The sequence below is a fragment of the Streptomyces zhihengii genome, from assembly GCF_016919245.1.
Classification (GTDB): Bacteria; Actinomycetota; Actinomycetes; order Streptomycetales; family Streptomycetaceae; genus Streptomyces; species Streptomyces zhihengii.
Map to the genome: position 1 here is coordinate 1 of NZ_JAFEJA010000001.1, position 228,009 is coordinate 228,009.

Genomic DNA, 228,009 nt, shown 5'->3' on the forward strand with positions numbered 1-228,009 from the left:
GCCGAAGTGGTCCGCGTCGAACCCGGTGACGTCGTCGAGGAATCCGCCCCGGCGGTTCGCCGCCCCGCCGGACGCCTCCGCTTCGGCCCACGCGGTGGCGTTCCACCGGCCGGCCGGCACCTGGCGCACCGCGTCGACGCCCTGGAGCAGCGCCTGCCACAGTGCGGCCGGGTCCTCGATCCGTGCCGGGAGCCGGCAGCCGATGCCGACGATGGCCACCGGCTCGTGGCGGTCGTGCGTCCGGACGGCACTCTGGTCAGCCACGGAAGTCCCCGATCTCGTCGGGCGCGTAGAGCGCCACGCATGTCTCCTCGATCGCGGCGAGCGGGCCCGCGTCGTTCAGGATCGTCATGTGGTTCGCGGCGTCGATGTCCACCAGGCGAAGGCCCGGCATCTCGCGCTCCCAGTCCTGCCGGTAGTCCACGTGGTCGAGGGAGAAGGTCTCACCGGCGACCTGGAAGTAGGGCTCGACCTCGCCCAGGAAGAGCCCGCGCAGGTTGCGGAAGTAGGTGCACGCCACGGCTCGCGGCCGCGGCAGCGGCCCGACGGTGTGCTCGCCCAGCCGGTAGGCGAGCTGGATCGCCATGTTGCGCCTGGTGAACCGCGCGATCTGGGCAGGACGCATGGCGAGCCCGCGTTCGGCCGCCAGCTCCGCGAGCCGCCCCACGAACGCGTCCTCGTCCAGTTCCTCGGCGACCTCGTCCCGGTGGACGAGACGGGCACGCAGGACCGCCGGGTCCCTCTCCCCCGCCGGCCAGAGCAGGGAGTTGACGACCTGAAGCGCCGCGCTGCGCGCCGACTGGAACCCGTTCGCGTTCGACTTCGCCAGGCCGTTCCCGTCCGGCGAGTCCACCATCGTCAGCGAGGCCACGTCCTGGCCCTGCGCCTGGAGCCGCCGGGTCACCTCGTAGGCGACGATGCCGCCGAGGCAGAATCCGCCGATGTCGTACGGCCCCTCGGGCTGCACCGAGCGGATGACGGCGGTGTAGTGGTCGGCCATGGCCGCGACGCCCTCGATCGGCGCGTCCTCGGTCAGCAGGCCGCGGGCCTGGATGCCGTAGAACGGGCGGCCGATCCGCTCGGCGATCGTGCGGTAGGACTCGACACCGGCGAGGGCGCCGTGGATCCAGAAGACGGGCCTGCCCTCGGTCGCGCCGTTCAGGCGCACCAGCTCCGGGGCCGGCACGTGCCCCTGCACAGGCGCTTGCCCGGAGCGGACCGCCGCCCCGGACAGCCTCGCGACCACGTCGTCCAAGGTGTCGTGCGGCTGCCACCACTCCGGCCGGAAGCCCGGGAACACCTGGCTGATCCGGCCCAGCATCGCGACCAGGAGCAGGGAGTTGAGACCGTAGTCGGCGAGCGACCTCGTGCCGTCGATCTCGTGGCGCGCCAGGCCCAGCACCGAGGCGACGAGCTCGGCGACGAATGCCTCGCCGTCCACGCTGTCCGGGGGGCCGGCGCCTTCGTGCCGGGCCCGGTCCGGCCGCGGCGCCTGCTCGGCGAAACACGTCAGCCGGGCGAAGGGGTACCCGGGCAGTGTGATCCGCCTGCGCCGGGCGCCGCGGCGCAGCGGGGCCCAGTCGACGGACGTGCCCGCGACCCAGAGCTGTGCCGCGTGGTCGAGCCGGGCAGGATCCCCGGCGTGCCCCGCGCCGTCGGCCGTGTCGACGCCGTCGGCGAACCTCACGCGGGCGAGCGTGTCCGGGTCGCCGTCGAGCCAGCCGCCCAGCACGCGCGCGGCCTCGTCGGTGCTCGGCGCCACGAACGCCAGTCGGCAGCGCATCGCTTCCCGGCCGACCTGCAGCGTGTACGCGATGTCCGCCCAGGAGCGCGGATCCGCCCCGGCGAGCCGGTGCATCAGCATGCGCGCCCGCTCGCGCAGAGCGTCGACGCTTTGCGCGGAGAGCACGAGGACCTGCGCGCCCGGCTCGTCGTCCGGGGCCGCGGGGGCGATGTGCTGCTCCAGCACGACATGCGCGTTCACACCGCCGATCCCGAAGCTGTGCATGCCCGCAAGGCGCGGCAGCGGCCGGCCGGCGTGGTCGGTGCGCTCGGGCCACGGCAGGTTCCGCGTGGCGACGCGCATCCGCGTCCCCTTGAGGGAGAGGTCGGGGTGCAGCCGCCCGAAGCCCGGGAGCGCCGGGATCACACCGTGCCGCATCGCCTGCGCGGTCTTCACCAGGGCGGCCAGGCCGGAGACCACCTCCGTGTGCCCGATGCAGGGCTTCACGCTGCCCAGATACGTCACGTGCGCGCCGCCGTCCGGGCCGTCGTCCGCGCCGTCGTCCGCGCCGTCGTCCTGGCTGCGGAGTCCGGCGCCGAGCGCCGCCAGCTCCGCGCCGTCCGCCAGAGCCGAGCTCATGCCGTGGGTCTCGATGTAGTCCACGGCGCCCGGATCGATCGCGGCGTCGGCGCAGGCGCGCGCGACGGCCGTCTTCATGCCCTTGATGTTCGGTGCCGTGAAGGACACCCCCCTGCCGCCGTGGGCCACGCCGGTGCCGCGCACGACGCAGTGGACGTGGTCCCCGTCCTCCAGGGCCCGGCGCAGTGGTTTGACGAGTACGGCGGCGACGCCCTCGCTGCGCGCCGTGCCGTCGGCGCCCTCCTGGAAGGGCCGGACGTCGCCGTGCGGGCTGAGCATCCCCGCGGCCCGCATCCCGCCGAATCCCGCGGGCGACATCACCAGGTTGACCCCGCCGACGAGCGCCTGTTCGCACTCGCCGTCGCGGATGGACCGGATCGCCCGGTGCAGGGCCACGAAAGAGGACGAGCACGTGGTGTCGCACTGCTCGCTGGGGCCGTTGAGATCGAGCAGGTACGAGATCCGGTTGGGCACCATCGCGGGCGACGGCAGGCTCATCAGGTCCGTGGCCGCGGGCCGGTACTCGCTCTGCGTCGTGGCGACGAACACGCCCGTGGGCCGCTTCCGCAGCTCGGACGGCCGATAGCCCGCGTCCTCGACGGCGTTCCACGACGTCATCAGCAGCAGGCGCAGCTCCGGGGTCACCTGGCGCGCCTCGGTCATCGACATGCGGAAGAAGAGCGGATCGAACTCGTACACCCCGTCGAGGAACCCGCCCCGCAGCGCGGCTGCCTCGTCGCCGTGGCCCGCCCAGTCCGCCCGCTTCTCCGGCGGTGCGGTGATGCACCGTCCGCCCTGCTCGACGATCCGCCAGAACGCGTCGATGTCGTCGGCCCCGGGGAAGCGTGCGGCCATGCCGACGATCGCCATGCCGTCGAGCGCGGGCTCGTCCACCTCGGCCTGAGGCTGAGGTCGAGAGTGCACGGGGCCGGGCGCCCGGTCCGGTTCAGCCCGAGGCCGAGGGTGCACGGGGTCAGGGGTCCGGTCCGGCGGCGCGGGCTCCGGAGGAAGCACATCCCGCAGGTCCTCGGCGTACTCGGAGACGATGAATCCGCCCAGCTCGGCGAGCGTGTTGTGCTCGAACAGCACCGTGATGTCGAGATCGATACCGAGCGTGGCGCCGAGGGTCCGGGCCACGTTCACCGCGAAGATCGAATCGAGTCCGAAGTCCGAGAAGGGGTCGCCCCGCCCGATCCTCGTCCGCGGGATGTCCAAGGCCTTCGCCAGCACATCGAGCGCGACCGCCTCGATGTGGACGCGCAGCCGGTCTGCCGGCTCGCTGTCGGTGCTGTGGCCGGCCACGGTCCGCGCCGCGCTCTCGCGCACCGGTGAGGCACTCTCGCGCACCGGCGCCTCGTGCGGCGCGGCGGGGCGCGGTCGGGCCGTCGCCTGCCGTATGACGCCGTCGCTCTCGGCGACGATGATCTGCTGTCCCAGGTCCTCGGCGTCCTGCGCGGGCAGAGCGATCGCCCGGAACCCCTCCTGCGTCAGCACGTGGCGCCAGAGCGCCGTGGAGAGCAGCGGGCTGCCCGGGATGCGCAGGTGGGGGTCCTCATAGCGCCACCATCCGTCGAGGAGGCCGAACGAGAACTGGCTGAGCAGGTTGTTCGCGGTCAGCTCGTTCAGGACCAGCAGTCCCCCGGGCACAAGGAGCGCCTTGGCGTTGCGCAGGGTGCGGCGGATGTCCCGGGTGGCGTGCAGGACGTTGGCGGCGACCACGGCGTCGTATCCGCCGAGGGTGAGGCCCTGCTCCGCCACGGGGCGCTCGATGTCCAGGATCGTGCGGGTGAGTGAGGGATTGGCCGCACCGAACGAGCTGTCCGCGTGGTTCAGGAAGACCCGTGAGATGTCGGTGTAGCAGTACTCGCCCACGTCCAGCCGCGCCGACCGCAGTGCCTCCAGGACGACGGCGGTCGTGGCACCCGTGCCGGCGCCGATCTCCAGGATCCGCGCGGGATCAGGCGTGACCCCTGCCCGGCGTCGCAGCCGCGCCACCAGATCGGTGGCCAGCACCTGGTTGAAGAACGCCGACGCCGGGTTGGTCGTGTAGGCGTTCTGCACCAGTTCCAGTGATCCCCCGGGGAAGAGCACCTCGGTGGCCGGTCGCCGTCCGCCGAGAATGTCGGGGAGGACACGCAGGGTGGTCTCCACCAGCAGGTGGGTGGCCGCGAGGTCGGGATTCCCCTGCCACGTGGGCTTGACCGTCTCCCACTCGCGCCAGAGCTCCTCGATCGGCCGGCCCGGCACGGCGCCGTCGAGCAGGATCCTGCCGTCCCGCCGCTCGATCCGGCCCGCTGCCTCGAAGAGGCGCAGGCACTCGTCGAACCAGGCGCCGTACGCGGGCGCGAGACCTGCCGACTCCCGTGCGGCCTCCGGGGTCTGCCCGGGTGCACGGAACGCGCCGAGCCCGCGCAGATGGGACCAGAGGAAGTCGAGCAGCAGCTGTTTCATGATCAGTCCCTTCGGAGGCCGCGATCAGATCGCGAGCGCGGTCAGCTCGGCGAGGCGGGCGCGCAGCCGCTCCAGTTCGCCGCCCGTCGCCGCCGCCGGTTCGCGGACGTCGGCGGGCACGGCGTCCGGCGGCGGTACGGCCGTGGGGAGGACGACTTCGTCGTCGCCCAGCACGATGCCCCGGTTGTTGAGCACGGGACTGAACTTCATCAGCGTCAGCCTGCTGACCGGCGCCGCGCACAGCCGCTCGATCGCCGCCGTCAGCTCGTCCGGCCGGATGAGCGGCGCCTGCGCTCCGACGACCGCGCCCTGTTCCGACCCGGTGGGGGCGTTGTTGAAGCAGTAGCCCAGGTTCAGCACCTTGCCGGCCGTGCCGTAGCGGCCTTGCACGGTCAGTGCGAAGGAATCGAGGAACGTGCAGGCGGCCGCGTAGTTCGCCTGCTTGATGGCCTTGAGGTAGGAGTTGATCGAGGACAGGAACAGGGCGAAGTCGAGCGACTCGCCGCCGAACACCTGCATGCACCGCACGCTCGCGTCGACCTTGCCGCGCAGCACGTCCTCGAACTGGGCCTCGCTCATCCGGGCCAGGCTCGCCCCCGAGAACACGAGGCCCGAGTGGATGACGCCGTGCACCGCGCCGAACCGTCGGACGATCTCGTCCTTCGCCGCGCGCAGGGACGCGAGGTCGGTGGCGTCGCACCGCAGGTACAGGGGCGCGGGCCCGTCCGTGCCGGTCGCCTGGGCGATGGCGGCCTCGACCCGCGCGTCCCGCGGCCTGCGTCCGAGCCACACCATCCGGGCGCCGTACCGGCGGATCAGGTACTCGCTGATGACCGTGCCGAGGGCGCCCGCCCCGCCGACGACGACGTACGTGCCGCCCTGCCGCAGCCGGGACGACGCCGGCGCGGCAGGCCGCACCGTCAGCAGCCGCTGCCCGTGCCATCGCCCGTCACGGTGGATGCGCAGATTGCCGTCCGGGTCGGCGGGCAGGTCCAGCACGGCAGCGAGCGACGGCGCGTCGCAGACGTCGACGTCCGCCATCCGCACCCGCCAGGCCGGGTACTCCTTCGCGGTCGACCCGGCCAGGCCGGCGACACCGGCGTGCGCGGGGTCGACTGTCTCGGCCTCGTGGACGGCGTGCGCCCGCTCGGTGATCAGGGTCAGGCCCAGGGGGCGGTCGCCGTACCCTGCGGCCAGAAGGGCCTTCACCGTGCGGAAGGCGTGCAGCGAGCCGCTGGACTGGCCATCGACGACGCCCGCACCGGACCGGTCGTCCTCGGCGCCGGGCGCGACCCAGATCAGGTGGTCGAGTTCGGGGACGGACCGGAAGGACGTCTCCAGGTCCGCGTACACACTGCCCGCCGGGTCCGCGACCACGTGCGCGCCCGGCAGGCGCGCGAGGAGGACGTCCCGCGCCCGCCCCGGGGACGCGATGACGCCCACTGACTCGGTGTCAAGCGGCCACGTCGCGGATTCCGTCCGCTGAAGGGGATCCCACACCGGCACCAGCGTGGCGACGCCGTCCGCCGGGTCGGGCGTCCGCTCGGTCCGACGGCCCACGATGCCCCGCAGCCGCAGGCACACCGTGCCGTCGCCGGTCGCGAGGTCGATGTCGATCCGCTCCGCGCCGCGCGCGTCCTCGCCGCGGCGTATCAGGGCCCACATCGCCCTCGCGCCGGGGGCGAGGACTTCGGCCGACTTGATGCCGAACACCAACCCGACCCGGTCGTCGCCGTCGTCGTCGAGCAGGCGCATGCACTGCATCGCCGAGTCCATCAGCGCAGGGTGCGGGAGGGGGCCCTCCGTGGTTCCCGATGCCGTGCCGGGCAGCCGCAGTTCGGCGAGCACCGCGTCGTCGCCGCGGTGCACCGCCACGACCCCCTGGAACGTGGGACCGTAGGCGATGCCGCGCTCCCGCCACTCGGCGTAGAACCGCGCGGGGTCGAATGCCGTGGACCGGAATTCCCGGAGCAGCGCGGGCAGATCGAGCGCCCGCGCGGCCGTCGGCTCCGCGGCGGACACCTCGCCCTGGCAATGGAGAACGGGCTCGTCCCCGGCGGACTCCGTGGCGGACGCGGTGAACTCCGTGGAGGACACCGTGAACCGGGTGACGTCGCCGTCCGCGCGGAGATCCACCCGCAGGGCGCGTGGCGCCCCGGGCACCGCGAGGGGTCGCAGGAAGACGATGTCGCGCAGGCGGACCGTCTCGCCCGCGGTCCGTCCCGCCGCCGCCGCGACCCAGTGCAGGTACATGGCCCCCGGGGCGATCCCGGCTCCCCGCACCTGATGTTCACGCAGGTAGAACTCGTCGCCGGTGAGCACTGCCCCGTCGCGCCGCGGCCCGTCCGGGTAGAACTCGTCGCCGATGAGGACTCCCCCGCCGCGCCGCGGCCCGGCGTCCGCCGCAGCGCGGACGGGCAGCGCATAGCGTTCCCCCTCGAAGGGGTAGCCGGGCAGCGGGACGCGCCGGTAGCGGCCGTCGCGGAACAGTTCGGCGAAATCCGGTGCCGCACCGTCGAGGAACTGCTGGGCGAGTGCCCGCAAGCGGGGGTCCGCGCTCTGCGCCGGGACGTCCTGCCCGGAGAGCCAGGCGGTGCACCGGCTCTCCAGTTCCGCGATGTCCCGGACCACACTCGCCCATCGGTGCCGCAGGTGCCTGCGGCCGAGCAGGAGCGTGTGACTCACATCGCCGGCGTCGAGGCCCGGGTGCGCACGGCAGTGACGCGCGAGCCGGGCCACCTGCTCGCGCAGGGCGTGCTCCGTCGCCGCCGACAGCACGATCAACCGGGCCCCGTCCTGCCTGTTCGGCGGCGGCGGGGACGGCTCCGGCGCCTGCTCGACGACAGCGTGGGCGTTGGTTCCGCTCGCACCGAGCGAGGTGATCGCGGCGCGCCGCCTGCCGCCTTCGGGCACGGCCCACCGCCTCGGCTCCGTGTGCACGAAGAACGGACTGCCGGCCAAGGTGACACTGGGGTTCGTCGCGGTGTGGTGGGGCAGACCGGGGATCACCTCGTGCCTCATCGCCAGCAGTGCCTTGATGACGCCGATCACGCCGGCCGCGGCCTGCGCATGGCCGATGGAGGCCTTCGTCGAGCCGAGCGAACAGAACCGCTCGGCGTCCGTGAAGCCGCGGAACGCCCGGTCGAGCGCCCGGAATTCCACCGGATCGCCGAGCTTGGTTCCGGTGCCGTGTGCCTCGACCAGCCCGATCCCCGCGGGGTCGATGCCGAAGTCCTGGTAGATCTGCCGGATCAGCCGTTCCTGCGAGGTCCCGTTCGGCGCGGCGATCCCGTTCGTCGTGCCGTTGTGGTTGATCCCGATTCCACGGATCACACCGTGGATGTGGTCGCCGTCCGCCTCCGCGTCCGAGAGCCGTTTGAGGATCAGCGCACCGACTCCCTCGGCGGGCACGAATCCGTCGGCCGCCCGGTCGAACGAACGGCACCGGCCCGTCGGGGAGAGCATCCCGGCGCGCGACGCCGCCAGATACAGCCGCGGCGAGTTCTGGACGTAGACCCCGCCCGCGATCGCCGTGGTGACCTCGCCCGCCCACAGCGCCTGACACGCCAGGTAGAGGGAGACCAGCGAGCTGGAGCATGCGGTGTCGACCGCGATCGCCGGCCCGTGCAGGTCAAGGTAGTAGGCGATGCGGGACGGCACGAGCGAGTTCATGTTGCCCCACAGGGCCTGGCCCGGGTAGTCGGACGGCCCCGTCAGATCCAGGTAGTCGCCCGCGGCGCAGCCCACGTAGATGCCGCACCGGTCGCGGTCGAGCGACTCGCCCGCGTGGCCCGCGTCCTCGAGCGCCCGCCACGCCTCCTGGAGGAACAGCCGCTGCTGCGGCTCCATGTAGAGCGCCTCCGCACCCGAGATCCCGAAGAAGAGCGGGTCGAACTCGTCGACGCCGTCGAGGAGGCCGCCGTCCAGGCACACACTGCCCAGCGACGCGAGGTCCCAGCGGGACACCTTCGAGACGGCGTCCCGGCCGGAGGCCAGCAGCTCCCAGAACTCGTCGGTGTCCCCGGCGCCCGGGAACCGGCCGCTCATGCCGACGATCGCGACGGGCTCCCGGCCGCCGCCCGTCGGCCCGGACGCCGCGGACGCCCCGGATGCGGTGGACGGGCCGGATGCGGTGGACGCCACGGGTAAGGCGGACGTCACCGGTACCGCGGACGCCACGGCTACGGCGGGTACCGCGGGTAAGGCCGCCGGCCCGGGTGACACGAACGGTTCGGGCACCGCGAACCGCTCGGGTAACACCGCCGGCTCGGATCCCTGGTCGCCCCCGGATACGGCGAACGGCTCGGGTAACGCTGACGGCTCGGACCACACCGCCGGCTCGGACAACACCGCCGCGACGGCGGCGCCTTCCTCCTCGACGATGAACCGCGTCAGCCGCCCGATCGACGGGTTCTCGAACAGCACACTCGGGTCGAGGTCGGTGCTCAGCGACTCGTTGAGCCGTTGCACCAGGGAGACGCCGGTGAGCGAGTCCAGTCCGTAGTCGGCGAAGGGTCTGTCGGCCGCGAGGTCGTCCGCTGTCAGCCTCAGCGTCTCGGCGAGGATCCGCTCGACGGCCGCGCGGACGTGCTCCTGGGGCGATCCGGAGGCGGCCGGCCGCGGTTCCCGGCGCGGGACGGGCGAGGCGGCGCGCGCGAGCAGCACCTGCTGGCCCAGGGCGCGAGCGGGCTCCGCCAGGAGTTCGACCGTGTCGAACCCGCACTCCCGCAGCACCTCGCGCCACGAGTCCGCGGACAGCGCCGGTCCGCCCTGGATACGCCTGCCGTCCGTGAACCGCCACCACCCGTCGAGGAGTCCGAAGGTCAGGTGCGACCACCAGTCGTTCCGGGCGAGCTCGTTGAGCACGAGGACCCCGCCGGGCCTCAGCAGTGCTCCGGCATGGCGCACCGCCCGCACGATGTCCTCGGTGGCGTGCAGGACGTTGTTGGCGACGACGATGTCGTAGCCACCCACGGCAAGTCCCTGTGCACCGGGCTCCCGTTCCACGTCGAAGGCCGAGAAGGACACGTACGGCACGTGGCCGGCGAACCGCCGCTCCGCGTCGGTCAGGAACGCCTTCGAGACGTCCGTGTAGCGGTACTCGGCGAGGTCGCGGCCCGTCAGCCGGGCGAAGACGCGCTCGCTGGTGCTGCCGGTGCCCGCTCCGATCTCCAGCAGCCGGATCCCGTCGCGGCGGGCGGCGTCCACCTCCGCGCGGACCGCGCCGGCCGTCACCTCGTTGAAGTAGTCGGCCGTGGGGTTTCCCCGGTACGCCGGTTCGACCAGCTCGAACGAGCCGCCCGGGAACATGACGGCCGTGGCCTTCGTACGCCCGGACAGGATCGCGGGCAACGACTCGATCATGCGCTCGGTCAGGCCGGTCTTGGCCGCCAGCTCCGCGTCGTCGGCACGGGCGTCCTTCCACGCGCGCCAGGCGCGCCACGCCTGTTCGGGGCCCGGCGCATCCTTCCTGGGCGCCACGAACGCGCCCTCGCGCACGAGTTCTCCGTGGCCCAGCAGCACGGTTACCGTGTGGTCGAGCCACTGGGCCAGCGACGGAGTGATCCCCTGCCCGATCAGATCGCGCCGAACGGGCCTGTCGAAGAGTCCCGCCGCCACGAGCTGGGCGAGCACGAGCGGGCGCGCGAGGCCGTCCATCTCCTCCGTGGCGGACGCGCGACCGGACAGGAACGTCTCGACGCTCTCGGACCCGGCCGCGGCCACCAGCAGCGATGCCGCGTCGAGCGGGCCGGCGGCCCGGGGAACCGCCACCGCGTCGAGCGGGCCGGCGGCCCGGGGAACCGGCACCGCCTCGGCGGCCGGCCAGTACCGTTTCGTGGCGAACGGATACGTCGGCAGGCTCACCCGCGCCGGCGGATTCGCGCCGTGGTGGAGGTGCCACTCGACGTCGACGCCGTTGACCCACAGGGGCGCGATCTTGTCCCACTCACCGCGTTCGAGCCACCCGGCGACCAGGTCCCGCAGCTCCCCCGGGCGATCGAAGAGGCCGAGCAGCTGGTCCTCGGGCCGTCGGGCCGTGCCTTCGTACACTGTTGCGAGCGCGCCGCGCTCGACGTAGTCGGCAAGGTTCGCGATCAGCCCGTCGACGTCGTTCGCGACGAGGACCACGCGTGCGGCCATCGCCCGCCGCCCGACCTGCAGCGTGTACGCGAGCGACGCCAGATCGCCGTGCGCGTCCCGGTATCCCGGCAGGAACTCCAGAAGCTGCCGCGCGAGTACGGCGAGCCGCTCCCCGTCACGGGCCGAGAGGACCACCGTGTGGGGGCCGGGCCGGGCGGCGGCCGGCGCACCGGTCGGCGCCTGTTCCAGTACGGCGTGCACGTTGGTGCCGCCGATCCCGAAGGAGCTGAGTCCGGCCCGCGCGGGCCCGTCGCCGTCCAGCGGCAGATTCCGGTCGGCCACGAAGAACGGCGACTCGTCCCAGTCGATCTCCGGGCTCGGCACGTCGCAGTGCAGGGTCCGCGGAACCTCACCGTGCCGCAGGGCCAGGGCCACCTTGACAAGGCCGGCGATCCCCGCGGCGGCGTCCAGGTGGCCGATGTTGCTCTTGACCGAGCCGATGCCGCAGTACTGGCTGCGTGCCGTGTAGTGGCGGTAGGCCTCGGTCAGCGCCGCGACCTCGATGGGATCGCCGAGCCTCGTGCCCGTGCCGTGCGCCTCGACGTAGCGGATCGTCGACGGGTCGGTGCCCGCCTTGTCGAGGGCCTTGCGGATCACCTCGGCCTGGCCGCGCACACCGGGCGCGTAGAACCCCGCCTTGTCGCCGCCGTCGTTGTTCACCGCGATGCCGCGGATCAGGCAGTAGATGTGATCGCCGGCGGCGATCGCCTCACGGGCGCGCTTGAGGACGACCACGCCGACGCCTTCACCGCCGGACATCCCGTCGGCGCCGTCGGCGAACGCGCGGCTGCGCCCGTCGCTCGAGAAGTTCAGGCCCGGCTGGTGCACGTATCCCAGGTCACCCGCGGAGAACAGGCTGGCCGCGCCGACGATCGCCTGGTCGGCATCGCCTGCCAGGAGTCCCTGGCAGGCGATGTGCACCGCGCTCAGCGCCGAGGAGCAGTTGGTGCTCACCGCCATGCTGGGGCCGCGCAGGCCCAGTTTCGTGGAGATCATCGTGGGCACCGTGCCGCCCTGGGCGAACAGCCACGCGGCGTAGGTCTCCGAGTCGGCCAGGACCCGCGGGCCGGAGGCGTTCGCCATCAGAGCGGGGAGCAGGGCCTGGTAGAAGTTCGTGCTCGTGGACGTGGTGACGCTGGTCCCGGGAACGTCCTCGGGGCGGTATCCGGCGTCCTCCAGCGCCTGCCACGCGTGCTGCAGCAGCAGGCGCGCCTGAGGGTCCATGAACTCGGCGTCGCGGGGGGAGATGTCGAAGAACGCCGCGTCGAACTCCGCCCTGCCGTCCACGACCGCCCGCTGCGGCACGTACCCGGTCCGGGTGATCAACTCCTCCGGCACCCCGAGCGTGCGCAGCTCCTCGGCCGACCACGACGTGCCGCCGCTGCGTCCTTCCAGCAGCGAGGACCAGAACGCACGGTGGTCCGCGGCTCCCGGGAACCGGCAGGAGATGCCGATCACCGCGATCGAGTCACCGAGCGAGGCGTCGTCGGCCACCGGATCGGCGGGGCGCGGATCACGGTGCCGCTCGGGCTCGGCAGGTTGCGCCGCCGTCGGGGCCTGCGCGGCGGGCAGGTGCCCCGTCAGGTGCCGGGCCATCGCCGCGACGGACGGGTGCGCGAAGAGGCTGGTGGGCCGCAGGGAGCAGCCGAACTCGCGGTTGATCCGCTCCACCGCTTCGATGGCCGCGAACGAGTCTCCGCCGATGTCGAAGAAGCCCGCCGCGCGATCGATGTCACGCGAGCCGAGCACCTCTTCGAAGATCGTGCGCACGCTCCGCTCGATGTCGAGCTCGGCCACCGGGCTGCCGGGGACCGGGCTGCCGACGGCCGGGTTGTCGAGGGCCTGGCTGCCGGCGGCCGGGCTTTCGGCAGTCGGGCTGTCAGGGGCCGGGCTGTCAGGGGCCGGGAGCGGCACCGGCCGGGCGCCCTCGGTCAGTTTCGCCCGGTCGACCTTGCCGTGCGCCGTGAGCGGAAGGACGTCCAGCGCCACGTAGGCGGCGGGCAGCATGTAGGCGGGGAGGGTCCTGGCGAGTTCCGCGCGCAGCAGCGCGACGTCGACCGGCGTGTCCCCGCTCCGGGTGAGATAGGCGGTGAGCCGGTCCGTCGGGCCGACGCGCTCCAGCAGGACGACGCTGCGGCCGATCTCCGGGCGGGCGTCGAGCACCGCCTCGATCTCACCGGGTTCGATGCGGTGACCGCGCAGTTTGACCTGGTTGTCCATCCGGCCCAGGACGACGATCTCGCCGTTCGGCAGACGGCGCGCGCGGTCGCCGGTCCGGTACAGCCGTCCGGGCGCGAAGGGGTTGTCCAGGAAGCGGTCGGCCGTCAGCTCCGGCTTCCGGTGGTAGCCGAGGGCGACTCCGTCGCCCGCGATGCACAGCTCGCCGGTCACGCCGACGGGCAGGGGGTTCATGTACGGGTCGAGGACGTACAGCTGGGTGTTGGCGATGGGGCCGCCGATGGTCACCGGTTCCCCGGCGCGCAGCCGCTTGGCCGCCGACCAGATGGTCGTCTCGGTGGGCCCGTAGAGGTTCCATGCCTCGCCGCGCGCCACGAGTCGGTCCTTGAGGCCGTCGGGTAACGCCTCGCCGCCGCACAACACCGTGACGCCCTCGGTGTTCCGCCATCCGACGCGCACCAGCATGGCCCAGGTCGCCGGGGTGGCCTGCATGACGGTGGGCCGCCAGGCGGCGATCTTCTCGGCCAGCAAGGTGGCATCGGCGGCGGTGGCCGCGTCGGACACGCAGACCTGCCCGCCGGTGACCAGCGGGAGGTAGAGCTCCAGGGCGGCGATGTCGAAGCTGTGCGTGGTGACGGCCAGCAGCCGGTCGTCGGCGGTCACTTCCAGCGTGTGTGCCATGGCCAGCAGGAAGTTGGTCAGTGCCGTGTGCGGGACCACGACGCCCTTCGGCTTCCCCGTGCTGCCGGAGGTGTAGATGATGTAGGCGGCCGGCGGTGTGGAGGCTCGCGGGTGCGGCGTACCGGCGGTCGTCTCCCCCGCGGCTGCGGGTGCCGGGGCGTCCTGGCCGTTCTGACGGTCCGTCGGGTACAGCCTCGCCGTCGTCGTCCCCACGGCGGTCAGCCTGTCCATCACCGCCTCGTGGCAGATGACGAGGTGCGCGCCGCTGTCCTCGACCATGTAGGAGAGGCGCTCGGCCGGGAGGCCGCTGTCCAGGGGCAGGTACGCCGCGCCGAGTCTCATGACGGTGAGGAGGGCCACGACCAGGTCGAGTGAGCGCTCGTAGCAGACCCCTACGACGTCCCCGGGGCCGACGCCCCGGCGCGTCAGCGCCTGTGCCAGCACCGTGCTCCGGTGGGCGAGTTCGCGATAGGTGAGAGTGCGCTCCCCGCAGGTGACCGCGGGGGCTTCGGGGTTCGCCTCCGCCTGCTCCGCGAAGAGGTCCCAGCACGTGCGATGCGCGGGGAAGTCCGCCTCCGTGCGGTTCCACGCCTCGACGACCAGGCGCCGTTCCTCGTCGTCGAGCAGGTTCAGCCTGCCGGTCGGCGACTGCCCGTCCGAGCCGAGGATGCCGTCCACCAGGGTGGCGAAGTGTTGTGCCATGCCCGCGACGGCGTGGGCCGAGAAGGCGTCGGGGTGGTACTTCCAGTTCACCAGGAAGCCGTCACCGGGAACGACGTCCACCGTGAGGTCGTACTCACCCAGTTGGTACAGCCCCTCGACGAGCGCGAAGTCCGTCTCACCGGTGGCGCGGGCCCGCTCCCCCAGGTATCCGGCGAGAGCGGAATCCTGGTAGTTGTACACGACCTGGTAGAGAGGGGACCGCGGGTTCACGCCCCGGGCACCGAGATCGCCCACGATCCGGTGGAACGGGTACGTCCCGTGCTCGAGCACGTCGAGCACCGTGGACTGCACGCGCCGGGCGTACGACGTGAACTCCTCGGCGGCGTCCGGCCGGCTCCGCAGGGGCAGTGTGTTGACGAAGCAGCCGACGACCGGGTCGAAGTGCTCCGTCGGGCGCCCGGCCACCGGCATTCCGATGACGAGGTCGTCGCTTCCGGTGTACCGGTGCAGCAGGGTCAGGAAGGCCGCCAGGAAGAAGATCCCCGGGCTGATCTCGTGTGCGGCGGTGAAGGCCGCGACGGCGGCGGCCTGTTGCTTCGTCAGCCGGCTGGTGAACACCTCGCCGATGTGCGGCGCGTCCGGCGGCAGGGCCGCCTGGGACGGCAACCCCGTGAGGACGTCCGCGCCGGCGAGCTCCCGCACCCAGAACGCGCGGTCCTCCTCGGCGCGCTCACCCGCGAGCGCGTCCCGCTCCCACGCGACGAACTCACCGAACGAGGCGGAGTCCACCTCGGTGGGCACGTCCCGCCCCTCGGCCCGCGCCCGGTACGCACTCAGCAGCGTGTCGACGACGAGACGCCCCGACACACCGTCGATCACGAGATGGTGCACGACCAGCAGAACGTAGACCTCGGACGGGGAGCGGCGCAGGACGGCCAGCCTGGTCAAAGGACCGCCGGCCACGTCGAACGGCCGCCTCGCGCTGTCCTGCAAGAGGTTCAGCACGCGACCGGACGGCACACCGGAGATGTCCACGTGCTCGACGAGGAAGCCGTCCGCGTCCGTGTGGGACAGACACGGCCCGTCGTCCGTGTCGCGCACCGTGGCCGAGAGGAGCGGGTGCCGGGACAGCGTGTCGCGGAACGCGGCCTGGAGCGCCGCGGTGTCCACGTCCGCGCACGAGAAGCACACGGGCACGTTGTACGCGTACGTCTCGGGCTCCATCCTGGCGAGCGCCCACAGGCCGCGCTGCCCCTCGGACAGGGGAACGTCCACGCGCCTGCCGAGCTCGGCCAGTACCCCCGTCGTCGACATCTCGCCGTCGGCGTACATGCGGGCGAGTTCGCGAAGGTTCATGACGGGATCCTTTGAACGTCGCGGTGGACGGCCGCGTCCCGGTGCCGGCCGTGGAGGACACCCGTGCCCGCGCGGACCGAGCCGTCACCGGAGCGGCATCCCGGGGTGACGCGGTGCGGGCACGAACCGGGGCGGGAGCCGATGGGGCCGGTCAGGGGACTCCGCTCGCGGTGGAGTTCCCGGTCGGCGGACACGGCACGGCCGACCGGTCCGCCCTCGGCGCCGACGGGCCCGGGGAGGTCGACCGAACGCGACATCCAGGCCGGGCGGTCGACGCCGGTGCGCGGCGGCGAACAGCAGGCGCCCACGGATGTGGCCGTCGGTGTCATGACAGTCAGTATGGCTGGCGGACCGCTGCGTGTTCGTACGTCTGTTCCGCTGTGAGGTAGATCTCTTTCACGTTTCAACCGGCGCGGAGTATGCCTGCGCACGCTGGCCTTCTCCGCCCCCGCCCGGTCACACGGGCGCCGCGCCATGGGTGCGCCCCGCCGGACGGCGGGGCGCACCCATGGTGCCGGGATCAGGTCAGACGACGGCCGTGTGGTTGAGGACCATGTCGGGCAGGGCGGTCGCCTCCTTGGTGCCGAACGGCTTCGTGGCGCTTCCGGTGCCCTTGTAGAGGTAGGTGCCGTTGGGGCCGTAGGCGAACAGGTCGGGGCGGCCGTCGCGGTCGGCGTCGCCGATGCCGACGAGGTGGCTGTAGGTGTTCCAGCCGCTGCCGATCCTGACGCGGGTGGCGAAGGTGCCGTCGCCCCTGCCCTGGTAGAGCCACAGCACACCGGCCGTGTCGCGGGCGACGAGGTCTCCTGCGGCGGTTCCGGCGATGTTGCCGGTGGCTTCGATGCTGTTGAACTGCTGCCAGCCGCTGAGGCCGATCTTCTTGCGGGCGGCGAACGGGGCGCCGGCGTTGCCGGTGGCCCGGTAGAGCCACAGCGCTCCGGCGGTGTCGGTGGCCACCAGGTCGGGCCTGCCGTCGCCGGTGAGGTCGCTGCCGCCGGCCAGGTGGCGGTAGGTCTGCCAGCCGCCGCCGACCTTGACGCGGGCGGCGAAGGTGCCGTCGCCCCTGCCCTGGTAGAGCCACAGCACACCGGCCGTGTCGCGGGCGACGAGGTCCCCGTTGGCGTCGCCGGCCAGGTTCCCGGCCGCCTCGATCCGGTTGTGCATGTTCCAGCCGCTGCCGACGGTCTTCTGCTCGCCCGCGGACAGCTGGCCGTTCTGGTTGATCCACGGGTTGTAGTAGCTGTCGGCGCGCACCAGGGTGCCGGCGCTGTCGCGCAGCAGCAGGTCCGGGGCGCCGTTGTCGTTGTAGTCGTGCCCGGCGGCCTTGCGGGTGACGGTGAAGGTGCCGGACCGCGTCATCCGCGGTCCGATGCCGTTGAGCGGGGTGGCGGTGACGGTCCAGGTGTAGTCGCCGTTGTAGGCGCTCTCGGCCGGACCGCCGATGTCGTTGTTGAGGTCGCCCCGCCAGTCGTAGCGCACGACCGCGTTCTCCGGCTGCATGAAGCCGGCGACCGAGGTCCTGCCGGTGCGGACGTGCCGGAGGGTGACGGTGACGCTCGCGTTGTAGCGGGACAGCGTCCACTCCAGCGGCACCCTGCCACCTGCGGCGTCGAGGTCGACGGTGGCCGGCACCTTGTCGCCCACCAGTGCCATCCCGGTCGACTCGCCGCTGCTCGCGATGAGTTCGGCCGTCGGGACGGCGCCGTCCGTCCCGGGGGAGATCCGGTAGAGGCCCTCCCCGCCCGCGACCGTGCCGCCGCGCACGATCTGGGCGCCGTCGGGGGCGACGGCGGACGTCAGCGTGTGGTCCAGGAGCCTGCGGGTGGTGGTGCCGTCCGTGAGACTGCGCGCGGTCAGCGCGTGCAGGGCGTCCGGCTCGATGTCGGTGAGCCCGCTGCGCGTTCCGTAGGTCACCCAGCCGTCGGTCAGTCCGACCTGGACGTCGCGGCGCCACGCGTTGCCGACCGCGAACGACCGGGACACCCCGGTGGCGCGGTCGAGGGCCACGACCGTCACGTCGTCGGCGGCGTCGTACTGGGCCCAGGCGAGATGGGTCGCCGAGACGGCGATGTCCCCTCGGGCGGCTGCCGGCAGCTCGTAGGTCCCGGTCACCGTGTTGGCGGCGAGGTCCAGCAGCGCGATGTGCCTCTTCGCCGATTCGCCCGCCCCGGTGGAGTAGGTGAGCAGTGCGTGCTCGGCGGTGCCGGGCCTGACGACGACGTCGGTCGCGTCGGCGGCGTCGGCAGGGAGGCCCGTGGTCATCCTCGCCGAGCCGCTGGTCGTGCTGTGCATGTGGAGGATCCTGTCCCCCTCCGCGTTCAGCGTGGTGGTGAACAGTGCCGTGCCCGCGGCACCCGCGTAGGCGGTGGCCCCGCCGACGGTGACCGAGCGCAGGTCCTTGCCGGTGGCCAGGTCCCTGAGCCATGCGCGGGAACTCGCCGCGAAGGCCGCGATGTCACCCGAGCCGGTGCTCGCGATCTTGGCGGCGTAGTTGAGATCCGTGGCCGGGCCTCCGTCCGCACGCACCCACTGCCGGATGTGCGTGGTGCCGGCTTCGTCCATGGACGGGACCTCGGTCGAGGTCAGAAAGCCCGAGGCGGTGACGCCGAAGACGGTGCTCCTGGCCGGATACGCGGCGACGGCCGCGGTGTGCGCCGCCTCCACACCGGTCGCGCTGCCGCTCGCCGGTACGGCGAACGCGGCGGCCGACACGGCACTGGCGCCGGCGGTGACGGCCAGCACGGTGACGACGGCGGTGGCCGCCCGCCGGCGGGCGGGACGTGCGTGGATCAAGGCGGCTTCCTCTCACGGGACCTGCGCAACACGCGTTGCGGCAGGTGGGACCGCTGATCGTCGCAAAAGGTTGTACGACATCGGGGGCGGGCGGTACGAGGCGGGCGGCCCCGTCCACGACACCGCGTACGCGTCGATCCGGGATGTCCCGCTGGGTGGGGGGCAGGGCGGCGGCCCGGTGCGGTTGGGGGGCGGTGCGGGCACGGGGCACTGGGCACGGGGCACGGACATCGGCACGGTCTCTGACACCGGCACCGGCACCGGCGCGCCCCGGACGTCCGCGGCGTCCAACGGCCGTCGAGCGGTGCTGGCCACCGCTGCCCGGAGTTGGACGCTCTCACCGGGCACGCCCGCCCCTTCCCCGGATTCTCACGAAGCGCGAGGGCGAACCGCCGGCTTCGCGCTGCACCGGAGCCGGCGAGATGTGCGGAGGCGGTGGCTGGGATCCCGGAGAGGCCACCGACGACACGCAGATGGCCGTCCTGGTCGCGGAGTCGCTGCTGGAGCGGGGCGGGCTGGACCTGCCGGACATCTTCTCCCGCTTTCAGCGGTGCTGTATCCGACAAACCTTCTCCGCCTCGCACAGCGCCTCGTGGATGGGAGCCACCGGTGAGACGGATCCGGCCCCGGTCCGGGGCGGGGTTCACCCGGTGTCTAGGGTGCGGGCATGGCTGTTCCCGAGATCATCCCCATCGCCTATGAGCCGGGCTACCGAACGAGCACCATCGGCCGGTTCGGCGGCGGCCAGTTCCTGGCGTCGGTCACCTACGCCCTCCCGGACGGGTTCGTGGCGGGGGACGGCTGGGAGGAGCAGAAGCGGCTCTTCGTCGTCCTGCACACGTTCGACCACGACGGGCGCCACCAGGAGTCCGACATCTGGTGCGCCGGTACCTGGGCGGAGCAGATGCAGCGTCCGCATGACGAGCGTTCCGTGGTCGCCCGCGCGGAAGCCCGCCTGGCCGACGCCCTCGCCGGCCTCGCGGATCGTGAGTACTGCGACATCGCGATCCAGCCGTTCCAGCTCACCGTCGACGGCGTGGTCTTCGGCCTCATCACGGAGTGCCACGCCGAGAACGAGAACAAGGACGAGGACACCGAGCACGACTGGGCTGAGCTCTATCCGGATCGGTTGGGCTTCTCGGCCCCGTGGAACGGCGAGTACGACTCCTGACGGACCGAGCGGTCAGCAGAGTCGGGAGGTCACGGTCACCTCAGCCATGCCGATCCGCCTCTGCTGTTGTGCTCGGTGCCCTGACACAAAGGTGTCAGGAGTACTGCGTCGTCAGCTTGGCTGTCGCCACCGTTGGCACAGCGCCGCGACCCGTCGGCCGGGCCCCGGAAGCCGCCTTCGCCGCCCCTGACATGTTCAGCTCTCGCAAAGCCTCTCCACCTCCCACCCGACCCGCAAGACCAGCGCCTCGACGAGTTCGTACAGCGCCGCGTCAGGGCCGTCCGCCGGATCGTGGCTCACAGCGAGCCGCGCCGCCTCACGCGCGTCGGTCTCGGCCAGCAGGACCAGTCCGTCCTGGCCGTGGATGTTGTACGTGTCCCCGTCATGGTGTCCGCGCTCGGTGCGAACGATGTCGGCGGCGACGCGGGCCGCTGCCTCGGGGGCAAATTCCACCAGCGCCTCCGCGATCTGCTGGGCGCCCTCACGGTCTGTCCGGACGGCGTCGACCGCGAGGGCCGTCGCCCACTGCCGGGCGTGCGGGGCGGCAGTCGTGATGATGTGCACCATCGTGTAGGCGGGCAGTGCCGCCTGGCTGATGTCCCGGGCGATGTGCGCGGCCTGTTCGAACAGTGCCATGGCTCGCTCGGGCTGGTCAGGTGCGATCTCCGCAGCCATGTCAGCGAGCAGGACCGCACGCATCTTCGGGTCTCCGATCGTGCGAGCCAGATCTGCGGCTCTGCCGGGATCGCGGTGGACCAGGGTGCGGGCGTGGTGCATGGCTATGTAGTCGTAGTCGTCGTCACCGCGCAGTCCGTCGACGATTGCCATGGCTTCGCTGAACAATCCGTCCGCACTGGTGGTGTCGTACGGGGCCAGGCTCGACGCCATGCACGTCAGGACGTAGGCGCGGGTCTCCGGCTGGTCGGCGGGGATGGCGCGAGCCACACGCTGCGCCCGAGGGAAGTCGCTGTGGAAGAGGCCGGAGAAGACGGTCGCCAACGCCTCCGCGCGTTCCACGTCGTCGCTGATGCCGCGGGCGATTCGTTCGGCACGGTCAGCATCCGCTGTGGCCATTTCTCCGAGCAACTGGTTCCGGGCGGAGCTGCGCGCGGGTTCCGGGAATGTCCGCAGAAGATGTTCAGCCCGTGCGAGATCGGTTGACGCGGCTTGCTCGACCGCTCTCCGGGCGATCTCCCGTTCGTCGTAGCCGGGCGGAGCCATGCGCACGGCCCGCTCGGGGTCGGTGCGCGCCAGCGCCAGCGCGGCGCGGCGCGTCAGCCTTTCCACTTCGGACGTGCCGATGCTGCCTTCGAGTCGGTGTGCGATGCGGGCGGCGCGTTCGGGATCCTTGGCGGTCTGGGCGTGGACGACGGCCAGGAGCACGCGGTCGGCCTGGTCCGGGTCGAGTTCACGGGTGATCCGTTCGGCACGCCGGGGGTCGGTGCCGGCCATCGCCTCGGCAACATCGGCCAGCGCACGGCCGGCAGCCGTCGGCTCGCCGATGGCACGTGCGATGCGTTCGGCGCGTGCGGGGGCCGTCGCCGCCATGGCTTCGGCGACCTCGGCCAGCGTCCGGGGCCCGCCCACCAGGGTGGCGATCTTCTCCGCACGCTCGGGAGCCACTGCCGCCAGGCCCACGGCCGCCACCGCGAGGGCGTCCCGCCGGGCGCCTTTGCTGAAGAGGCCCCGGATGCCCTCCGCCAGGGCGACGCCCTGCTCGGCGGCGGTGCGGGCCCACTCGTCATCGGCTCCCGCCAGCGCCTGCGCCACATGTGACAGGGCGGTCACCCGGTCGAGGCCCTGCGGCGCCTCGCCCGCGAGTCGCACGGCCTTCCCGGCCAGGTGCCTCCCGCGCTCCGCCTCCACGGGCGTGGCTGCCGCGGCGACCAACGCGAGAGCACGGGAGCGCAGTTGCGTGGCGTCGATGCTGCCGCTCACCGTCGTCGCACCGGAGATCAGACGACGGCAGTGCGTGATCCGCCTCCGGCGCAGCTCCCGCGCTCTCGCCTCTTCCGCTTCCTGTTCCCCGTCAGCGCGCCCCGCGTCCGCCCACCCCTCCGGGGTCGGGATCTCCACGTCCGATGTGAAGAACGAGAGGCCCCCGCCCGGCGAGGCCGTGGCCGGGAAGCCCGTGGCAGTGTCCGTGGCCGTGGCCGTGGCCCTGGCCCTGTCCGTGGCTGTCTCCGGGAAGTCCGTCGCACGGGCTTCGTCGATCATCGTCGTGAGGCGCGGCGGCAGCCAGGTCGCACCGGACGTTCCCCAGGTGGGCACCCGGTCGACGATCTGCTCGGCCGACGGCCGCTTCGCGGCCTCCTTGGCGAGGCAGTCCTCGATCAGCGCGATGCAGGTGCTGGGGACCCCTGACAGTCGCGCCGGCTCGTGCACCGCCCGGTAGTTGACGGCGTGCGCCGCGCCACTGCCGAAGGGCGGACGGCCTGTCGCGGCGTAGGCCAGCACCGCGCCCAGGGCGAACACGTCCGATGCCGGCTCCGCCAGGTCACCCACGATGTACTCCGGCGCCATGAATCCGGGCGTGCCGATCACCACACCGGAAACCGTCAGTCGGGTGTCCTCCGCCGCCCGGGCGATGCCGAAGTCGATCAGCCGGGGACCGTCGGCGGCAAGGATCACGTTTCCCGGCTTCAGGTCACGGTGCACCACCCCGCAGGCGTGCACAGCCGCGAGTCCCTCGGCCAGGCCCGCGGCCAGCAGCCCCAGCGAAGGCTCCGGGAGTGCGCCGTGGCGGACAACGGCCTCCTCGAGGGAGAGCCCCGGGATGTAGGCCGTGGCCAGCCAGGGCGGATCCCCGTCAGGGTCCGCGTCCAGAACGTGCGCCGTGTAGAAGCCGCCCACCTGCCGGGCCGCGTCCACCTCGCGCCTGAATCGCCCCCGGAAGCCCGGCGCATCGGCCAGTTCGGCCCGGACCAGCTTCACCGCCAGCAGGCGGCCACCACGGGAGCGGCCGAGGAACACCTGCCCCATTCCGCCGCCGCCCAGCCGCTTCACCAACTGGTACGCACCGATCCGCCGGGGGTCCTCCGCCCGCAGGTCCTCCACGCCGCTTCCTCCACCGCTCGTCGCACCGGTATGCCCCGCCCCGGCGTCCGGCATCCGGGGGTGGCAACCGAGACCTACCCAACGGGACATCGGCAGCAGCGGTGCCGGTTCCGAGACCGCGGCTCCCGGCCCGCTGTGCAGGTTCCGAGGCTGCGGATCCCAACCCGGCGTCGTACTGCGGCGATTCACCGCCCCTGGCGTCCGTGCGGCAACCGGATCTGACGTACCCGCCGCGGCACCGGGGCCGGGTACCGGGACCACACGGCCGCCCCGGCCCCGAACCCGTTCGCCGCGACGGTGCCGCGGTGCGCGAGGCGCCGCGCCGCCCCCCCTCCCCCACCGGAGCCCAGTTGACGGCGCCCGCGGGCGGGCTGCTGAGACGATAGGGCTGACCGTTGCCGGATCGCGCGGCAGGGCCGGGCGGATGCGTGTGGTGGGTTCTCGGGGGTGTGGCGGTGAACGGGGTCGGACAGCGGGGAGCATTCAGCGTGGACGGTGCCGGCCCGGGGGCGGGCCGTTCCCCTTGAGTTTCAGCGTCCGGGAGGGCGAGGGGCTGTGGCAGGTGAGGGCGGCCGCGGCACAGGCGGGCGAGTTGGCGGACCTGCTCGTGGCGGCCGGGGCGAACGACGCGGTGGCGGTGGTGTCCTTGGAGACCAACTCCTGTCTGGACGAGGAGTGGCGTCCGCTGCGGCCGTCGCTGGTCGCGGCCGCACTCGGCGTGCCGTGCACGGTCCACCCCATCGGGTCCTGGGCGTCCGGAACCATCGGGCTCTCGGACGAGATCCTGGTGATGGAGCGCGGCCTGCTGCCGCGTCTGTTCGACGGCAGCTGGTCGCCGTACGAACTCGCGCTCGTCGACGTGGCCCCGGACGTGACCCCGGATCAGCTCGACGAGCTCGCGCTGGCGATCGGCACGGCCGGTGCCGGCGAGCCGCTTCTGGGCCGGCTGGGCGACTGCCGGATCTGGTTCTCGGGCCACGACGACTGCTACGTGTCGCTGGAGACCCGCGACCCCGCTCTGCCGGCCGCGCTCCTCGCGCGTCTGCCGGCCCTGCTGGCCGGACGCGCCCTCGCCGAAATCACCGGCCGCATCGGACTCGCCGAGGCGGAGGCGCCGCCCGTCCCCGAGCCCGGGGCCTGGCTGGCCGAACGGCTGATGGCCATGGCACCGCACTGGATCGGAGCGCCGGCGGACGTCACCGAGGAGCTGGTCGTCATCGGGCTCGCCGCCCTGCCGGAGCCGTGGCGGCTCGGCGTTCCGTTCCCTGCGCGGGCCGACCTCGTCGCGGCGCTCGACGTACCCCGCGGCAACTGGCGGCTCACGGCCGCAAAGTGACCTGAAGGGGCCGAGGACGGTCACCGAGTTCGAGCCGATCAGGCGCCGCCTCGTCCGTCACCCGGACGGCGTGATGGGATGGCCCACATGAAGGAACTTCTCGCGGAGATGACCGAACCGTACGGAGGCGGAAAGGGGTTCCGCTTCAAGATTCGCGACGTACGGATCGACGGCGGCGGCCCCGTGCTGCGCGTCGCCGCCGGCGGCACCTACACCCTCGCCTTCGCGCTGCTCCACGACTGCGCCGAGTGCGGCAACGCCGTCAACCAGGTCATCGTCGGGCTGGCGGGTGAGAACCGCGCGCAGGCGTCCGTGTGGAACGGCAAGCAGCGCAGTGGCGGAAGCCTGCGGGTCGTCAACCCCGGCACCGGTGTCGAGGCACTGGCGGAGGACAACCCGGGCCCGGCCGAGTGGGTCGAGGTCTCCTGCGACCTCGTCGTCCCGGACGAGCCCGGCACCTACTCCGTCCGTGCGCGCTACGCCCAGGCGTACCAGGGACGATTGATGACCCCCGCGGGCCGCGCGGTGCCCCAGCGCGAGTTCCCGGACGCTCTCGGCTGGTGGACGGTCGACCGGCCCGACGGCCCCGGACCGGAGTCGGCCATCGGCACGATCATCGTGGAGCCCTGAGGCGAACTCGCCGGGGCGCCGCGCGGCGCGGACCGGGGCTCGCAGTTCCGGTCACGGAGGTTGCCGCCGTACTCCCTCGGCACGGCGGCCTGGATGGTCGATCAGTTCGTCGCCGCGGTGTGAACGGCCTTCGGCGTGCTCAGCGGGCGGTGAACACGCCCGGGAGGACGACCGAGCCGGCGAAGGCCGTGCTCATGCCGGCTGTCCGGTGGTGAAGAAGCCGGTCAGGACGGGGGCGAGGAGCTCGGGTGCGATGGTGTGCTCCTGGCCGGGGAAGACGTGCAGGGTGAAGTTGTCGGCGAGTGCGGCGAGTTCCCGCGCGCCGGTGAGCATGTGCGGCGCGCCCGCGTCCCCGGTGCCGACGAGGACGGGTACGTTCACGGCCTGCCAGCGGCCGGCGGGCAGCGGCCGGCCGGACATGGTGTCGCCCATGATCCGGCCGTCGTAGGGCAGGGTGCGGGCGGTTGCTTCCATGCCGGTCCAGAAGGGGGCCTGCCGCATCCCGGCCACGGCCTCGGCGGGCATGCCCACCGCCGCGGTCATGAAGTAGGCCGCGGCATCGCCGTACGCCCCCTGCTTCACGAGGTCCGTCAGGTGAGCGACGTAGTCGTCGGGCAGCGGGGGGCGGCTGGAGTCGGTGATGAAGGGCGGCTCGTAGAGGGCCAGTCGGGAGACGGCGCTGCCTCGAGCCGCGGCTTCCAGGGACAGGACGGCGCCGGAGGACATGCCGAAGACCATCGCCTCGCCGCCCGCGCGCTCGATCAGGGCGTCCAGGTCCTCGACTTCGCGCTGTACGTCGTAGTCGGGGCTGTCGCCGCTGTCTCCGCGGCCCCTGCGGTCGTAGGTGATCACGGTGAGGTGCTCGGCCAGCAGGCCGGCGAGCGCGGCGGAATCGCCGCGTGCCATGAAGGCGCCGCCGACGAGCACCACTGCGGGGCCCGAGCCCTGCTGCTCGTAGGCGATGGCCGTACCGTCGGCAGAGATCACCTGGTTCATGGGAAATCACTCCATATGTCTGCGGGTTCGGAGGTCCGCACCCGGCGGACCTCGGAACTGGACGGTACAGGCGCCTGGCGTGCGCGTGCCCGGTCGCACCGTGAGCCGCCGTCCGCACCAGCGCAAGGAGCAGCCCGGGCGGGGGCGCGTCCTGCACGGTGCGGGTGTGCCGCGGCTGCTGCCGCGGCACACCCGGGATTCCCTGCGGCGGCCCCTCCGCTCAGCCGGCGGCCCTGCGCCGTACCGTGCCGGACGGGGCCCAGGTCCGGGTCACGGGCTGCCCGGGCTGCTGCGAGGGGCAGCCGGGCCCTTGCGAAGCCGCTCGGCCCGGCCCGGACAGGGGGAAGCCGGGCCCTTGCGGAGCCGCTCGGCCCGGCCCGGATACAGGGCCGGGACCGGTCCGCGGCCGTCAGCGGCCTGCGTACGGGAGGAGTGACATCTCGCGGGCGTTCTTGATCGCGGCGGCGAGGGCGCGCTGCTGCCGGGCCGTCACACGGGTGACGCGTCGGCTGCGGATCTTGCCGCGGTCGGAGATGAACTTCCGCAGCAGGTCGGTGTCCTTGTAGTCGATGTACGTGATGCCGGCCGCGTCGAGCGGGTTGGGACGGGACTGGACGGGCTTGCGGGGGTCGGGACGTCGGGCCATGTCGGTGTCTCCTTGCGGGGAGCTTTCGCTCAGGGTCGTGCCGGGCGGTGAACGGGCCGTACGGGTGGGGCTGCGCCGGCGGACGTCAGGCCGCGTCGAGGAGGGCGTCGAAGGCGGCGGGCAGGTGCTTCCACGACTCGCGCCCCGACGCGTACTCCGCGTCCGTCAGGAGGCAGGAGTCGAGGAGGCGTTCCAGTCCGTCGCGGTCGAGCCCGGGCGAGGTGAACACGAGGTGCTGGCAGCAGTCACCGTGGTCGGGGTGCCAGTCGAGCGCCGCCGCAGCCCGGCGCACGGGCGGCACCATCTCCCAGGCCGCGTCCGGCAGCGAAGCCAGCCAGGGGCCGGCACTCTCCACGCACAGTGCACCGCCGGCGGCGTCCCAGGCGAGCAGGGTGTCGGGCCGGTCGGCGAGCCAGAACCTGCCACGGCTGCGGGCCGCGGCGCAGCACAGGTCCTCGAGCGCCCGGTAGAGGCGTTCGGGGTGGAACGGGCGCCTGCGGTGCCAGACGAGGGTGGCGACGCCGGCCTCGTCGGCCTCCTGGGGCAGCAGCGCACACGCGGGGTGCTGCGCGGCTGCCGCGGCCTCGGCGTCGAACCCGGCGAACGCCGCCCGGGCGAGCTCGACGGAATGCGCCGGCACGCGCCGCGCGGTGGGGTGCAACTGGGCGAGGAGGGCGTGGTCCTCGTCGTCGGCCTCGTCACTGTCGACGACGGCGAGGACGGGGGCGTACTCCAGCTGGCGGGCCCAGGTGTCACCGACGGTCCGCCGGTCGGTGGCGGCCGCGGCAAGGCCGGCTTCGGCCAGGTCGTCGCCGTTGCCGAGGTAGGGCAGGACGAGGGCAGGGTCCACCGCGGTGATCACGTTCGTCAGGGCGAGCCGGTCCCCACCGTGGGCGGTGATCACCTCGGCCATGCCCTTCGGTTCGACCGAGTCCCAGAGTTCGACCACGGCGAGGCGGGTCAGGCCGCCGTCCGCGAGCCGTTCCAGTTCGGGCACGAGGTCCTCGCGCAGAGCACAGCACGCGCAGTCGTTCACCAGGGGCGCCTCCTCCCGGGAAACGGTCCCCTGCGCGTCGCGGATCACCCGCAGGACGCTGCCCTCGGGTGCCCCGCCCAGATCGTGGTGCAGGGCCACGCTTCCGGGGACGGATCCAAGGAGGCGGTCGACGACCTCGGTCCGGGCGTCGGAGTGCAGGCCGGCGACGACGACGACCGGGAGCTGGTGCTCGCGGGCCATCAGCCGGCTCCGTAGCGGCGCTGGAACTTCTCGACGCGGCCGGCGGTGTCGAGGACGCGGGCGGAGCCCGTGTAGAAGGGGTGGCTGGCGGACGAGGTCTCGACGTCGACGACCGGGTAGGTGTTGCCGTCCTCCCAGTCGACCGTCCTGTCGCTGGTCATGGTGGAGCGGGTGAGGAACGCGGTGCCGGAGGCGGAGTCGCGGAAGACGACGGGCTCGTAGGCGGGGTGGATACCGGGCTTCATGGCCGGCCCTTTCGACGATGGGGCAGGGAGTGTGGCGGAGGTGCGGGGTGGTCAGCGCTCTTCGCGGAAGTCGACATGGCGGCGCGCCACCGGGTCGTACTTGCGGAGCACCATCCGGTCGGGGTCGTTGCGCCGGTTCTTGCGGGTGACGTAGGTGAACCCGGTTCCCGCCGTCGAGCGGAGCTTGACGACCGGGCGGATCTCGTTGCGTGCCATGCCGCTACTATATGACAATGATTTCCATTACCAACACGCTGCGGTAGCGAGAAAGGCGGCTGCAACCATGTCGGCCCACTGCCAACTGACCGGCGCCCAGCCGGGATTCGGCAACACCATCTCCCACTCCCACCGGCGCACATCACGCCGCTTCGACCCCAACATCCAGCGCAAGCGCTACTGGCTGCCCAGCGAGGGCCGGCACGTCCGCCTCACCCTGAGCGCCAGGGCGATCAAGACGGTGGACACGATCGGAATCGAGGCCGCCGTGGCCCGGATCCGCGCACGGGGAGGCAAGGTCTGATGGCGAAGAAGAGCAAGATCGCGCAGAACGCGAGGCGCAAGGAGACCGTCGAGCGGTACGCCACCCGGCGGGCCGCACTGAAGGAGACCATCCGCCGGCCGTCCTCCACCGCGGCCGAACGCGAGGCCGCCCAGGCCGAACTGCGGCGGCAGCCGCGCGACGCCAGCGCCACCCGCGTACGCAACCGCGACGGCGTCGACGGGCGCCCCCGCGGCTACCTGCGCAAGTTCGGGCTCTCGCGGGTGCGCACCCGACAGCAGGCCCACGCCGGATTCCTGCCCGGAGTGACCAAGTCCTCCTGGTAGCGGCCGGCTTCGGACCGACGAAGCCCGGTCGGGTGACCCCGGAACGTCCGAGCCCGACCTGCCGGGCATCGCCGCCCATCACATAGAGGGTCACCACCTCCCGTCACATGGAGGGTCGCCGATGTCGCGTTCGGCCCCTGCGGACCCACGGACAGGGGACCGCAGGGGCCACACGCGAACCCCCGCGAGGCGCGGACCGCCGAAGCCCGGCCCCACGGGGCCGGCCGGGCACGTCCGGCCACACCTTGCCGCGCCCAGTGAGACATCGGCGGCATGAAGCCTGCCCTGGATCGCCGTACGCCGAGCGGCACGGCTCTGCCGACGGACACGCCGAGCGCCCCGCCAGGAGCCTGCCCCGCGGCGCCCGGCGACCTCACCCGGCGGGCTGTCCCGCCAGGAGCCAGGCACGGTCGCCCTCACGTGTTCACCCGGCACCGAGGAACCCTCACCCGCGCGGGAAGCCGCCCGGGCGGAGCGCCGGCCCGTCGCCTGCCCGCTCCGTGGCGCCTCGGCCGCGCGCGGCCTGGCGCGAGGGACCCGCGCCACCCTTCCACGCACCGGCCAAATTGATAATGGGATCCATTTTCATGTAGCTTCTGCGGTGTCAGACCCGGACCGAGGAGTCTCACGATGGCCGTTCCCAAGCGGAAGATGTCCCGCAGCAACACCCGCCACCGCCGCGCCCAGTGGAAGGCGAGCACGCCCCAGTTGGTCCCGGTCACCGTCGACGGCGTCGTGCACCAGGTCCCGCAGCGCCTGGTGAAAGCGTACGAGCGCGGCCTCGTCCACCCGGAGGGCTGAGCTTCCATGACAGCTGTCGACCGGCTGCCCGTGACCGTCCTCTCCGGGTTCCTGGGGGCAGGGAAGACCACGCTCCTCAACCATGTACTCGGCAACCGCGAAGGGCTGCGGGTCGCGGTCGTCGTCAACGACATGAGCGAGGTCAACATCGATGCCGCGCTCGTCCGCGGCGGCACGGCAGCGCTGTCCCGGACGGAGGAGCGGCTGGTCGAGATGACCAACGGATGCATCTGCTGCACCCTGCGCGACGACCTCCTGGAGGAGGTCGACCGGCTCGCCCGCGAGGGCCGCTTCGACTACCTGCTCATCGAGTCCAGCGGCATCTCCGAACCCATGCCGGTGGCCGCGACGTTCTCCTTCCCGCGGGACGACGGCGCCACCCTCGGCGACCTCGCGCGCCTGGACACGATGGTGACCGTCGTGGACGCCGCGAACTTCCTGGCGGAACTCGGCGGCGGCGACGAACTCGTCGCGCGCGGTCTCGATCAGTACGAGGACGACGAGCGCACCGTCAGCGACCTGCTCATGGACCAGGTCGAGTTCGCCGACGTCATCGTGCTCAACAAACTCGACCTGGCCGGGCCCGACGAAGCGCGCCGGCTCCGCGCCACGCTCTCCCGGCTCAACGCCGAAGCGCGGATCGTCCCCGCCGTACGCGGACGGGTGCCCGTCGAACACATCCTGGGCACCGGTCTGTTCGACGTGGAAAGGGCACAGCAGGCCCCCGGCTGGGTGAAGGAACTCAACGGGGAGCACGTGCCGGAGACCGAGGAGTACGGCATCTCCTCCCTCGTGTTCCGCTCCGGCGCGCCCTTCCACCCCGGGCGGCTGTGGACCTTCGTCACCCAGGGCCTCGACAGCCGGACCTACGGTCGCGTACTGCGTTCCAAGGGCTTCTTCCGGCTCGCCGGCCGCCCCGGGGTGACCGGGCTGTGGTCCCAGGCCGGCGCTGTCGCCCGGTTCGAACCGTCCGGCGCCCGCGGTCCGGAGACGGCACAGGGCCAGGAACTGGTCTTCATCGGCAGCGGCCTGCGCGCCGACGCCCTCCGTGCGGCCCTCGACGCCTGCCTGATGGTGCCGGGCGAGACCGTTCCCGCCGACGACGACTTTCCCGCCTGGGAGACGTACGGCATCGGGGACGTCTGCGAGCACGGCCAGGTGGCCTGACACAGGCCCCCGCGCACTCCGGGCCGGACGGTGGTCGCAGCCACGGCATCGTCCGGCCCGGCTTCTTCCGGAAGTCCCCGGGACAGCACGCCCCGGGGGGCGTCCGCTCCCCTCGCCCACCGTGGCGTCTGCCCCGCCCGTTCCGTCTGCTCCGCCCGTTCCGTCTGCTCCGTCTGCTGTCTGCTCCGTCTGCTCTGGAGGAGTCGCCGGGCCCTGCCACAAGACCGTGCTACCCCGAAGCGGCTCGGGGGCAGCACAGGAGGCGTCAGACGCCGAAGGCGGCGGGGTACTGGATGGTGCCGGTCGGGACGGGGCGGGTGTCGTCCAGGGCCATCGCCATCATGGCCTCGTCCGGGACGTCGAAGGGGGCCCGGACGCCGAAGCCGGAGGCGGGCGTGAAGCCGAACCGGGGGTAGTAGTCGGGGTGGCCCAGGACCAGGACGAGGTTCTCTCCCCGGGTTCGGGCGGCGTCGAGTACGGCACGGATGGCCGCAGAGCCTGCACCGGCCCGCTGAACCGAGGGCAGAACCGCGCACGGAGCCAGGGCCAGGGCCGGTTCGCCGTCGACGTGGCAGCGGGTGAGCAGCGCGAACGCCACCGGGGCGTTGTCGGGGCCCGCCGCGACCATGGAGAAGCCGTCGGTCCATGCCTCCGGGTCGGCGCGCAGGGCGTCGACGATGTCCGCTTCCTGAGGGGTCGGGAAGGCCGCGAGGGTGATGTCGCGGATAGCGGGGATGTCGCCGGGGGTCTCGGGGCGGGTGGTCCAGGTGGTCATGGTCGTTCCGTTCTCGGTGGCGAGCGGGGTGGTGCCCGCGGCACAGCTGCGGTCGCCGTTGCGGGTGCGGCACGGGATCGCCTCGGTGGGGGCGGTTGCGGGTCCGGACCGGCATCGTGGTCACGGCGGCTCGATGCCTCCGGGGCCCGGGCGGCGGCGGACGATCTCGCGAGCATCGGGTGTGCGAGGTCGGCAGCCGTGCCGCGGCGGAGTGTTCAGATCCGCCAGGTGCGAATGCGCTCGGCTGCTTGGTAGACGCTCGTCTTGCCGGCCTGGATGTCGCGGACGAGGTCGACCATGGCGCCGTACGGGGGGTCGATGCCGTCGCCCGAGGCGTTCATGTAGGCGGCCGCGACCTGGCAGGCGTAGAGGCTGTTGCGGTAGGGCAGCGGCTGCAGGCGGACCAGGGTGTGCAGGAGGGCGCCGGCGCGCCAGGCCGGGTCGGGGTCGGCGGTCGCGGGGCGGGGGATGCGGGTCCTGTGGCGGGCGACGGCGGCGACCAGGGCGGAGTAGTCGGCGACGGAGACGTCTTCGGGGACGGCCTGTTCCTGGACGTCCAGGAGCCAGGGGACGTCGACGTAGAGGATCATCAGGCCGCGTCCGCTCCCTGACTGCGGGCAGCGGGCGGGGCCTCGTCGGGGAAGGCGTCGTCGAACTCACCGCGGTGGGTCTCGCCCCAGGAGACGGCGTAGCGGACGAACTGCAGGCGCTGCTGCTCTCGCAGCGGCAGGTCGTGGACGTACTGCTTGAGCGACTTGCCCTCGGCGGCCGCGGCGGCGCGGACCGCTTCGAGTTCCTCGTCGGAGAAGGTGATGTTCAAGGACGGCATACTCTCATGGTACCTAGTAGGTACCTGCGTGGGCCAGGGTCGAGTTCGGATCCGCGTCACCGCAGGTCATCCGCTCGACCACGCCCCGTCGATCCGGCCGGGAAACGAGGGGGGACGGGGGTCCGGACGGCACGTTCGAGCCGCCGGTCACCGGCGCACTCCCGGCACATGGTGCATGACGGACGGTGGGGCGGGCACACGGGGTCCATGCACGGACGACACGTACGTTCCGCACGCACCCCCGGCCCCGGCATGTCACCCGCAGGCCCCTCGTACCCCCGCCATGCCCGCCGGGGACCGTCCACGAGCCGGCTCAGGCGCCGCATCACCGCCTACCGCGAGGTCGATCTCCTGACCGCCACGATGCCCGCGGGCTCCGTCCGCCCGGCCGAGGAATGCCTCCTCCTCGTGCACTCCCGCCACGTGGTCGGACACGTCTGCTACCGCATCTGCCGGCTCTGCGCACGGGGCACCATCAGCGCCCTCGCCATCGACGAGCCCTTCCTCGGTACCGGCCTCGACACCCGTGCCCTCGCGCACCTGAAGTCCCGCCACCCCGACCTCCACTGGTTCAGCACGCTCCACCAGCGCACCACACGCGACCTCCTGCGGCGCATGGGCGTGCCGGTACTCCCGGACAACCGCCCACCCTGCGCCCACTCCCCCGCCGATCCCGCCCCCACGCGGACCGCCGGCCCTCGGGCACCCAGGCCGGCCCGGGACGCGGCACGCCTCACCGGATGAGACGGTGACTGGGCTGGTCCCGGGGCTCGGATCCTGCCGCGGAGAGTGCCACCGACTCCCCACGACGGCTGTCGGAAGCGGGTCGTAGGCTGCGGCCCATGGAATCGCTGATCGCCGCCGTCCGTGAGCAGGAAGAAGCTGCCCGTTTCCTGGCTTGGCCGGGTGACTTCGACCTCGACCGAGGCGATCATGTCGAGGAGGTGCACCTCGCCTCGGGTGCCGTGCTCGAAGGGTTCGCCGGCGATGGTGCGGGCGGCACGTTCTTCTTCTGCGGTGAGGGCGGAGAGGAGCGTCCGATCCTGTACGCCGACTCCGAAGGCGGCGCGGCTCTGGTCGCCGTCGGCCTGCCCGAGCTGGTGCGGCTCCTGCTGGTCGTGCCGTGGTGGCGGGACTGCCAGGCGTTCACGGACGAGGAGAGCCGCGAGCTCGAGGCCGAGTACGTGGAGGACATGCCGGACCTCGCCGCCAGAAGGGCCCGTGCTGCCGCGGCACTCGGCCTCGAACTTCCGGACCGGTCCGCGGTGCTGGCCCGTCTGTCGGAGGTGGCCACTCGGCTGGGGAAGGACTACGTCTTGATCTTCACGCCGGAAGGAAACCCGTACGAACCGCTCTTCGCGGCCTGAGGGTTTCCTCGACCGGGTCCGCCTGTGTGCTGCCAGTGGCGGGAGTCTTCGTTGCCTGGTCGCCGCCGTCGGCAAAGGCTGTCTGCTCCTCCTGATCTCCAGGATCTCGCGATCGTCATCGGGGGTCGAAGCACGCTTGAGCCGGCTGACCCGCTCACGCCTCACGCGCCGCCTCGGCGCGTGAGGCTCGCGGGTCACACCTGGTCGGGGACGACGGGCGCGGCGGGGTGCGGGACGGTGGCGGCTGGGGCGTACTGGGCGGCCTGGGCGTCGAACATGGCGGCGTATCGGCCGCGGGCGGCGAGGAGTTCGTCGTGGGTGCCGTGCTCGGCGAGGCGGCCGTCGCTGAGGACGTAGATGTGGTCGGCGTGCCGGACGCCGGACATGCGGTGGGTGACCAGGACGACGGCCCGGTTGGGGGCGGCGAGGCGGCGGATGCGGTCGAAGGCCTCGATCTCCGCTTCCGGGTCGAGGGCGGAGGTCGGCTCGTCGACGATGAGGACGCCGTCCGCCTGTGACGTCGCACTGCGCCAGTGCGTGCGGGCCAGACCGATCTTCTGCCATTCGCCCCCGGACAGTTCGATGGCCCCGCGGAAGATGCGGGCCAGCAGGCTGCGCAGTCCGGCGGGGAGTTTGGCGACGACGGGGCCGGCGGCGGCGTAGTCGACGGAGGGCATGAGGTCCTCGTCCGTCGCTGGGTGGTCGGGGCGGCCGAGGCGGATGTTCATCGCGGCGGTCACCGGCCAGCGCTGGAAGTCCTGCGTGAGCAGCGAGACGCGCTCGAAGACCTGGGCGCGGTCGAGGCCGGTGAGATCGTCCTCGCCCCAGCGCAGCGTGCCGGTGTCGGGCAGCAGCATGCCGGAGAGGATCTTCATCAGGGTGCTCTTGCCGGAGCCGTTCTCGCCGACCACCGCGGTGACCGATCCCATGGGCAGGGTCAGGGACACGTCGTCCAGGGCCGCGGTGTCCCGGTCGGGGTAGCGGTAGGTGACCCGGTCCAGGACGATCTCGGCGACCCGTTCGGCGACGGGAGCGCCGCCGGAGGGCAGCGTCCGCAAGGCGGCCCGGGTGAGGAAGCGGCCGTGGTCACGGACGTAGAGGCTCTCCTCGTGCAGTTGGTTGATGTTCATGACGAGCGCGCCCAGGCTCGCCGAGCCGGTGCGCACGGCGATGACGGCGGTCCCGGCGACGGCGAGGCTCATGTGCCCCGCCATGATCAGCCAGAACATGGCCCCGTACGTCGCGGCCATCGCCAGTCCGGACAGCGCGGAGGCCACCCACTCGGTCAGCGCCTTGCTGGAGGCCAGGCGCTCCTGTTCGGCTTCGGCGCTCTCGGCCATGCGCTCGTAGCGGCTGAGGAGGAAGGTACCGACGCCGTGGAGGCGGACCTCCTGGGCGGCGGTGCGTTCGGTGAGCAGGTTGCCGATGAGCCGGCTGGCCCGTACGTGTTCGATCCAGCTCATCACCGACACGTACCGTTCCTGGGCCACGCGCATGGCGCCCCAGCCGCGGGGGGCGGCGATGAGGATCAGCATGGGCAGCAGCACGGGATGCAGCACGAGAAGCACACCTGCGGTGGTGATCAGGGAGATGAGGCCGTTCAGCGCGGCGACACAGGCGCTGATCATGCGGCGGGCGGAGGCGGGGCCGTGCTGGGCGATGTCCACGAGCCGCCGGAAGTCGGGGTCGTCGATGGCTTCCAGTTCGACGGCGGCCGCGGCAGCGAGGTACTGGGTGGTGGCGATCCTCTCGACCTTGGGCTCCAGTCGCCCCGCGCGGGACGTGGACCAGGCCGACAGGGCGGAGTTGACGACGCCGATGGCGGCGGCGGCCAGCAGGCCGGGCACCAGGGCGTGCAGCCGCTCGGCGGCGCTCCCGCTGCCGGCGAGCAGCGCGTGCATCACAGCGTTGACGGCGAGCAGGCCGGCGGCGGCGGCGATGCCCTGGCCGAGTTCGCTGATCCCGACGGAGACCAGGGCACGCCGGTCCGCCTGCCACGCGATGCGCAGCGTGGTGCCGACGAGGGCGGGCATGGAGCGCAGCGCGGACATCATGGTCAGGTCCAGCGACGCGTGTTCGTGCTGGGACCACCCCATGTCGTAGCGCAGGGGTCCGCCGAACAGTTCGTGTTCGGCGTCGGACACCTGCGGTTCGGCCATCCTGACCGGGCCGAAGAATCTCCTCACCGGGCGCCTCCCGTGGACCGGTTGACGGCCCCGTGGGGCCGGCCGGGGGTGATCCTGCCGAGAACCGGTGTGCGCGAGGCCGGCTGCCTCTCGGCGCGGGGCCGTGAGGCCCTTCGGAGGACGTCCGCCTTCGCTCGAACACCGGCCCGCCGCGGTTCGTCGTTCCGCGTGGTGCCGTTCGGTGGATGAAGTCGTGGGTCCTGTGTGATGTCCGCGGTCATCGTTCCCCCTGGGACTGTCGCTCGGGCGAGGTCGTGATGTCCAACGACTCGGCCTCGATATCGAACACACGTCATTCGGTCGTGCTGGACAGCCTGTTGCCGCCAGGCCAAGTGCACTCCGCAGGCCCGCGAGCCGTGGCTTGCCTCACTCCGGCCCCGGCCCGACGATGGCCGAAACCACGAAGGCGCGCCGTTCCCATGACCGAGACGAGGCGGTCGGCTCGATCGGGGGCGGAACGGGCGCGGGATGCGGAACACTTCGCGGGGTGATCGTGATGCAGCCCGTCCTGGAGATGTACGCGTCTGACGGCTTCGACCTCTGGCCTGTCGCCGAGGTCCGATCGTCCTTTCTCCCTCTCAGCGGCGAGCTCTCGCCCTCGGAGGTCGGGACGGCCGTGATGCGCATCGCCGGCTGCAACGACATCGACCCCGACGGCGACCGGCCGCCTCGTCCGGCCGCCGCACTCGACTCGTTCCTTCACGGACTGCTGACGTTCGACGCCCTCTTCGCGGCCGGTGGCCTGCGGGTCACCGACACCTCCACAGGCGTCACCTTCCTGCCCGGTTGCTGCGATGGGCTGGAGGACTGGCGCGACTGGCACCAGGTCGTCGACGGACGCGTCCTCGGATTCGGCCACGACCCCGTGTCGCCGACTGCGGAGCGCTTCGGCGACACGATCCGGCTCACCGTCGACGCCGAGCAGAGCGACAGTCCGGTGATCGAGCTGGGGGTGCCCGAGCTCCGTCACCTGCTCGCGGGCGTCGAGCGCGACCTGGCCGACTTCGCAGCGCTGGCTGCCGATTGGGCCTCCAGGTACCTGCCTGGCCACAGCGCTGCCGTCACGGCCGCCGTCGCCCGCGTTCTCGATCTTCCCGCGCCGGGCTCGTAGCACCGGGACCGCCCAGTTGAGGCCGTCATCAGCCTTGTGCCCGGGCCAATCGGAGTCGGGCGGATGAGGGCCTGTTTGACATGTGGTCACTGTGCCTGCAGCAGCAGGGCGAGTCGAGTGGTGTCGTGACCCCGCTGGACGAACCTGCCACGAACTCACCGGGGGCCGGGCACTCCGCCCGGCCCCTGGTCCGTCAGATGACCGTTCCGCCCGCGTTGCGGATGAACTGCTGAAGCACCTTCAACGTGGTGACGTAGTCCGCGTCTTCGATGCCCTCGTGGAGGACACCACGGATCGCCGGGGCATTGCGCGCGAGGTCGACGCGCGCCTGTTCCCCCTCCTTGGTGAGCCACAGACGGTCCTCGGTGTCCCAGGTCAGCCAGCCGCGCTCCACGAGTACCCTGGCCTCCGCCGCCAGGTCGTCCTCGGGCCGGATGTAGGAGGTCATGGCGGCCTGTAGTTCGAGGAGGGTCATTCCTTTGCCGTCGGGCGAGATGTCGTTCTCCGACAGGTTGCGGAGCAGCCAGAACTGGGGCTGGGTGTAGCCCCTTTCCGCCATCTGCGCCCGGGTGTGCGCAATGAGCGCCTCGTAGGCGAGACCGGTCCAGTACGCGGCGGGCTGCCCGGCGAGTTCGGCTTCGGAGATCTGCTGGGTCGTCATGAGGTGTCCCCTCCGGGCATTTCGATGCGGAGCCTGCACGCCGTGCAGGTCATGAGGGGACCGTAGGACCTCAAGCTCGGTTGAGGTCAAGATCGACTCCACGATCTGCCGGCTCACCAGCATGCGGCCGGAGCCCGGGAAGGTGGGGTGATCGTCTGGGACGGACGTATCCCGGATTGCCTCCTCGCCGACCGGGCGGATTCCTCCCGACAGATCCGCGAGTACCCGCGCCGCCGGCAGATCCCGCACACGATTCCGGAGAAGCGTGATCAGGCGGGGACCCCCGCGCCGCCGGGGCTCGGCGGGAGGACGCCCACCCGGCTTCGACCGCGAGAAACACAAGGCCAGACACAAGGTCGAGAAACCGGATCGGCCTACTGAAACAGGCCCGGGGCGTCGCGACGCGCTACGACAAGCTCGGCGTCTGCTACGGAGCAACCGTTCAACTCGTGCTGATACGGCAGTCCCTGTGACGTCATTTCAAACAGGCCTAGTCGCCCGAGAAGGCAATGCGCAGCTCTCTGTCCGAGCGGCACCGCAGGCCCCAGGCCAGCAGCGTCGAGACGGCCCGGTGTTCGGCACCTCGCAGCCGAGCGAGATCCGAATCTTCAAGCTCCCGCATCATGCGGTCCACCGCCTCACCGCGCAGCAGGGTGTCCCCGTAGGGATCGACGCGAGCCAAGGTGGGCAGGCGGTGTCGGCCCAGCGTGTCCAGAGCCGCCCAGAGCTCGCCGTCGACGACCATCCGCTCAAGTGCCCCTACTGGGGGACGTGGTCCTGCCTTCCGTCCGGTCCGAGCGGTTGGGACCCCGCGCCGCAGCTCAATGACGAGCGTCATCACACTCCCTCGTTGCCCTTGACACCATCAACCTTACCGAGCGACAGCTCACCTTCATGATCCAAATGCGACTCCCCAGGCCACGCGGGCTTCCATCCAGTTCAGGGCGACTCCAGGGCGGGACGGTCTCGGAGCCCGGCTTCTGCCTTGGCGGGTATCTGCTTCTGCCTTGGCGGGTATCTGCCCGACAAGCGCCCCAAGAGCCCCAGCGGCAGGCCCTGACCGTCCAGACCCGTCGCGCGCAGGAGCACCGACTGCTGCCACCGCCTGCGCACCCGCCTCGTTGTCCTGGTCGCGTGAGAGTCTGCCCCGAGAAACCACGACACAGATGGAGAGCCGGCCGAATGGGTCTCGATGGCGAAGTGTGGCGACTGATGCGGCAGGATGAACTGCTCGGCGAGATCGTCCTCGACGAGGCCGACTTTCCATGGCTGCACGGTCACTTCATTCCAACGCCGACGTTCGGTGAGGTGAAGCCATGGTTCGACGAGTCGCTGGCTCTCATGGAGGCGGAGGAGTACGGGCAGTTCGACAGTGCCTACGACCGGATCGCGGACACCTTGTCGCTCGTGGCGCCCTCAGGAGCAGTCGCAGAGTTTCTTCTGCACATCAGCGACGATCGGGCTTGGTTCAGGTGGAGTGACGAACCATTCGAGGATGGCTGAGCCGCAGCCGGATCGAGCAACTCAACGCCCGATGTGCGGCCACGGCCTTCGAACTGCCACGCAGGCGGGTGGTACTCGCCTGAGCCGGGCGGCTGAGCCCTGGCAGGTCGACGCTGACGACGCCACCGATCACGTCCATCAGGGCTGCGGTCAGCAGGGCCGTGACGACGTGGTCGAGGGGCGGTTGCAGAGAGCGACGGCATTGACGGCGTTAGGTCGACTCCATCGGTGTGCTCGGCCGGTAGAGACGGGGATGGGCCGCCTTCCGTCAGCGCCCCCGGTCTCCGAGATGCCGAGGAGCGGGCAAGAAGGGCTGCGCCAGAATCCGAAAAGTGGCGGCAGCACGATGTTCGGGCGTCCGGCATGATCGGGGAGGAGGATTGGCATCCGCCGGGGAAGGAGCAGCGCGATGGCGATCAGAGGGCTGAGCCCGGAGAGAAGGGCCCGGCTTGAAGCGCTCGTCAACGAGTGCCGACCGCCGGCAGAGAGCGACGGAATGGACGCCGTGCAGGAGCTCCTGAGTGAGCGCCAGATCGAAGTGCTTGACGCAGTAGTGATCACGCGTGAACTGCTGGTGGCGGGTCCGACCTCGCTCGCGGAGGCGAAGACCATCGTTCTGACAAGCCCGGGCAGAGGCCGTGAGCTGAGGGCGCACGAGCAGTTCATGGACGGATTGGAGCAGAACGGCGCCTTCGGCGAATGACGACTGGCTGGTCAGCGCACCACCGCGTGCGCAGCAGGTTCCCACGCCGGGGGACTTTTTCCGAGGCGCCAGTCTCAGGGTGTGCTGAGCGGGCGCGCTGAGTAACTCCCCCTCTCCCACAGGAGTTGAGACCACGAGCAGCAACCTGGCAAACACCCACGCATGGCTTCGCCCAGCTGTCTGCGTTTCACCCGTTGCAGGTCGTCGCGATCTGCCCGTCCCGGACCGAGAAGCTACGGAGCCGGAGATGTGACGTTGGCAGCGGCCCGGCGGACCACGGGCCGCCGGGGCGCGGCTGCTCGGTCCTGGGACGATGCGCGGATGACCGCGTTCGACACCTACGGCACGGCCTCCCGCTCCGCTCCGTGCGGGAGTTGACCGCGCTGCTCACCGACCGGCTCGGCGTGGACTGCACGAAGCGCGAGAGCGACTTCCGCGGCGATTACGTCGGCGCCACCCTGGCCGAGAAGGTGTGTCAGGCGCGCGAGGATGGCACGGGAGGTGTGCTCGACCTCGAGGTCGCAAGCGATGGTGCCCGACCATCGCTGGTCGCCGCGATGGGGTCGTTCGAGTGCCGCCTGGATCTGGGGCAGGTGCGGCCGGGCCCATGCGGTCGAGGCAGGCGAGGACGTCGCGTGACGTGAAGACGTTGTCCTTCCAGGCGGCCAGCAGCGCCGGGGGCGGACCGTCTCCAGGGCGGATGCGGCGTGGGTCCGAACGAGGCAAGCGCCTTGAGGGCAGGCTTTGCGGTGTGCGCTTCCTGCTGTCACCCTGCCGTTCGGCCCGGCCTCGGCGGGAGCGATGATGGGCGGTGTGGTGACGAACCTTGAACTCTTCGCGGACCACTACCAGATCCACGTCCTGGACGACGACTCCGAAGGCGACCTCTCGGTTGTGTGGACCGACCGGGCGTTTCTGGACGGGCTCGGTGTCGCGGAAGACGGCCTGGCCATCTGCACCGACACCAACATGATCGTGGACGTCGGTGTCGAAGTGCTTGCGCAGGAGCCGGATGACGACAGCGACGACTACGACCACGTCGTCGAAGCGAGCGTGAACCTGGTCTCAGGACGCATGGTCGTGCTGGGCTGCACCGACTACCTCCCTGACGCGGCGCGCATCGACGTGCCCGCGGGGTGGACCCGCGTGCGCGTCTCCCGGCGCAACCTCGCCGCCGCGGTCTTCCCCGACCGCGACTGCGAGGACGAGCCCGAGGCAGTCCTCGAGGACATCCGGCTCCAGGCCTGGCCCGCCCCCTGCTCCCCGCCGCGCGCCTACAAACGCTGGATCCGCCCCGACACGTAGCCGGCCCTCGCGCCTTCGCCGCGCCGAACGATGCCGGCCTTCGCGTTGCACATGCCGTAGCGGCATGTGGTGTCGTCGAAGCCACCACCGCACGAAAGGCCCGCGATGTACCCCTCCCCCACGCCTCCCCGCGACGTCAGGATCGGCGACGCCGCCGCCTTCGCCGGAACCACCCCTCGCGCCATTCGTCACTACCACCAGATCGGTCTGCTGCCGGAACCCGAGCGAGGCGGGGACGGACGACGCCGCTACGGCTACGACGACATGATCCGCCTGCTGTGGATCCGCAGGATGTCCGAGGCCGGCATCAGCCTGGACGACATGCGGGCCGCCTTCGACGAAGCGCGGGACGTCGAGGACGTCCTGGGCCGGCTGGAGGAGACGCTGGCCGCTCAGGAGGCAGCCATCAAGCGCCGGCGCGCCGCGGTCCAGCGCCTGCGGGCCGTGGGCAGCCCGCTGGGCCTGCTCTCCCCCATGGTCACGGACCGGCTCAGCCACCTGCCTCCCGGCACGCTGCGCCCCTCCGACCTGGACGCCCTGCTGGTCACCGAACGGATCTTCGGGCCGCTGGGAGCCGCGATCCAGGCCAGCGTGTTCATCACCCTGGCGACCCATCCCGATCTGCGTGCCGAGGCGGACCGCCTCGACGCGGCCGACGCCGCACTCGACGACACCGTCGACCCCCACGACCCGCAGGTCGAAGAGCTCGCCGCGCGGCACTGCGCCCACCACGAGGCGCTGCTCCGGGCCATCGAAGCGGACGGGCTGGAAGAGGCCGAGGAGAAGCTCTTCGACATCTGCGACGACGAGGCGGACGGCGACGAGGCGGACGGCGACGAGGACACCCGGATGAGCGCCTTCGAAGCGGTGACCAAGATGCCCTACGGCTTCTCCCCCGCCCGGACACGGTGCATGGAACTCACGGCACGCCTCCTGCACGGGGACTCCTCAGCGGACGCCTGACCGCTGGTTGCGGCCGTACGTGAACGTCCCGGACCGCCCACCGGCTCGGTGGTCACGTCCCTGGACGGAATGCCGCTCCCCTCGGGGCGCCGGGTCTTCGGAGGCAAAGCTGGTTGAGATGGCACCCTGGGTGAGGAAAGCTCTGTGACCATGGAGTACTTCTGCTACCACCGAGACCGGCCCGGTTCCCTCCCCCTGCGCGAGGAGTTGCTGGAGAGGCACTGGTCCTACATGGACCGGTACGAGAAGGAACTGATCGCCCGCGGCCCGGCCTTCACCCATGACGGTGAGACGCTCACCGGAAGCGTGCACATCATCGATCTGCCCGACCCCGCCGCTGCCCGGGCGTTCGCCTTCGAGGAACCCAACTACCAGGCCGGAGCGTACCGGGACGTGCTGCTGCGCCGATGGCGCAACGTGCTGGGGCGCACCATGTGGGAATTTCCCGGTGACCGGAGCAGTGGCAGCCACTATCTGGTCCTCGGCCTCGGCGAAGGCCCGGCCGCAGACCTCGACCTGCCGCCCGGCAGGGACGAACTGATCGCGTACGGGCCGCTGCTGGCCGACGACGGGAACACATGGCTGGGTACGGCGGTGCTGCTCCGGGCCCCGAGCCCGGATGCGGCACGCGCCGTCCTGACTCCGGACCGGTACGCGGACATCGAGGTCCACGCCTGGGAGTTCGGTGGACGCCGCTGAACCACGCAGTCACCGGCCCGATGCCACCCCCGGAACACATCAGCCCGGTTCAGGAGCGGTGACGATGCGGACGGGGTACGCCGGACCGCCGTGAGCGGCAGGCACCACCCCTGTCAGGAGTCGCCGCTGTCGCCCTCCACGGCGCGGCTCTTCCAGAAGGCGTAGTGGTGGTCGGCCGCGAAGTCGGTCGGGCCGATGCGGCCGGACGCGAGGCGCTGCACAGAGGGGTGGGTGGGTGTGAACCGCTTCCAGGCCGGCAGGCCGGGGCGGTTGGGGTTGCCGGTGGCCGCGAAGCGGCTCCAGTAGGCGGTCACGGTGCCGGAGAGGGATGCCTGCCTGGCGTCGAGGGGTTCGAAGAGGTCGTTGTCGAACAGGTAGGCCAGGTCGATCATGTGGCCGGTGCCGAGCGGGAAGCCGGCCGGTCGCGGTACGCCGGTGAAGTACGGGGCCTGGGCCTCGGCGAAGTCGTAGGCGTGGACCGGGGTGCGGCGGGCGAGGGCGCGCTGGGTGTCGAGGGCGGCGGTGGACCATGCCGAGTCGGTGAGCACCGCGGAGAGGGCTGCGCCGGGGGCCGGGTAGTTCGCGGCGGGGTATTCGGCGAGGACCTCGGGGGCGAAGGTGCCGAACTGCTGACGGATGGTCTCCTCGTAGTCCGCGGTCGTCAGCGGCCTGCCGGTGGTGATCTCCTGGAGACTGGCCAGACCGCTCATCTCGTCGTGGGTGGAGCCGTGGAGCACCGGCACCGGCGTGAACCGGCCGGCGGCGAGGGCGCGTGCGGGCGCCTCGGGCAGCACGATCCCGTCCACGACGGGGCGGTAGCCGTCGTGGCCTTGCGTGGATGCCGCGATGAGGTCGGTGGTGGACTTGCGCCGCAGACAGGAGTCGGTCGTCCTGATGTCGTGGCAGCCGACCGCCTCGGCGAGGGCGCGGCCCTGCTTCCGCGCCTGCGTGCGGGTGTACGAGCCGTCCGGTCCGACGCAGCCCGCGCTCTGCACGATGGCCTTGTGGAACAGGCCCCGTGCGGCGGGCGACACCATCTGGGCGCAGACGCTGTAGCCGCCGCCCGACTGTCCCATGATCGTGACGTTGCCCGGGTCGCCGCCGAAGGCCTGCGCGTTGCGCTGGATCCATCGCAGCGCGGCCTGCTGGTCGAGGAGGCCGAGGTTGGCCGGTGCGTGCAGGCCGGGGGCGGTGAGGAAGCCGAGGGCACCGAGCCGGTAGTTGAGGGTCACCACCATCGCGCCCTGCTCTGCGGCGGCCAGTCCGGTGGCGCGGTAGGAGGCTCCGTCGCCGTAGGTGAAGCTGCCGCCGTGGATCCAGACGATGACCGGCAGGCGCCGCGCTGTCCGCTCGGCGGGGGTGGTGACGTTCAGGTGGAGGCAGTCCTCGCTGCCGCCGTCCGCGATCGCGATGGGCTGGTCGGTCGGCTGGGCGCAGGCGCTCCCCCGGGTGCGGGCGTCGAGTGGCGAGGACCAGGGGCGGACCGGTCGCGGAGCCTTCCACCTGCCCTCCCCCGTGGGCGCGGCGGCGTAGGGGATGCCCTGGAAGGTGCGCACGGGGCCGGTGACCGTGCCGCGGACCGGGCCCTCGGCGGTCCGGACGACGGCGGGGCGGTCGTGCGCGCCGGGGTTGCCGGCGGCGGGGTGTGCCGTGATCGCCGTTGCGGCTAAGGCTGCGCAGACGGCGGCCGCGGCGACGGAGGACTTCGTGATGCTCATGCGGGCTCCCGGGAAGCGGTGCGGTCGGTCGACACGGCGACCGTAGACGCGAGTTGGGCAAATGCGCAAGACGTTCGCCCAAGACGGCCGTATGGGTCGGTCGTCCCAGGCGTGCGCCTGATGCGCTCGCCTGGCACAGATGCGCAGTGCGTTGCTAGGGTCCGCGCCATGGGAAACCGGGAGCAGTTGCTGGAGGCCGCGCGGCACTGCCTGTTCACCAAGGGCTACGAGCGCACGACGGTTCGGGACCTCGCCTCCGCGGCAGGCGTCAGCATGGCCGCGATCGGCTACCACTTCGGCTCGAAGGAAGCCCTGCTCAACCAGGCGCTCTTCGAAGCGCTCGACTCGGGGGATCAGGTTTTCGGACCGCCTGCGGACGACGCCGACCTCGGCGCGCTGTGGCGCCGTCTCATCGAGGCGTTCACGGGCAACCAGACCTTCTGGATCGCCAATCTCGAAACGGTTCTGCGAGCCCAGCGCGACCCTGAGCTGCGCAGCCAGGTGGCCGAGGGGCTCCGGCAAGGGCGCAGCGGCATGGCGCGGGAGGTCACCGGAACCCCGGAGGCCGAGCTCACGGAGGAGACGGTCCGCACCCTCGGGTCGGTGCAACTCGCCCTCGTCAGCGGTCTGATGATGCAGCACCTCACCGACCCCGAGTCCGCGCCCACCGCCGACGAGGTGCTGGCGGGCCTGCGCGCACTGGCCGCCCGGCTGCCCGAGAACACGTAGGGCCCTACCCGTCCGCCCGCCCCTCTGCCCGAGAACACGTAGGGCCCTCCCCGTCCGCCCGGCTTCCTGCCGGCCGTGCTTCTCCCCGAGGCCCACGGGGCCGCCGTCCCGATCCGTCGATCCGTCGAGCAGCCGAGTGGCCGAGTGGCCGCACCGGGCCGGACGGCCACATGTGGGTGATCTCCTCTCGGCCTGCTTCGCGGGGCCACGTCGCGCGGTGGGGCGTGAGGACGTGGAGAGGAAACCAATCTGCCCTGCGGCGCGGGCTGTCCGACATGCCGGTTCGTACACGCATTTCCGTTTCCCCGCCCGCCGGGCGGCGGCAGGATCCGGCGTGCGGCTCGCCTCCGGGCGGGCGAGGACGAGCGTCTCGGGGCAAGGAGTACGGCATGGCGGTGGACCAGGAGCGTCCGGACGAGGATGCGGAGCCTTTGATCAGGACGGTGGCGGGCACCGGGGCCGCGGGATTCAAGGGGGACGGCGAGCCTGCCGCGGCTGCCCAGCTCAACCGCCCGTACGGAATCGCCGTGGACGGTGCGGGCACGCTCTACTTCTCCGACTACAACAATCACCGTATCCGGAAGATCACCTCCGACGGGAGGATCAGCACGGTGGCGGGGACCGGCACCGCCGGTTACCGGGGGGACGGTGGTGCTGCCGTCTCGGCCCAGATGAACTGTCCGCGGGAGCTGGCGGTGGACGGCGCGGGCGTCCTGTACGTCGTGGACTCGGGCAATCACCGGATCCGGAAGATCATGCCGGACGGGACCATCAGCACGGCCGCCGGGACGGGCACCGCCGGCTTCGGCGGCGACGGCGGCCCGGCCACCGCCGCCCGGCTCAATCTCCCCCTGGGCGTGGCGGTGGACGGCGACGGCGGCCTTTTCGTCGCCGAGTACCACAACCACCGGGTCCGGAGGATCACGGCGGACGGGATCATCACCACCTTCACGGGGACCGGCACCGCCGGGTTCACGGGGGACGGCGGGCCGGCCGCGTCGGCCCGGTTGAACCGGCCGTACGCGGTGTGCGTGGACGGCGCGGGCGGCGTCTGCGTCGCCGATGCCGAGAACCACCGGGTGAGGAGGGTGGCGCCCGACGGAACGATCAGCACGGTCGCCGGGACGGGCACCGCGGGCTTCGGCGGCGACGGGGGCCCGGCCACCGCCGCCCGGCTCAACCTCCCCCTGGGCATGGCGGCGGACAGCGCCGGATGCCTCTACATCTCCGATCACCGCAACTTCCGTGTCAGGAGGGTGGCGGCCGACGGGACCATCAGCACGGTCGCGGGGACCGGCACCGCGGGCTTCGGCGGCGACGACGGCCCGGCCGTCTCGGCCCAGTTGGGCAATCTGTACGGCCTCGCCGTGGACTGTGTCGACGCGCTCTTCATCGCCGATCACGTCAACAACCGGATCCGGAAGATCGCGTCGCCCAGGATGGCCGGGCTGCCGGAGTCGGGCACCGTGGTCTCCTTCGCCAACGTCCGCAGCAGGCTGCGGATGTCGGTGCTGCGGGAGTCCACGAGGGACGGGGCCGAGATCCACCAGTTGCTCGCCGTCCCCCGGGACCACCAGCGCTGGCGGCTGGTCGCGGCCGGCCAGGAGGACGGCGAGGTCCTGTACCGGTTCGAGAACGTGCGCAGCGGCAAGGTACTGGAAGTCGTCGGCGCGGCGCGGGAGGCGACCGGATCGGCCGTCGCGCAGCGGGCCTACGAGGGCAAGGACGCGCGTCACCAGCAGTGGAGGCTGATCCCGGTGAGCGCGAACGGCACCCCGCGGGTCTACGAGATCGCGAACCGCAACAGCGGCCTGCTGCTGCGCGTCGACAGCAACGCCCGGACGGCGGTCAGGCAGGACGGAGCGCAGGGCGACCACCGGGACCGGCAGTGGCAACTGCTGCCCGTGTGACGCACGAAGGGCCGGGGGCGATGTCGCCCCCGGCCCTTCGCAACACGACCTAGGTGTATTGACCCGCAGTGTTGTTGACGCGGCTGATGGGCGGGTGTCCGTCGAGTGCGGTGTGGCAGCGGTGGTGGTTGTAGGTGTGGAGGAAGTCTGACAGAGCCGCTGTCCGCTCGTGGTTCGAGGTGTAGGGCCGCAGGTAGGCCCACTCGTCCAGGAGCGTCCGGTTGAAGCGTTCGACCTTGCCGTTGGTCTGCGGCCGGTAGGGCCGGATCTTCTTGTGGGTGATGCCGGCCGCGGTCAGGCTCTGGGTGAACAGCTTCGACTTGTAGCAGGAGCCGTTGTCCGTCAGGACTCGTTCGACACTGATGCCGTGGTCAGCGAAGAACGCGTTCGCGCGTTGCCAGAAGGCGATGGCGGTGTGCTGGCGTTCGTCGGGCAGGACCTCGCTGTAGGCCAGGCGGGAGTGGTCGTCGACGGCGGAGTGGATGTAGCTGTAGCCGATCACCGGGCTGCAGCTCTTGCGCTCGGTGGTGGTGGCCTGGCGGTTGCGGTCGCCGGTGGTCCTGCCGACGGTTCGCCATCCGCCGCCGTCGGGGATGTTGCCGAGTTTCTTGATGTCGACGTGGACCAGCTCGCCGGGCCTGGCCCGTTCGTAGCGTCGGATCGGCTCTCCGGTGGGCCGGTCGAGCCAGGCCAGCCGGTTCAGGCCGTGACGGACCAGGATCCGGTGCACGGTCGAGGCGGGAAGGCCCAGGATCGGGCCGATCCGGGCCGGGCCGAGCTTGCGGCTCTGCCGCAGGTCGCAGACGCGGTCTTCCACCGCGGACGCGGTCCGGTGGGGCGTCGTGTGAGGTCGGCTCGACCGGTCGTGAAGACCCGCCTCGCCCTCCGTCCGCCACCGGCGGGTCCATTTGTGGGCGGTAGCCCGGGAGATACCCATCTCGGCGGCCACATGAGCGACCGGACGGCCTGAGCAGACACGTTCGACCAGCAGTCTCCTACCGAAGACGGTCAGCCGGGCATTACGGTGGGACACGAAGACCTCCGTGCGGTGAGTTCCTAGTGCCGTAGCAGGCAACGTTTGCCCTGTTGTGATGTGACGCGCCGTCCTGGTGCTGTGCTGGGCGGCGCGTGGCCGTCACTCTGTCCGAGTGGCAGAGCGAGTACGGGTACGCGAGATCGACGATGACGAGGGCAGACGGCTGCTGAGGATCATCCGCAGGGGCACGGGGTCGGTGGTGACCTGGCGGAGGGCCCAGATGGTGCTGCTGTCCGCGCAGGGCATGCCGGTGGCGAAGATCGCCGAGGTGTCGTTCACCAGCGATGACCGGGTCCGGGACGTGATCCACAACTTCAACACTGACGGCTTCGACTCGCTGTATCCGAAGTACAAGGGCGGCCGGCCGAAGACCTTCACTCTGCCCGAGCGGCGCGAGATCAAGAAGATCGCCAAGTCCAAGCCGACCGAGCACGACCTGCCGTTCTCGACCTGGAGCCTGACCAAGCTGGCGGACTTCCTGGTCGCCGAGGGGGTGGTCGACGACATCAGCCACGAGGGACTGCGCATCCTGCTCCGCGAGGAAGGCGTCTCCTTTCAACGCCTGAAGACCTGGAAGACCTCCCGCGATCCGAACTACGCGGCCAAGAAGGCCCGGGTCGAGCACCTCTACGCGATCGCCGACGGCGAGGTCATACCCGAGGACCGCGAGCCCGAAGTCGTCTTCTGCATGGACGAGTTCGGCCCCCTCAACCTGATGCCACACCCTGGACGGCAGTGGGCCGAACGCGGTGGCAAGCACAAGGACCCGGACCGCGAACCCCGCCGACGGCGCCGGGCGACCTACAACCGCTACGGCGGAGTGCGACACCTGTTCGCCGCCCTGGACCTGGCCAAGGACAAGCTCTACGGCCACATCAAGCCCATCAAACGGCGCACCCAGTTCCTGGAGTTCTGCCGCTACCTGCGCACGCTTTACCCGCCTACGGTGCGGATCGCGATCGTCTGCGACAACTTCTCCCCGCACCTGACCACGAAAAGATGCCAACGGGTCGGCACCTGGGCGGCGGCGAACAACGTCGAGATGGCCTACACGCCGACGAACTCCTCCTGGCTGAACCGGATCGAAGCCCAGTTCACGGCCCTGCGCTACTTCACCCTCGACGGCACCGATCATGCCGACCACAAGGAGCAGGGCAGCATGATCCGCCGCTACATCATCTGGCGAAACCGCCACGCCGACGACCGGCGCCTACACGCCGTCGTCAACAAGGCAAACGTTGCCTGATCCGGCACTAGACAGCTCCCACCACACCGGAGGTCTTCGCCATGATCAAGGCCAGACCGGCGTCAACAACGCTCGTGATCAATACACCTAGGAGGCCGGCCTGCCCTCCGCCGGGGGCGCCGGCGCCGTGGGCGTCTCCGGGGGCTTGGGGGGTTTGCCGTAGTCGCTCTTCTTCGGCCTGGTCTCCAGGTCCTCGTCCTTCTGGAGGTCGGCGTGCTCCTTCACCGTCGCGCTCGCCTCCCGCATGCCCGCGGAGGCCGCCCCGGACACCGCTCCGGGGTCCTGGGCGTACCGGGCCTGTGCGCCGGCGCTCGCCTGCGTGGCCTGGATGAAGGAGCCGAGAAAGCCCAGGACCGCACGCGCTTCGGGCGACTGTTCCTGCACGATCTTGGCGTGGGAGGAAGCTCCGTGGATCGCGTTGTCGAACAGGCTCGTGGTCGTGTCGTCGTAGGTGCCGTCGTCGGAGTCCTCGAAGTCGACGCCCTCCCCCGGCTGCGGCTTCGTGCCGCCGGTGGTCACGGAGAACAGGCCGGCGCCCTTGCCGGCGGAGTCGAAGATGTTGTGGAACACCATGGTCGTCACCTCTGTCGTCGGTGCGGCGGCGCCGCGGGGTCAGGGCTGCTTGTACAGCGTCTGCTGCTGGACGGTCAGGTCCTCGCCACCGAGCAGCGTGTGGTGCACGTCGAGGGCGGAGACGACCTCCGCCAGGCCCTTCATGCGGAAGCCGCCGGGGGCCAGGTCGATGTCGCCGATGTCGCGGGCGACCAGGTGGTCGACGCCGGGGTAGGCCCCGGGCTGCGGCGGGGACAGCACCGCGACCGGCGCGGCATAGTTCACCGCGATGAGGCCGGAGAAGGCGACCGGGATCTCGTAGGTGTACTGCCGGCGGGTGCGCCGCTGCGTGACGATGGTCTGCACGCGCGAGTTGGCCGGGACCTTTCCGGAGATCTGCGACTTCGACGCCCAACTGGTCGTCAGGGAGCCGCCGACGGTCGCCGCGATACCCAGGGCGAGCTGGGCGTTGAGCGACGCGTTGCCGGTGGCGCTGCCCGTGGCCGTGAAACCCACCGAGTTCGTCACGGCGTTGGACGAGGTGTTGGACGCGGAGTTCCTCGTGGACGTCTCGGTGGCGTGGGCGTTGTCCGTCCCGACGCTGTCCTTGCTGTTCTTGTTGGTGACGGTGTCGGTGTTCCTGTTCGCCATCTCGTTCTGGCACTGGGACTGCAGCTGCGACTGGAGGTCCAGGCGGAGCTGGTTCTGCAACTGCAGTTGCAGCGATGCGCCGACGCTGCCACCGAAGGTGAGCTTGGCATCGCCGTGGAGCGACCAGGTCACCCCGTTGGACACGGTGAAATCGACCGAGTCGGTGAACGTCATCTCGGACCCACTGCGGTTGACATACGTACGTGAGGAGAATGTGTCCGGCGGAGGCTGGCCGATGTTTCCCCGCACCTCGATAAGTGGCTCCCCGAGATTCATGTAGGCGAGCCAGCCACGCTGGAGCGCTGTTCCGGGGAAATCACCGAAGCTCGATTTGTTCACCGAGAATCCGACGGGTTTGTGCCTCGTCCCGTAGGCGTCGACGTACACCAGGCCGGGATGGTCCAGGATGGACTGCCATGCCTGCTCGATGCCGAGTTCCCGCAGATTCCTCTTGGTCAGGGGCTGACGCTTGGCCTGCACCAGGCTGTACGCATTGGAAGGCATTTCCCGTCCTCGAATGAGCCGGCCGAATGACGGCCGATGAATACGAACAAGAATTGCTGGGGGGTTCCGGAAAGCGAAGCTAGCACGGACACCACATACCGGGAAGACGCGTCGGGACCATGCGCTCAATCGAGTGACGGCACCCGTCACCCATTCCCACCGGACAATCCGGCGGGTACGTTGAGGCCGTCGGGGTCTCGATTACCCGTATCGCATTCCGTGAATTCGATCGAGTGCACGGCACCACCGTTATCTTCATTCGACGGACAGGGGATTTCCTTCATGTACACCCAGGAACGCACGGCGATGGCGAATCTGGTGGTCGGCGGCCCGGTCGCGGTGAACAGCTACGACAACGCGATCGTGGCGGCGCTGGTCGAGAACCGTCCGGTCATGCTCGTCCATGCCTTCAACGGCGGCTACCTGCGGCCGGCCGAGCTGAAGGAGGAGAGCCACGACAAGGGCGTCAAGCTGGCCACCGCGCTCGACCCGGCCACCAAGGAGGCGCAGGGGCACCTCTGGTACATCACCCCCGCCGGCTTCTTCGGACAGCGGCCGCTGTACCTCCTCGAGAGCGCCGCGGGCCAGGTGTCGCCGCCGCCCGCGGGCACGGCCGCGGCCGACAACGGGCGTGGCGACGACGGCGCGCCGAAGCCGCGTCGACGGCGCATCACCGTCCACCAGGAGGCGCCGAAGAGCACGGCCGACACCGTCCAGGTCGGGCTCCCGGGCAAGGTCGGCGACAAGTGGCGCGGCAGGAACGGGGCTCCGGAGGACACGCAGCTCTGGGTGGTGACCGTGACACCGTGGGGTGGCATCACCTTCGTCCCGATCACCCATCCCGACACGATCCTCGGGTTCAAGGACCACGCGGTGACGGCCGACAGCGAGGTGCGCGTCACCTACAACTGGGGCGGCGACTTCACCGGGACGGTCATCAACACCTTCTACCCGCGGCTTCCCAGCGAGTGGAACGTCCCGTACCACCACGTGTTCACCTGACCCGCCGCCACCCCTTCGCCCCGCTCCTGTCGAGCCCACGTCCGCACCGTCTGGAAGAGGCCGCCCGATGCCCGTGCCCACGGAAGAACTGAAGCTGGAGATCGTCAACGCCGCCACGGGGAAGACCCTGGGCCCCAGGTCCGCGCCGGGCGCGGACGGGGCCCTCGTCGCCCGCGACGTCCCCGACGACGGCCCGCTGCCGGAGCGGTGGCAGCTCAGCCCGCTGCCGGCCGGCGGCGGGGCGTACGTGATCCGCAACGCCGTGAGCGGCAAGGTGCTGGACGTCCCGGTCTCCGCGGACCGGGGTCTTCGCCAGTGGGGCGCGGCCGCCGGCAGCAAGGCACAGCAGTGGCACGTCGTCCCCGTCCACGGCGAAGCGGGCCTCTACTTCATCGAGGGCGCCGACGCCACCGTCCTCGACCTCGCCGACCCCGGCGAGGAGGAATCCCGGGTCGTCCTGCGCGCCTACGACGAGAACGCGGAGAGCCAGCGGTGGCGCTTCGTCACCGCCGGACCCGAGCGGATCGGCGAGCCGGTGCTGGGCTGGGCGGCGCTGGACCACTGGAACGGCCGGAGGTCCTGGCCGCTGACCCGCTCGGCCGCGCTGCGGCCGGTGCCCGGCGCGGCACCCTCCTTCAGCGACCTGCTGCGGGTGCTCGACAGGTTCGGGAGCGACCAGGACGCCGGAGGATGGCAGGGCGAGGGGGCCGTCGCCCCGTCCGCCGGCCTGCCGGGCGGGTGGGCCGGGCCCGGCGCGCGGCTGCTCGCCGACGTCACGGGATCGGGGCGGACGGACATCGTCGCCCTCACCCCCGCGAAGGGCCTGGTGACGTCCTCCGGCCGGGGTGACGGGACGTTCGACGACGAGGAACGGACCCTGCACAGGCCCGTACCCTCCCCGGGTCCGGCGGACCTGTGGACCGTCGCGGACACGACGGGCGACGGCATGCCCGACCTGGTCGTGCTCGCGGCCGACGGTGTCCGGGTGTCGTCCCGCGACGAGTCCGGCGCGTTCGCTCCCGCGGGCGGCAAGCTGGTGCTCACGGCGTTCGGACACGGGCAGGGCGCCGGCGGGTGGCTCGCCGGCAAGCACCTCCGCTTCCTCGCCGACACCACCGGCGACGGCAGACTCGACATCGTCGGCTGCCACGACGACGGTGTCCGGATCTCGCTCCAGGACGAGGAGGGAGCGTTCGCACCGCCGGGTGACGAACCGGCCGTCAGGGCGTTCGGCCACGGCGAGAAGGCCGGCGGATGGCTCGTCGGCCGGCACCCCCGGTTCCTCGCCGACACCACCGGCGACGGCAGACTCGACATCGTCGGCTGCCACGACGACGGCGTCTGGGTGTCGCTCCAGGACGAGGACGGCACGTTCACCGATCCCTGGTACGTCCTCGACGACTTCGGTGTCGACCAGGGGTGGAGCTCGGCACGGGAACATCCCCGGTTCCTCGTCGCGACCACACCGGACGGCACGCCGGACCTCGTCGGCTTCGGACCGCAGGGCGTCGTGGTCGCACGGGGCCGCGGCGACGGCACGTTCGAGCCCGCGCGCCTGGTGCTGAACGACTTCGGGCTCGCCCAGGGGTGGACCGGAGGCAGGCACCTGCGCCTTCTCGCCGATGTCACCGGTGACGGCAGCCCCGACATCGTGGGCTTCGGCGACGAGGGAGTCTGGGTGTCCCGCCACCGCGACGACGGCGGATTCGAGCACGCCCAGCTGGTGTGCCGCGGCTTCGGCCACCACGACGCCGCGGGCGCCTGGCGCGTCGACCGCCATCCCCGCTTCCTCGCCGACACCACCGGCGACGGACGCGTCGACATCGTCGGCTTCGGCGGCCCGGGGGTGTACGCGGCCCGCAACCTCTTCCGCCGCTTCAGGACGACCTGACGGGCCGGGGAGGCTCAGGTCCCTTGCCGGCGCACCATCTCGGTGATCCAGACGGGCGCGTACGGGGAGGTGCAGCCCGGCGAGGTCGGGTAGTCCTCGAGCACTCCGAGGCGCTCGCCGATGGCGAGGGCACGGGCCCGGTGTGCGGGGTGTTCGATCCCGATGTGGGCCAGGCAGGTGTTCATGGCCCACTGCAGCCGGTCGGGGGCGTCCTTCATCTCCGCCTCGATCACATCGAGGAGCTGCGCCAGGTCGAGACCGTCGGGCCTGCTCACCACACGCGCGCCGGTGAGCGCCCAGCCGGCGCTCGCGACGACGGGATCCGGGTCGGCGAGCCACGTCTGCCGCAGCTCTTCGGCGTGCGGGCTCTTCTTGACGACGTAGTTCACGAGCCAGTCGTGCACCTTGGGTGTGCGCGCCCGGCGCATCATGGAATCCAGCTCGTCGCGGGTGAACGCCTTGGGCCGGCAGATCAGGAGCGCCAGAAGCCGCGCCGCGGTGTCACCCGACTCCCAGAGCCCGCGGGCGAGGTCCTGGTCCGTCCTGAGCCGCTTCGCGAGCGACCGGAGCGCGCCCAGGTTCACGCCGTGATCGTCGCCGTGCTTCTCGTTGACCGCACGGATCCTCGGATCCTCCAGCCCGGCAAGCTCGGCCAGCACGCCGGCCACCGTCGTCCCGCGCGTCTCGCGCTCTCCTGTCCCCATGCCCCCGCACCCTACGACGCGGGCACCCCGGTCGAGACCACTCGGTCCCCCTGACGGTCGCGTGCCCGGCCGGTCAGGTGAGGCGGTCGGCCTCGTCGCACAGGTAGCGTCGCTCGACCTGGTTGCCGGTCAGCTCGGCCGCCTCGCGGTACAGCCGCGCGGCACCGGCGGTGTCGCCGGTCATCCGCACCAGGTGCGCGCGCACGGCGCGTTCCCGCTGACGGGTGAGCGGGTCCCGGTCCAGTCCGTGGCGCCGGCCGAGGTCGTCGAGCAGCGCGAGTCCCCGTGCGGGTCCGAAGGCGCGGGCCACCGCGACCACACGGCTGAGCCGCACCGGCCCGGTCGGGGTGAGGCGTTCGAGCCAGAGATACAGCACGGCGATCTGCGGCCAGTCCGTGCTCGCCGGATCCGGGACGCTGTGCAGAGCGGCGATGGCGGCCTGGAGTCGGTAGGGGCCCGTCCCGCCCCGGTTCCACACGCTGCCGATCAGCGCGCTCCCCTCGCGGACGAGGTCGTCGTCCCACCGGCTGCGGTCCTGCTCGTCCAGGGGCAGCAGCTCGCCGTCGCCGCCCGTACGGGCGGCGCGCCGCGACTCGGTGAGCAGCATCAGCGCCAGCAGGCCGGTCACCTCGGGGTCGTCCGGCAGGGTGCGGGCCAGCATCCGGGTCAGGCGGATCGCCTCCCCGGTCAGGTCGACGCGGGCGAGTTCGGTGCCGGTGGACGCCGTATAGCCCTCGTTGAAGATCAGGTAGAGCACCCGCATCGCCGCACTCAGCCGGTCCCGCCGGTCGGCGTCGGTCAGCGGTGCGAAGCGGATGCCCGCGCGGACGAGGTGCTGTTTGGCGCGGCTGATCCGCGTCCCCACGGTGGCCTCGCGCGTCCCGTAGGCGTGCGCGATCTCGGCGGTGGTCAGGCCGCCGACCGCGCGCAGGGTGAGGGCGACCTGGGAGGCGTGGCTCAGGGCGGGGTGGCAGCACAGGAGCAGCAGGGTGAGGCCGTCGTCGGTCCCGGGCACGGGGTCCGCCCGGCGGTCCGCCTCCCGCATGGCCAGGTCGGCCAGCCCCACCTCCCGCTCGCGCCGGCGCCGCGCCTGCTCGGAACGGAGCAGGTCGACCATGCGCCGGTAGCCGATGCGGATGAGCCAGCCGCGCGGATCCTCCGGCACGCCCTCGGCCGGCCATGTCCGGCTCGCGGCGAGCAGCGCCTCCTGGACGGCGTCCTCGGCCGTGTCGAAGCGGCCGAAGCGCCGTACCAGCGCGCCGAGCACCTGGGGCGCCTCGGTGCGCAGCAGGTGCTCGACGTCGGACGGGATGTCCGGCATGCGGCTCACCGCCGCGCGGGGCGCGCCGCCCGAGCGCGCTGTCGCCGGTGGCCGCCGGTCATGCGGTGAAGTCCTCGCCCATGATCGGCCGGATCTCGATCGGCTCGCCCAGCACCTCGACGATCCGCGAGGCGATCTGCACGGCCCGTTCCCGCCCGGTCACGTCGATCACGGCGAAGCTCGCCAGGACTTCTTTCAGTTCCGCGAACGGTCCGTCGGTCGCGAGCATGCCGTCCGGTGCCGGGTGCACCGTGGTGCTGACGGCCGGGTGGCCCAGGCCCTCGGTGGTGACCAGTTCGCCCGTGTCGAGCAGTTCCTTCTCGAAGCGCTGGTAGACGGCGAAGGCGGCGAGCGCCTCCGGGGACGGCGCGTCGGCGGTCGCGGCGTCCCATGCGGCGGCCGAGGTGTAGCCGAGCAGCAGAAACTTCATGGCAGTGGTCTCTCCGTTCCGGTCCGGGCGATCGTAGGGCAGTTCAGCGAGCGGGCCGCGGGGATGCCGCGGCGACGGTCGTCCAGGGGACGCCGGTGGTATGGGTGCGGGTGGTGTGCGCGGGCATGGCTTCCTCCGGATCGGGTTGTCGGGGCCACCTCGTTGCCGGTGCCGGATTCCCGACACGTCCGCGCTATGACCCACGTCACACCGGAGGGGTGTCGAAGCCGGACGGGCGGCTCCGAGGTTGCGGCAACACCCCATCGAGGAGGACGAGATGACCGAGACCGACCTGCCCGCCGGACCGCCGGCCGACCTGCCCGCCGAGGGACTGCGCGCCCTGGACCGCCTGGTCGGCACCTGGGCGGTCACCGGCGGAGCCGAGGGAACCGTGCGGTACGAGTGGATGCCCGGCGGGTTCTTCCTGGTCCAGAACGTCGAGCTCACCCAGTTCGGCAGCCCGGTCACGGGCATGGAAGTGATCGGCAACCTGCGCCCGTTCGGCGAACCGGCGGGGGCGGACGTGGTGTCGCGGTACTACGACTCGAACGGCAACACCTTCGACTACGTCTACGAGTTGAACGGCGACACACTGACCATCTGGGCCGGCGCGAAGGGCAGCCCCGCCTACTACGAGGGCAGGTTCAGCGCCGACGGCACCACGGCGACCGGCGACTGGGTCTACCCGGGAGGAGGGGGCTACACCTCGACCATGACCCGGATCTGAACCCTGGCGCCGGCACCGGCGCCCGTCGTCCCCGGCGCACCACGGGCGCGCCGGGGCGACGAAGCCGCCGGGCGCGGGTTGCGCGCCCGGCGGGTGCCCGTCGGCAGGTGGGTGAACCAGGTGCATCACCGCGGTCAGGCACGCGGGTTCGCGGTCCTGGCGGTGTGCTGGGAGAGCAGGCCCGCCAGCAGCATGACGAGCACTCCCATGCCCGCGCCGCACAGCGTCCAGAGCACCCGGTACCCTTCGGCGGCGTAGTCGGTCGGCTGCGGCAGATCGGTCAGGATGAGCACGCCCGCGGCGATGGCCGCGCAGTACAGGGCGTAGTTCAGGAAGCGGATCCCGATCCCGTGCATCAGCAGGATGAGCGCGACGACTTCGAGTCCCCGCTCCATCGCGAACAGCCGGATTCCGGTCTCACCGGCCGGCAGCAGGAGCAGCAGCGCGGCCGCGAGGGCGCCGATCAGGGCGCCGGAGAGGCGCTGCAGGGAGACCAGGGTGGCCTGCTCCAGGCTCGGCTTCATCGCGACGATGGCCGCGATCGGAATCCAGTAGCCGTGCGACAGGTCCAGCCCGAACGCGAGGGCGAAGGCGCCGGCGATGACCAGGGCGCGGATCACCGCGAACACGGCCACCGGTCCGGTCAGTTTCTTGCGTGAGGTGTCGCCGGGGAGCTCCGTGAACGGCTGGGGCAGGTCCCGGCGCCCGCGGATCAGCCATTCGGCGAACGTCAGGACGATCCACAGGGCTGCCCCGCCGGACCAGGCCAAGACCTGGCCCCAGGTGTGGTCGGTGATGCGGGCGTCCTGGTGGAGACCGTACGACAGCCCGACGGTGACGATGAACCAGATGTTGAGCAGCAGGGCGTTGACGAACCGGCGCACCCCGAACGCGACGGCCAGCCCGGCCGCCAGCGTGACTCCGAAGGCCGCGAGGGTCAGCCAGCCCCAGGCCTCGCCCCCGATGGCGAACCCCAGCGCGGTCACTCCCGCGCCCATCAGCGCGAACAGGGCGATGTGCGACGCCCGGTGCCCGTAGCCGCCGCCCGGGTCGGCCAGCGCCGCGAACATCAGGCCGAACAGCGCGCTGAGGAGGTACTGCTCGTGGCCGATCGCCCAGAAGACGATCATCGGCACCAGTGCGACGTCCAGGAACAGCACCGCGCGCGGCCAGTTGACGCCCGCGCGGTTCAGCCGGAACACCTTCGACAGCCAGTTCTTGGTCTTCCCCTCGTGCGCGGGCTGTGTGCCGTATCCGGTTGCGCTGCTCATGGCCGCTCTTCACTCACCCTGTCGCCGGTGCCCTTTCCCATCGTATGGTCCGTTGTGCCCGATGTCTCAGCGACGGGTGCGGAGTGGTGGCGGCCGATCGGGAGCACGAGCGGCTTCCCCGAGACGGGGTCCTCGATGACGCGGCTGTCCATGCCGTACACGGCCCGTACGGTGTCCTCGGTCATGACCTCCTCGGTGGTGCCGGCCGCGTGCAGCCGGCCGCCGGCCAGGGCGATCAGGCGGTCCGCGTACCGTGCGGCCAGGTTGAGGTCGTGCAGGACCATCACGATCGTGGTGCCGCGGGTGCGGTTGAGGTCGGTGAGCAGGTCGAGGACTTCGACCTGGTGGCTGATGTCGAGGAAGGTGGTGGGCTCGTCGAGGAGGAGCACGTCCGTCCGCTGGGCGAGGGCCATGGCGATCCAGACGCGCTGCCGCTGGCCGCCGGAGAGTTCGTCGACGGCCCGGCCGACGAGGTCCGCCGTGTGCGTGGCCTCCAGCGCCTGGGTGACGGCGGCGTCGTCCTCGGCCGACCACCGGGAGAAGGCCCGCTGGTGCGGGTGGCGGCCCCGGCCGACGAGGTCGAGCACGGTGATGCCCTCGGGGGTGACGGGTGACTGCGGCAGCAGCCCCATCGTCCTGGCGAGTTCCTTGGCCGGGAGTCGGTGCACCTCCTTGCCGTCCAGGACGACGCGGCCGGCCCGGGGGTGGAGCAGACGCGTCATGGAGCGCAGCAGCGTCGACTTGCCGCAGGCGTTGGCACCGACGATCACCGTGATCCTCCCCGGCTCCAGGGCGAGGTCGAGACCGTGGATGATGTCGCGGTCGCCGTAGCCGAGGGTGAGGTCCTCGGTGGTGAGCGAGTGGGACGCGGTCACAGTGAGCCTCCGGCCCGGTTGGTGCGTACGAGGAGGTACACGAGGTAGGGGGCGCCGAGGACGCCGGTGATGATGCCGACGGGGTAGCGGGTGCCGAAGGCGTACTGGCCCGTGAAGTCGGCCACGAGCACGAGCAAGGCGCCGACGAGGCCGGCCGGGAGGAGGAGGGAGTGTCCGCCGCCCACCAGCCGGGCGGCGATCGGCCCGGACAGGAACGCCACGAAGGCGATGGGGCCCGCGGCGGCGGTCGCGAAGGCGATCAGGCCCACGGCGGCGACGATGCCGACGAGCCGGGTGCGTTCGACGCGGACGCCGAGCGCGGAGGCGGTGTCGTCGCCGAGCCGCAGGGCGTTCAGGTTGCGGCCCTGGTGGAGCAGGACGGGTCCGAGGACGAGCAGGGCGACGACCGTGGGCACCGTCTCGTCCCAGGTGGAGCCGTTCAGGCTGCCGGTGAGCCAGCGCATGGCCTCCTGCAGGTCCCAGCCGCCCGCTTGGGAGAGCGCGTAGGAGGTGACGCTGTCGAGCAGGGCGGCCATCCCGATGCCGATGAGGATGAGCCGGGTGCCGGCGACTCCGTCGCGGAAGGCCAGGACGTAGACGAGGAGGGCGACGCCGAGTGCGGCGGCGATCGCGACGACCGACACCTGGGTGCCGCCGAGGGAGAAGGCGACGATGGCGACGGCGGCCGCGGCGCCGGCACCGGCGCTGATCCCGATGATGTCGGGGCTGGCCAGGGGGTTGCGGAGCATGGTCTGGAAGGTGACGCCGGCGACCCCGAAGCTGCACCCCGCCGTCACGGCCAGCACCGCTCTGGGCAGGCGGAGCCGGCCGACGGTGAAGGACGCGCCGGGCACGTCCTCTCCCATGATCACGCGGAGCACGTCGCGGGCCGGGTAGAAGGTGTGCCCGGCCATCAGGGTGACGGCGAAGGCGGCCAGGATGAGCAGCAGGAGCAGGAGCAGGAGGAGCCGGCGTCGGCTGTTGCCGCGGATGCGGGCCCGGCGGACCGCCCGCAGCGTCGCGGAGGTGCCGGCGGCGGGGGCGCTCACAGGGACGTGACTTTCTGTCGGCGGACGATGTGGATGAAGAAGGGGGCGCCGACGATGGCGGTCACGATGCCCACGTCGATCTCGGCCGGTCTGGCCACGACCCGTCCGATGACATCCGCGACGGTCAGCAGGACGGCGCCGCTGAGCGCGGAGAACGGCAGCAGGCAGCGGTGGTCGACGCCGATCAGGAGCCGGCAGGCGTGCGGGACGAGCAGGCCGACGAAGCCGATCGGCCCGACGGCGGCGGTCGTGGCGCCGCAGAGGATCACGGCGCCGAGGGCGGCGCCGGCCCGCACCAGCGCGACCCTTTCTCCGAGTCCCGCTGCCAGATCGTCGCCCAGGGCCAGCGAGTTGAGCGAGCGGGCCGAGGCGAGGCAGATGACGAAGCCGGCGAGGAGGAAGGGCGCGACCGTGCGGAGCTGCTCGTACGACGCGCCGCCCACGGTGCCGACCTGCCAGAGCCGGAAGGTGTCGCCGATGTCGGTGCGCGGCAGGACGACGGCGCTCACGAGTGAGGCGAGCGCGGCGGAGATCGCCGCGCCGGCCAAGGCGAGTTTCAGTGGCGTGGCGCCGCCGCGCCCCAGCGAACCGACGGCGTACACGAAGACCGCGCTCACGGCTGCGCCGGCCATCGCCACCCAGATGTATCCGGATGCCGATGCCAGGCCGAAGTAGGCGATGGCGGTGACCACGGCGAGCGAGGCGCCCATGTTGACCCCGAGGATGCCGGGGTCGGCCAGCGGGTTGCGCGTGACCCCCTGCATGACCGCCCCGGCGATGCCCAGTGCGGCGCCGGCGACGGTGGCGAGCAGGGTGCGGGGGATGCGCTTGGCGACCGCGGCTTCCTCCAGGGTCCCCTCCGCCCCGCCCAGGGCCGACCAGAGGTCGGACCAGGCGACGGTGCGCGAGCCGAAGGCGAGCGAGGCGACGGCGGACACCGCCAGGACGCCGACGAGCACGAACAGCCAGATCACCCTCGTGCGCGCCGGACGCCGTGCGGGGGCGGCGTCCGGCGGGCTCAGGGTCTCGATGACGGTCATTCCGCCTTTTCCGCGGCCTTGGCGAGTTCCTTGAGGTAGTCGTCGAGGACGTACGAGATCGACAGCGGCGTCGGGTTGGCCGCGGTGGCCAGGGGTGTGCTGTCGGGCAGCAGGTACACGGAGCCCTGCTGGACGGCCTTGAGCTTGGAGGTCAGCGGGTCCTTCTTCAGGGCGTCGAGCAGCTCGTTCCTGCTGTCGCCGTAGCCGGTGACGATGTCGACGTCGTTGAAGTCGTCGATGTGCTCCGCGCTCTTGCTGAGGACGAACTTCTTGGTGTCCTTGGAGGCGTCGGTGATGCTGCCCGGGATCTTCATGCCGAGGTCGGTGAAGAACTGGGTCCGGGTGTCGTGCGTGGTGTAGAAGCCGACCTCGCTCACGTCCTTGGACGAGACGTGGGTCATGAACATCGCCGACTTGCCCTTGAGCTGGGGGTACTTGGCGGCGGTCTCGGTGATCTGTCCCTCGATGCGGCCGATGAGCCGGTCGCCCTCGGTTCCGAGGCCGATCGCCTTGCTGTTCTGGCGGATGATGTCGCGCCACGGGGTGGCCCACGGCGCGTCGGGATAGGCGACGACGGGAGCGATCTGGCTGAGGGTCTCGTAGTCCTGCTCGGTCAGTCCTGAGTACGCGGCGAGGATGACGTCCGGCTCGGTGTCCGCCACCGCCTCGAAGTCGATTCCGTCGGTCTCGTCGAACAGGACGGGGGTCTTGGCTCCGAGTTCCTTCAGGCGGCCCTCGGTCCAGGGCAGTACGCCGTCGTTGTCGTCGTCGCCGAAGGTGGCCTTGGCCATGCCGACCGGCACCACGCCGAGTGCGAGCGGGACCTCGTCGTTGGCCCAGTTCACGGTGGCGACGCGCTGAGGCTTGGCGGGTATCTCCGTGGTGCCGAGCGCGTGCTCGATCGTCATCGGGAACTGCCCCGAGGCGGCGCCGCCGGCCGCGCTGCCGTCCTTGCCGTTGTCACCGCTCTCGCCACCGCAGGCGGTCAGACCGATCAGGAGGGTGGCTGCGGCGGCGCAGACTCGTAGGCGCGGAGTGCTCATGGGAACGGGGCATCACTTTCGCTCGTCACACTTAGGTAAGGCTTACCTGAGCAGACTATGAAGTTGTCGCGCGCGGCGCAATCAAGCATCTGCGACAGCGTTTGTAGCGATCGGGACACACCGAGCGCCTCGACCGGCGCTCCCGGCGCTCCGGTGGGTCAGCCGGGGCGGAATCTGCCCGACGTGATGCCCGTGGTCCTGCGGAAGGCCGCACCGAACGCGCTCGCCGAGCTGTAGCCGACCTCCTCTGCCACCTCCTCGGCGTCGGCGCCCCGGGCCAGGAGTTGCACTGCGTGCTGCGCGCGCACCGTCGCGACCCACCGGGCGAAACCGGTACCCGTCTCCGCCCGGAAGGCCCGGGTCAGCGTCCGGGCGCTGCAGCCGAGTTCGGCCGCCCAGCTCGCGAGGGTGCCCTGATGGGCGGGCGTCCTGCGCACCGCGTCGACAACCGGCCGCAGCAGCGGCGACGTCGGAAGCTGCACCAGCAACGCCCGTGCGGAGGGCCGGAGCACGTCGAGGACCATGGCCTCGGTCACTCCGCGCGACGCCTGCGGCAGGTCCGCCTCGTCGAGCCGCTCCAGGAGGAGCCGCAGCAAGGGATCGATGTCGACGGGAACGGGCTCGTCGGGCAGCGCCGACCGGGTGCCGTGCCGGAAGAAGTGCGCGCGGTAGACGGTGCCGGCGACCGCCGAGGCCGTGTGCAGCCGCCCGGCCGGCATCCACAGCCCGAGGGTGGGGGTGATGCACCACACCCGGTTGCCGACCACCACCGTCGACGCCCCGCGCTCGTTCCAGAGCAGCTCGTGCCAGGGGTGCGAGTGCTCGTTCCACTCGGTGTCGTCGGCGACGACCTCCGCGTACCCCTTGATGACGAAGGGGACGTCCACCTCGCCGGCCGCGTGTGACGGAAGTTCCCTGGTGACGCGCATGACGGCAGCCTAGCCACCGGGCCGGGGGCGCCGGCGTCCGCCGGGTGCTGGGAGCGACTGACGTCGGCACCGGCATTGGCATTGGCACCGGCGGTGACGACGAGGGTGCCGTCGACGATGCCGGAAGGAGGACCGGGGCCCTCGCCTCCTGGTAGGGCCCGGCGAGCGCGCGGAGTCCGGCCGCCGGTCCGGCCCGGTCACGTCCCCGTACAGGGGAAGCGGGGCACGTGACCGGGCCGGGCGGTGGGCGGGACAGGGGCCCCGGCGGCGGGCGGTCAGATCTTGCCCGCCAGCGGTTCGGGCGCGGTGTCGGTGGCGGGGTCCGCGGGGAGGTCGTCGGCGGGCCGGCGGGAGAGCCAGCGCAGGGCGGCGGCGCCGAGTGCGGCGTGCAGGACGCTGGCGACCACGACGGCGGCGTGCAGGCCGGTGACGAAGGCGCCCTTCGCGTCGCTGAGGGCCGCGGGGAGGAGGCCGGGCAGTCGCAGTGTCTCGTCGAGGGTGGGGGCCAGGTCGGGGCCCTGGAGGCGGAAGAGCAGGGCGGCGAGGGATCCGAGGAGGGCGATGCCCAGGGCGTTGCCGATCTCGTTGCTGGTCTCGGCGATCGCTCCGGCGGAGCCGGCGCGTTCGGCGGGCACCGCGCCGACGGCGGTGTCGGCGACGACGCTGAAGGAGATGCCGTATCCCACGCCCGCGATCACGGTGGAGGCGACGTACCAGCCGACGCCACCGGTGACGGTGGTGGGCAGGAGCAGCAGAAGCCCGCCCGCGACGGTGAAGTGGCAGGCGACGAGGGCCTTCTTCTTGCCGATCCGTTCGACGAAGGCCGGTGTCACGATGCAGGTGAGGGTGAGGACCGCCGCGCCGGGAAGTGCCAGCAGCGCCGCGTGCAGGACGCTGAGACCGAGGACCGACTGGAGGTAGATGCCGGACAGGTAGGCCGCCGCCGACCACGCCGCCAGCGGCAGCAGTCCGGTGATGATGGCGATGGTGAAGGTGCGGTCGCGGAAGAGGGAGAAGTCGATCAGCGGGTGTTCCAGGCGGCGCTGGCGGAGTGCGAAGTACACGAGGAGCGCGACGCCGGCGGCGCCCGCGAGGACGGCGGGGACGGAGAAGCCCTCCGCGGCCAGGTGCTTCACGCCGTAGATCGTCAGCAGCAGGCCGGCCGCGGAGGCGACGACGCTGAGCGGATCGACGCGGCCGGTACGGGTGGCCCGCACCTCGCGGAGCAGGATGGGCGCGAAGACCAGGAACAGCGCGATCACGGGGAGGTTGACCAGGAACACCGAGCCCCACCAGAACGGCCCGAGCAGTGCGCCGCCGACGACGGGGCCGATGGCGAAGCCGGCCGCGAACGCGGCGGCGAAGATGCCGACGGCGCGCCCGCGCTGGCGGGCGTCCGGGAACAGCTCGCTGAGCACCGCGAGGGCCGAGGGCAGCAGGGTCGCGCCGGCGACGCCCATGAGCGCCCGGCAGGCGATGAGCGTCTCCGCGTTCGGGGCGAAGGCCGCACCCGCGGATCCGGCGCCGAAGACGGCCGCGCCGGTCATCAGCAGCCTCAGGCGGCCGTAGCGGTCGCCGATGCTGCCGAAGGCGACGAGGAGGGAGCCCACGGCGAAGCCGTAGATGTCCAGGATCCACAGGGCCTGGCCGGCGGTGGGCGAGAGGGCGTCGGTGATGCTCGGCATCGTCAGGAAGAGGATCGAGCCGTCCATCGAGACCAGCAGGACCGGGCCGAGGATGACCACGAGTCCGAGCCAGGCCCGCGGCCCCGGCGGCGTGTGCGCACTGTGTCGGTTCATGCCCTTCACGCTCCGGCACCCCCGGGCCGGCAGCCATCCCCACGCCGTGGGTACACCCGACAGGTACACCCACGCGCGGCGGGAGCGTTCTAGTCTCGGTGCATGGAGAGCCTCGGAACGTTCCTCAAGAACCGCCGGGACCGGGTCACTCCGGACCAGATCGGCCTGCGCACCTACGGCACCTCCCGCCGGGTCCCCGGCCTGAGGCGCGAAGAACTCGCCCAGCTCGCCGGTGTGAGCGCGGGCTACTACACCCGTCTCGAACAGGGGCTGGCCGAATCGGCGTCCGATCAGGTGCTCGACGCGCTGGCCCGGGTCCTCAGGCTGGACCAGGTGGAGACCCTCCACCTGCACAACCTGGCCCGGCAGTCGGCCAAGCCCGGCCTGAGCGAACCGCCCCCCGAGGAGCCCCATCCCCGCGTCCTGAGTCTCCTGGCGTCGCTGGACGAGGCCACTCCCGCCATCGTCCTCGGCAGGCGGGGGGACGTCCTGGCCTGGAACCGCACCGGGCACGCACTCGTCGCGGAGCATCTCCCCCACGAGGCGCCGCACACCGCGGACACGCGTCCCTCGATCCCCCGGATGTTCTTCCTCGACCCCCACACACGGGCGATGTACCGCAACTGGCACGACCTCGCACGGGTGCACGTCGCCTATCTGCGCCTGACCGCGGGCCGCTATCCAACCGACGCCCGGCTCGCCGCGCTGATCGGCGAACTCACCATGCACAGCGACGACTTCGCGACGATGTGGGCCACCGGCGACGTCTCCGACTGCACCACGGGGGCCGTGTATCTCCGCCACCCCACGACCGGTGCCCTGAGCATCGACTACCAGGTGTGGCTCCAGCCCGACAGCCCCGACCACCGGGTCGAGATCTACACCCCCAACGACACCGCCACCGCCGACGCCCTCCACCTCCTCGTCCCCGGCACCCACCGCCCGAAGTGAGCCGGCAGCAACGCCGAGCGGCGCCCGCACCGGGGCGGGCGCCGCACGAAAGGGGCCGGTGCCGGGGAGCGCCCCCGGCACCGCGTGTCTCAGGGCGCCACCTTCTCCTCCTCGCCGGTGAGCCCGTCGCGCGTGAGCCCCTCGCCGGTGGGCTCCTCGGCCGGCGCACCCCGCTCCTCACGCGGCAGCCACCGCACGGCGAGCAGGCCGAGGGCGAAGGTGAGGGCGGCGGCGACGCCGATCGCCGCGTGCAGACCCGTGACGAAGGCCTCCTTGGCCTGATCCGCGTCGGCGGCCGACAGGCCGGGAGCGCTGAGCGTGGTGTCCAGCGTGCCCGAGACGTCGGGGCCCTGGAGCCGGAAGACGAAGGCGGCGAGCGAGCCGAGCAGGGAGATGCCGAGCGCGTTGCCCAGCTCGTTGCTCATCTCCGCGATCGCGCCGGCCGAACCGGCACGCTCCGCGGGGACCGCCGCGACCGCGGTCTCCGCCACCAGGCTGAAGGAGAGCCCGTAGCCGACGCCCGCGACGACGGTGGAGGCGACGTAGAAGACCACACCGCCGTCGGTCCCGGTGAAGAGCAGCAGCGCGAGCCCCGCGGCCATGAAGAAGTGCGAGGCGATCAGCGCGGCGCGCTTGCCGATCCGCTCCACCACACCGGCCGTCCCCACGCAGGCGACGGTGAGCACGGCGGCGCCCGGCAGGGCGAGGAACGCCGCGACGAGCACGCCGTACCCGAGCGCCGACTGGAGGTACACGCCGCTGAGGTAGCCGGCCGCCGCCCAGGCGACCAGGGACAGGAGTCCGGTCAGCACGGCGACGGTGAAGACCCGGTCACGGAAGAGGCCCAGGTCGAGCAGCGGCTCCTCCAGGGTGAGCTGGCGGCGCACGAACCAGACCAGGACGGCGACACCGAGCGCGCCGATGGCGAGCTGCTCGACCGAGAAGCCCTCGGCGGCGGCGGACTTGACGGCGTAGACGGCGAGCAGGATGCCGATCGCCGACTGCGCGACGCTCAGCGCGTCCACCCGGCCGGGCCGGGCCTCGCGGACGTCCTTGAGGAACCTGGGGGCGAACGCCAGGAAGACCGCCACGATCGGGAGGTTGATCAGGAAGACCGAGCCCCACCAGAAGCGGCTGAGCAGCAGACCGCCGACGACCGGTCCGACGGCGAAGCCCGCCGCGAAGGTGGCCGCGAAGATGCCGATGGCGCGGGCGCGCTGGCGGGCGTCGGGGAAGAGGCTGCTGACGATGGCGAGCCCGGAGGGCAGCAGCGTCGCGCCGCCGAGGCCCATCAGCGCCCGGGAGGCGATGAGGATCTCCGGGGTGCCGGCGAAGGCGGCGCCGGCCGATCCGATGCCGAACAGGGTCGCCCCGCCCAGCAGGAACCTCAGCCGGCCGTGCCGGTCGCCGAGGTTGCCGAACGCGATGAGGAGTGAGGCCACCACGAAGCCGTAGATGTCGACGATCCACAGCGCCTGGCCGGCGCTCGGCGAGATGGCGTCGGTGATGCTCGGCATCGCGAGGTAGAGCACCGAGTTGTCCATGGCCACGAGCCCGACCAGGCTCAGGACGAGGGTGAAGCCGAGCCAGGCCCGGCGTGGTGTCGAGCTGCGCGCAGTCACTGTGGTTCCTCCATGACGAAAAACATAGGATTGATTATTCTCTTTTGGGTGAATGAACACCCGGGGACACGACGTGGCGACGACACGCCACGCGGGGAGCAGGAACAGGGAGCGGGAGATGGGCCGAGAGACCTTGCGGATCGCACTGACCGGCGCGACGGGGAAGGTGGGGGGCCGGGTGGCCGAGCTGCTGGCCCCGCACCACGACCTGCGCTGCCTGACCCGCTCCCCCGAGCGGGCGGTCCGCCGGGGGGTGCCGGGACTGGCCGTGGAGGCGGATCTGGACGATCCCGCCTCGCTGACGCGGGCCCTGGCCGGGGCGGACGCCCTGCTGGCGGTGACGTTCGACCCCTTACGGGACACTCATGACGCGCACCTCCTCGCCGCCGCCCGACGGGCCGGGGTCCGGCACGTCGTCAAGGTCTCGGCCCTCGCGGTGACCGACCCGCGGGCGCAGGACGCGATCACGCGCTGGCAGCGCGCGTGCGAGGAGCGCGTACGGGCCTCGGGGATGTCCTGGACGCTGCTGCGCCCCCGCGCGTACATGTCGAACTGCCTGGGATGGGCGGACGGCGTGCGCGACGCCGGCGTGGTGCGCACGCGGCACGGCGGCTCGCTGAACGCCTGCGTCGATCCCCGGGACGTCGCCGCGGCGGCCGCCCGGGCCCTGACCTCTCCCCGGTGTGCCGGGCGGAGTTACGCGCTGACCGGCCCCGAGGCCCTCTCCGCTCGCGAGCAGACCGCGCAGCTGTCGGAGGTGCTGGGCCTGCCGCTGCGGCACGAGGAGCTGACCGGGGCGCAGGCCCTGCGCGCTTGGCGTGCCCGTTTTCCCGACGAGCTCGCCCAGGCGCTCCTGGAGAGCACGGAGCTCCAGGCCCTCGGCGGCAAGAGCGCGGTGAGCGGCGGTGTGCGGGAGGCGACCGGCCGGGATCCCCGGACGTTCCGGTCCTGGGCGCGGCGTCATGTCGCCGCCTTCCGGCCGGAGGCCGTGACGGCCCCGGCGGCGTTGACCGCCCCGGCGGGGCCGCCGGTGGGTGCGGCGGCGACGCCCTCCGTGTAGGCGGCGCGGAGCAGGTCCGGGCCGGGGCCGGCGAGGACGGCGGGCTCGGCGAGCCCGTCGAGGACGATGAAACGCAGCAGGTCGCCGCGTGTCTTCTTGTCGATCCTCATGGTGTCCAGCAGCCGGGGCCACTGGTCGCCGCGGTAGGTGACCGGCAGGCCCACGGACTGGAGGACAGTCCGGTGGCGGTCGGCGGTGGCGTCGTCCAGCCGGCCGGTGCGACGGCCCAGTTCGGCGGCGAACACCATGCCGACGCTGACCGCCTCGCCGTGGCGCCACCGGTAGCGCTCGTTGCGTTCGACGGCGTGGCCGAGGGTGTGCCCGTAGTTGAGGAACTCCCGGCGGCCGGCTTCCCGGAGGTCCTCGGAGACGACCTCGGCCTTGACCCGCACCGCGCGTTCGATCAGCTGCGCGGTGTGCGGTCCGGCCGGGGTGCGGGCCGCCTGCGGGTCGGCCTCGACGAGGTCCAGGATCGCGGGGTCCGCGATGAAGCCCGCCTTGATCACCTCGGCGAGCCCGCCGGCGTAGTCGTCGGCCGGCAGCGAGTCGAGCGCCGCCAGGTCGCAGATCACCCCGGCCGGCGGGTGGAAGGCGCCGACGAGGTTCTTGCCCTCGGCGGTGTTGATCCCGGTCTTGCCGCCGACCGCGGCGTCCACCATGGCCAGCAGGGTGGTCGGGACGGCGATCCAGCGCACGCCGCGCAGCCAGGTCGCCGCCACGAACCCCGCGAGGTCGGTGGTCGCGCCGCCGCCGACGCCGACGATCGCGTCGCCGCGGGTGAACCCGGCCCGGCCCAGCGCCCGCCAGCAATGGGCGGCGGCTTCCGCGGTCTTGGCCCGCTCCGCGTCCGGTACCTGAAGGAGTGTCACCTCGTAGCCCTGCGCGGCCAGTTCGGAGCGGACCGCCCGCGCGGTGCCGGCCACCGCCCCGGGGTGGAGGACGGCGACGCGGCGCGCCGTTCCGAGCATCGGGCCCAGTGCGGCCGGCAGCCGGTGCCCGATCAGCACCTCGTACGGGTCCGTCCCGGCACCGGCGCCGACGGGGACGCGGACCGCGGCGGCGGCGGTCATGACGCAGTCCCGACCGGCGGGCCCGTGAGGGCGGCGAGGACCGCGTCGGCGACCTGGCCGGGGGTGCGGCCGTGGGTGGACACCACGCTCCGGGCCACGGACAGGTACAGCGGGCGCCTGACGGACATCAGTTCCAGCCACTGCTCGGAGAAGTTCTCCCGCAGCAGCGGCCGGGAGCCGTTGCCCCGCAGCCGGTCGCGCACGTCGCCGAGGGCGGCGTCCAGGAAGACCACCGGGAGTCCGCGCAGCGCCGCGCGGGTGCCGGGGTGCACGACGGCGCCGCCGCCGAGGGCGACGACACCGGAGTGCTCGCGCAGTGCCGCGGCCGCCACCTCGTGCTCCAGGGAGCGGAAGTGCGGCTCGCCCTGCTCGGCGAAGATCCGGACGACGGAGCGGCCGGTGATGCGGACGATGTCCTCGTCGGTGTCCCGTGCCGTCGTCCCGGTGCGGTCCGCGAGGATCCTCGCGACCGAGGTCTTGCCCACGCCGGGAGGCCCGACCAGCACGGCCAGGGGGGAGGTCATGCGATCTCCAGGTGGTCGAGGAAGCCGGTCACGTTGCGACGGGTCTCGGTGGTGCTGTCGCCGCCGAACTTCTCGGCCACCGCGTCGGCCAGCACGAGCGCCACCATCGCCTCGGCGACGATCCCGGCGGCCGGCACAGCGCACACGTCGGAGCGCTGGTGGTGGGCGGCGGCGGCCTCACCGGTGGTGACGTCCACGGTGGCCAGGGCGCGCGGCACGGTGGCGATCGGCTTCATCGCGGCCCGCACGCGCAGGAGTTCCCCGGTGCTCAGGCCGCCCTCGGTGCCGCCGGAGCGGCCGGAGGAGCGGCGGATGCCGTCGGCGGTGGGCACGATCTCGTCGTGCGCCCGCGAGCCCGGCACCCGTGCCAGGCCGAAGCCGTCGCCCACCTCCACGCCCTTGATGGCCTGGATGCTCATCAGGGCGCCGGCGAGGCGGGCGTCCAGCCTGCGGTCCCAGTGCACGTGCGAGCCGAGCCCGACGGGCAGCCCGTGGGCGACGACCTCGACGACGCCGCCCAGGGTGTCGCCGTCCTTGTGGGCCTGGTCGATCTCGGCGACCATCGCCTTCGAGGCGTCCGCGTCCAGGCAGCGCACCGGGTCCGCGTCGAGGCGCGCCACGTCGCCGGGCGCGGGCACCGTGCCGTGCGGGGCCCGCGCGGCGCCCAGCTCCACGACATGGCTGACGATCTCGGCGCCCACCGTCTCCCGCAGGTACGCACGGGCGACCGCGCCGAGTGCCACGCGGGCGGCCGTCTCCCGTGCGCTGGCCCGTTCGAGTACGGGACGCGCCTCGGCGAAGCCGTACTTCTGCATGCCCGCGAGGTCGGCGTGGCCCGGGCGCGGGCGGGTCAGGGGGGCGTTGCGGGCCGTGCGGAGCAGGGCCGCGGGGTCGACCGGGTCGGCCGCCATCACCTGCTCCCACTTCGGCCACTCGGTGTTGCCCACCATGACGACGACCGGGGAGCCCAGGGTGCGTCCGTGGCGCACCCCGCCGAGGAAGGTCACCTCGTCCCGCTCGAACGTCATGCGCGCGCCGCGTCCGTGGCCCAGGCGCCGCCGGGCCAGTTCGCCCGCCACCGCCTGCGTGGTGACGGGCACGCCGGCGGGCAGGCCCTCCAGTGTCGCGACGAGGGCGGGTCCGTGGGACTCCCCCGCCGTGAGCCAGCGCAGTCTGCTCATCGTGTGCCCGCTTTCCTCGAGTGCTGGTGGCCGTCGGTGCCCGCAGGGCCGTGGCCGGTGTGTGGTCGACCGCCGTGGGCGGTGGGTCGTGCGTCCGCCGGGGCCGCGAGGGCCCGTGCGGCGGCGGCCCGCATCGCGTCGAGCGGTGCCGTGGGGCAGCCCGTGAGGAGCTCGACCTGGCGTGCGGCCTGGCGGACCAGCAGGCCGAGGCCGCCCGCGGCCACGCCGCCGGCGCTCCGCCAGGCCCCTGCCAGGGCGGTCGGCCACGGGTCGTACAGCACGTCCAGGAGCACTCCCGGCGGCGAGGGGACGGCCGCGGCCAGTCGGTCGGTGGCGCCGCGGGGGGTGGTGGAGACGACCAGGGGCGCGCGCAGCCCTTGGTCCGCCCGGTCCCAGGGGGCGGTGCGCACCGCCAGACCCAGGCGCTCGCCGCAGGCGCGCAGCTCCGCCGTGCGGGCGGCGTCGCGGCCGTAGACGGTCACCTCGTCCGCGCCGTGTGCGTGCAGCGCCGCGAGCGCCGAGGCGGCGGTCGCGCCGGCGCCGAGCAGGGCCGCGGACACGCCCTTCGGCACGCCCAGTTCGGCCAGGACGGCGGTCATCCCGGGGACGTCGGTGTTGTCACCGGTGCGCCGCCCGTCCGGGTGGAGCAGGACGGTGTTCACCGCCCCGACCGCGGCGGCGAGGCCGCTCACCTCGTCGAGCAGCGGGAGCACGGCGCGCTTCAGCGGCATGGTGAGCGACAGGCCGGCCCAGTCGGGCCCCAGCCCGTCCAGGAACGCGCCGAGCCGGTCCCCGGTCACCTCGTAGCGGCCGTACGTCCAGCCGGTGAGGCCGAGCGCCGTGTGGGCCGCGCGGTGCAGGCGGGGCGAGAGGGAGTGCGCGATGGGCGAGCCGAGGACCGCCGCCCTGCGCCGCGCGGGCGCCGTGACCGGTTCCGTGGCCATCAGGGGCGCTCCGGGACGGTGTAGTCGGGGAAGAGCCGGGCCATTTCGCCGTGGAAGCCGGGGAAGGTCTTCGTCACGCAGTAGGGGTCGTCGAGGGTCAGCGGGACGCGCGCGGCGAGGCCCAGGACGGAGAAGGCCATGGCGATCCGGTGGTCGCGGTGGCAGGCGATCCGGGCGGGGCGCGGGGTGCCGGGGTGCACGACGACCGAGTCCTGCGTCTCGTCCACCCGGATGCCGCAGGCGCGCAGGTTCTGCGCCACCGCGGCGATGCGGTCCGATTCCTTGAACCGGGCGTGCCGCACGCCCCGGATGGTCACGGGGGCGTCGGCGAGCGGGGCGACGGCGGCGAGGGTCATGAAGGTGTCCGAGATGTCGCCCATGTCGAGGTCGAAGCCGCCGCGCACGGTGCCTGTGCCCGTCACGGAGACGGCGCTGTCCGTGATCTCCACCTCGGCGCCCAGGGCGCGGAGCGCCTCCGTGAACCGCAGATCGCCCTGGACGCTGCGCCCGCACAGCCCGGGCACCGTCACGCGGTGGCCCGTCACCGCGGCCGCGGCGAAGACGTACGAGGCGGTGGAGGCGTCGGGTTCGACGACGAGGGCGGTGGCCCGGTAGCCGCCGGGCCGTACCTCGATCACACCGCCGGCGGTCTCCTTGACGTCGGCGCCGAAGCGCCGCATCAGGGACAGCGTCATGTCGAGGTAGGGCCGGCTGACCGAGTCGCTCAGGTCGGCCCGGACCGGCTGTCGCATCAGCGGGGCGGCCATCAGCAGCCCGCTGAGGAACTGGCTGCTCATGGAGGAGTCGACCGTCAGTTCGCCGCCCTCCAGCCCGCCGGCGCGGACGGTGAGCGGGAGGCGTCCCGGGACGGGGGCGTCCAGGCCGGCGCCGAGCCCGGCCATGGCCCGCATCAGGGGGCCCAGCGGGCGGGCGCGCAGCTGTGCGGAGCCGTCGAAGGTGAAGGTGCCCACGCCCGTCGCGCTGTACGGGGGCAGGAACCGGGCCGCCGTGCCCGCGTCCGCGCACCACACCCGTGCCGTGCCGACGGGGCCGCGGCCGGTGCCGGTCACGTCCCAGTACTGGTCGCCGGGGCTGGGGGCGACCCGTGCTCCGAGGCCGGTGACGGCCTCCCGGAACGCGAGGGTGTCCTCGCTGATCAGCGGGGCCCAGAGCCTGCTGGTGCCGGGGGCGGCGGCGGCCAGCAGCAGGGCCCTGGTGGTGATGCTCTTGGAGCCCGGGACGCGCGCGGTCAGCGGACGCGGCCGGGACGGCTGCCGCGTCATCGGCGGGCCGCCCGTGCCACGGCGTTCTCCGCTTCGGCGGCGATCGCTTCCGGGGTGAAGCCGAACTCGCGGAAGAGCAGGGCGCCGTCCGCCGAGGCCCCGAACCGCTCCAGCGAGATCACGCCGCCCGCCTCGCCCGCGATGCGCTCCCAGCCGAGGCCGATGCCGGCCTCGACGGTCACCCGGGCGCGCACGCCGGGGGGCAGCACCTCGTCGCGGTAGGCGCGGTCCTGTTCCATGAACCACTCCAGGCAGGGCAGCGACACCACGCGGGTGGGGATGCCCCGCTCCTGGAGCAGCTCGCGCGCGGCGATGGCGAGCGCGACCTCGGAGCCGGTGGCCACGAGCAGGGCCCGCGGCGCGCCGCCCTCGGCCTCGCGCAGGACGTAGCCGCCGCGCGCGGCCCGCGCGTCGGGGGCGAGGACGGGCAGGCCCTGGCGGGAGAGCACGAGTCCGTGCGGGGCCGGGTCGGTGCGGCGGCGGCGCAGGATCTCCGCCCAGGCCGTCGCGGTCTCGTTGGCGTCGGCGGGGCGGACGACGTTCAGGCCGGGGATCGCGCGCAGGGAGGCGAGGTGTTCGACCGGCTGGTGGGTGGGGCCGTCCTCGCCGAGCCCGATCGAGTCGTGGGTCCACACGTAGGTGACCGGCAGCCGCATCAGCGCGGCGAGCCGCACGGCGGGGCGCATGTAGTCGGAGAAGACCAGGAAGGTGCCGCCGTAGACGTGGGTGGAGCCGTGCAGCACCACGCCGTTCATCACGGAGGCCATGGCGTGCTCCCGGATCCCGAAGTGCACCGTGCGGCCGTACGGGTCGGCCTGCGGCAGGGGGTTGCCGGCGGGCAGGAACGAGGAGGCGGGGTCGATCGTGGTGTTGTTGGATCCGGCGAGGTCGGCGGAGCCGCCCCACAGCTCCGGCAGCAGCGGCCCCAGGGCCGCGAGCACCGCGCCGGACGCCGCGCGGGTCGCCACGGTGGTGCCGGCTTCGAACGAGGGGAGCTTGTTCTCCCAGCCCGCCGGTAACTGCGCCCGGGTGATGCGCTCGTACTCCGCGGCGCGGGCGGGGTGGCTGTGCTGCCAGTGCGCGAACCGCGCGTTCCAGGCGGTGCGTTCGGCGCGGCCGCGGTCGAGGGCGGTGCGGGTGTGGGCGAGCACCTCGTCCGGGACGTGGAAGGTGAGGCCCGCGTCGAGGCCGAGCAGCGTCTTGGTGGCCGCCACCTCCCCGTCGCCGAGCGGGGCGCCGTGGGCGGCGGCGGTGCCGCGGGCGCGGGGTGCGGGCCAGGCGATGACGGAGCGCGCGGCGATCAGGGAGGGTCTGCCCCGCTCCCGCTGCGCCGCGAGGAAGGCGTCGTGCAGGGCGACGGGGTCCAGGTCCCCGTCGGGCCCGGGCTCGACCCGCTGCACGTGCCAGCCGTAGGAGGCGTACCGCTGCTCGACGTCCTCCGAGATCGCGGTGGCGGTGTCGCCCTCGATGGAGATGTGGTTGTCGTCCCAGAGCACGACGAGGTTGCCCAGCTTCTGGTGACCGGCGAGGGACGACGCCTCGGCGCAGACGCCCTCCTGGAGGTCGCCGTCGCCCGCGACGACCCAGACCGTGTGGTCGAAGACGGACGCGCCGTCCGGGGCGCCGGGGTCGAACAGGCCGCGCTCGTAGCGGGCGGCCATGGCCATGCCCACCGCGTTGGCGACGCCCTGTCCGAGCGGCCCGGTGGTGGTCTCCACCCCGGGGGTGTGGCCGTGCTCCGGGTGTCCGGGGGTGCGGCTGCCCCGGCGGCGGAACTCCTTCAGGTCGTCCAGGCTCAGCGGATAGCCCGCCAGCATCAGCTGGACGTACAGGAGCGCGCTGGCGTGGCCCGCCGAGAGGACGAAACGGTCCCGGCCGGCCCAGCCCGGGTCGGCGGGGTCGTGGCGCATGACCTTCTGGAACAGGACGTGGGCGACCGGTGCGAGGCTCATCGCGGTGCCGGGGTGGCCGTGCCCGGCGTGCTGCACCGCGTCCATCGCCAGGGCGCGGGCGACGTCGACGGCCCGCTGGTCGAGGGCGGTCCACTGTGCGGAGCGCCGGAAGGTGTCCTCGGCACGCCGCGTCGGCTGCTCCGGTGCGGTCTGCGGTGGTGACTGCATGGGTGTCGTCCCTACGGAGTTCGGCGGTCCGGGAGAACCGCGGGAGTGGTCGGGAGGCGGTGCGGAACAGCACGGTGCGGAGCTGCTGCGGGAAGCGGGTCCGGGGGGAGGTCCCTCTCCGGGGGCCGGCCTCGGGGCCGGGGCGGCGGCGGAGCGCCGGGCGGTCGGGGCCGGTTCGCGAGGAGGCCGGCGGCGGTGCCGGGCCGTTCCCCGGCCGCCCCTCAACGCTAGGGGCCCGGCGGGCGTGGCCCAAGGCGGACTTCGATAACGGGGGCCCGCACGGCGCGGCGGGCGGGGATCCGGTGACCGCGGCCGTCCGGACGACACGTGGCGGGGGCTCTCGCCTCCCGCGCGGTGCCCGCCCGGTCAGGGCGGTCGTCAGCCCGCGGCACGGGGGAGCTGCCGGGTCCGGCCGTCCAGGACGGCGACGGCGTGGGCGACGGAGGCGAGGGTGACGTGCCGGTGCCAGCCCTGGAAGGAGCGCCCCGTGAAGTCCCGGATGCCCACCCGCTCCGCGACGCCGGCGCAGTCCTCGCCCACCCGGTGGGTGAGCTGTCTCAGGCGGGTCAGGTGCTCCAGCGGGAGTGCGGTGAGGTTGGAGAGCCACAGCTCGCCCGGCCACGGGGCGCCGTACGTGCCCATGCCGAGGAGCACCAGGGGCCGTGGGGCCGGGTGCTTGCCCTGCCCCGGGAGCCGGGGCAGGGCCACGCGTACGTGGGCCGCGAGGGGGGTGTCCTCCCCCGCGCCCGGCGTCGGGGGCGCCCCCGGTACCGGCCGCCGCAGGGTGCGGGCCAGGCCCATGATCCGGTGCGCGGTGAGCGTGGTCTGCTCCCTTCCGGCCGGGGCGAGATCCGTCGCGACGAGCGGGGTGTCGGGTCCGACGCGCACCAGGAGCGGGAGGTGTCCGGCGGCGGTCAGTTCGAGCAGCGGTTCGGGAGCCTCGCCCAGGTCGAGGACGGTGGGCCGGGCCCGCAGGCCCCAGCCCGCCGCCGTCTGACGGGCGGCCTCGACCGCGCATTCGGCCAGGCCCTCCGCGCTCGCTCCCTCCGGGATGGCCGCCTGCGAGCGCCGCGGGGCGTCCCTGAGCCAGGAGGAGGACAGCTGCAGGCGCCAGTTGACGGGGACGCTCGCGGACTCCGAGGCCGCCCAGACCCCGATGGCGCGCTGCGCGTTCAGGGTCTGCCCGAGGGCCGGCGAGTAGTGCCGCTCCACACCGACGGAGTTGCGCCCGGCCTTGGGGATGGTCATGGGAGCCACCACCCACGCCCGGGTCGGCAGGGCGGTCTCCACGGCCTCGGCGAGTGCCCGGCGGATGGGCATCCAGTCCCAGGTGGAGTCGCAGATGAAGTGGTGCAGGTTCTGCTCGGACACGTCGTCCCCGAGCAGGTTGGCGATGTTGCGTATCGACTTGCGTCCCCGGATGGACAACAGGCCGTTCAGGTACTGGATGCCCTTGCGGCGCTGGTCGCTGCGCGGGAGCGAGGCGAACACCTCGGAGGTCAGCTCGGCGAGCACCGTGTCACGGGATGCCGAGACGGGCGGAGCCGGTCTCGGGCGGCCGGCGCGTACGTCGTACGGATGTAAATCGATCATGGCGTCCTCACTGTTGCCCGAGGGCGGACCGTTCGGTCTCCAGGCGGCGGTAGAGGTAGGCGGCGGAGGCCAGCGTCATGTGGTGATGCCAGCCGGGGAAGGAACGGCCCTCGAAGTCGAGGAGCCCGAGCTCGTTCTGGACGTCCCGGACGGCGGCCTCGGTCACCGAGGTGCGCCGCGCGAGGGCCCGGACACCGGCCGGTTCGTCACGGAGCGAGGTGACCCAGTACCAGGAGGGCCGTCCCGGTGAGGCGGAGACCTCCGCCACGAGCCGGTGGGTCTGGTGCACGGCGGGCGCGGTCCGGCCCGGCGGCAGCAGGCGCACCACGGCCGACACCGTCTCCGGGCGGCCGGGCAGCGCGGTGGGCGTCCTGCGGCGGCGGGCCGCCACCAGGCTCTCCGCGTCGCCGGCGGGGGCGAAGGACGAGGACGGGCGGGAGCCGTGGGGCGTCGTCCCGGCGAGCGGCTGCCCCGGCGGCACCTCGACGACGAAGTCCCTGCCCCTGCGGGTGAGATGGGCTGCCACCTGGTGCGCGTACGGGGCGAAGTCGCGGCCCAGCACCAGGGGGACGGACTCGGCCACGCCGGCGGCGGCGAGCTCCTCGGTCATCTCCAGGACGAGCGCCCAGGCGGGCCGGGGCCGCACTCCGTCCGGGATCCGCGCGCGCCGGCGGCGTTCGGGGTCGCCGCACCAGGTGTCGTCGAGGAGGAGCCGCCAGGCGACCGGGATGCTGCTCCCCGGGCCGGACAGGAACAGACCGATCCCGACCTGGCAGTTCACCCGCCGGCCGGTGCCGGGCAGGACGCCCGGCCGCAGCCCCACCGAGTGGCTGCCCCGCTTGCGCAGCAGCACGGGCTTCGCCGTCCACACCGCGTCGGGGATCAGCTCCGCGGCGATCCGGGCGAGCTCCACCCGCGCGGGCCCCCAGTCCCAGGGGCTGGAGGTGATGAACTGCTGCAGCGCCTGCGGAGCGGTGTCGGACAGGTCGAGGTTCTGGGCCATCCGGCGCACCGTCTTGCGGCCCGATGTGCTCAGCAGCCCCCGCAGATACGCGGCCGCCCAGCGGCGCTGGTCGCTGCGGGACAGATACCCGAAGACCCGCTCCCCGTAGGCGGCCAGGCCTTCCGGGCTGCCGTCCCGAGCGCATCGCGGTGCGCTCAGCACGGCAGTGGCCTGTGCGGACATGACTGTCTCCTTGGTCGATGCGGAGCGGCCGGAGCCGCCGACCTAAAACATAATGATGATTCTTCTTCTTTGGAAGTCCGAGAGTGCCCTGCGGGTACAACTTCGTCAACTCGCCGTTGTGGACGGCACAGGAGCCATGGAGCGTTGGGACCTGACCCATGAACGGCCGATGAACACGAACAGGAGGTCGCGGTGGCACCGGACACAGGAGGACCGAGGGCTGCACGGCAGCAGGAGAGGGCCGTGCTGACCCGAAGCGCCCTGCTGGACGCCGCCGCACGCGAGGTCGACGCGCACGGCTACGGCTCCGTGGCCATGCGCCACGTCGCGCGGGCGGCCGATGTCACGACCGGCGCGCTCACCTTCCACTTCCCCACGAAGAGCGACCTGTTCGCGGAGGTCGCCGAGCTCGGTCTCACCCGGATGAGGGAACGGGCCGACGAGGTCGCACGGCTTCCGGTGGCACCGCTGCGCAGGATCTCCCTGCTCGTCCTCGCCCTGCTGGAGCTGCTGCACGACGACGTCGTGGCCCGCGCGGCCGTACGGCTCTCACGGGAGCTCCCGGGCACCGGCGACTGGTCGGACTCCTGGCTCCCGGTGGGCCGGGAGATGCTGCGAAGGGCCGACGAGGCGGGGCAGTTGCGGGAGGGGGTGACGCCCGACGCGGTGGCGGAGATGACCTTGCACCTGGTGGCGGGGACGGAGATGTGCGCACACGGCGGCGCCCCGGCCTCCGACGTTGGTGACGGCGACGGGGGGGCCGGGGGCGGGGCCGGCGGGGCGCGCTTCGCCGCGCTCTGCGACCTGCTCCTCTACGGCGCCTCGGCCCTCCGGCCGCCCGGTCCGGCCCCGGACCCGCCCCGTACGGCATCGCCGCGGACTGCTTCTGGCGAAAACACATAAGAAGCATTATTCTTTTCTTCGTCAGCGGGGGGCGGTGCTCGACGCCATCCTCCCGGGGGGTGGGAAGAAGCAGTCCAGGGGAGCGATGACCGACATGACCAGGGGCACAGGCTTACTGCGGGACAAGGTCGTCATGATCACGGGAGCGTCCAGCGGGATCGGCGCGGCGGCCGGGCGGGTGTTCGCGGCCGAGGGCGCGACCGTGGTCCTCGTGGCGCGGCGCGCGGAGAAGCTGCACGAACTGGCCGCCGAGATAACGGCGGCAGGAGGCCGCGCGATGGTGACGGCCGGGGACGTGACCAGGGAGACCGACATGGCGCAGGCGGTCGCCGGGGCGGTCTCCCGGTTCGGGCGGCTGGACGGCGCCTTCAACAACGCCGGGCACACGGCGGCCGGGGGCCTGCTGCACGAGACGGACCCCATGGTCTTCGAGCAGGTCATGGACGTGAACGTCAGAGGCGTGTGGAACTGCATGCGCCACCAGATCCCCGCGATGCTCGGCTCCGGCCGCCCGGCGGCGATCGTGAACACCTCCAGTGTGGCAGGGGTGCTGGCCGCCGGGGCGTCATCCGCCTATGTCGCGGCCAAGCACGCGGTCCTGGGCCTCACCCGGGCGGCCGCCGCCGAGTACGGGGTACGCGGAGTGCGCGTGAACGCCCTGGTGGTGGGCAGCACCCGCACCGAGATGATGGACCAGGTCCTCAAGGACGTCCCCGCCCTGGAGGAGGCGTTCGTCGGGCGCTCGGTCCAGAAGCGGATGGCCGCGCCCGAGGAGATCGCGCACAGCGCCGCCTGGCTCTGCAGCGACCGGGCGTCCTTCGTCACGGGCACCGCGATGCCGGTCGACGGCGGCTGGACCGCCGCCTGACACCGCACGGCCGGCGGCCCGCACTCCCCCACCGGGGCGGGTGCGGGCCGCTTCGTGGTTCCGTCGTTTCGCCGCTTCGCGGCTTCGTGGCTTCGTCGCCTCGTGGCTTCGTCGCTTCGTGGCTTCGTGGCTTCGTCGCTTCGTGGCTTCCGGGAGAACGCGGGAGGTGAGGGGCCGCCACCGCCCGGCGCCTACACCGGGGACGCCACCAGCAGCGCGCCGTCCTCCCGGGCGCCCGGGAGGACGGCGGAGAGCCGCTCCGGCCGCCGGGCGAGCCGCACCGCCGCCGACAGGCACCGGACGCCGTTCTGCCACAGGGCGACGTCCGCGTCGCGGTGGCCGTCCGGGGCCGGGTCCGCCAGCACCGCCTCCACCCGGCACGGCGCGTCGAGTTCGACGTAGCGATGGAAGGCGGTCTCCATGCCGGCGACCGACAGGCGGTGGCCGGCCGGCAGCATGAGCGCGGCCTGCCGGGCGGCCTCCAGGAGGAGCAGACCCGGCGCGTGGTCGAGCGGGTGGTCGAAGAAGAGGGGATGCGCGGTGTCCACCCGCAGCAGCCAGTCGAGGCCGTCCGCGGGGCTGAGGACCACGTCGCGGCACCGGGTGCGCCCGAGGACGGACGGCGGGATCGGCGCGGCCGGGGCGGGCGGCAGGACGGCGACGGCGTCGGGGGTCGCGTATCCCGCCCGCAGCCGCTCGTAGACGGCCGGGGACTGCACGGTCAGGCGCGTGGTGCACGCGGCCAGCGGACTCCCGCCCTGCACCACGGAGATGGACAGCGTCAGCGCCGACACCCGCGGGCCCCGGCGCGCCGACTCCAGGCAGGTGACGCGGAGTTCGAGCCCTCCCGAACGGTCTCTGGCCGTCAGCGCCGCCGGCGTCAGCTCGTATCTGAAGGTGTCCCAGAGCAGGCGGTACCCCAGGGGGATGGCGTACCCGCTGTGGCACAGCAGAGGCAGGGACTGGCGCACCGTCTCGGTGAGCAGCAGCGGGTCGAGCGCGGTCGTCCCGGTGGCGTAGCATCCGTGCGCCTCGGGCCAGTGGGCCGAGACGACGAAGCCGTCGCTCCCCGCGGGCCGTAAGCCGGTCAGGAGCACTTCGGCGGGGCGGGCTTTGTGGACGAGCTCCCCGGACACGAACACGGGACGCGGAGCGAGGGTGGCGGCACTGGTGCTAGGCATAGGTACTCCCGGAAGGTACGGATACGAAGCGCATGTGCACACGCGCCGAGAGGTCAGTGCGGCGCGAGCGGAGACGAAAGGCCAGGTGGGCGCGGTCAGCCTGGACGGCGCTGGCCCTGGGAGATAACATAAGGATTATTCTTTTTTTTGTCTAGGTCGTACCGACCGGCTCACGCGAGAGGCATGGGGTGGAACGTCAGATGCAGGAACGAGCAGTCCACACGCGCGAATTGCTGCTTCGTGCGGCGGCGGAGGAGTTCGACGCCGCCGGGTACGCCAGCACGGGGCTCAGCAAGATCGCGAAGCGGGCCGGTCTGACGGTGGGAGCCCTGTACTTCCACTTCGAGTCGAAGGAGGGCCTCGCCAAGGCGGTGATGCGGGCGCAGCCGCAGAGCATCGAGCCGCATCTCGACAGCGAGGGGCTGCAGCGCCTCGTGGACATCACCCGGGTGTGGGCGCAGCAGCTCCTGCGCGATCCGCTGCTGCGCGCCGGCGTGCGGCTCTCGGTGGAGCAGGGCGGCTTCGGCGTCCAGGACATCACCTCCTTCCTGCAGTGGCGGGACACCATGGAGGAGTGTCTGCGTGACGCGCGCGAGAGCGGCGAGCTGCTCCCCCGGACCGACCCGGCGCGGGTGGCCGAGTTCATCGTCAGCGCGTGTACGGGCGTGCAGTTGTACGCGCAGCTGGTGAACGGGCGCAGGGACCTGCCGGAGCGCACCGTCGAGATGTGGCGGCTGCTGCTCCCGGGGATCGCCACGCCCGGCACGCTGCCCCGCATCGACCTCGCGCCGTGGCCCGGCGAGTCCTGACCCACGGCTCACCGGGCCCGGCACGCCGCCCCGTCCGGCGTCAGCGGCCGGCAGGCGACTCCGGCAGCTCCAGCACCTCGGGCGCCTCCCGGTTCCAGGGGAAGCCGCGGTGCAGCTGGAGCGCGGACGGCACGGCGGCTTCGGTGAGGAGCGCCACGGCCGCCAGGACCCCGGGCTCCGGCTCCAGTTCCAGGAACCGCCACCCGAGCGCCTCCCCGTCCTCGGGGGGACGGAAGTCCAGGACCCCCCGCTCGTCGTGCAGCGTGAAGGCGAAGCTGTCGAAGGGAAGCGCGAGCCCGAGGCCGCGCGCCTTCGAGTACGCCTCCTTCAGCGTCCACAGCCGCAGTGTCCGGCAGTCCCGGAGGCGGCCCGGCGCGGCCCGCGTCACCCAGTCCCGCTCCTCGCGGGCGAAGGTGTCGATGATGGCCTCCAGCCCCTGCTCGCCGCGGTCGACCCGCTCCACGTCGACGCCGATCCGGTGCCGGCGCACCACGCCCAGCAGGTTGTAGCCGCCGGCGTGCGACAGGTTGAAGTCCAGCTCCGGTCCGCCGCGGGGCAGCCCGTGGACCGGCGGGCGCAGGAAGGGCCGCCCCCGCGGGGAGCGCAGGATGACGGCCTCCGCCTCGGGCAGACCGCTCTCCAGGGCGAGGACCCGCCGTACGAGCGCGTGGGCGACCAGGTACTGGCGCCGGTCGTGCGGGAACAGGAAGCGGCCGGCGGTCTCCTGCTCCTGCCCGTCCAGCCAGCGCCGGGCCAGTGTGTCGGCGAGCCCCGGGTCGAGCTCGTCGTTGGAGCAGAACCAGAGGGTGACGGGGCCGGTCTCCTCCGGCGGTGCCGCTTCCCCGGCGGGGAGGCCGCCGGGTGCCGGCCCGCGGGCGCCCGCCTCGCGCCGCTCCAGGAGGAGCCACACGGCCTGCCCGCGTTCCAGGGCTCCGGCCTTGAACCGGGTGATGATCTCTCGTTCGTCCATGGTCCCCGCCCGTCACAGCCGGTGCGGCAGGCGGGTGAGCGCCTCGTCCACGGAGATCCGGTCCTCGCGCACCGCGTCGAGGAGTGCCCCCACTTCCTCGGCGGCCTCCGGGCCGGCGGCCGGGGGCGGGCCGGCGGTGGGGAAGTTCGCCACATGGGCGGCCATCGCGGCGAGGTTGGGGTGCTCGCAGGGGCTGACCACGCGCTCGTCCATGCCGTACGCGTCGTTGACGGCCGCGGCGAACTTCGCGGCGCGGATGGAGTCCACCCCCAGCAGCTCGAACGGGGTGGCCGGGTCGATGGCGTCCGGCTCGCAGCCCAGCATGCCGGCCAGCCGCTCGCGCAGGACGCCGAGGATCTCCCGCACGGCGGCCTCGTCGGCCACGGCGCCGGCTTCCGCGCCGCTGTCACCTGCCTCGCGGGCCACGAGAGCGGCGAAGGCCAGCGGGGTCGGGTGCCCGGCGAGCGCGGTGGCCGTGAGCGCGGTCCCGAAGCGCCGGTTGACGAGGGACACGAACCGCACGGCCGGCACCGATCCGACGCCCAGCGCGCGGAACGACTGCGCGGGGTCGATCCGCCCGGGATCCAGGTTCAGCACGCCGGCGAGTTCGCTCACGACGGCGGCCACCACGGCGGCCGGTGCGGTGCCGGGTTCCGTCACGGCGCGGGACTGGTCGAGGGGTGGCATGGGTGGTCTCCGCATCAGAGAGGTCGGTCGGGGAGGGGGCGGGGGGCCCGGCGGCACGGGTGCCGGGGCCCGCACGGCGGCGGTGCCCCGGGCCCGGTGGTGTGTCCGGGCCCGGGGAGTGGCCACCGCGGTTGGGCCGGTGATGAGTTCGGGCCCGAGGGGGGGCGGCGGTGTGTCCGCGCCCGGGGGCCGGCGGTGTGTCCGGGCCCGGGGGCCGGCGGTGTGTCCGGGCCCGGGGGCCGGTCAGCCGACGCGCGCTCCGGCCAGGTGGTCGAGGAGTGCGGCGATGACACCCGGTCCGTCCTGGGTCAGCACGGACTCGGCGTGGAACTGCATGGAGGCGAAGCCGGCGGCCCGCAGTCCGTGCACCTCGCCGGTCGAGGGATCGCGGCTGACCCGGACGCGCCCGTGCACGGGGTGGTCGAAGTCGTCCGCGTCGGCGTGGGCGGCGAAGGTGTTGTAGAAGCCCACCCGCGCGCGCCCGCCGAACCAGTCGATCTCGTGCTGCACGCCCTGGTTGGGCACCGGCCTGCGGTGCAGCGGCAGGCCCAGGAGGGTGCTCAGCACCTGATGGCTCAGGCACACCGCCAGGAAGGGCCGGCCCCGCGCGAGCAGGGCGGTGGCCGCGTCCCGCAGGTGGGCGATCTTGGGGTGGTCCCGCTCCCGCGGGTCGCCCGGTCCGGGGCCCAGGATCACCAGATCGTGCCCGGCCGCGTCGTACGGCTCGTCGAAGCGCCGCACCGTCACCTCGTAGCCCAGGGCGCGCACCTGATGGGCGATCATCTCGGTGAAGGTGTCCTCCGCGTCCACGATGAGGACCTTCTGGCCCGTCGGCGCCTTCCGTCCCGCGGCGGGCCGCTCCCCCGCGGCGGGGCCGCGCAGCCAGAAGTCGGCGATCGTCTCGTTGCGCCGGTCGAGCGCCGCGCGGACCTGCGGGTGCGTGCCGAAGCGCACGGGCTCGGGCCCGCCGAGCGCCGCGAGCAGCCCCGCCGCCTTGGCCCGGGTCTCGCGCACCTCGGACATCGGGTCCGAGTGGCGCACCAGGGTCGCGCCCGTGCCGATGCTCATCCGGCCCGAGGCGTCGATGTCCGCGGTGCGGATGAGGATGGACGAGTCGAGGGTGCGCAGGCCCGCGCCGTCCCGGCCGATGAGGGCGGCGACCCCGCTGTAGTAGCCGCGGCCGACGGGCTCGTAGCGCTGGATCACCCTGGCCGCGTTCTCCAGCGGGGAGCCGGTCACGGTCGGGGCGAAGAGCGTCTCGCGGAGGATGTCGCGGACGTCGCGCGCGGTCCGGCCCTCGATGAAGTACTCGGTGTGCGCCAGGCGCGCCATCTCCTTGAGGTACGGGCCGACGACGCGGGCGCCCGACGGGCAGACCCGGCCCATCATCTTCAGTTCCTCGTCGACGACCATGTAGAGCTCGTCGGCCTCCTTGCGGTCCGCCAGGAACGCGAGGACCCCGTCGAGGCTGGGGCCGTCGGAGGGGTAGCGGTAGGTGCCGCTGATGGGGTTCATGACGGCCACGCCGCCGTGCACGCTGATGTGGCGCTCCGGTGTGGCGCCGACGAACGTGCGCCCGCCCGTGTGCACGAGGAAGGTCCAGTAGGCGCCGGCCTCGCGCTCCAGGAGGCGCCGGAAGACGGCGAGGGCGGTCTTGCGGGAGAAGCCGGGGAGCTGGGCGGTGAAGGAGCGTTTGATGACGAAGTTGGCCCCTTCCCCGGTGCCGATCTCGTCGTCGATCACACGGCGCACGATGTCCGCGTAGTCCGCGTCCGGCACGTCGAAGGTGCCGTCGGTCCAGGTGACGGGACCGCCGGGGATCAGGGGCAGCGCGGTGCCGAGCGGCACGGCGGCCTGCTCCCGTACGGTCATGGCGAGGAGCGGCTCGCCGTCGTCGTGCGCCGTGAAGCCCCGCTCGGTGATCTGCCCGTAGGGGATCAGGACCAGCAGGTCGTGTCCCGCGCCGGGCGCCGGGCCCTCGTCGAGCGGCAGGTCCCCGAGGGCGGCGACCTCCGCGATGTCGCCGAGCAGGATCTCCAGGGTGTCGGCGCCGGCCTGCTCGGGCCGGTGCAGCAGGGCGAAGGCGTCCGTGCCGCCGTCCAGGATCCGGTGCAGGAGTTCGGGCACGGGATGCGGTGCTGCCATGGTGTTCCCCCTCTGGGCGGGTGCTGCGGGCCGGGCGGCGTTCACCGGGCTGCCCCGGCCCCGGCGGCATCCGCCGGCACGTCCGCGGGCCCCCCGAGTGCGGCGAGCGCGGCCCCTGCCGTGAGCACCCGGCCGGCCCGCCGGGCGACGTAGTTCAGGGCGAGGCGGTGGTCCTCGGCCGAGAAGTCGGCCACGGCGTCGGCCACCAGGAAGGGCTGGATGTCGTGCGTGTAGGCGTCCACCGCGGTCATCAGGACGCCGATGTGCGCGTACACGCCGCAGACGATCAGCTGGTCGCGCCCGTGGCGGCGCATGCGCTCCAGCAGGTCGGACCGGTGGAAGGCGCTGTACCGCCACTTGGTGAACGTCCAGTCGCCGGGCCGGGGTTCGAGCCCGGGGACGATCCTGCGGTGCTCCGGGGTCGGGTCCATGCCCGGCCCCCAGAAGTCGCGCAGCAGGCCGCGCTGTTCGGGGGTCATGCCTCCGGGCTGGGCCGTGTAGGCCACGGGGACGCCGAGCGCGGCGCAGCGCTCCCGCAGCAGCACGGCGTTGGCGACCAGGGCGCCGCCGGGTTCGCCGGTGCGGGGGAACGGTCCGAGGAAGAACTCCTGCATGTCGTGCAGGAGCAGCACGGCCCGCTGCGGATCGGGAACCCAGTTCACCGTGTTGCCGGGAAGATCGGCTTCCCCGGGCATGGGGTACGGCTCGACGGGCGGTATGTGGGGCATGGACGGTGACGTCCTTTCCGTGCTCGGTGGTCAGGGACGGGTGGGGGCGTGGGGGTGTGGGGGTGTGGGGGGATGCCGGGGGGGCGTGGGGGATGCGGGGGTGTGGGGGGCTGCAGGGCCGGCGGAGGTGCCGGACGGGAGGGGACGGGACGGGAGGGGACGCGAAGGGCCGCGGGCGGGGCGGTGGGGGGCGGGCGCCGTCGCCGCGCAAAAGCGGGGGGGTCGACGACGGCGGACGCGCCCCGGCCCGCGGCAGCACCGGGGGAAACGCTCAGCCGCGCCAGGCGGAGACGACCTCGACCGCCTGCTGCGGATTGAGCCGCGGGTCGCAGAAGCTCAGGTACTTCTCCCCGAGACGCCCCAGCTCACCGGCGTCGTGCACGCACTCGGTCACGACCTCCGGGGTGGTCTCCAGGTGGAGTCCGGCGGCGACGCCGCCGTTCTCCGTCACGGCCTCCTGGAAGGCGAGGACCTCCTGGACGACGGTCGTCACGTACCGGGTCTTGGCGCCTTCCGGGCCGCTGACGGTGTTCCCGTGCATGGGGTCCGAGAGCCACAGCACCGGATGCCCCGCGTCGCGCACCACCTCGACCAGGCCGGGAAGCACGCGGGCGGCGTTGTCCGCCCCCATCCGCGCGATGAGCGTGAGGCGGCCGGGACGGCGCTGGGCGTCGAGGCGGTCGCACAGGGCGAGGATCTCGTCGGGTGTCATGGTGGGCCCGACCTTGACGGCGACGGGGTTGGACACGGCTGCGAGCAGGGCGATGTGCGGGCCGTCGAGCTGTCTGGTCCGCTCCCCCACCCACGGCCAGTGGGTCGAGGCGAGCAGCAGGGAGCCGTCCGACTCGCGCCGCAGCATGGGCAGTTCGTAGTCGAGGAGCAGCGTCTCGTGGCTCGTCCAGACCGGTGCGTCGAGGCCCCGCTGCCGTTCGGTGCCGCGCCAGCCCAGGAAGTGGATGATGTCGCTGGCGGCCCGGTAGCCGGACAGCAGGTTGCGCGGGTCCGGTCGCCTGAGCTCGGGGTCGGGCTCGGGCCGGTTGACCATGTGGCCCCGGTAGACGGGGAGTTCGCGTCCGTCCACGGTCTCGACCGGGGAGGACCGGGGCTTGGCGAACTGCCCCGCGATCCGGCCGACCCGCAGCACCGGCCGGCCGGAGACCAGGCGCATCGTCCCGGCGAGGACGTCGAGCAGCGCGCCCTTGCGGATGACGTCCTCCGGGTTGGCCTCCGCGGGGTCCTCCGCGCAGTCGCCGGCCTGGACGATCTGGAGGCATCCCGTCGCCGCCTCCGTGAGCAGGGAGCGCAGCCGCGCCACGTCCCCCGAGTCCACGAGAGCGGGCATGCGGCTCAGATCCGCGCGAACCTCTTCGAGCCGCGGATCGCCCTCCCAGTCGGGCTGTTGGAGCGCTGGCATGGAACGGAGATAAGAGACTATGTCGCTCATGGGGTTCCCTCGAATGGGCCGGACACATGTGTCCGGATGTCGGCATACCTGATAGACGCGCCGAGCGTTAAGGAAAGGGCGGGGCGCGGTCGCACGGGGCGATGTCACGCGCCCCCGGTCGCCGGTCGACCGGTGGGGTGCTCATGGGATGTTCAGGGGGTGCTCATGAGGTGCTCATGGCGGACGCATCCGGTGGATCACCGGGGCGCCCGAATTGCTCGTCCGCCGTCCCGGCATGAGGCGGTGCCGCGTCGCGCCGCCGGCCGGGACGTTCTCGGACGAGTGCCATGTTCGGGTTCCCCGACAGGGGTGGGCAAGCCGGGAAATCACAGTCCGTCAGATGCGTGTTCCGGCGGGACGACCACCCGCGCCGGCGCCCGGAACGGACCTGATGGACTGCGCTTCATCCGCTCGGACGTTCGACCCGGGCGTGCCTAGCATCGCTGCGCGCCCTCGACCTCACGAGCCGGCGCAATCCAGTGACGCGATGCGGAGAATCATCATGCGACTAGCGCGACTGATGGCCGACACGATGGAGCGGCATTCCGATCTCCCCGCCCTCGGAGAACGCGCGAGAGAACTCGTGAAGGACGAGGAGACGGGCCGTACCCGTATCGGTCTGCTGCCCGACTACGACCTGATCACCTACGGTGAACTGTGGCGGCGTGTCCGTGCGGTGGCGAGCGCCTGGCACCACGGCGAGGAACACCCCGTCCGGGCCGGCGACCGGGTGGCGGTCCTCGGGTTCGCCAGCGCCGACTACACGACGGTGGACCTGGCGTGTGCCCATCTCGGCGCGGTCAGCGTCCCGCTCCAGACCAGCTCCCCGGTGTCCCAGCTCGGCGCGATCGTCGAGGAGACGGCACCGGTCGTCATCGCCACCAGCATCGAGCGCCTGGACGCCGCGGCCGAGCTGGCGGAGGTCAGCCCGTCGGTGCGGCGCCTGGTGCTCTTCGGCTACGAACCGGCGGCCGACGAGCAGTACGCCGCGTACACGGCCGCTCTCGAACGCCTGGGCCGGCTCGGGCGCGGCCTGGGCATCGACCTGCTGCGGGACCTGGCCGAGCGCGGCGCCGGGCAGCCCGAGGCACCGCTGTTCGAGCCCGCGGACGGCGACGACCCCCTCGCCATGCTCATCTACACGTCGGGCAGCACGGGCACCCCGAAGGGGGCCATGTACACCGAACGCCTCACCAGGGCCATGTGGGGCGGCGCCTGGTCGCAGCTGTTCTCGGACGAGCACGCGGCCAACCTCCACTACATGCCGATGAGTCACGTCGCCGGGCACTCCTCGCTGAAGAACACACTGGCACGCGGCGGCACGACGTACTTCACCGCCAACAGCGACCTGTCCTCCTTCCTGGACGACATGGCACTCGCACGGCCCACGGAGATGTCCCTGGTCCCGCGGGTGTGCGAAATGCTCTTCCAGAAGTACCGGAGCGAACTCGACCGCCGGACGGGCGGCTCGGACGACGGCGTCCCGGACCATGTCGCGGCCGAGGTGAAGAGGGACATCCGCGAGAACGTCCTGGGCGGCCGGGTGGCATGGGCGAGCTGCGGATCCGCCCCGCTCTCCGCCGAACTGAAGGAATTCACCGAGTCCCTGCTCGGCATCGACGTGCACATCATCTACGGCTCCACCGAGGCCGCCGCCGTGTCCGTGGACGGAAGGCTCCTGAAGCCCCCGGTCACCGACCACAGACTCGTCGACGTCCCCGAACTCGGCTACTACGCGACGGACTCACCGCATCCGCGCGGGGAACTCCTCCTGAAGACCGAGGCCATGGTGCCCGGCTACTACAACCGGCCCGAACTGAACGCCGAGATCTTCGACGAGGACGGCTACTACCGGACGGGCGACATCGTCGCGGAGATCGAGCCGGGACGCCATGTCGTCGTGGACCGGCGCAAGAACGTCCTCAAGCTCTCCCAGGGCGAATTCGTCGCCACCTCGCGCCTCGAAGCGGTCTTCGCCGTCAGCCCGCTGGTCAGGCAGATGTTCGTGTACGGGAACAGCGAGCGGTCCTACCTGCTCGCCGTCGTCGTCCCGACCGCGGACGCCCTCACGCAGCACGGCGGCGACACGGCCGTGCTCAAGGAACTGCTCGCCGGGTCGTTCCAGGAGATCGCGAAGGAGGCCGGCCTCAACTCCTACGAGATCCCGCGGGACGTCCTGATCGAGACCGAGCCGTTCAGCCAGGGCAACGGCCTGCTCTCGGACCACCGCAAACTCCTGCGCCCCCAGCTCCTGGAGAAGTACCGCCGGGTACTCGAGGACACCTACGCAGCCATCACCGCCCGGGAGACCGACGAGCTGCGCGACGTACGCCGCGGCGGCAAGGACCGCCCCGCCCTGGAGACGGTGCTGCGAGCCGCCCGGGCGCTGGTCTCGACCTCGACGGCCGGGATCGGCCCCACCACCCGCTTCCGGGAGCTGGGCGGGGACTCCATGTCGGCGGTGACCTACTCCGACCTCCTGTACGACATCTTCGACATCCGCGTCCCGGTCGACCTGGTCATCAGCCGCGGGGTCGAGCTCCAGCACCTCGCGAACTACGTCGAGGAGAAGCTCACGACCGGGCAGCGGGGGCCGACGTTCGCGTCGGTCCACGGCGCGGGCAGCAGCCGGGTCCACGCCAAGGACCTCGTCCTCGGCGCGTTCATCGACGAGCGGACCCTCGAATCCGCCCGGGCCCTGCCCCCCGCCGCCGGGGAAGCACGCACCGTGCTGCTCACCGGCGCGAGCGGCTACCTCGGCCGCTTCCTCTGCCTGGAGTGGCTGAAGCGGCTGGCCCCGGTGGGCGGAAGGCTGATCTGCGTGGTGCGCGGAGCGGACGACGCCGCGGCCTTCGCACGGCTCGCCGACGCCTTCGGCAGCGAGGACGGCGAGGCGTCGCGTGCCTTCCGCGAGCTGGCCGACGGCCGTCTGGAGGTGCTGGCCGGCGACATGGCCGAGCCCCGGCTGGGCCTGGACGACCAGGTGTGGCGGCGGCTGGCCGCGGAGACGGACCGGATCGTCCACGCCGGCGCCCTGGTGAACCATGTGCTGCCCTACAACCACCTGTTCGACGCCAACGTGGTGGGCACCGCCGAACTCGTCCGCCTGGCGCTCACGGAGCGGCTCAAGCCGTTCACGTACATCTCCAGCGTGGCGGTCGCCGCCGCCCTGGCCGGCGACGGCGCCCTGGACGAGGACGCGGACGTCCGGCTGGCCCTTCCCGACCAGCCGGTCGACGACGGCTACGCCAGCGGCTACGCGACCAGCAAGTGGGCCGGCGAGGTGCTGCTGCGGGAGGCGCACGACCAGTACGGGCTGCCGGTCACCACGTTCCGGTCGAACATGATCCTGGCGCACACCCGCTACACCGGGCAGCTCAACATCCCGGACATGTTCACGCGGCTGCTCCTGAGCCTCGTCGTCACCGGCATCGCGCCGCGCTCCTTCTACGCGGCCGACGGCACGGGCGACCGGCCGCGCGCCCACTACGACGGACTCCCGGTCGACTTCACCGCCGAGGCCGTGGTCGCCCTGGGCGGCGAGCCGCGCTCGGGATACCGCACCTTCAGCCTGGTCAACCCCCACGACGACGGCATCTCGCTCGACACCTTCGTCGACTGGCTGAACGCCGCCGGGCACCGCATCGACCGCGTCGACGACTACGACGACTGGCTCGCCCGGTTCGAGGCCGCGCTGCGCGCCGCTCCCGAAACGCAGCGGACGCACTCGATCCTCCCGCTCCTGGACGCGCACCGCACACCGGAGACCGTCGTCCACGGCTCCGCGATCCCCTCCGCCCGCTTCCGCGCCGCCGTCGAGGAGGCGCGACTCGGCCCGGAAGGCGAGATCCCGCGGCTCTCGTCCGCCTTCATCGAGAAGTACGCGGACGACCTCGCGCACCTGCTGGCACCGTGACGGCGGGGCCTCCTTCCCGGCGGCGCGCCGGGAAGGAGGCCCGGGCCTCACCGGCGCGGCCGCGGCGACCGCCGGGCCGCACGGGTGGGAGCGGTGCCCCGTGGGCAAGGAGCGCGCGGCGGGAACGGCTTTGCGCCCGGTGCGATCGGCGTGGATGCCGGCTTGCCGGAGGTGTCGCAGATGACCGACGTCGTGCTGACGCTCTCAGTCCGTGACGTGGTGCATGCGGATCTGGCGGCGTGCGGATGGGCGGGATCCGACCACCACCTGGCCGGCGTGGCCGAGCAGTTGGAACGTGCATCAGGAGCCGCGGTCTGCGGCAGGCCGAACTCGGTGGGGAGGAAAGCAGCCCCCGGGCCCGCGCGCTGTACGAGAGGCTGGGCCATGTCGCCTACGACCGTCAGCCGGACTCATGGGGACGAGCAGGCCCCTGACGGGTCGCTGCGCCGCCACGAGACGATGTGTACGCCGATGCGGAAGGAACTCGCGTAGGCGGCACCCGGTGTGGCCCGGGGGCTCCGCCCGATGTCCCCGGCCGACGCGGAGGCGCACCTCGCGGGGGAGCACTCGTCCGCCGGCTCGACGGCGGTCCCGGCACGCACGAGGCTGCATGCCTGCGAGGGAGGGCTGCGGCGACGCCCGCACCGGGTGCGCGCGGTGAACCCGCCGTCGTCGACTCCTGGTTCAGCGGACCCGCCTCCATCGCCCCATGGGACGGAAGACCGCTGCCGCACACCGAGGGCCGCCTGCGGCATGCCCTCCTCGCGGCGGCCGTCGACCGCGTCCGCGCGCGGGAAGCGGCAGTTCAGGCCCTCGGGTGTCAGCCCGCCCGCCCCGGGAGTCGCCCCCGGGGGCGGGCCGTCTGACGGTGTGTCCGACGAGCTGCTAGAAGGCGCACACGACGGCGCCGGCGCCGGCGCCGCCGAGGAAGCCCGCGAGGCCGCCCACCACCGCGCCCGGGCCGAGGACGGCGCCCGCGACGGTGCCGGTGATGGCCGTGCCGACCGTCCACTGGGCCACGCACTTGTTCCAGGCGGCGTCCCGCTTCTGGACCTCCTCCTCGTACTGCCGCTTCTCCTCCTCGTCGCACCGGCCGTCGTCATTCTTGTCGCAGACCTCGACGGGGTAGTCCCTCAGTGCGGCGAAGGGAGCGGCGGCGAGGCGCAGCGGCTGCGCGGAGGGGAAGGAGGCGGGGCCGAGGGTCACGACGGGCAGGGTCTCCGTCCCCTCGACCGTGTCGCCGGAGGCGCCCTCGATCGTCTGGGTGACCTTGTTGCCGTTGACGGAGATCCTGTACGCGTGCCGGGTGCCGTCCGTGCCGACGACTGCGCCCGGCCGCACGGTGAGGATGGCGCGGCCGTCGGCGTCGGTGATCCGTGCCCCCTCGCCGTGGGCGGCGAGCCGGGTGCCGGGAGGCAGGTCGATGGTGCTGGTGGCACTGGTGGCGAGGGTCTGGATCACGGGCTCGCCGGCTGGCGGAGGGGTCGCGCCGGGCGGCGTCGAGCCGGTGTGCGCGATGTACATCGTCGACCCGACCGGGGAGTCGACGACCGGGACCGTCACCTCCCCCTCCGTCGTCCAGGGGAAGCCGCCCTTGTCGAAGGTCCAGATGCCGGTGACCTGTTTGGCCACCGCCGCGAAGTCGACCCAGCCGTACTGCTGGGGCGGCACGACGACGACCACCCCGTTGATCTCGGACTCGTTGGACTGGTAGGTGACCGTCCCGCTCAGCTGGGCGGAGACCATCGCCTGCATCGGTACCGAGACGCCCACCGAGGTGGAGACACCGGAGGTGAAGCTCTGCGACCAGCCGCTGTGGTAGATGGTCGTGAAGATCTGGCTCACCTTCTCGGAGGTGTCGTTGAACCAGACCGAGGACGCCTTCTCCCTCGGGAGGGGCCCGGGCGCGCCTTCCGCGGTCTGCCGCCAGGAGCAGGTGGAGCTGTTGGTGGAGCACAGGCGGGTGTAGTACTCGGTGGCGAGCCTGCGTGCCTCCGGCTGCTGTGCCGCCGGCACGGTCCACTCCTGCGCCGGTGTGCCGTTGCACCCGTACACCTGGGTCCAGGCGTCGGAGTGCTGGGCTCCCTGCACGATGTCCAGGCAGCGGGTGTTGGTGCGGCGTACCAGCGTGAAGGTGTTCGCCTTGCCGGCGACGGGGCGGAAGTGCCACTCCTGGCCGGCCTTGCCGCACGTCTGCTGGCTGAGCGGGAAGGCCTCGGTCAGGCACTTGCCGGTGACGGTGTTGGCGATCTGGAACTCGCCGTGGCCGAGCGGGACCAGCCGCCAGTTCTGGTGGTGCCCGGGGGTGTTGTTCGCCACGACGAACACACCGTCGCCCGTGTTGCCGTTCTGCACGTCGAGCCGGCGGCCGTTGCCCGTGGTGAACGTCCAGGCGTCGTCGTCGGCCGCCTCGACGGCGTTCGCCTGCCGCGGCGCCTCGGCCGCCCGGGCCGTGGCGACGGTCCCGGTGGCGAGCAGGAGCAGGGCGACGAGCGGCGCCGCGATCAGGCGGAGAGCGCGTCCGAGGGGTAATCGCATGGCAGCCTTCCATGGCGGGGCCGGATGTCGGGACCGGATGTCCCGAGCGCCGGTGAGCCTAGGCATGATCTGTACGGAGTCGGTCGTTCCACGGTGCTCTCCACCGGAAAGCGATCAGGTTTGGCTCAAAGCCTACTGACACGATGTCTTATTGGGCGGGGCGGGCGCCCTCCCGGGTGGGCGCGCCAATGGGCTGCCGTGTGACCGCCCACGCCCAACCGGCCCTCCCCTACAACCTTTTGGCAAGGACGCGGGTCTCAGCCTGCGGCGCCGAACCACCTCGTGTTCATGCGACGTTCCCCGGGAGGAACCTTTGATCTCCGCACGTACGACCCGCGTCTCGGCCGCGATCGCCACCGTGCTCGCCGTCACGCTCGGCGCCGGCGCCCTGTCCGTGCCGGCCACCGCCGCACCCGTGCCGGCCGCCGCGGCGGACGAGACCGGCACGCGGCAGGCCGCCGTGAGCTACCCGGTGCGCGGAAACCTCGAAGCCGCGGGGAAGACCGGATTCCTCACCAGCGAGCCGTCCCGGAAGTTCCGGTGGACCAGGTATGCCGACGGGTCGGCCACCGCGATCGACGCCTCCGTGGCCGACTCCACCGGCACCGACGTGATCATGACCGGGCTGGGGCGGTCCCTCCGCCGCTCGCTGGTCGTCAAGCTCCACGACATGGCCGCCGGCGGCAGCACCGTCACCATCGACCGCGGCCCGCTGAACGGCGTCTACGTGCGCGCCGTCTCCAAGGACACGGTCCTGGCGGAAGTGACCACGGCGGACGGCTCCGTCGAGCTGCGCCTCGTCACCCGCACCGGCGGCACCGTGACGCAGCGGAAGGTCGAGGGCATCCCGGCCGGGGCCTCGTCCATCGCCGCCACCCCCGCGCGCGACGGCTCGGTGCTCGTCGACTACTACCTGGGGAGCGGCACTCCCACGCAGTGGCGGAGCCAGTTCGCCGTGGTGGACCTCGCCGCCGCCAAGGTCGTCTCCACACACGAGACCGAGGCCTACGGCAGCGGGCTCGGGGCATTCAGCGCGCTCTCCGCCACCCACCTGGCCTGGTCCGCGGAAGGCGGGACGTACTACACCGTGGACCGTGCCACCGGCACCGAGTCCCGGATCGACCTGGACTTCGACTTCTACCAGGGCGAGCGCAGCGCCGTCGGCCTGCTGGGCTCGTGGGCGATGTACGGAACCCCGGCGTTGCTGGAGGGCGACGGCACGGGCGACACGAGGAAGCTGGTCCCCTTCACGGCGAAGTCGCTGGCCTCGGGCGAGACGGTCGAGCTCCTCGACTACGTGGAGGCGGTGAAGCCCGGCCCCGACAACACCCTGCTGGCCCGCGGCGGCACCGTGGACAAGGGCGAGGGTCTCTACCGGATCGCCCTCGGCGCGGACGGCACACCGGCCGCCGAACTGGTCGCCTCCACCGGGGAGCCGACGAAACTCCTCTACCTCGGGCAGCAGTTCCCGCTCACGGTCGACGTCACCTCCCCGATACCGCTGAAGTGGAAGCTGTCCCGGGAGAACGCCGACGTCCACCTGACGATCCGGCACCGCGCCACCGGCGTGGTCTTCGACAAGACGCTGCGCCTGTACAGCGAGTCCTCGGGCAGCGAGTACCTGTACAGCGACGGTTCCTTCGGCGTCACCTGGGCGCAGATCTCGGCCGAGACGGGCAGAGAAGCCCCGGCCGGTGAATACGAGTGGACGTTCGTCGCCCACCCGCAGAACGGCGTCGGCCCCTCCACGGACGCCACCGGCAACATCGAGGCCGTCGAGGGCCTCTCCACCGCGCACGACCTCGACTGGAACGGCACCCCCGACCTGCTGGCCCGTGATGCCCAGGGCGTGCTGTGGACGGTCGGCACCACGTACGACACGGCGGGCAGGACCCTCCTGCCGCGGCCGTACGGGCCCGAGAAGGTCGGCGGCGGCTGGCAGGTCTACGACCGGATCGAGACGGTCGGCGGCATCGGTTCCGGCGCCGCCGACTTCGTCGCCCGCGACCGGAGCGGCGTCCTGTGGCTGTACGACGTGACCGGCACCGGCTACCGGGCCGCGTTCGCGGCCCGCAGATCCCTGGGCGGCGGCTGGAACACCTACACCCACATCACCGGCGGCAGCGACCTGAACGGCGACGGCCGCCCCGACCTGATCGCGGCCGACAAGGCCGGTGTCCTGTGGATGTACCGCGGCACCGGAGACACCGCCGCCCCCTTCGCCAAGCGGCAGAAGATCGGCAACGGCGGCTGGGGCATCTACAACCAGCTCACGGCCACCGGCGACATCGGCGGTGCCTCCGCCGGTGACCTGGTCGCCCGTGACCGGGACGGCGTGCTGTGGCTCTACCTCGGCAAGGGCGACGGCACCTTCGCCGCCCGCACGCGGATCGGCGGCGGCTGGCAGGCGTACACCGACACCATCGGCATCGGCGACGCCGACCACGACGGCCACCCCGACCTGTACGCCTACGGCCCCGGCAACAAGGGCTGGTACTACGCCGGAACCGGCTACTGGAAGGCTCCCTTCGGCGCCCGGGCCGCCGCCCCCGTCCTGCCGGCAGAGGGCAGCTACAACCACGTCTCCTGATCCGCCGCGGGCAGGGGCGCACTCGGCCCCTGCCCGCTCCCGAACGCGCACCGCGCACCGCATCCCGGCGTCGGCCGGGGCGGAGCCACCGCGGTGGCCGGCCGGCCGCGGGAGCCGGCCCCCGCGGCCGGCACACGGCGACGGTCAGCGAACCATCACGAAGCAGGCCGCCCGTGCCGCGCCACGCTCTCCCCAGGCCCCCTCGGAGGGCCGCACGGACCAGCAGCTGCCCTTCTTCTCCGACGTGGCCGTCCACGCCCTCGGCGCGCCGATGTACTCGCCGCCGCAGGCTGCCGCCGTCGTTCTCGCTGCGGCCGGCTCCGGCGGCGGAGGGATCCGCCCGGCGGGCGGGCGGCCCGGTCGCCGTCACTCCCCCGCCGGACCGGCCGGCGCGGATCCCGGTGGTGCCACGGTGAGCGTGGCGTGACCGAGGTGCCGCTGGAGGTGGATGTGGCGGAACTGGTAGACGGCGCCCGTCCGCCGCAGGACGCCCCGGTGGTACGCGTCCCGGAGGAAGGCGTCGGCGTTCCAGGGCAGGCGGCCCCGCAGCGGCAGCAGGAGGCGGACGAAGATCAGCCACTGCCCCCACGCGGTGAAGCACAGTGCGTACGACAGGGCGCCGCCGATGCCGCCCACCGTGCCGATGACGATCGCGTCCTGCGGCAGCCAGATCAGCGGGCCCAGGACCGGGTCCAGCAGGTCGGTGACCAGCCCTCCGCCGAAGGCGATCGCCAGGGCGAGGGCGGGCGCGATGACGCAGAACTGGCTCCGTACCGCTCTGCGGTTGGCGTCGAGGAGACTGTCGGGGGTGGCCGCGGAGGACACGTCCAGGGGCGCTTCCAGCACGGCGGTCAGTCCGAAGACCGTGCCGAAGGCGATGCCGAAGATCAGCCCGAGGAGCAACGCGTCGGTCGCCAGGATCCGCAGCACCTCGGACGACTTGAGCGTCCAGTCGAGGTAGAGCACCCGCTGCAGCGTCGTGGTGCAGGAGACGCCGATGCCCACGGCGAGCCCCGCCAGCAGCATCACCCCGAATCGGGCGGCGAACGCACGGGCCGGTGAGCGCCCGGTGCCGAGTCCGCCGCGCAGGCTCAGGCGCGTGCGCGAGGGCGCGAAGGCGCTGCCGCCGAACGTGGTCATCCCCGCGTACAGGGCGCCGCAGGTGATCCCCGCGCCGAGCCCGAGGGCGGCGCCCTGGGTCATCACCGCGACGAAGGGGACCTGCTGGTAGAACAGGGCGATCAGCGCGTTGGTCAGCCAGACCAGCCCGGCGACGGACAGCGCGGACACCGCCGCCACGGCGAGCGCGCGGGTCGAGACGCGCAGCGACCCTCCGATCTGCCACCACGCGATGTCCTGCCGCTCCCGGCCGGCGTGCACCAGGTGGCGGGCGAGGTGGCCGAACCAGCGCACGGCGCGCTCCGGGGTCCATTCCCGTCCGCGCGCCTCCCGGGCGCGGCGCTCGGACGCGCGCGGCCGGTAGACCGTCGGGACGAAGGCGGAGAGCAGGTGCCGCCGCAGGGAGTCCTCCGTCGGGAAGCGCGAGGCGTCCGTCAGCTCCCCCGGGTCCCCGGTCTGCCCCTCGCCGTACACCGTGCGGGCCAGGAACACCATCAGCGGGGTGTCGAGGACCCGGCGGAGCTGCGCCTGCGGGTCGGTCCGCCCCGCCAGGGCCCGGCTCCACGGGCCGTCGCCCGGCGGCCCGGAGCGAGTGGCGCGGGGCATGTACTCCAGCAGGTCGGCCGGCGTGATCGCGGTCAGTTCCACCGCGGCAGCCCACTTCAGGGGCGTTCTGCTGTCCGGCGCGGGCTGTACGGCCATCGCGTACTCGTCGGGGCGGCTGGTCAGGACGAGCGGCAGCGACGTCCGGTTGAGTTCCTCGAGCGCGCTGCGCCGCAGGCCCTCGGCCATCTCGTCGAAGCCGTCCAGCACCGGCAGTACGTGGCCGTCGTCGACCAGTGCGGCGGCCAGCGTCCCGTCGGGGGACGCACCGCGGGCCAGGTACGGGTGGTCGCGCAGCAGCCGGTCGGTCAGCCAGCCGCGCAGCGTGTGGACCGTCGGATCCCAGGAACCGATGCCGAAGATCACCGGAACGGGGCCGCTGTCGGGGCCGGCGCCGCCCCGGAGGAGGTCGAGGACGAGCCGGACGGCGAGGACCGACTTGCCCGAGCCCGCCTGTCCGAGGACGATCAGGCGCCGCGATTCGATGCTCCGGTACAGGTCGCCGATTCCGTGCTGATCGCCGTTCAGGTCCAGCGGCTCGGCCGAGGCACCCGGCGGCAGGCGCCGGATGTTCGCTTCGAGGTCGGTGATTGTGGTGGACACGGAACGCCAGCGCACCGGGAGCGGGTACGGGTCGAGGACCAGGCGCTGTTCCTCCTCGCGCCGCAGCCGGCGCCGTGTCTCCGTGGCGAGCGCGGCGACGGCTTCGGACAGGCCGGTGCCGGCCGGCCGGGGGGACTCCGGCCGGAGGGGTCCCCGTCGGGGGGATTCCTCCGCGAGGGTTTCCTGCCGGGCGTCCGGCGGCGGGGGTGCCGTCGTGACGGGTTCGGCCGGGACCTCGGCCTGAAGTGCGGTCAGCACGGCGGCCATGCGCCGGCGGTCCTCGGCGTCCGGCTCCATGGCATCGAGCAGCCGGGTCACCGTGTCCCTGCGGACGTTGCGGGACTTCCCCGTCTCGATCCGGCTGATGTGGGTCGCGCTGATGCCGGAGCGCTCCTCCAGCTTCAGCTGGCTCAGTCCCGCCTTCTCCCGGAGCTCCCTCAGTAAGGGACCGAGCTCATCCGTCACGTCGACGCCCTTCTGCCTGGTGAACGGGGCGCCGCAGTCTAGCGGGACGGCCTTGACATATATGTCGAGGGCCATGTCATGGCCGCCTCACCGGCCCGCTGCCAGGCTCGGAGCCACCTGAACCGCCCGCGGCCCGGGGGAAGCCGGCTGCCGCCGGTCCCCGGCGCGGGCAGCGCGGCCGGTCCCTCGTGCGGGCGGCGCCTGACAGAAGGGCGGGAGTCGACATGGCCTATCGCTACTGGTGCGGTGAATGCCGTCACCGGACCTCGTGGCTTCGTCAGTCCGAGGCCGAGCGGAAGCACCTCGACCACTACGTGGCCGAGCATCCGCGCATCGCGCCGGGAGGGCGGATCGAGATCGACGAGAAGGACCCCGAGGGGGGATCGGGATGCTTGCTCGTCCTGGTCCTTCTCTCCCTCGTGCTGGTTCTTCCGGCCGCGTGCCAGCGCTGATTCCCGCCCGCGGGCAGGTCCCCGGAGCCGCAACGCCGACCGATGAGCAGGAGTTCACCATGAGTCCACCGACCTCCCCCGCCCGGCAGCAGGACCGGCATCACGCCCGGCACCGGGCCCGGCATCACGTCCGGCCGCGAGTCCGCCGAGCCGTGGCCACGCTCGCCGCGGCCGTCGCCGTGCTCGGTGCGCCGGCGGTGCAGCCGGCCCACGCCGCCGCGCCGCAGGTCCCCGTCTTCCACGACGCGTCCGGTCTCACCCAGGTCGCCGGCGGATCCCTGGTCCGCAGAGACACCGACTTCACCCTCACCGTCACCTCCGCGGAGGTCGCCGGCCCCCACCGGATCCGGGTGTTCCTGCCCTCCGGATACGCCGCGGACCCCGAACGGCGCTGGCCCGTCACCTACTTCCTGCACGGCGGTCCCGGCACCGTCGACGACGCGGCGGCGGTGCCCGCCCTGCGCTCCGACGACATGATCACCGTGGTGCCCGACGGCGGACGCAAGGGCTGGTACGCCGACTGGGTCATGCAGAACACCGCCCTGGGCGCCGCCAACTGGGAGACCTTCCACCTCCAGCAGGTCGTCCCGTTCATCGACGCCAACCTGCGCACCGTGCCGGAACGCACCCACCGCGCCGTCGCCGGGCTGTCCATGGGCGGCAGCGGCGCGCTGCACTACGCACAGGCGCGGCCCGACCTGTTCGGTCACGTGGCCGCCCTGTCCGGCGGACTGGACTTCGGCATGGCGGAGGTCCGCGCCGCGGTCCTGGCCACGGAGCTGAACCTGCCGGGGGTCTGGTGCGCCGTCAGTTCCGCCGCCCCCGGCACCTGCGCGGACTACGGCCCGTACGTCGACAGCGACGCGATCTTCGGCTCGCCCTACCCGGTCTTCGGCGCCGACCGGGTCTGGAAGGCGTACGACCCCGCCGCTCCCGGGAACCTGTCCCGCCTCGCCGACACCGGCATCACCCTCTACACCGGCGACAACGACCTCATCGAGGGATACACCGCCAGGGCCTCGCACACCGTCGCGTCGCGTCTGGACCAGCTCGGCATCGAGAGCCGCCTCGTCGACTACGGCGACGGCGCCTCCCTCGCGCCCACCTGCAACGGAGGCCACACCTACGCCTGCTGGGCGCCCGCCTTCGCGGACTGGGTGCCCCGCGTGACGGCGGCCTTCGAAGCCGCCTCCCGGCGGCCCGGGTCCTGACGGCCCCGTCCCCGGCCGCCTGCTCGTCTCCGACCACGAACTCATCGAGGAGAAAACCCACATGACCACCCGCCGCAACAGAACCAGGCTCTCCGCCCTCGTCGGCGCGGTGTGCGCGATGACGATGACGCTGACGGCGCACGGCGGCACGGCGCACGCCCGGACCGAGGACCACGCCGCGACGCTCGCGGCACTCCGGACGCTCCAGGCCTCCGCCGGCCCGGGAGCCGCCGTGCACGCCGGTGCGGACGGCGCCGACTGGACCCTGTCCGTCGGCACCGGCACGTACGGCGCCGACCGGCCGATCCAGGAGGACGAGCACTTCCTCGTCGGCAGCCAGACGAAGACCTTCACCGCCACCGTGCTGCTGCAACTCGTCGACGAGGGCAGGATCGCCCTGGACGCACCCGTCGAGACGTACCTGCCCGGCCTCGTCACCGGCAACGGCCACGACGGCACCCGGATCACCGTGCGGCACCTCCTCCAGCACACCAGCGGCATCGCGGCGTACAGCCCGGGCGTCCCGTGGGTGGTGACGGTTCAGCCCCCGCGCAACGCCGACGGCACCTACGACCCGCGTGAAGTCGTGCGGACGGGGCTGAGCTTCGCGCCCGTCTCGGCGCCGGGGGCGAGCTTCACGTACTCCAACACCAACTACGTGATCCTCGGGCTGCTCGTCGAAGCGGTCACCGGAGCACCCGCGCGCGAGGCGATCCGGAGCCGCGTCATCGAGCCCCTGGGCCTCAGCAGCACCTCCTTCCCCGCCCCCGGGGACCGCGCGCTGCCGGCTCCGGCCGTCACCGGCTACCACGGAGCCCGGCTCGGCGGCTTCTACATCTGGACGCCCGCCAAGGTCCTCGACCCGTCCCTCTACGGCACCGCCGGAGCGATGGTGTCCACCCTGGAGGACGTGACGGCCTTCTACCGGTCGCTGCTCGGCGGTGAGCTCGTCTCCCCCCAGTCCCTGGCCGAGATGAAGGACGTCCCGGCCTCCCGCGTCGGCCTGGGGCTCTCCTCGCGTCAGTTGTCCTGCGGTGTCACCGCATGGGGCCACAGCGGCGGGATGCCGGGCTACCTGTCGTACACCCTGGTCACGGAGGACGGCCGGCACGCCTCCGCCGTCACCAACACGCTGTTCCAGTTCGGCGCCCCCAGCTCCCAGATGATCGCCCTCATGGACACGGCTCTCTGCGAGGACTGACCCGGCACACCGAGGCCGCCTCCCGGCACGAGTCCACGGGAGGCGGCCACACCCCTGCGCGGCAACCGTCGCGGCACCGCGGGAGTCCTCTGCCGCGGAGTCAGGCCGGAGGCAGGCGAGCCGGCGGCGCGAGGGCGGGCGCGGCAGCGCGGGCCCCACGCAGGTGGTGTCGTCCGGCCCGGTTGTGCGGCACGCGTGAGCTGTGGCTGGAACGTGATCACTCATCCGTAGGACATCGGCATGGATCGCCGGCCGCCGGTCAAGCCTCGTGTCGCCGACGTCGTCGGCCGAGTCATCCCTCAGATCAGGAAGTCAGCGATGAGCTTCATTCAGACCGGCAGGATCGACCTGAAGTCCGACAACGCGATCGAGACGGCAGGCGGCAACACGTCGACCTTCACCCGCGTCACGTTCCCCACCCCGTTCCCGCCCGGCTCCAGTGTCGTCGTGCTGCCCCTGACCCAGACCTTCAACGGGCCCGAGACGCCCGGTATCCGCATCCATGACGTCACCACCAGCGGCTTCCTCATCCGCTTGAACGAGGTGTACGCAGGCGCGACCAAGAGCGACGGGAAGCACACCACCGAGACCATCGGCTGGCTCGCCGCGACCGTCTGACCCGCTCCATCCGCTCCCGTCGGCCGGGCACCCCCGGCCGACGGCCCACCGGTCACCCCGCCCGCGGCAGGGCCGGCTTGTGCCGAGCAGGTGGCTGCCCACGGAACTGCCGCTTCGGGGCTGCCCGAAGGGGAAGCATCCGACCGTGACCACCTCCTCGGACGAACCGCTCGCGGCCGACGGCCGTGGCAACGCACTGATCTCGTTCGCACGGGACGGCGAGGCGACGCCACCGCAAGACGCCCCCGTGTCGGCGGCGTTGGTCGCGTTGTGGCGAGCAGGCCGCGTCCTCATGGTCTTCGACCGGTACCGCCAGTCCTGGGAGCTTCCCGGGGGAAGCCTGGAGGAGGGCGAATCCCCTCGCCGGGCTGCCGAACGCGAACTGATGGAGGAGAGCGGGCAGCGGCCCGGCGGGCGGCTGAGGTTCGTCGGCTGGGCGCGGTTCGTGCTGGCGCCCGACCGGCGGGTGGAACATCTCGCCCTGTACGCGGGGTCCTGCACCGCGCCCCGCGCCTTCGAGCCCACCGAAGAGATCGCGGCCGTGCGCTGGTGGGACCTCCGCGAGCCCCTTCCGGGGTATGTGCAGCCACTGGACGCCTACCTCGCCGCTCTCGCCGGCACGGAGACGTGAGCGCACTCGCGGGAGGGCCGCGCCACCCCCGCGCTTCCGGGGGTCCGGTGCGAGGGCTCCGGCTGCCGTACGGCGCGAAGTACCACGCGTGAGGTCGCGCCGACCGGTGTGGTCGCGTGGTGCACGGCCTTCCCGTCCTTCACAGTGATTCCCGTGGGCCATGCCACCGACCACGGAGGGACGTATGAGCGAGGACGACGAGATCCGGCCTGCCCCGGCGGCAGGGGCCGACGCCACCCGGACCTCCGCTGACCTGTTGGAGCACCTGGCCGACAAGCTCGGCGCGCGGGCCGGCGCGCGGGCCGTGTTCGGTGAACCGGTCACCGCGGGCGGTGTCACCGTCATCCCCGTCGCCGAGGCGGCCTTCGGGTTCGGCGGCGGCTCCGGCACGGGCCGCGACGCCAAGGCGGCAAGGACCGGCGGCGGAGGCGGGGGCGGCGCGGGGGCCCGGCCCCGCGGCTTCATCGTCATCGCGGACGGAGCCGCTGCCTACACGCCCGTGAGGCATCCCTGGGCGGATGTCGTCCTGCCGGCGGCCGCCTTCGTGACGGGCCTGGCCGCCGGCCGGCTTCTCCGGAGCCGGACCGACCGGCGGTGAGCGCCCGGTCCCGGCCGGGTGACAGGCGGCACCACGGGCGTCTGCGGGGCCGGTGTCATCGTTCCTCGCCCGGGAGGTGCCGGGCGCTCTCGTCCACGAAGGCGCAGAGCTCCCCGACGGCCCCGCGGTAGTTGTCCGGCGTGGTGTGGTGCTCCTTGCGGGGCGGGCCGTCGATCCACTGCGGCCAGAGGCCGCCGGGGGCCGTGAACCGTGCCGCCTGCTCGGTGCCGAGTCGCTCGTCGATGTGGAGGAGCGCGCCCAGCGCGGCCGGCTGGTCGTAGTAGAGGTCGGGGCGCCGCAGGTAGTGATCGAGGTAGGCCGCCAGCAGGTCCGCGTCGGCGGTGGTCGCGAAGGTGGCGAGGGTGACGCAGTACGCCGTGCCCGCGTGGCCGACTTCGCTGGCGAGCAGCATCTCGCCGAGGAGTCCGCGGAACTCCGTTCTCCGGGCGACGGCGATGAACCAGGCCGCGGTCTTGCGTTCGCGCCAGCCGCCTTCGAGCAGGAGCGTGAGTTCGCGGGGCGTGATGGCGGCGGCGTCCTCGCCGAGCTCCCTGACGAACGTGGCCCGTTCGGGCTCGGTCATGCGGGCCAGCGGGCCGCCCAGTTTGAGGTAGCGCCTGCCGGGCGTGACGAAGCGGCGGACGACGGCGTGCAGCTCAGGGTCCTCGTGGGCGTGGCGCATGGGCCGCATCCTGTACCGGGGCCCGCAGATTCACCAGCGGTTTTCCCCGCGGCGAGCGTGGGGCGCCGGGCGGCGCGGATCACGCGGGCGTCGCCGGCCCGCCCCGCCACCACGGCGTGCGCCGCGAGCTGCGTGCGGCGCTCGACGAAGAACGGCGGTGCCGTCGCGTACAGCTCGTCCAGCGGGTCCCCGTGGTGCGGCCCCTGTTCGCCGGCTCCCATGACGGTCCGCTCCCCTCGCGAGAGTCCTCGGAGCAGCGGGCGGACGGCCGGGCCCCGTACGGCCGGAGCGGCCGGCTCCGAGGACGGTCGCCGGATCAGGGGCGTCTGGCAGATCACCCCGGGGGTCGTCACCGACACCGAGGCCGACGAACTCTTCGTCGTCCTCAGCGGATCGGCGACCATCGAGGTGGAGGGCGGAACGGCGTTCACCGTCGGCCCCGGGGACATGGCCGTCCTGCGGGCGGGCGACCGCACGACGTGGACGGTCCACGAGACGCTGCGCAAGGTGTACGCGATCACCACCCCTGTCGAGGATTCGTGAAAACCGCCGTCGGGCCGCCGAGGGCAGTGCTACCAAGCAGGTATGGCATTCACCTACCGCACGAAGGACGGCCACACCGTCCGCTTCGGAAGCACGGTGTGGGCGATCAACGGCACGGGTCCCTTCACGCTCACGAGGCCCGACTCCGCCCCGCCGGACTGGGTCCACATGGTGAGCGCGGACGGGCAGGACATACGGCTGCACGCTCCGGAGGACGTCACCCTCTACTACAACCTGGTCCGGCGGGTCGAGGTCTGAGCGGCGGACCCGGCCGCCCGGGTCCGCCGCAGGGCCCCGGCCGGCGCCGGGCGGGGCCGCACAGCGCGTCTATCGGCTCACGACGGAACGCGCGACGAGGAATCCCACGCCGTCGACCTGGTCAGCCCCCGCGGGTCGGGGCCTTCGCCACCCGGCTCGGTCCATGATCAGAAGATCCTGACGAGACCTGCCGCAGCAGCACATGCGGCCTCCGTCGCGATGCCGGCCGCGGCCCCACCGCGCAAACGGAAGGGGACTCTGTTACTCCGTGAGGCGCGGGCGTACCCGCCCGCGGTGGCCGCCGCGGGCGGGTACGGACCCCCGCGCGGCGGCGGCCGGGGGCATCCGGCCAGGCACGATCACCCGCGGGAGCAGCGGCCGGTGCCCGCCGGGACGTGCCGGCGGGCGACCGCGGCGCGGCCCGCCGTTCGCACGCTCGCGCCCGTTCCGGAATTTCCGGCCGGGCGATGCGGCACGGCAGCGCCAGGCACCTGTCACCGGGCATTGGCGGGGCCTTTTCTTGATCGAGAACGCCATTCCAGGGACGGTATTGTGCCCCGAGAATCCCTTCGCTACGATCGCAACCCTCACCGGCCGTAAGTCCGCTCATTGCAGGGGGCGATGTGGGTGCGTCAGCGTCAGAATTACTCCCCGAGCGGGATTCTTGATGGGCGAGGCCGAGGGGAAATCCGCGTCTTCCGGCCCTGAATTAGCAGAAGACGAGCGATTATCGAAAGACTCGCCTTCTTCTCCTTTCCGAAGACGGGATTTCTCGCTCTTCTGGGCGGCGGGCGCCATCGACGGTCTCGGGACCTGTGCGTCGTCGCTCTTCCTTCCGCTGATCCTCCTGGGCGCCGGATACTCGTCCGGGCTCGCCGGCCTCGTCGCCTCGGTGGCCCTGGTCAGCGGGCTCGTCGTCTCGCCGATCGCGGGCGTGTTCGCCGACCGGTTGCCGCGCAAGCCGATGATGTACACGGCGGCCCTGGTCGCCGCGGGCGCCACGGGCACGGTGTTCGTGACGGTGGCACTCGGCCATGTCGTCCTCGTCCACGTCCTCGTCGCGGCCGTCGTCGAGCAGGCGGCGAGCGCCACCTACGGGGCGGCCGCCTCCGGGACGATCCGGCGGCTCGTGCCTCCCGGGGAGTACCCCCGGGCGATCGGGTACCTCCAGGCGCGGGACCAGGCGGTGCAGATCGTCGGGCCGACGCTGGGCGGCGTGCTCTACCAGATGGCGCGGTGGGTGCCGCTGCTCGCGGACGCGGTGTCGTTCCTGCTGGTGGCCGTGCTGAGCCGGGCGATCCGCGCGGACCTGACGCCCGAACGGGAGGGGCCCGCGGCGTCCTTCACCCGTGAGCTCGCCGAGGGCCTGCGCTTCGTGTGGGCGGAGCCGTTCCTGCGCTTCGTGGTCGTGTGGACGGCCGGGATCAACGCCCTGCTGGGAGCGCTGTACTTCCACGCGGTCTTCGCCTCGCACGCCGAGGGCGCGAGCCCTTCCTCGATCGGTCTCATCCTCACCCTCGCGGGCGTCGGCGGGCTGCTGGGCGCGCTCGCCGCGCCCTGGCTGGTGCGGCGGCTGCCGGCCACCCGGATCGTCACGGGCGCCTCGTGGGCCATGGTGCCGACGGCGGCCGGGCTCGCCTTCGCCTCCCAGACCTGGGCCTACGGGCTGCTGCTGAGCGGGGTGTCGCTGATCGTGCCGTCGGTGGCGGTCGTGCTCCAGACCCGGGCGGTGCTGGTGACCCCCGACCGTCTGCTGGCCCGGATGGGCACGGTGCTGGGCACCGCAGGCCAGGGCGTCGCCGTGCTCGCCCCGGTGCTGGCCGGGGTGCTGGTGGCTGCGTACGGGGGCCGCTCGGTGGCGCTGGGCTGCGCCGGCGCGTTCGCCGGGCTGGCCCTGTACGCGACGGCCAGGTCCGCACTCGTCGTCCGGGAGGCGCCGTGACACCGCCGGCGCCGAGAACGGCGACCCGCACCTACGGCGTCTACCGCCCGGTGCTGCCGGTGACCAGCCCCCGCAACCCGGAACGGATGGTGTACACGGGGGACGCCGACGGCCGGTGCGAGATCTTCACCTGGGACCGGTCCAGCGGCAGCGGACGGCAGTTGACGGACCGTCCGCACGGCACGCTGCTGTGCGACATCGACGGCGACGAGGCCGTGTGGTGGTTCGACGAGGACCGCGGCGGCAGCGGCGTCTGGCGCACCCAGGACTTCGACGGCGGCCCGGACCGTACGGCGCTGGCCGGGGTGCCGGCCGGGCGGCCCGCCGGGCTGGCGCTGACGGAACGCGGCACGGTGGCCGTCGGGATCCGCGGTGCCGGGGGATTCAGCGTGCACCTGGGGCGGCGCGGCGGCAGGGGCACCCCCGTCCTGCGCACGACGGACTCCGCCACCCTGTGCGATCTGGCGCCGGACGGCGGACTGCTGGCGGTGTCCGGGCCCGCGCACTCCGCCCGAGCCGTGACGCTGCTGACCCCGGACGGTGCCACCGCCGCGGTGCTCTCCGGCACCGCGGAACGCACCTGGGCGCTCGGTTTCGCACCCGCTGCCGCGTCGGCCTCCGGCCTCGGCGGTACGTCCGGCCGCACGCTGCTGCTGGTCATGCGCGAGCGGGCCGGGCGCTACCACCTGGGGGTCTGGACCCCGGGCGGCGGACTGGAGCTGCTGCCCTGGTGCTCGTTCGACACCGAGACGACCGCCCGCTGGTACCCCGGCCCGGGGAGTGCGCGGGTCCTGCTGCGGCAGGACCGGCACGGCCGCAGCAGGCTGTTCACCGCCGACCTGGACCGCGGCGAGCTGACCCGGGTGCCCACCCCCGAGGGCAGCATCCTGGCCGCGTCGCCCGCCGCCGGCGGCGACGTGCACCTCATCTGGACCGACGCGGTGAACGTGCCCCGCGCGATGTCCCTGTCGGGTGCGTCGCTGCCGGGGCAGAGCGAGTGGCGCCTCCCCCGGTTCGGCCACCGCCGGGACCTGTGGACCCCGGGGCCCGACGGGCCCGTGCACACCTTCGTCACCACGCCCTCGGACCGCCCCGCGCCGCACCCGCTGGTGCTGCTCGTGCACGGCGGCCCGGCCGACCACGACCGCGACGCCTACGACCCGATGGTGCAGGCCCTCGTCGGCTCGGGGTACGCCGTGGCCCGCGTCAACTACCGGGGCTCGACCGGCTACGGGCCGCGCTGGCGCTCCGCCTGGTCCGAGGGCGTCGGCCACACGCAGGTCGCCGACCTGGTGCGGGCCCGCGCCGACCTGCTGGACCGGGGCATCGGCCGAGCGGGCGCCGTGGGCCTGTGCGGCACCTCGTGGGGCGGTTATCTGACGCTGCTGGCCATGGGCACCCGTCCCGGCCTGTGGGACGTCGGGGTGGCCGTCAAGCCGCTCGCCGACTGCGCCACCGCCTTCCGGCACTCCACGCCCGCCCTCCAGGCGCTGGACACCTCGCTGTTCGGCGGCACTCCGGACGAGGTGCCCGACGCCTACGCGCACGCCTCCCCGTCCTCGTACGCCGCCGCGATCCGCTCCCCGCTGCTGGTCGTCGCCGCGCGGCGGGACGCCAAGTGCCCGCCGGAGCAGATCGAGGCGTACCTGGCCGTGCTGCGCGCGGGCGGTGTCCCCCACGAGGTGATGTGGCTGGACTCGGGCCACGACGGCTACGACGGAGCCGACCACCTGGCCGTCATACGGCGGTCCCTCCAGTTTCTCGGCGGCGGGCTGCCTTCCGCGCCCGATCAGGCCGAGCCGCCCCCACCCCCGGAGAGGAGGTGAACATCATGCAGAAGGACATCATCCACGGCGACCCGCTCGACGGCGACGAGGAGAGCCGCAAGCCCGGCGTCGGCGTCGTCGTCTACCTCCGCTCCGCGGAGGAGATGGAGGACGAGGACAAGTAGCGGCCAGGGCCTTTCGTCCGGATCAGGGCACGCGAGCCCGCCGGGATCCGCACGCGAGGCCCCAGGGGCCGGTCCGCATCCGTGCGCGGCCGGCCCCCATCCGGACGGAATCCCGGCCGGACTCCCGGCCGGCGTCCGGTCACGGGGGTCGTCGGGCGCCCTGCCCGGCGCCCGGCGACTTCCCGGCCGATGCCCGACCGACACGTCATTCCGTGCACTGATCACATGAGAAGAGGCGAGCCGTGCGCGTACTCCTGGTGAACATGCCCTGGGCCCCGATCGATCTCCCGTCGCTGGCTCTCGGAATTCTCAAGCGCAGTGTCGACGAGCGCGTGCCGAACGCCACGGCGGACGTTCTGCACGCGAATATTGAATACGTGGACTGGATCACCAGGAACACGGAATTCACTTTGGAGGACTACTCCTACTACGCGCTCGGCTCCTATTTTCTGGGATGCGGCGACTGGGTCTTCTCCTCCGCGCTCTACGACGATCCCGCATGGCGTGTGCCCGAGTTCACCGAGGCGATGGCCAACCGGGTGCGCGGGGCCCGCATGGAGATGACACAGGCACTGCACGTCACCGCGCCCGACTTCGTCCGGCACATCGCGGAACGCATCGTGGAACTCGCCCCGGACGTCGTCGGGTTCACCTCGACGTTCCAGCAGAACACCGCGGCCCTGGCGGCCGCCAAGTACGTCAAGCGGCTCGCGCCGCACATCGTGACGGCCATGGGCGGCGCCAACTGCGACGGCAAGCAGGGCGAGGCCGTACACCGCAACTTCCCCTTCGTCGACCATGTGCTGCGCGGCGAGGGCGAGGTCTCGTTCCCCGCGCTGGTCAGGGCACTGGACGCCGGTGAGCCGCTGTCGGAGATCCCCGGGCTGTGCTGGCGCGACACGGACGGCACCTCCGTGGTGAACGCCATGAACACCAAGCCGCTGCCGCCCGCCGCCATCCTGCCGCCGGACTACGCCGGGTACTTCGAGCGGCTCGCCTCCTCCCACGCCCGGAACTGGGTCGAGCCGAAGCTGGTCGTCGAGGGCGCGCGGGGCTGCTGGTGGGGCGAGAAGCACCACTGCACCTTCTGCGGGCTGAACGGCTCGTTCATGGAGTTCCGCAGCAAGAGCCCCGACGTGTTCTACGACGAGATCATGGAACTGGCGCGCAGGCACCGGGTCCTGGACATGTACGTCGTGGACAACATTCTGGACATGGGGTACGTGAAGTCGGTGCTGCCCCGCATCATCGACAGCGGGTACGACCTGCGGATGCACATCGAGATCAAGTCCAACATGCGGCGGGGACAGCTCCAGACGCTGGCGGACGCGGGGCTGATCTTCGTCCAGCCGGGCATCGAGAGTCTCAACAGCCGGGTGCTGACCCTGATGGACAAGGGTGTGACCGGCGGCCAGAACGTGCGGATGCTCCGCGACGCGGCCACCGTCGGCCTCTCGGTCGCCTGGAACTACCTGCACGGCTTCCCGGGCGAGGACACCGAGGACTACGACGACGTGGTGGACCAGCTCGCCGCGCTGGAGCACCTGAACCCGCCCGTGGGCCCCTCCTCCCGGATCGCGATCGAGCGGTTCAGCCCGTACTTCAACGACCCCGGCCTCGGCTTCTCCGAGCTGCGCCCCGCCGAGCCGTACCGGCTCACCTACGACCTCCCCGACGCCGAGATGTTCGACCTGGCGTACGTCTTCGACGTACCGCCCCGGGGAATCGGCGAGGACGTCGTCGCCCGGCTCGACGAGGGCATCGGGCACTGGAAGCGGAACTACGCCGGCAGCCGCCTCACCCACTGCGACCTGGAGGACCGGATCGTCCTGGTCAGCAGGCGACGGGCCTTCGACTGGACGCGCCTGGAGCTGACCGACCCGGGCGAACTGGCCCTGTTCCGGCTGCTCGACCAGCCGCACACGGTGAAGGCGGCCGCGCGCAAGCTGGAGGCGGACCACCACTTCGGCGAGGCCGCCCTGCTCGGGGTCCTGAAGCGGTGGCGGGAGCTCGGCATCGTCTTCGAGGACAGCGGGCAGTTCGTGCAGATCGCGCCGCCGGCCCTGAACGAGGAGTTCCTGCGGATCGACTTCATGCGGCACACCGCCGCCCGCGAGGCCGAACTCGCCCCGACGACCGTCTGACGACCGCGCGACCGCCCGACCGAGGGACGACGATGACTCCTGTTCTCACCGGCACCGCCCCCTTCACCGTGACCGCCTCACGGGACTACGACCCCGAGGTGGGCACCCTGCCCGCCATGTCCCTGGGCCGCTTCGAGATCGACATGTCCGGCGGCGAGGCCGCCCGGCGGCTGTTCGCCGCCGGGGCCCGGCACGTCACCCTGCCCCGCCCCGTGGACCTGACGGACACCGCCGACGCGGCCTGGACGGTCAGGGCGCTGAGCTTCGTGGGCGACCTCTCCAGCCTGGCCGTCTCGGTCGACTGGCAGATCCACACCGGCTCCGACCCGGACGCCTGGCGCCACTTCGGGCACCTCCACCCCCCGACCGCCGTCCTCGGCACCGCGGACCCGGTGGCGACGGCGCTCGCCTGGCGCACCACGTACTACATCTGCAAGTGCATCTTCCGGTACGGCCCCGGGTTCATCCAGGTCCGCGACCGGCGCTACGGGGAGCTGCGCCGCTTCACCATCGACGAACCGGAGTGCCACGAGGCCGTCGCGGCCCTCACCGACGGCGCGACCGTCGACGCGATCGGGCGTCCGATCCTGGACGACCTCATGGCGGAGACCCTCGTCCTGCGCTTCGGCGACCACCTGTGGTGGGCGCCGTACCGGGTGCGCCGCTGGTCGGAGGCACCGCTGGTGATCTGAGCCGGTGATCGCCGAGGCCCCGCGGAGAGTCGTCCCGCGGGGCCTCGGGCATGTCCGCTCCCGGGTCGCGCACGGTCCGGGTGCCCGGCGGCGCACGGTTCTCCGGCGGCGTGCGGGAGTGCCCCGCTCCCCCGTCATTGGGTCGACAAATGGCGGAACCCAGGCCTGGTTGACGCGCGTTGACAAGCGGCACCACACTCGCGCAGGTACATGACAAACGACTCGCGAGAGGGGCACCGCCCGTGTCGTCCAGACCGTCCGTCCTCACGTACGTGAAACTCGCCGCCACCGCCTTCGCCGTCACCGGACTGCTCGCCGCCGCACCCCCGACGGCGACGGACTCCCCGCCCCGGGCCGCCGCGGCCGTCACCGGGTCGCCGTCCGCCGAGGCCGTCACCGGGTCCCCGTCCGCCGGGGTGGCCGTGAAGATGCCGGCCGCCGTCGCCGACCGCCTCGGCACCGACCGCGGGGCGCTGCTGGACGCCGTCTCCGCGGACGTCCTCGCGCGGTCCCACGACGCCCGGGGTCTCGCCCCGAAGGCCGCCGTCGGCAGACTCGCCGCGGAGGGCCGCAAGGTGGTCGTCGACGTCCGCGAGGTGTCGGGCGACTGGGCCCGCGGCGTCGCCTACGTCGAGGCGTCACGCGCACGGCACGGCGAGCCGGAGGGCTGGCTCTACATCGCCCATCGCGAGGACGGGCGTTGGGTCCCGGGCCTCGAGGGCGACCGCGAGTTCGCCGAGCACGTGGCCCGTTCCCCGCTGGTCGGCACGGCGGAGCGGCGGACCATGACGGCGTACGCCGAACGCAAGGCGACCCCCGAAGCGCAGGTCGGGATCCTGGCCAACACCAACGGGCTGCTGCTGCCCTGGATGCCCGACTACTACATGACCGTGACCGGCGGCCCCCACTCCCACGACGGCGCGACCGGCTACTGGAGCGCCCTCGACTTCGCCGGCGGCAACGCCAGCGGTCTGGTGCGCTCGTCCCGTGAGGGCACGGCCACCTCGATGTGCGGTGCCGGCGGCGGCTGGACCAGGGTGATCCACCCCGGCGGCTTCTCCACGGACTACTACCACATGCGGAACACGACCTACTACAACGGGACGTCGATCGGGCGCAGCGCCCTGCTCGGCACCATCGGCACCGACACCTGCGCCGGCGGCTCCGCGACCGGCGCCCATGTGCACTGGAGCCTGCGCACCTACGACGCCAACTACAACGGCCAGTACACCTGGCTGAACGGCCGCACCATCGGCGGCTGGACGTGGTGGAACGGGTCCAGCCAGTACTCCGGGTGCGGCACCCGTCTCGGCGTCACCGCCTGCCCCGGCACGGCGATCTACAACCGCACCAGCTGAACGGTCCGGTCCGGCCGGCGGCGCAGCGGACGAGGTGAGTCCCGGCGCGCGGGCCGCGTGCACCCGGGGCACGGACCGGCCTCCCGCAGGCGCGAGGCCGGTTCTCCTGCCCCTGGTGTTGCCCTCCAGGCCCTTCCCCTGCGCGGGCGCGCCGGACCAGGGTCTCTTCGAGGCCGTACCACCGTCGAGGGAGCACTCATGCGTGCGCAGGGCACCGGCAAGGAGCAGGACGGCGGGACCGGACCGGCGGGACGCCGGCCGGCCCAGGTACCCGGGTGGGCCTCCCAGATCCTGACGCTCCAGCGGCTCGCCGGGAACGAGGCCCTCTCGCGCGCGGTCGCCGCCTCCCGGCACCGGCACGGGCCCGGCTGCGGACACGGGCAGCCCGCGGTGCAGCGCAGCGCGGATACCGACCGGCACCGGCACGGTCCCGGGTGCGGGCACACGCAGCCCGCGGTGCAGCGCAGCGCGGACACCGACCGGCATCAGCACGGTGCCGGATGCGGACACGAGGAGACGCCCGTGCAGCGCCGGGTGTCCCCCGGCGAAGCGATCTCCACTCCGGGCAGGCCGCTCCCCTCGCGCATCGTCGAGCGCCTGGAGCAGGAATACCCGATGAAGTTCGGCCATGTCCGTTTTCACGACAACGCCGTCGCGCAGCGTTCGGCGGCCGACCACGGTGCCGAGGTGTACACCACCGGCTCGCACATCGTCAGCAGCCGGTCGAGTCTCGACGACGAGACCATGTTCCACGAGGGCGGGCACGTCTGGCAGCAGGCCAACACGCAGGTGGCCGGCACCGACGACGGGACGGGGACGAAGGTCTCCAGTCCTCGCGACCCCTTCGAGGTCCAGGCGGCCGAGAACGGCCGGCGGATGAAGCTGGGGCAGGCCCCCGATCTGACGCTCCCCGGCGCTTCCGCCGCCGCGGGCGGTGTGCAGCGCGCGGTCGCGGCGCCCTCCGCACACGTCCAGCGAGCGCCGGGCAACACGGCCACCGCTCCCGCACCCGCGCCGCAGACCGGTCTGCCGCCGGACCTCAACGCGGCGCTCGGCAGGGAGATCCCGGACTACTGGAACACCCTGCAGTGGACGGACAGCGGCCGGGGCTACCACACGGCATCGCTGCACCCCGGGCACCCGGTGTGGACAGCCATCGAGAACTACGCCCGCCTCTCCCAGGAGCGCGCGCCCGTGACGGCGCCGAAGGCCGAGGCGACCCGGATGGCCGAGTCCCAGAAGCGGCTCAACGACCCGAACATCACCGATGAGCAGCGCGCGTCCCACACCCGCCGCCTCCAGGAGGGCAAGGCGGGCGGACCGCCGCCGCCCAGCAGCGCCCTGATGGACATCGTGGAGATCGTCGTCTGCGCCAACCCCACACTGTGGGAGAAGTACACGACGAACCGGCAGATGTACCACCAGTCGCTGATCTCGCACAAGAAGCAGGGCCTGGAGGCGTCCGGCAAGGACCGCAGTGAGCGGATCCCCTGGTCCACCGGCGGCAGGCCCAACCTCGGCGGAGCGGCGTCAACGTCGATCCAGCCGGGCTACCCCCGCCCCGACCAGCTGCCGCCCAGCGTGGCGCAGGACGCCGGCGAGGCGTTCTTCTGGCACGGCACCAGCCCCCAGGTCATGGACCTGATCGACGAGAACGGCCCGAGGCCCGATCTGGGCCGCAACAAGGGCACCGCGGACAAGCCGCAGTACGGGGTGCTGGGCCAGGGCACCTATGTCGCCGACAACGCCTCCAAGGCACAGACGTACTTCGCCTGCCCCCAGTGCGAGGACCCCGAGTGCACGGACGCGACGCACCCGCCGCGGCAGATGATGCTGATGCGAGGACTCATCGGCTCGCCCAACTTCGCGCACCTCGGGCAGAACCGGCGCGGCGAGGACCACAAGACGCTGAAGGACGGCAGCACCTCCGTGGTGAGCCCGGGCCTCAAGAAGAACCCGGCACGGCTCGGCGCGACCGGTACCAACGAGTTCCTCATCAAGGACAAGTCGCTGCTCTACCCCGAGATCCGGGTCCACTACCGGCGGTCCGCCTCCTGAGCCGCGCCGTCCCGCTGATCCGGCCGTGACGCCGGCGAGCGGCCGGGCCGGGCCGGGTCAGGCCGGCTCGACGGTGACGGTGCACAGGCGTTTGGTCGCCCGGGTCAGGGCGACGTACAAGTCCCTCTCCCCGCACGGGCGGGCGGTGCGGATCTCCTCCGGGTCCACGACGACGACACCGTCGAATTCGAGGCCGCGCGCTTCGGACGCCGGCACGACGCGTGCGTGCCGGGCGACGCCCCGGGCCGTCAGTTCGCCCACCGCGGTGTCCGCGCAGATCACTCCCAGAAGCTCGCCCGGGTGCGCGGCGCTCTGGGCGCGGAGTTCCCGGACGACGGCGGCGACCAGCCCGTCCGGGGATGCGGTCAGGGTGCGAGGGCGGTCACCGCTGCGCAGGGACCGGGTGGGCTTCTGGTCCGGAGCGATCCGTGCGAGCAGGTCCCGGACGCCCTCCAGGATCTGCTGCGTGGTGCGGTAGCTGACGGTGAGGTCGTGCAGGTCGAACCGCGGGCCGACGTGGGGGCCCAGTGCCTCCTTCCAGTCGCGTGCCGTGGCGGCCGGGCCCGACTGGGCGAAGTCACCCACCAGTGTCATCCCCCTGGCCGGACAGCGGCGGACGATCATCCGCCACTGCATGGCCGTCAGCTCCTGCGCCTCGTCGACGACGACGTGCCCGTACGTCCGCCGGGGAGGGCCGTCGACCAGGCTCGCCGCCTCGTCCAGCAACGGCACGTCGGCATCGGTCCACGGGGCGTCCGCACCGCGCAGCAGCAGGGACCGCTCCTGCGCGGTGAGGAGGGGCAGGCACACGGCGAGAGCGTCGGCGTCCGTCAGGAGCGCCTTCACGAGGTCACCGGGTGCCAGCCGCGGCCACAACGCCTCGACCGCCCGGTCGACGCCGGCGTCGTCGAGCAGATCGGCCCGGACGGCGTCCACGTCCAGCTCGTGGGCCGGGCCCGGGTCGGCCGCTCCTTCGGCGCGGCGCCGGTCGGCTCCCGTGAACCGGTCGAGGTCCAGGCCCGTCATCCTGGCGGCGTCGGCGTCGATCTGCTCCAGGACGTCGCCCATGTCCCGTCGCATCGCGGCGGTGACGGCGTCGACCAGGAGCTCCGTGAACACCTGGCGGGCGGGGTTGTGTCCCGGTACGGCCGCCACGGCGGCGTCGCGTGCCGCGGCGACCTCCACGTCGGACAGGCGGACCAGTTGCCGTCCGACGCGCACGGCGAAGTCACCGGCGGGGGCCTGGTGGCGGCGCAGCAGCGCGGCCAGGGCGTCGGCGAGGCCGGCGCCGCCCTTGAGCCGCGCCGTCCCGTACGGGTCCGCCGTGTCCGTGGGTACTCCGGCCAGTTCCCGGCAGGTCGTCAGGTCGACCTCGTTCTCCCCGAGGGAGGGAAGGACCTGGGAGATGTAGTCGAGGAAGCGGGCGTTCGGGCCCACCACCAGGACGCCCTCCTGCGCGGCGCGCGGGAACGCGTAGAGGACGTAGGCCGCCCGGTGCAGGGCGACCACCGTCTTCCCGGTGCCGGGTCCGCCCTGCACGACCGTCACACCGCGGTGGGCGGAGCGGACGATGGCGTCCTGTTCGGCCTGCAGCGTCGCGACGGCCGCGTGCATCCTGCCCGTACGCCGTGCCGACAGCGCCTCGGCCAACGGGCCGTCGCCGACGACGTCCTCGCCGGTCGGGGCCGTCCCGTCCAGCAGTTCGTCGCTCACCGAGACCACCGTGCGCTCCTCGACCCGCAGGTGCCGGCGCCGCCGCAGGTCCATCGGGTGGACCGGTGTCGCCTCGTAGAAGGGCCGCGCCGCGTGCGCGCGCCAGTCCACGAGCAGCGGCAGATCGTCCTCCTCCGTGTGCAGGCCGATCCGCCCGATGCGCAGGGCCGTGCCGTCCGTCCGGTCGATGCGCCCGAAGACCAGGCCTTTTTCCGCGCCCTCCAGCCGGCTGATTTCCCGGGACAGCCGCTCGGCTGCGTTTTCTCTCTCGTACGCCTCTCCGGCGCTTTCCGCCGGGGATTCCAGCACATTCGCCCGGTGTGCCCGCGCCGCGGAAATCCGCTCGGCGAGGAGGTCGTGCAACGCGGACACACAATGCCGCTCCAACGCAACCTGACGTGCAGCGGAACCGTTCGTGTCGGACAACGGGGGTTCCTTCGCATTCGGCAACAAGGGCTCCTTCGATTCGCGCCACACCCTACGATCGGAGCCCCCCGAAGGTAAGTCTTGACTTGCTTGTCGAGCCGTGGCCCCGTGACCGCGCCCATGACGTCCGAAAGCCTTTCCGCATTTCCTTCCGCTGTCGTCCGTGACGCGCATTGCGCGCCCGGTACCGGCGTGCCTCGGCGCGGGGCACGGCAGGCGCACCGCCGCCGGACGCCGAGGGCCCGCTCCCGCCCGGGGACGATGATCGCGATTGCTAGACTCCGCCTCTCTGCGGACGCCCGTCGCACAGCGGCTGGGGAGCCCTGACGGGCGTCTCGCGTGTTCACGGCACCTGCCCGCGTGCGCGGTGTGCCGCCAGGGGAGGGATCTCGTCAGCATGAGCAAGTCGCCCATGCCCGGTACGTCCGGCATGTTCACGAAGAGTACGTCCGGCCTGTCCGGGAAAGGCGCGTCCGGCATCTCCGGGAGACGGCTGACGACCGCCGTCGCCGTCGGTCTCGCGATGACGGCGGCGGTGCGGGACGCGGCGGCGGTGCGGGACGCGGCGGCGGGGGACGTGCTCCCCGTCGAGCCCGGCTCGGAGATCGTGAGCGCGGGAGCCACCGGGTTCCTGACCACGGACGCCGACGCCGACGTGCGCTGGACACGGTACGCGGACGGTTCGACCACCGAGTTCGGCCGGGACTACGGCCAGTTCACCGACACGCTGGGACACGGGTCGCTCTCCGACGTCGTGGTCACCGGCAACAGCAGCATGCCGGCCGGGTACACCCGGGTCACGCTCACCGACACGTCCCCGGGCGGTGCCGCTCCGTACTGGATCGACCTCCCGCGCACCGGGCCGTTCGCGTACACCTACCTCGGCGCCGTCGGTTCGACCGTGGTCGCGACGACGGCCGCGTCGGACACCGGCCGGGCCGTGCACCTGCTGTCCAGGACGGACGGCGTGCCGTCCGACCGCCGGGTGACCGGGCTGGACCCCGCCGCCTACGCCGTCGCCGCCACGGCGGCGGACCGGAACAGCGTCGTGCTGCGCTACCGCACCGGTACGGCCTACGAGGCCCCCGCCTTCCTGGCCGTGGTGGACCTGGCGACCGCCTCGGTCGTGGAGACCCACCCGCTGGGCGCGGACGGTTCCCCCGATTCCGTCGCCCTGTCCGCGACGCACCTTGCCTGGATCCACGGCGACGGAACGACCGGCAAGGGCGCGCTCTCGGTTGCCCGCCGGGGGCAGCAGGCCACGCGCACCGCGGTGAGCGGTGTCTACTCCCCGCGGGTCGGTCTGGCCGGCGACCAGGTCGTCTACGGCAACCCGACGCGGCTGATCCACGGCTCGGACGCCGCCACGATGGCGCTCCACACCGTGCCGGCGTCGGGCGGGACGCCCCGCAGGCTGCTGGACCACTTCACCTCTCTCGCGCCCGCGCCGGACGGGTCGCTTCTCGCCATGGGCGGGACGCTCGCCGGCGGTGAGGGCGTCCACCGGATCGAGGCCGGAGCCGGCGCCCCGCTCTCCGCCGTGCTCGTCGCCACCACAGGTGAGCCGACCGCGGTGAAGCTGCTCGGCCACAACGTGCCCGCGGTGGCCGACCTCGACCGCAACGGCGGCCGGCTGTGGCTGGAGTGGCGTCTGTCGCGTCTCAACGTCGAGATGACGGTGACCCTGCGCCACACCGCCACCGGCGCGACCGACACGGCCTGGCTCCACCCCGACAACGGGGACTCGCACGGCCCGCAGCGAGCCAACTACAGCTGGGACGGCATGATCGGGCCGAACCGCGCCGCCGCCCCCAACGGGGCCTGGACATGGGAGATGAAGGCCGTCCCGCTCAACGGGGTGGGCCCCGCCGTCGTCGCCACGGGCTCGTTCACGGTGACCCGGAAGCCCGCGCCCCACGACTTCAACGACAACGGCTCCCCCGACCTGCTGGCACGCGACACGGCCGGGCGGCTCTGGCGCGCCGACACCTCCTTCGACCCGATCAACCCCTGGCTCTCGGGGGCCGGGGAACCCGCCCTCGTCGGGGGCGGCTGGCAGATCTACAACCAGATCGAGGCGGCCGGCAACCTCGGCGGCTCCTCCGTGGGCGACCTCGTCGCCCGGGACGCGGCCGGAGTGCTGTGGCTGTACCAGGGCCGTGGCAACGGCACCTTCGCCGGCCGGGTCAGAGTGGGCGGCGGATGGGGCGCCTACACCCGTCTGGCCGGGGGCAGCGACCTCACGGGCGACGGCAGGGCCGACCTGGTGGCCACGGACAAGGCGGGCGCCCTGTGGCTCCACCAGGGCACCGGAAGCACGAGCGCCCCGTTCGCCGCACGCCGGAAGGTCGGTCTCGGCGGCTGGCAGGCGTTCAACCAGATCACCGCCGTGGGCAATGTCGCGGGCGGACCGGCCGGCGACCTCGTCGCCCGGGACACGGCCGGAGTGCTGTGGCTGTACCAGGGCCGCGGCGACGGCACGTTCACCACCCGGGTCAAGGTGGGCGGCGGATGGGGCGCCTACACCCATCTCGTCGGCATCGGCGACGGGAACCGTGACGGGCGAGCCGACCTGTGGGCGTCCTCACCTGACGGCGGGTCGTACTTCTACCAGGGCACCGGCAACGCGCGTGCGCCCTTCCGGGGCCGTACCGCCGGCACCGCGCTGTGGCCGACCTCCCCGTACAACCACGTGAGCTGAGACGGCGGCGCCCGGGCAACCACGTGAGCTGAGGCGCCGTGCCCGGGCCGAGCGCCGGCGCTCGGCCCGGGCACGGCCGCCATCCGCGCCGCGGCGCGGATGGCGGCCGCGGTCCCGCACGCCCCGTCGGGTCGACTCCGTCAGGTGGTGCGGGGCGGCGTGTCCAGGAACCGGTGCAGGGAGGCCGTCATGGCGGTCACGAAGTCGTCGCGGGTCCGCTCGGGTACCCGGTCGAGGGACAGGTAGGGATTGAGGTCCTCCAGTTCGACCAGGAGCAGTTCGCCTTCCCCGGTGCGGCAGGCGTCCACTCGCTGGATGCCGCGGTCGAGGGTGTTCCAGTCGATGAAGCGGTCCGCGAAGGCGAGGTCCGCCTCGGTCGGTTCGTACGGTTCGAGGACCCAGCGCCGGCCGGTGTCCGGGGCGTGGAGTGCGTACTGGAACGCGCCGTCGACGTACGTGAAGGAGACCTCGTAGCGGAAGTCGATGCGGGGCTGGACCAGGATGTCGCCGTAGGCGAGGCCGTCGAGCCGGTCCCGGGGCACGAAGCTCAGGCCGATGGAGTCGGCCCCGGCCTTCGGCTTGACCGCGTAGCTCTCCGCGCGGGGCAGCGCGGGAAGGTCCGCGAGGGCGTCGACGGTCGGGATCACGGGGTACCCCTCTGCCGTCAGATCCAGCAGGTACTGCTTGCCGGCCATGTCTCCCCGCCCGTTCAGCGGGTTGTAGACGCGCGTGCCCTGCGCGGCGGCCGTCGCCCGGAAGGCGTCGTACTGCTGCCGGTAGTGCAGGACCGGCCCGCTGTTGCGGACCACGACCGCGTCGAAGGAGGCCATCAGGGCCGCCGCGTCCAGGGGATGGCACAGGGCGATGTCGAAGGCGCCGCGCAGCCGCGAGGTCAGGAAGATGTCCTCGTCGCAGTAGCGGCGCCCCCGGGCCTGATAGGCGAGATCGGTCACGAACAGGACGCTGGGGCGCACGGCCACCGGGCGTCTCCTCTCGGGTCGGTGATGAACATGAGCATGCTGGCGAGCGGGCCGTCGGCGAGGGCGCTTGAAATCGAACTCATGTGCGGCAGAATGGAGTTCACCCGCCATCGGGGGCGCCGTTCACCAGGCTCCCGATGACGGGCTCCCTTCCCGTTCACCACCCCAGGAGACCGGCATGCCCGTGCGCCCGTCCACGCCGCCCCACCAGGCCGCCCCGTCACGCCGGCAGCCTCCCGCCACGCCCCTGCCGGACTTCCGGCACGTCTTCCTCGAACCGGTCTACGGCGAGGCCTACGAGGACGACCTCGCGGAGGCGGCGGACGGCCCGGACGAGGCGCACGCCCCGCAGTAGCCGCGCCTGGCGCGCGGACCGGGGCCGCTCTCTCCCGGGGGCGGGCGGCTACCGGCCGCCGGCCTCCGAAAGGTCCGTCCGCCACGCGTTGGAGCGGATGAAGTGCCCCTCGGGGTACTCGAACTCGCACTCCTCGACGAGTTCGAACCCCGCCTTCCGGCAGACCGCGTTCGACGCGGCGTGCTGAACGGAGGGGAACGCGTACAGGAACCGGTGCCTGCCGTCGGCCCTGGCCCGGCCGACGACCGCCGAGGTCGCCGCCACCGCCAGGCCGCGCCCCTGGAACTCCGGCAGGATCGCGTAGCCCGTCTCGTACGCCGGCCCGCCGCCCCACGCGTGATCCCAGAAGCCCGTCGACCCCACGGCCCGGCCCTCCGGCACCAGCACGATCCGGAACATGGTCCCGTTCGCCTCCGGATCGAGGTAACGCCGGTGCCGCCCGACGAGCCGCTCCTCGGGCTCCGGGCCCCCGAGATGTGCGGTCATCCCGGGGGTGTTGCACCGGCGGAGCAGGTCCAGATCACCCTCGGACCAGGGTTCGAGGCTCACTTGAGGAGCGTGGGTCGATGCCATGGCCGACACGATAGAGCCGACCTCCGACACCGGGGCCCGGGGCCGGACGGGGCCGTTCCGGAGTCGGGGAGGGGTGGAGGCGCCCTTGCCGACTGCCGACTGCTCTCCCGGACCGCCTCCACCACTGCCACGCGGCCCAGGAGCGCCCGCGTACGACCGACAGGGGTGCAAGCGCGGCGCATGGGCGAGTTCCGTCAGGACGGGCCGCCTCGCGGCACGCCTCCTCACCCGGGCCCTCACAGGAGGCGGATGAACTGCTCCACGGAGGCCGGTTCCGGAGGCGGCGGCAATGCGAGGTCCTGGCCGGACTCTTCACCGCGTTGCAGCGCCGAGACGAACGCGACCGCCTGCCGCAGATCCAGCGCAGGAAGCTCCCGGCGCAGCGCACGTATCGCGGCCAGGCGGCCGTGCGAGGCCAGCACACCGGCGACCTGCGCCCTGAGCGCAGCGTGAGGATCGTCCGGCACCTGTCCTCTGACGCGCCGTCGGTACTCGTCCCGCCAGGTGTCGAGCCGGAGAACCACGGCAGGGATCATGAAGACGCCGCCGCCCTCGCCGTCCACCAGGATGGGACCGCCGCCGACGATCGCGTGCCGGGAGTCGCCCGTCTCCACCCATGCCCGGGACCGCACGGTGACCAGCCAGCCGAACTCGTGGGCCTTCACTCCCGTCACCACCTCGGCAGGCAGGGGCCCTTCCGCGTACGCACTGCTCCGGTGCTCGTGCAGCAGCGCTTCCTCGGCCAGCGCGACGGCCCGCTCTCTCGTGATCACACCCCCATGGTCCCGTCCGCCGTGCCACCGGCGCAGGGCAGGTCGGTGTCCGGTCGGCGAGCGGGGCTCTCTCGACGGCGGGGTCCCCGGCGTCCCGCGCCGGTGGGACCGCGGAAGCCGGTCGTGCGACATCCCAACCTCTGGCCTTGCTCAAGCGGGCGGTGACGCGGGGGAAGGGTGGGGAGAGTTGCTTCGAACGAGAGAACGGGGCCGCGGTCGTCCGCGGCCGTCTCGACCGACGGGGGCAGCGATGGAACTGTGGTTGGTCATCGGGGGAATCGCGGCGGTCGTCGCCCTGTACGGAGGCGTGCAGTGGCGCATCGACGTGCGGCGCGAGCGGCAGCACGGGAGCGGCCACCACTGGAGGCAGCCGGTCGATCCCGCCGATCACGGAGGGGGCGCGTCCGGGCAGATGGGAGGGCTCGGGGGCGGAGGCGGAGGTGACGGGGGCTCAGCCTGAGACGGCGAGGACGCGGCGACGGGACGACGACGCCAGGGGGTCGTCCCGATCGCGGTCGGTCGGTCGGTCGGGCAGGGGCGGGTGGCCGCCGCGACTCCGGTCAGGCGCCCCCGGAGGAGCCGAACGCGACGGCCGCGTGCTCGCCGTCCCAGCCGGCGGGGGTGCGCCAGATGACGTTGACGCGGAACACGTCGCGGATCGTGTCAGCGGACCAGTCGTCGGCAGGCGGTTCGGAGAGCACGAGGTAGAGACCGTCGGCCGGGGCGGGCAGCGTGTGGTTGATCTCCAGCAGCCGGGTCGCGCCCGAGCGCAGGTCCGCGTAGGCGGAGCGGCCCGCGCCCAGAGCCTCGTACAGGAAGAGACCGTGCCGGGTGACGCAGCTGACGTCGACGACCGCCGAGTCGGCCGGCTGGAGGTCCGCCCAGAGAAGCGAGGACTTCAGCGCGTGACGGACCGCTTCGTGCTTCTTGCACGCACGGTCGGTGTCGGCGGCCGTCTCCAGCGCGCGGAGGAACCCGTCCATGGTGGTCGGCTCCGGTGGTGCGGTGGCGGTGGCGGTCGTGTCCGCGGCGGTCATCTGCTCTTCTTCCTTCTGATCGGGTTGCGCCGGCGTGCTGGGGACCGCGGTGTCGGAGCCGGGCGGCGTCGCCGTGCCGAAGCGCTCGTGGAGCACTCCCCTGGCTTCGGCGAGGGGCTCGGCCCAGCCGGAGGCCGCCAGCGCCTCGGCGAGCCGGCCCGCGTCGAAGGTGCCCTCCTTGAGCGCGCGGTTGACCGTCGCGGCGAGGTCGCGAAGTGCGCCGAGCCGTTCCCGGTCCGGATCGCCGAGCAGGTGGAGCACGGCGACCCAGTCGGCCTGGTCCCGCCGGAGGACGCGGTTGGCCATCCCCTGGAGTTCGGAGAGGCGGATGCGGGCGTCGGGAACGTCGCCGTCGCTCTCGGTCAGATCCGTCAGGACGTCGAGTGCCGCGGCGTAGCGCCCCGCCATCCGCTCCGAAACGGGCGACCGGCCGCGCTGGTCCGCGGTGAGCACCGTCTGGGTGGTCTCGTTGGCGAACACCCAGCAGTCCAGTTCCTCACCACGCCCTGGCGGCACCGATCCGTGGCGGACGGTGAGGACGAGCGGCCGGTCGATCACCGGCGACAGCGGCTTGACCTTGTAGCGGCCGCCGGGGGCCCGGTCCACGACTTCGACCCGGACATCGGTGCCGACCCGGGGAAGCCCTCCGGCCCCGCCGTCGTCCGGCCCCGGGTCGGGCACAGCAGGTGCCTGGGCGTCTTGGGCGCCGGTGAGTGCCGCGGGCAGCGGGGCGGTGTGCAGGACCGTCAGGCTCTGGGTGCTGCGGGTGAGGGCCACGTACAGCCGGCGCAGTCCGGCGGGCCCGCGGTCGGCGATCGCGGCGGGCTCGACGACCAGGACGTGGTCGTACTCCATGCCCTTGGCCTGCGCGGCGGACAGGACGGAGACGGTCTCGCCGTTCGGGCCGCCCGTCCCGGCGTCCTCGCCGATCCGGCGGCTGATCGCCTCCAGCCAGTCCGAGTCGTCGGGCACGATGACGGCCACGGAGCGGGGGGTGCTCCCGTCGCTGGTGCGACCGAGGCGCGCCACCTGGGCGACGGTGTCGTCGAGCAGCTTCCACGGCTCGGTGGCCACCGTCCGCACGGCGTCCGCACCCGCCTCCCGGACGGCCTGCGGATACGGCAGGGCCGGAGCGACCGTCCGTGCGAGCGGAGCCACGAACTCCATGATCTCGGCGGGGACCCGGTAGCTGGTGGTGAGCTGAGCCAGGCTCCAGTCGCCGTGGTCGGAGAGGAGGGCGCCGAGCAGGTCCCAGTCCGGCGGGATGTGGGCGCCGGTCGCCTGCGCGAGGTCGCCCAGGACGGTCATGGAACCGCCGGCGGCGCAGCGCCGCCGCAGGGAGCGGGCCTGCATGGGGGTGAGGTCCTGGGCCTCGTCGACGACGATGTGGCCGTAGCGCGGCGGGGTGTCGCCGCTGATCAGGACTCCGAGTTCTTCGAGGCAGACGTGGTCGTCGAGGGTCCACGCCTCGGCGTCGGCGCTGGCGGCGCGGGCTCGCAGCAGGGCCGCCTGTTCGTCCTCGTCGAGGATGCCGTCGGCGCATGCGCGGAGCAGGTCGGCGGAGTCGTAGAGGCTGCGCAGGGCTTCCCGGGGGCCGGGGGTGGGCCAGACGCGTTCGAGGAGGCGCTCGACCCGGCGGTTGCGTTCGAGGTCGCGGCGGATCGTGCCGCCCTGCCCGCGGCGCGGTGCGATGTCGGCGAGTTCCTGGAGGAGCCGGTCGACGAGGAGGCCGCGGAACCGGTCGCGGCGCTCCCGGAAGGGCCCGTCGCCGGTGCGGGCTCGTTCGAGGAGCGCGAGGACCTCGGACTTCGGCACCCGAAGCGTCGTACTGCCGGCGTTGACGACGATCCCGGGTTCGTCGCCCTCGAACGAGGGGGCGGCCGTGAGGGGATCGAGGGCCTCGGGGCGGAAGTCGCTCTCGACGCGCCGCCGCAGGACGGCAGCCATGCGCTCGTCCGACTTCACCGGACGCGCCTTCGGGGAGTCGGCGCCGAGGACCTCGCCCTCCCACAGGCGGTCCAGCTGGACCGCGTTGACGTCCCGCGTGCCGAGGGTGGGGAGGACCTGTCCGACGTAGTCGAGGAACCGCTGGTGGGGGCCGATGACGAGGATGTCCTGGGCCGTGAAGTGCTCGTTGTTGACGAGCCAGGTCACCCGGTGGAGGCCGACCGCCGACTTGCCGGTCCCGGGGCCGCCCTGTACGACCAGGATGTCCGAGGGCGAACCGGTGACCAACTCCATCTGGTCGCGGCGGATGGTTTCGACGATGTCCCGCATCCGGCCGCCGCGTGACCGCTGGAGCTCCCGCAGAAGAAAGTCGTCCGGCCGGAGCGGCTTCCGCCGCTGCCGCCGCACGACATCCCCCGGGGTGGGGGCCGGCGTCCGCTCCGGTGCGGGCACCGCCTCCGCCGCCTCCGCCGCCTCCGCCGCCTCCGCCTCCTCGGCCGCGTCGTCGCCGGGGGCCCGACTGGGCTCCGGCAGGACGGCGGGCCCGGTCAAGACGGGCACAGGCACGGGCACGGATCCGGGCAGGGGCACGGATCCGGGAGTGGCCGCCGGCGAGGAGATCTCGTCGAAGTAGCTCTCGACGATCCGCTGGGCGCAGCGGAGCTGCCGACGCAGGACCACCTCGCCCGGGTTCTCGGGCCGGGCCTCGATCCACTTCCTGGCCATGGGGCTGGTCCACAGCAGGACCACCGGGTCGTTCGCGCTGTCCTTCACACCCCGGCGGCCGATGTACCACGGCCGGGGCTCGTCGCCCGGGTCGTCCGGCGCGTCGACGCGGGAGAAGACCAGGGCTTCGTCACCCAGCCCTCCGTAGGCCTCGGCGCGCGCCTCCGCCTCGACCCTGTTGGCGATCCCGTCCTTGCCGCTCGCGGACGCGGTGGCTGCCGAAGAGCCGCTCAGTTCGGCCAGTTTCGTGGTGTAGCAGTCGTAGGCGTGGTCCACGGCCCGCTGTTCGCCGGCGAGGATCTCGTCCCCAGTGGTGGTGCTCATGTGCGTTCCTCCCTGCGGTGCCGGAGGCACCGCCACGGGCCTGCGCCCGTGCCCCGCTGAAACACCTATCAGAAAACGGACGGTGACGGGCCGTCAGTGACCGGATCGATGGTCGGGTGATCCGTCGGCCGGGCCGGTCCGTGGCCGGTGGCCGGTCTCAGTCGCCGTCGACGCCGCCCGCGTCCCCGTCGCCGCCGGCGGTGTCGCCCTCGTCGTCCCAGCCGTGCCCGCCCGCCGCGCGGCGCCGTGCGCGCACCCGGTCGGAGACGAGCGCTCCGGCGAACAGACCCGCGATGCAGGCCAGCAGGACGGCCGTCCCCGAGAAGAGCACGGCGCCCCACACCGGATCGTCCCCGTCACGGCTGAGAAGGACGAGCAGCATCAGGCCGGGGAACATGGCGAGGAGCAGAGTGCCGAGGGCAGTGGTCAGCGTCAGGCTCTCGTGGATGCCGGCGTAGTCGGTGACGTCCTGCGGCGTCGCCGTCCGTCCCGGCGACACGACGGGATACAGGGCGACGGCCTGGCAGGCCAGGCAGGCGAGTTGCAGGTACCCGTAGTCCGCGAACGAGAGCGGGCCCGACCAGTGCCGCACCAGCCCGACGACGGCGCAGGCGACGGTCCCCGCGTTGCCCACGGCCACCCACACCCAGCGGGACACCACGACGTCGACCAGTGTCTCGAGTGCGGGCTCCCAGAAGGACCTCCGGGTGATCTCCCTGAACCTGTGGTTGTTCCTGATGCCGTCGAACACGCCCCCACCCCGTGGTCGCCGCCGCTGCCGGGCGGCGTTCGCGCACAGCACGCAGTATCGGGGCACGGGCGCCCGGCCACCAGACCGCGCCGTGTCCGGCGGTGACGATTGCCCGGCCCCTGAGGAGGACCTCGACTGCGGCTGGACTTCGGGGTGTTCCGTGGTCGGTCACCGCCGATCGGCGTCGGGCTCAGCTCGGCACGCTGCGGGCCGTCCCGGCCTGGGCGGGTGGGTCGGCCCGGAGCTCGGGGGCGGTGGGTTCGGGCAGGGCGCGGAAGAGGAGCCAGCTCAGGGCCGGCATGGCGATCAGCAGGGTGAGGGCGGTCCGTAGGTCGGTGGTGTCGGCGAGGTGTCCCAGCAGGGGGGTGACGAGGCCGCCGATGCTGACGGTGAGTCCGAGGACGATGCCACTGGCGGTGCCGATGCGGGAGGGCAGGTAGTCCTGGCCGAGGGTGACCTGGAGAGAGAAGGGGACGTACAGCCCTGCTGAGGTGAGGGCCACGAAGAGGAACACGGCCGGGCCGGGTGCGTACATCACCCCGGTGACGGCGGGGACGGAGAGCAGACACGACCAGCGGCAGACGCGGACGCGGCCGTAGCGGTGGGCCAGGGCCCCGCCCAGGAGCGAGCCGACCGCGCCGCCGAGGAACAGCAGGAACAGGGCGACGGTCCCCGCCGTGGTACTGCCCTGCATGCGCTGCTGGGCGTGGAGTGCGATGAAGGTGCTCAGGCCGGTGAAGACCACGGAGCGGAAGACGACCGCCAGGGACAGCTTCACGAAAGAGGCCACGTCGTCCGCGCTTCGCGGGGCCTCTGCCCCGGCTGTGCCCGTCCGGGGCCGGGCGAGCATCCGGAGCACGGGGACGCACAGGGCGGTACCGGCGAGCGCCGGGAGGACGAGGACGGGCGTCCAGTGCAGGGAGCCGTGCCCGATCGCGGCCGACACCATGAGCGGGGCGAGCGCGAAGCCGATGTTGCCGCCGAGGGAGAACCAGCTCATCGCCCGGTGGCTGCCTTCACCGGCCAGCCGGGCCACGCGGGCGGACTCGGGGTGGTAGGCGGCCACGCCGACGCCGGAGACGGCGACGAAGCACAGGGTGAGTCCGTAGGAGCCGCTCAGGCCGCTGAGCGCGATGCCCACCCCGGCGAGCAGGGTGCTGACCGGCAGCAGCCACGGCATGGCCCACCGGTCGGTGAGCGCCCCGAACACGGGCTGGGCCACCGACGACAGCAGGGAAGCGGCCAGCACGATGCCGGAGGCCACGGCGTAGGTGTAGTCCCGTTCGGCCGTGAAGTACGGGATCAGCGCCGCGACGGCGCCCTGGTAGATGTCGACGCAGGCGTGCCCCACGGCCAGCAGGGCGATCGATGTGTTCCTTCGCATCTCCCCCATGCTGGGAGAACCACCCGGTGTCGCGCTTTCGATAGATTGACAGATCATGCAGGAAATCCGCCATACTCCCATCGCGCCGACCCGGACCCAGCGCCTGGCGTCCGGCGGCGAGATCGACGCACACCGCCACGACGACCACCAGATCGCCTACGCCGGCAAGGGCGCCATCGCCGTGACCACCGACGCCGGCACCTGGATCGCCCCTGCCACCCGCGCGCTGTGGATCCCGGCCGGCACCGTCCACCGGCACCAGGCCCACGGCGAACTCGAACTCCACCTCGTCGGCCTGCCCGCCACCGAGAACCCCCTCGGCCTGGACAGACCGGCCGTCATCGCCGTCAGCCCTCTGCTGCGCGAACTCGTCGTCGCCTACACCCGCGACCCCGACGACGACAGCCCAGCCCGTCTGCGTCTGTGCGCCGTCATGCTCGACCAGCTCGCCGTCTCCGCCGGACAGCCCCTGCACCTGCCGGCCCCCGCCGATCCCCTGCTCCGGGAACTGCACGACATCCTGCGCGCCGACCCGGCGGACAACCGTTCCCTCGGCGAGCTCGGGCGGCAGATCGGCGCCGGCTCGCGCACCCTCTCCCGCCGCCTCCGCGACGATCTCGGCCTCACCTATCCCCAGTGGCGGACGCAGATCAGGCTCCACCACGCCCTGATCCTCCTCGCCGACGACATGCCCGTCACCGCCGTCGCCCACCGCTGCGGCTGGTCCTCGGCCAGCACGTTCATCGACGTCTTCCGCCGCACCTTCGGACACACCCCCGGCGCCCGCCCCACCGTCTGACGCGGGACCCGGCCCGCACACGAGACGCCGGGACCGGCGGTCGCGGCGGCCTCGCCACGAGGGCGCGCGGCCCGGTCCCGTGCGGGTCGGTGCGGGCTCAGTGGAAGCCGAGGCCGGTGTCGGCGCGGCAGTGGGTGCAGGCCTCGACGCCGTCGGCTATCGCGCGGGCCGCCGCTTCGCGGGTGACGGGGCGCCGGCGATGGCCGGCCATGTGGCAGGTGCCCGTGTGGACGTAGAGGGGGCCGCGGTCGTCCCCGATGCCGAGTTCGATCGTCCAGTCCGGGACCGGCGGGCGCGCGGCCTCGCCCCGGGCGCGCTCCTTCTCCTGTCGTTCGAGGTCCGCGATGCGGTCACGGACCCGCTGGAGGGCGAGGAGGAGCCACGTCTCCAGGGTGCGAAGGCGCGGCAGGTCCGGTGGCAGGTCGGTCACGGGCAGGGTCCAGGGGTGTGGTTCAGGCGGCGGTGGTGACGTCGAGAGCCGGGGTGGCCGCGGGGCGGGTCCCGGCCTTCAGGCGCATCCGCTCCTTCACCACGTCCTCGCCGGTGAGGGCCTCCCAGTACGGATGGGTGCCCACGGTGGCGGAGAGGTCGAGGCACTCCTGGCGCAGCCGGTCGACGGTGCACTTCTGGTCGTCGCTCCAGCCGGGGCTGGGTTCGCGGCCGCCGGTGATCGCGCCGGTGTGGGGGTGTTCGGTGCCGGCCCAGCCGTCGTGCGGCTCGACCGACCAGGGCAGGGTCCGCAGGAGCGCGCGGAGCTCGGCGGTGGCCTGGTGGAGGCGGGTCTGTGCGGCAGCGAGGTCGTCGGGGAAGTCGGTTCCAGCCATGCCGGAAATACTACGCCTGTTCGATTTCCTGAGTCGAGAGGCACGCCGTGGCACTCGGGTGGTGACGGATCGAGTCCATGGAGTGACGCTCGGTCCGGCACCCGGCACCTGGCACCGGCACCTGACACCCGGCAGGCGGCAGGCGGCGATCTGCGGCGAGGGGAGATCGGGAGCGGAAAATCGGGCGACACCTCCGTACAGCGGATCCGACAATCGCGCCATGCGTGACCTGACCGGCGGGACCAGTCGCCTCAGCCTCCTGGTCGTCGTCCCCGACGCCCCGCGGAAGGGCGCGAGCGTGGAGATCCGGCCGTTCGTGGACGGCGAGGACATCCTGGCGCAGGCTTTCACGGACGGCCCGGGCGAAGACCCCCGTCACCTCCTGCTGCCGGACGGTCCCTTCACGGCCGACGCCGGGTCGCACGAGGTCAGGCTGGCCGAGGCCGAGTGCACGGAGGGATGCTGCGGCGCCCTCTACGTGACCATCCGGCACGAGGGGAATCACGTGATCTGGGGCGGGTGGCGCAATCCCGACGAGGACGAGGTGGAGCTGCCGGAGTTCCGCTTCGACGCCCGGGAGTACCGGGCCGAGGTCGATCGGGCGGTCCGTGACCTCTCCTGGGAGTGGCCGGCACGCACCGTCGCCCGGCTGCTGGAGCGGAACCTGCGGGACCGAGCCGACGCGCTGGCGCGGTGGGAATGTGAACTCCACGCGGTGTCCGCCTGGTTGTGGGAGCCCGACCGGGTCCGCGTGCTGTTCTGGCATCCGAGCCGCTCGGCGCTGATGGACGGGCGCCCGTGACTGCAGTTCCAGCTGACGCTCGATGTCTCCGGCGACGCCCCCGCGGCGCAGGCGGAGCGCCTCGCCGAGTACGTCCTGGCCCACGACCCGCGCCGGACGGGCGAGGTGAGCGGAGGATCGTCGGAGTACGCCGCTCAGCTCGGCTACCCCTGGCCACCGCGCAGCTTCTGACGTGCTCAGCCGCCGGGCAGCGCGGCGGCTGTGCCGAGAGCGGCGGTTGGACGGGAGGCCGCGCTGCGGCCGACGGTTCGACGGGACGGCCGCGCCGAGGGCGGTGGTCGTGACCTCGGCCGGTCCGGCGGGGCTGTGCAGAGCGGTGGCCGGGGCTCATCATGGGTGGGTGGCTGTCGGTGATGAACTGCTGTGGGAGGCGCGGGACAAGGGCCCGCGCGCTGTTCCGCGACTGCGGCGGATGGCGGTGGTGGCCGCCGTCCTCGGCTTCGTGGCGCTGCTGTTCATGGTGGAGTACGACGTCGGATGGGTCCTGTGGGTGGCCGGGGCGTACCTGGCCGCCGAACTCGCGCACCTGGGGTGGGACCGGCGACGGGTGGTCGAGGCGCGGCTCGTCGACGACACGGGCGGCGGCGGTGCGAGGCTGCGGCTCCGGCATGTCGGCGGCCGGGCCGGCGAGTTCGATCCCCACCGGGTCTCCGGCGTCCTCGTCGTACGCGACAACGTCGACGGCTCGGCCACCCTGCGACTGCGCCTGAGCGGGCGGCGCACCGTGTTCGGGCGTCCGGGGCCGCCCCCGGCGCTCATGGCGTGGCGGGCGGCGTGCCCGCGGGCCCATGTGCGGGACCGGCAGGCCTATTGGGGCATGCCGGGTGTCCCCGACTGAGGCCGGCCGGTCGGCCGGTCGGTCGGTCGCGTGGGGCCGGTGGGCGCGGGCGGGCGTGCCCTGTGTCTGGCGTGTCCGCCCTGGGGCCCGGCGCGGGGTGGCCCACCGTGCCCGGACAAGGCTCACCCGGGCACTCCGTCCCCGAGGGAGCAGTGGTGGGTGGAGTACACGTCGACGGGACGTACACCGCCCGGCCCGGGGGCCAGCGACTGCACCGATCGTGTGGGGGGTGACGACGGACTCAGGACGGGTCACCTCGGCAGGCCCGGGGCGTTCGGACTGCCGGTGCGGGCGAAGGCGGTCCAGTAGTCGACCATGCGGTCCGACAGCGCACGCCGGGCGTCGGACAGCGGTCGCTCCGTGGGGAGGGCAGAGAACAGGTACGGCATCTCGAAGCCGTGGGCCGCGCCGTAGGGGAAGCCCGGGTTCGACGGGAGCCCGGCGAGGACGGACGGAGGGCGGCTCCCTCGCGCGGGCTGGTGAGCGCCACGGCGCGGCGCAGGCGAAGCCGGGCAGCTCGGGCCGGATGCTCACGTCCGGAAGGGCGATCGGGTCCCCCCGGACCGGCACCGGGCGGCACGGGGAGGACCCGTGCCGCCCGGTGCCGGGCGGAGCGTCGGCAGCCGTGGCTCGTGTGGCGGTTCCCGACGACGTCGTACGGACGGAGCGGGAACCGGCCTGTGGGGCCCGGTGCCCCCTGTTCGGTCCCGGACGGGCTCGCGTCCCCTGATCCCGGACGAAGGGGACCCTAGTACGCCGTGCGGCCGCCGCGGGTGCCACCGCCGCCCGTGGTGGTGAAGTAGAAGGTGGTGCCGTCGAGGACGTCGGTGGCCACCACGCGGTAGCCGACGTCCTCGGGGACCCAGGTCCAGCTGCCCTGGCACGTCCCGTGGCGGGCCCAGCACACCGCGACCCACTGGCCGCCGCCGGAGTCGATGCGCAGATTGATGTCGCTGCAGCGCGAGCTCGTCGTGTAGTCGCCGCTGTAGCCGTTGGGCGGCAGGCTGATGCCCACCGAGCCGCCGTAGCAGGTCACGGCGACCTGGCTGGTGGCGGCCGAGGCGGTGGCCGGGACCAGGAACGTCAGCATCAGGGCGCTCGCCGCCAGAAGTCCCAGCTCACGTCTGCGGTGCTTTCCCGCGGTCAATCGGAACATGAAATACCTCTTTCCGTTCGGTCGGGCCGGCCGTACCCTTGCGCGGCCGGTGCGGTATTCGGGCATCTCGTTCCGCCGCCTGATGCGCGGAACGGATTCCTTGGTCATGGCTCTGCCGATCACCGTGTGCACCGCGGTGAACGCCCGTTGCGGAACTCACTCCGATCGGCGCGCAGACATATGCTCCCGGCCTCTCCGCAGCGCTGTCACGCTCCTTCGAATCCATTGAAGAGTCGCAGGTGAACCGAATGGAGAACACGGATGCTCCGCTTCCATTTCACCGCCGAAGATCTCGCGAACACCCGTCTCGCGCCCTCCCCGCACCCTTTGTGGGAAACAGCCTCCAGCCTGCACCGTTTCCAGACCCGCAATGGCCGGTGGATGTACGCGGACTGGTATCGGAATGCCTGCGCGAGCCTTCAGGAATCCGGCCTGGGAAGGCCGGTCGGCGCGATGCTGCTGCCGCTCTTCCCGCGCGCCCGCTATTACGCGGATTTCCTGACTCCGGCCGAGGGCGTGGACGGACTGGACACGGCGCTGGAGGCGATTCTCGCGACCCCGGACACCCAGGTGAGACGAGAGATGGCTCTGGCGGGGCGGGCCAGCCGGCTGCCGTCCTGGACGACCCGGCTCGGTGAACAGCCCCTGCGCAGAGAGCTGGTGGAGGTGCTGCGCGCCTACCACCGGACGGTCCTCGCGCCGCACGAGGAACACGTCCAGCAGGCTCTGCAGGCCGAACGCGCCCGCAGCGCGCGCCATCTGCTCTCCGGCGGTGTCGCCGGCCTGCTGTCCCATCTCACGCCCGCGGTCCGCTGGCGGCACCCCGTGCTGGAGGTACCGGGCTACCCCACGGAGAGCGACGTGCACCTGAACGGCCGCGGTCTGCTCCTGATCCCGACCTACTTCTGCTGGAACCTGCCCGTGGCGCTGGCGGACCCAGGCCTCCCCCCGGTGCTGGCGTACCCGGTGCACCACGCCGCGCCGAGCCCGCCCGGCGAGGAGCAGGCCCTGCAGTCACTGCTCGGCCGCACCCGGGCCACCGTCCTGCGGGCCGCCGCGGCGGGGGTGACCACGAGCGAGGCGGCTCGCCAGGCCGGTGTCTCGACCGGTACCGCCACCCACCACACCACGGCGCTGCGCGACGCCGGGCTCATCTCCAGCCGCCGTTGCGCCAACACCGTCCTGCACACGCTCACGGCCCTGGGAGCCGCGCTCCTGCGGGCTCAGCAGCGCACCTGACGGCGACGGGCCGGCCGCCGCGGGACGGGCCTCCGGCGGTGGCGCGTCCGGACGGCCCGGTGGTGCGCGCCGGCCGTGGCGGGTGGCGTCACAGCAGTGCCGCGATGCCGTCCCGGTCCTCGGGGAGCCCGGCCGCGCGGAACCACAACCAGTTGCCGCCGATGCTGCACTTCGCCTCGTCGCTGTCCACGAAGGCGCGCAGCAGCTCGCGTTGGGCGGCGGTGAGCGGGCGTGCCGGGTCGTGGCCGCCGGGGAACGCCCGGAACAGGATCGGCCCGCGTTCGAAGTCGACGACCGCCCCACCGCCGGAGGCCACGATTCCGACGGCCACCGGCGCCACCTCCTCGAACGACGCGGCCAGGGCGAGCGCGGAACGCAGCACGGTGAACCGGAACCACCCGTCCAGCCCGGTCAGCGGCTCGGGGAACCAGCCGTCCGTCGACCGCGGGTCCCGCAGCGCGTCGAGGAGGACGGCGAGGGCGCGCGGCCGGTCGGTGGGGGCGGGGCCGAGCGCGGCGCAGACCCGTACCGCCGGGTCGGGATCGGCGAGCAGGTCGGAGGTGTCCGTCCCCCAGACGGCGAGTGCCCGCGCCGCACCCGCTCGCTCCCGTCGCTCCCGCGAGGCGTCCAGCCGGGCCCGCAGCAGGGCGGCGGCCCGCGGCACCCGGTCGGCGAGCCCGGGGGCCGAGAGGAGCGGTACCGCGGCGCCGATTGCGGCCTCGCGGACACGGGGATCGGCCGAGGCGAGATGCGGTTCGACGGCGTCGTAGAGGGCGGGGCGTATGTCCCGGCACGCGTGCAGGGCGGCGCGTTCGTCCGGGTGGTGCTCGTCGCGCTCCTCACCGCGCCAGGGCTCCCACATCCAGTCGGTGCGGTCCCGCGCCGGATCCTCGCCGTGTGCTGCACACCCGGCCAGCTCCCCCAGCCAGGTGAGCAGGGCCGCCCGCAGGCTGCGGGGCGGTCCGTCGTCCCACGGGAGGTTCCCCTCGTGCTCGGCGAGACCCACGGGCTGGTCGAGGATCGCGGCGACGAACAGCGCCACGGGCGCGGTCACCGGGTACAGCGTGCCCTGGTGGAGCACGGCCATGTCCAGGGCGCCCAGGGCCTGCGACCGCAGTTCGGGATCCTCGGCGACGAGGGAGACCAGGGTGACGGGCATGTCCTCCGCGGACCCGTAGGCGTGCCGGAGGGAACCCCAGTCCGTCTCCAGCAGCAGGTCCCGGGCCGCCATGGGCAGCCCGCCCAGGATCCGCGTCATGCGGGCACTCTCGTCGTCCGTCATGCCCGCAGCCTGCCACCCGCCACCGACAACTCCCCCGCCCCGGAGGGGAGGCGAGCCGCCGGCTTGGCGGAACCCCGGTCCCGGAGAGGGCTCGGGGAGGGTTCGTGGAGCCGCGCGGGCGGGCGTCCGCGGCGACGGGCTGGTCGCGCCGTCGATCACCCGCAGGCTCATCGACCGGTACGTCGCCCGGCCGCTCCACGCCCGCGCCCGGCTGGTGGTTCTCGCCTACGCATCCGGCCTGGTGGTCCCGCGCGACGACGCCTGAACGGGGCGCCGTCGGCGGGTCAGGTACCGGCGCCGGGGAGTGCGCCGTCCGGTGCGGCCGGGACGGGGACGACCGGGCGGACGGCGGTGAAGAGGTCGAACTCCGCGCGCGTCGCCGAGAGCAGGAGCAGCCATTCGTCGCAGCCCTGCCACGGGGAGAGGTCGCCGGCGCCGCCGCGCACCGTGCGGGGTCCCTCGCCGGTGCGCGGGCGGGCGTCCGCCGGTGCGCCGGTGAAGTGCGGGATCCACACGTCGGCGCAGACCTCGTTGGAGGACCCCATGGCCGCCAGGCCGAAGGCGTTCTCGGCCGCGGCCGTGCGCGCCTCGTCGGCGAAGTCGTCGAGGATCTCCTCCTCGTCCGGCTTCCCGTCGCCACGGAAGGTCAGGCCCGTGGTGCCCGCGCGGGCCGCGTACTCCCACTCCGCCTCGCTGGGCAGCCGGAACGGGAGCGCGGCGAGCAGATCGTCCACCTCGTCCTGGAGACGTGCCGCCGTGTGGTCGGACTCGGCGAAGTCGTCCTCGTACTCCGGCAGCCAGTGGCGCACCTGTGCCACCGTCAGCGGGTGCCGGGCGATCAGGAAGGGCTCGACCCGTACCTCCCGCACCGGCCGGGCCCGTTCGGTGTCGCCGAAGAAGGCTCCGAGGTCGTCGTCGGCACCGCCGGGGCCGTCGGTCGCGTCGATGGCGCGCACGGCGTCGAGTTCCGCGTCGGACAGGCCCATCCGGAAGGTTCCGCCGGGGACGGTCCGGAACACCACGCCGGAAGGGGTGTGCCGCCAGGCGGGGCGGCCGGCGACGATCTCATGAGCCCACATGGAGGCGGACCGTAGCAGCACGCGAGTCCGGGGTGCCGGGCGGCCCCCGGAACCCGGTTCCTCCGGATCCGGGGAGCGTGCGGATCCGGCGCGTTCCGGACCCGGTGACCGTTCCCGTGGTGGTCACCAGAACGTGGTGGTCACATGAACGCGGCGGTCACATGAACGCCTCGGTGACATGAACGCGGTGGTCAGCTGAAGAGGTTGCCGATGACCGTGCGCGCCAGCGCGGCCGGATCCTCGCCGCCGCGGCTCGGGAGCGCGCCGCTGGTCCACAGGGCCGCGAAGCCGTGGACGATCGACCAGGCCGCGAGCTTGGCCTCGGAGTTCGCCCGGCGGGCGGGGCCGGAGGAGGACAGGGCGGAGGTCAGAGCCTCGTCGGCGCGGCGGCGGGCGGCGTCGAGGACGGGGTCGTCGGGGTGGTGGAGGCCCGGCTGGAACATCACCTCGAAGTGGGCGCGGTACCGGACGGCGAAGAGGACGTACGCCACGCCGGCCTCGGTCAGGTCCCCTCCGGCGGCCCGGAGGGCGTCGGCGAGCAGGTCGAAGCCCTGGGCCGCGAGCTCGGTGAGGAGCCCCGCCTTGTCGCCGAAGTGGTGCGCGGGGGCGGCGTGCGAGACGCCGGCGCGGCGGGCGAGGTCCCGCAGGCTCAGCGCGGCGGGGCCGGTCTCCTCGATGGCCGCGCAGGCCGCGTCGAGCAGAGTGCTCCTGAGGTTGCCGTGGTGGTAGGGCCGTCCGGTCATGCCCCCACTGTAACTTTCCATTGACAAGATGACTCGCGGGGCCCCGTCCTCCCTCGGCATGTTGCACAAACCGCGGCGTCATTGCTTGCCGCGACGGCGGAGAGACGGGCTCCGGCGCGTGGGTCAGGATCAGCGGTCAGACAAGGCGTCAGCCGGATGGAACATCCGGTTCACCGCGACGACATCGGGAGTCCGCCCGTGCTCTGGAGAAAACTGCTCGTCCCTCTGACCTCGCTCCTGCTCCTGACGGCTTCCGCCGGCGCGGGAGCGGCGGCGTCCACCGGTTCCCCCGCCGGTGCCCCCGCCCCCACCGCTGCCACCGCCGGGGCGGCGGCGGCCGACTGGGGTGCTCCCGGCCCCTACGCCACCGCGGTCGAGGTCGGGGCGGTGACCACCCTGTACTACCCGCGCGACATCGCGACCAGCGACCGGCGCCACCCCGTGATCGTGTGGGGCAACGGCACCTTCGCCTTCCCCGTCGTCTACCGCGACCTGCTGCTCCACTGGGCCAGTCACGGCTTCGTCGTCGCCGCCGCCAACACCCCGCAGTCCAACCTCGGCGTCTCCATGCGGGCCGGGATCGATCTGCTCAGCCGTCGTGACGCCGACCCCGCCAGCCCCTTCCACGGCGCGGTCGACCTGGAGCACATCGGCGCGTCCGGTCACTCGCAGGGCGGCGCCGCCGCCATCGTCGTCGGCGCGGACCCGCGCATCGACACCGTCCTGCCCATCCAGCCCGGGCCGCTCGCCGACATCGACGGCGTGCGCGTGCCCGCCCTCCTCCTGGCCGGGCAGAAGGACAGCATCGTCTTCCCCTTCCTGGTCAAGGCCTTCTACGACGACGCCGACCACATCCCGGCCGTCTACGGGGAGCTGCGCGGCGCCGATCACTTCACGGTCGTGGGCGACCCCGGCCCGTTCGCCGCGCCCACCACGGCCTGGTTCAGGGCCCATCTGATGGGGGACCTGACGGCCCGCGCGCAGTTCCTCGGCGCCGGCTGCGGGATCTGCGCCGACAGCGCCACCTGGTCCGACGTCCGCCGCAACGGTCTCGCGACCGGGTGACCCGCTCCCGGACACCCCTTCCGCCCTGACGGGCGGCCGCTCCCGATCCACGCCGTCCGCCCCTGCCGCTCCCGCGGCAGGCGGCGGCCGGTCCCCGCGCACCTGGAAGGACCGCCATGGACCTCATCGCGACCACCCGGCAGGGCAAGGTCCGAGGCCGTTCCCACGAGGGGATCGCCGCCTTTCTCGGCATCCCCTACGCCGCCCCGCCGTTCGGCGCCCACCGCTTCCGCGCTCCCGCCCCGGCCGAACCCTGGGAAGGGGTACGGGACGCCCTGGAGTACGGGCCGACCGCCCCCAAACGCCCCTACCGCCCGCCCCTCGACCGGCTGATCCCCGATCCGTCCGTCCCCGGGGACGACTGCCTCAACCTGAACGTGTGGACCCCGTCCGCCGGCGAGGGCCGGCTGCCCGTCATGGTGTGGATCCACGGGGGTTCCCTGCGCAACGGCTCGGCCAGCCTGCCGCTCTACGACGGGGGCGCCTTCGCCCGCGACGGGGTGGTCCTCGTCTCGGTCAACTACCGGCTCGGCGTCGAGGGGTTCGGGGTCTTCCCCGACGCACCGGACAACCGTGGGCTCCTCGACCAGATCGCGGCACTGACCTGGGTCCGCGACAACATCGCCGCCTTCGGCGGCGATCCGGCGAACGTCACCGTGTGCGGCGAGTCCGCCGGTGCGATCAGCATCGCCGCGCTCATGACCAGCCCCGCCGCTGCCGGACTGTTCCACCGGGCGATCCTGCAGAGCGGCCCGCCGCACACCACATCGCGCCGCGCGGGGGCGAAGACCGTACGGGCCATGGCGAGGAGACTGCGGATCCCTGCCACCGCCGAGGCGTTCGCGGCGGTGGACCGGGAGCTGCTGCTGGACGCGCAGGCCGCCGTCGTCGACGGGTCCGACCCCGTCCGGGGCGGCCCCGGCTTCCACATCGTCACCGACGGCGACGTGGTGCCCGCCGTTCCGCCCCTGCCCGAGGCCGACTTGCTGCTGGGCTGCAACCGGGAGGAGTACCGGCTGTGGTTCGTGCCCGGCGGTACGGTGGACCGGATCAGCCGCCTCACCCTGCGGCTGGCGCTGCTGAAGATCCGCGTCCCGCAGCGCGTGGCACGCCTGTACCGGGCCAACCGGCCGGACGCCGTTCCCGGTGAGATCCTCGGCGAGATGGCGACCGACCTGCTGCTGCGGGGGCCGCTCAACCGCCTCGCGGACTCCCGCCCCGCGCGTACCTTCGTCTACGAATTCCGCTGGCGCTCCCCCGTGATGGGGCTCGGCGCGTGCCATGCGCTGGAGCTCGGCTTCGTCTTCGACACCCTGCCCGCCGCCGAGGACCTGACCGGGCCCGGCGCGCCCCAGCCGCTCGCCGACGCCATGCACCGGGCCTGGGTCGACTTCGCCGCGACGGGCCGGCCGGGCTGGTCCGAGTGGAACGCGGAGCGGCCCGTGATGGTCTTCGACCACCCCGCCGCAGGTCCGGTCCTCGCGCCCCGGGACGAGGAACTCCGCGCCTGGCTGTGACCGATGGCGGGCCGCGGGCCCGGCGAGGGCGCCCGTGGTCCGGCCGCCGTCCGCAGCTCCCGCGGATCAGGGCCCTCCGGTGGCCCCGCGGGTGTCCGAGGGCCCGGCCAGGTCTCGGGCGACGAGCGCCGCCTGGAGCAGTCGCGCCTGCTCGGGGACCGCGAGGTCGAGGCCCGTCAGCGCGGTCACCCGCTGCAACCGGTAGTCCAGGGTGTTGCGGTGGACGCACAGCTCGGCCGCCGTCCGGCGGCGGTTGAGCCCCCGCGTCACGAACACGCGCAGCGTTTCGAGCAGGTACGGGTGCTCCTCCAGGGGATCGAGTTTGGCCGCCAGCCGCACCAGGCCGTCCCCGGGCCGCGCGAGCTGGTGCTCCAGCAGCACGTCGTCGAGCCGGTAGCACCCGGGCGGGCGCCCGAGGCGCAGGACGAGGTCGAGCACGCGCCCGGCCTCCTCGGCCGCGGAGGGGACGGCCGACGGCCCGGCGGAGCGGGCGGCGGCGGCGCGCACGGGCTGCCCCACGTCCTTCTCCAGCCGGGTCACCAGACCGGGCACGTCGGCCCGGCCCGGGACCAGGGCGATCCGGGCGACGTGGTCCATCAGCACGGGGCTCCGGGTGAAGGCGTCGAGCGAGGACTGCACCAGTCGGCTCGGCGGCTCGGCGGCGAACGCGAAGGCGACCACCTCGTACTCGCCCTCCACGGCCACCCGCGCCGCGCCCGCGAGCTCCTCGTACGGCCGGCCCGCCAGCAGGGCGCCGAGCAGGGCGCGCCGCACGCGTCTGTCCTCGCTGTGGAGCTGCTCCCGGGCGTTCTGGTGCGCGAGGACGACCGCGGGCAGCGCGGCGTGCAGGCAGGCCAGCAGCCTGCCGCCCGCCCCGGCCAGCTCACCGGGCTCCGCGACCTCGGTCAGTGTCTGCCACCACGCCTCGGCGCCGATCAGGTAGGCGGCGGTCACCGCCTCCAGCGGGACGCGCTCCTCGGCCCGGCGCGCCGACCACTCGACGAGCCGGGTCAGATCGCCGGGCCCCATGGGTTCCCCGCCGCCGTCGCGGAGGGCCCGGAGCAGCAGCGCGTGCACGGCGGCGATGGACCGCGCCACCTCGCCCTGGAGGGTGGCGCGGGGCAGCGCCCCGTAGTACGGCGACTCGGCCGCGCAGCGCGCGACCACCACACCCGTGAGGTCGCCGACCCGGGCGGCCATCCGGGCGTGCAGGTCCGACATCGGCGCATCGTCACACCGCCCCGGCCGCGCCGTCAACGGGAGCCGGTCCGGCGCCCCGGAGGTACGCGCGGCGTGTCCCCGGCCGCCGCCGTCCGCGGCCGGCCCGCCCCCTCCTCGCGCGTCCGTTCGACGCCGGTTCGAAAGCACCGGCGTCGGCTGGACGAGGGGGGCAAGTTCCGGCAGTTTGGGACCTGGCCTGTGAGCAGGGAGAGGGGAGCCATCGTGCGGGACCTGGCGTCGACGCTGGACCACGTCCGTACGGCGGACGGGAGGCGGCTGCGGGTCGAGTGCTCGGGGGACCCGCGGGGGCGTCCCGTCTTCCTGCTCCACGGAATGCCCGGCAGCCGGGTCGGCCCCCGGCCGCGCCCCATGTACCTGTATCAGCGGGGCGTCCTGCTGATCAGCTACGACCGCCCCGGGTACGGGGGGTCCGACCGCCGGCCGGGCCGGCGGGTCGTGGACGTCGTGGAGGACGTGACCGCCGTGGCCGACGCCCTGGGCATGGACCGCTTCGCGGTCGTCGGCCGTTCCGGGGGCGGCCCGCACGCCCTGGCGTGCGCGGCCCGGCTGCCGCACCGGGTGACCCGTGCGGCGGGCCTCGTGACGCTCGCGCCGAGGGACGCGGAGGGCCTGGACTGGTACGCCGGGATGGGGGCGTCCAACATCGACGAGTTCCGTACGGCGCGCTCCGACCCCGAGGGGTTCGAGGCCCGTCTGATCCCCCGGACCAGGTCCATCCGGTCCGACCCGGCCCGGCTGCTGGAGGAACTGCGGGCGGAACTGACCGACGACGACCTGCGGATCGTCTCCGACAGCGGCGTCCGCTCCATGCTGCTGCGCAACTACTGCGAGGCGCTGCGCAGTTCGCCGTACGGCTGGATCGACGACGCGTTCGCCCTGACGGAGCCCTGGGGCTTCGACCCCGCCCGCATCGAGGTGCCGGTGCTGCTGTGGCACGGTGCCCGGGACGCCTTCTCCCCGGCCTCCCACACCTCCTGGCTCGCCGAGCGCATCCCGGGCGCCACCTCCGTGATCGAACCGTCCGCGGCCCACTTCGGGGCCCTGCGCGCGCTGCCCGACGTGCTGCGGTGGTCGCTCGGCGGCACCCCCGGCGACACGGCGCTCCCGTTCCCGGAGGAGGGGAGCGCCGGGCCGGCTCAGACCGCCAGCGGTTCCAGGTCGCGGTAGATCCGGCGCTCGTGCCGCGCGGAGCGGGTGATCATGCTGTCGTCGCCGAGCAGCCGCTGGAGTTCGCCCAGGCTCTCCTCGCGGAGGCGGTCGGCCTCCTGACGGCCCAGTGAGCGCAGTGTCAGCGCCGAGTTGGCCGCCGCGGTCAGGGCGTCCGGGTGGCGCGGCCCCAGGGCCTTGCCCAGGCCCGCCACGGCCTTGCTCTCCAGGTCGTACGCCTCCTCGAAACGGCCCTGGTCGGCCAGCACGTTGGCGAGGTTGAGGCCCGAGATCAGCGTGTGCGGATGGTCCTTGCCCAGCATCTCGCGCATGCGGGGCAGCACCCTGCGGAACACCTCCTCGGCCTCCGCGGTGTCCCCGCACCCCCAGTGGAAGATGCCGAGGTTGTTGAGCGCGCCCTGGGTGTACGGGTGTGCCTCGCCGGGGACCTCCATGTATCCGGCCAGTGCCTGGCGGGCGACCTCGCGGGCCTGCTCCCGCTCGCCGGTCGCGTACAGGTCCGAGGCGAGGTTCAGGTCGCAGGCGAGCCAGTCGGGGTTGGGCGAGTTGTACTGCTCCCGGTAGCGCTCCAGGGTCGCGGTCGTGAGCTGCCGCGCCTTCTCCACCTGGCCGACCCTGCGCAGCGACACGGCGAGGGACTTGGCGCAGCTGAGGGTGGGCGGGAACTTCTGGCCCATGACGCGCTTGTAGTCGTCGTACGCGCGGGAGAGCATCGCCACGGACTCGTCGTAGCGGCCGATCTCCCGCAGGTCGCGGCCGAGGCTGGCGGCCGAGCCGAGGGTGTGCGGGTGGTCGGGGCCGAGGACCTCCGTCCGCCGGTCGTAGACGCTCTGGTCCATGGCCCGGGCCTCGTTGTAGCGGCCGACCATGCGCAGGGCGAGCGCGAGGTTGTTGGCCGCGCTGAGGGTCCGCTCGTGGGACTCGTGGAAGATCTCGCGGAACCCCTTGTGCGCGTCGTCGGCCAGTTCCACGGCCGACCGGTACTCGCCGAGGGCGGCAAGGTCGCTGGAGAGGCCGGAGGCGGTGATGTAGGTGTGCGGGTGGCTGGACCCGAGCACCTGGCGCTGGCGTTCCAGCAGTTCCTGGTCGATCGCCCGGGCCTCCTGGTAGCGCCCCTGCGCGCGCAGCACGTTGGCGAGCTGGCAGCGCATGTAGAGGTACTGCGTGTCGTTCTCGCCGAGGCTGTCGCGCCAGCGTTCGAGCACCTCCTCGGCCAGTCGCCGGGCGTTGGGGAGGTCACCGCGCTTCCACAGGTAGCGCACCCGGTCGATCAGCAGCCGGCGGGGCTTGGGCTCCGAGCAGTTCCGGATGCCGGAGGCGTCCAGATGGGACCAGACGGAGTCGAACAGCGGCCAGTGCGTGGGGTTGTCGGTGGGCTCGTCGCCGTCGGGGCGTGCGCCGGCGAGGACGGTGTGGACGACGTGCCGCGCCTCCTCCTGCTCCTGCTCCGACATCTGCGAGCGGATCACGGCCTGGACCAGCCGGTGGATCTGGATGCTGCCGCTGATCTGGTCCACCTTGGCGAGGGCGAAGCGCCCGATCTCCCGGATGACCCGCCCGAGCAGCAGGCTCTCCTGGAGCGTCGGGTCCCATTCCCGCAGGGCGTCCAGCATCTCCTTGTTGTAGAGCACGCGGGCGGAGATCGGCTCGGGCGCCATGAAGGCGCACAGCTGGAGGAGCCGCACGGAGGCCGGCGACCGCTGGTCGAGGCGCTGGATGGAGATGTTCCAGGTGGCGGCGACCGGCTCCGGGTAGCCGGCGGGGTGGTTGGCGCCCAGCACATCGGTGGTCTGCTCGGTCAGCTGCTCCAGGTAGGCGTCGGTCGGCATGGCCGTCTCCGCCAGCCAGGCCGCGGCCTGTTCGACGGCGAGCGGCAGATCGCCGACGGCGTCCGCCACGCGGTCCGCCTCCTCGGCGCTCAGTCCGGGAGCCTTCCGGGTGAGGTGCTCGACGCTCTCCTCGCGCGGGAACACGTCGACGGCCAGGGCGGCTCCCTGCTGCGCCCACGCCTGGTTCCGCGAGGTGACCAGGATGTGCCCGCCGGCCGGGAAGAACCGCTTGAGCGTGTCGGGGTCGTCCGCGTTGTCGAAGACGAGCAGCCACCGGCCGGTCGGCGCGCCGGACGCCAGCATCCGGACGACCTCCGCGCACACCTGGGCGATGTCGTCGCCGCCGGGCGCGCCGATCTTCGCGCCGAGTTTGGCGAGGGAGGCGACGATGGAGTCGAAGCGCTCCGCGTCGACCCACCACACGAGGTCGTAGTCGGCGACGAAGCGGTGCACGTACTCCAGCACGATCTGGGTCTTGCCCACGCCGCCGAGGCCGTAGAGCGTCTGGGGCTGGGGCAGCACGACGGAGATGCCCTCGCCGAGCTTCGAGCGGAGCTGTTCGAGGGCGGCGGCGCGGCCGGTGAAGACGGTGTTGCGGCTGGGGGCGTTGAAGATCGCCGGCCTGCTGCCGGGGAAGCGCGCACTCGTCCGGGCGGCGGAGGTCTCCTCCTGCGTCAGCTTCAGCGCCCGGAAGACCTTGGCGGCGCACTCGGTCTCGTCCATGCGGCTGAGGTCCACCGACGTGGGCTCCCGGTCGGAGCCGGGCATCTGCACGGCGTCCACCCTCAGCCGGGTCACCTCGGCGTGCGGCAGACCCGGGGCGGCGTCGGTGAACACCCGCCACGCGGCCCTCCCGTGCCGGGCGTGCAGGAAGGCCTCCGAGGTCAGGAGCAGTGTGCGGGTGGCCGCGTCCGGGCGCTCCGGGACGCTGATCGACACGTCGTGCAGCGTGAGCTGTGCGCAGTACGGCTTGAGGATGCCCTCCAGCCACTCCGCCCACATGCGGTCCTCGCCCGCGAACACGACGAGGACGTCGGCCGCGAGGGTGGCCGGCATGCGCCGGGTGTAGGCGGACAGGCAGCGCTGCCGCACCGGCTCGGGGATCGTGGGCAGCCGGGTCACCTCACCGTCGGAGACGACCGTGGTGAGGCGTTCGAACGCGGACAGCAGCGAGCTCGACACGCCGGCCCGTTCGCCGATCGTGGCGAGCGTCTCCTCGTAGGCGTAGTAGGGGCGGTACGGGATCTCGACCGCGCCCCAGTACTCGTCCATCGGCGCCGGGGCGAGCGGCTCGCCGTCGGGCCCCTTGGGCAGCCCGGCGAACTTCAGGCGTGCCAGGGCCCGTCCGGCGTCGACCTTCTCCTTCTCGTGGTCGTCGACCCGCATCGGGACGGGGAGCACCCGGATCCGCCGGTCGCGGTAGTCGGCCTCGACGGTCCGGGCCACGGCCGCGCCGCCCTCCAGCGCCTGGTCGCTGAGGGTGAAGCAGTCGACGAGGACGTCGGGCATCTGGATGGTGCAGATGTCGGCGCTGTCCGACAGTCCGGTGCGGCTGTCGATGAGGACGTAGTCGTACGACGCCTTCATGTCCTCGCGCAGCGCGTCGAGGAAGACGCCGCCGCCGAGGCGGTCGTAGAAGTTGTCCCACTCGAAGGAGGACACGGTGCCCGCGTAGGCGCGGTTCTGCTGTCCCGCGGACAGGAAGTCGAGCGTGCCGCCGTCGGGGAACGACAGGCCGTAGGGCTCGGGGTCGAGCGACACCGCGTGCCGTCCGGCGCGCGCGTACTCCCGGTGCCAGGCCCCGGAGCGGTGGCCGCTGTTGGTGGCCGCCCACGAGTACTCGGTGATCATGTCGATCACGCCGTGGGTGGCCGCGAGCGTGCTCGGGTCGAGGAAGGGATGGAAGAAGCGGTGCAGGCCGGGGGCTTCGAGGTCCCAGTCGACGGTCAGCACGCGTGCGCCGTTGGCGGCGAGGATCCACGCCGTGTTCGCGAGGGCCATCGTCCGGCCCGTGCCGCCCTTGTACGAGTAGAAGGTGATGATGCGTCCGCTCCGGCGCGCCGTCATGCCGTTCCTCCGTTGTCGGCCCCTGACGCGCAGGGGGGTCCGCCGGCCGGTGCTCCGGGCGGTGAGCCGGCGCACCTCCGGGACATGCTGTCGCGCGGCTCCTGCGCAGGCCGGTGCCCCGGGGCGTCTCCCGGCGGCGTCGTGCGGCCGGAGCCCCCGCTGTTCCCCACCCCGTTCACCTCCGCGTGGCTCGTTCCATGCCGTCTCCCCCTGTATCCGGACATCTCACGCCGAGCGGTGTCCACAGTGTCCCGCATCCCCGCGAGGGTGCAGGTCTTTCCGGCGAATTCCCCCTCGCTGAGGGCTGTGCGCGGGAGCAGCGCCCCGATCGCGGCGAAGTCGCCGTCGTCCAGCACGATGTCCTCGTAGGAGACCCATCCGCCGCCCGTCACGCAGCGGTAGGTGCGCCGGGGCGGCGGGGGCGTCTGGCGGTACTCGGCGAGGTGGAAGGCGCTGCACGCCGCGAACCCGACCCGGAAGAGCAGGATCTGCGCGTCCAGCGCGTACAGCCGCCCCAGGGGGGACCGTTCGCCGAGGTGGCACGGCAGGTCGTGGACGGCGAGCAGGTCCCGCGCCCGGGGGCCGATCGCGGCGAAGGAGGTCTGGGGGTGCGTGCTGCGCACCGCGCCGGGGGTCGACCGTACGCAGTCGGCCAGGGCGCCGACGGACGGGCACGGGGTGGCGCCCGGGTCGAAGGCGGGCATGGCGGCCCGGTGGGCTGCCCGCTGGTGGCCCGTCAGGCCCGCGGTGAGGGCGTGGTGGCGGTGGGAGGTGTCGGAGTTCTCCGGGGTGAAGGCCGGGGTGACGAGGGTGCCGGCCGGGCCGAGGACCCGCAGCAGGGCGTCGCGCACCACGCCGGGCGGCAGTCCGGTGCCGCCGAGGGAGGCGTGCGCGAGCAGGACTCCGGCCGGCCGGACGCCGAGGCCGCGCAGGAAGCGGACGAGCCGGGTGCCGTCAGTCACGCAGGGCCGTCCATTCCGCGCGCAGCTCCTCGGCCAGGTAGGCGCCGTTCTCGGTGAGTTCGCGTGGCGGCAGGCCGGACAGCTCGCCCAGCACGCGGCCGGCCAGGAGGCGGGCGGGGGCGGCGTCCGGTGACGAACGGGCGGCCGCGCCGATGTGTTCGCTCGCGAGGTCGAGGAGCCGCTCCGCGGGGCTGCCCGGCAGATGCAGGTCGACCACCTCGCGCAGGGCGGTGAGTCTCGCCCTGCGTCCGAGCCGGGGCAGTTCGCGCGCGAAGTCCTCCGGCTCGACGTCGATCGCCACCCCCAGCGCACCGCTGCCGCAGGTGCCGAGGTGCAGTCCGGAGCCGGCGGCGAGCGGGGTGAGTGTCGTCGCGGTCGAGGCGTTGGCGCCGTCCCGCCAGCCGGGCTCCCGCTCGTCGAGGAGGCCGTACGCCGTGGCCAGCCGGTCGCGGAAGGCGTCCAGCGGGCCGGGGTCGAGCGGTGGGGTGACGGCCGCGGGGAAGCAGTCGCGGAACGGGTCGGCGTCGTCGATGGTCAGCGTGCGGCCGTCGCCGCAGGGCAGGGAGGCCAGCGGCCGCCACGCCCGCAGCACGGGCGGGGAGGCGCCGGGCGCGCCCGGCTGCGGGGCGCCGCCCACCCGGAGCCCGTCCGCCCCGAGCCGGAACTCCACCCGTCCGGCCCCTGACAGCCGCACGGTGCCCAGGGTCGGCAGGTGGACCAGGGGGTCGGGCTGGTCCCAGCGCAGGGTGGCCTCGACGCCCGCGCGCAGCGCCGCGGCCGCGGCGACCGCCATGAAGCGCGGCAGATCAGCCCGTCCGTCCCAGGAGTCCAGGAGGGAGGGGCGGAGGTAGGGATGGGTGACGACGGCGTCGAGATGGGGTGCCGTTCTCCCGTCGGCGTCCAGGCGGACGAGGAGCCGCCACGCCTCGTCCCAGGACGCGTCGCCGGCGAGTGCGGTGTTCACGTCCGCGAGCAGTGCTCTGTCCAGTCGCAGCCGCGCCCGTCCGAGTTCGCCGGCGCTGGTCACCGCGGGGGCCAGCGCGCGCTCCGTGATCCGCTCCGCGATGCCCTCGATCAGGGCGCGCAGGTCGGCGCAGTAGACCGACGGGTTGTCGAACCCGCGGCCGGTGCGGTAGCGGTGCGCGTACAGTCCTCCGCCGCAGTCGGCCAGGACGCGGCACCGCCGGCAGGTCTCGCTGACCCCGGCGGGGGCGGAGGGGGGCCCGGCTGGCCCGGTGCTCTCGGTGCTCTCGGTGCTCTCGGTGCTCCGGACGCCGTCGGTGCCGTCGGTGCCATGGATGCTCTCGGTGCTCTCGGTGCTCCGGACGCCGTCGGTGCCGTCGGTGCCATGGATGCTCTCGGTGCTCTCGGTGCTCCGGACGGGACCGGGGTCCCGGGTGCCCCGGGCGAACTCGGTGAAGCTGTTGCGGAAGACGTCGTACCCGGTGGCGGGCGCGCCGTCGTAGGCGATCTTGAGCGAGTCGGACCGGGTGATCGTGCCGTCGGTCTCGACGACCGCGATGCCGCCCGGGGGGAGCCCCAGGGCCTCCGCCAGCGCGGGGCCGCCCCGCAGCGTGCTGAGGATCGAGTCGAAGGTCCTGACGGGCACCTGGCGTCCCTGCCCGTCCCAGCGGTCGAAGACCCGGAGGAGCCAGTCGGCGTACGGCGTGGACGCTCCCGCCCGACCGGGCGGCGGAGGCACGTCCCAGGTGGCGTGGGGTAAGAGGTAGTCCACGAGCGGCGGTTCGAGGGCGGTCAGCGCGTCGTGCACCACGACCGGGTCGCCGGCCACGTCGACGGTGCACAGCAGGCCCTGGAAGAGGTGCCGGTACTCGGGCAGCCGGAGCAGGTCGATGCCGCGCCGCACCCGGTCGTAGCTGCTGCGCCCGCGGTGGTCGAGCCGGTGCCGGTCGTTCGCGGCCCGGTCGCCGTCCAGGGAGATGCCGACCTTGACGCCGAACTCCTCGAACACCGTCAGATGGGCGCGGTTCAGCCGCACCCCGTTGGTGTGGACCGAGAGGTCGAGCCGGGTCGCCGGGGCGAGGGCGCCGGTGAGTTCCGCGCAGATCGACCGCAGCCTGGCCGGGCCGGCGAGCAGCGGCTCACCGCCGTGCAGGACGACCGCGACCGACGGGAGCCGCTGCTCGTGCGCGTACTCGGCGAGCCGGAGCGCGACCTGACGGACCGTCCTCCCGGCCATCAGGGGCGGCGTCCTGCGCCAGCTCTGGTCCGCGTGCTCGTAGACGTAGCAGTGGTCGCACGCCAGGTCGCACCTGCTGTGGACCTTCAGGACCAGTTCCCGGATGGTCACCTCTGTCCCCCTCGCCCACGGCGCCGCGCGAACGTCCGCCCATGCGGTCAGAGAGCGGAGTTGAAGGTGCGCCGCATGCCGGCACGGCCCCTGGCCGGGACCCGTGCCGATCGCCGCACGGCCGCGGTGATCTCGGTCCCGCGGGTGCTGATCTCCGCGAGCGGTGTTCTCTCGGCGGCCGGGACTTCCGTAGGGGGGTTGACTGCGGATTTCATGACCGAGATATTCATCTGCGTCGGTTTCACCTTGATTCGGGGCCGTCTTCCGGCACACCGGGGACGGCGGGAGTCCGGGGCCGATGGACACGGTGCGCTCGGAAGCGTTCCGCCGGGCATGACGCTCCCATCTTCGCAGCCCCTGTGCAGGGTGGGCAATGCGTGGTGCAAGACCCTGTGCGAAAGAGCTGATTTCCCGTCACGACGCCCCGGGAGCTGGCGGAAAGCCGTACGGTGCGCCGGAGCGGGAGGGGCCCGGACGGACAGCGCGGGGGGTCAGACGGACAGCAGGAACTCCAGGTCCCGGTCGACCCGCCGCCAGCCGCGGCCCGCCTCCGTCCAGGGGTGTCCTGAGCCGAGCCGTCTGTCCAGCGCGCTCACCGACCGGCCCCGCAGCCGGCCGGCCTCCGCGGTGCGGCCCATCGAGCGCAGGGTGACCGCCAGGCACAGATCGGCGATCAGGGTGTCCGGATGGCCGTCGCCGAGCCGGGCGCGCAGGTCGCGTGCGCAGTCCCGCGTCATGCTCTCGGCCTCGGCGAACCGCCCGAGGTCGGCGAGGATGTTGGCCATCGTCACCCGTCCGCACAGGGTGTAGGGGTGGGCGTCGCCGAGGTGCCTGCCGAAGGACCGGACGGTCCGCCGCGCCGCCGCCAGTGCCTCGTCCATCTCCCCGGCGGTGCGCAGCCACGCCGCGAGGTTGTGGTCGCACACCGCGTTGTCGGGGTGCTCGGGGCCCCGGAGCCGGGCGACCCCGTGCCTCAGGCGGTCCATCACGCCGCGCGCGGCGGTCAGGTCGCCCGCCTCCGCGGTCAGGGCCGCCAGGTTGACGCCGCACACCAGCGCGTCGGGACCGTCCGGGTCCCGTGCCGTCGTGTAGGCCTTCTCGGCGTCCGCGGCGAGCGCGTCGGCCTCGTGGCGCCGTCCGACGCGGCGCAGCGAGACCGACAGGCTGACGGTCGCGCGCAACGCGCCGTGGGTGTCGCGGCCGCGCAGTTCCTCCAGGGCGGGGCGCAGGACGCGCACGGAGCCCGCGTAGTCGCCCGTCTCGCGCAGGTCCCGGGCGTGCCCGAGGGCCGACGCCAGCGCCGACGGATGGCTGTGCCCGAGGACCTCGCACTGGCGCTGCCAGGTGGCGCTGCTCCGCTCCCGCGACGCCGGGTACTCCCCCACCAGGCGCAGCGACCGGGCGAGCGACTCGGCGGCGGCCAGCGTCTGCGGGTGCTCCTCGCCGAACAGGTCGTGGAATCCGGTGTGGACCTCGCGCGCGAGGTCGACCGCCTCGCCGAACCGGCCCAGTGCCCTCAGGTCCTCCGCGAGGCCCGCCGCGGTGATCAGGGTGTGCGCGTGCCCGGGCGGCAGCAGTGCGCGCTGCCGGGCCAGGGTGCGGGAGTCCAGGCCGTGCGCCTCGTCGAAGGCCCCCAGGCTGCGCAGCGCGGCCGCCTGCTGGTTGCGCAGTTGCAGCACCTGCTGGCCGTCGTCTCCCCCGTCCGCCGCCGTCCAGCTCCGGTCCAGCCGGCGTCCGAGTTCGAGCGCCCGGGCCGGCATGCCGTTGCGGGCCGTGCGGCGCACCCGCTCCAGCAGCACCTCGCGGATCTCGCCGTCGCGGCACTCGTCGGCGGCGGCGTGGTCCAGGTGGGCCCACAGGCGCTCGAACACCGGGTCGTCGGTCTCGGCGGCGGTGTCGTCGCGCCGCGGGGCGCCGGCGGCGAGGAGGCGGTGCGCCTCGTGGCGGACCTCGTCCGCCTCGCCCTCGGGCAGACGGGCGCGCACCAGGCGCTGCACGATCCGGTGCACCCTCAGCGTGTGGCCGGCCTGGTCGACCTCCGCAAGACCCAGCCGGCTGAGTTCCCGCACCTCCCGGTCGACCAGCATCGGCCCGTGCAGGGAGGCGTCGTGCGGACGCAGCAGCGCCAGCGCGGTGTCGGTGTACGCCAGTGCCAGCGGGAGCGGCAGCGGCGCGAGCCGGCCGCACAGCGCGAGCAGCCGCAGCGCCGCGGGGGCGCGGTCGGCGAGGGTGTCGAGGGCGACCCCGGTCGTGGCGGCGGCCGGGTCGGCCGGCTCGCCCTCCGGCGTCACGGCGCCGGCGCCGGTCAGCCGGTGCAGGTAGTCGTGTGCCGACGGGGACCGCGCCAGCCACGATCCGGCCTGCGCGACGGCGAGCGGAAGGTCCCCCACCGTGGCGGCGATCCGGTCCGCGTCCGCCGCCGGGAGCACCGGGGCCAGCCGCCGCAGCAGCTCGACGCTCTGCTCCCGGGTGAAGACGTCGACCCGCACGGGGTGCATGGTCTCGCCCCAGGCGGCGTCCCTGGAGGTGACCAGCACATGGCCGTGGGGGCCGCCGGGCAGCAGCCCCGACAGGGACGCCGGGACACCGGCGTTGTCGTAGGCCAGGAGCCACCGGCCGCCCCCCGCGCCCGAGTCCAGCGCGTCGAGGGCGCGGCGCGCGGCGGTGGGCACGTCGTCGCCGCCCCGCAGGCCCAGCCGATCGGCCAGCCGCGCCAGCGACAGCAGGACCGATTCCCGGCTGTGCGCGCGGATCCACCAGACCAGGTCGTACGCCGCCCGGAAGCGGTGGGCGTACTCGACCGCGAGCTGGGTGCGGCCGGTGGCGCCGAGTCCGTCGTGCGGGAGCACCACGGCCCGTTGCCGGCTGACCCGCAGGGTGGCGTCGAGCTGGTCCAGCAGCCGGTTCCGGCCCACGAAGAAGGGGTTGCGCGCCGGCGCCTCCCACACGCCGGGCGTCCGGAGCGGGAACCGCGGCCTGGCCGCGTCCAGCGCGCGTTCGGCCTCGCCGCCGGACAGGCCCATGCCGCGCAGCAGGGCCTCGGCGGCCCCCGGCTCGTCGAGGGAGGTCAGGTCGACGGCTTCGTGGTCGCTGAACGGGGGCGTGAGCGCGACGGGTTCGATCCTGAGCGGGATCAGCACGCCCGGGGGGCCCGCGCCGGGCCCGTCCATGCTCTCCCACAAGGTCCGGGACCGGGGCGAGCGCAGGAAGGCAGAGGACAGCAGCGCGAGCGTGCGGGGGGCTTCTGCCCGGGCGCCCTGCTCCCGGCCGGCGCCGGGGGCGATCACGTCGAAGCCGGCGCCGGTGAGCAGCCAGTCGACCCAGTCGGCCCACATCCGGTCCTGCGGGGCGTACCACAGCCGCAGCGGCGTCGCCACGGGGGACAACGGCCGCACGAAGGAGGCGAGATGGCGTCTGCGCAGCTCGTCGTCGAGCGGCGCGAGACGCCGTACCCGGCCCTCGGTGATGCGTTCCGTCAGCCGCTCGAAGGCGGCCAGCAGGCTGTCCGGATCCCCCGGGCGGTCGCCGAAGACGGCGAGGGTCTCCTCGTAGGCGTAATCCGGCCGGTGCGGGACGTCCAGGGCGGTCCGGGCGTCGGCCGGCAGTTCCCGGAAGCTGGCGCGGACGAGTTCACGGGCGGCGGCGAGGCGGGTCTCCCGGCCGTCGGCGACCCGCATCGCGACGGGCACGATGCGCAGGGGGCGCGGGTGGACGTCCCGGAGGATGGAGCGGGCCATGCGGGCCGCGCCGTCGATGCTCTGGGAGCTCAGGGTGAAGCAGTTGACGAGGACGTCCGGCATGTCGATGGTGCACAGGCCGACCAGGTCGCTCACGCCGCAGCGGCTGTCGATGAGCGTGAAGTCGTAGTGGGTCCTCATGTCGTGGCGCAGCGCCTCCAGGAACCGCGCGCCCTTGAACCGGTCGGTGAACTCCCGCCAGCTGAAGTCCATCAGGTGCGTCAGGTACTCGCCGTCCTGCCGCCCGGCGGGCATGTAGTCGAGGCTTCCGCCGTCGGGGAAGTCCCAGTCGACGGAGACGGCGTGCGGCAGGACCCTGGCGAGGCGCTGCCGCAGATCGGCCGCCGACTCGGTGCCCGGTGTGGTGCGCCATTCGGTGACGTAGCCCGAGAACAGGTTGAGCACGCCGGTGGTGGCCGCCGAGGTCGCGGCGTCCAGGAACGGGTGGAAGTACCGGTGCAGCCCCGGTGCCTCCACGTCCCAGTCGGCGGCCAGCACGTGGTAGCCGTTGGAGGCCAGGATCCACGCGACGTTGGCCAGGGCCATGGTCCGCCCGGTGCCGCCCTTCTGGGAGTAGAAGGTGACGATCCGTCCCTCGGTGCCGGGGGGCATCAGGCGTCTCCCGGGCCGGTCTCCGGTTCCTGGACGGGGCCGCGCAGCCTCGGCCGGAGGAAGTGCGGGCCGGCGGGCGGGTACACGGGCACCACGTACCGGAGGAACTGGGCCGCCGCCCACTGGATCACGGTGGGGAGGATGTCGGCGAACGCGGCCAGCGAGGGGACTCCGCCCGTCGCGGCCCGGGAGACGCTGCGCCCCCTCTGCAGCGTGCGCGGCAGGGTGTTCTCCAGCGCCGACTGCAGCTCCGCGCCGGCGGTGTCGTTGTCCGGGTCGGCGCGGTCCCAGGGCACGACGACCACGAGCCACGGCTGGGCCGCCGCGTCCACCCGGGTGAGCAGTTCACGCTGCCCGGGATCGGTGAGCGCCCAGTGGTCGACCAGCATCACCGTCGGTGCCGACGGGTGCTCCTCCGCGAGGAGGTCGCCGGCCGCCTCGTCGAGGGGCTCGACGGTCGTGAGGTAGTCGAGCCCGCGCACCTGCTCCGCGGCGAAGTCCGCGAGCGGCCGGGCCGCGGCCGCGTCGCTCTCACGGTAGGGGTTCCAGTCGACCGGGGAGGGGCCGTAGCACAGTCGCGAGCGGCCCTGCGGCAGTTCGCGACTGCTGGGCGCGGCCACCACGATGCGCAGCCGGCGCAGCACGGGCGGCGATCCGAACGCGTTGGGCAGGTCGGCGAGGTCCAGCGGTGCGCCCCGTGGCACCGGGTTCCGCTCGGCCGTGGCGACGATCGCCCGGGCCAGCAGCAGGACGGCCTGCTCGTACTCGCTGCGGTAGCGGCGCAGCTTCATCAGGGAGTACAGGCCCTCGGTCGCGTAGCGGGGGCCGAACCGCTCGTGGCCGTGGGCCAGGTGGCGCGCGGCCGTGGGCAGCCGCTCGCTGTGCACGGGCGTCCACAGCGCCGGCACGATCCCCTGCGGGACGGTGTCCTGCGGCCCGTCTCCCCGGGCCTGGCGCAGGGCGAACGCCCGCCACTCGCGTCCGCACTGGTCGCTGACGAAGTAGCGCGGTGAGTACAGCGGTACGAACACCCGGCAGGTGGCGAGTGCGGCGGACAGGCGGGTGCCCCAGTCCTCGCCGATCCGCATGGCGCCGTCCATGAACCCGGCCGGCTCGCCGGCCGGCAGGTCCGTCAGCGTCAGGATGTGCTCGCACAGGTCGCGGTAGAGCCGGTGCACCCACATGTCCGGGTCGGGGGCGTCGGTCGCGTGGCGCGGCGTGTGCGCGTAGCTGAAGAAGAAGTAGGGAACATGGGGGTCCGTCCGCTCCGGTTCCTGGTTCACACCAAGCCCTTCCCCCACACGGCCGGCGGTCACAGCGTCCGCAGGAACAGGGCCAGTTCGAGCATGTCCACCCGCTCGTAGTCCTCCGGGTGGACCACGATCGTCAGCTCCTTGCACACGACCGATCGCCGGGACCGCGTGACGAAGGACAGCAGGATCAGCTTGATGAGACCGGCGTGGTCCATGCTGTCGATGCGGGCCAGGCCCGAGCCGATCACCGGCATGGCCACCGCCTCGCGGCGGGCGTGCAGGTGCACCGCGTCCCACAGCGCTTCCAGGCTGTTCCATATCTGGACGGGGCCCGATTCGACCGTCAGGTCGTTGCGCATGGTGCCGTAGGCGCTGAGGAAGCAGCGGCGCTGCGGGGTCCCGAGCACGGCGACGGTGCCCAGCGGGTAGCGGGCGAGTTTCCCCGCCCGCTTCGCCGTCCGGTCCTCCAACAGGACCGGACGCACTCCCGCGAGCGCCGCGTCGATGTCCCCGTCGAGCCGGGCGGTCTCGCCCGCGTAGAGGCGGTGCAGGAACTGGCCCTGCACGCTGCCGTGGACGATCAGCAGGTCGTCCCGGGTGTCGGTGTCGAACACGTCGTTGCCGCCGACGACGAGATGACCGGTGTGCTCGAAGAGGTCACCGACCTCGATCGTCACCTGGAATCCGGGGTGGCGGAACTCGTGGCTCAGCCTGGTCCGCGGCCAGGACATCAGGATGCCGCCGGCCAGCGAGAGGGCGACGACGACGAGGAACGTGGTGAGGCGCGGCAGGGAGCTCTGCGGCCAGAACGCGAGGTAGAGCTGGACGGCCCCGGACAGCACTCCGAAGTGGACGGCGCAGGCGCGGCCCGCCGTGGTCAGGCCGAGACGGGTGCCGAACAGCATCCGCGCCTGGTGCCCGGTCATCCGGCTCATGCGTGCCCCTCGTTGTCCGCGACCACGGCCGGCGACGGCGCGGGGCGCGGCGCCTCCTCGTAGACGCCGGTGAATCTGGACCTGGCCCTCGGCGGGCCGGTCTGTTCCTCGCGCAGTGCGGCGACGGTCTGTTCCAGATCGGTGATCCTGGTGATCTGCTCCCGCATGAGCGAGGTGAGATCCTCCAGGATCTCCTCCGTGGAGCGGCGCGGCAGCACCTGCTCAGGAGTGTCCGCCGTCAGGTCGATCACGGCAAGGGCGTCGCGCAGTTCGGGCCACACCTTGCGGAAGAGGCCGTCGACCCGGGTGTTGTCGGGGTGGCGGTTGGCCGATTCCCGCAGCACGGAGTTGATGGTCCGCACCATGTTCAGCACGTCCTCCTCGTCGTGGGCCCGGGTCGACTGGAACTGGCGCAGCGGGCTGCTCGCCGCCTCCAGGTCGTCATGGGTGCCCTCCAGCAGAAAGGGCACGAGCTGGCCCCTGCGCTCGTCGACCTCCTTGGACAGGGCGCCCGACTCGAAGGTGATCCACGGGGCGTGCAGGTTCGCCCGGGTCACGCAGGCGATGCCGAAGGAGCTCTCGTCGAGCTGCTTCTTGATCTCGTCGAGTCCGCGGGCACCCTTCCTGATGCTCTCGGAGGAGACGAAAGGCTCGATCTCGTCGCTGAAGTAGCGCAGCCACGACGCGAGCCGTTCGGCGCAGGCCCGGGACGGCACTCCGGACCAGCTCAGGAAGATCTTCATATGACGCCCCCCGCATCACACGTCGCCGTGCGCATCGACCCGACACAAGCGAACTGCCCAGGGCGGGCGCCGACTAGCCCTTCGGCCGCCACGTATTTCCCGCCGTCCCGCGGGGGACGCCTGCCGGGCGCGGCGTGGCGCCGTGCGGAGCCCCCGCCACCACGCGCAACGAAAGGTTGCACATCCGGACGGGCCGCCGTAGAGTCACAAGCAACCAAAGGTTGCACGAGAGCGGGAGCGGCACGATGGAAGTCGGCAGCATTGCGCGGGAGATCCACATCGACGCCACCCCCGAGGTGGTCTACCAGGTGGTCAGCAGGCCGGAGCATCTGCGGGAGTGGTGGCCCGACGAGGCCGAACTGGACGCGCCGGTACCGGGTGGCACCGGATCGGTGACCTTCGGCAGCGGACCGGACGCCACGTCGGAGCGCCTGACCGTCGTCGAGGCCGACCCGCCGCGGCGGTTCTCCTTCCGGTGGGTCACCGAGGACGGAGCGGCCGCCGGGCCCGGCAACTCGCTGCTGGTGACCTTCGACCTGGTCCCCGACGGCGACGGCACGCTGCTGCGCTTCTCAGAGTCGGGCTTCCGCGAGAGGGGCTGGGAGGCCGCCGTGCTCGAGGAGGCGTACCGGGACCACGTCAGCGGCTGGGACCACTTCCTGCCCCGGCTCGTCGCCCACGCGGCCGAGGTGGCGGCACGATGAGCACCGCCGTCGACGACGCCCTGTGGTCGGCCGTCGGAGACCCGATACGCCGCCGGATGCTCGACCTGCTCCTCGCGGAGAACGGCGGCACGGCGACCGCGCTCAGCAAGCAGCTCCCGGTGACCCGGCAGGCCGTGGCCAAACACCTCGGCGTGCTCGACCGCGCGGGGCTCGTCAGCGCCACGCCGTCCGGGCGCGAGCGCCGCTACCGGGTGGACGAGGCCCAGCTCGCCCGCGCCGTCGCCCAGTTGTCATCGGTCGGGGCCGCCTGGGACGCCCGGCTGCAACGGATCAAGCGGATCGCCGAGGCGATCCAGCGCGGGCAGGAGTGAACGGCCCGCGCCCCTGAGAGGAGACATCGGACATGGCAGACATCCTGCACCGCATCGGCGTCACCGCCGCACCCGAGGACGTCTACACGGCGCTCACCACCGTCGACGGCCTGTCCCGCTGGTGGACCGTGGACACGGACGGGGACCCGTCCCCCGGCGGCGTGCTCCGCTTCCGCTTCGCGCCCGGCGGCTTCGACATGTCGGTCCTGGAGGCGAGTCCGGGCACGCGTGTGCTCTGGGAGGTCGTCGACGGCCCCGAGGAGTGGAAGGGCACGCGGATCGGTTTCGACCTCAAGCGCGAGGACGGCTTCACCGTCGTGCTGTTCCGGCACGAGGGCTGGCGCGAACCGGTGGAGTTCATGTACCACTGCAGCACCAAGTGGGCGATCTTCCTGATGAGCCTCAAGCGCCTGCTGGAGACGGGCACCGGCGAACCCGCCCCGCACGACGTCCGCATCAGCAACTGGCACTGACCGGCCGCGGAGTGCCGCCCGCCCGGCACGCGGTGGCACCGGGCCCGACCGCCGGAATCGGCCTCCGGCGGGCGGGCCCTACCGTGTCGGCCGGCTGAAGTAGGTGACCGGCCGCTCCCGGCGCACCCCGTCGACGACGACGTCGACGGACTCGTCGTAGAACGCCACCCGGTCCTTGATGATCCCGACGGCGGGCAGCGGGTCGGGGTAGCTCCAGGCGATGTCGGGCCGCACGTCGGCGTCGCCCGCCCAGGACCAGTACTCGCTCGCCACGCCCTTGTAGGGGCAGCGGGTGCGCCCGTCGGTGGGCGTGAAGAGGCCGAGGCGGACGTCCTCGCGCGGGAGGTAGAAGCGCACCGGCAGCCCCGTCTCGAACAGCAGGACCGGCGCCCGGGTGTCCGCGACGACGGTGCCGTCGATCTCGATCCGGACATGGCGGCTGCTGGGCAGCGCGTCCACCCGTTTGTGCGGGTCGCGCGGGTGCACGAAGATCTCCTCGTCCTCCTCGTACCAGTGGTCGAGGACCTCGCGCCCGAACCATTCGAAGCCGATGTGGCCGGCCAGGTCCTCTCCCGGATAGGTCCAGGCCGCCGCGCCGACGGTCCGGTCGGGGAGCACCAGGTCGTAGAAGACCGTCGATCCCGCGTGGCGCCGCGGGCCGGCGGGCCGCTCCGTGCGCCGCAGCAGGTCGGTGCGGACGTCCTCGGCGGGGAAGGCGTAGAGGGGGACGGGACGGCCGGGCTCCCACACGAGAACCGCCCGGCCGCTGTCCACGACCGTGATCTCCCCCACCGTCGCCCGCACCCGGCGCTCGCTCGGCTCCCACAGGACGCTGTCGGCCTCGCCCCCGCGGCGTACGACGGGCACGGCTTCCGGGCCGGGCTTCGGTGCGGTCATCGGGACTCTCCTCCTCGACGCGGTTCCTGCTTCCGGCTGCCCGGACCGGGTCGCGGGCCGGCGGTCTCCGGTCCCCACGCTGCTCCGGTTCCGGGCCGGTGGCAAACGGCCCCGCCGCCGGGCCTCCGGCGCGGCGCCGGGCCCGTCCGGCGCCGCGTCCGGCTCCGGGCGGCGGATCAGGACTCCCCGGGCGGCCGAGGAGGCCGCGCCCGGGGAGTCCTGACGGCCCGCCCGCTCCGGGACGGGTCACGGGGAGTGCCGCGCCGCCCACCGGTCCCAGTGCAGGACGTGCTCGCGGGGGATCCGCCGGGCAGGCCGGAAGTCGGTGCCGATCGTGTAGGCCAGCGGGAGGAACGCGGCCAGCATGACGTCGTCGTACGGAACGCCGAGCACCGCGGCCAACTCCCTTTCCAGAGGCCCTTGCGCCGTCGTCCAGGTGGTACCCAGGCCGCGGGCCCGAGCGGCCAGCATGAAGCTCCACACCGCCGGCAGGATCGAGCCCCACGCCCCCGCCTGCACGGTCACCGGCGCGTCGTCGGTACGGCCTTCCACGCCGGGGATGACGAAGGCGGGCACGCGGTGGATGTTGGCGGTCAGATGGCGCAGGCCGTCGAAGACCCGCTCGGTGGAGCCGGAGGCGTAGTTCATGCGCCACGCGTCCCGTTCGGTCAGCGGGTGTCCGGTGGCCAGCGGAAGGGCGCGCAGGAAGATGTCGGCCACGGCCCGCCGCTGGGCGGGTTCGGTGACGACGACGAAGTGCCAGCGCTGCCTGTTGCGGCCGGTCGGCGCCTGGGTGGCCAGGTCCACGCACTCCTCGATCAGGGAGCGCGGGACCGGACGGTCGAAGTCGAGGCGCTTGCGTACGGCGCGGGTGGTCGACAGGAGTTCGTCGGGGGTCAGATCCAGGGTCACGGCCGCTTCCTCTGTTGCGTGTGTACCGGGGTGGGGGCTGTCGCGTGCGGGGGGCGGGGGCTGTTTCGTGCGTGCGGGGGGCAGGGCGTCGTGGGGTGGCCGTCAGGGCGGGCGCCGGCACTCCATCTGCGGGAAAACCATCTGTGCGCAGATGATTGGGGAGCATACAAAACTATGGGAGGCGTGCAAACAATCTGTGGCCAGACGATTCTTGGTAGGGTCGTCCCCTGACCACCGCACACGCACAGGAGGTGGGCCCCATGCCGCCCAGGACCGCGGACCGCGAGGCCGGCTACTTCCGGGCGCTCGCCGCCGAGCGCCTGGACATCGCGCTGTGCCGGGCCTCGTCCCTGGTGGCCCGCGCCGCGGAAGCCCGGGCTGCGGAGTCCGGGATCGGCGTCGGGCCGCATCTGGTGCTGAAGATGCTCGCCGAGGCCGGCCCCAGCTCGCAGCGCGCCCTGAGCGACCAACTGCGCATCGACCGCAGCGTCATGGTCGGCATCTGCGACGGCCTGGAGCAGGCCGGGCACGTACGCCGCGAGCGCGACGCGGTCGATCGCCGCGCCTACGCCGTCACCGTCACCGAGTCGGGCCGCCGGCTCCTCGCCGAGGCCGAGGACACGGTGCCCGCCTTCCTCGACGACACCTTCCGGGACCTCTCCCCCGCCGAACGCGAGCACCTCTCCGCGCTGCTCGCCAAGGTCCTGCGGCTCCCCTCCTGACGCGGGCCGCCCGCCCCCGGGCAGCGGAGCCCGCGGACGCCCCGCCCCGTCCCCCGCGAGCACTCCGTGTGCGCACGGACAACCCTGCCGCATGCCCGGGCGGACGGCTCCACGGAAGGGCGGACGGGTGCGCGGCGCCGCCGGGGTAGGGTCGCGGCCGGGTGGCCCCGAGGAGGCCGGTCGACACACGGGGGTTTTGACGCATGCCTACGCCTGAGGACATCTGGGCCGACGCCGATCTGCCGGCGCGCCGGCTCGCCGGGGTGGCTCTCAATCCGTCCTCGCCGGAGGACGTCCTGCTGCGGCTGCTCGCCGAGGCACCGCCCGCGGCGCGGATGGTGCTGTGCCGGGACCGGATCCTGCCCGACGCCGTCGTCGAGGCCGTGCTCCGGCATCCCGACACCCGCACCAGGTCGTTCTTCGCCCGCAACCCCCATGTGGATCCGGCGCAGCGGGCACGGCTGGTGGACGACCCCGAGTGGTTCGTCCGTGCCCACCTCGCCGATGCTCCCCGGATGCCCGCCGGCCGGCGGCCCAGGCAGCTGCCCGACGAGACGGCCGTGCACATGCTCAGCACGTACGACGACGAACTCCAGCACGGCGGCGTCTACCGGCAGCTCTCCCCCGGGCTGCGCCGCAGCATGCCCACCCATCCGGTCGCGAAGGTCCGCGCCCTGGGGGTCGGCATGTGGAGCGACCTGCCCGCCGGCACCCGGGCCGCGCTGCTGGCGGACGCCGACGACGAGGTCAGGCAGCGGGCGGAGCGGCACGCGCAGGGCGAGGATCCGGCGTGGGTGGAGCGCGAGCTGCCGGAGTGGTCGTGCCACGGGCGCTGGGACATGCTGATGCACCAGGCGCTCAGCCGGGCCGTCGTGGACAGTGTCCTGACGGCCCCGGTCGCCGAGGAGGAGCGGGCGGCGATCGCCGGGAACCCGAGCCTGCCCGCCGACGTGGTGGTCCTGCTGTCCGCCGATCCGGACCCGAAGGTGCGCGAGGCCATCGCCCACCGTGCGGACCTCGGACCGGCCGAGCGCCGCGCCCTCGCCGCCGATCCGGACCCCGAGGTCCGGCTCGCCCTGTCGGTGCACCCCGCGCTGAGCGAGGAGGAACGGGCCGGGATCGACTACGAGATCCCCGCCGACGACTACTTCCCCCCGTATCCCGAGCCCGACGTGCCCCGGGACCCGGAGGACGTCCGCCGGGACGCGGTCTCCTCCCACCCGTATCTGCGCCGGAGGGCGGCCAGGGACCACTTCCTGCCGCCCGACCTCGTGGAGCGCCTGGCCGCCGACGGCGATCCCGGCGTGCGCGTCCTGCTGGCCCAGAACCATCCAGAGGCCCCCGCCGCCCTGCTCCTGCGCAGCTTCCTGGAGTACGGCGGCGACGAGCGTGCGCAGCTCACCACCCGGCCGAACTTCCCCACCGCCGGCCTGGCCGCCTTCGCCGCCCACGACGACCCCGAGGTCCGCGCCCTGGCCGCCCTCGACCCGGGGACCGCGCCGGCCACCGCGGAACGGCTCACCCGGGACCCGGACCCGGCGGTGCGAGCCGCGCTCGCACGCCACCCGAACCTTCCCCGGCCCCGGCTGACGGAACTCCTCGACGACGAGGAACTGGCCTTCGCGGCCGCCTCGAACCCGGCCCTGGAGGCGGCGGCGCTCCGCCGGCTGGTGGAGCTGCGGGGACGGCGGGGGTGAACGCGGGGGCGGCCGCACCGGGTCAGGGGCGTTCGCCGTGCTGGAGGACGCCGCCCACGAGGAAGCAGAGCGCGCCGGCGAGGGTGCCCCAGTTGGCGATGTCGGCGTTGACCAGGCTGCCGGTGGCGGGGCGGGTGTAGGCGGCCAGGGCCGAGACCATGAAGAGGACGGAGCCCAGCTGGTTCACGGCGACGATCCACCAGCCGAGGTCGCGGCGCCGGACGCACGGGCGGCCGTGGCAGATCTCCGCGAAGGCGAGGTGGCCGGAGATCAGGAAGAGCAGGCAGCCGATCACGTCGGGCGCCCAGATCAGCCGGTTGACCTGATGGACGGTCAGACCCTGCAGGAAGGAGTCGAGCAGGTCGACGGCGAACACCAGGGTGCCGGCGAACAGGACGAAGGCGCTCAGCCAGTCGAGCCGCGCCGGCTCGTAGCTCCACCACCGCCACGGCCGGGTGACCAGGGCGCCTTCGCCGCCGGGCACATGGCGCGGGGCGTTGACGACCTGGAGCAGCGACACATAGCCGCCGGTGTTGAAGAACAGGCCGCCGGCGAAGTAGACCGAGGCGCAGGTGGTGGCGTCGGCGGAGCCGAACTGGGCGACGGCGGCACCTGCCGCGAAGAGCGCTCCGCCGATGACGAAGGCGGTCGCGGCGACGGCGTTGAGCCGGCGCAGCCTGCCGAGGGCGGTGTCGTCGGCGCCGACCTGGCGGGGGGCGGCCGCGCCCGGCCGGTGGACGGCGATGAGGCCGCGGCGCCGGGCGGGCCGGGATTCCCAGACGGCCGTGCCGCCGCCGGGCGGATGCCAGGTGAGCCGGGTGGTGAACGGTCCCGCGCCCTCGGCGCGCTGATCGGGCTGTCCCACGGGCCGAGACTAGACGGCCCGCGGGGCCCCGGCCGAGCGCAACGCCGCTGGTGGGCGGGCGGCTCGGCCGGTCGGGCGGCTCAGACGTCTCGGGCAGCCGGACGGCTCGGCCGGTCGGCTCATGAATCCCGGGCGGCCGTCATCGGACGATCCCGCGCGGGAACGGATGTCGAGAACGCGGCACCGGCTCCGTCCCAGGGGTGACGAGGCGGCCGGCACCGGCCGCACGAGGCAGAAGGAGAGAGCGGCATGGCGGTTCGGCGGATGGACAACGTCGGCATCGTGGTCGAGGACATGGACGCCGCCATCGCGTTCTTCCTGGAGCTCGGCCTGGAACTGGAGGGCCGGGGGGAGGTCCAGGGCGGCTTCGCCGACCAGTGCACCGGGCTCGAAGGCGTCCACTGCGACATCGCGATGATCCGGACCCCGGACGGTCGCAGCCGGCTCGAACTGGCGAGGTACCGCAGCCCCGAGGCGATCGGCGCCGGGCCGCGCGACCGGCCGCACAACATCGTGGGCACCCACCGCGTCATGTTCGCCGTCGACGACCTCGAGGACACCGTCGCCCGGCTGCGCCCGCACGGTGCCGAACTCGTCGGCGGGATCGCCCGCTTCGAGGACAGCTATCTGCTCTGCTACGTCCGCGGCCCGGAGGGCATCATCGTCGGGCTGGCCGAGCAGGTCGGCTGAGGCGGCGCGCCGCGAGCGGCGGCGGCGTCGCGAGCGGCGGCGGCGGCGTCGCCGGGTGACCTGCGGCGGCCGTGGATCCCGTGTGCTCCCCGCGGCTGCGTCCGCCGCCCCGGGCGAGCCGGGCGAGGACGGCCGGCGGCCTCCCCCGGAAGGCTTTGCCGAACGGTCGACCGACGGCCGTCCCCGGTCGGGTAGCTTCCGTGCATCCGCTGACGATGACGGGCGGGCTGCTCCGGTCAGGGCGGGGGCGGCCCGCGGGGAGGCATGTGATGAGGTCGATCGACGTCGTGGGGACGGCGTCCGCGCTGCCGGACGCCTGGAGCTCCCGCTCGCTGGGAGACGTGGGGACGGCCCGGGTGAAGGTCCTGCGCATGGACGGCGGTCCGGTGCCGGAGGAGGCGCACGGGGCCGCCGAGGTGCTGCTGGTGCTGGACGGGCGGCTGGAGTTGTCGGTGGAGGGCGCCGAAGTCGCCGTCGGGGCCGGTGAGATGTACCGGGTGCCGGCGGGTGCCCGGCACGCCGTGCGCCCCGGCAGCCGCGGCACGCTGGTGATCGTGGAGGTGCCCGGGGCGTGACGGGGCCGGGCGGCCGGGGCGGGGGCCGGGCGGGCCGCCGGGCGATGTCAGTGCCCTCTCATAACGTCTGCGCCATGACCCGAACCGCACACACCCTGGCCTACGCGGGATCGTCCGCGCTGACGGGCTCCGGCACCGGCCGCAGCCTCGGACTGGAGACCGCGGGCGGCCTGACGCCGGCCGGCGCCGAGGCCCATCCGCGTTTCTTCGCCGGGTTCCTGAGTGAGCCCCAGGCCGCCGCGCGCGGTCTGCTGGCCGTGGCCGACGTGGCCGCCGCCCGCTGGTTCCGGCGGACCCAGCGGGCGTCGCTGGACCCGGTGGTCACGGCCAACGGCGACCGGCTGCGCTTCGAGTCCTTCTCCGGGTGCTGTGGGGTCTACGCCCGTCTGGACGTCCTGCCCGAGGGGCTCCGCGGGGCCGACACCGGACACGGCACCACCAACGTCGACGTCAACAACCCGCTGCGCGAGGCGCTGTCGCGGATCACCGACGGCGACCCGCTGCACCTGCGGGTCGGTCCCGACGAGCTGGCGGTGACCACCCTCGACGGGCCGGTCGTCGAGAAGAAGGTGCCGCTGCCCGACCGCTGGCTGCGCGGTTTCGCCGAATCGCAGGGCATCACGGCCGGCTTCGACCTCCGTGCGGAGCTGACCGCCACCGAGGCCGTCCGGTTCCTGCGCGCCCTGCCGCGCAGCCCCGCCGCCGGCGGCGCGGCGGGCGGCCCGCTGTGGGTGGTCCCCGCGGGCCGGACCCTGCGCCCGACCACCCGCCCGGCCCCCGGGGCGATCTGCCTGCCCGGCCCGGAGCGCCTCACCGCCCTCCAGCGCGTGCTGCGTCAGGCGACCGCCCTGCGGGTGTACGGGCCCGTGCCCGACGGCGCCGCACCGACCGCCTCCGCCTGGGAGATCGTCCTGCCCGGGATGCGCCTCACGCTGACCCTCTCCCCGGAGGCCGACCGCGGGTTCTCCGGCGAGGGCAGCGTGCTGGAGGCCCTCGCCACCGACACGGCGTCCGAGGACGCCGATCTGGTGTCCGTCCTGCTCGCCTGGGAACCGCGCATCGAACCGGCCGACCTGGCCGCGCAGTCGGGCCTGCCCGTCGAGCGGGTCAGGGCCGCCCTCACCCTTCTGGGCACGGCGGGCAAGGTCGGCTACGACCTCGCCGACGCGTCCTGGTTCCACCGTGAGCTGCCCTACGACGCCCGCCGCGCCGAGCGGCACAACCCGCGGCTGGTGGCGGCCCGCGCGCTGCTGGCGGAGGGCGCCGTCGCCCTCGACGGCCCCGCCACCGCCCAGGTCGCCTCCGGCGAACGCCGTTACCTGGTAAGGGAGTCCGGCGGCGCCATGAGCTGCACCTGCCAGTGGTGGGCCGACTACCGCGGGCGCCGCGGCCCCTGCAAGCACGCCCTCGCCACCCGCATGGCCCGCCGCGCCGCGGCATCCGCCACCACCACCGCCACCACCGCCACCACCGGAGACGCACGATGACCAGCCCGATCGAGAGCCCGGTCGACATCCTCACCGCCGTCCGCGCAGGCCACACCCTGCGGCTGCCCGCCCTGCTGGCGCCGCTGGACCGCGCCGGGCGCCGCGAGCTGCTGGCCGGGCTGAAGGAACTGCGCGCCGAGCTGCGGGCCTCCGGCTGGGACCGCTGGCAGGAGCGCGACCGGGTGAGCCCCGCCCTGCTCGTCGCCGGGGCCGCCTGCCAGACCGGCGCCGCCGCTGCCGCCTCGTGGATAGGCGGCCGGGACATGCGCCGCCGGCGGCGCATCCCCGACCGGGAGCTCCTGGAGGTGTTCGGGGACCGCGACCCCCGGTGGCTCGGCGACCTCGCCCACCGGCTCGCGGCCCGCTCCGCCACCGCCCAGGACGACTACCCGTTCGTCCTCGAACTCGTCCGGCGGGCCGGCTGCCCCATGCCGACCGGCGACGGCTGCGTCGAGGGCTGGGCGACGGCCGCGTGGACGGAGCGGGGCAGGCTCACCGACATACTGCGCCGCGACCCGCACCTCACGGCCTTCGTGCCCCGCCTGTTCGAGACGCCGGAACCGGTCGTCTCCCTCGCCTCGCACCACGATCCGGGCGCACCCGAGGAGTGGCCCGGCGCGCTGACCGCCCTGGCCGCCGAGGGCCTGCTCGACCGCGCCGCGCTCCTCGACGCCTGCACCGCCCGTCTGCTGCGCGGCGGCACGGCGCTCCATCTGAAGCCCTACCGGTCCGTCCTGGAAGCACTCCGCCCGACACCGGAGGAGGAGCGGGAGCGGACGGCCGACTGGATCGCGCTCACCGCCGACGCCCCCTCCCCCGTCGCCGGGCACGCGCAGGAGGTGCTGGCCCGCCTCGCCACCGCCGGCGGCCTCGGCCCGGCACGCCTGGCCGAGATGTCCGCCGCCGTGTTCTTCCGCCCCGAGAAGAAGCTCGTACGGGCGCAGTTGGTGCTGCTCGGCAAGGTGCTCGCCCGGGATCCGGCCGCCGCACCCGATCTGCTGCCGGTGCTCGGCGAGGCCTTCGGGCACCCGGACACCGACGTCCAGGAGCGGGCCCTGAAGCTGGCCGCCGCCCACCTCGGCGGCGACGGGTCCCTGCGTGCCGAGCTCGCCGACCGCGCCCATCTGCTCAGCGCCGTGCACCACGCGCGGGCGGTGGCCCTCCTCGGGGCGGACGCCGCCCCCCGGGAGGACACCGGCCCGTACGAGGAGATCCTGCCGCCGTCACCGCTGCCCGAACCGCTCGGCGCGTCCCCGGAGTCGGTCGAGGAGACCGTGCAGCTCGTGGCGGCCGTCGTCAACTCCCGCACGGCGTCCGCCGAGGAGTACGAGCGGGCGTTCGACGGCCTGGTCCGCCACGCCCACCGGGACCGTGCCGCCCTGGCCGTGGCCCTGCGCCCCGCCCTGGCGGACTGCTACTGGCTCGACCCGGCACGCCGCCACTACTACACCGACGACCTGCCGGGCCTGGAGCACGTGGCCGCCGCCGTCCTGGACGAACGGCCCTCCGGGTCCAGGCCGCAGGCGCTGGCGAGCTGGCGCAGCGACTGCCACCACAGCGACGCCTTCGCCGCCGGGCACGCCCGGGTGGCCGAGGCCGCCCGCTCGCTCACGGCCGGCACGCTGCCCTTCCTGCTCGCCACCCCCACCCTGGCCAACGGCACCCTGGACCCGCACGTCCTCGTCACCCGTCTCGCGGAGTACGCCCGCCTCGGCGCCGCGCCGGGCCCGGTGGACTTCGCGCAGGCCCTGCTACGGGTCCGGCGCGACGCGTCCGCCCGGCCGGGGGCGGCCGCCCTGGGCACGCCCGAGGGCGAGCGGCTGGCGGCCTGGCTCGGCGAGGCCGGGCTCCCCGCGGCCGTCACCCGCCGCACCGCCCCGGCCGGTCATCACCGCTACGGCGGCAACCCCGACCGCCATGTCCTCGACACCGGCGAACGGCCCGTCGTCGTGGCGGAGTTCCCCGGCCCGTTCCGCGAGCTCGGCAAGGCCCGCCAGGCGGCCGGCCGCTGCTGGGACGGGGAGGACCCTGAGACGCTGATCGCGCTGATGCCCGAGGACCGCGACACCCTGGCCGCCTGGTCCCTGGCGCGCATCACGTCCTGCGCCCTCGACGACGAGCGCGGCGGCACCGATGTGCTGCCCGGGCTCGCCGCCACGGGGCCCGCCGGTCCGGCGGGGCCGGCCCTGCACCTGGCGGTCGCCACCGGGCTCGGTGCCCGGCACGCCGAGGACCGGCTCCGGTCGGTCGACGCGCTGCTCACCCTCGCGGGCCGTGGCGAGCTGGACACGGCCCGCCTGGGCGCCGACCTCGCCGAGCTGCTGGAGCTGGGCACGCTCAAGGCCGGGCGGCTCGCCGACGCCCTGCGCACCGCGGCCGCGACGGGTGCCTACGCCACGACCTGGGCCGTCCTCGCCGGTGTCCTGCCCGCCCTGCTCACGGGTGCCGCGGACCCGCGCGGTACGGGCGAGCTGCTGGAGACCGCCGCCGAGTGCGCCGAGCAGTCCCGGGCCGTGGCGGAGCCTCCCGCCGGGCTCGACGCCACCGCGGCCCGTGCCGGCCGCTCACGGCTGGTCACCCAGGCGGCCCGGCTGCGCGACGCCCTGCACCGCAACCGGGAGGCGGTGGCCATGGCGGCGGGGTGAGCGGAAGAGGCCCGTCCGTCCCCGTCCCGCTCGAGCCACCGCCCCGGCGGGACGGGCTCAGCCTTCCTCGGCCGCGGTGCCGGAGGGCGACGGGGCCGCCGCTCTCCTCCTGCGGTACACGACCACCCCGCACACCGCGAGGAGGAGGGCGGCCACGCCGGACACCCCGAGGGCCGTCCGCTCGGCGAAGAGCCGTCCCAGCACTTCCAGCACACCGATCCCCGCGGTCGCGTAGATCATCGCCCAGGCAGCTCCGCCGACGAACAGGGCAGGGAGGTAGCGCGGCAGCGGCATGCGCATGCTGCCCGCGAGGAAGTTGGCGGCGGTCTGGAAGCCGATGGTCAGGAAGGAGAGGGCCACCACCGGCGCGCCCCAGCGCTGGATCGCCCGCTCGGCGCGCAGGAACTTCGCCGAGGAGATCCGCCCGGCGAACCTGCTGCGCCGGGCTCCGGCACCGGCGAGCCACCCGACGGCGAACGTCCCTCCGGCGCGGAGCAGGACGATGACGTACAGGGCTCCGGCGGTGACGACGACCTTATCCACAGCGCCGCGCCCCGGGCCCCGGGCCGGTACCGGCGTACCCCGACGTCAGCCGCATGAGCGTCCCGCCCCGGCGGGCGCACACCGCGCACAGGACCGGTCTCCGTCTCTCATCCGCGCTCCGCCTCCACCCGTTCCGTCCCGTGGGTTCCCGCCTGCGGCGGGGAACCCCGATCCGCACGCCCGCCATGCCAGGCAAGGGCAGCCTAACCGAACGCGCACCGGCCGGTGCGGGCGCCCTGACCACCGAGGACGCCGCGCGGGTCGCCCCCGCCCGGCACGGCGAACCCGGGCGGGTCCGGCCGCCGTCTCGGCACGGCCGGCAGGGCCGTCAGCCGCCGCCGCTGCCGGTCATCGCGCTCACCCTCGCCCTCGCCCTCGATGCCGTCGCCGTCCTCGCCGCCTGCGCTGCCGTCGTGGGCGTCCGGACATCCGGGCGGCCGGGCGCCGTCACTCGCCGTCACCGCGGCCGCCGGCGGCGTGGTCGTCGTGCAGCAGGGCGAGCTGATGGGCGACGGCTCCGGTGAGCCGCCGCTCGTCGTCCGTGGCGAGGAGGTCGAGCAGGGCGCCCCGGAGGACGGCCAGGGCCAGGGTGCGGCGGGTGGCACCGGCCGCGCTGTCGCGTTCGGACGGGGGCTGGAAGCCGGCCAGCACACCGAGCCAGTCCTCCACGGTGGCACGGGCGAATCCCGCCCAGGGCCCCTCGGGCTGGACGAGGGAGCGGGTGTACGCCTCGGCCCACAGCCGCAGCAGCGGCCGGTGCTCCTCCGCGGCGAGCCAGGTCCAGACCCGCTCGACGGCCGGGCCGAGCCCGGTGGGACCCTCGGGCCGCCCGGCCCGGTCCAGGAGCGCCAGTTCGTCGGCGCGGGCGCGCGCGAGCAGCGCCCGCAGCAGACCGTCCTTGCTCTCGAAGAGGAACAGCAGGACCCGCGGGCTGGAGCCGATGGCCTCGGCCAGCGGGCGCAGGGACAGGTCGGTCAGGCCGTGGGCGAGGGCATACCGGTACGCCGCCTCCAGCAGCTCGGTCTGCCGGGCGGAGGGTGCTGGCGCTTGCTGGGACATGCGGTTAGCCTAACTGAAACAACTGTTTCAGTGATCTGAACGCGTGATCCGGACAGACGATCCCGGGGGCCAGGAGAGCAGCTCATGCCGCAGCAGGACCGCAAGCACGTCGTCGTACGCCCCGCCGACCGGCCCGGCGACCTGGGATGGGCGGTGATGGCCCACGGTGAGACGTACGACAGGCAGTTCGGCTGGAACACCGACTTCGAGGCCCTGGTCGCCGGGATCGTCGCCGACTACGGCGCCGGTCACGATCCGGCCCGGGAGGCCGGCTGGATCGCCGAGGTCGACGGCCGGCGCGTGGGCTGCGTCTTCCTGGTCGCGGGCGACCGGCCGGAGGTGGCACGGCTGCGGATCCTGCTCGTCACCCCCGAGGGCAGGGGCCTCGGCCTCGGGACGCGCCTCGTCGAGGAGTGCCTCGCCTTCGCCCGTGCCGCGGGCTACGAGCAGGTGACGCTGTGGACCAACGACGTGCTCACGGCGGCCCGCAGGATCTACCGGAGCTTCGGCTTCACCCTCGCCGACGAGGAACCCCACCACAGCTACGGCCACGATCTCGTCGGCCAGAACTGGACGCTCGACCTGGGGCGGCCGTAGCCGTTCCACCGGGGATCACACCCGGTGGAACGGCTCCGTCAGATGCGGTGTCGCCAGGTGCAGCGGGGTGGCGGCGCCGAGGCCGAGCAGGCGTTCCCGGGAGTGCCCGGCCGTCTCGGGGTCGGTCTCGTGCGCGTAGGCGAGCCGGGGGTGGAGCAGTTGGAGCGCGTGCACCAGGAGGTCGCCGGTGACGAGGGCGAGCTCGTGCCCGTCGTCGACCAGCACGCTCTGGTGTCCGGGCGTGTGCCCGGGTGTGGCGACCACGCGCCCGGTGCGCAGCGGTGTGTCCCCGTCGAGGAGGCGGAGCCGGCCGGCGGCGGCGAGCGGGTCGGTGAGGGTTTCGCGGAGCTGCGGATTGAGTGTGTCGACGGCGTCGAACTCGGCCTGCTGGAGCAGGTATTCGGCGTTCGGGAAGTAGGGGCGGCGGTCGTCCGGAGCGGTGCCGCCCCCGGAGGGGACGGCCGCCTCCGTCACGACCGCCCATCCGACGTGGTCGGTGTGCAGATGGGTGAGCACCACCGTGTCGACCTCGGCCGGGTCGATGCCCGCCGCGGCGAGCGACGCGGGGAGCACACCCGGTACGGGTGCCCACGCGCGGGCCGGGCCGTCCGCCGGCCCGATGCCGGCGTCCACGACGGTGAGGCCCCGCTCGCTTCGGATCGCGTACGCGCGGAACCGGAGCCGCCAGCGGCCCTCGGCGTCGACCGCGCCCGGGTCGTAGCGGTCGGCCTCGGCCCACTGGGCGGCCGTGGCGCCGGGGAACGCCTCGGCGCGCGGGGAGAAGAACGGGCCCTCGGCGTCGAAGAGGGCGATGATCTCGGTCGAGCCGATCCGCAGGCGGGGAACGCTGAGGGACATGGGCGCGATCCTGCCACGGCGGGGTGCGGGCGTGGTGGGGTGGGGAGCCCCGGCGCCCGGTGGGGCCGCCGGCGGGGCGGGCCGTGCGGGCCCTTGCTCGGGGGCCCGGGGATCAGGGGGACACGGTGGCGCCGGTTCGTTCCGCGGGTCCGGTGGCGGGTGCGGTGGCGCCGTCCGCCGGCGCGGGGTGCGCGGCCCGTCCGGCGCGCAGCGCGAAGGCGCCGATGACGCAGGCGAGCAGGGCCGCCGCGAAGGGGACGAGCAGACCGGCGCGGTACCCCTCCATCAGCGCGGCCGGAGTCTCCCCCCGGGTGGCGGCCACGCTGACGGCGGTGGCGGCGGAGAGGCCGAGCGCGGCGCCGAACTGGAAGGCGGTGTACAGGAGTCCGCCCGCGAGCCCCTGCTCCTCCTCGGCGATCCCCGAGGTCGCCACGATGGTGAGCGGTCCGTAGGCGAGCGCGAACGCCACGCCCAGGATGAGCAGCCCCGGGAACATCGCCGCGTAGCTCCAGTCCGCGCCCAGCGGGAGGAACAGGCCGTAGGAGAGCACGGCCAGCAGCAGTCCTCCGAGGATCACCCGCGCGTTGCCGAAGCGGCGGACCAGACGCGGGGTGAGGGTCGGTGAGAGAACCGCGTCGACGCCCATGACGAGCATCGCGAAGCTCGTCTGGAGCGTCGACCAGCCCCGCAGCTCCTGGAGGTAGAGCACCACGAGGAACTGGAAGCCGAAGAAGCCGGCGGCGAACAGCATCGCCGCGAGGTTCGCCCGTACCAGGGATCCGTTGCGGAAGACGCCCAGGCGCACCAGGGGCTCGGCGGAGCGCCGTTCGACGACGAGGAAGACCACGAGGAACGCCAGCCCCGCGAGCAGGATCGCGGCGCTGGCGGCGATGCCGGCATGGGCCGCGCGCTCCACTCCCAGCACGATCAGCACGAGGGCGGCGGTGACGGTGAGCGCGCCCGCGGTGTCGACGTGCTGGCCGGTTCTGTCCGGACGCCGTGACGCGGGGACGAGGGCGAGGGCGGCGACGAGGATGAGGAAGGAGAGGACGACCGGGGCGAAGAAGACCCAGCGCCAGCCCAGCGCGGTGAGCAGTCCGCCGGCGACGAGTCCGATGGAGAAGCCCGCCGCGGCGGTGCCGGAGTAGAGGAGCAGCGCCTTGTCGCGCTCCGGCCCCTCGGGGAAGCCCGTGGTGATGATGGAAAGACCGGCCGGCGTCATGAAGGCGGCGGCGACGCCGGTGACGAAGCGGGCGACGATCAGCATCCATCCCTCGGTGGCGAGTCCGCCGAGCCCGGAGAACAGCAGGAAGACGGTGAGCCAGAGGACGAACATCCGGCGGCGGCCGAACAGGTCGGCCGCGCGGCCGCCGAGGAGCATGAAGCCTCCGTAACCGAGTACGTAGGCGCTCATGACCCACTGCAGCTCACCGGTGGACAGTCCGAGGTCGGCGCGGATCGACGGCAGTGCCACGTTGAGCATGGCGACGTCGATGCCTTCGAGGAAGATCGCTCCGCACAGGACGAGCAGAACGCCCCATGTGCGGGCGTCCGGCCCGCTCGCGGTCTCGGCAGCACTCATGACGAGTGAACCCCTTTCGGAGTGGTGGCCCGGGTGATGCCGCAAGCCTTCTCCACGCCTCTCGGGGGAACAACAGCGATCAACGCAACGTTCGTACAGCCGGACTTACCGAACCACGGACCGCGCGAGCCCGGAGACGTACGTGGACCACAACGAACTCGAGTGCTTCCTCGTGCTCTGCGAGGAGCTGCACTTCGGCCGGACGGCCACCCGCCTGCGTCTCTCCCGCGCCCGGGTGAGCCAGCTGGTCCAGAAGCTCGAACGGCGCGTGGGAGCACCGCTGTTCACCCGTACGAGCCGCCATGTCGCGCTCACCGATCTCGGCGGCCGGCTGCGGGACGACCTCGCACCGCACCACCGGGGGATCGAGGAGGCCCTGGCGCGTGCCGCGGCGTCGGCACGCGGCATCGAAGGCGTCCTGCACGTCGGCTTCTCGACGTCCCTGGCCGGGGAGGTGGTGATGAAGACCATCGAGGCGCTGCGCACCACCCATCCCGAACTCGCCGTCGAGGTGTGCGAGGTGCCGCTGTCCGATCCGTACGGAATGCTGCGGAAGGGCGCGTTCGACGTCCAGCTGGCGGACTTCCCCGTCCACGAGGAGGACCTGACACGCAGTCCCACGATCCTCGTCGAGGACCGGGTCCTGGCCGTCGCGGCCGGGCATCCCCTGGCCGGAAGGGACAGGGTGACGCTGGAGGACCTGGGCGATGTGACGCTGCTGGCCATCGACGGGGACATCCCGGAGTACTGGCTGGAGCATCAGCTGCCGACGCGCACACCCGGTGGCAGGAGCATCGCGCGGGGGCCGTCCGTCACCAATCTCCAGGAGGCGCTGACGCTCGTCGCCGGAGGCCGGGGAGCGCTGCTGTCGGGGGCGCACACCGCCCTGTACCACGGTCGCCCCGGCATCCGCTACATCCCGGTGGAGGAGGACAAGCCCCTCGGATACGGCCTGATGTGGCGGTCCGGCGGCGGGAGCCGCGCCATCCGGCTCTTCGGCCGCGCGGCACGCGAGATCGCGCGGGAGATGGCTCCGGCCGGTCCCGGGAGTCGCGTACCCGGCTGATCGGGTACGGCGCCGGGGCCGTGTCTCACGGGCGGGGCTCCAGCACCTCCAGGGCGCCGGTCTCGGTGTCGAAGCTGCGCAGGGTGGTGAGGTGGGCCCGGAGCGGTGGTGCCGGGAGCAGTTCGGGGATCCGCCGGCCGGAGAAGGCACCGGCCCGCCTGGTCCGGCCGAGGGTGACGTGCGGGCTCCAGACGGCGGGCTCGTGGAAGGGGTTGAGGGTCTCGGGCGGGCTGTCCGAGACCACCGCGTCCCACACCCGGCGGTGCAGCGCGGCCAGCGCGGCGTCCAGGTCCAGGGCCCAGGCCAGGACCGAGGTGGGCCGCTCGAAGCGGACCACACCGGTGAAGCGCACCGGCAGCGGCAGGGCGGCGGCCACCGCGGCGAGTTCCCAGCGGATCGGGGCGGTCAGCTCCGGGCAGGCGGCCAGAGTGAGGTGGGGGCTGTTCGTCGGTGCGCGGTGGCGCGCCTGACTGGGCAGCCCCGCGTCGGCCAGCCGTCTCCAGGCCTCCCGGACCGCCAGATCCGCCGCCTCGTCCAACAGAAGCTCCACCGTGCGCACCGCCGCAGCCTACCGGCGATCACCCGCGGGGACGGCGGGCGGGGCGCCCGGCCGTGTTGGTGGGTCGCGGGGGCGGCGGATAGCGTGCCGCCATGGCGAAGACGGCGAAGCGGCGGACCCTGTACCGGCAGGGGACCGGATTCTGGCGGATGACGGCCAAGTGGTGCCTGGTCTTCGGGGCCTTGTACCTGCTGGACGGGGGGCTGATCCGCTCGTGGGGCGACGCGCTCGTGTGGCCGCTGATCGGGGTCCTGTTGTGGGTGCCGTTCGGGATAGGCGTCGTCTGGTACGCGAACAAGGACCGGCGGGTCGAGCTGACGACGCGTGAGCTGCGCATCCGGCGCAAGCGCCTGCCGATGGAGAGCGTGAACCTCCTGCATGTGGCGCGGCTGTGGCTGGAGGGCCGGTCGACGGCGGACGACCGGCCGGTGGCCGAATGGGCACGCGTCGTACGGGTGGTGTGGGTGCCGCTGCGGGACGGCCGCGCGTACGGGGTGGAGTTCCGGGACCCGGCGGCGTTCGCCGGGGTCTTCGGCGCCTTCGCCGTCGAGGCGTGCGGCGGGCCGGACGTCGTCCGCGCGAGGGCCGCCGCGGAGACCTACCCGGAGCCCCGCCCGATGCGGGCCCGGTCCTCCGGCGGCGACGGTTCCCGGCTGGACGCGCTGGACCTCTTCGGCTGACGACGGCACGCGCGGGGGGCGCACGCCCGGGCGGCACGCGGTGGGCGTCCGGGCATGCGCCCTCCGCGTGCCGTCCGGGCCCGGATCACGCTCCGTGGACGCGGAGCTGCGCGACCTGACCGGCCGGCCAGCCGGTGTTGGCGGTGAAGACCAGGCGCAGATGGCGGGTGGCCGTACCGGCGGGCAGGGTCAGGGTGGCGGTGTTCCCGGTGGACGGGTCGAAGGTGTACGCGGCGGCCCCGAGCAGCGGGGTGAGGGCCGAGCCGTCGGTGCCGCCCTGCACGGTGACCGTCTGGCTGCGGGTGGCCCAGGCGACGGCCGGAGGGAGCGCCAGGACGATGCGGCGCACGCCGGTGACGGACCCCAGGTCGACCTGGAGCCATTGCGGGAAGGCGTGGTTGGCGCTCTCCCAGTAGGTGTGCGGGCTGCCGTCGACGGCGTTGCCCGGACCGTAGGACTGGGTGGAACCGCTCGCGGTCGCCGGCCGGTTCAGCGCCAGGTCGACGTCGGCGGAACCGCCGGTGGTGGCGGTGACCCGCGCCGACGGCTCGGAGACGGATCCGGCCGCGTCGAGGGCCTGCACGTCGAAGGTGTGGGCGGCCCCGGCGGTGAGCCCGGTGACGGTGAACGCGGTGGCGTTCGCGGGGGCCGTGGCGATCGGGGTGGCGGTGCCGCCGGTGACCCGGCGGATGCGGTAGCCCGTCACGCCGGTGTTGTCGGTGGAGGCGGTCCAGGCGAGCGACACACTGGTGTCGGTCGTCGCGGTCACCCGGAGGTCCCCCGGGGCGGTCGGCGGTACGGTGTCGCCCCCGAGCAGCGGCGGGGTGGGCCGGACGGGGGTGAGGGGGGCGAGGCCCTTCAGCATCCGGCCGCCGTCGCCCGTGAGGCGCAGGTAGTAGTCGGAGGAGCAGGCGGTTCCGTCCTCGTCGAGCCCGAGGAGACCCGAACCGGCCGGGATCCACTCCTGGGACTCGGCGGTCTTGGCGATCTGGTTGCCCTCGTTGTACTCGTCGAACATGGAGATGTAGACGCTCGGCACACCGGCCCGGCCCATGTTCCAGAACTGCCGCCACATGAAGTCGCCGTGGGCGCGCTGCCGTTCGGTCACCCCGCCGGGGAGCACGCACGGCTGGTAGTCGATGCCGTGCGCGGCGCACTCGGCCAGGTCCGGCACGGTCGCCACCTCGTGGAAGTGGTCGGCGTCCGCGGCGTTCCCGATCCGGCCGACCAGCCACGGCGAGAGCATGTCGAACGCGTGGTAGACCCCGGAGAACCCGGGCCGGGAGTCCCGGTCGCCCCTGCGCCACCAGGTCGGCACCCCGCCGATCACGTAACACCCCTGCGCCTTGAACCAGTTGACGACGTCGAGGCACGGTTCCGGGGCGAAGGGCCGCTGGCCGTCGTTGAAGCCGAAGCCCCAGATGCAGACCACCGGCCTGCCGTTCTGCCGGGCGTAGGCGGGCGAGGCCGTGTGGGCCCGCATCTTGGCGGTCCAGTCGGCCTTGATGTCGTGCTGCATGCCCGTCCAGTCGGAGACGTCGTACATGATGTAGAACTTCACCCCCTGGGACTCTGCCGCGCCGCGCACCCTGGAGGCCATCACATCGCGGGTCGGGCCCTCGCCGCCGGTGGGGTTGAAGCGCTGGAGCGCGGCGGTGTCGATGCCGTACTCCTTCATCCAGCGGAAGTGGACGTCGACCGTCGACTGGTCGTAGGAGGAGAACAGCGTGGCCGTCTGCCCGTTGCCGAGGTCGCCGAAGGCGGTGCGGTAGGTGGCCGGGTAGTCGCGGACGTCCGGCCAGGCGACGATGGCGTTGTTCCCCGCGGACGGCGACTGACCCCAGTTCCGGGACCAGTGCCACCAGCCGTTGATCGGGGCGCCGTCTCCGGCGCAGGCGAACCATCCCTGGTACCCCACGGTCACCTTGCCGACCACGTCGCCGGGCGGACTCGCGGCGGCGGCGGGGCGGGCGAGCGCGGTCTGCCCCGCCCCCAGGACTCCGACGGCTCCCGCCGCGGTCGCCGCCTGCAGAATCGTGCGCCGTGAAACACCCATCTGGTCTCCTCCGGAGAACGGCCGGGTCGCCGCCCGCCGCCCGGCCGTCGGGGTCCGGCGGGGCGGAACGGTGACGCGTATGCGTATGGTCGGTGACACGGCAATGTAATTGATGGCGCGAGAAACGCAAGAAGTCGCACAGGAGTGGTGATTTTTCGGCCGCCGTAGCGCTCCCGGCGCGCGGCGACCCGCACCGGACGGGGGCGGCCCCGGGCGGATCCGCGGGCACGGACGGCGGCGCGCCGGACCGCGCCCGGGAGCGACCCGGCCGCGCGACCCGGCCGCGCGGCCCGGCCGCGCGGCCCGGCCGCGCCCCGGCGGGACCGGTGATTCGCGCGATGCGCCCGGCGTGTGCGGGCGTCGACACTGCGGTGCCCCTGTCAGCAGACGATCCCCGCACGGAGGTACCGATGCCCGGTCCGCACACGAGGAACAAGGCAAGGACGGCGCGACGTTCGCCGTCGTGGCGGCGCCGCTTGCGGGGCGTGCTGGCGGGCGCGCTCCTGCTGTCGGCGACCGGGCTGGGCGCCGCGCCCGCCGGGGCCGCTCCGGCGGGCGACGACACGACCGTCACCACCCGCTACGGGCAGGTGCGGGGCACGGCGGGCGCGCGGGCCGACGAGTACCTCGGCATCCCCTACGCCGCGCCGCCGGTCGGCGGCCTGCGCTGGAAGCCGCCCGCCGCGCCCGCGCGCTGGACGGGTGTCCGGGACGCCACGGCCCCCGGCAACCCGTGCATGCAGACCGGCTCGTCGACCCCCTGGGGCGATCTGGCCGGCCCCGGCACCCCCGGCGAGGACTGTCTCTACCTCAACGTCCACACGCCCGCCGAACGCTCCCTGCGCGACCGGCCCGTGATGGTCTGGATCCACGGCGGCGGCTTCACCATCGGTTCCGGGACCTTCTACGACGGCGGCGAGCTGGCCGCCCGGGGCGACGTGGTCGTCGTCACCCTCAACTACCGTCTCGGCGCCTTCGGTTACCTCGCCCACCCGGGCCTCGCGGGAGAGTCGGCGGACGGCGTCTCCGGCAACTACGGCCTCCTCGACCAGCAGGCGGCCCTGCGCTGGGTGCGACAGAACATCGGAGCCTTCGGCGGCGACGCCCGCAACGTCACGGTCTTCGGCGAGTCGGCGGGCGGCGGCAGCGTCTGCCAGCACCTCGTCTCCCCCCGCGCGACCGGCCTCTTCGACCGCGCCATCGCCCAGTCGGGCTGCGGCTTCCCGCTGCCCACCCAGGAGTCGCAGCAGCGCAACGGGGTCTCCTGGGCCGGCTCCCTGGGCTGCGCCGACGTCGCCTGCCTGCGCGGCAGGCCCGCCGCCGAACTGCTCGCGGCCTCGACGAGCCCCACCGCCCGCTGGGTTCCGAACGTCGACGGCCGCGTCGTCCCGCTCCAGATCGCCGACGCGCTGGAGAGCGGCAGGTTCCACCGTGTGCCCGTCCTCCAGGGCACCACCGCCGACGAGGGCCGGCTCACCGTGGCGACCACCTACGACCTGGCGGGCCGCCCGCTGACCGCGGCCGGATACCCGGTGGCCGTCCGCGCCCTGTACGGCGACCGTGCCGACGCGGTCCTGGCCCGCTACCCGCTGTCGGCCCACGGCTCCCCCGCCGAGGCCCTCGGCGCGATCCTCACCGACGCGCAGTTCGCCTGCCTCCAGTCCCGCTCGGCACGGCTGATGGCCGGTCATACGCTGTCCTACCAGTACGAGTTCGCCGACCGCGGCGCCATGGACCACCTCGGCCTGCCGGTGAGCTTCCCGCTCGGCGCCCCGCACGGATCCGAGATCCGCTACGTCTTCGGCGGCGTCTCGGGCACCCCCGCCCAGAACGCCCTGGCGGCCAGGATGCTCGGCTACTGGACCGCCTTCGCCCGCACCGGCGTCCCGTACGCGGCCGACGCCCCCCGCTGGAACCGGTATCCGAAGGTGCAGGTGCTCGCGCCCGGGGCGATCACCTCCTCGACGACCTTCCCCCAGGACCACCGGTGCGACCTGTGGCTGCCCGGGGAGACGGCGGCCGCCCGGCGCTGAGCGGTGCCGGACGCACGGCGAGCGGCTCAGGGCCGGCGGGCCGCCCAGACGGTGCGCTCGGTGCGCACGCCGAGGTCGTCGCGGCGCAGGATGCTGTGCTCGCCGTCGAGGTCCAGGAGCGCGTCGAGGGCGGCGAGGTCCTCCGGGGCGAGGGTCTCGCCGACCGCGCCGCGGATGCGCCGCAGGGTGCCGTGGGCGTAGCGGCCGACGGTCCCGCCCCGGTCGCCCGCGATGTCGACGGCGACGGTGCGCTCGTCCTCGACGGCGAAGCCCGCGGCGGTCAGCATCGGCCCCCAGTCGGCGCCGCGGTGCGGGACGTGTTCGGCGTGGAAGCCGTCGGTCGCCCGGTGGACGCGCTCCTCCAGCCCCGGCCGGCCCTCGGGGGCGTCGGCGGGCAGGAACCGGGGGAAGCCGTCCAGCTCGACGACGGCGAACAGTCCGCCCGGCGCGAGGAGCCGGTGGACGCCGCGCAGCGCGCGGTCGGGGCGGGCCATGTGGTGCATGGACGCGGAGGCCCAGACCAGGTCCGGGGTGCCGAGGTCGGGCCAGTCGTCGGCGTCGAGGTCGGCCTGCACGGTGCGCACCCGGTCAGCGACGCCCCGGGCGCACGCCTTCTCGCGCAGGAGCTGGAGATGGCCGGCGGAGGCGTCGACGGCGGTGACGTGCGCCTCGGGGAAGCGTTCGAGGAGCGCGAAGGTGCCCGCGCCGGTGCCGCAGCCCAGGTCCACGATCCGGCGCGGTCCGGCCTTCAGCGGCAGCCGGGCGGTGATGGACGCGAGGTGTCCGGCGAGGACCTCGGCGTCCAGTTCGAGGATCTCCGCCTGTCCGCCGTCACCGTCGCCGTCCTGGTGACGGCCGGCCTGGGGGCCGTGCCCGTGGTGGTGGCCGCTGTCGCGGTGGGACGTGTGGGAGTGCGCTTGGGTCATGACCCCACCGTAGGCCGCTCATGCGCCTGACGCACGACAGCTTGCGCGATACGCAAGAAGGTGGCTCCGGGCGCTGCCCGCCGCGCAAGACCGCACCCGCGAGACCGCGCCCGCGCGCGGTGCCCGACGCCGCCGGGAGCCGCTACCCGGCGGGCGCCCGCGCCCCGTCGTGCCCGTCGCCCTCGCCGGTGTCGCGCTGATGGCCGCGGCGGGCGTCGCGGTCGAAGATGCCCATGATCTCGCAGGGGCCGCCCTCGGCTCCGATCGCGTGCGGCATCATCGTCGGGAACTCGGCCGCCTGGTTGGTCTCGATGCGGAACCGGAGGTGGCCGAGCACGAGGGTCGCGGTGCCGGAGAGCACGACGAGCCACTCACGGCCGGGGTGGGCGCGCATCCGGGCGGGATTGTCGGGCGGCGGTTCGGTCATGCGCTGACGCGTGACGCTCATCCCGGGGTCGCCCTTCACGGGCCAGCGCATCAGTCCGTGGGCTCCGTCGATCACCGGGCTGATGACGACGTCGTCGGAGGCGCTCTCCACGAGCTGGTCCAGGGTGGTGTCCAGGGCGCGGGCGAGGGTGACGAGCTGGTCCAGGGCGAGGCGGCGCTGCCCGTTCTCGATCCGGCTCAGCGAGGACTGGCTGAGGTGGGCGCGGGTGGCGAGCTCCTCCAGGGACCAGCCCTGCGCGACGCGCAGGGCGCGGATCCGTTTGCGGACGAGGCTGTCCAGCGCTCCGTCGTCGTGCGTCATGAGCAGCAGCGTATGCCTTCGGCGCAAGGGACCTCGCACGGTCGGCCGCGGTGACGCCCGGCGCTCCCGGGCCGCACCGCCGGGCGGGCCCCCGACCGCGCCGCGGCGGTCGGGGGTGGGCGCGTCACGGCTCGTCCTGGCTCGCCAGGGCGTGCCGGATCGCGGCGAGGGCGTCCTCCCTGGTGACGTCGAGCTGTCTGACGGCGGCGGCGAAGGCGGCGGCGTGCTCGGTGAGCTTCGCCCTGCCGTCGGAGGCGGTCGGCGGGGCGATGACCTGGGTGCCCGATCCCCGGCGGCTCCGGACGAGGCCGGCGGCCTCCAGCTCCCGGTAGGCCCGCACCACGGTGTTGTTGGCCAGTCCGAGGTCGGAGGCGAGCTGGCGCACGGACGGCAGCCTGGCACCCTGCGCCAGGCGCCCGACCGAGATCAGATCCGCAAGCTGGGCCCGGAGCTGCTCGTACGGGGGTACGGGGGACGCGTGGTTGACGTTGATGCTGATGCTGTCGTCGTTCGTCATCGCCGAGCTCCAAGGTAGGCCTGCGGCAGCATCACAACACACAGGCAGTGCGCGGCCGTCACGGCGGCGGCGAGGGCCACGAAGGAGAGCATCTGCGCCGGCACGTCGGTCGTCATGCCCGCGCAGGGCGGGGTCGGCAGCCCGCGGGCCATCGTCAGGGAGACGACGAGGAGGGGGACGCTGACGGTCATCCCCCACGCGGCGACAGCCGCACGGGCGTTGACACGGCGCTGCTCGTCGCCGCCCGCCCGTGCGACGACACGGCGCACGAGCAGCACGCAGGCGACGGTGCCGAGGACGAGGCCGCCCAGCGCCGGCCAGACGTCTCCGGCGCCCGGCCAGGGCGAGAACGGCCGGGCGCCACCGGGACAGGTGCCGGACAGCGCTCCCGCCGGGCGACCGCCCTCGCCCGTCGCCGCCGTCACGACGGCGATGATCAGCAGCACCGACAGGACGGCGGCCTGCACGACGAGCGACACCGCCAGGGACCGGGGGACGTAGTCGCGGATCCGGCGGGGCGTCAGCCCGGCCATCCGCGTCCAGCCCGGACCCGGCCGTGCGGCGACGTCCGCCGCGAACACACCCGCCATCACGCACAGACCCAGGGCAAGGGCCCCGTGGAGCAGGTCCGCCCGTGACGCGGATCCGAGGGACACCACCACGTTGACGGCCAGGCCGACGGCGGCGCCGGCCAGCCGGGCGGGCGTGTCCCACCTCGGCGTCCTCGTACTCCCGGTTCTCGCCACAGCCATGCCGGCTCCCCTTCTCCCCACAAGGTGTATCAACTACCTGACACGATTACCCAGTTGAACAAGTGTGTCAAGTGACTGACACGGTTTGGCGCGGCCGAGCCCCGGGCACCGCGCCACGGAGGCCCTCGGCGCGCCGGTCCGCCGGTGTGCCCACACGGAGCGGGCGTCATGGGACACGACAGGAACCACCGGCCCCTCTCGCGCCGTCCCTCTCCTACGCCGGGGGCGAGCGGAGTCGGAGGGCGGAGGTGTGCCGATGCGCGCGGGTGTCGTTCTGGACGGCCGGTACGAGCTGCGCGAACGCCTCGGCGAGGGCGGCATGGGCGAGGTGTGGCGGGGGCACGACCGGCGCCTGGACCGTGCCGTCGCGGTCAAGACCGTGCGGGACACGGCCCGCCCCCTGCTGCTCGCCCGGCTGGAGCGCGAGGCACGGGCCGCCGGCCGTCTGACCCACCCTCACATCGTGGCCGTGCACGACAGCAACCGGGTCGTGTTCGAGGGCGTGCCCGCCGTCTACCTGGTGATGGAGCTGCTGCCGGGACTGCCCCTGTCGGCCGAACTCGCCCGCGGTCTGCCGCCCGTGCCGCAGGCCCTCGAATGGGCGGCACAGGTCGCGGACGCGCTGGCGGCCGTGCACACGCCGGAGGTGGGCATCGTCCACCGCGACCTCAAACCGGGCAACATCATGATCACGCACGGTCTGGTCAAGCTCCTCGACTTCGGCATCGCCCTGCTGTCCGGCACGGCGGACACCTCCACGCGACTGACCGAGACCGGCCATGTCGTGGGCACGGTCGCCTACATGGCGCCCGAGCAGTGCCTGGGATCCCGTGCGATCGACGGCCGCACCGATCTGTACGCGCTGGGCTGTCTGCTGGTCACCCTGCTGACCGGCCGGCCGCCGTTCCCGATGGACATCGGCATGATGGGAGTGCTCTACCACCACGTCCACGAAGCGCCGCCGCTGCCCGGCTCCCGGCGGCCCGGCATCCCCGGGCCGGTGGACGCCCTGGTGGAGCGCCTGCTCGCCAAGGACCCGGACGATCGCCCCGCGCACGCCGCCGAAGTGCGGGACATCCTGCGCGCCCTGGCCGCGGACATCCGCACCCCGGCTCCCCCGCCGGCGGCGGCCCCTCCGGCGGGGCAGGTCCGCCCGGCGACGACGACAGCGGCGGGGGCACCACCCGCTCCGGCGACCCCCGCGCCAGCCGTCGCCGCACCCACGGCGACCACGGGACCGCTGCCCGCACCCCGCGACGCGGTCCCGCCGTCGCCCCCGCCGGACCGTGAGCGGGTCCGGCGGCGCCTCGACGCCGTCGAGGCGGTACGCAGCAACCGTGACCGGTCACCGGCCGACCGCGACGCCCAGGCGGCACGCATGCTGCGCGCCCTGCTGCCCGATCTCGCCCTGCTGTACGGCCCGGACGCACGCGAGACGCTCGCCGCCCGGCTCACCCTCGCGGAGAGCGTGGCCACCAACGACCCCGAACAGGCCGTGGCCCTGCTGGAAGACCTGATACCGGACCTGGTCCGCACACGGCGCCGGCGCAGCCGGCTCACCCGGGCCGCCCGGGCGGCACTCGCCCGGGAACGACAGCGCTGCTGGTGAGTCCCGTGCGCACACGGGCACCGGACCGGCCGCCGGGCCGACCCGACGCCCGCCCGCTCCCCGGCCCTTCGCCGCGGCCGGGCCCCGGGGGCCGCCCCGGCGCGCGCGTCCGTGGCCGGCAGACCATCGGCCGCGGACGCGGAAGGGGAATCCGGGCGCCACCGCCCGTGTTGGCGCCAGGGACGCACGCGTGCCCCGCCGACGCCCAGGAGGCCCCCGACATGCCCGTGCCGGAGTTCGACGCCCTCGTGTTCGACGTGCTCGGCACACTCGTCGACGAGCCCGCCGGCATCCGTGCCGGTCTTCGCGCGCTGGATCCCTCGCTCGACGAGCCGCGCGTCGAGGAGTTGCTGTCGCTGTGGTACCGGCACATCGAGCAGGAGCAGCGCCTCATCCTCGACGGCACACGCCCCTACCGCACCAGCGAGGCCGTCGACCTCGAAGCCGCCCGGCTCGTCGCCGCCGCCGTGTCGGTCGACGACCCCGCCGCCGTCGCCGCGCTGGCCCGGTCGGCCCGCAGGCTGCCGCCGTGGCCGGACACCCTGCGAGGACTCTCCCGGCTCGCCGAGCGCCACCCGGTCATCGGACTCTCCAACGCCGGCCGGACGGCGCTGCTGGACATCAACGCCCACGCCGGACTCCGGTGGCACCAGGCTCTGTCCGCCCAGGACGCCCGCACCTACAAGCCCGACCCGGCGGTCTACCGACTGGCCGTCACCGCCTCCGGCCGGCCGCCCGAGCGGCTCCTGATGGTGGCCGCCCACGCCTGGGATCTGCGCGGAGCCCAGGCCCTCGGACTCCGCACGGCCTACGTCCACCGCCCCGTGGGCGATCCGCCCACCGGCGCCGACACCTTCGACGTGTACGCCGACAGCCTGACCGGCCTCGCCGACCTGCTCGAACGGGCCCGACCGGTTTGAGCGGGCGCCGGGGCGGGGAGCTCCGGGCCGGCGCGGCCCGCCTGACCGAGCTCGGTCGGCCGAAACGAGCCCGACCGGCTTGAGCGGGCGCCGGGGCAGGGAGATCCGGGCCGGCCGGCGCGGTCCGCCCCGGCACGCGGAGCAGGGCGTGACGGTGCGGGCCGGGGCAGGCGAACGGCCGGACGACCGCTACTCGTTGATGGTCTCCAGGTATTCGTCCGCGCCCTCCTGGTCGATACTCCCCTGCGCCAGCAGGTGGGCGACCACATCCCTCGCGATCGCCTTTCCGTGCCCGCACGCGTCCATGACCACCGCATCCAGCAGCCCCCCGATGCCCAGGGCCACCGCGAGGTCGGCCATCCTCCGCCAGGCCGGCCGAGACCCGTGCTCCTGCGCCTCCTCGGCCTCGATCAGGGCGTCGGTGGTCGGGTACGCCGGAGCTGTCCCCACGGCGATCGCCGCCGCGTGCTTCAGCGCCGCGGGAACCACGTGCAGGATCAACTCGTGCAGGAGGCCGTCGTACAGGCCGTCGCCGCCGCCTCCGATCTGCAGGGTGACGGTGATCTGGGTGTCGGGCTGCACCCAGTCGATGCGGGTGTTCTGGAGGCGGGTCCGGGATCGGACCGTGTCGACCAGGACCATGAGCCGGATGACCGGATCGTCCAGGACCGCTTGGACGGTGGCGTCATGAACGGCGACGGCCTCGATGAACTGTTTCGCACGGCCCTTCAGTCGGTCAGGTGCGTTGTCCCTCATGATCAGCACGGTTTCCCCCCGGTCTGCCGAGCGGGCCACGGCCGGCCCGCGATGTCCACGACGTTAAGGGAGCAACCGGCCGACTGGGGCCCACTTGAGGCAATTACGTGTCATCCACATAAGTGGAATGGTTTTCGCCGCTCAGGGGGTGTATGCGGGCCTGGAACCCGCGGGCCGAACCTGGCATGCTCTCGCCCGATGCAACGCGCGTAGAGCCACCCGGGACTCCAGGAGGACGCCACATGTGCGAGCAGTGCGGACCGGTCGACGGTGCGGCGGACGCCGCCGAAGAGGAAGCGATCGGCGGGGAGCCGGGGCGCCGGGTGACGTCACGCAGACGGCTGCTGCTCGGCGCGGGCGCGGGGCTCGCCGTGGCCGTGGGCGGGGTGCCGGCCTTCACGCGGGCGGCCTCGGCGGCCACGCTCAAGGACGGGCGGTGGTGCAACCCCGCGCGCGGCCGCTTCCCCTCGGGCGGACACTACGGGGCGCCGCGCGGCTCCTACCCGCATGCGGGACAGGACGTCAGCAACTCCACCGGCACGGCCGTCTACGCCGCGGCCGCGGGCACCGTGGTGCGGCGCGGGACCGCCGTCCTGTCCGGGCGCACCGGGTACGGGCTGGTCCTCTCGCACGGTGGCGGGCTGTACACCTACTACGGGCACCTCAGTGTGTTCCGGGTCGCCCTGAACGCCGCCGTCACCGCCGGGCAGCGCATCGCCGACATGGGGGCCACGGGGAACGTCACCGGCCCGCACCTCCACTTCGAGGTCCACTCCGGCGGTCTGGGGCCGACGGTCGACCCGGTCGCCCACCTCGCCGCCCGGGGTGTGGATCTGGGCGGCGGCTGGCCGGCGATCGCCCCGGGAGCCTCCGGCGCCACCGTCCGGGCCGTCCAGCATCTGATGACCCAGCGCGGCACCGCCCTGGTGGCCGACGGCGTCTACGGACCGGTGTCCGTGGACGCGGTGAAGCGGTTCCAGTCCTCCCGGGGACTGGTGGCGGACGGGGTGGTCGGCCCGAAGACCTGGCCGGGCCTGGTCCCGTCGCTGCGCGAGGGGCACCCGGGCTCGCATGTGCGCGGTCTGCAGACGCTGTTGAACAAGCACAGCGCCGGCATCGCCGTCGACGGGTCGTTCGGCGCGGTGACCGACTCCGCCACCCGCGCCTACCAGCGGGCGAACCGTCTCGTCGCCGACGGGCTCGCCGGTCCCGTGACGTGGGAGGCCCTCGCCGGGTGACCCCGGCGCGCCGCGGCCCGGCCCGTCGCGGGCCGGGTCACCAGCGGGGCGACTTCCTCTCGTACGCGGGGTCGATGCGGCGCATGTATCCGGTGTCGTCCCGGTTGCGCAGGCCGCACGTCAGATACTGCTCGTGGAGGCGGGCGAGTGCGTCCCGGTCCAGTTCCACGCCCAGCCCCGGGCCGGCGGGCACGGCGACCGAGCCGTCGCGGAAGCCGAGCACGCCCGGCACGACGACGTCCTCCGCGGGGTCCTTCCAGGGCCAGTGGGTGTCGCAGGCGTAGGTCAGGTTCTCGGTGGCGGCGCCCAGGTGGGTCATCGCCGCCAGGCTGATGCCGAGGTGGCTGTTGGAGTGCATCGACAGCCCCATGCCGAAGGTGTCGCAGATCCCCGACAGCAGCTTCGAGCGGTGCAGGCCGCCCCAGTAGTGGTGGTCGGAGAGGACGACCCCGACCGCGTCGCGGCGCACGGCGGAGGGCAGTTCGTCGAAGGCGACCACGCACATGTTGGTCGCCAGCGGCATGGCGGCCTCCCTGGCCACGCGGGCCATGCCCTCCTGACCGGGCGTGGGGTCCTCCAGATACTCCAGGACGCCGTCGAGCTCGCGGGCCACCCGCAGCGAGGTCTCCACCGTCCAGGCCGCGTTGGGGTCGAGGCGCAGCGGGACGCCCGGGAACGCGTCGCGCAGCGCGAGGACGGCGTCCACCTCCTGGCGCGGCGGCATCACGCCGCCCTTGAGCTTGACGGCGGTGAAGCCGTACGTGTCCACCATGCGCCGCGCCTGCGCCACGACCGCGTCGGGGTCGAGCGCGGGGCCCCAGTCGTCGGGTGCCTGGCCGGGGTGCCCGGCCCACTTGTAGAAGAGGTAGGCGCTGAAGGGGACCCGGTCGCGGACGGCGCCGCCGAGGAGGTCGCACACCGGCCGGCCGGCCGCGCGGCCCTGGATGTCGAGGCAGGCCGCCTCGAAGGGGGAGAAGACCCGGTCGAGCGTGCCGCTGGTGGTGATCATCCCCGTCAGTCCGTGGCCGTCGCTGCCGCTCTCCCCGCCGAGCACCCTGCCGACCCGCTGCCGCATCGGTCCGAGCGCGTGGACGTCCATGCCGGTGACGGCGTCGGCGGCGGTACGCAGCCTCCGCAGATGACCCTCGTCGGCGTAGGTCTCGCCGAGCCCCGTCAGACCCTGATCCGTCGTCACCTCGACGACGGCGCGCAGCGCGTAGGGCTCGTGGACGCCGACCGCGTTCAGCAGGGCGGGATCCTTGAAGGCGACCGGGGTGATGTCGATACGGGTGATCCTCGGGCTGTCGCTCATCGGCGTGCTGCCTCCGTGGGAGCCGGGCGGGTCGGGGCGGTGGTGCCCCGCGGGCGCGGACGGCCGTTCATCGGGATTCATGTATGAGAACGACTGTCAGGAATGAGAACCCCAGGCAACCTAAGGCGCATCCACGGGGAGGTCAAGAAGCGGCGCCCCGGGCGGCCCGCGCCGGCTTCCGCGCGCACCCCCGGCGGATCACACGGCCCCGGCCGGCCGCAGGGCCCCGCCCACCGGGCAGGAGGCCCCGCCCCTAGGATCGAGGGGCCCGGAGCGGGCCGAGAACATGGGGGCGCAATGGCCGGTCGGGTCGCCGCGGTGAGCCGGAACGAGACGTACTCCTTCAGCAAGCCCAATCACGGGTCGATCACCCTGCTCGCGGGACTCGGGGTGGAGGGCGACGTGCACGCGGGTGAGACCATCCGCCACCAGTTCCGGATGACCTACGAACCGGACCTGCCCAACCTGCGCCAGGTGCACCTGATGCACGAGGAACTCTTCGACCGGCTCGCCCTCAAGGGCTTCCAGGTCTCCGCGGGGCAGCTCGGCGAGAACGTCACCACCCGCGGGGTGGACCTGCTGGGCCTCCCCACCGGCGCGCTGCTGCGCCTCGGCGACGAGGCGGTGCTGGAGGTGACGGGCCTGCGCAACCCGTGCGCGAAGATCAACGACTTCCGCGCGGGACTGCTCGCCGAGGTGTTCACCATCGACCCGGTGTCGGGCGATTTCACGTTCACCTCCGGCGTCATGGCCGTGGTGCGCCGGGGCGGGACGGTCCGCCCCGGCGACGCGGTCGAGGTCGAACTCCCGCCCCCGCCGCACCGTCCGCTGGAGCGCGTCTAGGGCCGGCCCGCGCGGCCCGCACACCCGGGTGGCACGCGCGCCCGGGCGACACACGGCCCGCCGACATCCTCAGAGCCGTTCGGCCGCCCCGCCCTCGGGGCTCGCGCCGGCGAGGATGGCGCGGAGGGCCGCGATGTGCCCGTCGAAGGCTTCCCGGCCGGTGGCGGTGAGACGCGCGTAGCGCCTGCGGCGGCCGCCGCTGAGACGGCGTTCGGTGGTGACGTAGCCCGCTTCCTCGAGGGTCGTGAGCTGTTTGGACAGGGCCGAGTCGGAGAGCTGGAGCCGGTCCCTGAGAAAGGCGAACTCCGCCCAGTCGGCGGCCGCCAGGGTGGCCACCAGCGACAACCGGGTGCTGGGATGGATGAGTTCGTCGAAGCGTGCCGTCGTCATGCCCGCGCCCACCGGCGGAGCACGGTGAGGATCTCCGGCCCGCCGAACCCGATGACGGCCGCGACCGGCAGCGCCGCCCAGAGCGCGGCGTGCGCGGCGCCGTCGGCGTCGAGCGCGAGGGCCGCGACGACGGTGACCGCCACCAGGCCGAGCAGCATGCCGATGACGACGAGGGGGACGCGGCCCCCGGCGACCGCCCTGCTGATCTGCACCCGGTCCGTGCGCCGGCGTCCGCCGAGCAGGCGGGACGCGAGCGCCGCGTGTCCCGCGCCGAAGCAGACGGTGGCGATCCCGGCCGGCCAGGGGGAGGCCAGGGTGCCGAGCGCGCCCAGCAGGAGCCAGCCGCCCGCCATGGCCCACCAGTAGCCGCGCGGCAGCCCCACCTCCCCGGCGACCTGGCGCCGGGCCCGGTCGACCGCGTCGAGAGCGTTGCCCGCCTGCTCAGGAGTGATGTCGTTCATGCCGCATCCTCACTTTCCTGTTGGGAAAGTCAGCGTCCCACTTTCCCAACAGGAAAGTCAAGGGTCCCCGGGTCCCGCCGGCGGTGCGGAAGTCGGCCAAGTACGGCCGGAAACGGCTGCGTTGAGTACGGAGGTGGGCACCCGGTTGAGTACGTGTACTCAGGTTCCGGATGATCACCGCGGGCGAGAGTGGACGCAGACCACACAGCCGACAGGAGACGACCGTGACCACCCCCCTGCCCCGCAGCCCCCGCCCCGCCGCCCGGCCCTCCCGGACCGGACGGATCCGGACCGCGGCGGCCGCCGCGCTCGTCGGGGCCGCCGCGCTCGCGACCCTCACCGGCTGCTCCGGGCTCTCGTTCCAGGACGACATCTGCAGCGGCGGCGAGTACCCGGTGATGTCGATCGGCTCCACCGGATCGGCCTGCGTCAAGGACGGCGAGAAGGTCCCCGAGGGGTACACGCGCTACCCCGAGGGCAAGGTGCCGCAGAAGGTCGACGACGAGTGGGACGTCTACTGGCGCACGCACAGCCTGGACGAGGACGGCAAGGTGATCGACGTACCCGAAGCCGGCTGACCACCCGCCGGGGGCCGCGGGGGCGCCACTCCCCCGCGGTCCCCGCCGGCCGGCGCCGGGCGCCGCACCCGGCCAGGTAATCAACTTTGACTAATCGAGCGGGCCGCGCTACCGTCCCGGTGTAGTCAAGTTTGATTACCTGTTTGGGAGGGCAACGCTGTGACTGACCGCGATCCGGCGATCGTCGTCGAGGGACTGCGCAAGCGGTACGGGGACAAACACGCGCTCGACGGCCTCGATCTCACCGTCGGCGCCGGCACCGTCCAGGGGATCCTCGGACCGAACGGCGCCGGCAAGACCACCGCCGTCCGCATCATGTCCACACTGCTGCGCCCGGACGAGGGCCGGGTCGAGGTGGCGCGGATCGACGCGCTGACCCGCCCGGAGGAGGTGCGCGCACGGATCGGGCTGCTCGGCCAGAGCGCGGCCGTCGACGAGGAGCTCAGCGGCCGCCAGAACCTGGAGATGTTCGGCCGCCTCCATCACCTCGGCGCCCGCCGGGCGGGCACCCGTGCCGATGAACTCCTCGGCAGGTTCGGCCTCGCCGACACCGGGACGAAGGCCGTCCGGCAGTACAGCGGCGGAATGCGCCGGAGGCTCGACCTGGCGGCCTCGCTGATCTCCGAACCGGAGGTGCTCTTCCTGGACGAGCCGACCACCGGACTCGACCCCCGCGGCCGTACGGAGGTGTGGAACGCGGTGCGCTCCCTCGTCGGCGGCGGCACGACCGTGCTGCTCACCACCCAGTACCTGGAGGAGGCCGATCAACTGGCCGACCGGATCGCGGTGGTCGACCGCGGGAGAGTCATCGCCCAGGGCACGGCGGACGAGTTGAAGACCCGGACGGGCGGCGACCGTATCGACGTGACCCTGCGCGATCCCCGTCAGCTGGCCCGGGCGGCGGCGCTGCTGCCCGGCGAGGCGGCCGTCGACGAGAACCGCCGGCTGGTCAGCGCCGCGGTCACCGACCGGATGACGGCCCTGACGGCGACGGTGCGGGCCCTGGAGGCGGCCGGTGTCGAGGCGGAGGACATCGCGGTGCGGCGGCCGACGCTCGACGAGGTCTTCCTGCATCTGACGAAGGAGGGATCGGCATGAGCACGGCACCGACCGCACAGGCGCCCCACCGCACGGCGGGAGCCCGCGGCCCGCGCACCGCCCGGCCGCGGCTGGGCTGGGCGGCGGCCGACTCCTGGACCATGACCAGGCGCGAACTCGCCCACTGGGCACGGCAGCCCTTGCAGGTGGTGGTCGGGCTGGTGTTCCCGGTGATGATGCTGCTGATGTTCAGCTACCTGATCGGCGGGGGCCGGGGCGTCGAGGGGGACTTCACGGAGTACCTGGTGCCCGGCATGCTCACCATGACCATGGCCTTCGGTCTGGAGGCCACGATGCTCTCCGTCACCCAGGATCTGGGCAAGGGGGTCGTCGACCGCTTCCGCACCATGCCGATGACGTCCGGCGCGATCCTGGTCGGACGGAGCGTCGCGGACATGCTGCAGTCGGCGGTCGGGCTGACGGTGATGATCGCCGTCGGGTACGCGATGGGCTGGCGCTGGCACGAGGGGTTCGTCCCGTTCCTGGGCGCGGTGGGGCTGTTGCTGCTGCTGCGGTTCGCGATGCTGTGGATCGGCATCCATCTGGCGATGGTCGCGGGCAGGCCGGAGCTGGTGCAGGCGGTGCAGATCCTGGTGTGGCCCGTCAGCTTCCTCTCCAACGCGATCGCCTCCCCGGAGTCGATGCCTGCCTGGCTGGGCGCGGTCGTCGAGTGGAACCCCATGTCGGCGACGGCCACGGCGGTGCGCGGCCTGTTCGGCAACCCGGGTGCGGTGGGCGACTCCTGGGCGGCCACGCACGCGGAACTGCTGGCGGTGGCGTGGCCGCTGGCGCTGGTGGCGGTGTTCTTCCCGCTGGCGGTCGGGCGGTTCAGGAACCTGAGCCGCTAGCCGGCGGCACCGACGGCCGGGATGCGACGGTGCGTCGGGCGGGGCGACCGGGCGCTCAGGGCAGGCCGGCGAGCCAGTCGGTCAGCAGGCGGTTGACCTCGGCGGGGCGTTCCTGCTGGATCCAGTGGCCGCAGCCGTCGAGGACGTGGGAGGACATCAGGCCCGGCAGGGTGACCGGGTACGCCTCGATCGCGTCGGCGAGCCAGGTGGTGGAGGCGTCCAGGCCGCCGCCGGCGAACAGGGACGGCTGGGTGAGGGGGGCGCCTTCGTGGGCGGCGAGGTCCTCCCAGTCGCGGTCCATGTTCCGGTAGCGGTTGAGTGCTCCGGTGAGGCCGGTGCGCTCGAACTCCCCCGCGTAGACGTCGAGATCGCGTTCGCCGAGCCAGGCGGGCGGCGGTCCGAGGGGGAAGCGTTCCCGCAGCGTCCCGGTGGGCCCGGAGACGAAGTGCGGGTCGGGGGCGCCGGGTGCGGGCATCGTGCCGGCGGAGAGGGCGGCGTAGAAGCCCGCGAGCCAGCCGCGTACATCGGGTTCGATCTCGGCCTCGGCCCGGCCGGGCCGCTGGAAGTAGGAGACGTAGAACTCCTCGTCGCCGCCCATCCGGGCGAAGACGTCGCTGGGGCGCGGCCCGCCGGGCGGGGTGTAGGGGACGCTGAGCAGCCCGACGGCACGGAAGACGTCCGGCCTGAGCAGGGCGGAGGCCGCGGCGATGTTGGCGCCCCAGTCGTGGCCGATGATCACGGCGGTGTCCTCGCCCAGCGCGTGGACCACCGCCGCGTTGTCCGCCACGAGTTCGGTCATCCGGTACGCGTCCACGGCGGCCGGCGCGGAGGAGCGGCCGTAGCCGCGGACGTCGACGGCGACCGCGCGGTGTCCCGCCGCCGCGAGGGCGGGGAGCTGGTGGCGCCAGGAGTACCAGCACTCGGGGAAGCCGTGGACGAGCAGGACCAGCGGCCCGGTTCCCTGCTCCACCAGGTGGATGCGGCCTCCCGGCGCGGGGACCAGCCGGTGGGTCGTCTCCGGTGCGTGCTGCGGCATACGTGCTCCTCCTGCGTCGTCGGCCGGTGCGGCCCTCGGGCCGGCGTCGGTCCGGGCCGGTCTCCCGGGCCCCGTTCCGATCATGCGCAATGCCGCCGCGCCGGGCCGTGTTCCTTGCCGTTCCGGCAAAATCCCGGGCCCGGCGGGTCCGCGTCGCGGAATCGGGGCCCGGTTTCGGGAACGCTCCGGCGCGGCGGGGCCGCGGGCCGTCGGGCGGTGTCCGAGATGGCGTCGGAGCGCGGCCGGAAGGTGACTTTCTGCACCCGCTCGCAGTCGGATAGTAATGGCGCGGTGCCTGGCATGGTCCGCCGACGGTCGGCGGCGGTCCAGGACGCCGAGAGGGGAATGACCCGTGACCCGCACCCGCTCCAGAGTCCTGACCGCGATGGCGGCCGCCGCCCTCGCGTTCACCGCGAGCCCGGCCACCGCCGCGCCCGGTGACACGCTCAACATGTGTGCCAGCGCGCTGACGCCGAGCGGGTGGGTCGACGTCCAGTGGTGGAACAGCAGCGGCTGCGGGTCGGGCTTCACGCCCAACTCCAAGCAGATCAAGGACCTTCAGGGCTACCCGGTCGGCACCCAGGTCAACGCCTGCGCCTCCACCTGGCCGCCAGCGGGCTGGACCATCGTCAGCACCTACTACACGAGCTCCTGCCGCTACTCGGCCGTGCCGAGCCTGGACCCCAACAGCTGGACGCTGAAGCGCACTTCCTGACGCCTGCCGGGGGCGCCGGCCACGGGCGGCACGGTCGGCCCGGCCGGTGTCCCCGCGGCGGGGGCGACGTCAGTGGCCGCGGCGGATCCGGGCGGCCTTGCGGGCCTCGGCCGTCCGGCGGGCCTCCGCCGTTCTGCGGGACTCCTTCTTCGGCGCGTTGCCCAGGCCCTTGAACGGGGTGTTGCCCTTGGCGGCCCGGTCGGCGACGGGAGGCCGCCGGGCGCCGGTGATGGCGGTCAGCCGCGCCTCGCCGGAGCGCACCTGGGTGACGGTGGGCCGGACGCCCGCGTCGTGCATCATCCGGTTCACGTCGCGCCGCTGGTTCGGTGTGACGAGGGTGACGACGCTGCCGGACTCCCCCGCGCGGGCCGTGCGGCCGCCGCGGTGGAGGTAGTCCTTGGCGTCGGCGGGCGGGTCGACGTTGACGACGAGGTCCAGCGCCTCGACGTGGATGCCGCGGGCGGCGACGTTGGTGGCCACCAGCACGGTGATCTCGCCGTTCTTGAACTGCGCCAGCGTGTGGGTGCGCTGCGGCTGCGACTTCCCGCTGTGCAGGGCGGCGGCCCGGATGCCGCCGGCCCGCAGATGGCGCGTGAACTGGTCGACGCCGGCCTTGGTGTCCAGGAACATGAGCACGCGGCCGTCGCGGGCGGCGATCTCGGTGGCCGTGGCGTACTTGTCCGCGGGGTGCACGTTCAGCACATGGTGCTCCATCGTGGTCACCGAGCCCGCCGCCCGGTCGACGGTGGCGAGGACCGGGTCGCGCAGATAGCGGCCGACGAGGTGGTCGACGTTGCGGTCGAGCGTCGCCGAGAAGAGCATCCGCTGCCCGTCGGGCCGCACCTGGTCGAGGAGCTCGGTGACCTGGGGCAGGAATCCCAGGTCGCACATCTGGTCGGCCTCGTCCAGCACGGTGATCCCCACCCGGTCCAGGTGGCAGTCCCGGCGTCCCACCAGGTCGGCCAGCCGCCCGGGGGTCGCGATGACGACCTCGGCGCCGTCCCGCAGGGCGCCGGCCTGCCGGCCGATGGACAGGCCGCCGACCACCGTCGCCGTCCGCAGGCCGAGGGCCTGGGCGTACGGCGTGAGGACGTCGCTCACCTGCTGGGCGAGCTCGCGGGTGGGCACCAGGACGAGTGCGAGCGGGCGCTTGGCGTCGGCGCGGCGGCCGGCCGTGCGGACGAGCAGGGCGAGCCCGAAGGCGAGGGTCTTGCCGGAGCCCGTCCTCGCGCGGCCCACGACGTCCTGCCCCGCGAGGGCGCCGGGCAGGGTGGCCGCCTGCACGGGAAACGGTTCGCGTACGCCGGCGGCGTCCAGCACCCGCATCACCTCGGCGGGCAGCCCGAAGGCGGCGAACGTCGTGGCGGGGGACGGCTCGGTGCCGGGTGTCCGTGCCGTGTCCGCGCCCGGTGCCGTGGCGGCTCCGGGGCGGGTGGTCTCGGGGCGGCTGGTCTCGGCGTTCCGGTCTGCCGGCGGCTTCGCGTTCATGGGGGCCCTTCCGTGGTCCGACGCCCGCAAGGAACAGGGGCCCGTGCCGTGTGGCGCGGACCCCGGAACGTCGAAGCGCGGCCTCCATTTTACCAGCGGGTCAGGGGCCCTCTTCCCGCTCCCGCCGCGGTCCGCGGCGGGACGGAGCGATACTGATCGTGACAGCCGCCCCGCCGCCCGGCGGCCCGGAAGCGGGCCGGGCGGGTGGAGGGGCACCGTGCCGACGTCTTCGAGGGGAGCCGTTCATGACCGCGGCGAACACGACCACGGCGAAAGACCTGTTCATCATCGCCATGGACACGGGGCCCGACCATGCGGTGGGGCAGGGCGACCTGTCGCTGGCGCTCGCGGGGGCCGAGCTGATCGATCTGCTCGGCTCGGGATCCGTCACGGTCGACGGCGACCGCGTCGTGCCCGGCCAGGCGCCCGCGCCGGACGACCGGCTGCTCCGTGAGGCGGCGGCACTCCTCACCCGGCAGCCGCCGTACGAACCGGTCGAGGACTGGCTGTGGCGCCGGGGGCGTGAGCTCGCCGCCGCCTACCGGGACGCGCTGGAGGCGGAGGGCGGGCTGACGCGCGCGGGCGGCGACCGGTCGCTGTTCGGCACCCGGCGCGTGGAGCCGGCCGACACCCCCGCCCGCCGCCGCGCGACGGAACGCCGCGCGGAGGGCGAGCCCGTCCTCACCGCCCTCGGCGCGGCCGTGGGCATCGACGACGGGGAGTCCGCCGGTGCGGACGCCGACGAAGCAGGCGGCGGGGAAGCAGGCCTGCTGCCGCCGGCTCTCGGCGACGAGTCGGTGACGGCCGTGGTCGCCGCCGTCCATGACGCGGTCATGGAACTGGAGGCGGTCCGCCAGCGGCGGACCATCGAGAACGCGGCCTTCGCCAACGTCTGGCGCGGCCCTTGAGCCGCGCCGCGCGGGGCCGGTGAGCCCCTGAGCCGCGCCGCGCGGGGCCGGTGAGCCCCTGAGCCGCGCCGCGCGGGGCCGGTGAGCCCCTGAGCCGCGCCGCGCCGCGTGCGGCGGGTGAGCCTGGCCGGCCGAGCAGGGCCGGGCCCTCGCGAATCGATCCCGGCCCAGCAACGCCCCGCGCGGTACGCAAACCGGGTCCGACCGGGCAGCCCCGGGCGCGGCCCCTGAGCCGGCGCGGCCCAACAGGGCCGGGCCCTCGCGAACCGGCCCCGGACGGGCAACGCCCCGCGCGGTACGCGAACCCGGTCCGGCCGAGCAGCCCCGGGGCCGCGCCCCCGCGCGCTCCGCGCACCGGCTTCGTCGCGGGGGTGCCGGGTGCGTGGCGTGTGGTCGGGGGGCGCGAGCTACGCCGCCCTGACCTCGTCGTGGCGGGGGCCGCCGAGGACGACCTTCAGGGCGCCTGTGTCCGCGGCGCGGGAGAAGACGTCGTACGCCTCGCTCATCTGCCCCAGTTCGAAGCGGTGGGTGACCAGTTCGCGCCCGGCGGGAAGCCGCCCGGCGGCGGTCATCCGCAGCAGCAGGGGCGTGGAGTGGGTGTCGACGAGGCCGGTGGTGATCGTCACGTCCTTGATCCACAGGTCTTCGAGGTGGAGGGCGGCGGGCTTGCCGTGGACGCCGACGTTGGCGACGTGGCCGCCGGGCCGGACCATCCGGGTGCACAGTTCGAACGCCTCCGGCACGCCGACCGCCTCGACCACGGCATCGGCCCCGAGGCCGTCCGTGAGGTCCCGGACGAGGGCCTCGGGGTCCTCGGCGGCGTTCACCGTGGCGTCCGCGCCCATCCGCCGCGCCGCTTCGAGGCGGGACTCGGCGAGGTCGACGGCGATGATCCGGCCGGGTGTGAAGAGCTGCGCCGTCGCGACGGTCGCCAGTCCGATCGGGCCCGCGCCCACCACGACGACGGTGTCACCGGGCCGCACCCGTCCGTTGAGGACGCCGACCTCGTAGGCGGTCGGGAAGATGTCCGCCAGCAGCACCGCGTCCTCACCGGGCACGGCGGCGGGCAGCGGGTGGACCGAGAGGTCCGCGAACGGGACGCGGACGTACTCGGCCTGGGTCCCGTCGATGAGATGCCCGAGCACCCAGCCGCCGCCTCCGCGGCACTGCCCGTAGCGGTTCTCCCGGCAGAACCCGCAGCGGCCGCACGCGGAGATGCACGAGACGAGTACGCGGTCCCCGGGGCGTACGCCGCGGACCTCGCCGCCGGTCTCGACGACCTCGCCGACCGCCTCGTGTCCGAGGACCGTCCCGGGTGCCACCTCGGGTACGTCGCCCTTGACGATGTGCAGATCGGTGCCGCAGATGGTGACGGCGTCGACCCGCACCACCGCGTCGGCCGCGTCCTTGACGGCGGGGTCCGGGACGTCCTGCCAGGACGTCTGTCCGGGACCGTGGAACACCAGTGCCTTCATGACCTCGTCCTTCCTGCTCGCGCTCTGCTGCCAGCCTTGCCCCGGCGGGCGGGCGGGCGCATGGGCCGTTCGGGCCCGAAAGGTCCCGGACGTACCCCCGTGCGCCCCGGCCGGACGGGGCCCGCCGGTGCGGGGCGCGTCCGGGGCGGCACGGTGGGGTGGCGGCGGTCCCCGCCGACGGCGATCTACGGTGGACCACGGGTGCCGCTGGGAGCCGGAGGTCAGATGAACGACAGAGCGCCGCGAGCAGTCGACCAGCTCTCGCAGCTCCGGCTCGACGAGCTGCTGGGCGAACTGCAGGTGCGCCTCGACGCGGTCCGCGGCACCCGGGACCGGGTGCACGGTCTGCTGGAGGCGGTGATCTCCGTCGGCACCGAGCTCGACCTGTCGTCCGCGCTGCGCCGGATCGTCGAGGCCGCCACCGTGCTGGTGGACGCGCGGTACGGCGCGCTCGGTGTGATCGGCGAGGACGGGCTGCTCTCCGAGTTCGTCCCGGTCGGCGTGAGCGACGAGCAGTGGGCGGCCATCGGGGATCTGCCGAGCGGGCACGGACTGCTGGGCGAGCTGATCCGCCATCCCGAGCCGCTGCGGCTCGCGGAGCTGTCCGAGCACCGCTCGTCCTACGGTTTTCCGCCGCATCACCCGCCCATGCACTCCTTCCTGGGGGTGCCGATCCGGGTGCGCGACAAGGTCTTCGGCAACCTGTACCTCACGGAGAAGCGCAGTGCCGAGGAGTTCGACGCGGACGACGAGGTGGTGCTCTCGACGCTGGCGGTGGCCGCGGGCGTGGCGATCGACAACGCCCGGCTCTACGAGGAGGCCCGCCGGCGCGAGAGCTGGCTCGCGGCGAGCGCCGAGGTGACGGGCAGGCTGCTGTCCGGGCGTCCGCGCGGCGAGGTGCTGGATCTGATCCTGACGCGGGCCCGGGGCAATGTGGCGGCCGACGCGGGCTTCGTCGCGGTGCCCGTCGAGGGCACCCGGCGGCTGCGGGTGGTGCTGGCCGTGGGTCTGAACGCGGAACGGCGGCACGGCATGCTGCTGCCCGACGCGGACGGCTTCGTCGGGGCCGCGTACTCGGCCGCCGAACCGGTGACCGGCACGGACATCGCCCGGGACGCCCGTGCCCGGGACGACGCGGAGTGCTGGACGGGCCTCGGTCCGGCGGTGGCGGTGCGGCTCGGCTCGGGCGGTGTGGTGCGCGGGGTCCTGGTGCTCGCCAGGAAGAGCGGCGGCGCCGCCTTCACCGGCGAGGAGACCGGGCCGCTGATGGACTTCGCGGGGCAGGCGGCGCTCGCGATGGAGCTCGCGGAGCGGCGCAGCGACGCGGAGCAGATCGCCATCCTGGAGGAACGCGACCGGATCGCGCGCGACCTGCACGACCTGGCCATCCAGCGGCTGTTCGCCACCGGTATGACCTTGCAGAGCGCGCAGCGCTTCGTGGAGCACCCGCAGGCGAGCGAGCGGTTGCAGCGTGCCGTCGACGACCTGGACGCGACGATCAGGATCATCCGCTCCACCATCTTCGGCCTGCGCACCCACGACTCGGAGCCCGGCGGCACGCAGTCGCTGCGCAGCCGTATCGCCCAGGCCGTCGAGGGCGCGGGCGCCGCGCTGGGCTTCCCGCCCGCGCTGCGGGTGGAGGGGCTGCTCGACTCCCGGGTCCCCGGGCCGGTGGGCGACCATCTGGTGGCCGTGCTCGTGGAGGCGCTCTCCAACGCCGCCCGGCACGCGCGGGCGCGCTCGGTGGACGTGCACCTCACCGTGACGTCCGAACGGCTCACCCTGACGGTGGCCGACGACGGCGTCGGCATCGGCCCCGACCCGGCCAGGAGCGGGCTGAGGAACATCGAGGAGCGCGCCCGGGTGGTCGGCGGCACCGCCGAGGTGGGCCCGCGCGCCCGGGGCGGCACCCGGCTGACCTGGACGGTGCCGCTGGGCGGCGGGACGGACGGTTCCTGACCGACCGGGCCGCCGGGGGCGTCGGGTGCGGGATCCGGGAATCCGGGAATCCGGGGATCCGGGGCGGGAGGGTCCCCCGGGCAACGGGCGGGCCCGATCGGCCCTGTGGCCGCGCCGCCGCGCGTGTGAGGGTGGGAATCGGCCCCGTACCGGCTCCGGAGGGATCAGCCATGAACCGCCGCTCACCGCACCACGTCGGCGACGTGATGACCTCGACCGTCGTCGCGGTAGGACCGGAGGCCCGTTTCAAGGAGATCGCCGCCGCCATGACGCAGTGGCGGGTCACCGCCGTGCCCGTCCTGGAGGAGGAGGGACGGGTCGTCGGGGTGGTCTCCGAGGCGGATCTGCTGCACAAGGAGGAGCTGCGCGACAGCGAGGCGACCCTCGTCGGGCAGCGGGAGCACCTGACCGACTACGCCAAGGCGGGCGGCGTCACGGCGCGGGACCTGATGACGGCCCCCGCGGTCACCGTGCGGTCCGACGCCTCGCTCCCCCAGGCCGCACGCCTGATGGCGGAGCACGCGGTCAAACGTCTGCCGGTGGTGGACGCGCACGGTGTCCTGAAGGGCATCGTCAGCCGCTCGGACCTGCTCAAGATCTTTCTGCGCACCGACGAGGACCTGGCGGCCGAGGTGCGGCGCGAGGTGGTAGACCGCTTCCTGCCCGTCTCCCGCCCCGGCATCGGGGTCACCGTCGACAAGGGGCGTGTCACGCTCACCGGGCCGGTCGGCGACCCCGCCCTGATCCCGGTCGTCGAAAGACTCGCGCGGGCGGTGGAAGGCGTCGTCGACGTGCGCTGCGACCTGATCGCCCCCACGGCGCGGATGCCGGAGCCCACCGCGTGAGGCGGACACGGAACGGGAGCCGACCGGGCCCTCGCCGCACGGGCGGAGCCGCCGCGGCGTCCGGCCCGGGCCGAACGGCCCGGAGGTGGGCCCTTGGGCCCTTCCGCCGGGCCGTCCGGAGGGGCAGCGTGGGGAGGGTCCAACGGATGTCCTCCGAAGGACGTCCTCCGACGAAGGAGACGGTCATGACGCGCATCGTCACCGTCGGCATCGACGGGTCACGGGAGAGTCTGGCGGCGGCCGGCTGGGCGGCGGGCGAGGCGGTGGCCCGCGGCGAGCTCCTGCGGATGGTCCATGTCTGGAGCAACCACGCGGTGGCCGTCACCCGCTACGAGGAGCCCGAGACCCATCGGCGCCGGGCACACGGCCTGCTGGACAGCGCCGCACGCTACGCCCTCGCCGACCGTCCCGGTCTGCGGCTGGAGACCTCGCTGCTCTCCGGCGATCCGGTGCGGGAGCTGTGCGCGGCGGGTGCGGAGGCGGATCTGCTGGTCCTGGGCTCGCGGGGGCTGGGCGGGCTCACCGGCTTCATCACCGGCTCGGTCTCCCTGGCCGTGCTGGCGCACGCCCGGCGTCCGGTGGTGCTGGTCCGGGCCGGGGAATCGGAGGAGACCGCGGCGCCGGACTCCGCGGACGGCGAGGTGGTCGTGGGGCTCGGCCTGCCCGCGGACGACGAGGTGACGGCCCAGGCGTTCGCCCACGCCGAGCGCCGCGGCGGCGGCCTGCGGGTGGTGCACTCCTGGTCGCTGCCGCCGCTGTACGGGGCGCACACCACCGGTGTGCGGCAGTCGATCCTGGACGAGCTGGCGGCCGAGGCGCACCGGGGTCTGGAGGAGGCGCTGGCGCCCTGGACCGCGAAGTACCCGGACGTGCCGGTGGAGCGGCGGTACGGGCGGGGCTCGGCGGCGGAGGCGCTCGTCGAGGCGTCGCACGGCGCCGCGCTCGTCGTCGTCGGCCTCAGGCGCCGCACCGGCACCTGGGGAGCGCATGTCGGGCCCGTGGTGCACGCCGTGATCCACCACAGCGCGGCGCCCGTCGCCATCGTGCCCCACGACGCGCACGACCAGCCGAGGGCCGAGTAGCCGAGGGCCGGGGCCGTCACGTCCGCACGGCCGCGCTGCTGCGCGGCCGTGCGGAGCCCGTGCGGAGCCCGTGCGGAGGCGGACGTGACGGTCGGCCGGAGGCCGGGCCGACACGGCGGTCGGTCGCCGGAGGCCGTGGCCGGTCGTCAGCCGGAGGCCGTGGTCGCGGAAGCCGTCGCGGCGGGGCGGAGTTCCAGCCGGATGTCGACCACTCCTTCCACCGCCCTGACGGCCCGGGCGGCCAGCGGGACCAGGGCCCGGTCCCGGAGGTCCCCGCCGAGGACGGCGACGCCCTCCTCGACGCGTACGGTCAGCGTCGCGGGCAGGGCGGGCAGCACGTCGTCGCGTATCTCCCGGGCGATCTCCGCGTCGGACCGCAGGAACACCTTCAGCAGGTCGCTCCGGCTCACCACCCCTTCCAGCAGGCCCTGTTCGTCGACCACCGGCAGGCGCTTCACCCGCCGCCGGGCCATGACGCGGGCCGCCTCGGAGAGGGTGGCGTCGGCGTGGACGGTCACCGCCGGGCTGGTCATCAGGTCCTCCGCGTAGACGGCCGCCGCCTTCGCGGTCGCCGGCCGGGAGCGGTCGGCGAGGACGTCCGCGCCGAGGTGGTACTCCTCCTTGTGCAGCAGGTCGGCCTCCGAGACGACGCCGATCACGCGGCCCTCTCCGGCGAGCACCGGCAGGGCGCTGACCTTCCACTCGTCCATGAGCTCGACGATCTCCTTGTAGGACGCCCGTCCGCCGACCGCCACCGCGGTGTGGGTCATGACGTCGCTCACGGTGTGGGGTGATGTGTTCACCGAAGTCACCTTCTCCCGGCACCCTCACCGCCAGCCTGCGCCGGGGCGCCGCGGCCGGGGAAGGGCCCCTCGGGCTCCGGCCCGGGGCCGGTCGGCCCTCGGGGGCCGGGGGCGCTCACGTCAGACGGAACACCGGGCCGCGCGGGGTGAACGGCAGCGACGCGCCCGCCGGCACCAGGTAGGCGTGCTCCCGGCGCACCCGCAGCACGTCGCACCAGCCGTCGGTGATGACCAGGACCGGGGCGGCGGGCGGGAAGTCGCCGGCGCGCTGGAGGAGGTCGACGCCGGGCTGGAGGACGGTGCCGCCGCGGCCGCGGACCCTGACCCTGCCCGCGATCTCGGCCGGGGGCAGGTATCCGGCGTCGTGGGGCGCGGCGTCGCAGAACACCACGCGGGCCGCGGGCACGTCGCGGGCCTCGGCGTAGGAGGCGATGGCGCCGAGGGCCTTGCCGAGGAGCCGGGTGTTCATCGAGCCCGAGGTGTCCAGGACGACGCCGAAGGTGCAGCGCGGGGTCTCCTCCTGCGGGAAGTACCGTCCGGCCCGCGGGATGCCGGGGGTGGACGCCTGGCGGCGGGACGGGCGGGAGTAGGAGCGGACGGGTTCGGGCCGGGGCACGTACTCGTCGAACCAGCGGGCGAGGCGCGCGTCCCAGGGCACCGGCGGATGCGCCAGGGCGCGGATCTCCTGCACCAGTCCGGCGGGCAGCAGTCCCCGCTCGCCGGCGCCGTGGAGTTCGAGGCCCTGGGTCAGGCCGCGGCGGTAGAAGTCGTCGAGGTCGGCGTAGGGGCGGGTGTCCCCGTGCGGGAGCGGCTCGCCGAGGATGTCGCCGGCGCCCTTGCCGCGCAGGGTGGCGAGCCGGCGGCGCCGGCGGCGGCCGGTGACGATGCGGTCGTAGACCTCCTCCACCGACAGGCCCTTCGTCTCCGGGTCGTGGAGCAGCCCTTCGGGCATGTCGCCGACGCGCATCTCGACGAGCCAGCCGTTGACGACGAAGTCGGCGGCGACGTTGAACAGCAACGGGTCGCGCGGGCCGCGCCGTTCGCCGTGGCGCAGGGCGGCGTGCAGCATCTCGTGGGCGAGTACGAAGCGCCATTCCTCGTCGGTGAGGCTGCGCAGGGGGTTGACGTAGATCTCGGCCGCGGCGGAGCTGACGGCGGCGATCGCGATGTCCTGGGCCCGGGCGAGTTCGGCGTCGGCGACGACGGTGAACCCGGCGGCGAGGCCGCCCAGGAGCGGGTAGGAGGAGACGAACCAGTCGCGTGCCCGCTCCCAGGGGCGCTGGGGCAGGCGTTCGCCGGTGGTGCGGTCGCGGCGGCCGCCGGCGACGTCCATGGAGGCGGAGACGCTGCGGGTGAGGGCGTGGGCGAACGCGGTCTCCCAGTCGGGCGGCGCGGCGCCCTGCCACATCGGCCAGGGGACGAGGATCTGGTCCGGTTCGTCGCCTGCGGTGCCGCAGTCCCGGCAGGCGGGCGGGATGCCGTCGCGCCGCCAGCGGGCGGCGAGTTCGTCCTCGTCGCCGCCCGGATACGTCTCGGGCAGGTGGTCGGGGGCGCGGCCGACGGGGAACGTCCCGAGGAAGCGGTTGACGACCGTGCAGCGGGCGGCGCGGGTGAAGGCGTCGGGCTGCTCCCGCACCCTGTCGCGGGAGGCGGGGACGTGCCCGAAGCCCAGGTGCAGCAGGCAGTGGGCGAGGGTCCAGGCCCAGACGTCGGGCTCGGCGCGCCGGGTGGGGTGGACGTGCACGGTGCCGTCGGAGTCCACGGCGGCCAGGCCGGTGGCGGGGATGCGGCCGCAGTCCTTCCGCCGGCAGATGTCCGCCTCGACGGCGGCCAGCGCGGGGTTGCGCTTGACCAGGGCGAGGCCGGCGGCGAACGCCTCGGCGGCCGGGTCGGGCGGGTCGCCCTTGCCGCCGCCCCGGCGGCGCGCGCCGCTCACCGGCGGGCCTCCACCAGCCGCGGCATGTCACGGGCGGCCTCGACGAGGAACCAGGCGGGCAGCACGGGCAGTCCGTCGCGGTCGTCGGCGATGACGGTCTGGGCGACCTCGACGGAGATCTCGGCGAGCTGCACGAGCAGCGCCTTGGCACGGTAGGCGGTCTGCCGCAGGGCGGGCGAGACGTGCTCCTTCTGCCGGGGCAGTTCCTTGACCAGCCGGCCGCGGAAGGCGTCCGCGAGGTAGTAGAGCAGGTCGCGGTCCTCCAGGCGGTTGGGCCAGGAGGCGTCGCCCTTGAGGATCGCCTCGATGCCGAAGCTGTGGCGGACGATCTTGGCGTAGCCGCAGAAGGAGACGGCGTGCGCCGGGGTGAGGGTGCCGTGCACGACCACCCGCAGGGTGTCCTCGTCGACGGCGGGGCCGAAGGAGTGGAGGGCGTCGGAGAGCATGTGCCAGGAGCGGGGGGTGGAGAACGGCTCCTCGGTCTTGGGCGGCTGGGACCACAGGTGGTCGGGCCGGTCGGTGAGGTAGTCGGTCACCCACGGGTGGATGCCGTTCTCCCCCGCCCACACCAGCCAGTCCGCACAGGACGCCCGCAGATGGACGTGGGTGAGGCGGTTGACGAGCGCGGAGGCGATGGGACGGGCGAGGGCGTTGTCGGTGGCGCGGTTCCCGGCCCCGATGACGATGGAGCCGGCAGGCAGTTCGTAGGAGCCGATGCGGCGGTCCAGGATGAGGGAGTAGAACGCCTTCTGGACGTCGGGCGAGGCGGCGTTGAGCTCGTCGAGGAACAGGCAGTAGGGCTCGTCGCGGGCGATGGCCTCGGGCGGGCAGAACACGGACCGCCCGTCGCGGATCTGCGGCACCCCGATCAGGTCCTCGGGGGCGAGCTGCGTCCCGAGCAGGCTGACGCACTCCAGTCCCAGCGAGTCCGCGAAGTTCCTCACCAGCGACGACTTGCCGATTCCCGGCGCTCCCCAGAGGAACACGGGCCGCACGGTGGCGAGCCCCAGCAGCAGATCGGGGACCTGGGCGGGAGAGACGGTGACGGCGGCCTGCACGCGATGGATGTCCTTTGCGGGGAGGGGAGATGACGGCACGACGGGAGTGGACGGCACAGCCGGTGCGGACGCCGTGCCGGGAGGGGACGGCCCGCTCCGCGACGCCCTGGAGGGCGGGAGCCGGGCCCGCTCAGTGTGGGGGAACCGCCGCCGGTCACGCAGCCGGTTTTCCCGGCGGGGACGGGCGCGCGGAAGACCAACTGGTCATCAACCGGAATAGTCATTATCTTGAGTAGGGTGCGCACGGCACGGCGCCGGAGCGCGGGGGCTGGAGGGACCGATGACCATGGGCGAGGCGGCCGTGCCGTATCTGCGCTACGTCGCGCTGGGCGACAGCCAGACCGAGGGGCTCGGCGACGGGGACGACACCGTCGGCCTGCGGGGCTGGGCGGACCGGCTCGCCGAGCGCCTCGCGGAGCAGAACCCCGGCGTGCGGTACGCGAACCTGGCGGTGCGCGGCCGCGTGGCCGGGCAGGTCCGCGCCGAGCAGTTGGAGCCCGCCCTCGCCCTGCGGCCCGATCTGGCCACGGTGGTGGCGGGCGTGAACGACATGCTGCGGCCTGCGTTCGACGCGGACGAGGTCGCGGGCCATCTGGAGGCGATGTTCGCCGCCCTGACGGGTGCGGGCGCGCGGGTCGCCACGCTCACCTTCCCGGACCTGGCGGCGGTCATCCCGCTGGCCCGTCCGGTCCGTTCGCGGGTGCTGGCGCTGAACGACGGCATCCGCGAGGCGGCCCGGCGCCACGGTGTGGTGGTCGCCGAGACCTACGGCCATCCCGTGGTGACGGACCCGCGGCTGTGGAGCGCGGACCGGCTGCACGCCGCCCCTCTCGGCCACGAGCGGATCGCGGCGGCGGTGTTCCAGGCCCTCGGCATGCCCGGCGGCGACGACTCCTGGACCCTCCCGCTGCCGCCGCCGCCCGCCGGTCCCCCGGTCCGCCTGCTCACGACGGCGGCCGGTGAACTGCGCTGGGCGGGCACGTTCCTGGGCCCCTGGCTGCGCAGACGCCTGCGCGGCGGCTCCTCCGGCGACGGGCGTGCCGCCAAGCGTCCGGACCTCCTGCCGGTGCTGAGCGGGCAGGGCTGAGCGCGGCGGTTCGAGGCCCGCGCGAACCCGCTGGTTATTAGTCGATTATTAGCCGTCGACCCCCTCTTGACCCCTCCCGTCGCCCGGCGGCACAGTGCTCACTAATCCGCATTAGATCCGTGCAGACGTTCCACTGCCCGCTGCTAATGCGCATTAGCCGAAGGGTGCACGATGGCGGAAAATCGATCTTCGAAGCCGGGGCGGCGCGGGCGGCCGCGGCAGGCGGAGGTGGCGCGTCTCGCCGGCGTCTCGCAGACGACGGTCTCGCTGGTGCTCGGCGGGAACAAGCAGGGCATCGCCCTCCACGAGGACACCCGTGCGCGGGTGTTCGCCGCCGCGAGGGAGCTCGGCTACGTGCCCGACCCCGCCGCACGGCGCCTCGCCGCCGCCCGGAACAACCTCCTCGGGGTCTTCAGCTTCACCGCCACCTTCCCGACGGCCGTGGAGCACTCGTACTACCCGTTCCTCGTCGGCGTGGAGCAGGAGGCGGCCGCCCAGGGCTACGACCTGGTGCTGTTCACCGGCTCCAGTTCCGGCGGGGCGCAGGCCGGCGAGCCGGGAGCGCTGGACCGGGTCCGGCTCGCGGACGGGTGCCTGTTCCTCGGGCGCCATGTGCCGGAGGACCAGCTCCGCAGGCTCGTCGCCGACGGGTACCCGGCCGTGCACATCGGCCGCCGCGAGGAACTCGACGGCCTGGCCTGGGTCGGCGCGGACTACGTCGCCGCCAGCGCGGAGGTCGTCCGGCATCTCACGGATCTCGGACACCGGCGGATCCTGCTCGTGCGCGAGGACGACGACGCCCCGGCCTCCACCGACCGTGAACGCGGCTTCCGCACGGCCCTCGCCGGGGCCGCGGGCCCGCTCTCCGCGGCCGGTCCGGCCCGTGTGGTGCGCACCGCGGACCCGGCGGCGGACATCACCGCGGCGTGGGTGCGCGCCCGGGTCGGCGAAGGCGTCACGGCGTTCGTCGCCGAGGAGACCGACACCGGCGGTGCGTGGCGGGCTCTGCACGCGGCCGTCGCGGCGGCGGGGCTCGACGCGCCCCGGGACGTGTCGCTGGCGCTCCTCGGCTCGCCGCCCGCGGACCTGGCCGGCGCGCGGCAGCCGACCGGGTTCGACATCCCCCGTGCCGCGTTGGGCGCGGCGGCGGTCCGGCTGCTCACCGCGCTCCTGGCCGGCGAGGAGCGCGCCGAGCCGCTGGTCGCCTGCGGCTTCCGCCCCGGGAGCACGACGGGGCCGCCACCGGGCGGGCCCGGCACCACCGTCTGAGCGACGCCCGGGGTGACCGCCCCGGCCCGGGTCGGCACGGGCCGCGCCGCCACCGGCGGCCCGCCCAACGGTCCGAACGGGCACACCGGCGGAGACCCCGCCCGAGCACCCCGCAGACCAACGCACCGCAGAACGACCCACCCCGCACCCGGCACCGCCCGGCCGCAGGACCGGCCCGCCCCGAGCACCCCGCGACCCCGCACCGCAGAGCAACCCGCCCCCGCACCCCGCGGACCAACGCACCGCAGAACGACCCACCCCGCACCACAGAGCAACCCGGCCCCGCCCGGCGTCGAAGACGTCGGCCGGGCGCCCCGGCCCGGTCCCGGGGCGGCGCCCCGGGCCGAGACCCCGCCCCCACGGGCGGCAGCACCCCCGTCCCCCGACGACGACGCGGCATCCCGCACCACCAGCACAAGGAGTCAGTACCGCATGCCCATCCTCACCGGCACCCCCACCGAGACCGACGTCCTCATCACCGGCGGCGGCACGGGCGGCGTGGCCGCCGCGCTCGCCGCCTGCCGGGCCGGCCGCTCCGTCGTCCTCACCGAGGAGACGGACTGGATCGGCGGCCAGTTCACCTCGCAGGCCGTCCCGCCGGACGAGCACCCGTGGGTCGAGCAGTTCGGCGTCACCGCCTCCTACCGGGCGCTGCGCGAGGGGATCCGCTCCCACTACCGGCAGTGGTACCCGCTGCGGGCCGAGGCCCTCGGCCTGCCCCGGCTGAACCCGGGGGCGGGCCGGGTCAGCAAGCTCTGCCACGAGCCGCGCGTCGCGCTCGCCGTGATGGAGGCGATGCTGGCGCCGCACGTCGCCGCCGGCCGGCTCACCGTGCTGACCCACACCCGGCCGGTCGCCGCCGACACCGACGGCGACCTGGTGCGCGCCGTCACCGTGGAGGACATCCGCGACGGCGCCCGGCACACCGTCGCCGCCGCGTACGTCCTCGACGCCACCGAGACCGGTGAGCTGCTCGAACTCGCCGGTGTGGAGCACGCGCTGGGCGCCGAGGCCCGCTCCGAGCACGACGAGCCGCACGCCCCGGACACCGCCGATCCGCTCAACCAGCAGGGCATCACCGTCTGCTTCGCCCTCTCCCACCACGAGGGCGAGGACCACACCGTGGACCGGCCGGCGGACTACGGCTTCTGGCGCTCCTACCGGCCCGATTTCTGGCCCGGTCCGCTGCTCGGCTTCCGCGCGCCCGACCCCCGTTCGCTGGAGGCCGTGAACCGCACCTTCGAGCCGAACCCGGACGTCGACCCCCTCGACGTGGACGCGGACCAGAGCGCGGACGCCGGGGACAAGGAGCTGTGGGGCTTCCGGCGGATCCTCGCCCGCAGGCTGCACCGGCCCGGGGCGTTCGACTCCGACATCACGCTCGTCAACTGGCCGCTCAACGACTACTGGCTCAAGCCGCTCGTCGGCGCCGGCGAGGAGACCGGGCGCCAGGCGCTGGCCGGGGCACGCGAGCTGTCGCGGTCGGTCCTGTACTGGCTGCAGACCGAGGCGCCGCGCACCGACGGCGGCACCGGATTCCCCGGCCTGCGCCTGCGTCCGGACGTCACGGGCACGGCCGACGGCTTCGCCAAGGCCGCCTACGTGCGCGAGTCGCGGCGCATCAAGGCGGTCACCACGGTCACCGAGCACGACGTCGCCATCGACCTCGTCGGCCCTTACGGCGGGACCCGTCACCGGGACTCCGTCGGCGTCGGCGGCTACCGCATCGACCTGCACCCGTCGACCGGCGGCGACAACTACATCGACATCGGCTCGGTGCCGTTCGAGATCCCGCTCGGCGCCCTGGTGCCGCGCCGGGTGCGCAATCTGCTGCCCGCCGGCAAGAACCTCGGCACCACCCACATCACCAACGGCTGCTACCGCCTGCACCCCGTCGAGTGGAACGTCGGCGAGGTCGCAGGCGCGCTCGCCGCGCACTGCCTGGAGGAGGGCGTCAGCCCGCACCAGGTGCAGGAGAACGACAAGCGGCTGGCGGAGTTCACCCGCGTCCTCGACCGGGCCGGCGTCCAGCGCCACTGGCCCGACGTGCGCGGCTACTGACCACGCCGCGCCGTGCCGCACGCACGCGCACGACACAAGGAGGTGTCCCCATCATGACCCCGCACCGCATACGCGTCGGCATCGACGTCGGCGGAACGTTCACCGACGCCGTGGCCGTCGACGCCGCCACCCTGGAACTCGTCGCCCAGGTCAAGGTCCCCACCAGCCACCACCACGAGGACGGCGTCGCCCACGGCATCGTCGAGGCCCTCGACCGGCTGCTGAAGGACCTCGGCCGGGCCCCCGGCGACGTCGCGTTCCTCGCCCACGGCACCACCCAGGCCACCAACGCTCTGCTGGAGGGCGACGTGGCGCCGGTCGGCCTGATCGGCATCGGCAGCGGCCCCGCCGCCCTGCCCACCAGGCGGCTCGCCGGTCTCGCCGCGCTGGAGCTCACCCCCGGCAAGCGGCTCCCGCTGCACTACGCCCATGTCGCGGACGCCGGGGACGGCGCGGCCGTCCGCGCCGCCGTCGACGAGGTCGTCGCCGCCGGGGCCGAAGTCCTCGTCGCCACCGAACCGTTCGGCGTGGACGTGCCGGACGGCGAGCGGGCCGTCGCCGAGGCGGGCCGCGCGCAGGGGCTGCCGACCACGGCCGCGCACGAGATCACCTCGCTGTACGGGCTGCGCAAGCGCACCCGGACCGCCGTGGTCAACGCGGCCATCCTGCCGAGGATGCTCGCCACCGCCGACCTGGTCGACACCAGCATCGCGGCGGCCGGGGTGAGCGCGCCGCTGATGGTGATGCGCTGCGACGGCGGCGTCATGTCCCTGGACGAGATGCGGCGCAGACCGCTGCTCACCGTCCTGTCCGGCCCCGCGGCGGGCGTGGCCGGGGCGCTGATGCAGGAACGGGTCAGCGAGGGCGTGTTCCTGGAGACCGGCGGCACCTCGACGGACATCAGCGTCGTGCGGCGCGGCAAGGTCGCCGTCCGCCACGCCACCGTGCTCGGCCGGACGTCCTACCTGTCGGCCCTCGACGTGCGCACCGTCGGTGTCGGCGGCGGGTCCATGGCACGGATCTCGGGCGGCCGGGTGCACGCCGCCGGCCCGCGCAGCGCCCATATCGCCGGGCTGCCGTACGCCTGCTTCGCCGACGCGGCCGACCTCGCCGGGGCCCGTCTGGTCACCGTCGCCCCGCTCGCCGGGGACCCGGACGACTACGCCGTGCTGGAGGCCGCCGGCGGCCGATTCGCGCTCACCATGACCTGCGCCGCCAACGCCCTCGGCCGGGTCCCGGAGGGCGACTTCGCGGCGGGCGACCCGGAGGTGGCGCGCACCGCGCTGCGGCCTCTCGCCGAGGCCCTCGGCACCGATGTGGCGACGGCCGCCGCCCGGTTCCTCGACGCGGGCGTCCGCCAGGTCGAGGCCGTCACCCGCACGATGATGCGCGAGTACCGGGTGGACGACGACACCGCCGTCCTCGTCGGCGGCGGGGGCGGCGCGGCCTCCGTCACCCCGCACCTGGCCGCCGCGATGGGGCTGCCCGGGCGGATCGCCCGGCACAACGAGGTCATCAGCCCCATCGGGGTGGCCCTCGCGCTCGTCCGGGAGCAGGTCGAGCGGATCATCCCGGGCGCCACCCAGGAGCAGATCCTCGCCGTGCGCGCCGAGGCCGAGTCCGCCGTCGTCGCCCAGGGCGCGGCCCCCGGCGCGGTGGAGGTCGAGGTCACGGTCGACGCGCAGACCAACACGGTGCGCGCGGTCGCCACCGGTGCCACCGAGCTGCGCACCCAGGACCGGGCGCACCGCGCGGACGCCGACGAGCGGCTCGACGCCGCCGCGGCCAGTCTCAAGGCGGACCGCGAACGGGTGCGGGTGCTGGCCGGGACGGACGCGTACACCGTGTACGGCACCGAGGTGCGGCGCCGGCTGCGGGCCGACCGCCGTCCGGTGCGCGTCGTCGACGCGGACGGTGTGGTGCGGCTCGGCGCCGCCGACGCGCGGGTGGCGGCGATGACGGTGGAGGAGGCGGGCGGCGAACTGGCGCGGCTGGTCAAGGACGCGACGGCGTACGGCGACGGCGGTGTCCGGGCGCCCGCGGTGCGGCTGCTGGTGGGCGGCCGGATCGCCGACCTGTCCGGCGTCCTGGAGCCCGAGGCGCTGCTGGCCCTCGCCCGTGCCGAGCTGCGCCCGCGCGGCGCCGGGGAGCGGGTCGTGGCCGTCGTGGAGTCCCGGTCATGAGCGCACCCGTGATCGACGCGCACGACCTGGACCTCGCGGTGAGCCTGCTCGCCGGGACGCCCACCCATGAGGACCGCGATCCGGAGCTGCTGCGCCGGTGGGCGCTGGCGGCCACGGAGTTCGGCAGCCGGATGACGCCGGCGGCCGAGCCGGTGCGGGTCGTCGAACGGGACGGCGGGCTCGCCGCGGGGCTGCTGGCCCGCTACCGGTCCCGGCCGCCCGTGGTGGAGGTCTACACCGACACCGTGCGGCGCGCCGAGGCGCTGATCGACGAGCGGGGCTGGCGGGACTGGTACCCGCAGGGGTCGGTGCGCGCCGCCGCCCTCGCCCACGAGCAGGCGCACGCCTGGCTGCACCACGCCCGCGTCCGTGCCGAGTTCAAGCGGGCGCTCGGCCACACCGCGCTGCGCCTCGGCCGGCGGCGCCTCTACGCGTACGTCGCGGGCGCGGACGAACTCGCCGCGCACGCCTACGCCCACACCGCCTGCGGCCTGGGCCGCAGTCCCCTGCTCCTCACGGAGGCGCTCGGTGCCGCCGTGTCCCGCGAGGCCGCCGTGTCCTCGGAAAGCGAGAACTGATCGATGGGTGTCGTCATTCTGCTCGTCATGGCGGCCGGGGTGGCCGCCATGCTCAGCCGCAAACTGCCCACGGCCTTCGCCCTCGTGCTGCTGGCGGTGGCGATCGCCTTCCTGGCGGGCGCGCCGGTGTCCGGCGAGGGCAGTGTCCTGGACACGGTGCTCCAGCAGGGCGCCCCGGCGCTCGCCGCCACCATGATCGCGATCCTGCTCGGCTCCTGGCTCGGCAAGCTGCTGGAGGAGACCGGCATCGCGGGCACCCTGGTCCGGAAGATCGTCGAATTCGGCGGCGACCGGCCGGTGTTCGTGGCACTCGGGGTGCTCGGGGTGTCCGCCCTGGTGGGCACGGTGACCGGATCGGCGCCGGCGGCCATGCTGGCGGGGCTGATCGGGATCCCCGCGATGATCGCGGTCGGCATTCCGAAGGTCACGGCGGCGGGCACCATCCTCATGGGCATCGCGGTCGGCGTCCCGTTCGAACTGCCGGTGTGGCAGTTCTTCTCCACGGCGCTGGACCTGCCGATACCGACGGTGCGCGGCTTCATGGTGAAGCTGTTCCCGTTCGCGCTGGTCGCGGCCGTGGCCTATGTGCTGATCGAGTCGCGGCGGCGCGGTGTCGAGCACACCTGGTCGCTGCGGACCGCGCCGGGCGGTCCCACCCGCGGCGACCGGCGCCGCCGGCTCGGGGACGCGCCCTGGTACGCGCTGCTCACTCCGGTGGTGCCGCTGGTCCTGGCGCTCGGCCTGGAGGTCGCGATCATCCCGTCGCTGCTCGGCGGTGTGCTGTTCGCGCTGGTCACGACCACCCGGCCGCGGGAGATGAGCCGCCGTCTGCTGCGCACCCTGTACGGCGGGTTCGAGGTGGCCGCCCCGCCCGTCGTGCTGTTCGTCGCGATCGGCGTGCTGCTCGCCGCGGTGAAGCTGCCCGGCGCGGTGGAGGCCCTGCAACCGCTGGTGGAGGCGGTCAGCCCGCAGAACGCCGTGCTGTTCGTCCTCGTCTTCACGCTGCTCGTGCCGCTCTGCCTGTTCCGCGGCCCGCTCAACGTGTACGGCCTGGGCGCCGGCATCGCGGGCGTCCTGGTGGCCACCGGCATCTACCCGGCCGTCGCCGTCCTCGGCATGACGGCCTCCTACAACCAGGTCTTCGGCGTGTCCGACCCGACCAGCACCCAGACGGTGTGGAGCGCCCAGTACGCAGGCGTCTCCCCGCACCAGGTGATGGTGCGGACGCTGCCCTATGTGTGGGTCGTCGCCTGCGGCGGCCTGTGCATCACCGCGTACACCCACCTCTGACCGCTCGCACCGGCCGGTCCCCCACCGGCCCGCACCGTCCCCGTCCGAACGATCTTTGGAGCCGCACATGCACGAGCCGCAGCACGGCCCGGACCGTCGTACCTTCCTGCGCGCCACCGCCGTCACCGGCGCCGCGCTCACCTTCGGCGGCCTGTCCGCGCCGTCCGCCTCCGCCGCGCCCGGCGGGTTCCCCGACTACACGTATCTGCGCACCCTGCTGACGCCCTCGCAGCTGCGGTACAACCCGACCGGCGAGATCATCTTCCCGACCGTGCGCGGCGTCTACGACAAGCTCGCCAACCCGCTGGGCCGCTACTACCTGTACTACGCGCCGCACGACGCCCCGGGCGGCGTCTGCCTGGCCTACGGCGACTCGCTGGAGGGCCCGTTCACCGAGTACCCGGCCAACCCGATCGTCTCCAACCGGTGGGACCCTCACTACTCCGTCAGCCATGTCTCCTCGCCGCACGTGATGTGGAACGCGGACGCGAAGGAGTTCTGGCTGTACTTCCACGGCGAGAACACCACCACCCGCCTCGCCCGGTCGAAGAACGGGGTGGACTTCACCTACGACAGGACGGTGCTGACGACGGCCATGCTGCCGGCGGGCACCACCGAGACCTCCTACGCCCGGGTGTTCCGCCACGACCTGCCCGCCCTCGGCGCCCGCTACGTGATGCTGTTCATGGTCAACAACACCACGAACCACCGCGACATCGGCTGGGGCTGGTCCGCCGACGGCCGCACCTGGACCTTCGCGCAGACACCCCTGGTACGGCACTCGGACGTCGGCGCCGTGAACATCGGCGGACCGCACCTGCTCACCCGCGGCGGCTCCGCGTTCGTCGTCTACAACAAGGACAAGGGCAGCGGCGGCGACGTCATGATCACCGAGGTGGGGGCGGACTTCTCGCTCCGCCGCCACCTCGGCGTCTTCTACGACTCGCGCGGCACCGCCCCCGACAACGGACGGTCCGCCTCCCCGGCCTTCGGCACGGACGGCGGCGTGCCGTACATGGTCTACGAGGCGGGCGACCGCCTCGCGGGCTCGATCGCGGTGGCGCGGGGCCGGTAGCGGGCGGGCGTCCGCCCGCGGCACCCCGGGCGGACGCCGCACCCGTACCCTGGCGGCATGCGGATGCGCCCCACGCTGAGCTGGACCCCCGCCCAGGACGTCCTGCCGGGGACCACGGATCTGACCCCGGTCGCCGACGCGCTGGGCAGCGGCGGTGTGCTGGTGCTCAGCGGCGCGGGCCTCTCCACGGAATCGGGCATCCCCGACTACCGGGGGGAGGGCGGCAGCCTGAGCCGGCACACCCCCATGACGTACCAGGACTTCACCGGCGGCGCGCAGGCCAGGCGGCGGTACTGGGCGCGCAGTCACCTCGGCTGGCGGACGTTCGGCCGGGCCCGGCCCAACGCCGGGCACCGGGCCGTCGCCGCGTTCGCCCGGCACGGCCTGCTGTCGGGCGTGATCACGCAGAACGTCGACGGCCTGCACCAGGCGGCCGGCAGCGAGGGCGTGGTGGAGCTCCACGGCGCCCTGGACCGGGTGGTCTGCCTGTCCTGCGGCGCCCCCAGCGCGCGGCGGGACCTCGCGGCGCGGCTGGAGGAGGCGAACACCGGGTACGCGCCGGTGGCCGCGGCCCTGAACCCGGACGGTGACGCCGACCTCACCGACGAGCAGGTCGCCGGCTTCCGGGTGGTGGACTGCGAGCGCTGCGGCGGCGTCCTCAAGCCGGACGTGGTGTTCTTCGGCGAGAACGTCCCGGCGGAGCGGGTGGAGCACTGCCGGCGGCTGGTCGGCGAGGCGGCGTCGGTGCTGGTCCTGGGCTCCTCGCTGACGGTGATGTCGGGGCTCCGGTTCGTCCGCCAGGCGGCGCGGGCGGGCACCCCCGTGCTGATCGTCAACCGCGACCCGACCCGCGGCGACGGCCACGCCGTCACCCGCGTCTCGCTGCCGCTGGGGGACGCCCTGACCGGCGTGGCGGGCCGGCTCGGGATCACCTTCGACGGCGGGCCCGCGGACTGACGCGGGGAACCGCCCCGCCGGGACGGCACCGCGCAGTCGCGACTCCTGCTGGATCACGTCCCCTCACGGCCGGCGCGGTCGCCCCCGCGGGCACGGCGGAGCACCCGCCGGCGGACCGCCCGGCCCCCGTTCGGGCAGCCGCAGAGGGACGGAACGGCAGAGCACCGGCTCGGCCGGGACGGCGCAACGCCCCTGGTCGGAAAAGGCGTCGCGGCCGACGCCGGGCGGTGGCTACCCTGCCGCGCATGCCTTCTCTCACGCGGCACCGACTGGCCCCTGCGGACACCGGCCCCGCACTGCGGGCGCTGAGCGGGTGGACGCCCGCCGACACACCCGGCGGCAGCCTCCATCCCGGTGACGTGGGCTGGTATCTGCGGCTGGGCGACGCGGCCGTCCACCTGTGGACCGAGGACGGGGCGCCGGTGGCGGTCGGCTTCCTCGACGGGCCGGTGCTGCGGGTGACCGCCGCCCCTGGCGCCGACCCCGGTGCGCTGGCGGCGTCCGCCGAGGACCTCCTCGTCCCCGGCAACGACTGGTGCGACGGGCTGCCGGTGCCCGGATGGGAGCGCGAGCGCGAGGAGTCCTGGCTCGTGCTGTCGTGGACGCCGCGCCCGGTGACGAGCCGTGCCGGGCCCGTCGACGAGGCCGCCGCGGCCGACCGGGTGCGGGTGCACCGGTCCGCCTTCGCCGGGTCTTCGTTCGGCCTGGGGCACTGGCGGGCGATGAAGCGGTCCCCGGCGGCGGACCTCGCCGTGGAGGCCCTGGTGCGCACCCCCGAGGGGGAGCCCGCGGCCGCCGCGACCGGATGGTTCGCCGGGGCGGGCAGATGCGGTCTGCTCGAACCCGTCGGCACCGTACCGGCCCATCGCGGCCACGGCTACGGACGCGACGCGGTGCTGGGCGCCTGCGCGGCTCTGGTGGACCGGGGCGCGAGCGCGGTCGCCGTGCTCACGCCGTCGAGCAACGAGGCAGCGGCGGCGCTCTACCGCTCGGCCGGGTTCACCGTCGTGCGGGAGACCCGGGACTGGGTCCGCTCCGGGCGTACCTGAGGAACCGGCGCGCCGGAGCACGCGCCCGGAGCACACTCGCCCGATCCCGCCGGCGCCCTCAGACGACGGTGACCCGCAGGACGTAGCGCCGTCCGGTGCGTATCGCCTCCGCCTGTTCGACGAGGTCGGCAGGGGTGAACTCCAGCAGTGCCCGGTCCGCGGCGCGGCGGAGCAGGGGCACGATCTCTGCGGTCGGCCGGCCGCGATGGGTGTCCGCGAGATCCGCGAAGGCCCGTTGGTAGGGAACCGCGTGCGCGCTGGTGCTGTCGGCGAGGAGCCTGTCCAGGTGCCCACTGCCCACACTGATCCTGCCCATGGCCACTCCCGTCCTGCCGGGGCCCGGCCTCTCCGTGCCCTCGCTCCGACGGTACGAGCCGCCTCTGACAGTGGCCGGACCGGCGGGGCGGCGGGGCGCCGCACGAGCGTTGCGGGCCGGGGGCGCCGGCACGCCGGCGGCGCGGGGCGGTCAGCCGGTCGAAGGGGTGGGACACCGGCGCGTCAGCGGCGCGGGGCGGCGGCGAGTGGTCAGCCGGTCGGCGGGGCGGGGAGGGTGAAGCGCAGACACACCACGGGAGTGGTGTCGTCGACCTGCCGCCCCTCGACGTCACGCCAGTAGGCGAGGTGCGAACGGCGCCAGTGGGCCAGGTCGGTGCAGCCCTCGCCCTCGGCCCGGGCGAAGTCCCAGGTGACCTCGGCGAAGGGCACCGTCGTCACGGCGGTGACCCGCAGCTCGCCGAGGACGGCTCCGTCGTTGCCGAGCAGGGCCAGGATCTCGCCCGGGAACTCGATCTCCTCGGCCTCCTCCGCGTATTCCGCCAGGAGGGTGGCGGTGGCGGTCTTCGCGCCGTCGAGGACAAGGGCGTTGAGCTCGTCACGAAGACCGCCCGGACTGCCGAGTTCCAGCGTCCGCATACCGTTCACCCGAGGCCACATGGCGCCGAGCCTACCGAGACCGCCGGAAGCGGGCCGCCGGGGCCGCCGGCCGGAAGGTCCCGTGCGGCGGACTGCCGGGGCGCGAGGGCGGTTTCGGACGGTGAGCCCTCCGCACCGGCGCGACGCGGGTGGGCTCGCGTGCCGTAGAGTCCGGGGGCAGGCTCCGCGTCCGCCGATGTCGCTTCACACGGGCGGCACCGGGCTGTGCGGGCAGCGGGCTTCGGCACCGGCCCGCGCATCACACGCCGGCGCGCACCTCACCCACTCGACCGTGTCTTCTCCCCCGCGGGTGGCGCGGCGCGCTCCGGGCACCACAACTCCCTTTCATCACAACGGAGAACCACCATGCAGCAGTCCGGCCCCGCCGACGACTCGGCGGCAGCCCCTTCCTGGCAGAACCTGTTCCTGGAACCGGCGTTCGCGCCGGGGACCGCCGAGTACGACGGCCACGGGCACGCGGGAGACCCGGCCGAGGCGGTTCCCGCGGCCGAGCCCGCCTGAGTTCCGGCCCCGGGGAGGGGCCGCCCCGGATCCGTCCGCCGCGGCCCCGTTCGCGGGAACGGCCCCCGGGCGGGCGGGAATCACCCCCGCGCCGGGGCACCACCGGCCGGGGCGCCGTCGGCCGGGGCGGTGAGCCGCAGCGCGACGTGCACGGTCTTGCCGCCGAGCCGCGGCACCACGGTGATCACGCCGCCCAGGCCGCGGACGATCTCCAGGCCGAACCCGCCGCGTTCGCCGCCGGCCGTGCGCCGGTGGAGTTCCGGCAGCGCCTCGCTGTCGTCGGCGACGGCGATGTCCAGGAGGCCGGCGCGCACGGTCAGGGTCAGCACGCACGAGCCCCGGGTGTGGCGGACGGTGTTGGTGACCAGCTCCGAGACGATGGTCACGGCGTCCGCGGCGGGCGCGCCGCCGGTGGTGACGGCAAGCCACCGGGCCGTGATGCGGCGGGCGACGGCCGGACTGTGCCGGCCACGCGGCAGGGCGACGGCGTGCCTCGTGGGATCGGGTGCCAGGTCGGTGACGGTCATGACGGCTCTCCGTGCACGAGGTGTTCTGCAAGGGATTCGCCGCGGGGACGGGTTTCGGATGTGGCAGACGGCGCCCGTTTCCGATCCGCGACCGCCGGGAACGGCGATCCGCTCCGCCCCGTGACCGGACGGCTCCCCGCCGTCACGACCGCCGCCCGTGTGCCCGCGGCGACGGGACGCGCCGCGGTCCCTGCCCTGTCCGGTCAGGCTCCGGCCGGGGCGCTCCGGCCGCCGGAGTCGGGGCCGCGCCAGTCCAGGCACAGGACCGTGGCGTCGTCGCGCACCTCGCCGTCGCAGGCGTCGGTGACCGCGGCGACCAGGGCGCGCACCACCTCACGCGGATGCTCGGCCGCGGTGTCACGCATCAGCCCCGGCAGGTCGACCTTGCTCGCCTGGCGTTCCTGCATGCCGTCGGTGTAGAGCACGAGACGGTCGCCGGGTCTCAGATCGAGCGCCTGGACCCGGTACGGGCCCTGCCCGGCGACGCCGAAGGGCAGATCGACGGCGAGGCGCAGTTCGTCGACCGCGCCCTCGCGCAGCCGCAGCGGCCGGGGGTGCCCCGCGTTCACGAGACAGGCGCTCGACCCGTCGAGGGCGATGCGCAGCAACTGGCCGGTGGCGAAGGTCTGGCGCCCGTGGTCGAGCAGCGCCTGGTGGGTCTGGTGTGCCTGTTCCGCGAGGTCCGCCCCGGCGCGGCGGGCGCCGCGGGAGGCGTTGACCAGCAGGGTGGCCATGAGCGAGGCGTCCACGTCGTGGCCCATGGCGTCGGTGACGGACAGGTGGAGCGCGTCGTGGTCGACGCTGTAGTCGTAGGTGTCGCCGGCGATGTCGGACGCCGGGACCAGCGCTCCCGCGAGCGCGAACTCGCCCGCCTCGCAGGAGGGCGCCGAGGGCAGGAGCTGACGCTGGATCTCGGCGGCCAGGCTGACGTCGGTGGTGCGGTTCCCCCAGTGGTACAGGTCGGTGAACCGGCGGTCCGCGACGATGATGTACGCCAGCGCGTGGGCGGCCTCCTCGACCTGCTCCAGCACGTCCTGCGTGACCTGACCGAGGAACAGTTCGAGGACGCCGATGGTGTCGCCGCGGTTGGTGACCGGGGCGAGCACCCGCTCGCCCTGGCCGTTCTCCTGCGTCAGCACCGGCTTCTGGGTGCGCAGCACCTCGGCGTAGTGGCCGCTGCCGGCAAGGGGGACGTGTTCGGCGCGGCGGCCGCGCCGTGACGTCGTCTCCTCGCTGACCCGCAGCAGGCGGCGGCCGACCACGTCGACGAACAGGAACGACACGTAGCGCGCGCCGAAACGGTCGCGCAGGTTACGCGCCACGACATCGAGGGAGCCGACAGGCGCGGCGTCCTCGGCCGCTGCCAGGACGTCGGCCAACCCGATCCGATCACGCTGCACATCAACCTCCCGAAGTTACGGATCCTCCTTCCCGGCGACACGGCAGGCATACAAACCACGATGAGCACTGCCCGGGCAGGGCCGGTCGGAAGGGCACGCGGGGAGGGCGCCCGGGGCGCGCCGGGGTCGCCCGGGGTGAGGGCGCGCGGGGCGAACCGGGCCGGCCCGGGGTGAGGGCGCGCGGGGCCGGGGTGCTCCGGGGGGCGGGCGTGCGGGGGGCGCCGGGACGGGAGGGGAGCCGGGCGCCGCGGGGGCGGGACGGGGCGGGTCAGCGGATGCGGCGGATGCGGATCGGCCCGCGGGCACGATCCGGGTCGACGGCGCGGCCGCCCTGGGTGATCTCCACCGCGCCGGCCGTGACCAGCCGCCGCGCCGCGCGCCGGGCCGGCTCCATCAGCGCGCGCCAGCCGTCGCCGTCCCCGTCGTACGCCGCCCGCGCGGCGTCGGAGGGGCAGATCGTCGCGGACGGGGCGCGCCCGTCCAGCAGCTCCAGGATGGTGCGTTCCAGGCGCCGGTCGGTCTGCCGTCGGGAGTCGCTCACCCCGCCAGTCTCCCACCGGCGGCACGGGGGCGGCGGGTGCGCGCGGGCGCGCCCGCGCGCACCGCTCCCGGTCGCGGCGGACGGCCGTCGTGGTGACCGGATCGGTCCGCCGCCGGACCCGATGCTGCCTGGTTCGGCCTCCCCGCACGGCCCAGGATGGAGCACATGAGCCGAGCACTGATCGTCATCGATGTCCAGGAGTCCTTCCGGGCCCGTCCGCTGTGGGCGGCCACCCTCGAACCCGGGATCGCCGACCGGGTGAACCGGCTGGCCGCGCTCGCCCGCCGCACCGGTGACCTGGTGGTGTGGGTGCTGCACTCCGAGCCCGGCAGCGGCGGTGTGTTCGACCCGGAGTCCGGTCATGTACGGCTGATGGAGGAGCTGGAGCGGGCGGACGGGGAGCCGCTGCTGCACAAGACCTCGCACAACGCCTTCACCACCACCCGTCTCCAGCAGCTCTTGACCCAGCGGGGCATCCGCGAGCTGAGGGTCTGCGGCATCCGCACCGAGCAGTGCGTGGAGACCACCGTCCGGGTCGCGAGCGACCTCGGCTACGACGTCACCCTCGTCGTCGACGCCACCACGACCGACCCCGTCCCCCACCGGGACGCCCCCGCCGGGCAGAGCGTCGAGGAACTGCTCGCCGACCCCCGCACCCTGCCCGCCGCCGAGGTCGTCCGGCGCACCGAGTACGTCCTCGCCGGACGCTTCGCCGCCATCGAGACGGTGGGCCGGCTGGAAGCAGCGGCGGACGACCGGGCATGATGACCGGATCGTGAACCACGTCGTCTTCTTCCTGGTGCCCGGAGTCCACCTGCTGGACCTCGCGGGGCCCGCGCAGGTCTTCTCCACCGCCGCCGACTTCGGGCATCCCTGGACGCTCGGCTACGTGGCCGAGCGTCCCGAGGTCCGCACGGCCCAGGGGCTGCCGCTGGTGGCCGGGCTCACCTGGCCCGAGCTCGGGCCCGACGACCTGATCGTGGTGCCGGGCTGGCGGGCGGCCGGCGAGGCCACCCCCGCCATCGGGCCCGGCCCGCTGCGGATGCTGCGGGAGCACCACGCGCGGGGCGGCACGGTGGCCAGCGTCTGCGCGGGTGCCGACGCCCTCGGCCGGGCCGGGCTGCTCGACGGGCGCCGCTGCACCACCCATCACGATGTGCAGGACGAGCTGGCACGGCGTCATCCGCGGGCGATCGTCGTCCCGGACGTCCTGTTCACCACGGACGACCGGGTCGTGACGTCGGCGGGCATCGCGAGCGGCATCGACCTGGCCCTGCACCTGGTCGCGACCCGGCACGGCCCCGCCGTGGCCGCGCAGGTCGCCAGGGAGATGGTCGTCTACGCCCGCCGCAACGGGCACGAACCGCAGACCAGCGCGATGCTCAGGCACCGCGCCCATCTCGACGACACCGTGCACCGCGCGCAGAATCTCATCGACTCCCGGTTCGACCGGGCGCTCCCCCTGGCCGTGCTGGCCTCGGCCGCGGGCGTGAGCGAGCGCACGCTGACCCGTCTGTTCACCCGCGCCACCGGGCTCACCCCGCTGCGCTATCAGCAGACGCTGCGCCTCGAACGGGCCGAACACCTCATCAGCCACGGCGCGACGGTGGACTCCGCCGCCCGCTCGGTCGGCTTCGAGGACCCCCGGATGCTGCGCCGGCTGCGCGCCCGCACGGCCTGACCGCTCCGGGCGGCCGGGCCGTCCAGGCCGAGTTCGGGGCGGCCGGGCGGGCAGTGCGGGCCGTCCAGGCCGAGTTCGGGGCGGCCGGGCGGGCGGTGCGGGCCGGGCGGTGCCCGTCCAGGCCGAACTCGGCGCGACCGGGCCGGGCGACCGGGCCCGGGGCGGTGCGGGCGGCGCACCGGCGGGCGCGGCGTCCGTCCGCGCGTCAGCGCGCGTCCGGCGCCGCCGGGCCGGTGCCCCGTCCGGTCGCGGCGCGGGCGTAGCGGCCCGGGGTGGTGCCGAGGATCCGCTTGAAGTGCCGGGTGAAATGGGGCTGGTCGTAGAAGCCGAGCGCGGCCGCCACCTCGCCGGGCGGCTGTCCGGCGAGGAGCCGGCGGCGGGCGAGGTCGACCCGCCGGGACATGACGTACTGGTGCGGCGCGATGCCGAACGCCGCGCTGAAGGACCGCACCAGATGCGAGGGGTGCACATGGAGCAGGCGTCCGCACTGCTCCAGCGACGTGCCCTCGCACAGCCGCTCGTCGAGCAGGTCGCGCAGGTCCCGGGCGACGCCCCCGCGGCCGTCGGCCGGGGGGTCCGGGGTGTCCCCGGGCGCCAGATGCGCGCGCAGCCGGTCGCCGATGAGGGTCAGACGGCTCTCGGCCTCCAGTTCGTCGCCCGGGCCGGCGAGCGCGGTGTGCAACTGGCCGATGCGGGTGCGCAGCAGGGGGTCGGCGAGGTCGGGGCCGTCGACGGCGGGGCCGATGAGGGTCTCGTCGAGCCGGGTGGTGTCGAGGTAGACGACGCGCTTGCGGAAACCGTGCGCGGTGGCGGGCGATCCGTTGTGCGGGACCAGCGGCGGCAGCAGGCTGACGGTGTCGTGCGGGGTGCCGCGCTCGTGGTGGTCCAGTTCGTAGCGGACGACGCCGTCGTCGACGATCAGCAGCGTCCAGGCGTCGTGGACGTGCATGGGGTAGGAGTGCTCGGTGAAGCGGGCGTGCAGGACCTCCCGTACGCCCGGGACCGCGGGGCGCCACGCTCTGACGTCTTGCCGGGATGCCACGCAAAGAACGTACAAGACGGCCGCCGGGGCGGCCGTGCAGTCTCACAGCATGGATACGACAACCGCCGGGGCCGCCGGAGCGGCCGAGAACCCGCCCGTCCGCTTCGACACGAAGATCGCCGTCCTGCTCCGTGACGACCTGGAGACCTGGCAGCGGCTGAATGTGACCGCCTTCCTGGTCAGCGGCCTGGGCACGGCGTCGCCCGAGGTGATCGGCGCACCGTACGAGGACGCCGACGGCACGGCCTACCTGCCGATGTTCCGGCAGCCGGTGCTGGTCTTCGAGGCCGGCAAGGAGACGATGACGCTCGCCCACGCCCGTGCGCTGTCCCGTTCGCTGACCACCGCGGTGTTCACATCGGACCTGTTCGGGACGGGGAACGACCGGGACAACCGGGCGGCCGTGCGGGCCGTGGGCCGGGACGCACTCGATCTGGTGGGGATGGCCGTCCACGGGCCGCGCAACGCGGTGGACAAGGTGCTCAAGGGTGCGCGGATGCATCCCTGAACCCGGGCGGGCGCCCTCGCCGGCCGCCGGGTGCCGTGCCCGCAGGGCACGGCACCCGCCCGTGCGCGGCGGTGGACAAAGGTCAGGCGCGGGGCGTCGGCCGGGTGGCGGCCCCGCTGTCCCGGATCTCGTCCAGGGACTCCCGGAACAGCTCCGTCGCCCGCCCGAACCAGTCGGCCAGGACGGCGACCTCGGCCGGTTCGTAGTCGGCGAACAACTCCCCGAGCCGTGCGTAGAACGGGCCGTAGACCTCCAGGATCCGCTGCTCCGCGGCTTCCTCCATCACCACCGTCACCCGCCGCCGGTCCCCCGGGTCGGGAACCCGGCGGACGTAGCCGGCCTTCTCCAGCCGGTTGAGCACGCCCGTCACCGCTCCCGTGGTCAGCCGGGCGCGTTCGGCCAGGCCGCCGGCGGCCAGGGCCTCTCCGGACGTCCGCGCCTCGATCAGGAAGCCGAGGCAGGTGAGGTCGGTGACATTGATCCCGAGCCGCCGCGCGATGTCCTGCTGCCCGAACTGGGCGACCGCGATCATCCGGTCCATCGCGTACTGCGCCTCGGCGGCCGTCGCCGCCGGACGCGCCTTGCCCTGCCCCACACCATCCCCTTACGATCTAAGAAACTTATCTCGCGAGCTAAGCGATCTCGGCTCGACGACGGCACCAAAGACCCGGCCGGGGACCCGGCGGGCCGGCGGTCGCCCGCTCCAGGATCGCATCGCACCACCGCAGAGGAGCGTCGCATGGGCGTGCACGGGGACCACGATCTGGGCCATACGGTGGCGGGCTGGACGGGGACCGGCATCGCGGTCGCCGGCTGCGGGCTCGCCGGGGCCGGCCTGGCGGCGGCCTCCGGGGCCCTCCTCGCCGCCGGCGCGGCCGTCACGGTGCTCGCCGCGGTGGTCACCTGGGCGCTGCATCTGGCCGGCTGGGGCAAGCCGAGCGGTCCGCGCCCCGTGGCGGAACACTCCTGGCGCGTGCGCGACACCTCCGCCGCGGCGGGCCACCCGTCCTGCGCCGGCTGCCGCCTCGCGGGGCGCCGCCCCCGCGCGGCCGTTCCGCACCCCGCGGAAGAACCCCTCAGCGCGCGCGTCGCCACCGCCGCGGACGACGCCTCCCCCGCGCGGTCCGCGCTCCCGGCTCCGGTGGCCGGACCGCCCGCCTGAGCACTCCCCCGGGCGCACCCGGCGGCAGCGTAGGGTCGGACGGCCCGCCCGTACGGCGGGAGCGGACGGACAAGGGGAGAGCGTGGACGCGAGCACCATCGAGGTCGTCGAGACCGGCCGGCTGAGCCTTGTGCCGCTCGCCGTCGAGCACGCGCGGGAGATGGCCGAGGTGCTCGGCGACCCGGCGCTCCACCACTTCACCGGCGGCGCCCCGTACTCCGCCCACGACCTGC

Annotated in this window: 192 protein-coding genes and 4 pseudogenes (1 of these 196 only partly in view); 94 read left to right on the forward strand and 102 right to left on the reverse strand. The window is 73.5% G+C overall.

Annotation, left to right across the window (positions count from 1 at the left end; translation table 11 throughout):
- The 5 genes from JE024_RS00005 to JE024_RS41865 all read right to left on the reverse strand — a co-directional run.
- The coding region (locus tag JE024_RS00005; protein ID WP_205371566.1) for a beta-ketoacyl synthase N-terminal-like domain-containing protein at positions 1-264 on the reverse strand (264 nt) is incomplete at its 3' end.
- Positions 257-4,813: a beta-ketoacyl synthase N-terminal-like domain-containing protein gene (locus JE024_RS00010; RefSeq protein ID WP_205371567.1), complete on the reverse strand. Its 4,557-nt coding sequence runs from the start codon at positions 4,811-4,813 to the stop codon at positions 257-259. The genes JE024_RS00010 and JE024_RS00005, both read right to left, overlap by 8 nt.
- A 24-nt stretch (positions 4,814-4,837) precedes the next feature.
- The gene (locus tag JE024_RS00015) at positions 4,838-15,832 is read right to left on the reverse strand and encodes a non-ribosomal peptide synthetase (RefSeq protein WP_205371568.1); all 10,995 of its coding nucleotides are present in this window, start codon (positions 15,830-15,832) and stop codon (positions 4,838-4,840) included.
- Entirely contained in the window at positions 15,829-16,161 is a 333-nt protein-coding gene (locus tag JE024_RS00020; protein WP_205371569.1) for a hypothetical protein, read from the reverse strand. Before JE024_RS00020 ends, JE024_RS00015 begins: the two co-directional genes overlap by 4 nt.
- 196 nt (positions 16,162-16,357) lie before the next feature.
- The gene (locus JE024_RS41865; protein ID WP_205371570.1) at positions 16,358-18,625 is read right to left on the reverse strand and encodes an FG-GAP repeat domain-containing protein; all 2,268 of its coding nucleotides are present in this window, start codon (positions 18,623-18,625) and stop codon (positions 16,358-16,360) included.
- 416 nt (positions 18,626-19,041) lie between these two features.
- Here JE024_RS41865 and JE024_RS00030 point away from each other — a divergent pair.
- Both JE024_RS00030 and JE024_RS00035 read left to right on the forward strand, forming a co-directional pair.
- Positions 19,042-19,221, forward strand: a pseudogene (locus JE024_RS00030) (ADP-ribosylglycohydrolase family protein); the annotation flags it as partial.
- Between the two features lie 71 nt (positions 19,222-19,292).
- Positions 19,293-19,796, forward strand: coding sequence for a hypothetical protein (locus JE024_RS00035; RefSeq protein WP_205371571.1), 504 nt, complete (start codon positions 19,293-19,295; stop codon positions 19,794-19,796).
- A gap of 195 nt (positions 19,797-19,991) precedes the next feature.
- Here JE024_RS00035 and JE024_RS40785 read toward each other — a convergent pair whose 3' ends face one another.
- On the reverse strand, positions 19,992-22,853 hold the full coding sequence (locus JE024_RS40785; RefSeq protein WP_244882453.1) for a serine/threonine protein kinase: 2,862 nt from the start codon (positions 22,851-22,853) through the stop codon (positions 19,992-19,994).
- A gap of 523 nt (positions 22,854-23,376) precedes the next feature.
- On the opposite strand from JE024_RS40785, the gene JE024_RS00045 reads away from it, so the two are divergent.
- Positions 23,377-24,189 (forward strand): hypothetical protein, encoded by an 813-nt coding sequence (locus JE024_RS00045; protein ID WP_205371572.1) that lies wholly within the window; start codon positions 23,377-23,379, stop codon positions 24,187-24,189.
- An 87-nt stretch (positions 24,190-24,276) separates the two neighbouring features.
- Positions 24,277-24,819, forward strand: a complete 543-nt coding sequence (locus tag JE024_RS00050) for a hypothetical protein (protein ID WP_244882455.1) — start codon at positions 24,277-24,279, stop codon at positions 24,817-24,819.
- A gap of 192 nt (positions 24,820-25,011) precedes the next feature.
- Here the strand turns inward: JE024_RS00050 and JE024_RS00055 are convergent, their stop codons facing one another.
- The 5 genes from JE024_RS00055 to rpmG all read right to left on the reverse strand — a co-directional run bounded on the left by JE024_RS00055 (position 25,012) and on the right by rpmG (position 28,159).
- Positions 25,012-25,815, reverse strand: coding sequence for an alpha/beta fold hydrolase (locus JE024_RS00055; RefSeq protein WP_205371574.1), 804 nt, complete (start codon positions 25,813-25,815; stop codon positions 25,012-25,014).
- Between the two features lie 409 nt (positions 25,816-26,224).
- On the reverse strand, positions 26,225-26,461 hold the full coding sequence (rpsR, locus tag JE024_RS00060; RefSeq protein ID WP_205371575.1) for a 30S ribosomal protein S18: 237 nt from the start codon (positions 26,459-26,461) through the stop codon (positions 26,225-26,227).
- 85 nt (positions 26,462-26,546) lie between these two features.
- A complete protein-coding gene (locus JE024_RS00065; protein WP_205371576.1) occupies positions 26,547-27,698 on the reverse strand; it encodes a CobW family GTP-binding protein in 1,152 nt (383 codons plus the stop codon).
- Positions 27,698-27,943 carry a type B 50S ribosomal protein L31 gene (locus JE024_RS00070; protein ID WP_205371577.1) on the reverse strand — a complete coding sequence of 82 codons (246 nt, stop codon included), beginning with the start codon at positions 27,941-27,943 and terminating at the stop codon, positions 27,698-27,700. Before JE024_RS00070 ends, JE024_RS00065 begins: the two co-directional genes overlap by 1 nt.
- A gap of 51 nt (positions 27,944-27,994) precedes the next feature.
- Entirely contained in the window at positions 27,995-28,159 is a 165-nt protein-coding gene (rpmG, locus tag JE024_RS00075) for a 50S ribosomal protein L33 (protein ID WP_030036050.1), read from the reverse strand.
- 67 nt (positions 28,160-28,226) lie between these two features.
- Between rpmG and rpmB the strand changes: the two genes are divergently transcribed.
- The 4 genes from rpmB to JE024_RS00095 all read left to right on the forward strand — a co-directional run bounded on the left by rpmB (position 28,227) and on the right by JE024_RS00095 (position 30,736).
- A complete protein-coding gene (gene rpmB, locus JE024_RS00080) occupies positions 28,227-28,463 on the forward strand; it encodes a 50S ribosomal protein L28 (RefSeq protein WP_205371578.1) in 237 nt (78 codons plus the stop codon).
- The gene (gene rpsN / locus JE024_RS00085) at positions 28,463-28,768 is read left to right on the forward strand and encodes a 30S ribosomal protein S14 (RefSeq protein WP_205371579.1); all 306 of its coding nucleotides are present in this window, start codon (positions 28,463-28,465) and stop codon (positions 28,766-28,768) included. The genes rpmB and rpsN overlap by 1 nt, the downstream gene beginning before the upstream one ends.
- A gap of 630 nt (positions 28,769-29,398) precedes the next feature.
- The gene (rpmF, locus tag JE024_RS00090) at positions 29,399-29,569 is read left to right on the forward strand and encodes a 50S ribosomal protein L32 (RefSeq protein WP_200426305.1); all 171 of its coding nucleotides are present in this window, start codon (positions 29,399-29,401) and stop codon (positions 29,567-29,569) included.
- A 6-nt stretch (positions 29,570-29,575) separates the two neighbouring features.
- Positions 29,576-30,736: a GTP-binding protein gene (locus JE024_RS00095; RefSeq protein ID WP_205371580.1), complete on the forward strand. Its 1,161-nt coding sequence runs from the start codon at positions 29,576-29,578 to the stop codon at positions 30,734-30,736.
- Positions 30,737-31,001: 265 nt separating this feature from the next.
- Here the strand turns inward: JE024_RS00095 and JE024_RS00100 are convergent, their stop codons facing one another.
- The 3 genes from JE024_RS00100 to JE024_RS00110 all read right to left on the reverse strand — a co-directional run bounded on the left by JE024_RS00100 (position 31,002) and on the right by JE024_RS00110 (position 32,340).
- Complete coding sequence (locus JE024_RS00100) at positions 31,002-31,511, reverse strand: GNAT family N-acetyltransferase (RefSeq protein ID WP_205371581.1); 510 nt, start codon at positions 31,509-31,511, stop codon at positions 31,002-31,004.
- Positions 31,512-31,726: 215 nt separating this feature from the next.
- Positions 31,727-32,101, reverse strand: a complete 375-nt coding sequence (locus tag JE024_RS00105; RefSeq protein ID WP_205371582.1) for a toxin Doc — start codon at positions 32,099-32,101, stop codon at positions 31,727-31,729.
- A complete protein-coding gene (locus JE024_RS00110; RefSeq protein ID WP_205371583.1) occupies positions 32,101-32,340 on the reverse strand; it encodes a type II TA system antitoxin, ParD family in 240 nt (79 codons plus the stop codon). The genes JE024_RS00105 and JE024_RS00110 overlap by 1 nt, the downstream gene beginning before the upstream one ends.
- Positions 32,341-32,592: 252 nt before the next feature.
- On the opposite strand from JE024_RS00110, the gene JE024_RS00115 reads away from it, so the two are divergent.
- Together JE024_RS00115 and JE024_RS00120 are read left to right on the forward strand one after the other, a co-directional pair.
- Positions 32,593-33,084, forward strand: coding sequence for a hypothetical protein (locus JE024_RS00115; RefSeq protein ID WP_205371584.1), 492 nt, complete (start codon positions 32,593-32,595; stop codon positions 33,082-33,084).
- A 98-nt stretch (positions 33,085-33,182) separates the two neighbouring features.
- Positions 33,183-33,707 (forward strand): hypothetical protein, encoded by a 525-nt coding sequence (locus tag JE024_RS00120; protein ID WP_205371585.1) that lies wholly within the window; start codon positions 33,183-33,185, stop codon positions 33,705-33,707.
- 194 nt (positions 33,708-33,901) lie between these two features.
- Here the strand turns inward: JE024_RS00120 and JE024_RS00125 are convergent, their stop codons facing one another.
- The gene (locus tag JE024_RS00125) at positions 33,902-35,893 is read right to left on the reverse strand and encodes an ATP-binding cassette domain-containing protein (RefSeq protein ID WP_244882457.1); all 1,992 of its coding nucleotides are present in this window, start codon (positions 35,891-35,893) and stop codon (positions 33,902-33,904) included.
- A 496-nt stretch (positions 35,894-36,389) separates the two neighbouring features.
- Between JE024_RS00125 and JE024_RS00130 the strand changes: the two genes are divergently transcribed.
- Positions 36,390-37,004 carry a hypothetical protein gene (locus JE024_RS00130; protein WP_443742867.1) on the forward strand — a complete coding sequence of 205 codons (615 nt, stop codon included), beginning with the start codon at positions 36,390-36,392 and terminating at the stop codon, positions 37,002-37,004.
- Between the two features lie 193 nt (positions 37,005-37,197).
- On the opposite strand, the gene JE024_RS00135 is transcribed toward JE024_RS00130, so the two are convergent.
- Both JE024_RS00135 and JE024_RS00140 read right to left on the reverse strand, forming a co-directional pair.
- Positions 37,198-37,665 (reverse strand): winged helix DNA-binding protein, encoded by a 468-nt coding sequence (locus JE024_RS00135; protein ID WP_205371587.1) that lies wholly within the window; start codon positions 37,663-37,665, stop codon positions 37,198-37,200.
- A gap of 490 nt (positions 37,666-38,155) precedes the next feature.
- Positions 38,156-38,410 (reverse strand): hypothetical protein, encoded by a 255-nt coding sequence (locus JE024_RS00140; protein ID WP_205371588.1) that lies wholly within the window; start codon positions 38,408-38,410, stop codon positions 38,156-38,158.
- A 437-nt stretch (positions 38,411-38,847) separates the two neighbouring features.
- On the opposite strand from JE024_RS00140, the gene JE024_RS00145 reads away from it, so the two are divergent.
- From JE024_RS00145 to JE024_RS00170, 6 genes are all read left to right on the forward strand, one after another.
- Positions 38,848-39,168 carry a hypothetical protein gene (locus JE024_RS00145; protein WP_205371589.1) on the forward strand — a complete coding sequence of 107 codons (321 nt, stop codon included), beginning with the start codon at positions 38,848-38,850 and terminating at the stop codon, positions 39,166-39,168.
- A 409-nt stretch (positions 39,169-39,577) separates the two neighbouring features.
- Positions 39,578-39,871 (forward strand): hypothetical protein, encoded by a 294-nt coding sequence (locus JE024_RS00150; protein ID WP_244882459.1) that lies wholly within the window; start codon positions 39,578-39,580, stop codon positions 39,869-39,871.
- Between the two features lie 374 nt (positions 39,872-40,245).
- A complete protein-coding gene (locus JE024_RS00155) occupies positions 40,246-40,515 on the forward strand; it encodes a hypothetical protein (protein ID WP_205371590.1) in 270 nt (89 codons plus the stop codon).
- Between the two features lie 169 nt (positions 40,516-40,684).
- Positions 40,685-41,176, forward strand: a complete 492-nt coding sequence (locus tag JE024_RS00160) for a hypothetical protein (RefSeq protein WP_244882460.1) — start codon at positions 40,685-40,687, stop codon at positions 41,174-41,176.
- Between the two features lie 105 nt (positions 41,177-41,281).
- On the forward strand, positions 41,282-42,139 hold the full coding sequence (locus tag JE024_RS00165; protein ID WP_205371591.1) for a MerR family transcriptional regulator: 858 nt from the start codon (positions 41,282-41,284) through the stop codon (positions 42,137-42,139).
- 150 nt (positions 42,140-42,289) lie between these two features.
- Complete coding sequence (locus JE024_RS00170) at positions 42,290-42,838, forward strand: YciI family protein (RefSeq protein ID WP_205376268.1); 549 nt, start codon at positions 42,290-42,292, stop codon at positions 42,836-42,838.
- 113 nt (positions 42,839-42,951) lie between these two features.
- Here the strand turns inward: JE024_RS00170 and JE024_RS00175 are convergent, their stop codons facing one another.
- Positions 42,952-44,556, reverse strand: coding sequence for a carboxylesterase/lipase family protein (locus tag JE024_RS00175; protein WP_205371592.1), 1,605 nt, complete (start codon positions 44,554-44,556; stop codon positions 42,952-42,954).
- Between the two features lie 168 nt (positions 44,557-44,724).
- Here JE024_RS00175 and JE024_RS00180 point away from each other — a divergent pair, with 168 nt between their 5' ends.
- Both JE024_RS00180 and JE024_RS00185 read left to right on the forward strand, forming a co-directional pair.
- Positions 44,725-45,285, forward strand: coding sequence for a TetR/AcrR family transcriptional regulator (locus JE024_RS00180; RefSeq protein ID WP_205371593.1), 561 nt, complete (start codon positions 44,725-44,727; stop codon positions 45,283-45,285).
- 389 nt (positions 45,286-45,674) lie between these two features.
- Positions 45,675-47,195 carry an NHL domain-containing protein gene (locus JE024_RS00185; RefSeq protein WP_205371594.1) on the forward strand — a complete coding sequence of 507 codons (1,521 nt, stop codon included), beginning with the start codon at positions 45,675-45,677 and terminating at the stop codon, positions 47,193-47,195.
- 49 nt (positions 47,196-47,244) lie between these two features.
- Here the strand turns inward: JE024_RS00185 and JE024_RS00190 are convergent, their stop codons facing one another.
- The gene (locus tag JE024_RS00190; RefSeq protein WP_205371595.1) at positions 47,245-48,228 is read right to left on the reverse strand and encodes an IS481 family transposase; all 984 of its coding nucleotides are present in this window, start codon (positions 48,226-48,228) and stop codon (positions 47,245-47,247) included.
- A 115-nt stretch (positions 48,229-48,343) separates the two neighbouring features.
- Here JE024_RS00190 and JE024_RS00195 point away from each other — a divergent pair, with 115 nt between their 5' ends.
- Positions 48,344-49,477, forward strand: a complete 1,134-nt coding sequence (locus JE024_RS00195) for an IS630 family transposase (RefSeq protein ID WP_205371596.1) — start codon at positions 48,344-48,346, stop codon at positions 49,475-49,477.
- Between the two features lie 87 nt (positions 49,478-49,564).
- On the opposite strand, the gene JE024_RS00200 is transcribed toward JE024_RS00195, so the two are convergent.
- Both JE024_RS00200 and JE024_RS00205 read right to left on the reverse strand, forming a co-directional pair.
- Positions 49,565-50,050: a hypothetical protein gene (locus JE024_RS00200; protein ID WP_205371597.1), complete on the reverse strand. Its 486-nt coding sequence runs from the start codon at positions 50,048-50,050 to the stop codon at positions 49,565-49,567.
- Positions 50,051-50,089: 39 nt separating this feature from the next.
- On the reverse strand, positions 50,090-51,184 hold the full coding sequence (locus JE024_RS00205) for a hypothetical protein (RefSeq protein WP_205371598.1): 1,095 nt from the start codon (positions 51,182-51,184) through the stop codon (positions 50,090-50,092).
- A 282-nt stretch (positions 51,185-51,466) separates the two neighbouring features.
- On the opposite strand from JE024_RS00205, the gene JE024_RS00210 reads away from it, so the two are divergent.
- Positions 51,467-52,186: a hypothetical protein gene (locus JE024_RS00210; protein WP_205371599.1), complete on the forward strand. Its 720-nt coding sequence runs from the start codon at positions 51,467-51,469 to the stop codon at positions 52,184-52,186.
- A gap of 67 nt (positions 52,187-52,253) precedes the next feature.
- On the forward strand, positions 52,254-54,077 hold the full coding sequence (locus JE024_RS00215) for an FG-GAP-like repeat-containing protein (protein ID WP_205371600.1): 1,824 nt from the start codon (positions 52,254-52,256) through the stop codon (positions 54,075-54,077).
- Positions 54,078-54,091: 14 nt separating this feature from the next.
- On the opposite strand, the gene JE024_RS00220 is transcribed toward JE024_RS00215, so the two are convergent.
- From JE024_RS00220 to JE024_RS00230, 3 genes are all read right to left on the reverse strand, one after another.
- Complete coding sequence (locus JE024_RS00220; RefSeq protein ID WP_205371601.1) at positions 54,092-54,781, reverse strand: DNA alkylation repair protein; 690 nt, start codon at positions 54,779-54,781, stop codon at positions 54,092-54,094.
- Positions 54,782-54,854: 73 nt separating this feature from the next.
- Positions 54,855-56,102: an RNA polymerase sigma factor gene (locus JE024_RS00225; protein WP_205371602.1), complete on the reverse strand. Its 1,248-nt coding sequence runs from the start codon at positions 56,100-56,102 to the stop codon at positions 54,855-54,857.
- Between the two features lie 58 nt (positions 56,103-56,160).
- Entirely contained in the window at positions 56,161-56,532 is a 372-nt protein-coding gene (locus JE024_RS00230; protein WP_205371603.1) for a YciI family protein, read from the reverse strand.
- A gap of 277 nt (positions 56,533-56,809) precedes the next feature.
- Between JE024_RS00230 and JE024_RS00235 the strand changes: the two genes are divergently transcribed.
- Entirely contained in the window at positions 56,810-57,259 is a 450-nt protein-coding gene (locus tag JE024_RS00235) for a hypothetical protein (protein ID WP_205371604.1), read from the forward strand.
- Between the two features lie 134 nt (positions 57,260-57,393).
- Here JE024_RS00235 and JE024_RS00240 read toward each other — a convergent pair whose 3' ends face one another.
- The 7 genes from JE024_RS00240 to JE024_RS00270 all read right to left on the reverse strand — a co-directional run bounded on the left by JE024_RS00240 (position 57,394) and on the right by JE024_RS00270 (position 65,265).
- Positions 57,394-58,530, reverse strand: a complete 1,137-nt coding sequence (locus tag JE024_RS00240) for an FUSC family protein (RefSeq protein WP_205371605.1) — start codon at positions 58,528-58,530, stop codon at positions 57,394-57,396.
- Positions 58,527-59,405, reverse strand: a complete 879-nt coding sequence (locus JE024_RS00245; protein ID WP_205371606.1) for an ABC transporter ATP-binding protein — start codon at positions 59,403-59,405, stop codon at positions 58,527-58,529. Before JE024_RS00245 ends, JE024_RS00240 begins: the two co-directional genes overlap by 4 nt.
- Entirely contained in the window at positions 59,402-60,454 is a 1,053-nt protein-coding gene (locus JE024_RS00250) for a FecCD family ABC transporter permease (RefSeq protein WP_205371607.1), read from the reverse strand. Before JE024_RS00250 ends, JE024_RS00245 begins: the two co-directional genes overlap by 4 nt.
- Positions 60,451-61,494, reverse strand: coding sequence for a FecCD family ABC transporter permease (locus JE024_RS00255; protein ID WP_205371608.1), 1,044 nt, complete (start codon positions 61,492-61,494; stop codon positions 60,451-60,453). The genes JE024_RS00250 and JE024_RS00255 overlap by 4 nt, the downstream gene beginning before the upstream one ends.
- Complete coding sequence (locus JE024_RS00260) at positions 61,491-62,537, reverse strand: iron-siderophore ABC transporter substrate-binding protein (RefSeq protein ID WP_205371609.1); 1,047 nt, start codon at positions 62,535-62,537, stop codon at positions 61,491-61,493. The genes JE024_RS00255 and JE024_RS00260 overlap by 4 nt, the downstream gene beginning before the upstream one ends.
- A gap of 158 nt (positions 62,538-62,695) precedes the next feature.
- Positions 62,696-63,466 carry a helix-turn-helix transcriptional regulator gene (locus JE024_RS00265; protein ID WP_205371610.1) on the reverse strand — a complete coding sequence of 257 codons (771 nt, stop codon included), beginning with the start codon at positions 63,464-63,466 and terminating at the stop codon, positions 62,696-62,698.
- 275 nt (positions 63,467-63,741) lie between these two features.
- Positions 63,742-65,265, reverse strand: a complete 1,524-nt coding sequence (locus tag JE024_RS00270) for an MFS transporter (RefSeq protein WP_205371611.1) — start codon at positions 65,263-65,265, stop codon at positions 63,742-63,744.
- 102 nt (positions 65,266-65,367) lie between these two features.
- On the opposite strand from JE024_RS00270, the gene JE024_RS00275 reads away from it, so the two are divergent.
- Positions 65,368-66,216, forward strand: a complete 849-nt coding sequence (locus JE024_RS00275) for a helix-turn-helix transcriptional regulator (RefSeq protein ID WP_205371612.1) — start codon at positions 65,368-65,370, stop codon at positions 66,214-66,216.
- An 89-nt stretch (positions 66,217-66,305) separates the two neighbouring features.
- Here JE024_RS00275 and JE024_RS00280 read toward each other — a convergent pair whose 3' ends face one another.
- Positions 66,306-67,838 carry an MFS transporter gene (locus tag JE024_RS00280; protein WP_280521540.1) on the reverse strand — a complete coding sequence of 511 codons (1,533 nt, stop codon included), beginning with the start codon at positions 67,836-67,838 and terminating at the stop codon, positions 66,306-66,308.
- Positions 67,839-67,956: 118 nt separating this feature from the next.
- On the opposite strand from JE024_RS00280, the gene JE024_RS00285 reads away from it, so the two are divergent.
- Positions 67,957-68,898 carry an NAD(P)H-binding protein gene (locus tag JE024_RS00285; protein WP_205371613.1) on the forward strand — a complete coding sequence of 314 codons (942 nt, stop codon included), beginning with the start codon at positions 67,957-67,959 and terminating at the stop codon, positions 68,896-68,898.
- On the opposite strand, the pseudogene aroB reads toward JE024_RS00285, so the two are convergent.
- The 8 genes and pseudogenes from aroB to JE024_RS00325 all read right to left on the reverse strand — a co-directional run.
- Positions 68,889-69,968: pseudogene (gene aroB / locus JE024_RS00290) on the reverse strand (3-dehydroquinate synthase); the annotation flags it as partial. The gene JE024_RS00285 and the pseudogene aroB sit on opposite strands and share 10 nt — an antisense overlap.
- The gene (locus tag JE024_RS00295) at positions 69,965-70,492 is read right to left on the reverse strand and encodes a shikimate kinase (protein ID WP_205371615.1); all 528 of its coding nucleotides are present in this window, start codon (positions 70,490-70,492) and stop codon (positions 69,965-69,967) included. The gene JE024_RS00295 and the pseudogene aroB, both read right to left, overlap by 4 nt.
- Positions 70,489-71,673, reverse strand: coding sequence for a chorismate synthase (gene aroC, locus JE024_RS00300; protein WP_205371616.1), 1,185 nt, complete (start codon positions 71,671-71,673; stop codon positions 70,489-70,491). The genes JE024_RS00295 and aroC overlap by 4 nt, the downstream gene beginning before the upstream one ends.
- Positions 71,670-72,617 (reverse strand): shikimate dehydrogenase, encoded by a 948-nt coding sequence (locus tag JE024_RS00305; RefSeq protein WP_205371617.1) that lies wholly within the window; start codon positions 72,615-72,617, stop codon positions 71,670-71,672. Before JE024_RS00305 ends, aroC begins: the two co-directional genes overlap by 4 nt.
- Positions 72,617-73,900 (reverse strand): 3-phosphoshikimate 1-carboxyvinyltransferase, encoded by a 1,284-nt coding sequence (aroA, locus tag JE024_RS00310; RefSeq protein WP_205371618.1) that lies wholly within the window; start codon positions 73,898-73,900, stop codon positions 72,617-72,619. Before aroA ends, JE024_RS00305 begins: the two co-directional genes overlap by 1 nt.
- A complete protein-coding gene (tkt, locus tag JE024_RS00315; protein WP_205371619.1) occupies positions 73,897-76,020 on the reverse strand; it encodes a transketolase in 2,124 nt (707 codons plus the stop codon). The genes aroA and tkt overlap by 4 nt, the downstream gene beginning before the upstream one ends.
- A gap of 378 nt (positions 76,021-76,398) precedes the next feature.
- Positions 76,399-77,613 carry an IS701 family transposase gene (locus JE024_RS00320; RefSeq protein WP_244882462.1) on the reverse strand — a complete coding sequence of 405 codons (1,215 nt, stop codon included), beginning with the start codon at positions 77,611-77,613 and terminating at the stop codon, positions 76,399-76,401.
- 7 nt (positions 77,614-77,620) lie between these two features.
- Positions 77,621-78,799: an IS701 family transposase gene (locus JE024_RS00325; protein WP_205371620.1), complete on the reverse strand. Its 1,179-nt coding sequence runs from the start codon at positions 78,797-78,799 to the stop codon at positions 77,621-77,623.
- Between the two features lie 243 nt (positions 78,800-79,042).
- On the opposite strand from JE024_RS00325, the gene JE024_RS00330 reads away from it, so the two are divergent.
- On the forward strand, positions 79,043-79,702 hold the full coding sequence (locus JE024_RS00330; protein WP_205371621.1) for a TetR family transcriptional regulator: 660 nt from the start codon (positions 79,043-79,045) through the stop codon (positions 79,700-79,702).
- 133 nt (positions 79,703-79,835) lie between these two features.
- On the forward strand, positions 79,836-80,570 hold the full coding sequence (locus tag JE024_RS00335) for an SDR family NAD(P)-dependent oxidoreductase (protein ID WP_205376271.1): 735 nt from the start codon (positions 79,836-79,838) through the stop codon (positions 80,568-80,570).
- Between the two features lie 191 nt (positions 80,571-80,761).
- Here JE024_RS00335 and JE024_RS00340 read toward each other — a convergent pair whose 3' ends face one another.
- Positions 80,762-81,751 carry a ScbA/BarX family gamma-butyrolactone biosynthesis protein gene (locus JE024_RS00340; RefSeq protein WP_205371622.1) on the reverse strand — a complete coding sequence of 330 codons (990 nt, stop codon included), beginning with the start codon at positions 81,749-81,751 and terminating at the stop codon, positions 80,762-80,764.
- 200 nt (positions 81,752-81,951) lie between these two features.
- Between JE024_RS00340 and JE024_RS00345 the strand changes: the two genes are divergently transcribed.
- Positions 81,952-82,560 carry a ScbR family autoregulator-binding transcription factor gene (locus tag JE024_RS00345; protein ID WP_205371623.1) on the forward strand — a complete coding sequence of 203 codons (609 nt, stop codon included), beginning with the start codon at positions 81,952-81,954 and terminating at the stop codon, positions 82,558-82,560.
- A gap of 40 nt (positions 82,561-82,600) precedes the next feature.
- Here the strand turns inward: JE024_RS00345 and JE024_RS00350 are convergent, their stop codons facing one another.
- From JE024_RS00350 to JE024_RS00370, 5 genes are all read right to left on the reverse strand, one after another.
- On the reverse strand, positions 82,601-83,530 hold the full coding sequence (locus tag JE024_RS00350; RefSeq protein ID WP_205371624.1) for a 4'-phosphopantetheinyl transferase family protein: 930 nt from the start codon (positions 83,528-83,530) through the stop codon (positions 82,601-82,603).
- 12 nt (positions 83,531-83,542) lie between these two features.
- On the reverse strand, positions 83,543-84,217 hold the full coding sequence (locus tag JE024_RS00355) for an acyl carrier protein (protein ID WP_205371625.1): 675 nt from the start codon (positions 84,215-84,217) through the stop codon (positions 83,543-83,545).
- A gap of 243 nt (positions 84,218-84,460) precedes the next feature.
- Positions 84,461-86,362: an anthranilate synthase family protein gene (locus JE024_RS00360; protein ID WP_205371626.1), complete on the reverse strand. Its 1,902-nt coding sequence runs from the start codon at positions 86,360-86,362 to the stop codon at positions 84,461-84,463.
- Positions 86,363-86,403: 41 nt separating this feature from the next.
- The gene (locus JE024_RS00365) at positions 86,404-87,090 is read right to left on the reverse strand and encodes an isochorismatase family protein (RefSeq protein WP_205371627.1); all 687 of its coding nucleotides are present in this window, start codon (positions 87,088-87,090) and stop codon (positions 86,404-86,406) included.
- A gap of 271 nt (positions 87,091-87,361) precedes the next feature.
- The gene (locus tag JE024_RS00370) at positions 87,362-88,534 is read right to left on the reverse strand and encodes a 3-deoxy-7-phosphoheptulonate synthase (protein WP_205371628.1); all 1,173 of its coding nucleotides are present in this window, start codon (positions 88,532-88,534) and stop codon (positions 87,362-87,364) included.
- 391 nt (positions 88,535-88,925) lie between these two features.
- On the opposite strand from JE024_RS00370, the gene car reads away from it, so the two are divergent.
- Complete coding sequence (car, locus tag JE024_RS00375) at positions 88,926-92,450, forward strand: carboxylic acid reductase (protein WP_372449745.1); 3,525 nt, start codon at positions 88,926-88,928, stop codon at positions 92,448-92,450.
- A gap of 180 nt (positions 92,451-92,630) precedes the next feature.
- A pseudogene (locus JE024_RS40790) lies at positions 92,631-92,942 on the forward strand (N-acetyltransferase).
- Positions 92,943-93,335: 393 nt separating this feature from the next.
- On the opposite strand, the gene JE024_RS00380 reads toward JE024_RS40790, so the two are convergent.
- Positions 93,336-94,988, reverse strand: coding sequence for an RICIN domain-containing protein (locus JE024_RS00380; protein ID WP_205371629.1), 1,653 nt, complete (start codon positions 94,986-94,988; stop codon positions 93,336-93,338).
- Between the two features lie 313 nt (positions 94,989-95,301).
- On the opposite strand from JE024_RS00380, the gene JE024_RS00385 reads away from it, so the two are divergent.
- Complete coding sequence (locus JE024_RS00385) at positions 95,302-97,578, forward strand: FG-GAP repeat domain-containing protein (protein WP_205371630.1); 2,277 nt, start codon at positions 95,302-95,304, stop codon at positions 97,576-97,578.
- A 366-nt stretch (positions 97,579-97,944) separates the two neighbouring features.
- On the opposite strand, the gene JE024_RS00390 is transcribed toward JE024_RS00385, so the two are convergent.
- The gene (locus tag JE024_RS00390; protein ID WP_205371631.1) at positions 97,945-100,443 is read right to left on the reverse strand and encodes a helix-turn-helix domain-containing protein; all 2,499 of its coding nucleotides are present in this window, start codon (positions 100,441-100,443) and stop codon (positions 97,945-97,947) included.
- A 149-nt stretch (positions 100,444-100,592) separates the two neighbouring features.
- Between JE024_RS00390 and JE024_RS00395 the strand changes: the two genes are divergently transcribed.
- The 6 genes from JE024_RS00395 to JE024_RS00420 all read left to right on the forward strand — a co-directional run bounded on the left by JE024_RS00395 (position 100,593) and on the right by JE024_RS00420 (position 105,079).
- The gene (locus JE024_RS00395; RefSeq protein WP_205371632.1) at positions 100,593-100,820 is read left to right on the forward strand and encodes a hypothetical protein; all 228 of its coding nucleotides are present in this window, start codon (positions 100,593-100,595) and stop codon (positions 100,818-100,820) included.
- Between the two features lie 59 nt (positions 100,821-100,879).
- Positions 100,880-102,031 (forward strand): alpha/beta hydrolase, encoded by a 1,152-nt coding sequence (locus tag JE024_RS00400; RefSeq protein WP_205371633.1) that lies wholly within the window; start codon positions 100,880-100,882, stop codon positions 102,029-102,031.
- A gap of 61 nt (positions 102,032-102,092) precedes the next feature.
- Entirely contained in the window at positions 102,093-103,232 is a 1,140-nt protein-coding gene (locus JE024_RS00405; RefSeq protein WP_205371634.1) for a serine hydrolase domain-containing protein, read from the forward strand.
- A 318-nt stretch (positions 103,233-103,550) separates the two neighbouring features.
- Complete coding sequence (locus tag JE024_RS00410) at positions 103,551-103,850, forward strand: hypothetical protein (protein WP_205371635.1); 300 nt, start codon at positions 103,551-103,553, stop codon at positions 103,848-103,850.
- A 145-nt stretch (positions 103,851-103,995) separates the two neighbouring features.
- Positions 103,996-104,481: an NUDIX hydrolase gene (locus tag JE024_RS00415; RefSeq protein WP_244882466.1), complete on the forward strand. Its 486-nt coding sequence runs from the start codon at positions 103,996-103,998 to the stop codon at positions 104,479-104,481.
- A 184-nt stretch (positions 104,482-104,665) separates the two neighbouring features.
- The gene (locus JE024_RS00420) at positions 104,666-105,079 is read left to right on the forward strand and encodes a spore germination protein GerW family protein (protein WP_205371636.1); all 414 of its coding nucleotides are present in this window, start codon (positions 104,666-104,668) and stop codon (positions 105,077-105,079) included.
- 55 nt (positions 105,080-105,134) lie between these two features.
- On the opposite strand, the gene JE024_RS00425 is transcribed toward JE024_RS00420, so the two are convergent.
- Positions 105,135-105,761 (reverse strand): DUF6000 family protein, encoded by a 627-nt coding sequence (locus JE024_RS00425; protein ID WP_205371637.1) that lies wholly within the window; start codon positions 105,759-105,761, stop codon positions 105,135-105,137.
- A gap of 219 nt (positions 105,762-105,980) precedes the next feature.
- On the opposite strand from JE024_RS00425, the gene JE024_RS00430 reads away from it, so the two are divergent.
- From JE024_RS00430 to JE024_RS00465, 8 genes are all read left to right on the forward strand, one after another.
- The gene (locus tag JE024_RS00430) at positions 105,981-106,304 is read left to right on the forward strand and encodes a cupin domain-containing protein (RefSeq protein ID WP_205371638.1); all 324 of its coding nucleotides are present in this window, start codon (positions 105,981-105,983) and stop codon (positions 106,302-106,304) included.
- Positions 106,305-106,346: 42 nt separating this feature from the next.
- A complete protein-coding gene (locus JE024_RS00435) occupies positions 106,347-106,562 on the forward strand; it encodes a hypothetical protein (RefSeq protein ID WP_205371639.1) in 216 nt (71 codons plus the stop codon).
- Between the two features lie 667 nt (positions 106,563-107,229).
- Positions 107,230-108,504: an MFS transporter gene (locus JE024_RS00440; RefSeq protein WP_205371640.1), complete on the forward strand. Its 1,275-nt coding sequence runs from the start codon at positions 107,230-107,232 to the stop codon at positions 108,502-108,504.
- Positions 108,501-110,330, forward strand: a complete 1,830-nt coding sequence (locus tag JE024_RS00445; protein WP_205371641.1) for a S9 family peptidase — start codon at positions 108,501-108,503, stop codon at positions 110,328-110,330. The genes JE024_RS00440 and JE024_RS00445 overlap by 4 nt, the downstream gene beginning before the upstream one ends.
- 367 nt (positions 110,331-110,697) lie before the next feature.
- Positions 110,698-112,599: a RiPP maturation radical SAM C-methyltransferase gene (locus JE024_RS00450; protein WP_205371642.1), complete on the forward strand. Its 1,902-nt coding sequence runs from the start codon at positions 110,698-110,700 to the stop codon at positions 112,597-112,599.
- A gap of 32 nt (positions 112,600-112,631) precedes the next feature.
- A complete protein-coding gene (locus tag JE024_RS00455) occupies positions 112,632-113,291 on the forward strand; it encodes a DUF5825 family protein (protein ID WP_205371643.1) in 660 nt (219 codons plus the stop codon).
- Positions 113,292-113,533: 242 nt separating this feature from the next.
- On the forward strand, positions 113,534-114,649 hold the full coding sequence (locus JE024_RS00460; protein WP_244882467.1) for a M23 family metallopeptidase: 1,116 nt from the start codon (positions 113,534-113,536) through the stop codon (positions 114,647-114,649).
- 198 nt (positions 114,650-114,847) lie between these two features.
- Positions 114,848-116,707 carry an eCIS core domain-containing protein gene (locus tag JE024_RS00465; RefSeq protein ID WP_205371644.1) on the forward strand — a complete coding sequence of 620 codons (1,860 nt, stop codon included), beginning with the start codon at positions 114,848-114,850 and terminating at the stop codon, positions 116,705-116,707.
- A gap of 57 nt (positions 116,708-116,764) precedes the next feature.
- Here JE024_RS00465 and JE024_RS00470 read toward each other — a convergent pair whose 3' ends face one another.
- On the reverse strand, positions 116,765-118,846 hold the full coding sequence (locus JE024_RS00470) for an AAA family ATPase (RefSeq protein ID WP_507232742.1): 2,082 nt from the start codon (positions 118,844-118,846) through the stop codon (positions 116,765-116,767).
- Positions 118,847-119,243: 397 nt separating this feature from the next.
- On the opposite strand from JE024_RS00470, the gene JE024_RS00475 reads away from it, so the two are divergent.
- On the forward strand, positions 119,244-121,547 hold the full coding sequence (locus JE024_RS00475) for an FG-GAP repeat domain-containing protein (protein WP_205371646.1): 2,304 nt from the start codon (positions 119,244-119,246) through the stop codon (positions 121,545-121,547).
- 140 nt (positions 121,548-121,687) lie between these two features.
- Here JE024_RS00475 and JE024_RS00480 read toward each other — a convergent pair whose 3' ends face one another.
- Positions 121,688-122,527 (reverse strand): ATP-grasp domain-containing protein, encoded by an 840-nt coding sequence (locus tag JE024_RS00480; RefSeq protein ID WP_205371647.1) that lies wholly within the window; start codon positions 122,525-122,527, stop codon positions 121,688-121,690.
- Positions 122,528-122,705: 178 nt separating this feature from the next.
- Between JE024_RS00480 and JE024_RS00485 the strand changes: the two genes are divergently transcribed.
- Entirely contained in the window at positions 122,706-122,882 is a 177-nt protein-coding gene (locus tag JE024_RS00485; RefSeq protein ID WP_205371648.1) for a hypothetical protein, read from the forward strand.
- Positions 122,883-122,930: 48 nt separating this feature from the next.
- On the opposite strand, the gene JE024_RS00490 is transcribed toward JE024_RS00485, so the two are convergent.
- From JE024_RS00490 to JE024_RS00510, 5 genes are all read right to left on the reverse strand, one after another.
- A complete protein-coding gene (locus JE024_RS00490; protein WP_205371649.1) occupies positions 122,931-123,455 on the reverse strand; it encodes a GNAT family N-acetyltransferase in 525 nt (174 codons plus the stop codon).
- A 236-nt stretch (positions 123,456-123,691) separates the two neighbouring features.
- The gene (locus JE024_RS00495) at positions 123,692-124,228 is read right to left on the reverse strand and encodes a YrhB domain-containing protein (protein WP_205371650.1); all 537 of its coding nucleotides are present in this window, start codon (positions 124,226-124,228) and stop codon (positions 123,692-123,694) included.
- 560 nt (positions 124,229-124,788) lie between these two features.
- On the reverse strand, positions 124,789-128,262 hold the full coding sequence (locus tag JE024_RS00500) for a HelD family protein (RefSeq protein WP_205371651.1): 3,474 nt from the start codon (positions 128,260-128,262) through the stop codon (positions 124,789-124,791).
- Between the two features lie 157 nt (positions 128,263-128,419).
- A complete protein-coding gene (locus JE024_RS00505; RefSeq protein ID WP_205371652.1) occupies positions 128,420-129,013 on the reverse strand; it encodes a hypothetical protein in 594 nt (197 codons plus the stop codon).
- 190 nt (positions 129,014-129,203) lie between these two features.
- Positions 129,204-130,397: an MFS transporter gene (locus tag JE024_RS00510; protein WP_205371653.1), complete on the reverse strand. Its 1,194-nt coding sequence runs from the start codon at positions 130,395-130,397 to the stop codon at positions 129,204-129,206.
- 55 nt (positions 130,398-130,452) lie between these two features.
- Here JE024_RS00510 and JE024_RS00515 point away from each other — a divergent pair, with 55 nt between their 5' ends.
- Complete coding sequence (locus JE024_RS00515; RefSeq protein ID WP_205371654.1) at positions 130,453-131,196, forward strand: AraC family transcriptional regulator; 744 nt, start codon at positions 130,453-130,455, stop codon at positions 131,194-131,196.
- Positions 131,197-131,293: 97 nt separating this feature from the next.
- Here JE024_RS00515 and JE024_RS00520 read toward each other — a convergent pair whose 3' ends face one another.
- Positions 131,294-131,626 (reverse strand): DUF6233 domain-containing protein, encoded by a 333-nt coding sequence (locus JE024_RS00520; protein ID WP_205371655.1) that lies wholly within the window; start codon positions 131,624-131,626, stop codon positions 131,294-131,296.
- A gap of 22 nt (positions 131,627-131,648) precedes the next feature.
- Complete coding sequence (locus JE024_RS00525) at positions 131,649-132,020, reverse strand: DUF8825 domain-containing protein (protein WP_205371656.1); 372 nt, start codon at positions 132,018-132,020, stop codon at positions 131,649-131,651.
- 220 nt (positions 132,021-132,240) lie between these two features.
- On the opposite strand from JE024_RS00525, the gene JE024_RS00530 reads away from it, so the two are divergent.
- Both JE024_RS00530 and JE024_RS00535 read left to right on the forward strand, forming a co-directional pair.
- Positions 132,241-132,822, forward strand: a complete 582-nt coding sequence (locus JE024_RS00530) for a hypothetical protein (protein WP_244882468.1) — start codon at positions 132,241-132,243, stop codon at positions 132,820-132,822.
- 340 nt (positions 132,823-133,162) lie between these two features.
- On the forward strand, positions 133,163-133,660 hold the full coding sequence (locus JE024_RS00535) for a hypothetical protein (RefSeq protein WP_205371657.1): 498 nt from the start codon (positions 133,163-133,165) through the stop codon (positions 133,658-133,660).
- Between the two features lie 251 nt (positions 133,661-133,911).
- On the opposite strand, the pseudogene JE024_RS40795 reads toward JE024_RS00535, so the two are convergent.
- Together JE024_RS40795 and JE024_RS00545 are read right to left on the reverse strand one after the other, a co-directional pair.
- Positions 133,912-134,082, reverse strand: a pseudogene (locus JE024_RS40795) (carboxylesterase family protein); the annotation flags it as partial.
- A 326-nt stretch (positions 134,083-134,408) separates the two neighbouring features.
- Positions 134,409-134,816, reverse strand: coding sequence for a hypothetical protein (locus JE024_RS00545; protein ID WP_205371658.1), 408 nt, complete (start codon positions 134,814-134,816; stop codon positions 134,409-134,411).
- Positions 134,817-135,077: 261 nt separating this feature from the next.
- On the opposite strand from JE024_RS00545, the gene JE024_RS00550 reads away from it, so the two are divergent.
- The gene (locus JE024_RS00550) at positions 135,078-136,055 is read left to right on the forward strand and encodes a DUF5937 family protein (RefSeq protein WP_205371659.1); all 978 of its coding nucleotides are present in this window, start codon (positions 135,078-135,080) and stop codon (positions 136,053-136,055) included.
- An 88-nt stretch (positions 136,056-136,143) separates the two neighbouring features.
- Here JE024_RS00550 and JE024_RS00555 read toward each other — a convergent pair whose 3' ends face one another.
- The 3 genes from JE024_RS00555 to JE024_RS00565 all read right to left on the reverse strand — a co-directional run bounded on the left by JE024_RS00555 (position 136,144) and on the right by JE024_RS00565 (position 139,159).
- Entirely contained in the window at positions 136,144-137,337 is a 1,194-nt protein-coding gene (locus JE024_RS00555) for a hypothetical protein (protein WP_244882470.1), read from the reverse strand.
- Between the two features lie 284 nt (positions 137,338-137,621).
- The gene (locus JE024_RS00560) at positions 137,622-138,416 is read right to left on the reverse strand and encodes a formylglycine-generating enzyme family protein (RefSeq protein WP_244882471.1); all 795 of its coding nucleotides are present in this window, start codon (positions 138,414-138,416) and stop codon (positions 137,622-137,624) included.
- A 191-nt stretch (positions 138,417-138,607) separates the two neighbouring features.
- A complete protein-coding gene (locus JE024_RS00565; protein WP_205371660.1) occupies positions 138,608-139,159 on the reverse strand; it encodes a TetR/AcrR family transcriptional regulator in 552 nt (183 codons plus the stop codon).
- Positions 139,160-139,315: 156 nt separating this feature from the next.
- On the opposite strand from JE024_RS00565, the gene JE024_RS00570 reads away from it, so the two are divergent.
- Both JE024_RS00570 and JE024_RS00575 read left to right on the forward strand, forming a co-directional pair.
- A complete protein-coding gene (locus JE024_RS00570) occupies positions 139,316-140,224 on the forward strand; it encodes an alpha/beta hydrolase family protein (RefSeq protein WP_244882473.1) in 909 nt (302 codons plus the stop codon).
- Positions 140,225-140,340: 116 nt separating this feature from the next.
- The gene (locus JE024_RS00575) at positions 140,341-141,741 is read left to right on the forward strand and encodes a carboxylesterase/lipase family protein (protein ID WP_205371661.1); all 1,401 of its coding nucleotides are present in this window, start codon (positions 140,341-140,343) and stop codon (positions 141,739-141,741) included.
- 66 nt (positions 141,742-141,807) lie between these two features.
- On the opposite strand, the gene JE024_RS00580 is transcribed toward JE024_RS00575, so the two are convergent.
- Positions 141,808-142,962 carry a PucR family transcriptional regulator gene (locus JE024_RS00580; protein ID WP_205371662.1) on the reverse strand — a complete coding sequence of 385 codons (1,155 nt, stop codon included), beginning with the start codon at positions 142,960-142,962 and terminating at the stop codon, positions 141,808-141,810.
- A 222-nt stretch (positions 142,963-143,184) separates the two neighbouring features.
- Between JE024_RS00580 and JE024_RS00585 the strand changes: the two genes are divergently transcribed.
- A complete protein-coding gene (locus JE024_RS00585; RefSeq protein ID WP_205376278.1) occupies positions 143,185-144,150 on the forward strand; it encodes an alpha/beta fold hydrolase in 966 nt (321 codons plus the stop codon).
- Here JE024_RS00585 and fxsT (JE024_RS00590) read toward each other — a convergent pair.
- The 7 genes from fxsT (JE024_RS00590) to JE024_RS00620 all read right to left on the reverse strand — a co-directional run bounded on the left by fxsT (JE024_RS00590) (position 144,120) and on the right by JE024_RS00620 (position 158,599).
- Positions 144,120-148,046, reverse strand: coding sequence for an FxSxx-COOH system tetratricopeptide repeat protein (gene fxsT / locus JE024_RS00590; protein ID WP_205371663.1), 3,927 nt, complete (start codon positions 148,044-148,046; stop codon positions 144,120-144,122). The genes JE024_RS00585 and fxsT (JE024_RS00590) overlap by 31 nt on opposite strands.
- Complete coding sequence (locus tag JE024_RS00595; protein ID WP_205371664.1) at positions 148,043-149,008, reverse strand: AAC(3) family N-acetyltransferase; 966 nt, start codon at positions 149,006-149,008, stop codon at positions 148,043-148,045. The genes fxsT (JE024_RS00590) and JE024_RS00595 overlap by 4 nt, the downstream gene beginning before the upstream one ends.
- Positions 149,001-151,319 (reverse strand): radical SAM/SPASM protein FxsBH, inactivated beta-hydroxylase extension form, encoded by a 2,319-nt coding sequence (gene fxsBH / locus JE024_RS00600; protein ID WP_205371665.1) that lies wholly within the window; start codon positions 151,317-151,319, stop codon positions 149,001-149,003. Before fxsBH ends, JE024_RS00595 begins: the two co-directional genes overlap by 8 nt.
- Before the next feature lie 491 nt (positions 151,320-151,810).
- Positions 151,811-155,668, reverse strand: a complete 3,858-nt coding sequence (gene fxsT, locus JE024_RS00605) for an FxSxx-COOH system tetratricopeptide repeat protein (protein ID WP_205371666.1) — start codon at positions 155,666-155,668, stop codon at positions 151,811-151,813.
- The gene (locus JE024_RS00610) at positions 155,668-156,951 is read right to left on the reverse strand and encodes a TIR-like protein FxsC (protein ID WP_205371667.1); all 1,284 of its coding nucleotides are present in this window, start codon (positions 156,949-156,951) and stop codon (positions 155,668-155,670) included. The genes fxsT (JE024_RS00605) and JE024_RS00610 overlap by 1 nt, the downstream gene beginning before the upstream one ends.
- A 29-nt stretch (positions 156,952-156,980) precedes the next feature.
- Positions 156,981-157,856, reverse strand: a complete 876-nt coding sequence (locus JE024_RS00615; RefSeq protein WP_205371668.1) for a macro domain-containing protein — start codon at positions 157,854-157,856, stop codon at positions 156,981-156,983.
- Positions 157,853-158,599 carry a TIR domain-containing protein gene (locus tag JE024_RS00620; protein ID WP_205371669.1) on the reverse strand — a complete coding sequence of 249 codons (747 nt, stop codon included), beginning with the start codon at positions 158,597-158,599 and terminating at the stop codon, positions 157,853-157,855. The genes JE024_RS00615 and JE024_RS00620 overlap by 4 nt, the downstream gene beginning before the upstream one ends.
- A gap of 245 nt (positions 158,600-158,844) precedes the next feature.
- Here JE024_RS00620 and JE024_RS00625 point away from each other — a divergent pair, with 245 nt between their 5' ends.
- From JE024_RS00625 to JE024_RS00635, 3 genes are read left to right on the forward strand one after another with little or no spacing between them, the layout of a single operon-like run.
- On the forward strand, positions 158,845-159,303 hold the full coding sequence (locus JE024_RS00625) for an SRPBCC family protein (RefSeq protein WP_205371670.1): 459 nt from the start codon (positions 158,845-158,847) through the stop codon (positions 159,301-159,303).
- The gene (locus JE024_RS00630; protein WP_205371671.1) at positions 159,300-159,635 is read left to right on the forward strand and encodes an ArsR/SmtB family transcription factor; all 336 of its coding nucleotides are present in this window, start codon (positions 159,300-159,302) and stop codon (positions 159,633-159,635) included. Before JE024_RS00625 ends, JE024_RS00630 begins: the two co-directional genes overlap by 4 nt.
- A 32-nt stretch (positions 159,636-159,667) precedes the next feature.
- Positions 159,668-160,108 (forward strand): SRPBCC family protein, encoded by a 441-nt coding sequence (locus JE024_RS00635; RefSeq protein ID WP_205371672.1) that lies wholly within the window; start codon positions 159,668-159,670, stop codon positions 160,106-160,108.
- A 78-nt stretch (positions 160,109-160,186) separates the two neighbouring features.
- Here JE024_RS00635 and JE024_RS00640 read toward each other — a convergent pair whose 3' ends face one another.
- Positions 160,187-161,005: a DUF427 domain-containing protein gene (locus JE024_RS00640; protein ID WP_205371673.1), complete on the reverse strand. Its 819-nt coding sequence runs from the start codon at positions 161,003-161,005 to the stop codon at positions 160,187-160,189.
- A gap of 246 nt (positions 161,006-161,251) precedes the next feature.
- Positions 161,252-161,917 (reverse strand): nitroreductase family protein, encoded by a 666-nt coding sequence (locus JE024_RS00645; protein ID WP_205371674.1) that lies wholly within the window; start codon positions 161,915-161,917, stop codon positions 161,252-161,254.
- A gap of 260 nt (positions 161,918-162,177) precedes the next feature.
- Between JE024_RS00645 and JE024_RS00650 the strand changes: the two genes are divergently transcribed.
- On the forward strand, positions 162,178-162,639 hold the full coding sequence (locus JE024_RS00650) for a MarR family winged helix-turn-helix transcriptional regulator (protein ID WP_205371675.1): 462 nt from the start codon (positions 162,178-162,180) through the stop codon (positions 162,637-162,639).
- A 203-nt stretch (positions 162,640-162,842) separates the two neighbouring features.
- Positions 162,843-164,336, forward strand: coding sequence for a hypothetical protein (locus JE024_RS00655; protein WP_205371676.1), 1,494 nt, complete (start codon positions 162,843-162,845; stop codon positions 164,334-164,336).
- A gap of 22 nt (positions 164,337-164,358) precedes the next feature.
- On the opposite strand, the gene JE024_RS00660 is transcribed toward JE024_RS00655, so the two are convergent.
- The gene (locus JE024_RS00660; RefSeq protein WP_205371677.1) at positions 164,359-165,201 is read right to left on the reverse strand and encodes a hypothetical protein; all 843 of its coding nucleotides are present in this window, start codon (positions 165,199-165,201) and stop codon (positions 164,359-164,361) included.
- A gap of 249 nt (positions 165,202-165,450) precedes the next feature.
- On the opposite strand from JE024_RS00660, the gene JE024_RS00665 reads away from it, so the two are divergent.
- From JE024_RS00665 to JE024_RS00680, 4 genes are all read left to right on the forward strand, one after another.
- Complete coding sequence (locus JE024_RS00665) at positions 165,451-165,891, forward strand: VOC family protein (protein WP_205371678.1); 441 nt, start codon at positions 165,451-165,453, stop codon at positions 165,889-165,891.
- A gap of 269 nt (positions 165,892-166,160) precedes the next feature.
- Entirely contained in the window at positions 166,161-166,466 is a 306-nt protein-coding gene (locus JE024_RS00670) for a cupin domain-containing protein (protein ID WP_205371679.1), read from the forward strand.
- Between the two features lie 74 nt (positions 166,467-166,540).
- The gene (locus JE024_RS00675; RefSeq protein ID WP_205371680.1) at positions 166,541-167,953 is read left to right on the forward strand and encodes a serine/threonine-protein kinase; all 1,413 of its coding nucleotides are present in this window, start codon (positions 166,541-166,543) and stop codon (positions 167,951-167,953) included.
- Positions 167,950-170,598 carry a DUF7824 domain-containing protein gene (locus tag JE024_RS00680; RefSeq protein WP_244882474.1) on the forward strand — a complete coding sequence of 883 codons (2,649 nt, stop codon included), beginning with the start codon at positions 167,950-167,952 and terminating at the stop codon, positions 170,596-170,598. Before JE024_RS00675 ends, JE024_RS00680 begins: the two co-directional genes overlap by 4 nt.
- A gap of 57 nt (positions 170,599-170,655) precedes the next feature.
- Here the strand turns inward: JE024_RS00680 and JE024_RS00685 are convergent, their stop codons facing one another.
- The 3 genes from JE024_RS00685 to JE024_RS00695 form a co-directional block, all read right to left on the reverse strand.
- The gene (locus tag JE024_RS00685; protein WP_205371681.1) at positions 170,656-171,141 is read right to left on the reverse strand and encodes a DedA family protein; all 486 of its coding nucleotides are present in this window, start codon (positions 171,139-171,141) and stop codon (positions 170,656-170,658) included.
- Positions 171,142-171,344: 203 nt separating this feature from the next.
- A complete protein-coding gene (locus JE024_RS00690; RefSeq protein ID WP_205371682.1) occupies positions 171,345-171,602 on the reverse strand; it encodes a hypothetical protein in 258 nt (85 codons plus the stop codon).
- On the reverse strand, positions 171,589-172,200 hold the full coding sequence (locus JE024_RS00695; protein ID WP_205371683.1) for a TetR family transcriptional regulator: 612 nt from the start codon (positions 172,198-172,200) through the stop codon (positions 171,589-171,591). The genes JE024_RS00690 and JE024_RS00695 overlap by 14 nt, the downstream gene beginning before the upstream one ends.
- A gap of 84 nt (positions 172,201-172,284) precedes the next feature.
- On the opposite strand from JE024_RS00695, the gene JE024_RS00700 reads away from it, so the two are divergent.
- The gene (locus tag JE024_RS00700; RefSeq protein ID WP_205371684.1) at positions 172,285-172,797 is read left to right on the forward strand and encodes a GNAT family N-acetyltransferase; all 513 of its coding nucleotides are present in this window, start codon (positions 172,285-172,287) and stop codon (positions 172,795-172,797) included.
- A 15-nt stretch (positions 172,798-172,812) separates the two neighbouring features.
- Here JE024_RS00700 and JE024_RS00705 read toward each other — a convergent pair whose 3' ends face one another.
- Positions 172,813-173,655 carry an MBL fold metallo-hydrolase gene (locus tag JE024_RS00705; RefSeq protein WP_205371685.1) on the reverse strand — a complete coding sequence of 281 codons (843 nt, stop codon included), beginning with the start codon at positions 173,653-173,655 and terminating at the stop codon, positions 172,813-172,815.
- 112 nt (positions 173,656-173,767) lie between these two features.
- Positions 173,768-175,237 carry an MFS transporter gene (locus JE024_RS00710; RefSeq protein ID WP_205371686.1) on the reverse strand — a complete coding sequence of 490 codons (1,470 nt, stop codon included), beginning with the start codon at positions 175,235-175,237 and terminating at the stop codon, positions 173,768-173,770.
- Positions 175,238-175,379: 142 nt separating this feature from the next.
- On the opposite strand from JE024_RS00710, the gene JE024_RS00715 reads away from it, so the two are divergent.
- Complete coding sequence (locus tag JE024_RS00715; protein WP_205371687.1) at positions 175,380-176,303, forward strand: LysR family transcriptional regulator; 924 nt, start codon at positions 175,380-175,382, stop codon at positions 176,301-176,303.
- Between the two features lie 25 nt (positions 176,304-176,328).
- On the opposite strand, the gene JE024_RS00720 is transcribed toward JE024_RS00715, so the two are convergent.
- Entirely contained in the window at positions 176,329-176,853 is a 525-nt protein-coding gene (locus JE024_RS00720) for a 2'-5' RNA ligase family protein (RefSeq protein WP_244882476.1), read from the reverse strand.
- A gap of 101 nt (positions 176,854-176,954) precedes the next feature.
- On the opposite strand from JE024_RS00720, the gene JE024_RS00725 reads away from it, so the two are divergent.
- Complete coding sequence (locus JE024_RS00725) at positions 176,955-177,542, forward strand: DUF3784 domain-containing protein (protein WP_205371689.1); 588 nt, start codon at positions 176,955-176,957, stop codon at positions 177,540-177,542.
- 85 nt (positions 177,543-177,627) lie between these two features.
- Here JE024_RS00725 and JE024_RS00730 read toward each other — a convergent pair whose 3' ends face one another.
- A complete protein-coding gene (locus tag JE024_RS00730) occupies positions 177,628-179,598 on the reverse strand; it encodes a discoidin domain-containing protein (RefSeq protein ID WP_205371690.1) in 1,971 nt (656 codons plus the stop codon).
- Between the two features lie 410 nt (positions 179,599-180,008).
- On the opposite strand from JE024_RS00730, the gene JE024_RS00735 reads away from it, so the two are divergent.
- Positions 180,009-181,631, forward strand: a complete 1,623-nt coding sequence (locus JE024_RS00735) for a carboxylesterase/lipase family protein (RefSeq protein ID WP_205371691.1) — start codon at positions 180,009-180,011, stop codon at positions 181,629-181,631.
- 26 nt (positions 181,632-181,657) lie between these two features.
- Here JE024_RS00735 and JE024_RS00740 read toward each other — a convergent pair whose 3' ends face one another.
- The 4 genes from JE024_RS00740 to JE024_RS00755 form a co-directional block, all read right to left on the reverse strand.
- Positions 181,658-182,557, reverse strand: a complete 900-nt coding sequence (locus JE024_RS00740) for a class I SAM-dependent methyltransferase (protein ID WP_205371692.1) — start codon at positions 182,555-182,557, stop codon at positions 181,658-181,660.
- A 142-nt stretch (positions 182,558-182,699) separates the two neighbouring features.
- Positions 182,700-183,305, reverse strand: a complete 606-nt coding sequence (locus tag JE024_RS00745; RefSeq protein ID WP_205371693.1) for an XRE family transcriptional regulator — start codon at positions 183,303-183,305, stop codon at positions 182,700-182,702.
- A gap of 124 nt (positions 183,306-183,429) precedes the next feature.
- Positions 183,430-183,822, reverse strand: coding sequence for a GntR family transcriptional regulator (locus JE024_RS00750; RefSeq protein WP_205371694.1), 393 nt, complete (start codon positions 183,820-183,822; stop codon positions 183,430-183,432).
- On the reverse strand, positions 183,819-184,574 hold the full coding sequence (locus tag JE024_RS00755; RefSeq protein WP_244882478.1) for a hypothetical protein: 756 nt from the start codon (positions 184,572-184,574) through the stop codon (positions 183,819-183,821). Before JE024_RS00755 ends, JE024_RS00750 begins: the two co-directional genes overlap by 4 nt.
- A gap of 256 nt (positions 184,575-184,830) precedes the next feature.
- On the opposite strand from JE024_RS00755, the gene JE024_RS00760 reads away from it, so the two are divergent.
- Positions 184,831-186,183: a serine/threonine-protein kinase gene (locus JE024_RS00760; RefSeq protein WP_205371695.1), complete on the forward strand. Its 1,353-nt coding sequence runs from the start codon at positions 184,831-184,833 to the stop codon at positions 186,181-186,183.
- 221 nt (positions 186,184-186,404) lie between these two features.
- A complete protein-coding gene (locus JE024_RS00765) occupies positions 186,405-187,103 on the forward strand; it encodes a haloacid dehalogenase type II (protein ID WP_205371696.1) in 699 nt (232 codons plus the stop codon).
- 189 nt (positions 187,104-187,292) lie between these two features.
- On the opposite strand, the gene JE024_RS00770 is transcribed toward JE024_RS00765, so the two are convergent.
- Entirely contained in the window at positions 187,293-187,859 is a 567-nt protein-coding gene (locus JE024_RS00770; protein ID WP_205371697.1) for a hypothetical protein, read from the reverse strand.
- A gap of 242 nt (positions 187,860-188,101) precedes the next feature.
- On the opposite strand from JE024_RS00770, the gene JE024_RS00775 reads away from it, so the two are divergent.
- On the forward strand, positions 188,102-189,097 hold the full coding sequence (locus JE024_RS00775; protein ID WP_205371698.1) for a peptidoglycan-binding protein: 996 nt from the start codon (positions 188,102-188,104) through the stop codon (positions 189,095-189,097).
- A 37-nt stretch (positions 189,098-189,134) separates the two neighbouring features.
- Here JE024_RS00775 and JE024_RS00780 read toward each other — a convergent pair whose 3' ends face one another.
- Positions 189,135-190,409, reverse strand: a complete 1,275-nt coding sequence (locus JE024_RS00780; RefSeq protein ID WP_205371699.1) for a glucarate dehydratase family protein — start codon at positions 190,407-190,409, stop codon at positions 189,135-189,137.
- A 297-nt stretch (positions 190,410-190,706) separates the two neighbouring features.
- On the opposite strand from JE024_RS00780, the gene JE024_RS00785 reads away from it, so the two are divergent.
- A complete protein-coding gene (locus JE024_RS00785; RefSeq protein ID WP_205371700.1) occupies positions 190,707-191,252 on the forward strand; it encodes an MOSC domain-containing protein in 546 nt (181 codons plus the stop codon).
- 69 nt (positions 191,253-191,321) lie between these two features.
- On the opposite strand, the gene JE024_RS00790 is transcribed toward JE024_RS00785, so the two are convergent.
- A complete protein-coding gene (locus tag JE024_RS00790) occupies positions 191,322-191,642 on the reverse strand; it encodes a transcriptional regulator (RefSeq protein WP_205371701.1) in 321 nt (106 codons plus the stop codon).
- A complete protein-coding gene (locus tag JE024_RS00795) occupies positions 191,639-192,103 on the reverse strand; it encodes a hypothetical protein (protein WP_205371702.1) in 465 nt (154 codons plus the stop codon). Before JE024_RS00795 ends, JE024_RS00790 begins: the two co-directional genes overlap by 4 nt.
- 224 nt (positions 192,104-192,327) lie before the next feature.
- Here JE024_RS00795 and JE024_RS00800 point away from each other — a divergent pair, with 224 nt between their 5' ends.
- From JE024_RS00800 to JE024_RS00810, 3 genes are all read left to right on the forward strand, one after another.
- Positions 192,328-192,681 carry an SCO0607 family lipoprotein gene (locus JE024_RS00800; protein ID WP_372449746.1) on the forward strand — a complete coding sequence of 118 codons (354 nt, stop codon included), beginning with the start codon at positions 192,328-192,330 and terminating at the stop codon, positions 192,679-192,681.
- A 159-nt stretch (positions 192,682-192,840) separates the two neighbouring features.
- Entirely contained in the window at positions 192,841-193,779 is a 939-nt protein-coding gene (locus tag JE024_RS00805) for an ATP-binding cassette domain-containing protein (RefSeq protein WP_205371703.1), read from the forward strand.
- Entirely contained in the window at positions 193,776-194,627 is an 852-nt protein-coding gene (locus tag JE024_RS00810; protein ID WP_205371704.1) for an ABC transporter permease, read from the forward strand. The genes JE024_RS00805 and JE024_RS00810 overlap by 4 nt, the downstream gene beginning before the upstream one ends.
- Before the next feature lie 55 nt (positions 194,628-194,682).
- Here JE024_RS00810 and JE024_RS00815 read toward each other — a convergent pair whose 3' ends face one another.
- The gene (locus JE024_RS00815) at positions 194,683-195,663 is read right to left on the reverse strand and encodes an alpha/beta fold hydrolase (RefSeq protein ID WP_205371705.1); all 981 of its coding nucleotides are present in this window, start codon (positions 195,661-195,663) and stop codon (positions 194,683-194,685) included.
- A gap of 352 nt (positions 195,664-196,015) precedes the next feature.
- On the opposite strand from JE024_RS00815, the gene JE024_RS00820 reads away from it, so the two are divergent.
- The gene (locus tag JE024_RS00820; RefSeq protein ID WP_244882480.1) at positions 196,016-196,378 is read left to right on the forward strand and encodes a hypothetical protein; all 363 of its coding nucleotides are present in this window, start codon (positions 196,016-196,018) and stop codon (positions 196,376-196,378) included.
- Positions 196,379-196,447: 69 nt separating this feature from the next.
- Here the strand turns inward: JE024_RS00820 and JE024_RS00825 are convergent, their stop codons facing one another.
- The gene (locus JE024_RS00825) at positions 196,448-197,866 is read right to left on the reverse strand and encodes a DEAD/DEAH box helicase (RefSeq protein ID WP_205371706.1); all 1,419 of its coding nucleotides are present in this window, start codon (positions 197,864-197,866) and stop codon (positions 196,448-196,450) included.
- 245 nt (positions 197,867-198,111) lie between these two features.
- Here JE024_RS00825 and JE024_RS00830 point away from each other — a divergent pair, with 245 nt between their 5' ends.
- Entirely contained in the window at positions 198,112-198,774 is a 663-nt protein-coding gene (locus JE024_RS00830) for a GOLPH3/VPS74 family protein (RefSeq protein WP_205371707.1), read from the forward strand.
- 407 nt (positions 198,775-199,181) lie between these two features.
- Here the strand turns inward: JE024_RS00830 and JE024_RS00835 are convergent, their stop codons facing one another.
- Positions 199,182-200,249 (reverse strand): zinc-dependent alcohol dehydrogenase family protein, encoded by a 1,068-nt coding sequence (locus tag JE024_RS00835; RefSeq protein WP_205371708.1) that lies wholly within the window; start codon positions 200,247-200,249, stop codon positions 199,182-199,184.
- Between the two features lie 225 nt (positions 200,250-200,474).
- Here JE024_RS00835 and JE024_RS00840 point away from each other — a divergent pair, with 225 nt between their 5' ends.
- The 3 genes from JE024_RS00840 to JE024_RS00850 all read left to right on the forward strand — a co-directional run bounded on the left by JE024_RS00840 (position 200,475) and on the right by JE024_RS00850 (position 204,135).
- Positions 200,475-202,208, forward strand: coding sequence for a sensor histidine kinase (locus JE024_RS00840; protein WP_205371709.1), 1,734 nt, complete (start codon positions 200,475-200,477; stop codon positions 202,206-202,208).
- Between the two features lie 170 nt (positions 202,209-202,378).
- Positions 202,379-203,053 carry a CBS domain-containing protein gene (locus tag JE024_RS00845; RefSeq protein ID WP_205371710.1) on the forward strand — a complete coding sequence of 225 codons (675 nt, stop codon included), beginning with the start codon at positions 202,379-202,381 and terminating at the stop codon, positions 203,051-203,053.
- Positions 203,054-203,238: 185 nt separating this feature from the next.
- Positions 203,239-204,135: a universal stress protein gene (locus JE024_RS00850; protein WP_205371711.1), complete on the forward strand. Its 897-nt coding sequence runs from the start codon at positions 203,239-203,241 to the stop codon at positions 204,133-204,135.
- A 146-nt stretch (positions 204,136-204,281) separates the two neighbouring features.
- Here the strand turns inward: JE024_RS00850 and JE024_RS00855 are convergent, their stop codons facing one another.
- The 3 genes from JE024_RS00855 to JE024_RS00865 form a co-directional block, all read right to left on the reverse strand.
- Positions 204,282-204,938, reverse strand: coding sequence for a CBS domain-containing protein (locus JE024_RS00855; protein WP_244882481.1), 657 nt, complete (start codon positions 204,936-204,938; stop codon positions 204,282-204,284).
- Between the two features lie 115 nt (positions 204,939-205,053).
- Positions 205,054-206,874: a vWA domain-containing protein gene (locus JE024_RS00860; protein WP_205371712.1), complete on the reverse strand. Its 1,821-nt coding sequence runs from the start codon at positions 206,872-206,874 to the stop codon at positions 205,054-205,056.
- Entirely contained in the window at positions 206,871-207,932 is a 1,062-nt protein-coding gene (locus JE024_RS00865; protein ID WP_205371713.1) for an ATP-binding protein, read from the reverse strand. Before JE024_RS00865 ends, JE024_RS00860 begins: the two co-directional genes overlap by 4 nt.
- A gap of 280 nt (positions 207,933-208,212) precedes the next feature.
- Between JE024_RS00865 and JE024_RS00870 the strand changes: the two genes are divergently transcribed.
- The 9 genes from JE024_RS00870 (at position 208,213) to JE024_RS00910 (ending at position 219,481) form a co-directional block, all read left to right on the forward strand.
- Positions 208,213-209,019, forward strand: a complete 807-nt coding sequence (locus JE024_RS00870) for an SGNH/GDSL hydrolase family protein (protein ID WP_372449747.1) — start codon at positions 208,213-208,215, stop codon at positions 209,017-209,019.
- A gap of 171 nt (positions 209,020-209,190) precedes the next feature.
- Positions 209,191-210,288: a LacI family DNA-binding transcriptional regulator gene (locus JE024_RS00875; protein ID WP_205371714.1), complete on the forward strand. Its 1,098-nt coding sequence runs from the start codon at positions 209,191-209,193 to the stop codon at positions 210,286-210,288.
- Between the two features lie 432 nt (positions 210,289-210,720).
- A complete protein-coding gene (locus JE024_RS00880) occupies positions 210,721-212,349 on the forward strand; it encodes an FAD-dependent oxidoreductase (RefSeq protein ID WP_205371715.1) in 1,629 nt (542 codons plus the stop codon).
- 53 nt (positions 212,350-212,402) lie between these two features.
- Positions 212,403-214,532, forward strand: coding sequence for a hydantoinase/oxoprolinase family protein (locus tag JE024_RS00885; protein WP_205371716.1), 2,130 nt, complete (start codon positions 212,403-212,405; stop codon positions 214,530-214,532).
- Positions 214,529-215,110 (forward strand): hypothetical protein, encoded by a 582-nt coding sequence (locus JE024_RS00890; protein ID WP_205371717.1) that lies wholly within the window; start codon positions 214,529-214,531, stop codon positions 215,108-215,110. Before JE024_RS00885 ends, JE024_RS00890 begins: the two co-directional genes overlap by 4 nt.
- A 3-nt stretch (positions 215,111-215,113) precedes the next feature.
- Positions 215,114-216,400: a TRAP transporter large permease subunit gene (locus JE024_RS00895; RefSeq protein ID WP_205371718.1), complete on the forward strand. Its 1,287-nt coding sequence runs from the start codon at positions 215,114-215,116 to the stop codon at positions 216,398-216,400.
- A 67-nt stretch (positions 216,401-216,467) separates the two neighbouring features.
- The gene (locus JE024_RS00900) at positions 216,468-217,475 is read left to right on the forward strand and encodes a twin-arginine translocation signal domain-containing protein (protein WP_205371719.1); all 1,008 of its coding nucleotides are present in this window, start codon (positions 216,468-216,470) and stop codon (positions 217,473-217,475) included.
- Between the two features lie 57 nt (positions 217,476-217,532).
- Positions 217,533-218,432 (forward strand): NAD-dependent protein deacetylase, encoded by a 900-nt coding sequence (locus tag JE024_RS00905; protein ID WP_205371720.1) that lies wholly within the window; start codon positions 217,533-217,535, stop codon positions 218,430-218,432.
- Between the two features lie 245 nt (positions 218,433-218,677).
- Positions 218,678-219,481, forward strand: coding sequence for a GNAT family N-acetyltransferase (locus tag JE024_RS00910; protein ID WP_205371721.1), 804 nt, complete (start codon positions 218,678-218,680; stop codon positions 219,479-219,481).
- A gap of 58 nt (positions 219,482-219,539) precedes the next feature.
- Here the strand turns inward: JE024_RS00910 and JE024_RS00915 are convergent, their stop codons facing one another.
- Together JE024_RS00915 and JE024_RS00920 are read right to left on the reverse strand one after the other, a co-directional pair.
- On the reverse strand, positions 219,540-219,797 hold the full coding sequence (locus JE024_RS00915) for a hypothetical protein (RefSeq protein ID WP_205371722.1): 258 nt from the start codon (positions 219,795-219,797) through the stop codon (positions 219,540-219,542).
- Between the two features lie 209 nt (positions 219,798-220,006).
- Positions 220,007-220,414, reverse strand: a complete 408-nt coding sequence (locus tag JE024_RS00920) for an ASCH domain-containing protein (RefSeq protein WP_244882482.1) — start codon at positions 220,412-220,414, stop codon at positions 220,007-220,009.
- 345 nt (positions 220,415-220,759) lie between these two features.
- Here JE024_RS00920 and JE024_RS00925 point away from each other — a divergent pair, with 345 nt between their 5' ends.
- Entirely contained in the window at positions 220,760-220,915 is a 156-nt protein-coding gene (locus JE024_RS00925) for a hypothetical protein (protein ID WP_205371723.1), read from the forward strand.
- Between the two features lie 80 nt (positions 220,916-220,995).
- On the opposite strand, the gene JE024_RS00930 is transcribed toward JE024_RS00925, so the two are convergent.
- The 3 genes from JE024_RS00930 to JE024_RS00940 form a co-directional block, all read right to left on the reverse strand.
- On the reverse strand, positions 220,996-221,442 hold the full coding sequence (locus tag JE024_RS00930) for an ATP-binding protein (RefSeq protein ID WP_205371724.1): 447 nt from the start codon (positions 221,440-221,442) through the stop codon (positions 220,996-220,998).
- Positions 221,443-221,645: 203 nt separating this feature from the next.
- On the reverse strand, positions 221,646-222,842 hold the full coding sequence (locus tag JE024_RS00935; protein ID WP_205371725.1) for a PP2C family protein-serine/threonine phosphatase: 1,197 nt from the start codon (positions 222,840-222,842) through the stop codon (positions 221,646-221,648).
- Positions 222,843-223,110: 268 nt separating this feature from the next.
- On the reverse strand, positions 223,111-223,383 hold the full coding sequence (locus JE024_RS00940; RefSeq protein WP_205371726.1) for a DUF3253 domain-containing protein: 273 nt from the start codon (positions 223,381-223,383) through the stop codon (positions 223,111-223,113).
- Between the two features lie 165 nt (positions 223,384-223,548).
- Here JE024_RS00940 and JE024_RS00945 point away from each other — a divergent pair, with 165 nt between their 5' ends.
- Both JE024_RS00945 and JE024_RS00950 read left to right on the forward strand, forming a co-directional pair.
- Positions 223,549-224,148, forward strand: coding sequence for an isochorismatase family protein (locus JE024_RS00945; RefSeq protein WP_205371727.1), 600 nt, complete (start codon positions 223,549-223,551; stop codon positions 224,146-224,148).
- 10 nt (positions 224,149-224,158) lie between these two features.
- Positions 224,159-225,064, forward strand: coding sequence for a GlxA family transcriptional regulator (locus JE024_RS00950; protein ID WP_205371728.1), 906 nt, complete (start codon positions 224,159-224,161; stop codon positions 225,062-225,064).
- 205 nt (positions 225,065-225,269) lie between these two features.
- Here the strand turns inward: JE024_RS00950 and JE024_RS00955 are convergent, their stop codons facing one another.
- Positions 225,270-226,106: a helix-turn-helix transcriptional regulator gene (locus tag JE024_RS00955; RefSeq protein ID WP_205371729.1), complete on the reverse strand. Its 837-nt coding sequence runs from the start codon at positions 226,104-226,106 to the stop codon at positions 225,270-225,272.
- Between the two features lie 49 nt (positions 226,107-226,155).
- Between JE024_RS00955 and JE024_RS00960 the strand changes: the two genes are divergently transcribed.
- Positions 226,156-226,614, forward strand: coding sequence for a DUF2000 domain-containing protein (locus JE024_RS00960; RefSeq protein ID WP_205371730.1), 459 nt, complete (start codon positions 226,156-226,158; stop codon positions 226,612-226,614).
- An 82-nt stretch (positions 226,615-226,696) separates the two neighbouring features.
- Here the strand turns inward: JE024_RS00960 and JE024_RS00965 are convergent, their stop codons facing one another.
- A complete protein-coding gene (locus tag JE024_RS00965; protein ID WP_372449748.1) occupies positions 226,697-227,209 on the reverse strand; it encodes a MarR family transcriptional regulator in 513 nt (170 codons plus the stop codon).
- Positions 227,210-227,353: 144 nt separating this feature from the next.
- On the opposite strand from JE024_RS00965, the gene JE024_RS00970 reads away from it, so the two are divergent.
- Both JE024_RS00970 and JE024_RS00975 read left to right on the forward strand, forming a co-directional pair.
- Positions 227,354-227,776: an HGxxPAAW family protein gene (locus tag JE024_RS00970; RefSeq protein WP_244882483.1), complete on the forward strand. Its 423-nt coding sequence runs from the start codon at positions 227,354-227,356 to the stop codon at positions 227,774-227,776.
- Between the two features lie 82 nt (positions 227,777-227,858).
- A protein-coding gene (locus tag JE024_RS00975; RefSeq protein WP_205371731.1) for a GNAT family N-acetyltransferase crosses the window boundary here: on the forward strand, positions 227,859-228,009 show its 5' end (the start). Its footprint extends 371 nt past the window's final position; the window shows 151 of its 522 coding nt (coding positions 1-151); the start codon lies at positions 227,859-227,861; its stop codon lies off the right edge, out of view.

Bases quoted from the DNA above. Each gene is read 5' to 3' on its own strand.
- JE024_RS00010 (WP_205371567.1), bottom strand. From the start codon at position 4,813: ATGAAACAGCTGCTGCTCGACTTCCTCTGGTCCCATCTGCGCGGGCTC.
- JE024_RS00015 (WP_205371568.1), bottom strand. From the start codon at position 15,832: ATGAACCTTCGCGAACTCGCCCGCATGTACGCCGACGGCGAGATGTCG.
- JE024_RS00020 (WP_205371569.1), bottom strand. From the start codon at position 16,161: ATGACACCGACGGCCACATCCGTGGGCGCCTGCTGTTCGCCGCCGCGC.
- JE024_RS00035 (WP_205371571.1), top strand. From the start codon at position 19,293: ATGGCTGTTCCCGAGATCATCCCCATCGCCTATGAGCCGGGCTACCGA.
- JE024_RS00050 (WP_244882455.1), top strand. From the start codon at position 24,277: ATGAAGGAACTTCTCGCGGAGATGACCGAACCGTACGGAGGCGGAAAG.
- JE024_RS00055 (WP_205371574.1), bottom strand. From the start codon at position 25,815: ATGAACCAGGTGATCTCTGCCGACGGTACGGCCATCGCCTACGAGCAG.
- rpsR (WP_205371575.1), bottom strand. From the start codon at position 26,461: ATGGCCCGACGTCCCGACCCCCGCAAGCCCGTCCAGTCCCGTCCCAAC.
- JE024_RS00065 (WP_205371576.1), bottom strand. From the start codon at position 27,698: ATGGCCCGCGAGCACCAGCTCCCGGTCGTCGTCGTCGCCGGCCTGCAC.
- JE024_RS00070 (WP_205371577.1), bottom strand. From the start codon at position 27,943: ATGAAGCCCGGTATCCACCCCGCCTACGAGCCCGTCGTCTTCCGCGAC.
- rpmG (WP_030036050.1), bottom strand. From the start codon at position 28,159: ATGGCACGCAACGAGATCCGCCCGGTCGTCAAGCTCCGCTCGACGGCG.
- rpmB (WP_205371578.1), top strand. From the start codon at position 28,227: ATGTCGGCCCACTGCCAACTGACCGGCGCCCAGCCGGGATTCGGCAAC.
- rpsN (WP_205371579.1), top strand. From the start codon at position 28,463: ATGGCGAAGAAGAGCAAGATCGCGCAGAACGCGAGGCGCAAGGAGACC.
- rpmF (WP_200426305.1), top strand. From the start codon at position 29,399: ATGGCCGTTCCCAAGCGGAAGATGTCCCGCAGCAACACCCGCCACCGC.
- JE024_RS00095 (WP_205371580.1), top strand. From the start codon at position 29,576: ATGACAGCTGTCGACCGGCTGCCCGTGACCGTCCTCTCCGGGTTCCTG.
- JE024_RS00100 (WP_205371581.1), bottom strand. From the start codon at position 31,511: ATGACCACCTGGACCACCCGCCCCGAGACCCCCGGCGACATCCCCGCT.
- JE024_RS00105 (WP_205371582.1), bottom strand. From the start codon at position 32,101: ATGATCCTCTACGTCGACGTCCCCTGGCTCCTGGACGTCCAGGAACAG.
- JE024_RS00110 (WP_205371583.1), bottom strand. From the start codon at position 32,340: ATGCCGTCCTTGAACATCACCTTCTCCGACGAGGAACTCGAAGCGGTC.
- JE024_RS00115 (WP_205371584.1), top strand. From the start codon at position 32,593: ATGTCACCCGCAGGCCCCTCGTACCCCCGCCATGCCCGCCGGGGACCG.
- JE024_RS00120 (WP_205371585.1), top strand. From the start codon at position 33,183: ATGGAATCGCTGATCGCCGCCGTCCGTGAGCAGGAAGAAGCTGCCCGT.
- JE024_RS00130 (WP_443742867.1), top strand. From the start codon at position 36,390: ATGCAGCCCGTCCTGGAGATGTACGCGTCTGACGGCTTCGACCTCTGG.
- JE024_RS00135 (WP_205371587.1), bottom strand. From the start codon at position 37,665: ATGACGACCCAGCAGATCTCCGAAGCCGAACTCGCCGGGCAGCCCGCC.
- JE024_RS00140 (WP_205371588.1), bottom strand. From the start codon at position 38,410: ATGGTCGTCGACGGCGAGCTCTGGGCGGCTCTGGACACGCTGGGCCGA.
- JE024_RS00145 (WP_205371589.1), top strand. From the start codon at position 38,848: ATGGGTCTCGATGGCGAAGTGTGGCGACTGATGCGGCAGGATGAACTG.
- JE024_RS00150 (WP_244882459.1), top strand. From the start codon at position 39,578: ATGGCGATCAGAGGGCTGAGCCCGGAGAGAAGGGCCCGGCTTGAAGCG.
- JE024_RS00165 (WP_205371591.1), top strand. From the start codon at position 41,282: ATGTACCCCTCCCCCACGCCTCCCCGCGACGTCAGGATCGGCGACGCC.
- JE024_RS00170 (WP_205376268.1), top strand. From the start codon at position 42,290: ATGGAGTACTTCTGCTACCACCGAGACCGGCCCGGTTCCCTCCCCCTG.
- JE024_RS00175 (WP_205371592.1), bottom strand. From the start codon at position 44,556: ATGAGCATCACGAAGTCCTCCGTCGCCGCGGCCGCCGTCTGCGCAGCC.
- JE024_RS00180 (WP_205371593.1), top strand. From the start codon at position 44,725: ATGGGAAACCGGGAGCAGTTGCTGGAGGCCGCGCGGCACTGCCTGTTC.
- JE024_RS00185 (WP_205371594.1), top strand. From the start codon at position 45,675: ATGGCGGTGGACCAGGAGCGTCCGGACGAGGATGCGGAGCCTTTGATC.
- JE024_RS00200 (WP_205371597.1), bottom strand. From the start codon at position 50,050: ATGGTGTTCCACAACATCTTCGACTCCGCCGGCAAGGGCGCCGGCCTG.
- JE024_RS00205 (WP_205371598.1), bottom strand. From the start codon at position 51,184: ATGCCTTCCAATGCGTACAGCCTGGTGCAGGCCAAGCGTCAGCCCCTG.
- JE024_RS00210 (WP_205371599.1), top strand. From the start codon at position 51,467: ATGTACACCCAGGAACGCACGGCGATGGCGAATCTGGTGGTCGGCGGC.
- JE024_RS00215 (WP_205371600.1), top strand. From the start codon at position 52,254: ATGCCCGTGCCCACGGAAGAACTGAAGCTGGAGATCGTCAACGCCGCC.
- JE024_RS00220 (WP_205371601.1), bottom strand. From the start codon at position 54,781: ATGGGGACAGGAGAGCGCGAGACGCGCGGGACGACGGTGGCCGGCGTG.
- JE024_RS00225 (WP_205371602.1), bottom strand. From the start codon at position 56,102: ATGCCGGACATCCCGTCCGACGTCGAGCACCTGCTGCGCACCGAGGCG.
- JE024_RS00230 (WP_205371603.1), bottom strand. From the start codon at position 56,532: ATGAAGTTTCTGCTGCTCGGCTACACCTCGGCCGCCGCATGGGACGCC.
- JE024_RS00235 (WP_205371604.1), top strand. From the start codon at position 56,810: ATGACCGAGACCGACCTGCCCGCCGGACCGCCGGCCGACCTGCCCGCC.
- JE024_RS00240 (WP_205371605.1), bottom strand. From the start codon at position 58,530: ATGAGCAGCGCAACCGGATACGGCACACAGCCCGCGCACGAGGGGAAG.
- JE024_RS00255 (WP_205371608.1), bottom strand. From the start codon at position 61,494: ATGACCGTCATCGAGACCCTGAGCCCGCCGGACGCCGCCCCCGCACGG.
- JE024_RS00260 (WP_205371609.1), bottom strand. From the start codon at position 62,537: ATGAGCACTCCGCGCCTACGAGTCTGCGCCGCCGCAGCCACCCTCCTG.
- JE024_RS00265 (WP_205371610.1), bottom strand. From the start codon at position 63,466: ATGCGCGTCACCAGGGAACTTCCGTCACACGCGGCCGGCGAGGTGGAC.
- JE024_RS00270 (WP_205371611.1), bottom strand. From the start codon at position 65,265: ATGAACCGACACAGTGCGCACACGCCGCCGGGGCCGCGGGCCTGGCTC.
- JE024_RS00275 (WP_205371612.1), top strand. From the start codon at position 65,368: ATGGAGAGCCTCGGAACGTTCCTCAAGAACCGCCGGGACCGGGTCACT.
- JE024_RS00285 (WP_205371613.1), top strand. From the start codon at position 67,957: ATGGGCCGAGAGACCTTGCGGATCGCACTGACCGGCGCGACGGGGAAG.
- JE024_RS00295 (WP_205371615.1), bottom strand. From the start codon at position 70,492: ATGACCTCCCCCCTGGCCGTGCTGGTCGGGCCTCCCGGCGTGGGCAAG.
- aroC (WP_205371616.1), bottom strand. From the start codon at position 71,673: ATGAGCAGACTGCGCTGGCTCACGGCGGGGGAGTCCCACGGACCCGCC.
- JE024_RS00305 (WP_205371617.1), bottom strand. From the start codon at position 72,617: ATGGCCACGGAACCGGTCACGGCGCCCGCGCGGCGCAGGGCGGCGGTC.
- aroA (WP_205371618.1), bottom strand. From the start codon at position 73,900: ATGACGCGGCAGCCGTCCCGGCCGCGTCCGCTGACCGCGCGCGTCCCG.
- tkt (WP_205371619.1), bottom strand. From the start codon at position 76,020: ATGCAGTCACCACCGCAGACCGCACCGGAGCAGCCGACGCGGCGTGCC.
- JE024_RS00320 (WP_244882462.1), bottom strand. From the start codon at position 77,613: ATGATCGATTTACATCCGTACGACGTACGCGCCGGCCGCCCGAGACCG.
- JE024_RS00325 (WP_205371620.1), bottom strand. From the start codon at position 78,799: ATGTCCGCACAGGCCACTGCCGTGCTGAGCGCACCGCGATGCGCTCGG.
- JE024_RS00335 (WP_205376271.1), top strand. From the start codon at position 79,836: ATGATCACGGGAGCGTCCAGCGGGATCGGCGCGGCGGCCGGGCGGGTG.
- JE024_RS00340 (WP_205371622.1), bottom strand. From the start codon at position 81,751: ATGCCTAGCACCAGTGCCGCCACCCTCGCTCCGCGTCCCGTGTTCGTG.
- JE024_RS00345 (WP_205371623.1), top strand. From the start codon at position 81,952: ATGCAGGAACGAGCAGTCCACACGCGCGAATTGCTGCTTCGTGCGGCG.
- JE024_RS00350 (WP_205371624.1), bottom strand. From the start codon at position 83,530: ATGGACGAACGAGAGATCATCACCCGGTTCAAGGCCGGAGCCCTGGAA.
- JE024_RS00355 (WP_205371625.1), bottom strand. From the start codon at position 84,217: ATGCCACCCCTCGACCAGTCCCGCGCCGTGACGGAACCCGGCACCGCA.
- JE024_RS00360 (WP_205371626.1), bottom strand. From the start codon at position 86,362: ATGGCAGCACCGCATCCCGTGCCCGAACTCCTGCACCGGATCCTGGAC.
- JE024_RS00365 (WP_205371627.1), bottom strand. From the start codon at position 87,090: ATGCCCCACATACCGCCCGTCGAGCCGTACCCCATGCCCGGGGAAGCC.
- JE024_RS00370 (WP_205371628.1), bottom strand. From the start codon at position 88,534: ATGAGCGACATAGTCTCTTATCTCCGTTCCATGCCAGCGCTCCAACAG.
- car (WP_372449745.1), top strand. From the start codon at position 88,926: ATGGACTGCGCTTCATCCGCTCGGACGTTCGACCCGGGCGTGCCTAGC.
- JE024_RS00380 (WP_205371629.1), bottom strand. From the start codon at position 94,988: ATGCGATTACCCCTCGGACGCGCTCTCCGCCTGATCGCGGCGCCGCTC.
- JE024_RS00390 (WP_205371631.1), bottom strand. From the start codon at position 100,443: ATGGCCCTCGACATATATGTCAAGGCCGTCCCGCTAGACTGCGGCGCC.
- JE024_RS00395 (WP_205371632.1), top strand. From the start codon at position 100,593: ATGGCCTATCGCTACTGGTGCGGTGAATGCCGTCACCGGACCTCGTGG.
- JE024_RS00400 (WP_205371633.1), top strand. From the start codon at position 100,880: ATGAGTCCACCGACCTCCCCCGCCCGGCAGCAGGACCGGCATCACGCC.
- JE024_RS00405 (WP_205371634.1), top strand. From the start codon at position 102,093: ATGACCACCCGCCGCAACAGAACCAGGCTCTCCGCCCTCGTCGGCGCG.
- JE024_RS00410 (WP_205371635.1), top strand. From the start codon at position 103,551: ATGAGCTTCATTCAGACCGGCAGGATCGACCTGAAGTCCGACAACGCG.
- JE024_RS00420 (WP_205371636.1), top strand. From the start codon at position 104,666: ATGAGCGAGGACGACGAGATCCGGCCTGCCCCGGCGGCAGGGGCCGAC.
- JE024_RS00425 (WP_205371637.1), bottom strand. From the start codon at position 105,761: ATGCGCCACGCCCACGAGGACCCTGAGCTGCACGCCGTCGTCCGCCGC.
- JE024_RS00430 (WP_205371638.1), top strand. From the start codon at position 105,981: ATGACGGTCCGCTCCCCTCGCGAGAGTCCTCGGAGCAGCGGGCGGACG.
- JE024_RS00435 (WP_205371639.1), top strand. From the start codon at position 106,347: ATGGCATTCACCTACCGCACGAAGGACGGCCACACCGTCCGCTTCGGA.
- JE024_RS00440 (WP_205371640.1), top strand. From the start codon at position 107,230: ATGGGCGAGGCCGAGGGGAAATCCGCGTCTTCCGGCCCTGAATTAGCA.
- JE024_RS00455 (WP_205371643.1), top strand. From the start codon at position 112,632: ATGACTCCTGTTCTCACCGGCACCGCCCCCTTCACCGTGACCGCCTCA.
- JE024_RS00465 (WP_205371644.1), top strand. From the start codon at position 114,848: ATGCGTGCGCAGGGCACCGGCAAGGAGCAGGACGGCGGGACCGGACCG.
- JE024_RS00475 (WP_205371646.1), top strand. From the start codon at position 119,244: ATGAGCAAGTCGCCCATGCCCGGTACGTCCGGCATGTTCACGAAGAGT.
- JE024_RS00485 (WP_205371648.1), top strand. From the start codon at position 122,706: ATGCCCGTGCGCCCGTCCACGCCGCCCCACCAGGCCGCCCCGTCACGC.
- JE024_RS00490 (WP_205371649.1), bottom strand. From the start codon at position 123,455: ATGGCATCGACCCACGCTCCTCAAGTGAGCCTCGAACCCTGGTCCGAG.
- JE024_RS00500 (WP_205371651.1), bottom strand. From the start codon at position 128,262: ATGAGCACCACCACTGGGGACGAGATCCTCGCCGGCGAACAGCGGGCC.
- JE024_RS00510 (WP_205371653.1), bottom strand. From the start codon at position 130,397: ATGCGAAGGAACACATCGATCGCCCTGCTGGCCGTGGGGCACGCCTGC.
- JE024_RS00515 (WP_205371654.1), top strand. From the start codon at position 130,453: ATGCAGGAAATCCGCCATACTCCCATCGCGCCGACCCGGACCCAGCGC.
- JE024_RS00525 (WP_205371656.1), bottom strand. From the start codon at position 132,020: ATGGCTGGAACCGACTTCCCCGACGACCTCGCTGCCGCACAGACCCGC.
- JE024_RS00530 (WP_244882468.1), top strand. From the start codon at position 132,241: ATGCGTGACCTGACCGGCGGGACCAGTCGCCTCAGCCTCCTGGTCGTC.
- JE024_RS00545 (WP_205371658.1), bottom strand. From the start codon at position 134,816: ATGTTCCGATTGACCGCGGGAAAGCACCGCAGACGTGAGCTGGGACTT.
- JE024_RS00550 (WP_205371659.1), top strand. From the start codon at position 135,078: ATGCTCCGCTTCCATTTCACCGCCGAAGATCTCGCGAACACCCGTCTC.
- JE024_RS00555 (WP_244882470.1), bottom strand. From the start codon at position 137,337: ATGACGGACGACGAGAGTGCCCGCATGACGCGGATCCTGGGCGGGCTG.
- JE024_RS00560 (WP_244882471.1), bottom strand. From the start codon at position 138,416: ATGTGGGCTCATGAGATCGTCGCCGGCCGCCCCGCCTGGCGGCACACC.
- JE024_RS00565 (WP_205371660.1), bottom strand. From the start codon at position 139,159: ATGACCGGACGGCCCTACCACCACGGCAACCTCAGGAGCACTCTGCTC.
- JE024_RS00570 (WP_244882473.1), top strand. From the start codon at position 139,316: ATGGAACATCCGGTTCACCGCGACGACATCGGGAGTCCGCCCGTGCTC.
- JE024_RS00575 (WP_205371661.1), top strand. From the start codon at position 140,341: ATGGACCTCATCGCGACCACCCGGCAGGGCAAGGTCCGAGGCCGTTCC.
- JE024_RS00580 (WP_205371662.1), bottom strand. From the start codon at position 142,962: ATGTCGGACCTGCACGCCCGGATGGCCGCCCGGGTCGGCGACCTCACG.
- fxsT (WP_205371663.1), bottom strand. From the start codon at position 148,046: ATGACGGCGCGCCGGAGCGGACGCATCATCACCTTCTACTCGTACAAG.
- fxsT (WP_205371666.1), bottom strand. From the start codon at position 155,668: ATGCCCCCCGGCACCGAGGGACGGATCGTCACCTTCTACTCCCAGAAG.
- JE024_RS00615 (WP_205371668.1), bottom strand. From the start codon at position 157,856: ATGAGCCGGATGACCGGGCACCAGGCGCGGATGCTGTTCGGCACCCGT.
- JE024_RS00620 (WP_205371669.1), bottom strand. From the start codon at position 158,599: ATGAAGATCTTCCTGAGCTGGTCCGGAGTGCCGTCCCGGGCCTGCGCC.
- JE024_RS00625 (WP_205371670.1), top strand. From the start codon at position 158,845: ATGGAAGTCGGCAGCATTGCGCGGGAGATCCACATCGACGCCACCCCC.
- JE024_RS00630 (WP_205371671.1), top strand. From the start codon at position 159,300: ATGAGCACCGCCGTCGACGACGCCCTGTGGTCGGCCGTCGGAGACCCG.
- JE024_RS00635 (WP_205371672.1), top strand. From the start codon at position 159,668: ATGGCAGACATCCTGCACCGCATCGGCGTCACCGCCGCACCCGAGGAC.
- JE024_RS00640 (WP_205371673.1), bottom strand. From the start codon at position 161,005: ATGACCGCACCGAAGCCCGGCCCGGAAGCCGTGCCCGTCGTACGCCGC.
- JE024_RS00650 (WP_205371675.1), top strand. From the start codon at position 162,178: ATGCCGCCCAGGACCGCGGACCGCGAGGCCGGCTACTTCCGGGCGCTC.
- JE024_RS00655 (WP_205371676.1), top strand. From the start codon at position 162,843: ATGCCTACGCCTGAGGACATCTGGGCCGACGCCGATCTGCCGGCGCGC.
- JE024_RS00665 (WP_205371678.1), top strand. From the start codon at position 165,451: ATGGCGGTTCGGCGGATGGACAACGTCGGCATCGTGGTCGAGGACATG.
- JE024_RS00670 (WP_205371679.1), top strand. From the start codon at position 166,161: ATGAGGTCGATCGACGTCGTGGGGACGGCGTCCGCGCTGCCGGACGCC.
- JE024_RS00675 (WP_205371680.1), top strand. From the start codon at position 166,541: ATGACCCGAACCGCACACACCCTGGCCTACGCGGGATCGTCCGCGCTG.
- JE024_RS00680 (WP_244882474.1), top strand. From the start codon at position 167,950: ATGACCAGCCCGATCGAGAGCCCGGTCGACATCCTCACCGCCGTCCGC.
- JE024_RS00695 (WP_205371683.1), bottom strand. From the start codon at position 172,200: ATGTCCCAGCAAGCGCCAGCACCCTCCGCCCGGCAGACCGAGCTGCTG.
- JE024_RS00700 (WP_205371684.1), top strand. From the start codon at position 172,285: ATGCCGCAGCAGGACCGCAAGCACGTCGTCGTACGCCCCGCCGACCGG.
- JE024_RS00705 (WP_205371685.1), bottom strand. From the start codon at position 173,655: ATGTCCCTCAGCGTTCCCCGCCTGCGGATCGGCTCGACCGAGATCATC.
- JE024_RS00710 (WP_205371686.1), bottom strand. From the start codon at position 175,237: ATGAGTGCTGCCGAGACCGCGAGCGGGCCGGACGCCCGCACATGGGGC.
- JE024_RS00725 (WP_205371689.1), top strand. From the start codon at position 176,955: ATGGCGAAGACGGCGAAGCGGCGGACCCTGTACCGGCAGGGGACCGGA.
- JE024_RS00730 (WP_205371690.1), bottom strand. From the start codon at position 179,598: ATGGGTGTTTCACGGCGCACGATTCTGCAGGCGGCGACCGCGGCGGGA.
- JE024_RS00735 (WP_205371691.1), top strand. From the start codon at position 180,009: ATGCCCGGTCCGCACACGAGGAACAAGGCAAGGACGGCGCGACGTTCG.
- JE024_RS00740 (WP_205371692.1), bottom strand. From the start codon at position 182,557: ATGACCCAAGCGCACTCCCACACGTCCCACCGCGACAGCGGCCACCAC.
- JE024_RS00745 (WP_205371693.1), bottom strand. From the start codon at position 183,305: ATGACGCACGACGACGGAGCGCTGGACAGCCTCGTCCGCAAACGGATC.
- JE024_RS00750 (WP_205371694.1), bottom strand. From the start codon at position 183,822: ATGACGAACGACGACAGCATCAGCATCAACGTCAACCACGCGTCCCCC.
- JE024_RS00755 (WP_244882478.1), bottom strand. From the start codon at position 184,574: ATGGCTGTGGCGAGAACCGGGAGTACGAGGACGCCGAGGTGGGACACG.
- JE024_RS00760 (WP_205371695.1), top strand. From the start codon at position 184,831: ATGCGCGCGGGTGTCGTTCTGGACGGCCGGTACGAGCTGCGCGAACGC.
- JE024_RS00765 (WP_205371696.1), top strand. From the start codon at position 186,405: ATGCCCGTGCCGGAGTTCGACGCCCTCGTGTTCGACGTGCTCGGCACA.
- JE024_RS00770 (WP_205371697.1), bottom strand. From the start codon at position 187,859: ATGAGGGACAACGCACCTGACCGACTGAAGGGCCGTGCGAAACAGTTC.
- JE024_RS00775 (WP_205371698.1), top strand. From the start codon at position 188,102: ATGTGCGAGCAGTGCGGACCGGTCGACGGTGCGGCGGACGCCGCCGAA.
- JE024_RS00780 (WP_205371699.1), bottom strand. From the start codon at position 190,409: ATGAGCGACAGCCCGAGGATCACCCGTATCGACATCACCCCGGTCGCC.
- JE024_RS00785 (WP_205371700.1), top strand. From the start codon at position 190,707: ATGGCCGGTCGGGTCGCCGCGGTGAGCCGGAACGAGACGTACTCCTTC.
- JE024_RS00790 (WP_205371701.1), bottom strand. From the start codon at position 191,642: ATGACGACGGCACGCTTCGACGAACTCATCCATCCCAGCACCCGGTTG.
- JE024_RS00795 (WP_205371702.1), bottom strand. From the start codon at position 192,103: ATGAACGACATCACTCCTGAGCAGGCGGGCAACGCTCTCGACGCGGTC.
- JE024_RS00810 (WP_205371704.1), top strand. From the start codon at position 193,776: ATGAGCACGGCACCGACCGCACAGGCGCCCCACCGCACGGCGGGAGCC.
- JE024_RS00815 (WP_205371705.1), bottom strand. From the start codon at position 195,663: ATGCCGCAGCACGCACCGGAGACGACCCACCGGCTGGTCCCCGCGCCG.
- JE024_RS00825 (WP_205371706.1), bottom strand. From the start codon at position 197,866: ATGAACGCGAAGCCGCCGGCAGACCGGAACGCCGAGACCAGCCGCCCC.
- JE024_RS00830 (WP_205371707.1), top strand. From the start codon at position 198,112: ATGACCGCGGCGAACACGACCACGGCGAAAGACCTGTTCATCATCGCC.
- JE024_RS00835 (WP_205371708.1), bottom strand. From the start codon at position 200,249: ATGAAGGCACTGGTGTTCCACGGTCCCGGACAGACGTCCTGGCAGGAC.
- JE024_RS00840 (WP_205371709.1), top strand. From the start codon at position 200,475: ATGAACGACAGAGCGCCGCGAGCAGTCGACCAGCTCTCGCAGCTCCGG.
- JE024_RS00845 (WP_205371710.1), top strand. From the start codon at position 202,379: ATGAACCGCCGCTCACCGCACCACGTCGGCGACGTGATGACCTCGACC.
- JE024_RS00850 (WP_205371711.1), top strand. From the start codon at position 203,239: ATGACGCGCATCGTCACCGTCGGCATCGACGGGTCACGGGAGAGTCTG.
- JE024_RS00870 (WP_372449747.1), top strand. From the start codon at position 208,213: ATGACCATGGGCGAGGCGGCCGTGCCGTATCTGCGCTACGTCGCGCTG.
- JE024_RS00875 (WP_205371714.1), top strand. From the start codon at position 209,191: ATGGCGGAAAATCGATCTTCGAAGCCGGGGCGGCGCGGGCGGCCGCGG.
- JE024_RS00880 (WP_205371715.1), top strand. From the start codon at position 210,721: ATGCCCATCCTCACCGGCACCCCCACCGAGACCGACGTCCTCATCACC.
- JE024_RS00885 (WP_205371716.1), top strand. From the start codon at position 212,403: ATGACCCCGCACCGCATACGCGTCGGCATCGACGTCGGCGGAACGTTC.
- JE024_RS00890 (WP_205371717.1), top strand. From the start codon at position 214,529: ATGAGCGCACCCGTGATCGACGCGCACGACCTGGACCTCGCGGTGAGC.
- JE024_RS00895 (WP_205371718.1), top strand. From the start codon at position 215,114: ATGGGTGTCGTCATTCTGCTCGTCATGGCGGCCGGGGTGGCCGCCATG.
- JE024_RS00900 (WP_205371719.1), top strand. From the start codon at position 216,468: ATGCACGAGCCGCAGCACGGCCCGGACCGTCGTACCTTCCTGCGCGCC.
- JE024_RS00905 (WP_205371720.1), top strand. From the start codon at position 217,533: ATGCGGATGCGCCCCACGCTGAGCTGGACCCCCGCCCAGGACGTCCTG.
- JE024_RS00910 (WP_205371721.1), top strand. From the start codon at position 218,678: ATGCCTTCTCTCACGCGGCACCGACTGGCCCCTGCGGACACCGGCCCC.
- JE024_RS00915 (WP_205371722.1), bottom strand. From the start codon at position 219,797: ATGGGCAGGATCAGTGTGGGCAGTGGGCACCTGGACAGGCTCCTCGCC.
- JE024_RS00920 (WP_244882482.1), bottom strand. From the start codon at position 220,414: ATGTGGCCTCGGGTGAACGGTATGCGGACGCTGGAACTCGGCAGTCCG.
- JE024_RS00925 (WP_205371723.1), top strand. From the start codon at position 220,760: ATGCAGCAGTCCGGCCCCGCCGACGACTCGGCGGCAGCCCCTTCCTGG.
- JE024_RS00930 (WP_205371724.1), bottom strand. From the start codon at position 221,442: ATGACCGTCACCGACCTGGCACCCGATCCCACGAGGCACGCCGTCGCC.
- JE024_RS00945 (WP_205371727.1), top strand. From the start codon at position 223,549: ATGAGCCGAGCACTGATCGTCATCGATGTCCAGGAGTCCTTCCGGGCC.
- JE024_RS00960 (WP_205371730.1), top strand. From the start codon at position 226,156: ATGGATACGACAACCGCCGGGGCCGCCGGAGCGGCCGAGAACCCGCCC.
- JE024_RS00970 (WP_244882483.1), top strand. From the start codon at position 227,354: ATGGGCGTGCACGGGGACCACGATCTGGGCCATACGGTGGCGGGCTGG.